Genomic DNA, 230,686 nt, shown 5'->3' with positions numbered 1-230,686 from the left:
ATCGGCGAGGCGGACCGCCTGGTGGCAGGCGGATTCCGGGGCTCCGCTTGGCGGTTGATCGAGGCGGTCGCCAAAGACGTCAACGACGACAGGGCGTTGCTCGTGGTGTGCCGGGACTAGCCCACGGGAATGGGACTATGGGTCCAGACACGTCTCCTGTGTCCGTGGCTGATGGCACCATGGGAACGGGCGAGGCGGGGGCGGCGGCGCGGTCCCCGGACCGGCATTACCGAAAGAGGAAGTGATCCGTCATGGTTATCTCCCTGTCTGCCGCACTGCTGCTGGCGATCGTGCTGGTCGTGATGATCCGCTCGAAGTCCATAAAGCCCGGACCGGCCATCGTGGCCGCGCTGTTCGGGTTCTTCCTGGCCTCGACGAACATGGCGCCGGACATCAACCGCTTCCTCAACTCAGTGGCCGACACCATCAACCAGATAAAGCTCTGACGCCCGCAGCGCCTGCGGGGCGGCCCGCAGGATCGCGTCCAGGGTCTGCCCGGCGTCCTCGCCCTCGGGGGTGGCCAGCAGCGCGGCCAGCACCGCGATCCGGGCCTGGGCGGGGCGCAGCGAGCCGGCCAGCCGTGCACCGGCGGCGACCAGGTCGACCGCCCCGCCACCGGTGTACAGCGGCGCGACGGCCCCCGCCGCGACCCTGGTGCTGACCAGTACCAGCACGCCGTCGGCGACGGCTTCGCGCACCGCGGCGGCGACCTCGGGGTTCGCGTTGCCCGCGCCGGTGCCGGCCACCACCAGGCCGCGGGCGCCGGCCCCCAGCGCGGCGTTCAGCAGCACCGCGTCGGCGTCGCTGTGGTGGGTGAGGATGTCGACCCGGGGGCCGACCGCGTCCACCGCAGGCATCGGCAGCGGGACCGGCCGCGGGCGGCGGCGGCCCCAGCTCACCCGGCCGAACTCCAGCCGGCCGAGCGGCAGTCCGTCCGGATCGCCGAAGGCGTGCGCGTCCACGGTGTGCTTCTTGACGGTGCCCCGGGCGGCGTACACCTGCCCGCCGAAGACGATCACGGCGCCGATGTCGCGGCCGGAGGCGGCGGTCAGCAGGGCGTCGTAGAGGTTGCCCGCGGCGTCGCCGTCCTCGGCGTCCAGCGGCTTCTGGGCGCCGGTGAGCACGACCGGGCGGCGGTCGTGGTGGAACAGGTCGAGGAAGAAGGCGGACTCCTCCAGGGTGTCGGTGCCGTGGGTGACCACGACGCCGTCCACGCCGGGATCGGCGAGCGCCTCGTGCACGGCGTGCAGCAGCCGCAGTTGGTGGGCGGTGGTGAGCCGTGAGCTGTTCACGGTGAACAGGTCCACCACGCTCACGTCCACCCCTTCGGGCACGGCGCCCGCGGCGAGTACTTCCTGTCCGGCGGCCTCGGCCGCGTATCCGTCGCCCTGCCAGCGGCTGGCGATGGTTCCCCCGGTGCTGATGACCACGACGTGACGCACGATGCGCAGCCTCCCTGACTGGTGTCGCGCCTCCCCGGGCGCACGGCATTCCCCAGCACAATGATATGCGCGTAGACCTGCCATATGATTGCTAATACTGATCGGTAGTCCGCCATATCGTGGTAGGAATCCCTCTTATGGATGCCATCGACAGAAGTATCTTGCGCGAGCTCCAGGCCGACGGCCGGCTGACCAACCAGGAACTGGCCCAGCGGGTGGGCCTGACCCCCTCCCCCTGCCTGCGCCGGGTGCGGCAGTTGGAGGACGACGGAGTGATCCAGACCTACCGCGCGGTGGTCGAACCGGCCGCGGTCGGCCGGGGCTTCGAGGTCTTCGCGTCGGTCGAGGTGCACCGCGACCGCGACTCGGTCGCCGCGTTCGAGGCCGAGGTGCAGTCGACCCCCGACGTGGTGGAGGCGTACCGGCTCTACGGCGCGCCGGGCTGCCTGCTGCGCATCGCGGTGGCGGACTCCGACGCGTACGAGAGGTTCTGGACCGACAAGCTGATCGCGCTGCCGGGGGTCTCCGACGTGAACTCGCAGATGATCATGAAGCGGATCAAGTCGCCGCAGGGCGTCCCGGTGGACTGACCGCCGCCGGATGCCCGTACGGGACCGGGTCCGGTGGTCTCCCGGGTTCGACGGTCCGCGAGGTGCGGCGGTCCGGCGGTCCGTCGGTCCGGCGGTCCGGCGGTCCGGCGGGCTCGACGGCCCCCGGGGCTCGGCGGCCCGCCCGGCTCGGCCGTCGGACGTGCGCGCTCAGCGGTCGGCGGCGAGCGCGGACTCGGGCGCCGGCGGCTGGCAGGTGGGGCACCAGAAGAGGTTGCGGTTCGCGAGCGGCCGGGTGCGCACCTCGGTGCCGCAGATCAGGCACGGCTGCCCGGTGCGGCGGTAGACGTAGACCTCGCCGCCGTGGTCGTCGCGGCGCGGCGGGCGCCCCATGGCCTCCGGTTCGTGCTCGGGACGCACCGTGTCGATCCGGTTGGTGCGCACGCCCTCGCGCATCAGCACGACCAGGTCGGCCCACATCGCGTCCCACAGCGGGCGGGACAGCGCCCGGCCGGGCAGGAACGGGTCGACGCCGTGCCGGAAGAGCACCTCCGCGCGGTAGACGTTGCCGACGCCGGCGAGCACCTTCTGGTCCATCAGCAGCGCGGCGACGGAGATCCGGGAGCGGGAGATACGGGTGTAGGCGCGGCCGGGGTCGTCGCCCGCGCGCAGCGGGTCGGGGCCGAGCCGGTCGTGTATCGCCTGCTTCTCACCATCGGTGATCAGCTCGCAGGCGGCCGGGCCGCGCAGGTTCATCGCCTGGTCGCCGTGCCGGCCGCCGACCAGCCGCAGCCGTACGGTGTCGGTCACCGCGTCCCCGTCGAACGCGATCTTCCCGATCAGGCCGAGGTGGATGTGCACCCATCCCCGCCCCTCGAAGCCGAGGAACAGGTGCTTGCCGTGCGCGTCCACGCCGTCCAGCACGGCGCCGTCCAGCAGCGCCGCGCTGTCGGCGAACTTGCCCTGCGGGCTGCCGACCCGGGTCGTCCAGCCGGCGAACCGCTCCAGGCACTCCTGTGCCAGCCGGTGGATCGTGTGGCCCTCGGGCATCGGTGGTGTCGGTCCTGCCGTGTGGAGTCGGTCCTGCTGTGCGGTGTCAGTCCTGCTGCGGGTGGTGGGCCGGGATCGGGGGGAGCTCGCCGGTCGCCTCGTAGGCGTCGAGCATGTCGATCCGGCGCTGGTGGCGCTCCTCCTGCGAGTACGGCGTGGCGAGGAAGACCTCGGCGAACTTCACCGCCTCCTCCTGCGTGTGCATGCGGGCGCCGATGCTCAGCACGTTGGCGTTGTTGTGCTGGCGGGCGAGCGAGGCGGTCTGCTCGCTCCACGCGAGTGCGGCGCGGACGCCCTTCACCTTGTTCGCGGCGATCTGCTCGCCGTTGCCCGAGCCGCCGATCACGATGCCCAGGCTGCCGGGGTCGGCGACCGTACGGCTCGCCGCGCGCAGGCAGAACGGGGGGTAGTCGTCCACCGCGTCGTAGATCTGCGGACCGCAGTCCACGGGCTCGTGGCCGTTGGCCTTCAGCCACTCGACGAGGTGGTTCTTGAGTTCGAAGCCGGCGTGATCCGAGCCGAGGTAGACGCGCATGCGGTGATTCTTCCACCCCCCGGGGTGCCCGGCCCGGTCGCCCCCGGGACCACCTGCCCGGCGGGTGGTCCCTGAACCGGCAGCACCGGGCCCCCCGGGGGTCAGGGCACCCTTCTTGCTCAGCGGTCGAGGGCGCGCCACACGGCGGGGAGGAAGCCCATCGCGAGGGCGGCCTTGAGCGCGTCGCCGAGCAGGTAGGGGCGCAGGCCGAGCCGGAGGGCGTCGGCGGTGGAGAGGTGGGCGGCGTGCGCGAGGTAGGGCACGCCGACCGCGTAGACGACGGCGGAGCCGAGCACCATGACGCCGGCGGTCCGCAACACCGTACGGTCACCGCCGCGGCGGGCGAGGGCACCGACGACCGCGGAGGCGAGCATCATCCCGAGGATGTAGCCGAATGTGGGCATGGACCAGCCGGAGCTGCCCTCCGCGAACCAGGGCAGCCCGGCGACCCCCGCGACCGCGTACAACCCGAGGGCGGCGAAGCCGCGGCGGGCGCCGAGCGCGGTGCCGACCAGCAGCGCCGCGAAGGTCTGCCCGGTGACCGGCACCGGCGACCCCGGCACAGGAACCGAGATCTGCGCGGCCAGACCGGTGAGCACGGCGCCGCCGACCACGAGCGCGGCGTCCCGCAGCCGGGCCCGGTTGACCGAGGAGGCGGGCAGCAGATCGGCGAGTACGGTGCCGGGGGCCGAGGAAGCGGCGGTGCTCATGGGTGACTCCGCGAGGTGCGAGGGCGGTCGGGACATCGCGACGCTAGCGCAGCACCCGCGCGTTGATCATCGTCGGACCCCGACAAAGCACGGCGGCCGCCCTTGGAGGCTTCACCCGCGACCCGAGCCCTACCGCCGCTCCCCCACCGGCCCGTCGCCGTACGCCCTTTCAGCAGCTCACGTGAGACTCGTCACGCCATGAGGACCCGCGAACACGGGTACGGGGCGGCCGGTGCGGGGCCGCCCCGTACGCCGCGGGCGCTGTGGGATTCCACCAAGGCGCGTACCCGCGCTACGCGGGCTGGAGCAGGTCCCAGCGGTTGCCGTACAGGTCGCGGAAGACGGCGACCGTGCCGTACGGCTCGCGCCGGGGCGGCTCCTCGAACACGACGCCTTCCGCGGCCATCCGGGCGTGGTCGCGGGCGAAGTCGTCGGTGTGGAGGAAGAAGCCGACCCGGCCACCGCTCTGGTCGCCGATCCGCTCGGCCTGCGCGGGGGTGGCGGCCCGGGCCAGCAGCAGGGCCGACTCCCGGGCGCCGGGCGGCGCGACGACCACCCAGCGGCTGCCGTCGCCACGCGGGCTGTCCTCGCGCAGCTCGAAGCCGAGGGCGCGGGTGTAGAAGTCGAGGGCCTCGTCGTAGTCGCGTACGACCAGGGCCGTCAGGGCGAGGTGCGGCATGGCGGGGCGGGTGCTCCTAGTCGAAGATCGGGCCCTGGGTGCGGGTGCGCTTGATCTCATAGAAACCCGGGATCGCGGCGACCATCAAGGTGCCGTCCCACAGTTGGGCCGCCTCCTCGCCCTTGGGCGCGGGGGTGACGACCGGGCCGAAGAAGGCGATCTGCTCGCCGTCGGCGCCGGGGACGGCGATCACCGGGGTGCCGACCTCCTGGCCGACCTTGTCGATGCCCTCCTTGTGGGAGGCGCGCAACTGCGTGTCGTACTCGTCGGAGTCCGCGTGGTCCGCGAGCGACGCGGGCAGGCCGACCTCCTCCAGGGCCTCCACGATGGTCTCGCGGGTCTTGGGCTTCGCCTGGTTGTGGAAGCGGGTGCCCAGCGCGGTGTAGAGCGGGCCGACCACGGCGTCGCCGTGCAGCTCCTGGGCGGCGATGACGACCCGGACCGGGCCCCATGCCTCGCGCAGGAAGGTGGAGTACTGCTCCGGGAGGGTGTCGAGCTTGTCCTCGTTGAGCACCGCGAGGCTCATCACGTGCCAGCGCACCTCGACCGGGCGGACCTTCTCCACCTCCAGCATCCAGCGGGAGGTCATCCAGGCCCAGGGGCACAGCGGGTCGAACCAGAAATCGGCCGGGGTCTTCTCAGCGGCGGTCGCGGTCACGGCATGCTCCTCGTTCACAACATCGTGTCAGGGACGGGCGGTCGGCGGTCGTCGGTCGGCACCTTCCACCCTGACGTGCAACGCACTCCGCACCCCGGGTCATTCCCCGCTGCCACCTCGCAGGGGCCGTGGGAGGATGCCAGGGCGCCGCGATCCGGCGCGTCCACCGGCAGGAGTGCCATGACCGAGAGGAGCCGCCACGTGCCCGGCGAGAACCTGAGCCGTGAGGAGGCCCGCGAGCGGGCCGCGATCCTGTCCGTGGAGCGGTACGACGTGGCGCTGGACGTGCGCTCCGCGGTCGGGCCGGCCGCCGAGGGCGAACCGCGCACCTTCCGGTCGACCACGGTGATCGACTTCCGCTGCGCGCGGCCGGGTGCCTCGACCTTCGCCGACCTGATCGCGCCCTCGGTGACGTCGGTGCGCCTCAACGGCCGGGAGCTGGACCCGGCGGCGGTCTTCGACGGGGCGCGGATCGCGCTGGACGGCCTGGCCGAGCGCAACACCCTGGTGGTGGACGCGCGGTGTGCCTTCAGCCGGACCGGCGAGGGCCTGCACCGCTTCGAGGACCCCGAGGACGGCGAGGTCTACCTCTACACGCAGTACGAACCGGCCGACTCCCGGCGGGTGTTCGCGAACTTCGAACAGCCGGACCTGAAGGCGCCGTTCTCCTTCCGGGTGACCGCGCCCGAGGGCTGGACGGTGCTCAGCAACGGCGCGGCGGACGGTGACCCGACGCCGGCCGAGGGCGGCGGCGCCACCACCGCGTTCGTGCCGACCCAGCCGATCTCCACCTACATCACCGCGGTGGTCGCGGGGCCGTACCACGTGGAGCACGACCACTACGCGCGCACGCACCCCGACGGCGCGGTGCTGGACATCCCGCTGTCCGCGCTGTGCCGCCGCTCGCTGGCCCGGCACTTCGACGCCGACGCGATCTTCGACGTCACCAAGCGCGGGCTGGACTTCTTCCACGAGAACTTCGACTACCCGTACCCGTTCGGGAAGTACGACCAGGCGTTCGTGCCGGAGTACAACCTCGGCGCGATGGAGAACCCCGGGTGCGTCACGTTCCGCGAGGAGTACGTCTTCCGCGGCAAGGTGACGCGGACGTCGTACGAGCACCGGGCGAACGTCATCCTGCACGAGATGGCGCACATGTGGTTCGGCGACCTGGTGACCATGCGGTGGTGGGACGACCTGTGGCTCAAGGAGTCGTTCGCCGACTTCATGGGCGCCTTCGCGCAGGTGGAGGCGACCGAGTTCACCGAGGGGTGGATCACCTTCGCCAACCGCCGCAAGGCGTGGGCCTACCGGGCCGACCAGCTCCCCTCCACCCACCCGGTGGTGGCCGACATCCCGGACCTGGAGGCGGCGAAGCTCAACTTCGACGGGATCACGTACTCCAAGGGCGCCTCGGTTCTCAAGCAACTCGTCGCGTACGTGGGGCGGGAGGCGTTCCTGGAGGCGGCCCGGCGGTACTTCAAGCGGAACGCGTACGGCAACACCACGCTGGCGGACCTGCTGTCGGTGCTCGCGGAGACCTCGGGCCGGGACATGGCCGCCTGGTCGGCGGCGTGGCTGGAGACCGCGGGTGTCAACTCGCTGACGCCGCAGGTGGTCTGTGACGCGCAGGACCGGATCACCGAGCTGTCGGTGGCGCAGACCGCGGACGGCTCGCAGCCGCGGCTGCGCCCGCACCGGGTCGCGGTGGGCCTGTACCGGCGCACGCCCGACGGCACGTTGGAGCGCTACGCCCGCGCGGAGGCCGACGTGGCCGGGCCGTCCACGACGGTGGCCGAGCTGGCCGGGCAGCCGCGGCCGGACCTGGTGCTGGTCAACGACGACGACCTGACGTACGCCAAGACCCGTTTCGACGAGGTCTCGCTGGCCACGCTCCGCGAGCGGCTCGGCGACCTCGCGGACCCGCTCGCGCGGGCGCTGGCCTGGTCGGCCGTGTGGAACCTGACCAGGGACGCGTTGATGCCCGCGCGGGACTACCTGGACCTGGTGCTGCGCTTCGCCGGGCAGGAGAGCGACGTCGGGGTCCTCCAGACCCTGCACCTCCAGGCGCGGACCGCGCTGGTCCACTACGTGGCGCCGGACGCGCGGCAGGAGGCGGGCGCGGCTCTTTCGGAGGGCGCGCTGCACGAGTTGCGGCTGGCCGAGCCGGGCAGCGGCCACCAGCTGGCGTGGGCCCGCTTCTTCGCGGCGGTCTCCTCCTCGGCGGCCGATCTGCAACTGCTGCAGGGGCTGTTGGACGGGTCCGCGAAGATCGACGGGCTCGATGTCGACCAGGAGCTGCGGTGGACGTTCCTGGAGGCCCTCACGGCTGAGGGCGTGGCCGGCGCGGACGTGATCGCCGCGGAGCGGGCCAGGGACGACACCGCGTCCGGCAACCGGCACGAGGTGCGGTGCCTCGCGGCCCGGCCCGACCCCGAGGTCAAGGCTGCCGCCTGGGCCTCCGTGGTCGAGTCCGACGCCCTGTCCAACGCGCTCGTCGAAGCGACCATCGCGGGGTTCTCCCAGCCCGGGCAACGGGACTTGGGCGAGCCCTACGTCGCTCCCTACTTCGCCGCGATCGAACGGGTCTGGGCCGAGCGGTCGATCGAGATCGCGATGGATGTCGTGCGCGGGCTCTACCCCTCCCTCCAGCAGGGGTCCCTCGTCCTCGCGGCGACCGACGAGTGGCTCTCCGAACGGAGCGAAGCGGCTCCCGCGCTGCGGCGCCTCGTCCTTGAGGGCCGCGACGACCTGGCACGGGCGGTTCGTGCGCAGGAGTGCGACGCCCGCCGCTGAAGCTTTCGGCGGGCGGACCGACTCGCCGCGGAAGCTTTCGGCGGGCGGACCGGCGCGCCGCGGGGGCTGGGCTTGCGGGCCCGGCGCGCCGCGGTGGTGGGCTGAGCGCGCGGTTCCCCGCGCCCCCTTGGGGCGCGGGGGCCGGGCTGGGGGCACGGCTGCGTCGTCGTGGCCGAGGGGGTGGAGGAACGTTCACTCGGGTGGCGGGAAGGGAAGGAGCTCGGCAGGGGCGGGGCGGGACTTTAGCCCGGCGTTGTCCTGGTTTGTCGACGAGCGTGTAACAACGGTTAGTAACCACCCGTTCCGCGGGAAACACTCGGCCATGAACGCGAACGACCTCACCCCCCACGCCCTGGACCGCCTCGACGACTGCGACGAGACCGTACTGACGTTCCGTCAACTTCGTGAACTCGGCCTGACCGCGGCCGAGATCGCCGACCGCTGCCGCCCGGGCGGCCGTTGGCAGCAGATCCTGCCGCAGGTGTGCCTGCTGCACTCCGGCCCACCCAGCAGCGAGGAACGCGTACGGGCCGCGCTGCTGTACGCGGGCCGCGATCCGGGCGGCCACGGCCCGGTCGGCGGCGGCCGGGAGGCGATGGTGACGGGGCTCGCCGCGCTCGCGCTGTACCACTTCGCGTCGGTGCCCCCGCTGATCGGCCTCCCGGTGATCGACGTGCTCGTGCCGTGGCAACGGCGGTTGCGCGACGCGGGTGACGTCAGCGTGCACCGCACCCGCGAACTGCCGCGCCCGCTGGACGTGGTGGGGCTGCCCTGCGCTCCGGTGCCGCGCGCGGTGGCCGACGCGGTCGCCGAACTCGACGACACCGACGCCGTACGCGCGCTGCTCTCCGAGGCGGTGCGGTCCGGGTACTGCGACGGCACCGCCGTACTGCGGGAGTTGTCCCGGGCCGGGCTGCTGGCCCGCCCGCAGGTGCGGCGCGCGGTGGACGTGCTGCGCAGCGAGGACCGCGCGATGGCCGAGCAGCGGCTGTACATGATGGTGCACTGCCACCAACTGCCCGACCCGGTATGGAACGTGGACCTGCGGCTGCCCGGCGGCCCGCCGCTGGGCGGGGTGGACGCGTTCTGGCCCGAGCACGGCGTCGCGGTCTGCCTCGACCCGGACGACGCCGCGCTGTGGTCCCACTACGCCCGGCAGCGCGAGCACCTGGAGGCGCTGGGCATCACGATGGTGTTCCTGTCCCCCGCCAAACTGCACGACGCGATGGAACTGCAGGCGGCCGTGGTCAGGACCGCGCTGATGGCGTCCTGCGAACTCGACCCGGCCGCCTACGTGGTGGTCACCCCGCGCTGAGCGGCTCCCGGCCGGCCCCTCGGCGCGCCTTCACCGTCCTCACCGCTTCCCGAGCAGCAACTCGGCGTTGCGGTCGTGTGCGGCACCGCTCGCCGAGGAGATGTCGGCGCCGGGCGCGTTGAAGGCCAACTCCCGGTACAGGGAAGCCAGTCCGGCGGTCGACAGATCGTGGAAGTCGGTCCGATGCGGCGCCGCGGACTCGATCAGCGTGGTGATCAGCGACAGCGTCCCGTCGTGGTTGTCGACGATCTCGATGACCCGGCCGAGCTGCGGATAGTCCACGTGGGAGGCGGTGTTGACCTCCCAGAAGGTGCCTCGCGGGTCGATGCGGTTGTGGTGGCTGTGCCCGTTGATCCAGGCCAGCACGTTCGGGTGCTTCTTCAGCAGCGCGGTCAACTCCGCGCCGCTGTGCCGCTTCTCGCGCGGGCGGGCCGGGTCGGTGCGCAGGTTCGTCATGCTGTGGGCGGCGTGGTGGCTGAAGACCAGGATGTGCCGGTCCTCGTGCGCGGCCAGGGTGCGCTCCAGCCAGGCGAGTTGCTCGGAGCCGATCGAGCCGAGGAACGAGCCGCCCCGGTCGGTGGTGTCCAGGCTGATGCCGAGCACGCCGTCGGCGACCGGGAAGCTGTAGTACATGTGGTCGGCGTCCACGCCCTCGGCGGCGTAGCCGTGACCGACCGGACCGGCGCCCGTACGGCGCGGGTCGAGGTGCGCGGCCAGGTACTCCTGCGGGGTGAAGGGGGCGCGGCGCACGTCCGGGGTGACCGTGCGCGCGGTGCGGGCGTAGTGCTGGAGCACCTCGCGCACCAGCGTGCCGTCCGGGTCCTGCTGCGCGTTGACGGCCTTGTACACGCGCAGCATGTCGGCGTGCGGCACCTGCTCCAGCTTGCGGTCGCCGACCGCGATCTGCCCGGCGAACGACCCGTGCGGGCCGGACCGGTAGGCACCGCTGAACAGGGCGTCGTGGTTGCCGACCGTCGAGTACCAAGGGATCTTCAGGCCGGGCGCGGTGAGCGGGCGCATCGCGGCGGACAGGTAGCCGGGCAGGTGCGGGAAGCCGAGCTTCTTGTCGGCGTCGGTGCGGGCGCTCTCCGGCTGCCAGAACAGCGGCAGCCCGGAGTTCTGGATGCCCTCGAAGGCTTGCGGGTCACCGGTGTTGGGGTCGATCCGGCCACCGCTCATCGCGGAGAGGAACCAGTCCAGCTCGATCGTGGAGTTGTTGTCGGTGTTGTCGCCGGTGGTGATCGCGAACGACAGCGGGTGGCCGGTGACCGGGCCGCCGCGCAGGCTGTTCACCCGGTCGATGAGCGAGAGCGTGCTCAGCACGGACAGCGCCTCGTGCGGGCGCCAGTCGTGCGGGCCGTGCTCGCGCATCCACTCCATCCGCAGCGGCGACTGCACGTCCATCACGTGCAGGTCGGTGAGCTGGACGAACGCGGCGATCGCGGTACGGCGGTCCGCGCGGCCGGGGTGCGCGGGGGCGAGGTCGGCGCGGACCACCCGCTTCCACCCGGGGCCGTCGGCCAGCCGGCGGTACGAGCCCTTGCCGGTGGGGGTGGCCACGGAGTGCAGGGTGGTCCCGATGGTCGTCGGCCCCGACGGCGCCGTCGGGGCTGCCGTGGTGGCGCCGGTCGCGGTGCTCGGGGTGCTCGGGGTGGAGACGGACACGGAAGCGGTCGGCGCCGTGGCCGCCCGGGCGCTGGCCCGGTCGGAGCCGGGGCCGAACAGCCAGGCGGCGGCGCCTCCCGCTGCCGCGAGGCCGGTACCGGAGGCGATCAGCAGGGTGCGGCGGTCGACGTGGGGAGGGGTTCGGGCGGGCTCGGGTGCGGGCATTTCGTTCCCCCGTGGGGAGGCTGAGGCGTACGAGCGGCCCCGGGCGTGGGGCACCCACGGGGATGCTTGGCAGCGGAAGTGACGTGTGCCGTAACGCGGCACGAACGCGGAATGCCCATCTCCGGGCGCGAATGTCCGTTTCCGCGTGAGTCATCCTGCGGGGGCCCGCCGTTACGGTTCCCGTCTCGTTCCCGTGGCCCCGCCCGGTGGGTGCCGGGCGGGGCCACTCGGGCGGAGGGGCTACTCGGGCGGGGGGGCTACTCGGGCGGAGCCGTCGCCGCGGGACGCCGCAGGAGCGCCCGGGTGGGAAGGGCGGTGGCGGCCAGGGCCAGCACCAGCGCACCCCCCACGATGCCGCCGGCGGTGCCCGGCGGCACGTACGGGCTCGCGCCCGTCAGCCCGCGGGCGATCGGCACGAGGGTGATCCACGCGATCGCCCCGCCGATGACGAGCCCGCCCGCGGCGACGACCAGCGCCTCCCAGCGCATCATCCCGAGCACCTGCCGCCGGGTCGTGCCCGCCAGCCGCAGCAGCGCGATCTCACGGCGCCGGTCGAGGACCGTCATCACCAGGGTGTTGGCGGCGGCGACGGTCGCGAACCCGCCGAGCACGGCGGCCATCACCTGGTTGGACCAGGCGTTGAGTTCGAGGTTCTTGTCGGCCTGCGCGCGGTATCCGGCCCGGTCGGTGACAGTGAGCCCGGGCACCCCGAGCCCGGCCAACTCCCTTTGCACGGCGGCCGGGTCGGCGCCGGGCGCGTCGTGCACGAGCACCTGCGCGTCGTACGCCGTGTTCGCGTGTGCGGCGACCGCGGCGCGCGGCATGAGCAACTGGCCCATCCCGAGGCCCCGTTCGTAGACGGCGACCACCTTGGGCCGGATCTGGGTGCCGTCGCCGAGCCAGAGCGAGAGGTGGCCGCCGACCTTCGCGTGGGCGCTGCCGGCCAGCAGCGTGTCGACCGCGACCGTACCGCCGTCGCCGGTGAGGTCGGCCAGCGAGCCGCTCTTCACGCCGAGTTGGAGCACCTTGGGCAGGGCGGCGGGGTCGCCGGAGACGCCGATCAGGTTCTCCGAGTCCAGTGCCCCGCTCTCCCGGATGAGCGCGCCGGTGCGCAGGACGCCGACCGCGGTGTCCACGCCGTGCAGCGCGGCGGCGCGGTCGGCGGTGGCGGCCGGCAGTCCGGCGCCGTCGGAGCCGACCACCTGGTCCGCGACGACCGCCTGGTGGATCTGCCGGGACGTGGCGTGGGTGATCGACCCCTGCATGCACAGCAGGGTGCCGCAGAAGGCGGTGACCAGCGCGATCGGGGTGATCGCGGCGGCCAACCGGCGGGCGGCGGCACGGGTGTTGGCGGCGGCCAGCATCCCGGAGACCGAGCCGGACGCCCGCAGCGGCAGCCCCAGCAGGGACGCGGCGAGCCACGCCACCACCGGACCGAGGAAGGCCACTCCGGCCATCAGGCTGAACACGACGCCGAGTGCCACCGAGGCGGCGTCGTCGCCGGTCTCGTGTGCGGCGACCGCGGCCAGGAAGCAGCCGCCGACCACCGCGGCCACGCCCAGCACGGTACGGATCACGCCGGGCCGGCGGCGTTCCACCGCGGCCTCGCCCAGTGCCTCGCTGGGCCGGGCCTTCGAAGGGCGGCGCGCGGCGAGGTAGCCGGCCACGAGCGACCCGAGCAGGCCGGCGCCGACCGCGACCACCATCGGAATCCAGCCCACGGACAGGGTCACGCCGTGCGGCACCGCGTCCTTGTGGACGAGCTGGCGCAGCCACCAGCGGGCCAGTCGGACGCCGGGCCAGATCCCGGCGGCGCCCGCGAGCGGAGCGACCAGCAGCGCCTCGGTCGCGACGGTCCTGCGAATCTGCCGCGGGGTGGCGCCGATCGCGCGCAGCAGCGCGATCTCGCGGGAGCGCTGGCCGACGGCGAGGGCGACGGTGCCCATCACCACGAACACGGCCGTGGCCGTGGCGATCCCGCCGAAGGAGCCGCCGATCGCGGTCATCATCTCCTTGGCCTCGGCGAGCTGCGGCTGCTCGGCCGCGCCCCGGTCGTCGCCGGTGCGCACCTTCGCGTGGCCGCCGACGGCGTGCCGGGCCTGGTCGGCCAGCGCGTCCGTGCCGACACCCGGCTTGGGGAAGACCGCGATGGCGTCCGCCCGGCCGGGGTGGCCGGAGAGCGGCCCGGCGGCGGAGTCGGCGAAGTACGCGGTGGGGCCGGCCGAGCGGTCGGCGGGGACCAGCCCGGAGACGCGGTAGGCGGCGGTCCGGCCGGGCGCGGTCAGCGTCAGGGTGTCCCCGACGGAGACGTGTGCCGCGCGGGCGGTGCCGGCGTCGAGCACGACCTCGCCCGCGCCGGGCGCGTGGGCCGTGCCACCGGCGGCCGTGCCGGAGGGGGCTGTACCGGACGAGGCCGTACCGGAGGAGGACCCGGGGGGCTGGGAGATCAGGTGCGCGGACCAGTCCCGGCCGGTCAGTTGCGGCAGACCGGCACCAGAACCGGCACCCGCACCCGCACCCGCACCGGCACCCGCACCCGTGGCGCTCTGGTGGGCCGCGCCCACCGGGAACGCGATGTCGGGGACGGCCGCGGCCACGCCCGGGCGGGCGGCGATCCGGGCGGCCATGCTCGTGGCGAGCCGGGGCTGGTCGGTGAGCGGCTCGGAGTCGGAGTCCTGGTTGTCGCCGTGCCCGGTGGTGATGTGGGCCTGCGGGTCGGCCGCGACCACGACCGGCACGTGGGCGTACCGGACCGGCGGCACGTGCGCGGTCAGGCCGGTCTGGAGCAGGGTGCCGCACGCGGTGACCACGGCGGCCGCGAAGAGCAGCGCGACGAACGTGCCGACGAAGGACGCGGGCCGGAAGCGCACGGAGGCGCGGGCCAGGCCGTTCACGCCGCCCTCCCCCGGGTGGCGCGGGCGGCCTCGGCCACGGAGTCCCGGTGGGCCCGGCCGTCGGCACCGCGGCCGGACCCGCCGGTCCGCGAGGTGAGCGCGACCATCCGGTCCGCGACGGCCGTCGGGTCGGGCGCGACCAGCTCGCCCGCGAGGTTCCCGTCGGCCAGGAAGAGCACCCGGTCAGCGTACGACGCGGCGACCGGGTCGTGCGTCACCATCACCACCGTCGCGGCCGGGCCGGAACCGTCCAGGCCGCCGTCGACCGCCTGCCGCATCAGCGCCAGGATGTCGCGGGCCGTACCCGTGTCGAGCGCGCCGGTCGGCTCGTCCGCGAAGATCACCTCCGGGCTGGTCACCAGCGCACGGGCGATCGCCACGCGCTGCTGCTGCCCGCCGGAGAGCTGGCCGGGCCGGCGCCTGCCGTACCCGTCCAGGCCGACCCGCGCCAGCATCGCCGCGGCCCGGCGCCGGTCGGGGCGCTGCCCGGCCAGGCGCTGCGGCAGCAGTACGTTCTGCTGGACGGTGAGGGACGGCAGCAGGTTGAACGACTGGAAGACGAAGCCGATCCGGCTGCGGCGCAGCCGGGTCAGCTTGTTCTCGCTCAGTCCGGTGATCTCCTCGCCGCCGAGCAGCACCGAGCCGCCCGACGGGCGGTCCAGGCCGGCCGCGCACTGGAGGAAGGTGCTCTTGCCGGAGCCGGACGGCCCCATGACCGCGGTGAAACTGCCGCGCGGCAGCGCCAGATCGACCCCGCGCAGCGCGTGCACCGCCGCGTCGCCCCGGCCGTAGGTCCGGCGCACACCGCGCAGTTCCACCGCGGGGGTCGCGGTGCCTGTCGCCGTGCCGACCGGCATGCTCGGCGTGCTCGTCGTCGGGCTGGTCATCGGGCTCGCTCCGTATTCGTCCACGCTTCGAAACTACGAAGCGCGGGCCGCGCGAACCATGGCGCTCTCCGGCGTCCTCGTGGTGGGGTTTTCCCGACCAGCCACCCGGAGGGATCTCCCCGACCGGCCCCTGTTCGCCCGCACCGGCGGCGGTTCCGCGCGGGTGAGACCCCCGGGGCGGGGTAGGAGGGGGGCGCCCCGGGGTAGGGGTGTGTGCACCCACTGTGAGGACGGAGGCCCGATGGACCGGGTACGGCTGGCCGGGTTGTACGGCGTGGACGTGACGTACCGCCCGACCGCGGATACGGAAGTGCCCGTGCCGGAGGAGACGATCGTGGCCGTGCTGGCGGCGCTCGGGGTGGACGCGAGCACGCACTGCTCGGTGAAGGACGCGCTGGCGGCGTACGAGCGTCGCGAGTCGCACCGGCTGCTCAACCCCTGCACGGTGCTGCGGGCCGGCCACGGCACCCTCGACACGGTCCGGGCCCGGCTGCCGCGCGGCACCCGGCTGACCGTGGCCACCCGCACCGGCGAGCCGCTGCCGGCCGCCCCGACCGCGCCGGGCCGCTACGTCCTGCGCGCCACATCCGCCGACGGGCGGACCGCGACCGGCGACCTGGTGGTCGCGCCGGAGCGGCTGCCCGGCCCGCCGGAGCGCACCTTCGGCTTCATGGCGCAGCTCTACTCCACCCTGTCGTCCCGCTCGTGGGGCATGGGCGACCTCGCCGACCTGGCCGACCTCGCCGCGTGGTCGGGCCGGACCCTGGGCGCGGGCTTCGTGCAGATCAACCCGCTGCACGCGGCCGTACCCGGCCGCCCGACCGACCCCTCGCCGTACCGCCCGTCCTCGCGCCGCTTCCCCGACCCGGTCTATCTGCGGGTGGAGGAGATCCCCGAGTACGCCTACCTGCCGGCGGAGTCGCGCGAGCAGGCCGCGGACGTGCTGCGCGAGGTCGCCGAACTGCGCGACCAGGTGCTGCTCAAGGACGCGCTGATCGACCGGGACGCGGTGTGGGCGCTGAAGTCGCGGGCGCTGGAGCTGCTGCGCGCGGTGCCGCTGAGCCCGGGCCGCCGGGCCGCGTACGCCGACTTCCTCGCCGAGCAGGGGCAGGCGCTGGACGACCACGCCACCTGGTCGGCGCTGGCCGAACTGCACGGCCCCGACTGGCACAACTGGCCGCCCGGGCTGCGCGACCCGCGCTCACCGCAGGTGGCACGGGCCCGCAGCGAGCTGATGGAGCGGGTGGACTTCCACTCCTGGCTGACCTGGCTCACCGACGGACAGCTCGGCGCGGCGCAGCGGGCCGCACGGGACGCGGGGATGGCGGTCGGGGTGGTGCACGACCTTGCGGTGGGCGTGCACCCGGCCGGTTCCGACGCCTGGTCGATGCAGGACGTGCTGGCCGCGGGCATCTCGGTCGGGGCGCCGCCGGACGCCTTCAACTCCCGCGGCCAGGACTGGGGGCTGCCGCCGTGGCGGCCGGACGCGCTGGCGGCGACCGGCTACGCGCCGTACCGCGACCTGATCTCCCGGATGCTGCGGCACGCCGGGGGCCTGCGGATGGACCATGTGATGGGCCTGTTCCGGCTGTGGTGGGTGCCGCAAGGCCGGCCGCCGACGGAGGGCACCTACGTCAGGTACGACGCGGAGGCGATGCTCGGGCTGCTGGCGCTGGAGGCGTACGAAGCGGGCGCGGTGGTGATCGGCGAGGACCTGGGCACCGTGGAGCCGGGGGTGCGGGAGGAGTTGGCCGACCGGGGCGTGCTGGGCACGTCCGTGCTGTGGTTCGAGCGGGACTACTCCGGGGCCGACCCGGACCGCCGGCCGCTGCCGCCCTCGGCGTGGCGGGAGTCGTGCCTGGCGACGGCGACCACGCACGACCTGCCGAGCACCGCGGCCCGGCTGACCGGCGAGCACGTCGGACTGCGGCACCGGCTGGGACTGCTCAGCCGGCCGCTCGAGGCGGAGCAGGCGGAGGACGCCGCGGAGGTCGCGGAGTGGATCGCGCTGCTCGGCCGGCTGGGGCTGCTGCCGGAGGGCGCGGCGGACGAGGAGGCGGTGGTGAAGGCGGTGCACCGGTTCCTGGCCCGGACCCCGGCGCGGATGATCGGGGTGTGGCTGCCGGACACGGTCGGGGACCGCCGCCCGCAGAACCTGCCGGGCACGTCCACGGAGTACCCGAACTGGCGGCTGCCGGTGGCCGGTCCGGACGGGCGGCCGCTCACCCTGGAGCAGCTCGCCGCGTCACCGCGGCTGCACGCGCTCGCCGACGAGGTGCGGCGGGCGCTCGCGACGCGCCCGACGCGCCTGTAAGGCACCCCGCGCGCACGGGTCACAGGTGTGGTCACTACATTGAGTACGTGGACAAGAAGCTCACCAAGAAGGTCGTGCGCGCCGGGGTCGTCACCACCGGTACGGCGCTGCTGCTGTTGATGTCGTCCCCCGCCTTCGCCGTGGCGCACGACGACGGTGACGACCCGGGTTCGGGTCTGAGCGTGCTCCAGACCCTCGGCCTGTTCGTGGCCATTCCGCTGGTGCTGTTCGGGGTCATCGCCGGGCTGGTCATCGTGACGGACAAGTCCCGCAAGCAGCAGCAAGAGCACTGATCGCGCGGTAGGACGACCGAGGCCGGGCGGCCCGGCCGTCCCCGTACGCGTCCCCGCCCCACGCCCGTGCAACCCCCGCCCGCGCCAGGCGCGTCCGGGGGTTCAGTGCTGCCCGGAGCCGTCGGCCCGGCCGGCTGACGATCCCGGTCCACCCTGCGTACCCTGCGTGCCCGGCCCACCCTGCGTGCCCGACGGGCGGGCCTCGGTCGAGGCCAGCAACTGCCGCAGCAGGTCGGCCAGCAGCTCCGCCTGGCTGTCGTCCATGCCGTCGAGCGCGGCCTGTTGCACCTCCACCCCGGCGGCGACCGCCTCGTCGATCACCCCGACCCCGCGCGCGGTGAGCGAGACCCGCAGACCTCTGCGGTCGTCCGGGTCGGGCGAGCGCTCCAGCAGTCCGGCCCTCTCCAGCTTGTCCAGCCGACCGGTCATCCCGCCGGTGGTCAGCATCAGCGTCGCGGAGAGCTGCCGGGGCGAGAGGGTGTACGGCTCGCCCGAGCGCCGCAGGGTGGAGAGCACGTCGAACTCGCCGCGGCCGATGCCGAACCGGCGGTACTCCTTCTCCATCCGGTCGCCCATCAGCCGCGACAGCCGGTAGATCCGGCCGAACACGGCCATCGCGCGCGTGTCCAGTTCCGGGCGCTCACGGTTCCACTGGCCGGTGATCGCGTCGACGGCGTCGGTTTCCATGCTCCGAGTATCGGCGCGGGGTCGGTCGAAGGCAAGAAAGTAGCTTGCAGGTAAGTTACTTCTGCAAAAGTCGCTTGCCTGTGAGTCGCTTACTGCTAAGCTACTTAGCAACGACTTAGTCTTGCGGGGGTTCCGATGCAGCGCAGCAGCACACGTTCGGCGGCCCGGACCGGCCAGGAGGCCCGGCGCCGGCCGGGGATTCCCGGCGAGCGGGCCATGCTCACCGCGATGGGGGTCGACGCGGTCGGCTCGGGCATGTACGTGCCGTTCAGCCTGGTCTTCTTCCACCACATCACCGGGCTGTCGTTCACCGTGGTCGGTGCGGTGCTCACCGCGGTCGGGCTGGCCGGGATGGCCGCGCTGCCGCTGGCCGGCACGGCCGTCGACCGCTACGGCGCGCGCCGCGTGCAGCTCCTCCTCTACGGGGTGCGCGGCATCGGCTTCGCGCTCTACCCGTTCGCGACGACGCTGCCGGCCTTCGCCGCCGTCGCCCTCTTCACCGCCTTCGGCGACCGCGCGTTCCCCGCGGTGCAGCAGGCGTGGATCGGCGAGGTCGCCTCCGGCACCGACCGGGACCGGCTCCAGGCGGCGTCCCGCGCGCTGCGCAACGGCGGGCTCGGCGCGGGCGCCCTGCTCGCCTCCCTGGCCATCTCGGTCGCCGGCGGCAACGGGTTCACGGTCGCGGCCTGGCTCAACGCGGCGAGCTTCGCGGTGGCCGCCCTCCTCGTGCGGGGCGTGCGGAGTGCGCGGGGCGGGCGGGGCGTGGACGGGCGGGGCGTGGACGGCGCGGCGCCGGTGCCTGCGGCAGCAGGCCGCCGACCGCTCCGGCCGCTCCCCCGCCGTCCCCTCCGGCCGCTCCTTCCGCTCCTTCCGCTCGGGCGCGGTCGCGCGGGTCAGGGTTCGGCGGCGGGCTACCGGGTGGTGCTGCGCGACCGGGCCTTCCTCGGCCTGACCGGCGCCAACTTCCTCACCGCGCTGGGGTATTCCGCGCTGCCGGTGATGTTCCCGCTGTTCATCGTCGGCCGGCTGGGGCTGCCGCAGGCGCTGACCGGGGCCGCGTTCACGCTGAACACGGTGCTGTGCGCGGTCGGCGGGGTGGCGGTGGCCGGGGTGGTACGGCGCCGCGGCGGCCGGCGGACCCGGGCGGCGGCGCTCGGGGCGACCCTGTTCGCGACCGCGTTCGCCGGGCTCGCGCTGCTCGGCACGGTCCGGCCGCACTCCGGATGGGTGCTGCCCGCCGGGCTGTTCGCGCTGGTGGTGCTCTACACGACCGCCGAGACGGTGCACAACCCGGCGTCCGGCTCGCTCGCCGTGGCAGCCGCACCCGGTGAGCTGCGCGGCCGCTACATGGCCACGTACCAGCTCTCCTGGTCGCTGGCGAGCACGCTCGCTCCCTCGCTCTTCACCGCGCTGAACGCCGCCGACGCGCGGCTGCCCTGGCTGCTGCTGACCGGGACCGCGCTGTCGGCCGCGGCGCTGCTGGTCCGTCTTGAGAACCGGCTCCCCGTGGACGCCGTACGGTTCACGGCGCCGGCCGCGGTGATGACGTCCCTCCCGGCGGTGACCACCGCCGATCCGGCCCCCGCGCCGGCCGCCGCGCCAGCCACCGCGCCGGCCGCGGGCACCGGCCTGTGCGCCGCCGTACGCACCGCGCCCGGGGACTCCCGCCGGGCCGTTGCCGCCGGCACGGCATCCCGGACCATCTGACCGGCCCGCTGCTCGCGGCAGGGTCCACACACGCGGTCCCGCGCCTCTGGAGGGGGCGCGGGACCGTTTCGACGGCTCACCTGCCGGTCACGTGTGGGGGCGGTTGCCCTTCTCCTGCTTGGGGAAGCTCTGGTCGGCGCCCGGGAGCGTCGGCTTGGGGAGGGTGGCGACCTCCTGCTCGGCCTCGGCCAGCTGCTCGGCGGTGTTGTCGGGCAGCCGCGGCGGCTTCCGCGTCGTGTCGGAGAAGCGGAACGCCGAGGTGAGGTCGCCGAAGGTGCGGCGGCGCCACTGCGAGATGTTGGGCTCCTCGACCCCGGTGAAGCGCTCCAGGAACCGCAGCGACGAGGTGTGGTCGAACGCCTCGCTCGCCACCCAGCCGCCGACCGTCCACGGCGAGATGATGATCGACGGCACCCGGAAGCCCGCGCCGATCGGCAGCCCGTTGATGAACTCGTCCGGCGTGCCGGCCTTCGGGGTGGGCGGCACCACGTGGTCGAAGAGGCCGTCGTTCTCGTCGTAGTTGAGGATGAACGCGGTCTTCGCCCACACCTTCGGGTTGGACGCGATCGCCTCGATCTTGGAGGCGACGAAGTCCGCGCCGGCGGCCGGCAGGTAGTCCGGGTGCTCGGACTGGTAGCTGGTGGGCAGAATCCACGACACGGCCGGCAGCCGGTCGTTGCGGGCGTCGTCCTCGAAGGTGCCCTCGGGCTGGAAGACCATCGCCCGGTCGTGCAGCGGCTCGCCCGGCTTGGCGTCCTGGAACTGCTGGAACTCCGACAGCATGTTGGTGCCGTAGTTGTCGGTCTCCTGGTAGACCCGCCAGTCCACGCCGGCCGCCTGCAGCCGCTCCGCGTAGGTGGTCCAGCGGTACGGGCTCGGCGCCACGTTGCTGATGATCGGGCCGCCCTTGGTGCCGCCCGGGTCGACCGTGCCGGTCATCCAGTACAGCCGGTTCGGCCAGGTCGGGCCCATCATCGAGCAGTAGTAGTTGTCGCAGATGGTGAACGTCTCGGCCAGCGCGAACTGGAACGGGATGTCCTCGCGCGTGTAGTAGCCCATCACGTAGGGGCCGTTGGCGCCGTCGGCCGCGCGGTGCGCCGGCAGCCACTGGTCCATCGCGCCGCCGTTCCACGCCTGGTGCTGCACCGCGTAGGCGTGGCTGGTGGAGGGGATCGCCTGGGCGCTGGTGCTCTTGGTGTCCAGGTGGAAGGGGAGCGTGTAGCCGTCGGGGTTCTCGGCGTCCGGCTGGTAGAAGACCGAGCGGCCGGTGGACAGCCGCTTGGCGTGCGGGTCGTTGAAGCCGCGCACGCCGGACAGGGTGCCGAAGTAGTGGTCGAACGACCGGTTCTCCTGCATCAGCATGACCACGTGCTCGATGTCGCGCAGCGAGCCGCTGCGCGGCGGGCCGGCGGCGACCGCCTTCTGCACGCTCGGCGGAAGCAGCGCCAGCGCGGCCGCGCCGCCCACCACTCCAGCCGTCGATCCGAGGAGTCTGCGTCGCGTCAACTCGGCCATGAACGTCCCTCCTTGAGCCGTCGGTGCGGCCCCCTTTGCCGAGGCCCCAGGGCACTCTGAACGGAGGGAGGCATGGGCCGATGGGGGCCGCCGGTGAACAAGTGGCCAACGTGCAGGAAGCAGTTGGCCACACCTTTACCTCTGTTACCGCTACGCCACTCCCGCCGCGGCGCGTTGTTCACCTGAGCGCCGCACGACCCTCCGAACGCGCCTGCCACGCATGGCCGATGACGCTCCCTCAGCCCACGGCAGACGCAACGGTGCCCCGGCCGAAAACGACCGGGGCACCGTCGTCGAACCATGCGCCTGCCAGGCGCGAGGCGGTGCTACGAAGCGGCCGCCCGGCTCGCGGCCTCGTCGGCGGCCTGCGCCTTCAGGGCCCGCTCGACGCCGGAGCGGGACTCCACCACCAGCCGGCGCAGCGCCGGCACCGGCTCGGCCGAGGCCAGCCACGCGTCGGTCGCGTCCAGCGTCGACTGCGAGATCTGGAGGGACGGGTACAGGCCGACCACGACCTGCTGCGCCATCTCGTAGCTGCGCGAGTCCCACACGCCCTTCACCGAGGCGAAGTACCGCTCGACGTAAGGGGCGAGCAGCTCGCGCTGGTCGCTCTGCACGAAACCGCCGATGACGGCCTCCTGCACCGCGTTGGGCAGCTTGTCCTCGTCGACGACCGACGCCCACACCTCGGCCTTGTTCTCCGCGCCGGGGCGGGCGGCCCGGGCCGCGGCGGCGTGCTGCTCGCCGGCCGAGGTGGGGTCGCGGACCAGCTCGGCGTCGATCGCCTCCTCGCCGGCCCGGCCGGTCGCGGCCAGCCGGGTCAGCAGCGCCCAGCGCAGGTCGGTGTCCACCGCCAGGCCGTCGATGCTGTCGCTGCCGTCGAGCAGGCCCTGGAGGACGTCGAGCTGCTCGGGGGTGTGGGCGGTGGCGGCGAAGGCACGGGCCCAGGCGAGCTGGTGGTCGCTGCCGGGGGCGGCGGCCCGCAGGTGGTCGAGGGACGCCTGCGTCCAGCGGGCCACACCGGTCTCCCGCCACTGCGGCGCCACGTACGAGTCGAGGGCCAGCTTGACCTGGCGGTGCAGGGTCTGCACCACACCGATGCCGCTCTCCTTGCCGATGCCGTGCAGCACCAGCTCCAGGTAGTCGCGGGCGGCCAGTTCGCCGTCCCGCGTCATGTCCCACGCGGCGGCCCAGACCAGTGCGCGCGGCAGCGACTCGGTGAAGTCGCCGAGGTGGTCGCGGACCACGGCGAGGGACTGCTCGTCGAGCCGGATCTTGGCGTACGACAGGTCGTCGTCGTTGAGCAGGAAGACATCGGGGCGGGGGGTGCCGGCCAGCTCGGGCACCTCGGTGAGAGCGCCGTCGACGTCCAGCTCGACCCGGCGGGTGCGGACGAGGGCGCCGTCCTTCAGGTCGTACGCACCGATGGCGATGCGGTGCGGGCGCAGCACCGGCACGCCCTTGGCGCCGATCGGCAGCTCGGGCGCCTCCTGGCGGACCGCGAAGGAGGTGACGGTGCCGTCGGCGCCGATCTCGATCTCCGGCCGCAGCACGTTGATGCCGGCGGTCTCCAGCCATGCCTTCGACCAGGACTTCAGGTCGCGGCCGGAGGTCTCCTCCAGCGCGCCGAGCAGGTCCGACAGCCGGGTGTTGCCCCACGCGTGGCGCTTGAAGTACTGCTGCACGCCCGCGAAGAACTCGTCCATGCCGACGTAGGCGACGAGCTGCTTGAGGACGGAGGCACCCTTGGCGTAGGTGATGCCGTCGAAGTTGACCAGGACGTCTTCCAGGTCGTTGATCTCCGCCATGATCGGGTGGGTGGAGGGGAGCTGGTCCTGGCGGTACGCCCAGGTCTTCATGCTGTTGGCGAAGGTGGTCCAGGAGTGCGGCCACTTCGAGCCGGGGGCGTGCGCCTGGCAGGCGATGGAGGTGTAGGTGGCGAACGACTCGTTGAGCCAGAGGTCGTTCCACCACTCCATGGTGACCAGGTCGCCGAACCACATGTGGGCCAGCTCGTGCAGGATCGTCTCGGCCCGCAGTTCGTAGGCCGAGTCGGTGACCTTGGAGCGGAAGACGTACTGGTCGCGGATGGTGACCGCGGCCGCGTTCTCCATCGCGCCGGCGTTGAACTCCGGGACGAAGAGCTGGTCGTACTTGGCGAACGGGTAGGGGTGGGCGAACTTGTCGTGGAACCAGTCGAAGCCCTGCCGGGTGACGGCGAAGATCTCCTCGGCGTCCAGGTGCTCGACGAGCGACGGGCGGCAGTAGACGCCCAGCGGCACGCTGCGGCCGCCCTCGCCCTCCCAGGTGCTGTGCACCGCCGCGTACGGACCGACGATCAGCGCCGTGATGTACGACGAGATGCGGGGGGTGGGCTCGAAGACCCACACGCCGTCGGCGGGCGGCTCGGGCGTCGGAGAGTTCGACACGACGGTCCAGCCGGCGGGCGCCTTGACGGTGAAGGCGAAGCTGGCCTTGAGGTCGGGCTGCTCGAAGCTGGCGAAGACCCGCCGGGCGTCCGGCACCTCGAACTGCGTGTACAGATAGGCCTGCTTGTCGACCGGGTCGACGAAACGGTGCAGACCCTCACCGCTGTTGGTGTACGCGCAGTCGGCGACGACCCGCAGCTCGCTGGGACCGGCCGGCAGCGCGTCGAGCGCGATCCGGGAGTCGGCGAACACCTGGGCCGGGTCGAGCGAGGTGCCGTTGAGCACCACTTCGTGGACGGCGGGGGCGACCAGGTCGATGAAGCTCGACCCGGGCTCGCTCGCCGCGAAGCGCACGGTGGTGACCGAGCGGAAGGTTCCTCCGTCCTGGGCGCCGCGCAGGTCCAGCTCGATGTCGTACGCGTCCACGGTGAGCAGGCGCGCACGCTCCTGCGCCTCCACACGCGTGAGGTTCGTACCAGCCACGACGGCCCTCTCCTTCGCTACCGAACTTGTCGAACGGATCGATCCGGATATCGCTCACCCGGGTCCCGCTCACCGGATCTCCCCCGATGGCACGACCATCCTCGCACGTCCGGGCGTTCACCCGCGGAGCCCCTGTGGATAACTCACGGGCGGCTCCTCGGCGGCCTTCCGGCCACGTTGCCGGGGCCGGGCGACGGGCCGGCCCGGCCTCCCGAAAGGCCCGCACGGCCCACCTGTTGGCGGTGGGGCCGCGTGTGCCGCACGGCGTGCGGCCGTACCCGTGGCGCAGGCGTACCCGTGGTGCAGGCGTGGCGGATGCCGCCGTCGCGTTCCGTCTGTCGCGATCATGCGGCCCGCGTGTCACGGGGTTGTCGCGGTCATGGCCGCGGGCAACCGGCCCGGGTGCCGCGGAACTCCATGAACGCAGAAGGGTCCGCACCATGTGGGCCGGCATCGATCTACGGAGTGGCAATGCGCAGCAGCAAGAGGCTCTCGGTCATCGCTCTGGTCGCCGTGGCCGCCGGACTGTCCCTGACGGCTTGCGGCCCCGACGACTCCAGCGCCTCCGGACCGACGTCGTCCGACACCGCCGGGGCGACCTCGTCCAGCGACGCCGGCCAGACGTTGGCGCCCAGCTCCGCGCCCGGCGCGTCCGACGCGACGTCGGCGCCCAGCACCACGGGCGGCCAGGACGGCTCCTCCGGCAGCGGCTCCAGCGGTACGTCCGGCAGCGGCTCCGGCAGCTCCGGCGGTTCCAGCAGCACGGGCGGCGGCTCCGGCTCCTCGAGCTCCGGTTCCGGCTCGGCTTCCAGCGGCACGTGCAAGACCTCCGACCTCGCCATCTCGGCGACGCGCGGCCCCGCGGGAGAGGGACTGGAGCTGGTCGACTTCACGAACATCGGCCAGGAGTCCTGCACGATGCACGGCTTCGCGGGCGTCTCCCTGCGGGGGAGCTCGGGCCAGTCCGTCGACGTCCCCCGCCGTGACCCCGGCACCACGCCCACCGTCAAGCTGGCCCCCGGCCAGGGGAACGGTTTCTCCCTCTACTACGCGCTCAACGGCAGCAGCGACAAGAGCAGCGGCTACACGTACACCACCATGATCATCACACCGCCCAACGAGACCCACTCCAAGTCCCTGAAGGTGGCCATCGACGTGCCCGTCTCCGACCCGGACCAGAGCTACGTCAACAAGAACCTGGAGATCTACGCGGTCGGCACGACCCGGTAGCGAACGTTGGCCTCCCGGCCGCCCAGGCACGACGGTGTCCCCGATCCCGCATACGCGCGGGGTCGGGGACATCGTTTCGAAAATAGCTGAGCCCGGATCTCAGGCTGATATGCCGTCGATCCGGGCCAGGGCGTCATCCGCGCCGAAGGGTTGCAGGTATGGCAGCCACCTCGGGTCCCGATGACCGGTCCCGATGATCCGCCAGGCCAGCCCCGACGGTGGGGCCGGTTGATGGCGCAGCCGCCATCCCAGCTCGGCGACATGGCGATCGGCCTTGACGTGGTTGCAGCGTCTGCACGCCGCCACCACGTTGTCCCAGGCGTGCTGGCCGCCACGGCTGCGCGGGATGACGTGGTCGACGCTGGTGGCGGCGGCCCCGCAGTACGCGCACTTGCCCCCGTCGCGGGCGAACAGCGCCCGGCGGGTCAGCGGCACGGTGCCCCGGAAGGGGACGCGGACGAATTTGGTGAGTTTCACGACACTCGGCGCGGGCAGCGCCTGGGTCTCGCTGTGCAGGTAGGCGCCGGATTCCTCCAGGCACACGGCCTTGTTGTTGAGCACGAGGATGAGTGCGCGGCGAAGCGGTACGACGCCGAGCGGCTCGTACGACGCGTTCAGGACCAGGACATGCGGCACGGATGCCTCCTTTGGCGCCGGCGGCGCGTGGCTCGCGCCGGGACGATCTGGCCTCAGTCTCTCCGGAATGCGGTGCACCGCGCCACCATGCCCGGGTAACGGACCGAAGGTGTTTTGGACCACACTTCTGCTCCTCCCATCTCACTTCCCCTGGTGTGGCAACGCCGCCTCACCCTCCATACATCCCCCGATCAGAGCCCTTCCGCCCTTCCAACGTGCAACGGAACGACATCGTTCACATGTTTTTCGCGCCGTTAGATTGGACCCTTCGCACTTCGACGGAGGTCTCGTACGTGTCCAGCCCGACGCCGCAGCCCCAGAACACGCTGCCTTTCACGGACGTCCCCCGTTCGGCGGCACAGGCCAGCAGCTGGGTCGACGACAACTGGGCGAACTGGCTCAGCTCGGGACTGCGCATCCTGCTGATCGTCGCGATCGCGGTCGTACTCCGTTCGGTGGTACGCAAGACGATCAGCCGACTGATCGAGCGGATGAACCGGGGTGCCGAGGTCGCCGCGAACACCGCGCTCGGCGGGCTGCTGGTCAACGCGGAGCGGCGCCGGCAGCGCAGCGAGGCGATCGGGTCGGTGCTGCGCAGCGTGGCCTCGTTCCTGATCCTGGGCACCGCGGCGCTGACCGTGCTGTCCGTGCTGAAGATCAACCTGGCGCCGCTGCTGGCCAGCGCGGGTGTGGCCGGGGTCGCGATCGGCTTCGGCGCCCGCAACCTGGTGACGGACTTCCTCTCCGGGGTCTTCATGATCCTGGAGGACCAGTACGGCGTCGGCGACGTCATCGACGCGGGCGTGGCGTCCGGCACGGTGGTGGAGGTGGGCCTGCGGGTCACCAAGCTGCGCGGCGAAGGCGGCGAGATCTGGTACGTCCGCAACGGCGAGGTGAAGCGGATCGGGAACCTCAGCCAGGGCTGGGCCACCGCCGTGGTCGATGTCCAGGTCGGCGCGGGCGAGGACCTGGAGCGGGCCCGCGCGGTGATCGCGGCGACCGCCGACGACATGGCCAAGGAGTCCCCGTGGGACGAGCGGCTGTGGGAGCCGGTGAAGGTGCTCGGCCTGGAGTCGGTCGGCACGGACTCCGTGGTGGTGCAGGCCCAGGCCCGCACGATGCCCGGGCAGGCCGCGAACGTCTCCCGCGAGCTGCGCTGGCGAATCAAACACGCGTTCGCCCGCGAGGGTATCGTGATCACCGGCGGCCCCGCCGTCCCCGTGCCGGCCCAGTCCGGCAGCGTGGAGGACGGTCTCCCGGCCGCGGCAGGCGCCGCGGAGGCGGGCGACACCCAGGGAGGGAACGAATGAGCACCGATGCCGTGGCCAGGAGCGCGGGCGAGAACGGGACGGCTGCCGGAACGGCTGAGAGAGCGGCTGACGGCACGGTGACCGGGACGGCCACCGACCGGACCGCCGCGGATTCCGCCGCCGGTCAGACGCGGCGCCCTGCGGATTCCGCCGCCGATCACGCGCCCCGCCCCGCGGATTCCGCCGCCGGCTGGTCGCTGCGCCCCGCGACACCGGCCGACGTCGAGACGGTGGCCGAGCTGAAGGTCGCGGTCATGCGCGCGGACCTGGAGCGGCTCGGGCGGTACGACGACCACCGGGCGCGGCAGCGGGTGCGGGACGGCTTCTCGCAGAAGCACACCTCGCTCATCACGGTGGGCTCCGACGTCGCCGGGTCCGTCACCTTCCGCCCCGCCGACGACGGCTCCCGCGTCCTGGAGCACTTCTACCTCGCCCACCGCCACCAGGGCCGCGGGCTGGGCACCGCCGTACTCCGCTCGCTCCTCGCCCGGGCCGACGAGGAGGGCGTCACCACCCGCCTGATCGTCCTCCAGGGCAGCGGCGCGCGCCGCCTCTACGAGCGCCACGGCTTCACCGTCGAGTCCGAGGACCCGATCGACGTGTTCATGATCCGCCCGCCCGCGCTCAGCGGGGCGGGGCTCCCTTCGAAGGGATGAGGCCCGAGGTGATGGTCATCGGGTCGGCGGTGAAAACCGTCAGGTAGAGGTGCTGGTGCGGGGGGAAGCCGCGGTAGCCGCCGGGGGGCGTGAGGCGGTAGGTGGTGGAGGCGTGCGGGGGCAGGGTGCGGGCGCCGGACCGGATCGCCCACCAGCCGGAGGAGCCCTGGCCGCTGCGGGACGCGAAGTGCGGGGTCAGGGTGGCGGACCCCTTGTTGGTCACCCGGACGGTCACGGAGGTGAGCCCGTGGTGCGCGCGGGCCGGCTGCGTGGTGATGGTCATCGACAGCGGCGGCGGGCTCGCGACGGCCACCGCCACGCACAGCACCGACGGGACCAGCAGCCCGGCCACCACCGCCGCCTTGGCGCGGCGGCCGCGCAGCCGCTCCGGCAGCCGCGGCTGCCAGGCGTGGGCCAGCGCGGAGGCGGGCACGGTCGCGAGGGTCGCCAGCCACAGCGGCGTGAGCATCAGGAAGTAGCCGTCCTGCGAGCGGGTGGCGAAGTAGAACGACGCCCACGGCAGCACCGTGACCGCGAGCCCGAGCCGCCGCACGAACAGGCAGGTGGCGGCGAGCAGGCCGAGCAGGAGCAGCACGCTGGCGTAGGAGTAGAAGCTCAGCCGGCTGCTGCCGTCGGTGAAGTAGTACGAGATGTCCACGACGCCCTGCCCGTGCAGGATCGCGTTCTGCGTCAGCGGCAGCATGATGCCGTGCAGCCAGCCCACCGGGTCCTGCGCGGCGAAGTACGCGTTCAGGATGCCCCAGGACACCAGGGCGGTGCCCGTGTAGCGGGCTGTCAGCGCCAGCGCCTCGCGCCTGCCGAGTTCGCCGCGCCGCACCGCGTAGAGCGCGACGAGCAGGAACGGCGTGAGGAACCAGGCGAGTTGCTGGGAGGCGCAGGCCGCGCCGAGGCAGACCGCGCGCACCACCCCGGCGCGTCCGAGCCGGCCGCCGGCGCCGGTCTCCGGCCAGCGGACCACGACCGGGACCAGCAGGGCGAAGGCGAGCATGGCCGGGTAGCCCTCGCGGGCGTACTGCGGCAGCAGGTCGAAGCCGAGGCACACGGCGGTGGCCGCGGACCGCCACGGCGCGGGCAGCATCAGCCACAGCACGACGGCGCCCGCCATCAGGGCGCCGGTGCTCACCATCGTGGCCGCGGCGGTGCTGTGCACCACCAGGTGCACGGGCGCGGTGAGCAGCGCGGTCAGCGGCGGGTAGCCGTACGTGTAGTCGGCGCCGCCGCTCATGGTCTTGGTGAGCGCGATGCCGCTGTGCTCGAACAGCCATGGCCACGGCTGGTCGTAGATGGGCCGGCCGTGCGCGATGGCGTGGGCGGCCTGGGCGGTCAGCACCCCCTCGTCGGCGCCCGCGTGGTGGAGCGCGTAGCGGCAGACGACCAGGACGAGGGCGATCACGAGGACGCCCGCGTCGACTCTCGCCAGCGCGCGGCGGGTCCGCACGGCGCAGGCGGCGACGCCGGCGACGAGAATCCCGGCGTAGCAGACCGAGATGAGGGCGGCGAGCGACGGGTACCTGCCCATCGCCTCGGTCCAGGTGCCGCGGGTCCCGATGAACAGGCTGATCGTGCCGATCAGCGTCATCCCGCGGTGCCACTGGGCGGGGGTGGCCGCGGACCCAGGCGCCGAACCGCCCGGTTCCGCCTGTTCCGCCCCCTCCCGCGCCCCCTCGTGCCGGGCCGGCGCCGCGGTGCCGTCCACCGATGCCGATGGTCGTTGCGCCACTGCCCCGCCGCCCGGATACGAGCCTGCATCCATACCGACCGTTTCCTCCCCCGGCCCCGACGCCCGCCGGTGGTCCGGCGGCACGGCGCGGGCACGCGCGACTACTTGTGTGGAGGGGAGCCGAGGCTCCGGCGTTGCGCCGATCCGGTGTGGATTTCCCCCGACAAGGACGACCGCGCGACCTCCGCCCGGGTTGTCCTCACAGGGCGTTACGAGTGCGTGAACTCTCGCCGACGCCCTTGCTACGTAAGGGATTTCGCCGCTCCCGGGCCCTTCGCACCGGGGTGCGCCGCGCGGTCTGCGCGCGGCGGTCGGTGGCCCGCCGCCCGCCGACCGATGAGTTCGCGCCGTCCCGATCGTCAACCCGGGTGAACCGCCGACGCGCAGGAGCCGGCCGGTCGGTTCCTGAGTCCGTCGGCGGGTCCGTAAGCCGGTCCGCCGGCCGGTCCGTCAGCCAGTCCGTCAGCCAGGAGGAATCGTGCGTGAGTTGCGAGTGGACATGTTCAGCACCGTGGACGGATACGGCAGGGGCGGGCCGCAGCCCGCGCCGTACTGGGGCTACGGCGCCCCGGGCCTGTACGGGTGGATCGACGCGCAGCTCGCCGAGGACCATGTGATGCTCATGGGCGCCACGACGTACCGCGAGATGGCCGAGATCGTCGCGCAGCACGACGATCCGACCTTCCCGCGCATGGCCGAGCTGCCCAAGATCGTCTTCTCGAAGACCCTCAACCCGCCGCTGACCTGGGCGAACACCACGGTGGTCGATGAGCCGGTGGAAACCTCCGTGCCCCGGCTGAAGGCCCTGCCGGACGGGCTTCCGATGCGGACCATCGGCAGCCCGTCGCTCGTCCGCAGCCTCTTCCGGCTCGGTCTGGTGGACCGGGTGCGCATCATGCTCTTCCCGACGATCCACGGCACCGCCGGCGAGGGCCCGGTCTTCGCGGACCTGCCCGACATGCGGCTGAGCCTGCTCGGCACCGCGGTGCTCGACGACCGTGTCGTCCTGCTCGACTACAGCGTCGGGGAGGACTGACCGCCCGCCCCGGCCGCCGCGCCCACCCCGTGGTCGGGCGCGACGTACGCCGAGGTCGTAGGAGCGCCGTCAGTCGAACTGGCCGGCCACGTAGTCACCGGCCGGCTGCCGCACGATGACGTTCAGCCGGTTGAAGGCGTTGATGACGGCGATGGTCGTCACCAGGGCGACCAGTTGCTCCTCGTCGTAGTGCTTCGCGGCGTTCGCCCACGCCTCGTCCGTGACACCGCCGCCCGCGTCCGCGATCCGCGTGCCCTGCTCCGCCAGCTCCAGCGCGGCGCGCTCGGCGTCGGTGAAGACCGTGGCCTCCCGCCAGGCGGCGACCATGTTGAGGCGTACGGAGCTCTCCCCCGCGTGGAGGGCGTCCTTCGTGTGCATGTCGAGGCAACCCCCGCAGCCGTTGATCTGGCTGGCGCGGATCTTCACCAGCTCCAGCGTCGCGGACGGCATGGCGGAGTCGTCCACCGCCTTCCCCGCCTTGATGAGGTGGCCGAGCGCCTTGACCCCGACCGGGTTGTTCATGACCTTCAACCGAGCATCCATCGTGTTCCCTGCCTCTGCCGTACTGTCGCACTGTTCTGCGTTGACGCCCCTCTGACGAGACAGCCCGCCGGAATGTGACAACGCCCCCGGCGGCCCTGGTCAGCGGCGGTGGGAAGCGGGAGAAGGACGACGGACGAGGAGCGAGGAATGGACGGCAGCGTGCCCCTCGCGGTCCGCTACTCCCGGGAGCCGTACGAGACGCACGCGCGGCCGCGCCACGCGGACCCGCGCCGGCTGACGCGTGTCGTCCGGGCGCTTCCGGCGATGAGCACGGGGTACGACCCGCTGCGCAAGGACCTGCTCCACGCGCTGGCGTGCTTCGTCGAGTTGCCCGCGGCCGTTCAGGCGGGGCTCCCCCGCTTTCTGGCCCGACTGGGTTGGCCGGAGGCGGAGATCGGGGAGGCGGTGGCCGCGCTGCGGCGGGTGCGGAGCGATCCGCGGACCCCCGAGGAGTGGGTCGTCCACGACGTCTACGTCATCGAGACCGGCCAGGGGCGCTGCCTGACCCCGATGGGCGCGCACCTGCAAGCTCACCCGGGCGAAGTCCCGCCGCAGCCGGCGCCCGCGCCACCGGGTGCGGCCCGACTCGCCGTGCTGGAGCGGCTGCTGGACCGGATCACGGCGGACCGGCGGGATCACCCGGTACGGGTGGCCGTCGACGGGGCGACCGCCTCCGGCAAGACGACCCTCGCCACCGAACTCGCCGAGCGGCTCATCGCACGCGACCGTCCCGCCGTCCGCGCGTCGGCCGACCTGTTCAAGGTGCCGCCGGAGCTGCGGCGCCCGGCCGTCGAGCGGCCGGACCTCCAGCGGGAGTGGCCCATCCGGCGCGTCTACGACACCGGGGCCCTGCGCGGACAACTGCTCGCCCCGCTCGGTCCCAGCGGTGACCGCCGCTACCGCACCGCCACGTACGACGGCTGGACCAGGCGCTCCCTGCTCGACCGCCCGCTCCTCACCGCGCCCGACTCCGCCGTCCTGCTGGTGGACGGCGCGTTCCTGAGGGAACCGGAGTTGGAAGACCTCTGGGACTTCTGGGTCCATGTCGAGGTCGACACGGAGGTCGCCGTCGAGCGCTTCGTCGTACGCGACGCCCTGTGGACGGCGGACCCCGAGCCCGGCGCCATGCGCGAGCGGTACCGCGCGAGGTACCAGCCCGACGAGACCGCGTACGCCCGCCAGGTGCGCCCCCTCGAACGGGCGGACGCGGTGGTCAGGAACACCGACCCGGCCCACCCGGACCTGGTCCTGCGCTGAGCTGCCGCGCGCGAGCTTCCCGGCTTGGGCCGCTTCGCCACGGCCGCTCGACGAAGGTCAAGTCCACTGTTCCCCAGGGCCGTTCGGCACCGCGCCCGCGTCACCTCGGGGGGCCGCCATCGTCATCGTCACCGGAACCAGCGTGCGGGCGGTCGCGGCGAGCACCGCCCGGTCGGAGTCAGGGAGCCCCTGGCGGTCCCGCTGGGCCCGGTACAGCAGCGCCAGCGCACGGGGGGTGTTCAGGTCGCCGCTCATCGCCGCGTCGAACCGCGCGAGAACGCGTCTGCCGTCCGGGGACAGCAGCGCCACGGCATCGGCACGGGACCGGATCTCGGGGAGTGGTTCGAGACGCTCCGTGAGACGCGCCCACCGACGGCGGACGGTCGGTGCGTCCCGGAAGGCGATGCCGCGGCGCAGATCCGTGCGGTCGACCTTCCGTGGACGGCGGTAGTGCCCGGAAAGGAGGAGGCCCAGTGCGACATCGGGTAGCGACACGCCGAGGTCCGCGAGCTCGTCGAGGGTCGGCAGACGCCGCTCGCGGTGCCAGTCCGCGGACAGGTACATGCTGAACCTGCTGATCCACACCACGTCGACCACCATGTGGCAGAGCGTTCCCGTCACGTCGGCGGGCGGCGATGCGGCTACGTGGACGCACACGCGCCCGGCTGCGGACGCAGGACAGCCGTCGCCCAGAGGCGGCAGACCCCGAACGACTTCGTACCCCTTCCAGACCAGCAGCCGGCGCAACGCCTCGGCCGTCAGGGCGGCTCGTGCGTCCCCTATGGTCGGCGAGGGTGGGGCGGGCGTCGGCGACAGCAGGACCGGCCCCTCAGCCGGGGGTGGGAGCGGAAGCCTCCGCCGGCTCCCCGCGTCGTAGAGGAACACCGGCTCCCCGTGACCCATCACCGGCTCGCGTCGGAAGCGAGGAGACCCGGGATCTCAGCCGGTTCGGTGGCCGGCGGATCTCGCGGACGCTCGGGGCCGACGACGGGGTGGTTCACCTCTCCCATCGTAGGGCTCCGACAGGCCGCTCGGGTCAGAGGCTGATCGCCGCTATGCCGGCGAGGACGATCGCGGCGCCTATGACGCGGCGTGCGAGGTGGGCTTCGTGGAAGAGCCGCCAGGCGAGGAGCGATCCGATGACGATGGAGGACTCGCGCAGGGGCGCGACGAGTGCGACGGGTGCGGTCCGCATGGCGGTGAGGACGAGGACGTAGGCGAGGGGGGAGAAGACCGCGATGGTGACGATCGGCGCCGCGTTGACCCGGAGGGCGGTCGGGATCTGGTCGCGCCGGCGGAGCGCGCGTGGCGCCAGGATCAGGCCCTGGAGCAGGAACGTGCCGGCGAGGTAGGTCACCGGGGCCAGGTGCAGGGAAGTGACCGAGTGGCTGTCCCAGAGGGTGTAGGCGGCGATCGTGGCACCGGTCGCGGCGCCCCAGAGCACGCCGTGAAACGCCTGGCGTCCACCGCCGCGGAACGGGTTGCCGGCGACGACGACTATGCCGACGACGACAACGACGGCGCCGAGCGTCGCGATCGCGCTGAGCCGTTCTCCGAGGAGCAGGATCGCGGACAGCATCGTCACGACAGGCCCGGTCCCGCGCGCGACGGGGTAGACCACGCCGAGTTCGAAGCGGTCGTAACCGGTCTGCAGGGTCAGGGAGTACACCACGTGCATCACGGCTGAGACGGTCGAGCCGACCACAAGCTGCCAACTGAGCGGCTGCGTACCGGTGATCACGGGGACGACGCCGGGCGGGACGCACACCAGCGCCGCCGCGCAGGTGTAGGCCCAGACGAACAGGACGGTGTCGCCCCGCTTGTACTTCGACGCCGTGTTCCAGATCGCGTGCGCGACCGCGGCGACCAGGACGATGGCGATCGTGCCGCCCCGCATCAGGTGATGTCGGGGAGGTCGATGCCGGCGCGCTCGGCTCGGCGGCTGTGCTCCGGGTCCCGGATGGCGAGGGCGGCCACCAGCGCGTCGACGACCACGAGGTCCGCGAGCCTGCTTCCCGCGGCGGCCATCTGCGTCGGCAGCGGCGCGCCGCCGACGACGAGGGCGATGTCGGCGAGGACCGCGAGCGGCGTGTCGTACTGGTTGGTGATCGCGATCAGCGTCGCGCCGGCGGAGGAGGCGGCATCGGCGACGCTGAGGGTCGACGAGGTGCGTCCGGTCGAACTGACGGCGATGACCACGTCGTCGGGGCGGAGGAGCCGCATCGCGATCATCGCCGACTCGTGGTCCGGGATGGCGACAGCCCTCGCGCCGAGTGCGCGGAGGCGGAACACGGCGTCCGCGGCGACCGCGGCGGAGGTACCCGCGCCGATGACGACCACCTGGCCCGCTCCTTGCACCGCGCCGACCGCTTCGTCGAGAGCCGCGAGGTCCAGGGCGCCGCCGAGCGCGGTCAGCGCGTCATGGCCGGTTCGTATGGACGTCTCGAGCACCGCGGCTGTCGAGGCGTTCTCGGTGAGCGCTTCCGAGGGCGCGAAGAACTCGGTGGTCCCGCGGGCGCGGGCGATCTCCAGCTTGAGCTCGGTGAAGCCGTCGAACCCGATCGCTCGCGCGGCGCGGACCACGCTCGGGGCGGATACGCCCGCACGGGCGGCGACTTGAGCGGTGGTGCTCGTGCCGACGAACAGCGGATCGGAGAGCAGGAGCTTCACCACCTTCGCCTCGCTCGCGGCGAGATCACCGCTGCGCGCCTGCACGATCCCGAGCCAGCGCGTGAGCGGGTCGTCGCCACGTCGCGAAACGCGATTACCTGTTCCGTCGTCCATGCGTAACAGAGTAACCTGGCGGCCATGGCTCAGATCGACTCCTCGGCGAAGAAGACAACTCCCTTGCCCCCGACCGTCGCAGTGGTGGGTCCGGGGGCGATCGGCACCACCGTCGCGGCGGCGCTCCATGAGGCCGGCCGCACCCCGATGCTCTGCGGCCGCACGGCTCGCGAGCGCCTGGAACTGCGCGTGGGACCGGGCCCGGAACCGCGCCCGGAACCGTGCGTGGAACCCCGGGACGCCGACGGTCTCGTCGTCGTCCCGGGGCCGGTGCGGATCGATCCGGCGCAGACCGAGGAGCCGGTCGACCTTGTCTTCCTCGCCGTCAAATCGACGCAAGTGGACGCGGCGGCACCGTGGTTGGCGGCGCTGTGCGACACGGACACCGTGGTCTGCGTCCTGCAGAACGGCGTCGAGCAGGAAGCGGCCGTCGCGCCCCACGTCCCCGGCTGCCCCGTGCTGCCCTCGGTCGTGTGGTTCCCGGCCCAGGTGCAGCCCGGCGGTTCGGTGTGGCTGCGCGGCGAGGCCCGCCTGACCGTGCCGGACACGCCTGCCGGCCGCGTGGTGCTCGACGCGCTGCGCGGCACCCGGTGCTCGGTCGACGTGGCGGAGGACTTCACGTCCGTGGCGTGGCGGAAGCTGCTGCAGAACGCGGCCGCCGGGTTGATGGTCCTCACCGGCCGCCGGTGCGGCATGTTCGCCCGCGACGACATCTCCCGGTTGTCCCTGGACTACCTGCGGGAGTGCCTCGCGGTCGCCCGGGCCGAGGGCGCGGTCCTGGGTGACGAGGTGCCGCAGGAGATCGTCGACGGATTCCGGGCCTACCCGGCCGACATGGGCACCTCCATCCTCGCCGACCGCGCGGCGGGCCGGCCGCTCGAATGGGACATCCGCAACGGTGTCGTACGGCGGCGCGGCCGGGCCCACGGCATCCCGACGCCCATCAGCGATCTGGTGGTGCCGCTCCTCGCGGCCGCCGGCGACGGACCCGGCTGACCCGTCGGGCGAACGGGAGCCGGACCAGGGGGCGTTGGGCGTCGGGCCTTGGGCGTCGGGCCTTGGAGCCTAGGACCGACCGCGGTGGGCGAGGACCCCCGGACCAGGACCGGCGGCGGTAGACCGGGGCCCCCGGACCAGGACCGACGACCGATCGCGGCCGTGATCGCCGGACGGGTACTTTCCTGGTGGTGGATCGGTCCGCTACGGGACCGGCTCCGGTACGGGATCGGCCGAGTGCCGGATCGGCCGGACTCCGCCCAACCGCACAACCCGCACAACCCGCACACCCGGCACACCCGGCACACCCCCGCACACCCCGACCAGGGAGACCCCCATGCGCGTCATCGCTTTTGACCATCTGGTGCTCAATGTCGAGGACGTCGACCGCGCCCTCGCCTTCTACTGCGGGCCGCTGGGCCTGGAGCCGGTGCGCGTGGACGAATGGCGTGCGGGCAAGGCCCCGTTCCCTTCGGTCCGGGTGAGCCCGACCACCATCATCGACCTGGTGGCGAACCCCCGGGGCGAGTCCAACGTGGACCACCTCTGCCTGGTCGTCGAGCCCCTGGACTGGCACGAGGTCGTGGAATCGGGCGTGTTCACCGTCGTGGACGGCCCGGGCAAGCGGTTCGGCGCCCGAGGAGACGCCCAGTCCCTCTACGTCCTCGACCCCGACGGCAACACGATCGAGCTGCGCTGGTACCCCGAGGACGCCGCCTGAACGGCGGCCGGGCGCACGGGATCTGACCCACGGGGGCGGCGTGCCCGCGGGGATACTGGACGGGTGAACCCCGTTGGCCCTGTTGACCCCGTTGCCCCCGTTGACGCCGCCGGGCCCGTAGACCCCGTGATCCGCTTCCGGTTCGGGTTGACGCCGTTGGCGGAGGTCGAGCCGTGGGGCGCCGGGCGCGAACTGCACTGGTTCGGGCTGACCGACGGGTGGTACGGCATCGACGTCGGCGGCCACGAACTGCTGCGGTACTCCGCGCGAACCGTTCGGGAACTGCGCGGCGAGCGTGACGGCCGCGGCGCACCGCACCCGTACGTGGAGTACTACGTCGCCCGCCTGTGGGAGGACGTGCTCGCGCTCGTGTCGGGGGCGATGGAGCCGGTGCCGCCGGACCTCGTGGGCAGCGCGGCCGAGGTCGCCCAGGAGTGGCCGCACCTCGACACCGTGGAAACCCCCGAGGCCGACGCCGCGTTGACCTGGCACGGCGCGGGCTACCTCTACACCGGCTATCTGCGCATCGCCCCGGCCGTCCGCCTCTGGCGCACCGTCGTCGGCGACGACGACACCGTGACCGTCGCCTGGCGCCACGAACCCGACCCCGAGGGCGTCATCGAGTTCACCGGCCCGCGGACCGGCCGGGTGACCGTACCGACCAGTGCCTTCGTCGCGGCCGTGGCCGAACTCGACCGTGCGCTGCTCGCCGCGATGGACCAACGCATCGCCGAACTGGCGGAGTTCGGCGCCGCGTCCGATGTCCGGCTGGACGTCGAGCAGTTGCGCCGCGACCACCACGAGCGTGCCCGCCGGCTCCCCCGTGCCCTGGCCCACGCCCCCCGTACGGACTGGGACGCCGTACGCACCGGCCTCCGCGCTCTCCTCGGCCGAACTCCCTGACCTCGTCGCCTTCCGCGTATGCCTTGCGGAACCCGGGTGGTCACGGGGCGGCCGACGTCGGGTCGGGCGCCGCCGTAACGGCTTTGCGGCCTTGGGCAGTTGTGGTGGCGGTGAGGGTGCGGCGGGTGGACCAGGTCAGGGCGGCTGTCGCGGTCAGGGCGAGGAGGGGGACGCTGAAGCCGGCGCGGGTGCCGGCCGGGCCGTCGACGAGCCGGCCGACCGCGGCGGCGGAGACGGCGATGCCCCCCGCGCACGCGGAGTTCGTCCAAGTGAAGGACTGGGTCAGGACCGACCGGTCCACGACCGACTCGACGAGCGTCGAGCAGACGATGATGCACGGCGCGACGCCGACGCCGGGCAGCAGGAGCGCGCAGCCCAACCACAAAGGGGTGTCGGCCAGCAGCGGCAGCAGCGACGCACCGGCCAGAAAGCTGAGGATCAGGGGCAGTTGGGCCGCGGGCGGGGTGTGCGGGCGGTGCCGCCCGTAGGCGAGTCCGGCCAACAGGCTTGCCGCGCTCATCAGTCCGTACAGGAACCCGGCCGAGGAGGCCGCGTGGTGGGCGTCGGCGAAGGCGCTCACCGAGACCTGCGTCGAGCCGAAGAAGACGCCCAGGGCGAGGTTGACCGCCAGCAGGGTGGCGAAGTTCCGGGTCCACAGCGTCCTCGGGCGCGCCGTGCTGGGCGTACGGGCCGGGGCGGGCGGGCCTCCCGGCGCCGGGGTCGTACGGCGCTGCGCCGCGAACGCCAGCCCGCCGCCGACGACGAGCGTCCCCGCCAGCACCGTGCCCGCGGCCGGGTGCAGCCGGGTCGCCGACAGCACCGCGAGGGCGGGGCCGAGGAGGAACGCGGCGTCGCTGCTGATCGTTTCTAGCGCGAAGGCCGCGGGGAGTTCCGGCCTGCCGTGCAGCAGCGCCGACCAGCGGGCCGCCGAGAGCGCGCCGACCTGCGGGATGGTCGCGCCGGCGGCGAGGCCGGCCGCCATCAGCGACGCCGTGGGCGCCCCCGCCAAGGCCAGCGTGACCAGGGCGGCGAGCGCGACGGCGTGCGCGCACAGGAGGGGGACGAGGACGCGCGGCTGCCCGAGCCGGTCCATGAGGCGGGCCGTCTGCGGGCCCACCAGGGTCTCCGCCACGGCGTACGCGCCGGTGACCAGGCCGGCCACCCCGAACGACCCGGTCTCGCCGTGGATCAGCCAGACGATGCCGAGGCCGGCCATGGCCACGCCGACCCGGGCGGGGGCGGCGGCCAGGAAGAAGGCCGACGCGCCGGGGGTCCGCAGGGCGGAACGGTAGGAGGCTGCTCCCGTCCGAGCCGCCACGGGGGTACGGGACCTCCGCGCGGTACGGCGGAGTCCGGGCGCGGCACGCCCCAACTCCCTTGCGGTGGAGCGGGATTCGGGTGCGATACGACGGAACAAGTGCCGTGGTGTCACGGCGAACCTTCCGCTGCGCGGTGGGGCGGTCCGGGGGGCGGCGCCCGTTCGCGGGCACCGCCCTCCCACCACCAGGAGTCGTCCATGGTGACGCGGGCGGGGCGGCATCGAAGTCCGCGGCCGCCTCCGCGTCGGCTCCATCGCCGGCAGAAACGTCGAGAAGTGAGATCGGGAAGCAAGACCCGCGGTCGGCGTCCGGTTCAGGGCCGACGTGCGGATCGAGCAGGAGTCGACACTAGCGGTGCCGCCGGGCGGAGAGAAGCGGAGGGGAAGCCCGTTCTCTCCTCGCTCGTACCGGCGCCGTCCGCGGCGGCGCGGGCCACCGCGGCGGAGTCCCCCCTCCCCGCACTCGTTCCGCTCCCTCAACGATCACTTCGCGAAGACAGGTGGACACTTTCCGTCAGCACTTGGCACACTGGGCCCCACCCGTCACACGGCTCCGACGCGTGACGGCACTTGCCACATACGGCCCGGGGGGGGACGCATGGGAAAACCGCAGGGTGACGGCGACGACTTCAGCGGCATAGACCGACCGTCGACGGCAACAACTCCGCGCAGGCGGCCGTCAACGACTGGCGGTCGAAAGCGAACCCCTTCGGACTCCTGACCACCGAACTCGGTGAACTCGGCGAACTCGACGCCCACTTCGCCTGGGCACGCGACCAGATACCGATGCTGACGCGACGGCACAGCCCGGCCACCGCCAGGAGGACGGACTCGTATGACAGCAAACGGGACGAGGGCGACTTCGACGGTCTGGAGGAGGCCAACCATGAGGCACCGGACGGCAGGCGCCGCGCTCGGCGGGCTGCTGCTGACCCTGGTGACCGCGTGCGGCGGCAGTGCACCGAGCGCCACCAGTCTCGCGGACAAGCAACGGCGGCCGGTGGCGAAGGAGTACTGGAAGATCTACCGGGCCGTTCACGACGTGACGAACGGCTGGGATGTCACCGACGGCACCTTCGAGTACTGCGCGGGCAAGCGGCCCCGACTGGACTACAGGATCGTCTATTTCGCGGCCGGCCTGTCCGGCAAGGAATCGGAGGCTCAGATCGACGCCACCCTCGTGGCCCGGCTCAAGACGGTCGGCTGGGACCTCGCCCCCGCAGGCAGCAAGCGTTTCTCGGCGACGCGTGGGGACCTCACGGTGCGAACGTACGAATTGCCCGAGAGTCCCGAGACCGGCAAACGGGTGGTCACCGTCAATGTGCAGAGCGGCTGCGTCGACTACGGGAAGAACGTCGCCCGCGTCCTCAAGGTGGTGGACGAATATCCCAACGCGGACGCCGCCTGCTCCCCCGTCCCCACCGGGCTGGCCACGCGGACGCCCTGACGGGGAGGGGGAGTTGGGGGAGGTGAAGGGTCAGGTGGTGGTGAGGAGCTGGAGGGTGTCGATCACGCGGTTGGAGAAGCCCCACTCGTTGTCGTACCAGGCGACGACCTTGATGTGGCGGCCGTCGACGCGGGTGAGGGCGGAGTCGAAGATGGCGGAGGCGGGGTTGCCGGTGATGTCGGAGGAGACGAGGGCGTCCTCGGAGTACTCGAGGACGCCGGCGAGCGGACCCTGCGCCGCGGTGCGGTAGGCGGCCAGGACGTCCTCGCGGGTGACATCGCGGGAGACGGTCGTGTTGAGCTCGACGATCGAGCCGACCGGGACCGGCACGCGGATCGAGTCGCCCGAGAGCTTGCCGTCGAGGTCGGGGAGGACCAGGCCGATCGCCTTGGCGGCGCCGGTGGTGGTGGGCACGATGTTGACGCCGGCGGCGCGGGCCCGGCGGGGGTCGCGGTGCGGGCCGTCCTGGAGGTTCTGCTCCTGCGTGTAGGCGTGCACCGTCGTCATGAAGCCGTGCTCGATGCCGGCGAGGTCGTGCAGGACGGCGGCGAGCGGCGCGAGCGCGTTGGTGGTGCAGGAGGCGTTCGAGACGATCGTGTGCAGGGCCGGGTCGTACGCGTCGGTGTTGACCCCGTAGGCGAGGGTCACGTCGGCACCGTCGGACGGCGCGCTGACCAGGACCTTCCGGGCGCCCGCGTCGAGGTGGGCGCGCGCGGCCTTCGCGGAGGTGAACCGGCCGGTCGACTCCAGCACGATGTCGACACCGAGGTCGGCCCACGGCAGCTGCGCCGGCTCGCGCTCGGCCAGCACCTTGATGCGGCGGCCGTCCACGACGAGGACGTCGCCGTCGACGCTCACCGGACGGCCGAGCCGGCCGGAGGTCGAGTCGAAAGCGATCAGGCGGGCGAGGGCGGCCGGCTCGGTGAGGTCGTTGACGGCCACGACCTCCAGGTCGGTGTCCCGTTCGAGCAGCGCGCGCAGCACGTTGCGCCCGATGCGGCCGAATCCGTTGATGGCGATGCGGGTCATGAGTGGTGTCCCCAGTTCCTGAAGTCTCTTCGCGTTCCCCACCCAGGTTCGCGTGCGGCGGCGGCGTACGGCGTAGGCCCGAGCGCCACGGTTCGCAAGGATCGCGCCACGCGCACGCCACAAGCGTCCCGCACCCGCACCGCCCCCGGTCACGCACGCGCCACAGGCGTCCCCGCACCCAGTCACACCCGCGCCGCACCCGGCCACCCCCGCGCCGCCCCCGCCCCGGACCCCGCTACTCGCCGCGCGTGAACGTACGCCGGTACTCGCTCGGCGTCGTCCCCAGCGTGCGCTGGAAGTGCATCCGCAGGTTCGCCCCCGTGCCCAGGCCCACGTCCGCCGCGATCTGCTCGACGCTCCGCTCGGACCGTTCCAGCAGCTCGCGCGCCACGTCCACCCGGGCCCGCATCACCCACTGCATCGGCGTGTACCCGGTGTCCTCGATGAAGCGGCGCGAGAACGTACGGGGCGACACCGCCGCGTGCCGGGCCAGCACGTCGAGGGTGAGCGGCTCGCCGAGCCGGCGCAGCGCCCACTCGCGGGTGGCGGCGAACCGCTCCCCCAGCGGCTCGGGCACGCTGCGCGGCACGTACTGCGCCTGGCCGCCGCTGCGGTACGGGGCCGCGACCAGGCGCCTGGCCGCGTGGTTCGACGCGGCCACCCCCAGCTCGCGGCGCAGCACGTGCAGGCACAGGTCGATCCCCGAGGCGGCGCCGGCCGACGTCAGCACGCTGCCCTCGTCCACGAACAGGACGTTCTCGTCGACCCGGACCCGCGGATGCTTCGCCGCGAGCGCGCGGGTGTAGTGCCAGTGCGTGGTGGCCCGCTTCCCGTCGAGCAGACCGGTGGCGGCGAGCGCGAACGCGCCGGTCGAGATCGCGGCGAGCCGCGCGCCCCGCTCGTGGGCCGCGATCAGCGCGTCGACGACGGCCCGCGGCGGGTCCTCCCGGTCCGGGAACCGGTAGCCGGGGATGAAGACGATCTCGGCCCAGCCGAGCGCGTCCAGGCCGTCGGCCACGTGGTACGACAGCCCGTCGCCCCCCGCGACCAGCCCGGGCGCGGCACCGCACACCCGTACCTCGTACGGCATGCTCGCGCGGGTCGAGAAGACCTGCGCGGGAATCCCGACGTCGAGCGGCTTGGCCCCTTCGAGCACGAGGACGGCGACGCGATGCAGGTGGGAGGCGGGCACGGGCACCAGGGTAAGCGGCGGTGCCGGGGCGACGGCCGACCGCGCGCGCCGCGCCGGACCGGGCCGAGCCGGACGAGGCCGAGCCGCGTCGAGCCAGGTCGCCCCCGGCCGAACCCGGCCGAACCGCACGCGCCGCACCACCCGGAGCCACGCCGCGCCACACCACGCCGAGTCGGCCCCGCCAACCCCCGTACCGCGCCGCCGACACGCACCCCAAACCGGCAGAACGGGCGTTATTCGTAGGGCGGCTGACGACTGTTCACACAGGCGTCATCATCCCGCCCGAAACGATCCGCGCGGAATCCGTTGCCCTGCACATCAATAAGGGCCATGATCTCTCACTTCAAGGTCGGCTGGAGAACCGTGGCGGCAGTCGCCGCGGCGCTGACCGTCTTCGGCCTCGCAGGGGCCGACGCCGAAGGCAGTACCGCCACCGCGGCGACCACCGGCCAGCGGTACTCCGCCGCCTGCCCGGCCGCGGACGTGGTGACTCCCGCCCTGAACAGCAATCTGATCGCCAACCCCGGCGCCGAGGACTTCACCGCGGTCACCTCGCTCGGCGCACCGGCCGGCGACACGCAGGACGTCCCCGACTGCTGGGAGGCGTCCTCTCCGATGAACGCGCCGGGCGCGGTCCTGGAGTCGACCTCGTCGTCGGCTCCCGGCCAGACCGGCAGCCGCACCTTCTACGGCGGCTACGACTACGACTCCCCGCAGGTCTCGATCGTGGGCGTCACCACCACGGCCACCCAGATGATCGACGTCAGCTCGCTGGACGCGGGCGGCAAGTCGTTCACGCTGACCGGCGCGATCGGCGGCTACACCACCCAGAGCGACTACGCCACCGTCACCGCCGCGTTCCAGGACGCCGACGGCGCCACCCTCGGCTCCGCGGCCCTGGCCCCGGTCAACGCCGCCCAGCGCGGCAACATCACCAGCCTGATTCCGGAAGCGGCGGCCGGCACGGTCCCGGCCGGCACGAAGAAGATCTTCGTCACTGTGGCGTCGACCGGCGTCAGCGCCGGCTACGGCATCGACGGCCGGGCCGACAACCTGAACCTGACGATCGCCCCGAGCGATTCGGGCCAGCACTACACCGCGCCCTGCCCGGCCGCCGACCAGGTCACCCCGGCGCTCAACGCCAACCTGATCGCCAACCCCGGCGCCGAGGACCACACCCCGGTCACCTCGCTCGGCGCACCGGCCGGCGACGACCAGACCGTCGCCGACTGCTGGACCAGCGCCTCCCCGCTCGACGCACCCGACGGCACGCAGGAGTCGGCGCCCTCGACCTCTCCCGGCGTCACCGGTGACCGGGTCTTCTACGGCGGCTCGAACCCCGACGGCGTCTCGGCCGCGGGCATGGTCACCAGCGGCACCCAGCTCGTCGACGTCGGCTCGCTGCACGCGGACGGGCAACCGTACAAGCTGACCGGCGAGGTGGGCGGCAACGCGTCGCAGGGCGACTTCGCCCAGGTCATCGCCACGTTCGAGGGCACGGACGGCGCGACTCTCGGCACGGCGTCCATCGGCCCGGCCACCGCGGCCCAGCGCGGCAACAGCTCCGCGCTGCTCTCGGACGGCACCTACGGCACGATCCCGGCAGGCACCCAGAAGGTCCTGGTCACGATCATCACGGCAGCCGTCGACGACGACCGCGACAGCGACGGCGCGGCCGACAACCTGAACCTGACCATCGGCCAGAAGTCGGTCGGCCAGACCTACACGGCGCCCTGCCCGGCCGCCGACCAGGTCACCCCGGCGCTCAACGCCAACCTGATCGCCAACCCCGGCGCGGAGGACTACACCGCCGCGACGGCGCTCGGCGCCCCGCTGGGCGACGACCAGACCGTCGCCGACTGCTGGACCAGCGCCTCCCCGCTCAACGCACCCGACGGCACGCAGGAGTCGCGTGCGTCGACGTACCCCGGCGTCACCGGCAGCCGGGTCTTCTACGGCGGCACGAACCCCAGCACCGTCTCGATCCCGGGCATCGCCACCACCGGCACGCAGACCATCGACGTCGGCTCGCTCGGCACGGACAGCCAGCCGTTCAAGCTCGCCGGCGACCTCGGCGGCTACTCGACGCAGAGCGACTACGCGACCGTCACGGCCACGTTCGAGGACGCCAAGGGCGCCACCCTCGGCGCGGGCATCATCGGCCCGGTCACCGCGGCCCAGCGCAACAACGTCTCCAGCCTGGTCCACCAGGCGTGGTACGGCACGGTCCCGGCCGGCGCCGCGAAGATCCTCGTCACCGTGGCCACGGTCGGTGTCAGCAGCGGCGCCAACAGCGACGGCACGGCCGACAACCTGAGCCTGACCATCGGCTCGGGCGCGGTGCCGTCGGGTCCGGTCCTCCAGACGATGCCGTACGCGTCGGTCGGTGACATTCCGGGCACCCACGTGGACCCGGGCACCGGCGCCGTCGTCCCCAACGTCACGCCGGGCTCGCTGTACCGGCCCGCGGGCGTGTCCGTCGGCGGCAACTCCGCGCAGGGGGCGCAGGCGAAGGCCGACGTCCGGGCGGAGCTGACCAGCGTCGGCGACGGCTCGGTGTACGTCTCGAACACCGGCGACAACGTGGTGGCCAAGCTGCGCAACGGCGACACCGCGATCATCGCCGGCTCCCTGGAGGACAACGGGGAGAAGGGCGACCACGGCAAGGCCACCGACGCGACGCTGTACCAGCCGGCCGGCACCGCGGTGGACGCGGGCGGCGACGTCTTCATCGCGGACAGCGGCGACAACGTGGTCCGCGAGATCACCCCGGACGGGCTGATCCGGCGGTTCGCCGGCACCGGGACCGCGGGCCGCAGGACCTCCTCCAGCGCGCTGTCGACCCAACTCGACGGCCCCGCGGCGGTGGCGGTCGACGCGGCGAGGAACGTGTACGTCTCCGACACCCACAACAACCGGGTGGTCGAGGTGTCCTCGAAGGGGAAGGTCGTCCGGGTGATCGGCACCGGCCGGGCCGGGTACGCCGGAGACGGCAAGGCGGCCACGCGGGCGCAGCTGAACCAGCCGAACGGGCTGGCGCTGGACGCGAAGGGCAACCTCTACATCGCGGACTCGGCCAACAACGTGATCCGCCGGGTGGACGCGAGGACCGGGACCGTCACCACGGTGGCCGGGAACCACGCCGCGGCCAAGGCGAGCGACGGGCTCGGCGGGTTCGCCGGCGACGGCGGACCGGCCACCGCGGCACGCCTCAACGACCCGCAGGGCGTGACCGTCGACGGCGCGGGCGACCTGTTCGTCGCCGACACCTTCAACAACGCGATCCGGCAGGTCACCCCGGACGGGACCATCACCACCGTGGTGAACTCCTCGGCCGCGCCGGGCGGGGAGAGCAGCGGCGCGGCGCCGACCGCCTCGAAGCTCAACACCCCGATCGCGGTCGCGGTCGACCTGTCCACCCACCTGCTGTACATCGCCGACACGCGCAACAACGCCGTCGCCCAGGTGCTCGGTGTCGCCCAGTCCGGCGCCGCGGCCGGCCCGGTGGCCCCCGCGAAGTCCTGACCCGGCCCTCACGAGACGAAGAAGAGAGACGATGAGCAACACCGCTTCCGAACAAGCGGGTTCGGCCCGCGCGGGTTCGGCCCATTCCGGTTCCGCCCGCACGGGTTCGGCCCATTCCGGTTCCGCCCGCTCCGGTTCCGCCCGCTCGGGCATGTCCCGCCGCCGGTTCATCACCAGTGCGGCGACGCTGGCCGGCGCCGCCGGTGCGGCCGGCGTGCTTCCGGAGAGCCTGGCGAAGGCCGCGGCCGCGAGCCCGGCCAAGGGCAGCCTGTCCCAGGTCAAGCACGTCGTGTACGTGATGATGGAGAACCGGTCGTTCGACCACTACTTCGGCATCTTCCCCGGTGCCCGCGGGTTCAGCGACCCGACGGCCATCAGGCTGCCGAACGGCGACTCGGTCTTCAAGCAGCCCGACCCGGCCAACCCCGACGGCTACCTCGAACCGTTCCACATGTCCACCATCAGCACCGGCGCGGCCGCGATACCGTCGCTGTCGCACGACTGGCGCGACCAGCACGCCTCGTGGAACCACGGCGCGATGGACGGCTGGATGACCACCCACCTCGCCTCGGACGGGGAGGTCAACGGCTCCTACACGATGGGGTACTTCACCCGCGAGGACATCCCGTTCCACTGGGCGCTCGCCGAGTCGTTCACCCTGCTCGACAACTACCACTGCTCGATCCTGGGCCCGACGGACCCGAACCGGCTGGTGTGGATGTCCGGCACCAACGACCCGCAGGGCAAGTTCGGCGGACCGGTGCTGGAGACCGTGACGCCGAACCCGATGACGCACCCGTCGGCGGCGGAGATCCTGTACGACGCGGGGTACAGCGTCAAGACGTACTTCTCCGGCGCGACCAGCGGGTTCAACGTGTTCTCGTGGTTCGCCAACTTCCAGAACCGGACCACCCTGCCGGCCGCCCTGTACAACTCCGTGATGAGCGGCGGCACGCTGTACGGGGACGGCACGCCCGGCCGGGTCGGCGACCCCACCAGCCCGACCGCCGCGGCGGACCCGAACCTCGGGTTCGAGGAGGACTGCGCCAACGGCGTTCTCGCGGACGTGTCCTGGCTGTACATGCCGAGTGCGGCCGACGAGCACCCGCCGAACCTCCCCGCGGCCGGCGCGCAGTACCTCGCGTCGAAGCTGGAGGCGCTCGCGGCCAACGAGGACCTGTGGAACTCGACCGTGTTCGTGCTCAACTACGACGAGAACGACGGGTTCTTCGACCACGTGCCGCCGCCCGTCCCCCAACCGCACAAGTACCCCGAAGAGTTCGTGACCGTGGCCTCGCCGAAGGGCACCCCGGGCGGCGGCCTGCCGGTCGGCGCCGGCTTCCGGGTGCCGTGCATCATCGTGTCCCCCTGGACCGTGGGCGGCCGGATCTTCTCCGAGGTCTCCGACCACACCTCCGGGCTCCAGTTCATCGAGACCCTCACCGCCGCCGGCGGCCTGTCCGGCAACGGCCCGGTCACGTTCACCCCGATCAGCAAGTGGCGCCGCCGCACCTTCGGCGACTTCACCGGGGCGCTGCGCCTGCACGACCGCAAACCGGCCCCGAGCAACCCGCAGTTCGAGCCCGGCACCACGGCGGCCAACCTCGCCGCCCAGACCACGGCCGCGGCCCAGCCGATGCCACCCCGCCCGGGAGCGACCCAGACCATGCCGAAGCAGTCCCACGGCCCCACCACCAAGAACTGACCTCCCCCCAACCCCACTCCCTTCACCCCCAACCCCCGCAGGCCGTCCGCCCCACCGGACGGCCTGCGCCGTTGTCTCCCCGGAGTACCGGGTGCCGCGCGAGGGAAGCACTCGCAAGAGGGGGTGACGGAATGGCGACGTTCGCACCGGGTACCACCGTCGTCCGCCGGGATGTCTTCCACGGCCGGGTGTGGAGCGCTCAGTCTCTCCGGGTCGTGCACGACTCCCCGGCGGCGCTCGTCGCTGCGTGCCGGCCGGGCAGCGAAGGGCTGGCGCCGACGGCGTGGATCGCGACGCAGATGTCCGGCGACACCGCGATCCGCCGGCAGGCACTGCACGATCTCGCCTCGGGCGACTGGCGACTGGGCCGGTGGAGGTGGCGGGACACGGTCCTGCTGCTGTGGAATCCCCCGGCGACGTACTTCAGCGTCAACGCCTTCTACCACCCCTACGGCGACCACCACCTCGACCGCTGGTACGTCAACTTCCAGCGCCCGCTGCGCCGTACGACCCTCGGCTTCGACACCTTCGACCTGCTGCTGGACCTCGTGGTCGCACCGGACCTGTCCGGGTGGGAGTGGAAGGACGAGGACGAGTACGCGCAGGGGCGCCGGCTGGGCATCGTGGACGACGAGGACCACGCGGCGGTGGAAGCCGCACGCGGCCAGGCGCTGTCGATGATCGAGCGCGGCGAGGGCCCGTTCGCGGTCGACGCGGGCTGGAGCGGCTGGAGTTCGTCCGCTGGGTGGCCGACCCCGGTCCTGCCGCGGGCAGTGCTGCGGACGGACCTGCCCTGACCGCGGGCGTCCGGGCGAGGCGGCTTCGGACGGGTCAGGGGGTGGGTGGGGATTGGGCGGTGGTGATGTGGAGGGTGACCGCGGCGAAGAAGGGGGCGCGGGTGAGGTGGTCGAGGAAGGCGGCGGCGGTGTGGGGGGTGAAGTAGCCGGCGGCGAGGGCGCGTTCGGTGGTGCGTTGGAGGCCGAGGACCTGGTCGGCGGTGCGCAGGTCGCGGAAGACGGTGGGGACGGGGAGGACCGCGGGGACGGTGAAGCCCGCGGCGGCGGCCAGGCGCGGGAGTTGGCGGCCGATGGCGCCGTTGCGGACCACGCGGTCGGTGAGGTGGCGGGTGTAGGCGCGGGTGAGGTCGAGGTCGGGGTGGTCGATGGAGAGGGTCTCCCAGTCGGGTTCGGCCATCACCAGCAGTCCGCCCGGGCGCAGGACGCGGCGGGCCTCGGCGAGCGCGCGGGCGGGGTCGGCCACGTGCTGGAGGACCCGGTCGGTGTGCGCCCGGTCGACGGTCGCGTCGGGGAAGGGAAGGGCGTGCAGGTCGGCCAGTTGGACGTGGGTGGAAGGAAGGAGGGCGGTACGGGTACGGGCCCGGGCGGCCATGTCGGGGTCGCGGTCGACGCCGAGCACGGTGCCGCCCGGGCCGGCCTCGTCCGCGAGGGCGGGCAGGTCCGTGCCGGGGCCGCAACCGAGGTCGAGGACGGTGTGGCCGGGCCGTATCGCGAGGGCGTCGAGCGCGGCGCGCTTGTACGCGCGGGCGGCGCCGGTGGCGGCCAGCCGGTCCTGGTAGGCGATCCGGTCGGGCACGGCCGCCTCGAACACGGCGTCCGCGGTCCTGGCCAGCGACCGCGCCTCGCGGGCGAGCACCTCCCGCCCGGCGGCGGTGAGCCGCAGCGGGCGCTGCCGCTGCCCCGGCCGGTTGTCCAGGTACTCCACGAGCCGCTTCGCCGCCAGCCGGGCCAGCGCGCCGGACAGGCTGCCCCGGCCGAGCCGCGCCCCGGTCATCCGTTCGACCGCGCTGTTGACGGCGTACCCGTGCAGGGGCCCGTCGGCCAGCGCGCTCAGCACCAGCATCTGGGCGTCGTTCGTCCGCATGGTGTCAACTCCTGTGCACCGGAGGGTGGGTGGGGGACGGTTCCCGGCGAGCCGGGTGTCCGGGGGCGCCGGGTGCCCGGCAGGCCGCCGGCGGCCGGGGGACCGCGGGCGACGCGCTCGGGACGCCGCGCACCCGGGTGCCGAATTCCGGCCCGCGGGACGTAACACGCGGCGCGTGTCATCGTTTCGTATTATGGCGGGTCCGCTGACAGGTTCCGCACTCCTCCGGAAGGACCGCGGCATGCGCATGGCCGACCCTCTCTACGCCCTCTACACGCGGCGGTTGCGCCGCCGGGTCGCCGCGTCCGCGCCGCTGCCGCGGCACATCGGGCTGATCATGGACGGCAACCGGCGCTGGGCCCGGCAGATGGGCATCGCCAACCCGAGCCTGGGGCACAAGGCAGGCGGCGAGCACGTCGAGGACGTGCTGTCCTGGTGCGACCGCCTGGACATCCGCCACGTGACCGTCTTCGTCTGCTCCACGGAGAACCTGGCCCGCCGCGACAGCGCCGAAGTGGCCTTCCTGATGGGCCTGATCGAGGACCTGGTGGGCCGGCGCCTCGCCCGCCCGGACTCCCGCCGGCAGATGCACATCGCCGGCTCGCTGGACGCGCTGCCCGACCGTACGGCCGAGGTGCTCAAGGAGGCCGTCGAGGTGACCCGCGACTGCGCCACCGGGGCACACGTCACGCTCGCCATCGGCTACGGCGGCCGCCAGGAGGTGGTCGACGCGCTGCGCGAACACCTCTACGAGCAGGCGGAGTCCGGCCGGACGCTGGGCGAACTCGCCGAGGAGATCGACGTCGAGGACGTGGCGAGGCACCTCTACACCGCCGGGCAGCCCGACCCCGACCTGGTCATCCGCACCAGCGGCGAGCAGCGCATGTCGAACTTCCTGCTGTGGCAGAGCGCTTACGCGGAGCTGTACTTCTGCGAGGCGTACTGGCCCGCCTTCCGCGAGCTGGACTTCCTTCGCGCGGTGCGCAGTTACTCCGACCGCCAGCGCCGCTGAGCGGGCGCACCCGGCGCAAGTGCCCGGCCCCGCCGGCGGAAAGGTCCGGCCCCGCGGCGGAATCGCCCTGACACGGTGACCGGCCGGGCGGTACGGTCGTCGGGCCCGCCACGCGGTGGCGCGAGGATCTGGGGGGATCTGGGGATGAGCCGGTCGACCGTCCGTCGCGTGTCCAGGGCCGCCACGGCGGCCCTCCTCGTCCCGCTCGCGCTGGCGTCGTGCCAGGGCGCCGCACCGCACCACCAGCACCGCGCCGCCGCTCCTACGGCAAGCACGCCGGCTCCGAACCCGCACACCGCCGACCCCGACCCCCGGCACCTGGCCCTCGGCGACTGCTTCACGGCGGACCGCACCCTCACCCTCATCGGCGCCACGATGCCGCTCGCGCCCGTACACATCGTGCCCTGCACGCAGCCGCACACCGCGGAGGTGTACGGCCGGTTCACCTTCTACCAGGGCCACCTTCCCTACCCCGCCCCAGACGACCTGACCGGCACCGCCGAGGCTGACTGCAAGAACCTCGTCACCGCCTACGACATGGACAGCTGGACGCTCTCCCCGACCGTGGACCTGGCCCGGTCGCTGCTGCCGACGCGGGCGGAGTGGGCGGCGGGCGACCAGGACATCATCTGCTACTGGGTGCCGCGCGGCGGCTCCCCGACCACGACGGTGCTGCGCCACGACAAGACCTCGCTGCGCCCCGACCAGTACACCTACCTCGACGCCGCCGACCGGCCGGAGTCCGCCCTCGCAACGACCCCGCGGTCGCAGGGCGAGGACGACCTGAGCTCCTACCAGTTGTGGGCGGCCGGAGTGGCCGACTCGTTCACGACCGAGGCACAACTGCTCGACGGGCACCACTGGCCGGCCAGTGCCCAGGGTCCGGCCAACGCGCTGCTCCAGCGGGTCCGCGCGCTCGCCGCGCAGTGGCGCGACGCCTCCGAGAGCGCGTCCCCGACCGGCATCAAGCGCACGACGCACACCCTCCAGGGCGAGAACTCCGTGCCGCAGGAGCGCGCCGTCCGCCAGGCACTGGGCCTGCCCACCACCCGCGCGCGCTGACGCCGCGACCGGCGGCCGACCGACCCCCGCCGCCCGGGGCCGCAACCGGCGTCACGACGAAGCCGCACCCCCACTTGGTAACGAGTTGGACGAGGCTGCGCCGAGCCCCCTTGACGCTCCACTGACAGCGGGCCTACCTTGACATTCGCCAATAGGAAAGTTTCCTAACAGTGAACTGAGGGAGGATGGCGCGCATGGCTGGCACCCCAGGAACGCCGCGCGTACTGCGCGCCATGAACGACCGCGCCGCGCTCGACCTCCTGCTGGAGCACGGAACGCTGTCCCGGACCCGGATCGGCAAGCTCACCGGGCTGTCCAAGCCGACCGCGTCGCAGCTGCTCGCGCGGCTGGAGGCGGCCGGGCTGGTGCTCGCCACCGGCACCACCGCGGGCCGCCCGGGGCCCAACGCCCAGCTGTACTCGGTGAATCCGGCCGCCGCCTACGTCGCCGGCCTGGACGTGAAGACCGAGCGGATCAGGGCCGCGGTCGCCGACATCACCGGCCGCACCGTGGGCGACTTCCGGCTGCCCACGCCGAGCCACCGCGCGGGCAGCGCGGTGGAGCACGTGCTGCGGGCGCTGGAGGGCGCGGTGAAGGCCGCCGGGCTGAACCGCTCCGACCTGCACCGGCTGGTGATCGGGACGCCCGGCGCGTTCGACCCGAGCACCGGACGGCTGCGCTACGCCAGCCACCTGCCCGGCTGGCACTCCCCCAGCCTGCTCGACGAGCTGGCCGCCGCGCTGCCGATGCCGCTGGAGTACGACAACGACGTGAACCTCGCCGCGGTCGCCGAGCAGCGCATCGGCGCGGCCCGCGGGCACGGCGACTTCGCGCTGCTGTGGAACGAGGAGGGCATCGGCGCCGCGTTCGTGATAGGCGGCAAGCTGCACCGCGGCTGGACCGGCGGCGCCGGCGAGGTCGGCTTCCTGCCGGTGCCCGGCACCCCCCTGGTCCGCAACGTCGTCAAGGCGAACAACGGCGGCTTCCAGGAGCTGGCCGGGTGCAACGCGGTGCTGCGGACCGCCCGTGAACTGGGCCTCGACATCCCCGAGGGCAGCCTGGAGGACGCCGCGACCGCGGTGCTGTGCCGCGCGGCCGCGTACTACGAGGAGGCGGCGGGTGAGGACGGCAGCGGGGAACCCACCGGTCCCTACGCCGAGTTGCTCGCCCGCTGCGCCACCGGCCACGCCATCGGCCTGGCCTCGATCGTCGCGGTGCTCGACCCGGAGCTGATCGTGCTGGCCGGGAACGTGACGGTGGCCGGCGGCGAGCCGCTGCGCGCCATGATCCAGGCCGAGCTGGCCGAACTGGCCGTACCCCGGCCCCGGTTGGTGCTCGGCACGGTCGAGATGCATCCCGTACTCAGCGGCGCCCTGGAGAGCGCGCTCGCCACCACCCGCGACGAGGTGTTCGACACCTCGCGCTGACCCGTCCCCGCCCGCCGCCGACCGACCGCCGCCGACCGACCGCCACCCGCAGCCCCGTACGCCCGCACCCGCACCCGCACCCGCACCCGCCGAGCCCGACACCCGCACCGCAGCACACCGCACCACATCGCACCCGCCGAGAACAGCGGAACGGCAGCCACGCGCCGTCCCGTCGGCACCGCACACCCTCAACCCGCCCCGCCCCCACCCCCACCTCCCGGAGGTAAAGCGCAGTGTCCCGTCTGACGAAGGCCGCGGCCGTCGCCGCCGCCGCCGCGATATCCCTGCTCGCGAGCGCGTGTACCGGCCAGAGCTCTTCCGGCGCCACCGACGACGCCAGCAAGGACGTGACCATCAACTTCTGGCACGGCTGGTCCGCGCCCAACGAGTTGAAGGCGATCAACGACAACGTCGCCCGCTTCGAGAAGCTGCACCCGAACATCCACGTCAAGGTGCAGAGCAACATCACCGACGACAAGATCAACCAGGCGCTGCGGGCCGGCGGCAGCAAGGCCCCCGACGTGGTGTCCTCCTTCACCACCGACAACGTCGGCCAGTTCTGCTCCTCCGGCGCGCTCACCGACCTCTCGCCGTTCCTGAAGAAGTCGAAGATCGACACGGCGACCACGTTCCCGAAGACGATGCAGGAGTACACCCAGTTCAACGGCGTGCAGTGCACGCTGCCGCTGCTGGGCGACGCGTACGGGCTGTACTACAACAAGAAGGAGTTCGCCGACGCCGGCATCTCCGCCCCGCCCAAGACGATGTCGGAACTCAAGGCCGACGCCGTGAAGTTGACCAAGTCCAAGGGCGACTCCTACTCCCAGCTCGGCTTCATGCCGGACTTCCACGGCTACGAGTCCACCCCGGGACACTTCGCCGCCCAGTGGGGCGTGCACTACTTCGACGCCAACGGCAAGGCCCAGATGGCGTCGGACCCCGGCTTCGCCGCGATGTTCGACTGGCAGCAGGACATGGTGAAGTCGCTCGGTGGCTTCTCCAAGCTGGAGAAGTACCGCAACACCTTCGGTGACGAGTTCGGCGCGAAGAACCCGCTGCAGACCGGCCAGGTGGCGATGGGCATCGACGGCGAGTGGCGGCTGGGCATGGCCAAGGACGCCGGCATGAACGACCTGGGCGTGGCGCCCTTCCCGGTGCCCGACAACCAGGCGAGCAGCTACGGCAAGGGCTACGTCACCGGCACCATCGTCGGCATCGCCAACACCAGCACCAAGAAGAACGCCGCCTGGGAGCTGGTGAAGTTCATGACCACCGACACCGACGCGGTCGTCTCCTTCGCCAACGCGATCCACAACGTGCCCTCCACGCTGGCCGCGCTGAAGTCCCCGAAGCTCGACCAGGACCCGGGCTTCAAGACCTTCATCGACATCGCGCTGAACCCGGCCAGCACCACCACCCCGCCGAGCGTCAACGGCGGCGCCTACCAGGTGACGTTGCAGGACTTCGGCTACGACTACGAGTCCGGCAAGTCCAAGAACCTCAAGTCCGGGCTCGAAGGCGTCGACACGCAGGTCGACAAGGACATCGCGCAGGCCAAGTGATGAGCGCCGTCCACCCCCTGCTGCGCGCCAAGCGCAGAAAAGCCGCCCTGCGGAACCTCGCGTTCCTCTCCCCGTGGATCATCGGGTTCGCCGTCTTCTTCGCCTACCCGCTGCTGTCCACCGTCTACTTCTCGTTCATGCACTACAACGGCTTCAACCCGCCGACGTGGACCGGCGGGAAGAACTGGTCGTACGTCTTCACGCAGTACCCGCTGTTCTGGCCGGCACTGCGCAACACGCTGTGGCTGGTCATCGTGATGGTCACCCTCCGGGTGATCTTCGGGCTGGGCATCGGCATGCTGATCACGAAGATCAAGACCGGCGCGGGCCTGTTCCGTACCGCGTTCTACCTGCCGTACCTGGCTCCGCCGGTCGCCGCCACCATGGCGTTCGTCTTCCTGCTCAACCCCGGCACCGGCCCGGTGAACAACATCCTCGGCGGGCTCGGACTGCCCACCCCGGGCTGGTTCACCGACCCGCACTGGGCCAAGCCCGCGCTCACCACGCTGGCGCTGTGGGGCATCGGCGACCTGATGGTCATCTTCATGGCCGCGCTGCTCGATGTCCCCAAGGAGCAGTACGAGGCAGCCGAGTTGGACGGCGCGGGCCCCTGGTCCCGGTTCCGGTACGTCACGCTGCCGAACATCTCGCCGATCGTGATGTTCGCGGTGGTCACCGGCGTCATCCAGACCATGCAGTACTACACGCAGCCACTGGTCGCCGGGAAGGTCGCCTCCGGCATCATCGGCAACTCCGGCCAGCAGTTCGAGCCGGGCTACCCCGACAAGTCCACCCTGACCCTGCCGCAACTCGTCTACAACCTGGGCTTCCAGCGCTTCGACTACGGCTCCGCGTGCGTGGTCGCCCTGGTGCTGTTCGCGCTGGCGATGGCGTTCACGGCCCTGCTGATGCGGCGCCGCAGCGGCTTCCTGGCCGCGGAGGACTGACCCGAGATGACGCACATGACCGACACCACCCTCGCCGCCGGATCGGCGCCGTCCCGCACCGGCCACGCCCCCGACCCCCGCGCCCTCAAGGCCGCCCGGCGCAGGCGCACCCTGCACTGGATCGGCGTGCACTCGCTGGGCATCGCCGCGGCCGCGTTCTTCGTGCTGCCGTTCGTCTTCGTGGTGCTCACCGCGCTGATGAGCGACAACCAGGCGCTCACCCGGTCGCTGTGGCCGCACCCCTTCGAGTGGTCCAACTTCCGTACCGTCTGGGACACTCCGGGCTTCCTGACCTGGTGGCGCAACACCCTGGTCTACTCGGTGGCCGGCACCGTGCTGACCGTCGTGTCGTCGCTGCCGGTCGCCTACGCGCTGGCGAAGTTCCGCTTCCGCGGCCGCAACCTGATCATGGTGCTGGTGATCTCCACCATGATGCTGCCGCCCCAGGTGATCATCATCCCGATGTACCTGTTCTGGACCAAGCAGCTGCACATGGACGGCACGCTGTGGCCGCTGATCATCCCGATGGCCTTCGGTGACGCCTTCACCATCTTCCTGCTGCGCCAGTTCCTGCTGACCATCCCCAAGGAGTACACCGAGGCGGCCAAGGTCGACGGCTGCGGCGAACTGCGCACCCTGCTCACCGTGATCGTCCCGATGATCCGCCCGGCGATTGCCGCGGTCGCCCTCTTCCAGTTCTTCTACTGCTGGAACGACTACTTCGGCCCGCAGATCTACGCCAGTTCCAACCCGGCGGCGTGGACCCTCAGTTACGGATTGGAGTCCTTCAAGGGCGCCCACCACACCAACTGGAATCTGACCATGGCGGCCACCGTTCTGGTGATGGCCCCGGTGATCGTGGTCTTCTTCTTCGCTCAAAAAGCCTTCATCGAAGGCGTGACCCTGACAGGAGTCAAGGGATGAAACTGGCGGTCGTGGGCGGCGGGTCCACATACACACCCGAACTCATCGACGGGTTCGCGCGGTTGCGCGACACCCTGCCAGTGGAGGAACTGGTACTGATCGACCCGGCCGCGGACCGGCTGGAGCTGGTCGGCGGGCTGGCCCGGCGGATCTTCGCGAAGCAGGGCCACCCCGGGCGGATCGTCACCACCGACAACGTGGCCGCCGGGGTGGAAGGCGCCGACGCGGTGCTGCTCCAGCTGCGGGTCGGCGGGCAGGCGGCGCGCAACCAGGACGAGACGTGGCCGCTGGAGTGCGGCTGCATCGGCCAGGAGACCACCGGCGCGGGCGGCCTCGCCAAGGCGATGCGCACGGTGCCGGTGGTGCTGGACATCGCCGAGCAGGTGCGCAGGGCCGCACCGGACGCCTGGATCATCGACTTCACCAACCCGGTCGGCATCGTGACCCGGGCGCTGCTCCAGGCCGGGCACAAGGCGGTCGGGCTGTGCAACGTGGCCATCGGCTTCCAGCGCAAGTTCGCGCGGCTGCTGGACGTGGCACCCGAGCAGGTGCACCTCGACCACGTGGGGCTCAACCACCTCACCTGGGAGCGCGGGGTGCGGCTGGGCGGCCCGGACGGCGAGAACCTGCTGCCCAAGCTGCTCGCCGAGCACGGCGACGCCATCGCCGAGGACCTGCACATGCCGCGCGGGATCGTGGACCGGCTCGGCGTCGTCCCGTCGTACTACCTGCGCTACTTCTACCAGCACGACGCGGTGGTGCGGGAGTTGGGCAGCAAGCCGTCGCGGGCCAGCGAGGTCGCCGCGATGGAGAAGCAGCTGCTGGAGATGTACGGCGACCCGGCGCTCGACGAGAAGCCGGAGCTGCTGTCCAAGCGGGGCGGCGCGTTCTACTCGGAGGCGGCCGTCGCGCTCGCCTCCTCGCTGCTGCGCGCCGGGTCGCCCTCGTGGAGCGGCGACGTGCAGGTGGTCAACACCTACAACAACGGCACCCTGCCCTTCCTCGCCGACGACGCCGTCATCGAGGTGCCCGCGCTTGTCGACGGCACCGGCGCCACACCGCTGCCGGTGCCGCCGCTGGAGCCGCTCTTCGCCGGCCTGGTCGCGAACGTGACCGCGTACGAGGACCTGGCGCTCGAAGCGGCGCTGCGCGGCGGCCGGGACCGGGTGTTCGCCGCCCTGCTGGCCCACCCGCTGATCGGGCAGTACGAGTACGCCGAAGGTCTGACGGACCGTCTGATCGCGCACAACCGGGAGCACTTCGCGTGGGCGTGACTTCGGAGCCGCTCGTCCCCGGTGGCGTCCTCGCCATCGACGCGGGCAACAGCAAGACCGACGTCGCGCTGGTCGCCGCCGACGGACGGGTGCTCGGCAGCGCCCGCGGCGGCGGCTTCCAGCCGCCGATCGTCGGGATCGACCCGGCCGTCGCGGTCGTCACCGAGGCGGTGGAACGCGCGGCCGCGGCCGCCGGGCTGCCGGCGGCCGGCGACCGCGGCGGCCGGCCGCTGGCCGAGCACACCTCGGCGTGCCTGGCCAACGCCGATCTGCCGGTCGAGGAAGAGCAGTTGCAGGCGGCGGTGCACGCGTGCGGGTGGGCGCGCAGCACGTACGTCGCCAACGACACGTTCGCGATCCTGCGGGCCGGCGTCGAACAGCCGCGCGGCGTCGCCGTGGTGTGCGGCGCCGGCATCAACTGCGTCGGCCTGCTGCCGGACGGGCGCACCGCGCGGTTCCCCGCGATCGGGAAGATCTCCGGGGACTGGGGCGGCGGGTCCGGACTGGCGGAGGAGGCGCTGTACTTCGCCGCGCGCGCGGAGGACGGGCGCGGCGAGCCGACCGCGCTCGCCACCTCGCTGCCCGCGCACTTCGGGCTGCGCACGATGTACGAGCTGATCGAGGCGCTGCACCTGGAACGCATACCGTACGTACGGCGGTACGAACTCACGCCCGTGCTCTTCGCCACCGCCGACGCCGGTGATCCGGTCGCCTGCTCCGTGGTCGACCGGCAGGCCGAGGAGATCGTCTGCCTCGCGACGGTCGCGCTCCGGCGGCTCGACCTCCTCGACGACGAGGCCGACGTCGTCCTCGGGGGTGGTGTCATGGCCGCGAGCAATCCCCGTCTCATGGGCGGGATCACCGCGGGGCTCGCCTCGACCGCGCCCAAAGCCCGCGCCCACGTGGTCACGGCGCCCCCGGTGCTCGGGGCGGCCCTCCTCGGCCTCGACCACACCTCCGCTCCCGCTTCCGCCCAGTCCACCCTCCGCGCTCACTACCCGTAGGGCGCCCCTGTCCCCCCGGGGACGGATGTCCCGTCCGCCCCGGGACCACCGGCCGGTGGATGGCTGGTCGCGCAGTTCCCCGCGCCCCCGAACGGCGAACCTCCCCCCCACGGCGACCAGCCACCCCCAAGGGACCCGGGGAACCGCGCAACCACCCACCCCCAAGGGGCCCGGGGAACTGCGCAACCACCCACCCCCAAGGGGCCCGGGGAACCGCGCAACCACCCACCCCCAAGGGGCCCGGGGAACCGCGCAACCACCCACCACCAAGGGGCCCGGGGAACCGCGCAACCACCCACCACCAAGGGGCGCGGGGAACTGCGCGACCAGCCACGACGGTGAGTCAGTTCGCCACCGGCCAGAAGGGGCAGCCGCAGTCGCATCCAGGCCACCGGCCGATGGACGGCTGAACAGGCATAGCCCCGCGCCCCATCAGGGCACCCCCGTGCCGGGAAGTGGGCACCCTCTCGGGCAAAGGGTGCCCACGGAACCGTGCAGCCGCCGGAGGCGTGTGCAGAGGTAGGCGGCGGCAGCCATACTGCTGCTGCAAGCTGACCGCATCGTGGGGAGGGCGCGTGACGCAGACGCCGACAGGTGGCGTGCCTGTGCAGAGCCAAGGCCGAAGCCAGGTCCAGGGGTACGCAGGGGGATTGACCGGTGGGCCGCACCCCGGGCCGCACCCCGGGGTGCAGCCGGAGCACGCCGCCGCACCGGGAGCGGCCCCGCGCCGCGCCTGGGCGGAGTCCACGGCCCGGCTCCGCGCGGCGACCACCACCGAGCCCGGCCGGCTCCGCCTGATCGGCGCGGTCCTCGCCGTCCTCGTCATCGCGTTCGGCGCCGTCACCGCGTGGCAGGTCGCCGAACGGCAGTCCGCCGCGGGCCATGTGATCGACCACAGCGCCCCGTTGAGCGCGAACGCCGCCGAGATCTACCGCTCCCTCGCGGACGCGGACGCCACCGTCGCGGGCGGCTTCCTGGTCGGCGGCGAGGAGCCGAAGGAGGTGTCCGACCGCTACCAGAGGGACATCACCACGGCCGCCAAGCTGATCGCCGACGCCGCCGCGAACAGCGCGGGCTCGCAGGAGGCCCGCACCCAGATCGCCACGCTGAACAGCCATCTCCCGCAGTACACCGAGCTGGTGGCGACCGCGCAGGCCGACAACCGGCAGGGCCTGCCGCTGGGCGGCGCCTACCTGCGGTACGCCGACACGCAGATGCGCAAGCAGGGCGGCCTGCTGGACGCGGCCGACAAGCTGTACCAGGCCGAGAACGCCCGGCTGGGCTCCGACTACTCCGACGCGAAGGCGCTGCCGTACGCGTCGTGGGCGCTGGGCGTGATCGCGCTGGCCGCGCTGGTGTGGGCGCAGCGCCGCCACTACCGCCGTACCAACCGGGTGTTCAACCGGGGCATGCTGACCGCGACCGCGGCGTCCGCGGCGGTGCTGCTGTGGCTGGTCGCGGCGCACACCCTGGCCCGTACCGAACTCGCCGACTCGTACACGCACGGCGCGAAGTCGATGCAGGTGCTCAACAACGCCCGGATCGCGGTGCTCCAGGCCCGCGGCGACGAGAACCTCACGCTGGTGGCGCGCGGTTCCGGCGACGAGTACGAGTCGAAGTTCGAGAAGGAGATGGCCACGCTGGCCGGCAAGTCCACCGCCGCGAGCGCGAAGGGCGGCGGCGAGCTGGCCCAGGCGCTGGCGCTCGCCGACAAGGAGGCGGGCCGCGCCCCGGTGCGCTCCGCGATCGAGAACGCGAGCGCGTGGCGGCAGCGGCACACCCGCGAGCGCGCGGCCGACGACGGCGGCGACTACACCACCGCGGTCGCCGAGGTGATCGGCGTGAAGAACAGCGGCGGCGAGTTCACGGTGGCGAACACCACGCAGGAGAGCTTCAGCGCGGTCGACACCAGCCTGGGCAAGGCCGTCGCGCAGGAGCAGAAGGAGTTCCACCAGTCCGCGACCGACGGCCGCGGCGCGCTGTCGCTGCTGCCGTACGGCGCGGGCCTGCTGGCCGCGCTCGCCGCGGGCGCCGCGCTGATCGGCATCGGGCGGCGCCTGTCGGAGTACCGGTGAGCGGCGTGCGAACGTACCGAGGGTGGGGCCGGTTCGGCCGGGTGGAGACGAGGGAGGTCGCGGTGAGCCGTACGGCACGTGGATGGGGCGGGGTCGCGGCGATGGCGGCGGCCTGCGCGCTGACCGTCACAGCGGCGCTGAGCCCGCTGGGCGTCGGGCCGTTCGGCGGCGCCACGGGGGCAGGGCGTACGTCGTCGCCCGCGAGCGGCGGGCCGGTCGCGCACGCGCGGGACGCCGCCGCCACCGACTCCGGCACCTGCACCACGCCCGAGGCGAGCCTGTCGCCGTCGTCCGGCACCACCGACGGTGCCGCCGTGGAACGGATCAAGAAGCGCGGGCGGCTGATCGTCGGCGTGGACCAGAACAGCTACCTGTGGGGCTTCCGCGACCCGGAGACCGGCGCCATCGCGGGCTTCGACATCGAGATCGTGAAGGCCATCGCCCAGAACATCCTGGGCAGTTCGGCGAAGGTGCAGTACCTGACCGTGCCGACGAACAAGCGGGTGACCGACATACAGCAGCACAAGGTGGACATGGTGGTGCGCACCATGTCCATCACCTGCTCCCGGTTGAAGGACGTGGCCTTCTCCATCGCCTACTTCGAAGCCGGCCAGCAACTGCTGGTCCCGAAGGACTCGCCGATCACCGGGTACAACGACAGCCTCAAGGGCAAGACGGTGTGCACCGCGTCGAGTTCGACCGGGGAGGCCAAGCTGAAGCAGGGCGCGCACGGCGCGAAGATCAAGCTGGTCGACAACCAGCTGGACTGCCTGGTGCTGCTGCAACTCGGCATGGTCGACGCGGTGTTCACCGACAACGCGCTCGCCGCGGGACAGGCCGCGCAGGACCCGACCGTGCACCTGGTGGGAACTCCCGTCACCGAGGAGCCGTACGGTGTGGCCATGAACCTGGACGACCAGGACCTGGTGCGCCGGGTCAACCAGGTGCTGGTGGCTTACGAGGCGGGCGGCGCGAGCAGCGAGTGGATGCACCAGTACCAGACCTGGCTCGCCAAGGACCTGCCGGACGTCACGGGACCGCCGCAACCGAAGTACAAATAAGGGAAGGGGTGTTCCGACGCGTACGGCGGGCTCGGCCGGCGCGGCGCACGCGCCGGACACGCGGAACACGCGGAACACGCGGGACACGCGGAACACGCGGGCCACGCTGAGCAGAACGGGCAGGGCGGGCAGGGCAGGCACGAAGGGCACGGCGACGATCACGGCAGTCGGAGCGGGCAGGGCAGGCACGGCGGACGGGAAGAGGGTGTGATGGCGGTCGTGGGAGCATCCGGACCGGTGATGGGCCGGGAGGACGTCGATCTCGCGCTGGAACGGCTCGGCGCCGAGCACGAAGCCGTCGAGACCTCCCTGCTCGCCCTCCAGGACCACTCCGGGCGCAGGCTGCTCGAAGGCGCCGAGTTGACCGGTGTCACCAAGGAGCGGTGGCAGCGCACCGACACGGCGGTCACCGCGCTGTGGGCGCACTTCGAGGCGTACACCGAGGCGTTGACCGCCGCCCGCGAGCTACGGGCCCGCCGCCGCTGGCCGACCCAGACCGAACTCGCCCGGCTCACCGAGCTGTTGCGCGGCGACGGGATCACCGTGCTGGGCGGCACCGTGCCGGACCACGAGCGCTCGCTGACCGGACCGGCCCGCGTCAGCGAGCAGATGAGCCTGGACGAACTGGTCCGGCGGATGAACAGCTGGTACGACCAGGCCATGGAGACGGTGGCCGCCGCCGACGCGGTGTGGTCCGCGCTGCCGGCCAGGATCGACCTGCTGGCCGCCGAGACGCAGCGGGTCCGCTCGCTGGCGCACTCGGTCGGCGTCCGCCCGGGCGGCCACCCCGCCGGTGACGAACTGGAAGCGCTGGTCGAGGAGTTGACGCAGCTCCGGGCCCGTACGGTCTCCGACCCGCTGGCCTTCTGGAACCCGCGCCCGGCCCCCGGCCGCCCCGACACCTCGCGCTACGACGACGCCGGCCGGCGCCTTGAGGAGATCCGCCGCGAGGTCGAGGCGGTCCTGCACGTGCGCGACGACGCCGAACACCGGCTCGGGCGGCTGCGCGACGTGATGTCGCGGGCCGACCGCACCCTCACCGAGGCCCGCGGCGCCCGGGTCGAGGTGCTGTCGAAGATCCTCGCCTCCGACGTGCCCGCGGTCAGCGGCCCGGCCGCCGCGCTGCACGAACAGCTCGGCGCGGCCGAGGAGTTCGCCAGGACCGCGCAATGGCACCGGCTGTCCCCGCTGCTGGACAGCCTGGAGGGGCACGCCGACGACGAACTGCTGCGGGCCCGGGAGTCGTTGACCGCGGTGACTGCCCCGCTGGCGGTCCGCGCCGAGCTGCGCGGCCGGCTCGACGCGTACCGGGCGAAGGTGGCCCGGCTCGGTATGGCCGAGGACCCGGTGCTGATCGAACGGTACGACCAGGCGCGGCGGCTGCTGTGGAGCGCGCCGTGCGACCTCGGCGCGGCCGAACGGGCCGTACGCCGCTACCAGCAGGCGGTCACGGAGCTGGGCAGCACCCCGCGCACCCCCACCGACCGCCGGGGGCCGGCATGAGCGGGCACCCGCGCACGACCGCGGCGACCGTCACCCGTAGAGGCACGGATACGGACACGGGTTCGGGTCCGGGTTCGGGTGCGGCTTCGGCCGCGGCCACGGACCCGCGCGCGAGGATCGGCAGCAGTACGAAGATGGCGTCAGGGACAGGGAAAGGCTGAGGGGGAGACCGTGAGCGAGTGCCAGCGACCCGGCTGCGACGGGACCTTGGAGGACATGGGCGGCGGGGACCTGTACTGCGGCACCTGCGGTCTGGCGCCCGTGGTGGTGGCCGCACCCGCGGGACCGGTGCCGGGCGCGGGCGCCGCGGGCGGGTTCGGCGCGGGCTCCGGCGGTGCGGGCGGCGCGGCCGTCCCCGGCGCGCGCTCCGGCGCGGACTCCGGGCAGTCCTCGGCCGGCAGCTCCTCCGCGCACTCCTCCCGCTCGTCCCGCTCCTCCACCTCCCAGGCGTCCCGCCGTTCGGTGTCGGGCCGGCTCTCCCAGTCGCTGGCCGGCAGCTCCACCGGCCGCTCGGTGTCGGTGCGCACCACCCGCGGCACCGGCAGCGGCCCCACCCGCGGCAAGCTGGGCGCCGGCCTGGTCAGCGTGCCGACGGTGCCGAAGCCCGACCCGGCCGCCGCGGTGCTGGAGAACCCCGAGGTACCCGAGCGCAAGCGCTACTGCAGCAAGGGCGACTGCGGCGCGCCGGTCGGCCGCAGCCGCGAGGGGCGGCCCGGCCGCACCGAGGGCTACTGCACCAAGTGCGGGCACCCGTACTCCTTCACGCCCAAGCTGCGCCCGGGCGACCTGGTGCACGGGCAGTACCACGTGATGGGCTGCCTGGCGCACGGCGGACTCGGCTGGATCTACCTCGCGGTGGACCGGGCGGTCTCCGACCGCTGGGTGGTGCTCAAGGGCCTGCTCGACACCGGCGACGAGGACGCGCTGGCCGCCGCGCTGTCCGAGCGGCGCTTCCTCGCCGAGATCGAGCACCCCAACATCGTGCGGATCTACAACTTCGTCGAGCACCTCGACCAGCGCACCGGCACCCTCGACGGCTACATCGTGATGGCTTACGTCGGCGGCAAGTCGCTCAAGGAGATCGCCAACGAGCGCCGCGCCCCCGACGGCAAGCGCGAGCCGCTGCCGGTCGCGCAGGCCATCGCGTTCGCCATCGAGGCGCTGGACGCGCTCGGCCACCTGCACAGCCGCAACCTGCTGTACTGCGACTTCAAGGTGGACAACGCGATCCAGACCGAGGACCGGCTCGAACTGATCGACATGGGCGCGGTGCGCCGGATGGACGACACCGAGTCGGCGATATACGGCACGGTCGGCTACCAGGCACCGGAGGTCGCGGAGGTCGGCCCGTCGGTCGCCTCCGACCTCTACACCGTCGCCCGCACCCTGGCGGTGCTGACCTTCGACTTCCAGGGCTACACCAACATCTTCGTGGACAGCCTGCCCGACCCGGACAAGATCGAGGTCTTCCGGCGCTACGAGTCCTTCTACCGGCTGCTGGTGCGTGCCACCGACCCGGACCCGCACAAGCGGTTCGCCTCGGCCGAGGAGATGTCCGACCAGCTGCTCGGCGTGCTGCGGGAGGTCGTCGCCCTGGAGTCGGGCTCGCCGCGGCCGGCCCTGTCCACCCTGTTCGGTCCCGAACTGCGGGTGGTGGACACCCAGTTGGTGCGGCCTGTGACCGGCGACACCTCGCGGCTCGGCGCGGTGCGCCCGCCCGACGGGAAGCGGCGGTCCAGAAGGGACAAGGGCGCCCCGGCGCTGTCGGCCGCTCCCGCGGGTGCGCCGGTGCTGCCGGGCGCGCCCCCCGCGGCGCTTCCCGGGCAGGTCGCGCAGGCCGCGCCGGCCGGGGTGTTCGGGCCCGCGACGGGTGGCGCCACCCCGCCGCCCGGGCTGCCCGTCGCACCGCAGGCGCCCACCGGGGCTCCGGCGGGCGGCGGTTGGGGTCCGGGCCGGCCGATCGTCTCCCGGCTCGACGCGGCCGCGGCCGTACTCGCGCTGCCCGTACCGCATGTGGACTCCACCGACCCCAACGCGGGCTTCCTGGCCGGCATCGCGGCCGCCGCCCCCGGCGAGATGGTGACCGCGCTGCGGTCGGCGCCGATCGACTCCGTGGAGAAGCGGCTGCGCGAGCTGCGGGCCCTGCTGGAGCTGGACGACACCGCCGGCGCCCAGGCGGTGCTGAGCGGCCTCGACGGCTCCGGCGACGACAGCGCCGACTGGCGGGTGGTCTGGCACCGCGGGCTGGTCGGCCTGTGCACCGCCGACCACGCGACGGCGGCGCTCAGCTTCGACGCGGTCTACGACGCGTTCCCCGGCGAGCCCTCGCCGAAGCTGGCCCTGGGCATCTGCGCGGAGGTGCTCGGGCAGCTCGACAACGCCGCCGAGTACTACCGCCTGGTGTGGACCACCGACCACAGCTACGTCAGCGCGGCCTTCGGGCTGGCCCGGGTGCTGCTGAAGTCCGGCGACCGGGTCGGCGCGGTGCGCGCGCTGGAGTCGGTGCCCGAGTCCTCCATCCACTACACCGCCGCCCGGGTCGCCGCGATACGCGCCCGGCTGCGCGACCGGGCCCCGCAGGAGCCGCTGCTGCCCGACCTGCACGCGGCGGCCCGCCAGGTGGAGGACCTCCAGCGGCAGGGCCTGGACCACGACCGTCGCGAGCAGCTCGCCACGGAGGTGTACGGCAGCGCGCTGGACTGGGTGCTGGCCGGCCGGACCGGCGCGGGCACCGCGCCGACCGGGCCGGTGCTCGGCGCCGAACTGGACGAGCGCGGACTGCGGTTCGGCCTTGAGCGGTCCTACCGGGTGCTCGCCCGGCTGGCCCGCCAGGGCGGTACGAGGATCGAACTGGTGGAGCGGGCCAACCGCTTCCGCCCCAGGACCTGGGTGTAAACCGATGCCACCACTGCCCGAGTCGGCGCCCTCGGCGCCCACGGCCCGCCCGACGATCTGCCCGGGCTGCTCCGAACCCCAGGCCCCCGACGACCGGTTCTGCGGGGGCTGCGGCCGCGACCTGAGCGTGCCACCGCCCGAGCCCGAGCCGGATGCGGCGGAGCCGAACGCGTCGGCCCAGGGTGCTCCTGCGCGGGGTGTTCCGGCGCCGGGCGCTCCCTCGCCGCACGTGCCGGGTCCCGACGCCGCCGCGCCCGCCGTGAACGGCGCCGCCGCCGACGCCACCGGTGCCTTCCTGCTCGCTCCCCCGCGCAGCGGGTCCTCCGAGGACACCCTCCCGCTCGGCTTCACCGCCCGGCTCTCCGACGAGAGCGAGAGCGAGAACGGCGACGACGAGGGCGAAGCGACGGCGGGCGGCGGCCAGGCCGCGACCGGGACCGGGACCGGAACCGCGACCGGGAGCAAGGACGGGACCGGCTCGACCGGCCGTTCGGCCACGACCGGCACGGTGTGCGTGGCCTGCGGCCTCGGCGGGGTGGACGACGACGGCTACTGCGAGCACTGCGGGCACGCGCAGCCCCGCCAACGCGACCACCAGGAGAAGGAGTTGGAGGGCGTGGCCGCGGTGAGCGACCGCGGCCTGCGGCACCACCGCAACGAGGACGCGTTCATGCTCGGCACCGCCGCCCTGCCCGACGGCAGCGCCGCCGTCGTGGCCGTGGTGTGCGACGGCGTGTCCACCGCCTACCGTCCCGACGACGCCTCCGCCGCGGCCTCCGCCGCCGGCAGCGAGTCGCTGCTCGCCGCCCTGGAACGCGGCACCTCCCCCGACGACGCGATGCGCGACGCGCTGATGGCCGCGTTCGACGCGGTGGGCGCGCTGGCCGAGGAGGAGTCTCCGGAGCCGATCACCGCGCACCACAACGCCCCGGCGTGCACCTGCGTCAGCGCGGTCATCACCGGCCCGGTCTTCACCGTCGGCTGGATCGGCGACAGCCGCGCGTACTGGGTCCCGGACGACCGCCGCACGCCCGCCGCACGCCTCACCGAGGACGACTCGTGGGCGGCGCGGATGGTCTCGGCCGGGCTGATGTCGGAGGCCGAGGCGTACGCCGACGAGCGGGCGCACGCGATCACCGGCTGGCTGGGCGCGGACGCGGTGGAGGTCGATCCGCACGTGGCGGCCTTCCAGCCGGAGGGCCCGGGCGTGATCGTGGTGTGCACCGACGGACTGTGGAACTACGCAGAATCGGCCGCGGAGATGGCCGAGGCGCTGCCGGCCGACGCCCGTGTCCGGCCGCTGGCGAGCGCGCGTTCGCTGCTCGGCCTGGCCCTCGACGGCGGCGGCCACGACAACGTAACGGTCGCGGTGCTGCCGTTCCCGGCAAGCGTCGCACGGGCAGGATTCCCCTCCGCCTAGCTCTCGCCGGCGCGACGCGCACGGCGGGGGGCGGACGAGCAATGGCGTGAAGGAGCACAGGAAGCGATGCCAAGTCTTTCGAAGTCGAACGTGCCGCAGTTCTCGGTGGACGTGTACCAGAACGAGTACCTGCCCGAGGGCGGCCGCGAGGTCAACGCGATCGTCACGGTGACCTCGACCGGCGGCGGCACCTCGGGCGGCCGCCCGCTGCCGGGCGACGCGGCGGCGGCCGGCGTGGTCATCATGGTCGACTGCTCCGGCTCGATGGAGTACCCGCCGACGAAGATGCGCAACGCGCGGGACGCGACCGCGGTCGCCATCGACACGTTGCGCGACGGGGTCTCGTTCGCGGTGGTGGCCGGCACCCACCAGGCCCGCGAGGTCTACCCGGCCAACGGCGGCCTGGCGGTGGCCGATCCGAACACCCGCGCGCAGGCCAAGCAGGCGCTGCGCAAGCTCACCGCGGGCGGCGGCACCGCGATCGGCACCTGGCTGCGGCTCGCCGACCGGCTGCTGGCCGGCTCCGACGTGGCGATACGGCACGGCATCCTGCTCACCGACGGCCGCAACGAGCACGAGAAGCCGGAGGACCTGCAAAGCGCCCTGGACGCCTGCTCCGGCCGCTTCACCTGCGACGCGCGCGGGGTGGGCACGGACTGGGAGGTCAAGGAGGTCACCGGGATCGCCTCGGCGCTGCTCGGCACGGTGGACATCGTCGCCGACCCGGCCGGTCTGGCCGGCGACTTCCAGGCGATGATGGAGAACGCGATGGGCAAGGAGGTCGCGGACGTCGGCCTGCGGCTGTGGACTCCGCAGAACGCCGAGATCGCCTTCGTCAAGCAGGTCGCGCCGACCGTGGAGGACCTCACTGAGCGGCGTGCGGAGACCGGGCCGCGGATGGGCGACTACCCGACCGGGTCATGGGGCGACGAGTCACGCGACTACCACGTCTGCGTGAAGGTGCCGCCGGCCGTCGTCGGCCAGGAGATGCTCGCGGCCCGGGTGTCGCTGGTGCTGCCGGAGCCCGACGGCACCACGCAGGTGCTGGCGCAGGGGCTGGTCCGGGCGCTGTGGACCGACGACATGGCGGCCTCGACCCGGATCAGCCCGCAGGTGGCGCACTACACCGGGCAGGCCGAGCTGGCGCAGGCCATCCAGCAGGGCCTGGAGGCCCGCAAGTCCGGGGACCTGGACTCCGCGACCGCCAAGCTGGGCCGCGCGGTGCAGCTCGCCAGCGCCTCGGGCAACGAGGACACTTCCAAGCTGCTGGCGAAGGTGGTCGACGTGGTGGACGCGGTGAACGGTACTGTGCGGTTGAAGCCCAAGGTCGCCGACGCCGACGAGATGACCTTGGAGACGCGGTCGACAAAGACCGTACGCGTGAAAAAGTAACCGTCGGGTACTACGTGCTCGCGCACAACCTTGGGAGCCGCCCGACCGGGCGGAGGGGGAGCCGACGCCATGCCGATCTGTGCCAACGGCCACCAGACCAGCGCCACCGACTGGTGCGAGGTCTGCGGCCTGCTGATGCCGGCACCGGCCGCGGGGTCGCGGCCGGCGTCCTCCGCGTCGTCGTCCTCGGCCTCGCCGGTCTCGCCGCCGCCCTCGTCGCCGTCGCCGCCCGGATTCACGGGCGAGCCGGCAGGGGGTGGCGAGGAGTGCTGTCCGAACTGCGGGACGCCGCGGGAGGGCTCGGCGCTGTTCTGCGAGCAGTGCCGCTACAACTTCCGCACCCACGCGGCGACCATGGTGCCACCGCAGCCGACCGCGCCGGGCATCCCGCCGTACCAGCGGTACGAATCGCAGCGGTCGCGGCCGTCGCAGATCAACCGGCCGGCGGAGGCGCTGCCGGACGACTCGGTCACCTCCGGTTCGGGGGACTTCCTGCTCGACCCGCCGTCCGGGTCGGTGCGGTCGGTGCCCGGTACCGGCGGGACGACGTCGGGCGGACCGGTCAGCGGACCGGTCAGCGGGCCGGTGGGAGGGCCCGGCAGCGGAACCCTCGGCGGGGCTTCCGGTGGAACCCTCGGCGGACCCGTCAGCGGGCCGGCCAGCGGGCCGGCCAGCGGGCCGGTGATCGTTCCGCAGGGCGGGCCGAACGGGCCCGGCGAGCAGGGTGGTTCAAGTGGTCCGGCCACCACCGCCGTCGGGCAGCAGCCGCCGCTGTCCGTCGCGACCGGCACCGGTACGGCCTGGGTGGCCGTGATCACCGCCGACCGGGCGTACTTCACCGCGATGATGGCGCGCAGCGGCCCGGACGCCGAGCAGTTGTACTTCCCCGCCTACTCCCCCGAGGTGCAACTGCCGCTCACCGGGCACCAGGTCACGATCGGCCGCCGCCGGCACAGCACGGGTGAGGCGCCCGACATCGACCTGTCCCGTTCGCCGGAGGACCCCGGGGTCTCGCACCATCACGCGGTGCTGGTCCAGCAGCCCGACGGCTCCTGGTCGGTGGTCGACCAGGACTCCACCAACGGGACCACGGTGAACCTGGCGGAGGACCCGATCCGGCCGTATCTTCCGGTGCCGCTCGCCGAAGGGGACCGTGTGCACGTCGGGGCGTGGACGACCATCACGCTGCACCGCGCCTGAGCGGTGCGGCGGGCGCTTCCGGGTGCCGGCGCGGCCGGTGTCAGGTGGTGGTGAGGGGCCAGGTCAGGGGGCCCTCGGGGCTGTCGCGCCAGAGCCATTGGCGGGGGCCGTCGACGGTGAGGCCGTAGCGGGTGCGGTCGGGGCGGGTGATGCCGCCGAAGGCACTCTGGCCGAACACCTCGGCGGCGAGGCCGTGTTCGGCGGCGCCGTCGGGGGCGCCCGATCCGCCGCGCAGGGGCACGAAGTAGGCGGGCGTCGAGAGGAACCGGCCCTCCGCCTGGCGCGGGCCGTGCACGGTGAGGGCGACCAGGCCGGTGGCCAGCGGCAGCAGCAGGAGACCGCCGGGCGTGCACTGCTCCAGCCAGGCCGGGGGCACGAAGGGGAGCTCGCAGGTCGCGATGACCCGGTCGTAAGGGGCGCGAGGCGGGTGCCCGAGGGCGCCGTCGCCGGTGACCACGACGACCGAGCGGGCGGCCTCGGTGCCGTACGCGTCCAGGTGGGCGCGGGCCGCGGCGGTGATCTCCGGCTCCAGGTCGATGGTGGTGACCGTGTCCGGGCCGAGCCGGTGGGCCAGCAGCGCCGCGTTGTAGCCGGTGCCCGCGCCGATCTCCAGCACCCGCTCCCCGCCGTGCACGTCCAGCGCCTCGCACATCAGCGCCATGAGCGACGGCTGGCTGCTGGAGGAGACCAGCTCACCGCCGACCACGCGGGTGGCGATCGGCCGGTCCGCGTAGGCGCCCGTGAGGCGGCTCATCGCGCGGCGGTGCGACGCGGCCACCGGACCGCGGCCGTGAACCGGCCCCTCGCCGTACGCGGACCCCTCGCCGTACTCCTCGTCGTGCTCCTCGCCGTATCCCCCGCCGTACTCCTCGTCGTACTCCCCGCCGGGCCCCGGCTCCCCGCCGTACCCGGTGTCCTGGTCGTCCAGGACGAAGAGGTGCCGCGGGACCTCCGCGAAGGCCGCCCGCCAGGCGGGGTCGGTGAGGCCGCCGCCGGACTCGATCCGGCGGACCATCCGGGCCCGCAGCGACCCCGCGGCGACGGCGTACCGCCGCTCGAATCGCCCCTCGCGCCGCCCGTCGGGCCCTGTCGCGCCCATGCTTCCATCGTGCGCCCGGAGCGGCGGGGATACGAACCGGGACACCACGGCGGGCCGCTCGCCGCATCTGCGACGATGGAAGGGTGAATGAGATCCGGCGCGGCGAGTTGCAGCAGCAGACGTTCTACGAACTCGTCGGCGGCGAGGAGACCTTCCGCCGCCTCGTACACCGCTTCTACCAGGGCGTCGCCGACGACCCCGAGCTGCGCGCGATGTACCCCGAGGAGGACCTCGGCCCGGCCGAGGAGCGCCTGACCCTCTTCCTGATGCAGTACTGGGGCGGCCCGCGCACCTACAGCGACGAGCGCGGCCACCCCCGGCTGCGGATGCGGCACGTCCCCTTCGCGGTGGACCGCGCCGCCCACGACGCGTGGCTGCGCCATATGCGCGTGGCCGTCGACGAGTTGGCGCTGCCCGCCGAGCAGGAACGCCAGCTGTGGGACTACCTGGTGTACGCCGCCGCGTCGATGGTGAACACCCCGGGCTGACCCCGCGTGGCCGGTGGGCCACGCACCGCAGCGGACCGCACTTTCCCGCCCGGCGGGCCGGCCCGGCGTCCGCTCGGCGGACCATCACGATCGGATTGCGACATCCGCGGTCCGGGTTCTGCGCCGCTGCGCGGTTTGAGAGCATCCCGTCAGTACATGACGGGGGGAACATGTGACCGGATTCGTGCTGCTGCGTGTCCGCGCACACCGACTGCTTCTCGCCGCCGCCCTGCTCACGGTGTTGCTGACCACGTGCGTGCTCGCGACGTTCACCGCCTTCACCGGTGCGATCGGCGACGCGGCCCTGCGGCGCACCCTCCAGCACCAGGCGGCCGCGCGGTCGACGGTCGAGGTGCAGACCCAGCTGAACGGGACGGACCGCGAGGCGCTCGACGCGGCGGTGCGCAAGCACCTGCGCGGCTCCTTCACCGGGCTGCCCACCAGCGTCCACGGCAGCACCCGCTCCGGCCCCTACGGGCTGCCGAAGCGGCCGCGCTCCTCTGCCCAGTCGGCGAACGGCGAGCCCGACCTGACGCTGCTGGCCACCTTCGACCGCGCCGAAGTCCGGCTGGTGAAGGGGAGTTGGCCGACCGCGGCCGAGCGGGGCGCGGCCCGGGTGCAGGTCGCGCTGCCGCAGGTGGCCGCGCTGATCCTCGGCACCGAGCCCGGCGACGTCCTCACCCTCGCCGACCGACTCGGCGGCGCCCCGCTGAAGGTCCAGGTCAGCGGGATCTTCCAGCCGCGCGACCCGTCCTCCCCGTACTGGCACCTCGACCCGCTGGACGGCCGGGGCGCGCACACGGTCGCGTTCACCACCTACGGGCCGATGCTCGCCGACCCCGGCAGCTTCGACTCCGGCCGGGTCAAGGCCGCCGCGATGGCCTGGCAGGCCACCGGCGACTTCCGGCAGTCCACCGCACACGACATGAACACGCTGGAGAAGGGCGTCCAGCAGACCCTCGACGCGCTGCACGACGACCGGACCACCGCCGTCACCGAGGGCACCAGCGGCCTGCCCGACCTGCTCGACGCGCTGCGCCGCAGCATGCTGGTGACCCGCTCCACGCTGCTGATCGGCGCGCTGCAACTGGTGATCCTGGCCGGTTTCGCGCTGCTGCTGGTGGCGGGGCTGCTCGCCGAGGAACGGGCCGGGGAGACCGCGCTGCTGCGCGCCCGCGGCGGATCGCGGGCCCGGGTCGCCCGGCTGGCCGGGTGGGAGGCGCTGCTGCTCGCGGTGCCCGCGGCCCTGCTCGCCCCGCTGCTGGCCGGGCCGGTCACGCGGGAGCTGGCCGGCACCGGCGCCATGGCCCGTACCGGCGTCAGTCTCGGCTCCGGCGACACCGGCCTGGCCTGGCTGGTCGCCGTGGCCGCCGCGCTGGCCTGCGCCGGCGCGGTGATCGTGCCCGCGCTGCGCACCGGCGGCTCCTACGCCGCCGAGCGGGCCGAGCGCGCCCGGCGCCGCTCCCTGCCCGGCGCGGTCCAGGCGGGCGGCGACGTGGGGCTGCTGGTGGTCGCCGGGATCGCCTACTGGCAGTTGGAGCGGCGTGCCTCGGGCAGCGGCGCGCTGAGCGCCAACGCGGGCGGCGGGCTCGGGGTGGACCCGATCCTGGTCGCCGCGCCCGCGCTGTGCCTGCTGGCCGGCACCGTGCTGGTGCTGCGGCTGCTGCCGCTGGTCGCGAAGCTCGGCGAGCGGCGGGCCGCACGCGGCCGGACCCTGCCGCTGGCGCTCGCCGGCTGGCAACTCGCCCGGCGGCCGCGGCGCGGCGCGGGAGCGGCGCTGCTGCTGGTGCTCGCGATCGCGATGGGCGTCTTCTCGATCGGGCAGAGCGCGAGCTGGGACCGTTCGCAGCGCGACCAGGCCCGGTACGCGGTCGGCGCCGACCTGCGGGTGACCGGCATGACCACCCCGCCGTTCGGGCAGCCCGGGATCTTCGCGCACCAGCCCGGCCTCGCCGCCGCCGCGCCCGCCGCGGACACCGGCCTCTACCTCGACCAGGACCGTACGGCGACCGTGCTGGCCATCGACTCCGCGCGGGCCGGGAAGACGATGCTGTTCCGCTCCGACCTCACCGGCGGACGGTCGGCCGCCACGGTGCTGGCGCCGCTGGGCAAGGGCGTCCGCGCCGGCGGCGGCTTCCCGCTGCCCGCCGACGCCCGCAAGGTGACGTTCGACGCCGTGCTGCGGCCCGGACCGGGCGGCGGTCCCGCGACCGCGGACGCCGTCCAGCACGTCAGCGTCACCGTCCTGGACGCCGAGGGCGTGCCGTACACCGCCGCCGTCGGCGACCTGCAACCCGACGGCAGACCGCACCCGCTGGTCCTCGACATCGCCGCGCTGTCCGGTGCGGCCGGCGGCGCGCCCGCCGGTCCGCTGCGGGTCACCGGCCTGGACATCGCCTTCGACATCCCGGTCAAGGAGCGGACCTACACGCTGACGATGTCGGCCACGCGGGTCGCGGACGGCACGGGCACCGTCCGCCCGCTGACGGTACCCGTCCAGAAGTGGTCGGCGACGGCGTCCATCGACGGCCCCTCGTTCGAGCAACTGCCGGGCGCCGGAGCGCCGGGCGCCGGAGTGCCGCGGGTCGGCGGGGGCACGACCATGACGCTGGACTACGACACCGGCGCCGCGCAGGCGCCCCAGGACAGCTACAGCCCGATAGCGACCGCGACCGTACATGCCGGGGCGGACACGCCCGCACCGCCGACCCCGGTGGCTGTCGCCACCGACGCCTTCCTCACGTCGCAGCAGGCGAAGGTCGGCAAGAGCGTCAGCGTCCAACTCGGCGGAATCTCGGTGCCGGTGCGCATCGTGGGCTCGGTCAAGGCGATCCCCGGGCTCGGCGACGGCCAGGGCGCGGACGCCGGGAACGGGTCCGGCGGGTCGGGCGCGGATTCGGGCGCCGGGTCGGGCTCGGGGACGGACGCCGGATCGGATACGGGCGGCAACCAGGACGTCGGCGGCATGGTGGTCGACCTGCGGGCGGTCAACCAGTACCTGCAGTACCACGACGCGCAGGCGATGGAACCCACCGAGTGGTGGCTGGCCGCGCGGCCGGGCCGGACCGCCGAGGTCGCCGCCGCGCTGCGCGCCCGCGCCGACGTCGACACCGTCCTGGTCGCCGACGAGACGGCCGCCGACCTGCGCGCCGACCCGCTGGGCGCGGGCCCGCAGTCGGCGCTGCCGGCCGCCGTGGTGGCCGCGGTGGTGCTGGCCGCGCTCGGCTTCGCGGTCTCCTCGGCGGGCGCGGTCCGCGAGCGCACCGCGGAGTTCGCGATCCTGCGGGCCCTGGGTGCGCCCCGGCGCCAGCTGGCCCGGGTGATCGCGGCCGAGCAGGGGTTGCTGGTGCTGGTGTCGCTGATCGTCGGCGCCGCGCTCGGTGCGCTGCTGACCCGGCTGGTGACGCCGCTGATCGTGCTGACCCCGCAGGCCACGACTCCGACGCCGTCACTGGTCGTACGGCTGCCGGCCGGCCGGCTGCTCGAACTCCTCGCGGAGGTCGTGGTGGTGCCGGTGCTGGTGGTCCTGGCGACGGCGGCACGGCGCGGCGATCCGGCGACGGCACTGCGGCGGCAGGGGGAGTACTGAGATGGCGGCGCGAGAGCGGGACGACAGCGGGGCGTGGGAGCCGGAGGGCGGCGCGGAAGCGGGAGCGGGAGCGGGAGACGGCGGGGGCGTGGACGGGGGCAGCGGCGGGGGCGGGGCGTCGGGCGGCGGCTCAGGCGGCTCAGTCGGCTCAGGCGCGGCGGACGGCGCGGGCCTGCCCGGCGACGACGTGCGACTCGCCTGGGTGCGGGTGCGGCTGCGCGCCGCCCGCCACGCGGCCCTCGCGACCTTCGGGCTCGTCCTGGTCACCGCGTTCCTCGCGGCGGGCCTGCCGCGTTCCGTGGACCGCTACGAGGACCGGGCGCTGCAACACGCGGTGCGGGCCGGCCAGTACCAGGACCGCGGGATCGCCCTGACCGAGAGCTACAACCCGCAGCAGGGGCTCTACGGGACCAACCCGCTCGACGTGACCACCCTCGACGCCGTCCAGAGCGCCGTCCACTCGCTGCTGGCGCGCACCACCCCGCTCGCCCCGCACTCCGCGGTGTACGGGGCGCGCACCGGCCAGGCGTCCGAGGTCCCCGACCCCGGCCTGCCGCGTCCGTCCTCGCACCCCCCGACCGCCGACCTCGTCGCACAGGCCGATCTCGGCGCGCACGCCCGGCTGGTGGCCGGCCGGATGCCGCAACCGCCGCCCGCGGTCTCCGACGGACAGCGGCCGCCGCCCATCGACGCCGCGGTGACGCTGAGGACCGCCCGGAAACTCCATCTGAAGGTCGGCCAGACCGTCCACCCGAGCGGGACGAACTCGAAACCGCTGACCGTGCACATCACCGGCATCGTGGCCCCGCTCGACCCCACCTCGTCGTACTGGAACGAGGACCCCGACCTGCTCGGGCCGGTCCTCGGCTCCCAGCCCGGCGAGCGCGGCGAGGAACCCAAGGCGTACTGGCACTTCACGCTGCTCACCCACCGCGACGCCGCCGACTCGCTGCCGGAACTCGGCGCGGGCGTCAATGTCTACTGGTACGAACCGCTGGACATCGGCCGGCTGACCGCGCACGGTGTCCCGGCGCTCCAGAACATGCTGTCGTCGCTGAGCGGCGGCCCGCTGGCGGTCAAGCTGCAGGACGCGAGCGGCGCGCAGCTGAGCGTCAGCGATGCGCTCGGCACCGTCCTCACCGGCTTCCTCCGGGAGCGCGACGCCACCACCCCGTTGGTGCTGATCGCCGCGGTCGGCGTGGCCACCACCGCGCTCGCCGTGCTGCTGATGGCCGGTGGGCTCGCCGCCGAGCGGCGGCGGGTCGAGATCGCGCTGCTGCGCGCCCGCGGTGGCTCGCTGCGCGGCGTCACCGGCCGGCTCGCGGCGGAGACCGCGGCCGCGGCCGTGCCCGGCGGGGTGGCCGGCGCGCTGCTCGCGCTCCTGCTGCTGCCGACCGGCCGCTGGCTGCTGCCGGTGCTGCTGGCCGCGCTGGTCACCGCGGTCGTGGTGCTCGCGCTGCCGTTGCGGGCCGCCTTCGCGGTACGCCGGCCGGGGCCGGGAGGCCGGGAGGACGTGGTCTCGGCCCGGCCTTCGCGGCGCCGGCTCGTGGTCGAACTGACCGTGGTGGTGCTGGTGGTGGGCGCGGTCGTGGCGCTTCGCCAGCGGGGCGGCGGGAGTTCGGGCGGCACCGCCACCGGCGGGGGCAGCGGCCCCGGCAACGACCCGTTCCTCGCCGCCGCGCCCGTACTGGTGGCGATCGGCGCCGCGCTCGTCCTGCTGCGGCTGTACCCGGTGCCGCTGCGGCTGCTGGCCCGTCCCGCGGCGCGGCTGACCGGCGCGGTCACCCACCTCGGCCTGGCCCGCGCGGGCCGCTCCCCCGCCACCGGTCAACTGCCGCTGCTGGCGGTGCTGGTGGCGCTGACCGTGACGTCCTTCGGCGGCTCCGTGCTGGCCGGCATCAACCACGGCAGGGACCGGGCGGCCACGGCGACGGTCGGCGCGGACGCCCGGATCGACGCGGTCACCGCCACGCTGTCGCCCCAACTCCCGGGCCGCGTGCAGAAGGTACCCGGCATCGGCATGACCACCACGGCGCGGGTCGAGCAGCACTCGGCCGATGCGACGTTCAACGGGTCGTACGCGGTGGTGCTGGTGGACCCCGCCGCGTACGACAAGCTGACCGGCTCGGTCGGGCTGCCCTCCTTCCCGGCGCACGCGCTGTCCGAGCACGGGGGCCAGACGGGGCAGACGGAGCAGACGGGGCAGGCAGGCCAGCCGGTGCTGCCCGCCGTGCTGTCGCCCGGCCTGGCCAGGCAGATCGGCCGGAAGACGGTGCCGGTCGCCACCGATCTCGGCTCCGTCTCCATCCGTACCGCTGCCGTCCTGCCGACCACCCCGGCCGCGCCCGGCGGCGACTTCGTGATCGTCTCGGCGGCCGCGCTCAAGGCCATGCACCCGGAGGCCGAGCAGTACCCGCAGCAGACGGCGCCGACGACCCTTCTGGCGATGGCGGCACCCGGCCGGCACATCGACGCGAAGGCGCTGCGCGAGGTGGCCGCGTCCGACGTCTCGTCGGTGTCGGTGCTGCTGCGCAGCGAGGAGCGGGCTTCGCTCGCGGACACCCCGCTCCAGCACGGTGCCCGCCGGCTGTACCTGGCGGCGGTCGCGGCGGGAGCGGGCTACAGCGCGCTGGCGCTGCTGCTGTCGCTGCTCCAGGCGGCACCGGGCCGCACCACCCTGCTGGCCCGGCTGCGCACGATGGGCATGACCCGGAGCCAGGCGCGGCGGCTGGTGCTGCTGGAGATGCTGCCGCAGGTGCTGCTCGGCGCGGTCGGCGGGGTGCTGGTGGGCCTGGCGGTGATCCCGCTGCTCGGCCCGGGCATCGACCTGCGCGCGCTCACCTTCGGTACGGAACCGCGCGACATCACGGCGGTCGACTTCGGGCTGGGGCTGCGCGCGAACCCCTGGGCCCTTGCCCTGCCGTCGGCAGGGCTGCTGATACTGGCCTGTGCGGTGCTGCTGGCGCAGGCGTGGCTGGCCGGGCGGCGGCGGGAAAGCACGGAACTGAGAGCGGGGGACCGGGTATGAGCGGGGAAGCGCGGGGGAACGGGACGCACGGGGATTCCGGGGACGAGGGATCGTCGGCGGCAGCGTCGGCGTCGGCGTCGGCGTCAGGGACGGGTCCGGCTCGCTCCGGAGGCGCGGGCGAAGCGGCGGGCAGTGCGGGCTCCACCGGCCCGGTGGGCGCAGCGGATACGACTGGCTCGGCAGTGACGGGTGACTCATCCGGCGCGGGCGACGGGCGTTCGGCGGTACGCAGCCTCGCCGACCTGGAGCAGCAGGCGGCCGCCCGCCGCGACGGCCCCGCGTACGGGCACGACGCGCTGATCAGCTGCGACCGCCTGGTCCGGATCTTCACCGCGGACGGTGTCGAGGTGCAGGCCCTCCAGGGCCTGGACCTGCTGGTCGGCAAGGGCGAACTGATGGCGCTGGTGGGCGCGTCCGGCAGTGGCAAGTCCACGCTGCTCAACATCCTCGCCGGCCTCGACGTCCCCACCGCGGGCGCGGCCTCCGTCGGCGGCTACGACCTGCTCGCCATGGACGCCGCCGCCCGGCTGAGCTACCGCCGCCACATGGTCGGCTTCGTCTGGCAGCAGACCGCCCGCAACCTGCTGCCGTACCTGACCGCGGCCCAGAACGTCGTGCTGCCCATGCAACTGGCCGGCCGCACCGGCCTGCGCACCAAGCGCCGCCGGTCCGCCCGCGCCGCCGAACTCCTCGACATGCTCGGCGTCGGCTACTGCCGGGACCGGCAGCCGGGCCAGATGTCCGGCGGTGAGCAGCAGCGCGCCGCGATCGCGGTCGCCCTCGCCAACAACCCTTCGGTGATCCTCGCCGACGAGCCGACCGGCGAGCTGGACTCGGCCACCGGCGAGCAGGTCTTCGCGTCCTTCCGCACCGCCAACGAGGAGTTGGGCACCACCGTCGTCGTGGTCACCCACGACCACGCGGTGTCCAACGCCGTCCGGCGCACCGTCGCCATCCGCGACGGCCGCACCGCCTCCGAGGTGGTCCGCCGTACCGAAGTCGACGAGCACGGCCAGGAGTCGGTGGTGGCCCGGGAGTACGCCACCGTCGACCGCGCCGGACGGCTCCAGATCCCGCGCGACTACACCGACGCGCTGGACATCCGCTCCCGGGTGCTGCTGGAACTGGAGCCGGACCACATCGGGGTGTGGCCGGACCGCCCGGAGGAGTAGCCGCGGGAACCGGGACCCGGACCCGAACCCGGGCTCGGGCGGGCCGGTACCGGCGACACCGTCAGCGGCGTCGGCCCCCGGTCAGAACGGCGACACCGTCAGTCCGGACGCCCCCGACGCCCCGCGCATCGCCACCGACCCGTACCCGGTGCGCAGCCGCACCCACGGGCCCGCCGCGAGCACCGCGACGGCCTCGTCCGCGGCCTCGCCGGACCGCCGCGCGGGCAGGAACCCGAGCGCGTGCGCGGCGTGCACCACCCGCAGCGTCACCCCGGCCCCGCCGCCGGGCAGCGGCCTGCTCCACAGCTCCTCCGCGAGCGCGTCCAGCTCCGCCCGGCCACGCCGCTCGGGCACCAGCGCCTCGGTACGGTCCCGGAACTCCGCGACCGCCCGCGCCGCCACCTCCCGCACCACCGTCGCCTGCATCTCCGCGACCCGGCGCCATCCCTCGCGCGGCGGCAGCAGTCCGGCCCAGGCCGGGCCGGTGACGGACGGCGGCACGGTGAACAGCCCGCCGCCCACCGCTTCCCCGACCGCCTCCAGCAACTGCCCGGCCGACACGGTGGCGTCCACCACCGCCGCTATCCCGTCGCCGCCGAGCGCCAGGCTCTTGACCGCCAGCACCCCGCCGAAGGGCGGCTGCCCGAACACGCCGAGCGCCGCCTCCCCCTCCGCCGAACGCAGCCGCACCACCGCGGCCTTGTCCCACCTCACCAGCCGCCCGAGGAACGCGGCGAGGTCGGCCTCCACCACCGCCGCCCCGCCCGGTCCCTCGGCGAAGCCGAGCCGCACGCTCACCCGACCACGGCCCCTTCGTCGCGGTAGCGCTCCAGGAACGCCCGCTCCTCCTCGGTGATCCGCCGCGGACGCTGCTCGGCCAGCAGATACGGCACCACGACCGTCGCCGCCCGCGCGTACACCGCGTCCTCGTCCTTCACCTCGTACCTGACCGTCATCGACGCGGCGTTGATGCTCTCCACCCACGTCTCGATCGCCACCGGTTCGTACCGGTGCACCAGCGGCCGCAGGTAGTCGATCTCGTGCCTGGCCACCACCGAACCGCCCGCGAACGTCCCGCCGCCCTCCCGATCCGCCAGCCGGAACATGAGGTCGATCCGCGCTTCTTCCAGATACCGCAGGAACAGCACGTTGTTGACATGGCCGTACGCGTCCATGTCGCCCCAGCGCATCGGGCAGCGGAAGACGTGCCGCGCCATCAGCCGCGCGTCAGCTTCTTGTACGTGGCCCGGTGCGGGCGCGCCGCGTCCGGACCCAGTCGCTCGACCTTGTTCTTCTCGTACGACTCGAAGTTGCCCTCGAACCAGAACCACTTCGAGTCGCCCTCGTACGCCAGGATGTGCGTCGCCACCCGGTCCAGGAACCACCGGTCGTGGGAGACGACCACCGCCGCACCCGGGAACTCCAGCAGCGCGTTCTCCAGCGACGACAGCGTCTCCACGTCGAGGTCGTTGGTCGGCTCGTCCAGCAGCAGCAGATTCCCGCCCTGCTTGAGGGTCAGCGCGAGGTTCAGCCGGTTTCGCTCACCGCCGGAGAGCACCCCGGCCGGCTTCTGCTGGTCCGGGCCCTTGAAGCCGAACGCCGACACATACGCCCGCGACGGCATCTCGACCTGCCCGACGTTGATGTAGTCCAGGCCGTCCGAGACGACCTCCCACAGCGTCTTCTTCGGGTCGATGTTCGACCGGCCCTGGTCGACATACGAGATCTTCACCGTCTCGCCGACCCTGATGCTGCCGGTGTCCGCCTGCTCCAGGCCCTGGATCATCTTGAACAGCGTGGTCTTGCCCGCGCCGTTCGGCCCGATGACACCCACGATGCCGTTGCGCGGCAGGGTGAACGACAGGTCGTCGATCAGCACCTTGTCGCCGAACGCCTTGTGCAGGTGGTCCACCTCGACCACCACCGACCCGAGCCGCGGGCCCGGCGGGATCTGGATCTCCTCGAAGTCCAGCTTCCGCATCTTGTCCGCCTCGGCGGCCATCTCCTCGTACCTGGCCAGTCGGGCCTTCGACTTGGCCTGCCGCCCCTTGGCGTTGGAGCGGACCCACTCCAACTCCTCCTTCAGGCGCTTCTGCCGCTTGGCGTCCTTCTGCCCCTCGACCTTCAGCCGGGAAGCCTTGTTCTCCAGGTACGTCGAGTAGTTGCCCTCGTACGGCAGCGCGCGGCCGCGGTCCAGCTCCAGAATCCACTGCGCGACGTTGTCCAGGAAGTACCGGTCGTGGGTCACGGCCACCACGGTGCCCGGGTACTTCGCCAGGTGCTGCTCCAGCCACTGCACGGACTCCGCGTCCAGGTGGTTGGTCGGCTCGTCCAGCAGCAGCAGGTCGGGCGCTTCCAGCAGCAGCTTGCACAGTGCCACCCGGCGCTTCTCGCCACCGGAGAGGTTCGTCACCTGCCAGTCACCGGGCGGGCAGCCCAGCGCGTCCATCGCCTGCTCGAGCTGCGCGTCGAGGTCCCACGCGTTGGAGTGGTCGAGCTGCTCCTGGAGCTTGCCCATCTCGTCCAGCAGCGCGTCGGAGTAGTCCGTCGCCATCTGCTCGGCGATCTCGTTGAACCGGTCGAGCTTCGCCTTGGTCTCCGCGACGCCGTCCTGCACGTTCTCCAGGACCGTCTTCGACTCGTCCAGCGGCGGCTCCTGGAGCAGCATCCCCACGCTGTAGCCCGGCGACAGGAACGCATCCCCGTTCGACGGCTGCTCCAGCCCCGCCATGATCTTCAGCACGGTGGACTTACCGGCACCGTTCGGGCCGACCACACCGATCTTCGCGCCCGGCAGGAAGCTCAGCGTCACATCATCGAGGATGACCTTGTCGCCGTGCGCCTTACGCGTCTTGCGCATCGTGTAGATGTACTCAGCCAAGAGAAACCGTCCGGCAATCGAGAAGGGCCAATGTGCGGCTCCGCCGCGTGAGGGCAGATACGCCCCATCTTGCCGTACGTCCACCCACCGGGGCGAACGGGTAGGTCAGCCCCTCACCCCCTGCCCCGGCCGAGGCCCACGGTCCCGGCCCCGCACGACGGCAGCGGCCGGGACCGTGGCCCGGAGCCGGACGGACGGGTGGGACCGCCCGTCCGGCTGCCGTTCCCCGGCTACGGTCCTACGAGGTGGCGGAGTTCTTCTTGGCGCTGCGGCGGAAGAAGAAGACCGCTCCCCCACCGACCACCACGAGGGCGACCGCTATGCCCGCGATCAGCGGGGTGGAGTTGCTGCTACCGGTCTCGGCAAGGTTGCCGGTCCCGGACGCCGGGCTCGGCTGGTTGGCCGGCAGGGTCGGGGGCGGCGTGGCCGCCTTGCAGTCCAGCACGCCCTTGAAGGTCTTCACCGACTTGTCGGGCAGCGCGATGTCGATCTTGTAGCCCTGGTCCTCGGCGACGGGGACGGTGATCGTCTGCGACTTGCCGGGGGCGATGGTGTAGGTCTTCCCCTCCAGGGTGAAGGTGAAGGCTTCGTCGCCCTTGTTGGTGGCGCTGACGTCCACACCGGACTTGGCACAGTTCACCTGCGCGGTCAGCGCCGGTATCGGGCCCTGGTCCGCCCACGTGGCCGCTGCCGTGGCCTTGATCTCGGTCTGGCTGGTGCCGGCCAGGATCATGGTCTGGCTCGACCCGCCGTCCTTCGAGTTGGTGCCCGCGAAGGCGCGGCCGACCGGCACGCTCGTGGTCGCCGACACCGTCACCGACGTGCCGCCCTCCTTGGTGCCCGCGGGCACGTCGAAGTAGAGCTGGCTGCCGTCCGAGACCGACGTGACCGGCTTGCCGTCACCGTCCACCAGCTTCACGCCGGCGGGCGCGTCGGAGGCCAGCACCGCCTGGGCCCCGCTCGCGCTGGTGTGCGCGGTCACCGGGCCGATCCGCCCGCCGGACTTGCCGGACACCGAGGACGGAGTGAGCTCCAGCGACGGCGACGGCTCCGCTACGGCCTGCGCGGACTGGTCGAGGTAGTCCGCCAGCTTCTCCGCCGCCGGATCGTCCGCGGCCGCCTTCGGGTCGTCGGAGAGCCGCCAGATCGCCACCTGGGTGCCGGCCGCGGCGGTCTCCTTGGTCAGCGACCCCGATCCCGCCGTCTTGGCCAGCGCGTCGAGGTCGTTGACCTGCGGGAAGGAGTGCTGGAGTATCCAGGTGATCTTCCCGGCCACGTCCTTGTCCCGGCCCTGCTGGGTCAGGGACGTCGCGCTCCAGGGGACCTCGTGGTAGGCGGCTTTGCCGCTGGTGTCGGCGCCGTTGTAGAGGTCGATGCAGTAGGTGTAGACGGTCGTGCCGTCGCTGAGGCTCAGCTTGAACAGCCCGGCTTGCTCCGCCGCGGGCTTGCCGTCCTTGCTGGTGACGGTCGCGCCACCGTACATACCCGGCACGAGATCGCCGAGTGTGCCGGTCGCGCCACCGGACGACGCGGTGTCGCCGGCCGAGCCGGTGCCGCTGTCGGCGCCGGCCGTGGTCGCTCCGGCGAAGGCGCCGACCGCGAGCAGGCCGGCGGTGACGCCGGCCGCCGCGAGACGGGCTGCGCCCCGCCTGTAGGTCTTGGACATGAGTTTTCCCCTCCGGGCGGGGCGCCTGGTCGTGATGAGGGTTGGCCCCGCCTGTGCCGAGCCCCCGTGCATACGAACGCCGAAATCCTAGGAACCGCAGATGGCATGACCACAGCCGAGAGCAGCCTGAGCGGCATTCGAATCTCAATCGTTACGCGACCACGGACATGTTTCCGTCATTGTCGATAAATCATTGACGCAATTCACGCCAGAAATGCCGGGGCGCATTCACGCGGCAGCCACTCAGGGCCCGGCCGCTGTCAACTCCGGTTCCGGCGCGCGCGCTTCCGCCCGTGCGGCCGCGCTCACCCCGCCACCCCCGCCGGAACGGCTGAACCGGGCCACGCCGCGGGCCAGATCGTGTCCGATCGCCACCGCCTCCAGTTCCGCCGCGAGGTAGCGCCGGCCGTCCTTCTCGTCCTGCCTGATCCGCAACCTGCCCTGCACGAGCAGTGGTTCACCGAGACAGACCGACTCCTTCACGTTGCTCCCGAGGTTCCGCCACGCGCGCACGGTGTAGAAGCTCGTCGCGCCGTCGGTCCACGCTCCGCGCTCGGCGTCCCAGCGGCGCGTGGTGGTGGCCAGCCGAAATCGGGTGACGATCAGGCCGGTGGCCGTCACCTGGCTCTCGGGCTCGGTCGCCACATTTCCCACGACAGTCACCAAGGTCTCGTTCATCGCGCGTTCCTTTCGTCCGCCGCGCTCCCCTGCGGAACGCGACAAGACCATCGTGCGCGAAATCGGACGACCGAGGAAAAAAGATCCGGAAACTGTGGATAACTCGCCGTATGTGGATAACTTCGTCACTCGGACGAGTGAGACAGGCGATCCCCGCGGTTTCCGGCCGGCGCCGGCACCCCGCCGGTCCGCCGATCCGACGGCCTGCCCGCCGGCAGGAGCCGGGCGGACGCCGGCGCGGAGCCGGCCACGACCGCGTACTGCTCGCGGACCTCGCGGTAGCGCATCAGCTCGGCCGCGACCGGTTCGAGCACGCGGGCCCGGCCGCAGTCCGCCGCCGCGTCCCGCAGCCGCCGCTCGGCGGCCTGTCCGTACCTTCTGGCCGGTCCCCGCGCGGCGATCCGACACGTCCCGGAGACCAGCGGACCGCCGACCCCGCCCACCGCGACCGTGACGAGCGGCGGCCACCACGACATGTCCAGAGAGCCCGATCCGACCGCGCTCAGGCAGACCACTCCGGCCAGCGCGAGAGCCATCAGCAGCCACTGGACGGCCGCGGCCACCGACCACCAGCCGGGCCGTTCCGGCGTACGCGGCCGGGCCCGGACCGCCGCGGCGTCGAGTGCCGCCGGAAGTCCTTCCCCGCCGCGCCGCGCCGCGTCCCGCACCGCTCTCGCCCACGGCACCGGCAGTCCGCGGGCCGCGTCGGCGGAAAGTCCGCGCACCGCCTCGTCGATCACCGGCCGGGAGGCCGTCGGCCGCAGCCCGGACGGACCGCTCTGCTCCTTCGCGAGCTGCGCGGGCGGCCGAACCTCGGCCCACCGCGGCCCATTTGTACGCCGACCGAGTGAACCGGTCATTTTGCGGACGAAACGGGAACAGCCCGCGGAGCCGGCCCGTTCTCCCAACAGCCGACTCCACGGCGTGCCGCAGGCGTCCCACGCGGCACTCGACCATTCCTTCTCCGCCGACTGACCGGCACCGGCCGCTCCCACCGCGTCCGCGAGCCGGTCGACGAACTCCTCGCGCGCCGGATCGGTGAGCCCGGCGCCGCCCTCGCCGACGTAGAGCGGCTGGAGTCCGCTCGCCATGCGGTCCATGTCCGCCGCCAGCCGCCGCCCCGCAGCGGCGCGTTCGGAGACGATCTGGGCCAGCACGGCGCGCAGGTCCGGCACGCCCTGCCCGGTGAGTGCGGAGGCGGCGAGCACGACGGCACCCGCCTCGCCGTGCTCGCCGACCGCCAGCCCGTCCTCGTCGAGCAGTCGCCGCAGGTCGTCGAGGACGAGGTCGGCCGTGTCCCCCGGGAGGCGGTCGACCTGGTTCAGCACCAGCACGGTGACATCGGCGTGCCCCGCCAGCGGCCGCAGATAGCGCTCGTGCAGTGCCGCGTCGGCGTACTTCTCCGGGTCCAGCACCCAGACGACGACGTCCACCAGCCGCAGCAGGCGGTCCACCTGCTCGCGGTGGCCGGTGGCGGCGGAGTCGTGGTCGGGGAGGTCGATCAGCACCAGCCCGTCGAGGCTCTGCTCCTTGACGTCGCCGAGGTCCCGGCCGGCCTCGGCGCCGTCGCCAACTGAACAGTGGGAAGCGCCATCGGGTGCGCCGGACTGACCGGGCAGGCACGGCAGTACGTGCTCCTGCCGCTCCGGGCGCCCTTGCGGCCGTGCCTCCAGTTCCCTTTCCGCCCCCGTCTCCGCGGGCACGGGGGCTGACATGTCCCGCAACCCGTAGCGGGCGTAGCGGTCCTGCGGGGCCACGCCCAGCCGGTCCAGCAGCCCGGCCGCCCGCTCCGGCTGCCACGCGCAGGCCACCGGTCGTGAGGTGGTGGGCCTGCGCACACCCGTGGCGGACAATTCGAGCCCGGTCAGCGCGTTGAAGAGCGTGGACTTTCCGCTGCCGGTCGCCCCGGCCATGGCCACCACGGTGTGGTCGAGTGACAGCCGCCGCCGCTCACCGACCCGCGCGAGCAGTTCGCTGCTCTCGGCCAGCTCATCCGGACTGATCCGGGTCCTGGACAGGCCGAGCAGCTCGCCGAGCGCTTCGACCCGTACGGTCAGCGGGTCGACCACCGACGGCTCGGCGGATGCGTTCGGGCCGTCCAGGGCCGAGGGGCTGGTGGCCACCGGGTCACCTCTCCTTCTGTAGTACGGACAGAGCGGCGATCAGGGCGGACTGCTGACCGGCGGTGACGTCGTAGCCGTCCACGGGGGCGAGCCGGCGTTCGCGTTCACGGGACAGCAGCCCGGCGACAGCGTCGTCGAGCAGGGCACGGGCGGCGTCGCGCAGCCGGACGGCGGCCTGGGCACCGAGCGTTTCGGCCAGCCGTTCGCCCGCGGGCCGGCCGGACCTGCCGCCGAGCAGCACCGTGGCCAGGAGGGTGGCGACGTCCTCCGGGTCGGCGGCCGGCCGGTCGGCGGAGCGGGACGCCCGGGCTTCGGCGTAGGCGAGGTCCGTCAGGCCGCGCCTCCAGCGGCGTACGCCGTTGTCGATGCGGGCCGCGACGGCGACCCGGTCGCGGTCGGGGCGAGCGGTGGGTTCGTCGAGCAGGGCGGCACCTGCCGGCTCATGCCGCCACGCCTCGGCGACACGGTCGTCGGCCGCGTCGGTCTCGGTGCGCAGCAAGGCGGCCAGTTCCTCGGCCAGGGCGCGCTGCAGCGCGTCGGGGCCGCAGGCCGGATAGCCCTGCCAGTACGCGAGCGCCTCTCCGGCCAAGAGGCTGCCGGCCTCGACGGCGGCGGCGGCGCGGGCCGCGGCCTGTTCGTAGGCGTCCTCGGCGGCGCGGGTCAGCCGCTGTGCGGCGGCGTGCTGGGCGGCCGAGGCCGCGGCCAGGGCGGGCAGACGGCCGCGCAGCGAGTCGAGGGTGCCGACGGCGGTCCGGCGGGCGGCGTGCTGCCGGGCGGCCGGGTCCTCGGCGCAGTGTGCCAGCCAGGCGCGCAGCGCGGCGACGGTGGTCTGCGGCAGCAGCCCGGCTCCGGCGGCGGACTCGGGCAGTTCGGGGACGGTGAAGCGGGGCACGTCGCCAAGGCCGGCCTTGGTGAGCAGAGCGGCGTAGTGGCGGCTGATGTCGTCGGCGACCTGGTGCGGCACCCGGTCGAGGACGGTGGCGAGGGTGACGTCGTACTCCTTGGCGGCGCGCAGCAGGTGCCAGGGGAGGGCGTCGGCGTAGCGGGAGGCGGTGGTGACGAGAATCCAGATGTCGGCGGCGCAGATGAGTTCGGCGGCGAGTTCGCGGTTGTGGCTGACCAGGGAGTCGATGTCGGGGGCGTCGAGGAGGGCGAGGCCGCGGGGCAGGGAGTCGTCGGCCTCCAGGCGGAGTTCGGCCCGCTCGGACCCGTGGCGCTCGGCGTCGGAGCGGTCCTGGCCGTCCTCGTCCGCGCGGGAGCGCTGGCGCACTGACCAGATGCGGGTCAGTCCCGGGAGCACCCTCGGGTCCGCGAACCACGCCCGGTCCTCGGGATGGCAGACCAGCACCGGGGTGCGGGTGGTGGGCCGCAGCACTCCTGAGGGGCTGACGCGGCGGCCGACCAGCGAGTTGACCAAGGTGGACTTCCCGGCGCCCGTGGAGCCGCCGATGACCGCCAGGAGCGGTGCTTCCGGTGCCTTGAGTCGGGGGACGAGGTAGTCGTCGAGCTGGGTCAGCAGTTCCTGACGGGCTCGGCGGGCCCGGGCGGCCCCGGGCAGTGGGAAGGGGAAGCGTGCGGCGTCGACACCGTCACGCAGTGCGGACAGCGCATCGAGCAGCTCGGGCCGTACGTCCAAGATCACCACAATGGCACAATGCCCCACATTGGCGTGATTTCGAAGCCTATTCGAGACGATTTGCCCTATTCACGTCTTACGAGACCCCGATGGGACGCACGGGAGCCAGGGGGCGGAATGAGCCACCGGCATAACGAGTGCACAACAGCAGCATTTCGACCCGTCAAAAGCGATGCGGCTTCCGCGGCCACCTGGGATTATCGGACCGCTTCACCGAACCTCCACAACGTGTCACGCGGGTGAAGCACGCGGCAGCGGGTATCTGTCGCCCTATCCTTGACCCCGGTACGAGGTCACGGAACCACCCAGGGGCGGAGACAGCCGCGGCCACTGTCCGGCCCCCGTAGCTCAGTGGATAGAGCAGGTGCCTTCTAAGCACTTGGCCGCAGGTTCGAGTCCTGCCGGGGGCACCACACGGAAGGACCGAGGGGCGGCCACCAGCGGTCACCTTATCCTTCTTTTTCGCTTTTGCGGGGGTGTGGACTCCGGTGAATCGTTGCCGCGGATGGCTGGTTTCAGCCCCTGCGGCGGCTGTTGCCTCGGTTGCTCCGGCTACCTCCCGGATCATGCCGCCCGTGCGGCCGCCGGCTCACGATGTCGGCGGCGGTGACGCGGGCGTCCCCACTCCGGCGGACGGTCACCGGGAGAGGAAGTCGACGATCGCCGGCAGCGCGGTGGGGTCCTGGAACGGGAAGAGGTGCCCGCCGTCGAAAAGCCGCAGTTCGGCGTCAGGAACGGCCCGGGCGATGGCCTCGCTGTTGGCGACCGGCGCGATGCCGTCGTAGCGACCGGCGGCGACCAGCGTCGGGCAGGTGACCGCCGCGAGCCGGTCGTACACGTCGTGATCCGCCCGGGCACGCAACTGGAAGTCCTCGCCCCGCCGTATCCGGTCCGGCTTGTCCGACGTCAGCCGACCGCGCATCGGGGCGACCAGAGCGCGGTCGCCAGGGTGGCCGGCCAGCCATTCGGCGGTGAAGCGGGTGTCGAGGAGGCGCGCGTACCGGGTCTCCCGCTCGCCCGGGAGGAGTTGGCCCAGCGTGTGCAGCGGGAAGGAGGAGCCGCCGCGGCCGCCGGACGAAGTGCACAGCAGCGCCAGTCGCTCGACCCGGCCCGGTCGGGTGACGGCAAGTTCCTGGGCGACCATCCCGCCGAAGCTGAAGCCGAGCAGCCGGAACGTCGGCCAGCCGAGGTGGTCGGCGAGCGCCGCCGCGTCCGCACCGAGGTCGGCCATGCCGTACGGCCCGGCGGCGGGCGCCGACCGGCCCATGCCTCGCTGGTCGAAGGCGGCCACCTCGAAGTGGCTGGTCAGGGGGATGATCAGGGGCGCCGCCTCGGCGAGCGTCCCGCCGGACCCGTTGAGGAACAGCAGTCGCGGTCCCGTGCCCCTCACCTCGTAGTGGAGGGCGACTCCGTCAAGGTCGGCGGTGGCCATCGCGTCAGCTCCTGTCCAGTCCGTTCGCGGTCCGGTCCCGCTCCGGCGCCCGTCCGATCCCGGACCGGACCGGAACGGCCCCGGCCCGGCCCGGTCCCGGCTGCGGCGAGTCGTCGGGGGAATTCTCCCGCAGACCCAAGTCGCTCCGTGCGCAAGAGCGTTCACCGGCTCAGCTCGGATCAGGGGCCACCGCACAACTCGCCCCGTACACAGGCCGATTGACGCCCGATCGCCCGTAGGTCCGATGCCACCGCCGCGTTCCGGAACCGACGGTTCCCCCGCGGCTCGGGGCCGTCCGACTCCGGTGGCGGGTGAGGTCGACCGCGCGGCGCTCACGGGCAGTCGAACGACGGCCACTACCTGGCGTTCCTTATCAGCTTCGCCGTCATCTCGGCGTCGTGGGGCCGGCACCACCACGTCCACCGCGCCGTCGCCCCGTCGACGCGCCGCTGCGGTCGATCAACATGCTCTGGCTGCTGATGATCGTCCTGAACCCGCTCGCGACCAAGATGCTCACCACGGAGGATCACGACAGTGTCGCCACGCACGCCCTGCGCTTCGGGTTCTACGCACTCCTGCAGGTGATCGCCGGCCTCGCGCTGCTCGCGGCGACCTGCCGCCTGACCGAGCAGCACCTGCGCATAGGAGGCGCCCAGGCACCCTCCGGCCCGGGCGACGGCCGCGACCTGCACTGCGTCATCATCGGGTTCGCCCCTCTCGATCCCGGTCTTCTTCGCGACCACCTACGGATGGGTGCTCTGGATCATCTGCCCCTTCGTCGCCAACCGTCTCGGCTCCCGCGTCCGCGACCGCCAACGCGCCGGCCAGACGGCCTGATCCACGCACCGACCAGCGGCCGGAACCAGGCGCCGGCCGGCCCTCCCTCCCGGTGATCCCGGGGCCGCGGGGCCACGGTCACTGCGGAAGGGCGGGCCGGGTGCGTCCCCGCGGGGGTCAGGACCAGGCGGTGCCGCCGGCGTAGTCGGAGGCGAGTGCCGTGTTGATACCGGAGATGATCGGTGCGGACGTGGTGATGAAGCCGAGTTCGCGGTTCTTGTTGAGGGAGGCGCTGGAGAAGTTCTGGGAGCCGACGTCGACGGTGGCGGCGCTGGTGCCGTAGTCGGCGACGATCGCCTTGGCATGGATGTAGAGGGACGCGGTGTAGGCGTAGGTGCGGACGTGGACGCCGGCCGCGGTGAGGGCGTCGAACTCGTCGGCGTACTCGTTGTCGTCGTTGGTCATGGTGACCTCGACGTTCACGCCGCGCTTGGCGGCGTTCTCCAGCGCGGTGACGACGGTGGCGTAGCCCATCTCCTCGTTCTCCACCGACAGGCTGGTGGTGGCGCCGTTGATGATCGCCAGGATCTTCGACTGGGCGTCGGTGGGGCTCCACACCAGGTGGTCGCCGTCGGTGGGGGTGATCGCGGTGCCCGCGTAGTCGGCCTCGAAGACCTTCTCGATCGCCTTGACGTCGAGGGAGTTGTTCTCGATGACGGCGAAGTCGCGGCTGGTGGAGTAGTACTGGCTGGTCAGGTTGCCGCTCATGATGGCGGTGGTGGCGTCGTCGACCGTGAGGGTCTTCTGGTGGGTGGCGGCGTAGCTGGTGGAGGCCCAGTGGGTCGGCACGCCGTTGGCGTTGAGATAGGTGTACGCCGCGGTGTTGTTGGACTTCTCCAGGTTCTGGTCGAGGATCACCCGGACCGTCACCCCGCGGGCCGCGGCCGCGGCGAGGTCGTGCTCGGCGGTGGTGTCGGTCAGTTCGTACATCGTGAGGTCGATGCTGGTCGTCGCCGAGCCGATCAGGTCGTAGATGGCGCCGTAACCGGCGGACGGCTCGGTGACCAGGGTGTACGTGACCGCCGAGGGGCTGGCGGCGGCCGGTCCGGCGGCCGCTGTCGTCGTGGCGGCTCCGGTCGCGCCGGCCCGGTTCGTGGCGGCTCCGGTCGTGGCGGCTCCGGCGGTTCCTGCCGTGCCGTCGGCGCCGGCCGCTCCCGCGACCAGGGCGGCGGCCGCGAGCAGGCAGGCGGGACGGATGTGCGGGCGGGACATGCGCACCTCGCGTGGGGGTTGTCCGATATGACATGTACAGGACATCACGAGTCCTCGCGGTGATCACCACAGCCCAGGCGAAATCCTGGACTCGGCTTGGCAAAGTTCGTCGCCCCGGCTCCGCCCCTGACGCCATCTCCGCCGCCGCCCCGGCTCACGTCGCGGCCCCGTACCGCTGCGCCCAGTCTGCGCCGAAGTCGTCCCGTCGGCAGGGGCGTTGGGCCCCGGTTCCGGAGTGATCCGGATACGCCCCCGGGGCCGACGCGCTACGGCGTGCGGAACCCGGCGCGGTACTCCCGCGGCGGCAGCCCCTTGAACTGGCGGAACCTGCGGTTGAAGTTGGCGAGGTTGGCGTAGCCGCAGTCAGCGGCGATGTCGGCGATCCGCCGGTCGGTGTCGCGCAGCAGATGGCAGGCCACCTCGATCCGCAGGCGGTTGAGGTAGTCGGTGAGGGTCATGCCGGTGGTGCGGCGGAAGAAGCGGCTCACCGACGTGGGTGACATGTGGGCGGCCCCGGCGATCTCGTCCAGGCCGATCGGGCGGGTGTAGCACGCGTGCAGCAGCCGCACGATCGCGTCGACACGGTCGCCCGAGGCGCGATTGAGGGCGGGCACGTGCCGGGCGCCGGCCAGCGGGATCGCCGGCTCGCGGGTGGACAGGTCGACGAGGAGGCGAAGCAGCGCGAGGGTGCGCTCTGGTGGCGGGAGGGTGGGCAGGGCGGTGAGACCAGTGGGATCGAACGGTTCGGTCCGCCCGCCAGGCCCGGCCGGCTCCACCCGCTCGGCCGGCGCGGCCGATCGCGACGGGAAGTGGAGCCCGCGGGCGGCCCGTTCGAGCAACCGCGCCACATCGGCGAACTCGGGGCGGTCGAAGAGGTCGGGCCCGAGGAAGTCCCGCCGGAACTGCGCGACGACCGCCTCCTGCCCGACCGGCCCGACCGGTCCGACCCGCCCGACCTGCCCGGGCGTCGAGACGTACGTATGCGGCATCTCCGGGCCGATCAGCGTCAAGTCGCCCGGCCCGTAAGGCTGTACGCAGTCACCGACGATGCGGGTGCCGTTGCCGCGCACGATCAGCGTCAACTCGTACTCGTGGTGGAAGTGCCACTGGAAGTCGAAGCGGGCTTCGCGGCGCGCGAAGAGCTTCCAGCTCAGGGGTGCGGTGGGGACGACGTACTCGAATACCGCGCGCATGCTACTCACATGCCCTTGTCGGCGTGCATCGGGACATCCGGCGGGCAGGAAAGTACCAGAACCGGCCATCTCAGGCGTGGCCCGGTCAGGCGCCGGACGGGAGCCTTGCCGCATGACGCCGACGCCCGAGGAAGACCTGAGCACTCCGTACGCCATCGAACCGGCCGCGGTCCGGCGGTTCCACGAGGAGGGCTTCGCCAAGCTGTCCGGCGCGTTTGCCGCCAGCACCGTCGAGGCATATGAACCGGAAATCACCGCCAAGGTAGTGGAGTTGAACACCCAGCACCTGCCGCTGGCCGAACGCGACACGTACGGCAAGGCGTTCCTCCAGGTCACCAACTTGTGGCAGCACAGCGCGAAGGTACGCGAGCTGGTCTTCTCGCGGCGACTGGCCGGCATCGCCGCCGCACTGCTCGGCGTTCCGTCGGTACGCCTCTACCACGACCAGGCGCTGTACAAGGAGCCCGGCGGCGGCATCACCCCGTGGCACGCCGACCAGTACTACTGGCCGCTGTCGAGCGACCGGACGGTGACCGTGTGGCTGCCGCTCCAGGAGACGCCCGCCGAGATGGGTCCGCTGTCGTTCGCGGCGGGCAGTCACCGCTTCGCGTTCGGCCGCGACCTGCCGATCAGCGACGACTCCGAACGCGCGCTGCGGCAGGCACTCGCCACGCAGGACTTCCCGGTGGAGGAAACGCCCTACCGCCTCGGCGACGCCAGCTTCCACGGCGGCTGGACCTTCCACCGGGCCGCCCCGAACCGCTCCGCGATCGCCCGTCGGGTGATGACCGTGATCTACATGGCCGCCGACATCACCGTGGCCGAGCCGACGAACGACTTCCAGCGATCCGACCTGGCCATGTGGCTGCCGGGCACGAAGGTGGGCGGCGTGCCTGGGTCACCGCTGAACCCGGTGCTCTACGGCTGAGCCGAGGCTCGGCCGCCCCGCGGGGCTGCGGGACACAGGGGCGGTAGCCGCCCGGGCCGCCGGGTGCGGCGCCGGTTCCGGAAGGCACCCGGTCAGGGGCGGACAGGGGCGCCGTTCGGGATGGGGCGCAACGAAGCCACGAAACGCCAATTTGTACACGATTGGATTATTTGACCTATTTACGGTGGTTTGTCGGATCGGTGACCGGGCACACCCCATTCGGCCCCCTCCCCGGCGGTGACCGACCGTAGCCCCGCGGGGTCGTAGTGCGAGGAGCTGGTGATCGATGTCCCCTTCCGTCTCCGCTTCCACCCCCGCGTCCATGCCCACACCCGCGCACACACCCGCTTCCCCGCGCGGCAGGCATCCGCACGACGACGCCCCCGACACCGCCGAGGCGTTCCGCCGCCTCGCCCGGCTGCCGGACGGCGCGTCCAAGGAACGGCTGCGCCAGGAGATCGCCACGGACTGGCTGCCGATGGCACACCGCCTGGCCGGCCGTTACCGCAACCGCGGCGAGTCGCTGGACGACCTGCGGCAGGTGGCCGCACTCGGCCTGGTCAAGGCCGTGAGCCGGTACGACCCGGCGCGCGGCACCGCCTTCGAGAGCTACGCGGTGCCGACCATAGACGGCGAGATCAAGCGGCACTTCCGCGACTGCATGTGGTCGGTGCACGTACCGCGCCGGGTGCAGGCACTACGGGCCCGGGTGCGGGCCGCGCACCAGGAACTGGCGCAGAGCCGACCGGGCCGGGAACCCACCGCGGCCGAGATCGCCGAGCACGCCGACCTCACCGAACAGGAAGCCGCCGCCGGCCTGGAGGCACTGGAGAGCTTCAGCTCGCTGTCGCTGGACGCGCAGTGCCGGCAGCCGATGGACAACGGGCCCATGTCACTGGCCGACACGCTGGGCGCCCCGGACCCCGCGCTCGACGTCGTCCTCGACCGCGAGGCGGTCAAGCCGCAGCTGTGCCGCCTGCCCGAACGCGAGCGTCACATCCTCTACCTCCGCTTCTTCCGCGGAATGACCCAGAGCATGATCGCCGACCAGCTCGGCATATCCCAGATGCACGTGTCACGACTGATCAGCCGGTCCTGTTCTGCGATCCGCGCGGAGGTCGTCGGAGCCGAGCTGGCCGTGGACGCGGCCGAGGATGAAGCCGGAGGCAGCGAAACCGACCGGGGTGTGACCGAATACGACCGGACGACCGCCCCGAAAGCCGACTCCCCGCCGCAGCGGCACGCCGCCTGACCGACCCGCACCACCCTCACAGGCCCTGGAACGAAGGGCGACCGCCCCACTCTCCGACGGAAACGCCACCCCGGCCCGTCTCGGCACCGCCGGCGCCGTGGACGAGTTCCGGCCGACGAGGAGCGTTCCTGCGGACCGTCGCGATCGCCTCCCCTTCCCCTCCTCTTCACCAGCGCATCTCCCCTCCCGCGAACCCGAACTCAGGTGAGCAGGAACGGGCATGGTTTGCCCGAAAGGGCTACGAGCGTGAATGAGCGGTGTGAGAAGGTGTGCGCCTGAGCTGCCCCCGGCAGGCTTCGAGCACCTGTCGGCATCGCGCTCGCCGCCGGGGCGATCGCGCGGGCGGTCATGGGCCACCCCGGCGAGCAAGCAAACGATGCGAGGGATCGTTGCGTATGGACTCCACACTGTCCGGGGCGACTTCGACAGCCCGGCGACGCAGACGGCTGACGAACCGCATCAAGGAGCACGTGCGGGACCTCAACGTGCAGCTCACGCTACTCAACCACCAGGTAGGCGCGCACCTGGACCTCCGAGACGCCGACCTGGAGTGCCTGGACCTGATCAGTCGGCACGGCCCGACAGGCCCGACGGCACTGGCCCGGCGCGCGGGGCTCCATCCGGCCACGCTCACCGGCGTGCTGGACCGGCTGGAACGCGGCGGGTGGGTGGTCCGCACCCCCAACCCGAGCGACCGCCGGGCGATACTCGTCCAAGTGATCAAGGAGAAGGAAGCCGAGATCGCATACCTCCTCTCCGGCCTCAGCCACGCCATGGACGACGTGTGCGCGGGGTACGACGACGATGAACTGGCGCTGATAGCCGATTTCCTGCTGCGCAGCGCCAAGGCGGGGCGGATCGCCACGGACGAGCTCACCGAAAGCTGACGCGCACCACCTCCCCCTTCCAAGCCCCGGCCCGGCCCCCGCACCGCAATTTCCAGCACCGGCGGTTCGACAAACGCCGTCGCGCGGGCGGCCGGGCCCGCCGATCCCCCTCGCGTCCACCGGCGCCACCCCACCGGCGATCCACGGCACCCACGCCGCCGCGCTGCCGCGCCCCCGCCCGCGCACCATCGCCCGACTGCCCCCGCCACCCCGCCGGCATCTTCGCCGACCTGGCCGGCAGCAGCGCCTCGTCCACCCTCCGACGACGATGGCCTTCCGCGATGCCACGCGGCCGCTGCGCCCAGCAGCTCATCTCGGCCGAGCCATCGGATGACCGCTGCTCGACCGCCGCCAACCACTCGCGGAACAAGGCGCGTTCGCCCTTCTTCTCCTCCCCCAGCATCCGTTCGCCCGAGCATCCGTCGGACGGCTCCCCAGTTCCGGACCGCCGCCACGCGGCCTCGCCCGCGCGGCGGAGACCCAACCGCCGCAAGGCGATCTCCGGTCCACCGTCGACCGTGGAGCCCACGGCCCGCCCCCGCCGCTTCCCGCCGAGCCGCCTTTGATCCCCGCGTGGTCGGCATGACAACACCGAACTGCACACTCTTGTTCATTACACCCTCTCTTCAAGCAGAATCAATCATCTACACTGACCGAAGTACGCGCACGACACCCGCCCGCGCACCACCGCGCCCCGCCCTGCCCGAGGAGCCCGCATGGCCGCCCCGTCCCTGACCACCACCGAGATCACCACCCAGCCCGACTGCTGGCAGCGCGCGGCCGACCTCGCCCCGGAGCAGTCCGGCAAGCTGCCGGCCCACGGCGAACGGGTCGCGGTCATCGGCTGCGGCACGTCCTGGTTCATGGCCCAGTCCTACGCCACCCTGCGCGAGAGCACCGGGCACGGCGAGACCGACGCCTTCGCCGCTTCCGAGTTCCCGCTCGGCCGCAGCTACGACCGGGTGCTCGCGATCACCCGCTCCGGCACGACCACCGAAGTACTCAGGGCCTGCGAGCAGTTGCTCGGCTCCACTCCGGTCACCGCCATCACCGCCGACCCGAAGACCCCGGTGATGCAGGCCGCCGACGAGATCGTCGTCCTCGACTTCGCCGACGAGCAGTCCGTGGTGCAGACCCGCTTCGCCACCACCGCGCTGGCCCTGCTCCGCGCCCACCTCGGTGAGGACCTCACCACCGCGATCGCCGATGCCCGCACCGCCGTCAGCGACGAACTGGCATCCGAGGCACTCGCCGCCGAGCAGATCACCTTCCTCGGCACCGGTTGGACCTACGGCCTGGCCCAGGAGGCCGCGCTGAAGATGCGCGAGGCCGCCGGCGCCTGGACCGAGGCATACCCGGCCATGGAGTACCGCCACGGTCCGATCAGCATCACCGGCCCCGGCCGCGTCGCCTGGTCCTTCGGCCCGCTGCCCGAGGGCCTGGCCGCGAACGTCGCCGCCGTCGGCGGTCACCTCGAGCACCGGCCCGCCGCCGACCCTCTGGCCGACCTGATCCGCGCCCAACGCCTCGCCGTCGCGATCGCCGAGGCCAAGGGCTACGACCCCGACCGCCCGCGCAACCTGACCCGCTCGGTCATCCTCTCGTGAGTCCCATCACCACCCACCTCCCTTCCACCGCTGACGATCCGTCCGATTCCGTCCGCACCCGCTCCGCACCTCCCGTCCGCCGCTCCCACGGCTGATCAACCCGCCCGAACCGTCGGCACGTTCCGTGCCGACCCACCGGTCCCCGCGCCGCCCAGGGGGACCCGGACCCCGAGGAAGCCCGCATGCCGACCGCCGCCACCGCCGAACTCGTCCTCGCCGCCCACGCGTCCGGTGGTGGCGTGGCCGCCTTCAACGTGATCACCCTGGAGCACGCCGAGGCGATCACCGCCGCCGCCGAGCAGACCGGCCTGCCCGTCATCCTCCAGATCAGCGAGAACGCCGTGAAGTTCCACGGCGGCCGCCTCGACGGTGTGCTCGCCGGCGCGGCTGCCGTCGCCGCAGCGGCATCCGTGCCCGTCTCCCTCCACCTGGACCACGTGGAGGACGAGGCGCTTCTCCGTGCCGGGGTCGCCGCCGGCGTGACCTCGGTGATGTTCGACGCGTCCGTCCTGCCCTACGAGCAGAACGTCAGCGCCACCGCCCGCATCACCGAGTTCGCCCACACCCACGGGGTGTGGGTGGAGGCCGAACTCGGCGAGGTCGGCGGCAAGGACGGCGCGCACGCCCCGGGAGTGCGCACCGACCCGGCGGAAGCGGCATCCTTCACCGCCGCCACTGGTGTGGACTCACTGGCCGTCGCGGTCGGCAGTTCGCACGCCATGACCGAGCGCACTGCCCACCTCGACCACGAACTCATCGGCCGGCTGCGCGAGTCCGTGGGCGTGCCGCTGGTCCTGCACGGCTCGTCCGGTGTGTCCGACGGCGAACTGCGGCGGGCGGTCGCCGCAGGAATGTCGAAGGTCAACATCGGCACGGCACTCAACATCGCCTTCACCACCGCCGTACGCGACCATCTCGCAGCCAACCCCACGGCGGTCGACCCGCGCCGCTACCTGCGCCCGGCACGCGACGCGATGACTGCCACCGCCGCCCACATGCTGCGAGTCGTGGCCGGCGAGCCCGAGCAGAAGGACTGAAGCGAACGAAGCGAGATCGTCCCGCACTCGAAGTCTCCCGCAACCTCGCCGACCCGAAACGATCCGCACCCGCGGTTGACTCGAACGAGTGACCGATAACAGTTCCGGTGTGATCAACACTTCAGTCGTACCTGCGGTGACCTGGGATGTCACCGTTACACGGGTTCCGTGTCACAGAAGATCAACAACCGCATGCGGTCGTCGCACCCCGTCGTTGACCGGACGAAGGTGCTGATCGACATCCCTGTCGCATGGAGGTTCTTCATGACCGATCGGACTCTGTGGTCGTACGCGGACATCGCAGCCCATATCCGCGTGCAGGTCGACACCGTGCGCTCCTACCGCAAACACGGGCACCTGCCGGACCCCGACGTGGTGCGGGGCGGGAAGCCCTTCTGGTACGCGGACACGATTCGGTCGTGGAGCGCCAGGCGCCCAGGCAACAGGGGACGCCGGGACCCCGGCTGAGCCCCACGGGACGGCCCGACCCGCGGCGGCAACAAGGACGCACCGCGCGCGGGCCGGGAAGAGGGCCGGGGGTGCGCCCCGGCCCGGACATGGCTACGTACCGCGCCCGGTCAGCGGACAGGAACTGTCATCCGCGTCATTGTCCGGGGGCGGCAGTGGGGAGGGCAGAATCTCCCTGCCCTCAGTCGGCACCGAGAGGGGCGGTGGTCGCTCGGGTGGGACGGGCACCGAGGAAGCCGCTGCGGCCGGTGTGGGGGGCGGGAGCGGGTTCGGGGCCAAGGTGCTGCCAGAACCACCGGCAACCGTCGCGACGCCGGCCGCACCGCCACCCACGCCGGCCACGAGGGACGCCGCCACGACAGGCGAGGGCCGGGCGGTTTCACCGCGCCTGCGGTCCCGGCCGCGCGAGACCCACTGGACGATCGTGCCGACCCCTGCGACCAGCAGGGATATGCCGAGTCCCAGGGAGAGCGCGTAGAACGAGTTCGAGGCGGCCCGACCGCTGATGTAGCCGGCCCCCACCGAATATGACGCCCACACCGCCTCCGCCACGCCCGCACCGATCGCGTACCGCCGAGCCGGATAGCGTACGACGCCCGCCGCCAGGCCGCCTATCACCCGGCCACTGGGCAGGAAGCGGACGCCTATGACGAAGGGCACCCCGTGTCGCTGAATGCGCAGGGCCGCCCATTTGAGGAGGGCCGCCTGGCGGGGCCGGCGGCGCATGCGTTGCAGCACCCGGCCGCTGAGCGCGCGTCCGGCGCGGTGCAGCAGCATGTCGCCGAGGACGGCGCTGCCCGCCACCACGAGAAGCACGAGGGCGATGTCCAGGCGGCCCTCAGCCGCCATCACACCGCCGGTGACGAGCAACACGGCGTTGGGTACGAGCGGCGGAGCCGTCGTCGCGGCCAGCAGCGCGTACGCCCAGAAGACGTTGCCACCCCGCAGGTGCTCGGCGAGACCTGAGGTGAAGTCCAATGACGACACGTTCAGTGCAACGTCCATATCACCGCCCCTCTTCCCACCCCCTGGAATCAACGCTGACAGCGGTTCCGGGGGCACGGCAAGCGGGTTTGGCGGTGTAGGGACACTTCTCCGCCGATTCCCCGGAAATCTCATCCTCGGGGCGCAGCGGTCCTACTCCTGTGGGTGGAGACGCTCGGTGAGGTGGCGGGATCGAGTTGGTGCGAGGAGCAGACGGCGCCGCCGAACACACCCGGGCGCCGGAGACGAGGCGGGGCCAGGGGGCCAGGCGCGCCGGCCCGGCAGGACCCAGACCAAGGGTCAGCGCCCGAGCAACTCGCCGCCGTTGCACTGGAGGATCTCCCCGGTGACGAAGCCCGCCTCCGGGGAGGCCAGGAAGAGCACTGCCGCCGCAACGTCCGCAGGCCGCCCGACCCGGCCGACCAGGGTGCGCCCGGCGCGCCGGGTCAGCTCGGCGTCGTTGAGCCGCGACCCGAAGAACTCGGTGCCCGCCACCGTCCCAGGAGCCACGATGTTGCACGTGACGCCCTGCGGACCGAGTTGGGCGGCCAGGGAGTGGTTCCAGGCGTGCAGAGCGGCCTTGGAGGCCCCGTAGGAGCCACCGCCGCGCAGTGCGGCGACCGAGGTCACCGTCACGACGCGGCCGCCGTCGGTGAAGCGGTCCCGCAACGACTCGGTGAGCAGCACCGCCGTCAGGACATTCCGCTCGAAGTCGCCGCGCCAGCGGGCCAGCAGCCCGTGCGGGCCGGCGCCGACCGCGAGCTCACGGCTGCCCGCACTGTTGACCAGGACGTCGACCCGCTCGGGCAGTTGCGACAGGACCGCCTCCACGTCGTCGGGATCGGCCAGATCGCAGACGACGGGGGTGACATCCAGGCCGCGTTCGGTACGCAACTCGTCCGCGGCGGCGTGCAGCACCTCGCGGCGGCGGCCGACGATCGTGACGCGGTGGCCGTCCTCCGCGAACCGGATCGCGATGGCCAGGCCGATGCCCGTGCCGCCACCGGTCACCACGATGTCCCGGACCGCTGTCCCGTTCTCTGCCATGTGCTCCGCCCCTCGAGGAGAAACAGCACGCTACGGGATCGCACTGGACCGGCAGCGCGCGGGGTAGCCTGCGAAAACACCTTCACCAAAGAGACGTAGATCACACCACTTGGAACGTAACCATTACGGTGTTTCGTGGGTCTTATGTCTTGAACACCGGCCCCCGGCGGAGCCGGTGCGGGGGGTTGAGGTACGGTCCGTCTTGGGGGATGGATCGAGTTGCGTCGCCGGGGCGACGCCGGGGAGCTTGAGCGGCCCTCCCGGCCCTATCGTCCCGGCTTGGCGCAGCCGCCGAAAAACGCCCGGTACGGACCCGTGGGGGGATCCGCTCCGGGAAACGGGAGCGCCCCGTGCCGGACCCGTGGGGGGATCCGTCGCGGGGCGCTCTCTTTGTGCGTGTGCCCAGGTCAGCGGGCCTCGACCGGGATGTAGTCGCGGGTGACGACACCGGTGTAGATCTGCCGCGGCCGACCGATGCGGGAGCCAGGCTCCTTGATCATCTCGTGCCACTGGGCGATCCAGCCGGGCAGCCGACCGAGCGCGAACAGCACGGTGAACATGCTGGTCGGGAAGCCCATCGCCCGGTAGATCAGGCCGGTGTAGAAGTCCACGTTGGGGTAGAGCTTGCGCGACACGAAGTAGTCGTCGCTGAGCGCGTGCTCTTCCAGCTTGAGCGCGATGTCCAGCAGCTCGTCGGACTTCCCGAGCGCCGAGAGGACGTCGTGCGCCGCCGCCTTGATGATCTTCGCCCGGGGGTCGAAGTTCTTGTAGACGCGGTGCCCGAAGCCCATCAGCTTCACGCCGTCTTCCTTGTTCTTCACCCGGCGGATGAAGGAGTCGACGTCGCCGCCCTCGGCCTTGATGCGCTCCAGCATCTCCAGCACCGACTGGTTCGCGCCACCGTGCAGCGGCCCCCACAGCGCGCTGATGCCGGCGGAGATCGAGGCGAACAGGTTGGCCTGCGAGGAGCCGACCAGCCGGACCGTGGACGTCGAGCAGTTCTGCTCGTGGTCGGCGTGGAGGATGAGCAGCTTGTCCAGGGCGCTGACCACGACCGGGTCGAGTTCGTACTCCTCGGCCGGGACGGAGAAGGTCATCCGCAGGAAGTTCTCGACGTAGCCCAGGTCGTTGCGCGGGTAGACCACCGGCTGGCCGACGGACTTCTTGTACGCGTACGCCGCGATGGTCGGCAGCTTGGCGAGCAGCCGGATCGTGGACAGGTCGCGCTGCTCGGGGTCGAACGGGTTGTGGCTGTCCTGGTAGAACGTCGACAGCGCGCTGACCACGGAGGACAGCATCGCCATCGGGTGGGCGTCCCTGGGGAAGCCGTCATAGAACCGTTTGACGTCCTCGTGCAGCAGGGTGTGCTGGGTGATCTGGCCCTGGAACTCCGAGAGCTGGTCGACGGTCGGCAGCTCACCGTTGATCAGCAGGTACGCGGTCTCCAGGAAGGAACCGCGTTCGGCGATCTGCTCGATCGGATACCCGCGGTAACGCAGGATGCCCTGCTCACCGTCGAGGAAGGTGATCGCGGACTTGTACGCCGCGGTGTTGCCGTAGCCGCTGTCCAGGGTGACCAGCCCGGTGTCGGCACGCAGCTTGCCGATGTCGAAGCCCTTGTCGCCGACGGTGCTGTCCACAACGGGGTAGCTGTATTCGCCGTCCCCGTACCGCAGTACTACAGAGTTGTCGCTCACGTCATTCCCTCACCGACGGTTTTGCCTCTTCTTCGAGGTGCCCTGACTAGGTCCACTGTCCCCCATTTGGCACTGGGGTGTGCACTCGGGGTCGGCCATCGGGCCGAAAAGTGGCACGGAGTGCCTATTTTGCGCCCAGATCAAGCCGATGGTCGAGAGCGGTGAAGCGGCGACCCGCGGAGACCGTGCGCACCGCCTGCCCGATCGCACGACGGGAGCCCACCAGCACGACCAGGCGTTTCGCCCGGGTGACGGCGGTGTAAAGCAGGTTGCGCTGGAGCATCATCCAGGCGCCGGTAGTGACGGGGATCACTACTGCCGGATACTCGCTGCCCTGCGAACGGTGGATCGTGACCGCGTAGGCATGCGTCAACTCGTCCAGCTCGTCGAAGTCGTAGCCGACCTCTTCGTCCTCGTCGGTCCGCACCGTCAGCCGCTGCTCGACCGCGTCGAGGCTGGTGACGACCCCCACGGTGCCGTTGAAGACGCCGTTGGCGCCCTTGTCGTAGTTGTTTCTGATCTGGGTTACCTTGTCGCCGACCCGGAAGGTGCGCCCGCCGAACCGGCGCTCGGCCACATCGGGGCGAGCCGGCGTGACGGCCTGCTGGAGCAGTCCGTTGAGCACGCCCGCGCCGGCCGGGCCGCGGTGCATGGGGGTGAGCACCTGGACGTCGCGGCGCGGGTCGAGACCGAACCTGGCCGGAATTCGCCGGGCCACCACGTCCACTGTCAGCCTGGCCGCCTCCTCCGAGTCCTCTTCGGCGAAGAGGAAGAAATCGGCCAGCCCCTGGGTGACCGGTGGCACCCCGGAGTTGATCCGGTGCGCGTTCGTCACCACACCGGACTGCTGGGCCTGGCGGAAGATACGGGTGAGCCGCACTGCCGGGACCGGCCCGCCCGGTGTCAGCAGATCCCGCAGCACCTCCCCCGCGCCCACGCTCGGCAGCTGGTCCACATCGCCGACGAACAGCAGGTGCGCCCCCGGAGGCACCGCCTTCACCAGCTTGTTCGCCAGCAGCAGGTCCAGCATCGACGCCTCGTCGACCACCACCAGGTCCGCGTCGAGCGGCCGGTCGCGGTCGTAGGCCGCGTCGCCGCCCGGCTTGAGTTCCAGCAGGCGGTGCACGGTCGACGCGGCGGCTCCGGTCAGCTCGGCGAGCCGCTTGGCAGCCCGGCCGGTGGGCGCGGCAAGCACCACCTTGGCCTTCTTGGCCGTGGCGAGGGCGACCACTGAGCGCACCGTGAACGACTTGCCGCAGCCCGGACCGCCGGTGAGCACCGCCACTTTCTGCGTGAGCGCCAACCGCACCGCTTCCTGCTGCTCGGGGGCGAGATCCGCACCGGTCTTGTCAGCGAGCCAGGACAGCGCCTTGTCCCAGGCCACGTCCTGGAAGGCCGGCATACGGTCCTCCGGGCCGCGCAGCAGCCTCAGCACCTGGGCGGCGAGCGCTATCTCCGCGCGATGGAACGGCACCAGGTACACCGCCTTGATCGGCTCGCCGTCGCCGTCGGGCGACGGCACGCGCTCACGCACCACCCCCTCCTCGTCGGCCAACTCCCCCAGGCACTCGATCACCAGGCCGATGTCCACCTGGAGCAGCTTCACCGCATCGGCTATCAGCCGCTCCTCGGGCAGGAAGCAGTTGCCGCCGTCGGTGGCCTGCGAAAGGGCGTACTGAAGACCGGCCTTGACCCGCTCAGGGCTGTCGTGCGGGATGCCCACCGCCTGGGCGAGCCGGTCTGCGGTCAGGAACCCGATGCCCCACACCTCGGAGGCAAGGCGATACGGCTGGTTCTTCACCACGGAGATCGAGGCGTCGCCGTAACTCTTGTAGATCCGCACGGCGATCGACGTGGACACCCCCACGCCCTGGAGGAACACCATCACCTCCTTGATCGCCTTCTGCTCCTCCCACGCGACGGCGATCAACTTCGTCCGCTTCGGCCCGAGTCCTGGCACCTCGACCAGGCGGGCGGCCTCGGTCTCGATGACCTCCAGGGTGTCGGTACCGAAGTGATCCACGATGCGCTCGGCGATGCGCGGCCCGATCCCCTTGATAAGCCCCGAGCCGAGGTAGCGGCGAATGCCCTGGATCGTGGCCGGCAGGACCGTCGTGTAGTTCTCCACGGTGAACTGCTTGCCGTACTGCGGGTGGGAGCCCCATCGGCCGTGCATCCGCAGGGACTCGCCGGGCTGTGCGCCGAGCAGGGCACCGACCACCGTGAGGAGATCGCCGGAACCGCGGCCGGTGTCGACGCGCGCGACCGTGTAGCCGTTGTCCTCGTTGGCGTACGTGATCCGCTCGAGGACGCCCTCCAGGACCGAAAGGTGCGGCGCCTCACCCATCTGCGGGCTCCCTTCGGGCCGGTCGGTGATCTGCTCCGAAGGTACTCGCCGTGACCGACACCGCGTCGTCGGTCACCCGTGCGGCTGTGGACAACCCCGATGGCAAGCAGGGACAAGCGGAGAGGGGCCCGGCCGAAGCCGGACCCCTCTTCCCTCCCCCTGTACTCCCGAAGCCCCCCTCGGGCGTACCAGCCGGGCTCCTTGAACCCCCTCCAGGAGCCCTGATGCCATGTACGACACGCCAGGTGGAGGAAGGGTTGTACCGCGGACGACAAAATTCCAAGATCTTCTCAGAGCACGTGCTGCCGGTACCTTTCCGCGACCTCCGCAAGCACCTCCGTGCCCTTCCTGGCCCACAAGGCGGGGTTGAAGATCTCCACCTCCACCTGTCCCCGGTACCCGGCCTCGTCGACCCGCGCGCGGAATCCCCGCAGATCGACACAGCCGTCACCGAGTTGTCCGCGTCCGAGCAACACCCCTTCGGGCAGCGGCGTCACCCAGTCCGCGACCTGGAAGCACGCGATCCGGCCGCCCGCACCGGCCCGGGCGATCCCCGCCTCCGCACGGTCGTCCCACCACAGGTGGTAGGTGTCCACCACGACGCCGACGTGTTCGGGCGCGAAACGCTCCGCGATGTCCAGGGCCTGGCCCAGGGTCGAGACCACGCAGCGGTCCGAGGCGAACATCGGGTGCAAGGGCTCGATCGCCAGCCGCACACCACGTTCCGCCGCGTACGGCACGAGCGCACCGATCGCGTCCGCGACCCGCTCCCTGGCGGCGGCGATGTCGCGGTCGCCCTCGGGCAGACCTCCGGAGACCAGCACCAGGGTGCCGGTGCCGAGCACGGCTGCCTCGTCGATCGCCGCACGGTTGTCGTCGAGCGCCTCGGCCCGGCGTACCGGGTCGGACGCGCTGAAGAAGCCGCCGCGGCACAGCGAGGTGACGTTGATCCCGTGGTCGCTCATCAGCGCGGCCGCGTCCCGCACGCCGTACTCCTGGACCGGCGCGCGCCACAACCCGACCGACGTGATGCCGAGAGCCGCACAGCCCTCGGCGAGTTCGGGCAGTGACCACTGCTTGAGGGTCTCCTGGTTGATGCTGAGGCGCTCAAGGCCCTGTGCGGCGGCCTGGGTCTCGGTCATGCGTCCACTCCGTATACGGCCAACAGCCCGCGCATCCGGGCTTCGGCGAGTGCGGGGTCGGGGAACAGCCCGACCCGGTCGGCGAGTTCGTACGCCCGCGCGAGGTGCGGGAGGGAGCGCGCGGACTGGAGGCCACCGACCATGGTGAAGTGCTCCTGGTGTCCCGCCAGCCAGGCGAGCAGGACCACACCGGTCTTGTAGAAGCGGGTGGGCGCCTCGAAGAGGTGCCGGGACAGGCCGACGGTCGGGTCCAGCAGCCCTCGGAACCCTGCCACGTCCCCCGTGTCCAGTGCGCTGACCGCGGCGGCGGCCAGCGGTGCGAGCGGGTCGAAGATGCCGAGCAGGGCGTGGCTGAAGCCCTCGTCGTCGCCCTCGATCAGCTCGGGGTAGTTGAAGTCGTCGCCGGTGTAGCAGCGCACTCCTTCCGGCAGGCGGCGGCGCAGCGCGACCTCGCGGTCCGCGTCGAGCAGCGAGATCTTGATGCCGTCGACCTTGTCCGGATGGGCGGTGATCACCTCCAGGAACGTCTCGGTCGCGGCGTCGAGGTCGTCGCTCCCCCAGTAGCCGGCGAGCGCGGGGTCGAACATCGGGCCGAGCCAGTGCAGGATCACCGGTTCCGCGGACTGCCGCAGCAGGTGCCCGTAGACCTCCAGGTAGTCGTCCGGCCCCTTGGCGACGGCGGCCAGGGCACGCGAGGCCATGAGGATGGCCTGCGAGCCGGCCGCTTCCACCACCGCCAGCTGCTCCTCGTAGGCAGCCGTGACCTCGACCAGGGTCACCTCGGAGGCGGCAGGACCGGCGAGTTGGTCGGTGCCGACACCGCAGGCGATCCGGCCGCCCACCGCGCGCGCCTCGGCGGATGATCGTCGAATCAGCTCCGCCGCGACCGGCCAGTCCAGGCCCATCCCGCGCTGTGCGGTGTCCATCGCCTCGGCCACCCCGAGCCCATGGCTCCACAGGTGGCGGCGGAACGCGAGGGTCGCGTCCCAGTCGACGGCCGCGGGTGCGTCGGCGGCGGTGCGCAGCGGGTCGGCGACGACATGGGCCGCCGAGTACACCACCCTGCTGCGCAGCGGCAGGCCGGCGGAGTGGACGACCGACTCCGTCCTGGGCTGGTAGGCGCGTGGTTCGCCCGACACGTCGGGCAGCAGGATGGTCACAGCGACAGCTCCGGGACCTCGAAGCGGCGGCCTTCCGCGGAGGACTTCAGGCCGAGTTCGGCGAGTTGCACGCCTCGGGCGCCGGCCAGCAGGTCCCACCGCCACGGCTCGTCGAGCACCACGTGGCGCAGGAAGAGCTCCCACTGGGCCTTGAAGCCGTTGTCGAAGTCGGCGTTGTCGGGAACTTCCTGCCACTGGTCGCGGAAGGACTCCGTGGCGGGCAGGTCGGGGTTCCAGACCGGCTTGGGGGTGGCCGAGCGGTGCTGGGCGCGGCAGTTGCGCAGACCTGCGACGGCGGAGCCATGGGTACCGTCCACCTGGAACTCGACGAGTTCGTCCCGGTTGACCCGCACCGCCCAGGAGGAGTTGATCTGCGCGATCGCACCGCCCTCCAGCTCGAAGACGCCGTAGGCGGCGTCGTCCGCGGTGGCGTCGTACGGCTTGCCCTGCTCGTCCCAGCGCTGCGGGATGTGCGTGGTGGCGAGCGCCTGCACGCTGCGCACCCGGCCGAACAACTCGTGCAGCACGTAGTCCCAGTGCGGGAACATGTCCGCCACGATGCCGCCGCCGTCCTCGGTGCGGTAGTTCCACGACGGACGCTGTGCGCTCTGCCAGTCGCCCTCGAAGACCCAGTAGCCGAACTCACCGCGGACGGAGAGGATCTGGCCGAAGAAGCCGCCTTCGACCAGGCGTCGGAGCTTGCGCAGGCCGGGCAGGAAGAGCTTGTCCTGCACCACTCCGTGCTTGACGCCGGCCTCGTTGGCGAGCCTGGCGAGTTCAAGAGCCCCGGCCAGCGTGGTGCTGGTCGGCTTTTCGCAGTAGATGTGTTTGCCCGCCGCGATGGCCTGCTTGACGGCCTCCTCACGGGCGGAGGTCACCTGCGCGTCGAAGTAGATCTCGACCGAGGGGTCGGTGAGCACGGCGTCGAGGTCGGTGGTCCAGTGCTCGATGCCGTGCTGCTCGGCGATCGCGCGCAGTGCGTGCTCTCGGCGGCCGACCAGGATCGGCTCCGGCCACAGAACGGTGCCGTCGCCGAGGTCGAGGCCGCCCTGCTCGCGCAGACTGAGGATGGATCGGACCAGGTGCTGCCGATAGCCCATGCGTCCGGTGACGCCGTTCATGGCGATCCGCACGGTCTTGCGTGTCATGGGGGCCTCTCCTGAGCGGTTGGGGGTGCGGCGCGAAGGCCGGCTGTGAGGTACTCACGTATAGCAAGCGCTTTCTTCCGCGTCACGCTAGCTTGCAAGGGTGGCGATGGACAACCCTCTCCTGGATGCGAATGTAAGCGCTTGCTGGCATGGTGGACCATTCGAGGATGGTGCCGCTGCCGCGCGCGCCATCGAGGTGAGAGCATGTGCCGCGGTGGTCGGCGGCCGTACGACGCCGGGCCGGGTGGTCACGATCCCGGCCGCCGCACAAGGAGGTCAGGACCGATATGGCAGTGACACTGGCCGACGTCGCGGCACGCGCGGGAGTGTCGTCGGCGACCGTCTCCCGGGTGCTCAACGGAAACTACCCTGTGGCCGGCAGCACCCGGGAACGGGTGCGGCGGGCCGTGGCGGAGCTGGACTACGTCGTCAACGGGCAGGCGAGGGCACTCGCGGCGGCCAGCTCCGATCTCGTCGGCGTCCTCGTCAACGACGTGGCAGACCCCTTCTTCGGCCTGATCGCCAGCGCCTTGCAGCGCGAGATCGCCGCCGGTCCCGGCAACCCCCCGAGCGGCGGCAAGCTCGCGGTCGTCTGCAACACCGGTGGATCACCCGAGTCCGAACTCACCTATCTCACCCTGCTCGAACGCCAGCGCGCGGCCGGCGTGGTGCTGACCGGCGGCGCGGTCGAGGATGAGCGGCACACCGCCGCGGTGGCCACCCGGCTGGCCCGGCTGGCGTCCTCCGGCACCCGGATCGTGCTGTGCGGTCGCCCCCCGCTGCCCGAAACCGCGCCGGGCATCATGACCATCGCCTTCGACAACCGCGGCGGGGCGCGGCGACTGACCGAGCACCTGCTGTCACTGGGGCACCGCCGGATCGGCTGCGTCGCCGGCCCGGTCGAGCGCAGCACGACACGGCACCGGCTCGAAGGCCACCGCGCGGCGCTGGCCGCTCACGGGCTCGCGCCGCAGACCTCGAACGGGGCAGACCCCGGCGAGATCCCGGGCCAACCCGTCGTACACGGCGGATACGACCGCTCCTCCGGTTACGACGGCGCGCTGGAACTCCTGCGCAAGGACCCCACGGTGACCGCGATCGTGGCCGCCAACGACACGGCGGCGCTCGGAGTGTGCGCCGCCCTGCGCGATCGCGGGCTGAGCGTGCCCGGCGACATTTCGGTGGCGGGCTTCGACGACCTGCCGTTCTCTGCGGACGCCTCGCCGGCGCTGACCACGGTCCGCATCCCGCTCCATGAGGCCGGCGCGCGGGCCGGCCGGCTGGTACTGGGGCGGTCGGCCCCGCCGCCCGGCTCGGTCGCCACCGTGACCACCGAGCTGATGGTCCGCAGCTCCACCGCGCCGCCGGCGGCCACCGCTCGCTGAAAGTTATCCACAGGCTGGAAAAAGGGACTTCCGCACAGCCTCGGCACGGGCATACCTTTGACTCAGGCAAAGGAATTACGGAAGGCCGAGGTCGTCATGGCAGTTCAGGAGATCCGCGAGTTCAACCGGTTCTACACCAACCTCATCGGCGCGCTCGACTACAGCCGCCACCTGCACACACCGTTCACGCTCACCGAGGCTCGCGTGCTGTACGAACTCGCGCACGCGCGGCGCACCGACGCTGCTGACCTGCGGATGGAGTTGTCGCTCGACGCGGGCCATCTCAGCCGGATGCTGTCGAAGTTCGAGGAGCGGCAGCTCGTCACCCGAAGGCCCTCCGAGCAGGACGCGAGAAGGCAGCGGATAGAGCTGACCGCACGGGGGAAGGAAGCGGCCTCGCTGCTGGAGGAGCGCTCACAGGAGGCCGTGGGCTCCCTGGTCGGCCGGATAGCCCCGGAGGACCGGCCGCGGCTGACCGATGCGATGAGCACGGTCCGCGAGATCCTGCACGACGACCACCGGATCACCACTGGCCCGCGCGTGACCCTGCGTGCCCCCCGCCCGGGCGATCTTGGGTGGGCGATCGAGCGCAACGCCGCGGTGTACGCGACGGAATACGGCTGGGACGAGGACTACGAAACCCTCGTCGCGCGCATCGTCGCGGACTACGCGTCGGACCACGATCCGCAGCGCGAGGCGATGTGGGTGGCCGAACTCGACGGCGAGCGGGCGGGATGTGTGTTCTGCATGCGGGACGACGCGCCCGATACCGCGCGGCTGCGACTGCTGCTGGTCGATCCGGCAGCGCGTGGCCACGGGATAGGTGGGCGGTTGGTGGACACGTGCATCGCCTTCGCCCGCCAGGCCGCCTACACCGAACTCGTCCTGTGGACCAATGACGTGCTGGCCGGCGCCCGAAGGATCTACGAGCGGGCCGGGTTCGAACTGGTCGCCCAGAAACCGCACCGCAGCTTCGGCCGGGAGCTGATGGGCCAGGACTGGCGTCTGGCCCTGTAGCCGAATCAGGAAGCCGCTCCGAAGCCGAGGCCACAGCCGAAAGGAGGTCGTATCAGGCGTGATACGCAGGCGGCACGGCGGCTCAGGGATACCTGACCCCGGTTGACCGCGGGCGGGCCCGTGCCTAGTGTCCGGCGAATGAAACTCGCCTTCTCCACCCTCGGACTTCCCGCGTTGCCCATCGAGCAGGTCGTACGGCTCGCGGCAGACCATGGCTACCACGGCGTCGAGTTGCGCGCGAGCGAGGAGGAACCGGTCCACCCGGGGATTTCCGCAGGTGAACGTGCCCGCGTGGTCGAGCAGTTCGCGGCGGCCGACATCGCCGTTCTCACTGTCGCCGCCTACGCGAAAATGGCGGCACCCGGCGAGGACGGTCCGGTGCTGGCCGAGGTAGAGGCCGCGGTGGACCTGGCCGCGGACCTGGGCGCGTCCTTCGTCCGGGTCTTCCCGGGTGGCGGCGACCTGGCCGCCGCCGAGGCGGACGCCCTCGCAGAACGGCGGCTGGCCGCGGTGGCGCCGCTCGCGGCCGACCGAGGGGTCCGAGTGCTGCTGGAGACACACGACTCGCATCGGTCCGGCGCCGACGTGGCGAGGGTGTTGGGCACCGTCGGGCACCACGCCGTGGGCGCGATCTGGGACGTGATGCACACGTGGCTCGCCGGGGAGCAGCCGTCCTCGACGTACCCGGCGCTGGCGCCCTACCTGGGCTACGTGCAGGTCAAGGACATCGCCTCGACGGAGGATCGGACGCCGCTGCCGCTCGGCAAGGGGGCGCTGCCGCTGGCCGAGACGGTCGAGGTGCTCAGCCGCGCCGAGTGGGACGGCTGGCTGTGCTGGGAGTACGAGAAGAGGTGGTATCCGCAGGCGGAGGAGTTGCCGGGTCTGCTGGAGGCCGGGCGGGAGCATCTGGTTCGGCTGCTGTCGGAGTCGGCCTGAGCGGCCCGAGGAGTACGGGCGCGCTGGAGCGCCGGTCGGCGACGGGCCCGGCCCGGACGGGCGTCGGCCAGGAGAGGGAAGGGAGAACGCGGGCGTGCTCGATCTGGGACGGCTGAGAGCGCTGCACGCGGTGCACACGCACGGCTCGATCGGTGCTGCGGCCGCGGCGCTGGGGTACACACCGTCGGCGGTGTCCCAGCAGATCGCGAAGCTGGAGCGCGAGGCCGGGTCGGTACTGCTGGAGCGGCAGGGCCGCGGGGTGGCGCTGACTGATGCGGCGCGGCTGCTGGTGGCCGCGGCGCAGGAGTTGATGCGGGTGGTGGAGTCGGCCGAGGTCGCGCTGGAGGAGCAGCGCGGCCGGCCGAGCGGGCGGCTGACGGTGGCGGCGTTCCCAACCGCGGCCTGTGGGCTGCTGCCGCCGGTGCTGGCCGAGTTGGCCGCCGCGCACCCGGTGCTGGATCTGCGGCTGGTGGAGGTGGACGCTCACCTGTCGGTCGATCTGGTGCTGCGGGGCGCGGTGGACCTGGCGGTGGCGCACGACTGGGACATCGCGCCGCTCCCCGTGCCGGACGGGCTGGGGCGAGCGGTCATCGGTGATGACCGGTGCGATGTGCTGGTGCCCGCCGAACACCCTTTGGCGGCAAGGGGGTCGGTGCTGCGGACGGACATCGCGCGGGAGCGGTGGATCTGCCAGCCGCCGGGCTCGGTGTGCCACGACTGGCTGGTGCGGACGCTGCGGGAGTCCGGTACCGAACCGGACATGGCGTACCAGGTCGGGGAGTACGGCACGCAGGTCGCACTGGTGGCGGCCGGGTTGGGCATCGCGCTGGTGCCTCGGCTGGGCCGGGGGCCGCTGCCCGAGGGGGTGCGGGTGCTGCGGCTGGAGCCCGCGCCGGTGCGGCGGTTGTACGCGCTGTGGCGGAAGGGCGCGGCGCGGCGGCCGTCGATCACGGCCGCCGTCGACACGCTCCGGGCGCACTGGCAGCAGGCCGCGTAGCCCGGCCCGTCACCCGGACTGGGTGACGGCTGGGTGACGGGCCGGGTGACGGGTTCGCGGCGGCGGAGGTCAGGCCGCCGAACGGACCTCGCCGGTGAAAGTGCGCCAGAGCCCGGCGTACCGACCGTCGCGGGCGAGGAGTTCCTCGTGGGTGCCGTCCTCGACGACACGGCCGTGGTCGAGGACCACGACCCGGTCGGCCCGGGCCGCGGTGCTGAGCCGGTGCGCGACCACGAGGGTGGTGCGGCGGACGGACAGCCGGTCGGCGGCCTGGTTGACCAGTGCCTCGGTGGCGAGGTCGAGTGCCGCGGTGGCCTCGTCGAGCAGCAGGACGGCGGGGTCGACGAGTTCGGCGCGGGCCAGGGCAATGAGCTGGCGCTGGCCCGCGGACAGGTTCCGGCCGCGTTCGGCGACGTGGTGGAGGTAGCCGCCTTCGAGGGAGGCGATCATCCCGTCGGCGCCCACCGCGCGGGCGGCGGCCTCCACCTCGGCATCGGTCGCGTCCATCCGCCCGTAGGCGATGGCGTCGCGGATGGTGCCCGCGAACAGGTACGGCTCCTGGGGGACGACGCCCAACTGCTGCCGATAGCCGGTCAGATCGAACTCGCGGATGTCGGTGCCGTCGACGAGGACGGCACCGCCGGTCGGGTCGTAGTACCGAGCGGCGAGTTTGACCAGCGTGGACTTGCCCGCACCGGTCTCGCCGACGAAGGCGACGGTCTGGCCGGCGGGCACCCGCAGGTCGATACCGGCCAGGGCGTCGGTTCCTTCGGCGCCGGCGCCGCCGTAGCGGAAGAAGACGTCCTGGAAGGTGATCTCGCCGCGCAGGCGGTGCACCGGCCGCGGGTCCCGGGCCTGCGGTGTGGTGGTGGGCCGGCGCAGCAGTTCACGGATGCGGCCGAGCGAGACCGAGGCCTGCTGGAAGCCGTCGAAGACCTGGGAGAGCTGCTGCACCGGGGAGAAGAACAGGTCGATGTAGAGCAGGTAGGCGACCAAGGCGCCCGCGGTCAGGGTGCCCGCGTTGACCCGGTGGGCGCCGACGATCAGCACGAGCGCGGCCGCCACGCTGGACAGCAGCTGTACGAACGGGAAGTACACCGAGATCAGGAACTGGCCGCGGACCCGGGCCGTGCGGTATTCGTCGCTGCGGCTGAGGAAGCGCCGGGCGCCGTGCTGCTCACCGCGGAACGCCTGGACCACGCGCAGACCGGCCACGTGTTCCTGCAGGTCGGCGTTGACGACGGCGATCCGCTCGCGGGCGGACTCGTACGCGCGCACGGACTTGCGGCGGAAGACCCAGGTGGCGATCACCAGCAGGGGCAGGGTGGCGAAGACCAGCAGAGCGAGCTGCACGTCGATGGCGAGCAGGGCCACCAGGATGCCGACGAAGGTCAGCACGCTGACCAGCGCCGTGACCAGACCGGTCTGCAGGAAGGTGGACAGGGCGTCCACGTCCGTGGTCATCCGGGTCATGATGCGGCCGGACAGCTCCCGCTCGTAGAAGTCCAGTCCGAGCCGGTGCAGATGGGCGAAGATCTTCACGCGCAGGGTGTACAGGACGCGTTCGCCGGTGCGGCCGGTGAGCAGGGTCGAGCCCCACTCCACCACCCACTGCAGCAGGACCAGTGCCAGGCCGAGCAAGGAGGCCACCCAGACCGCGTCCAGCGCCTGCCTGCGCACGCCCGCGTCGATGCCGTGCCGGATCAGGACCGGCAGCAGCAGTCCGGCGATCGCGTCGATCGCGACGAGCAGCAGGCTGAGCAGCAGCGGGGTGCGAAAACCGCGGAGCATGCTGCCGAGCCCGAATGTCTGGTCGGCGGAGCGAGCCCGCTCCTCGTCGATGTCGGGGGTGTCGAGGGCGGGCGGCAAGGCGGCGACCTTGGCGAGGAGTTCCGGAGTGGCGGGCATCCCCGCGAGCGCGCCGGCCATTCCGCCCGGGCCCGCCGCGGTCCTGCGCGCGGCCGCCGGCACCGATGTGCCGCCGCCGGACGGATCGTCGTCCTCGTCCACCCGGAGGTGCTCGGGCCACAGTTCCGGGGTGATGCCCGCGGCCGCGTCCCGCACCGATTCGGCCTCGGCCACCGCTTCTTCCTCGGCCAGCAGCAGGCACTCCGGGTCGGCGCAGGTGCCGTCCGCGGCCATCTCGTGTCCGCACCGCTCGACGGTCCGCGACACAGCGGCGCCGGCCGGGTCGAGGTCGACCACGTCGGCGCCGAGCGCCTCGGGGTCGGTGAGCAACGCGCGGTAGAGCGGGCTGCGCGCCTGGAGTTCGTCGTGGGTACCCAGGTCGGCCAGGCGCCCCGCGTCCAGGACCGCGATCCGGTCGGCGAGGGCCAGGGTGGAGCGGCGGTGGGCGATCAGCAGCGTCGTACGGCCGCGCATCACCTGGCGCAGGGCGTCGAAGATCTCCGCCTCGACCCGGGCGTCCACCGCGGACGTGGCGTCGTCCAGGAGCAGCAGCCTCGGGTCGGTGAGGATCGCGCGGGCCAGGGCGACGCGCTGCCGCTGGCCGCCGGAGAGGGTCAGGCCCTGCTCGCCGACGACCGTGTCGTAGCCGTCGGGCAGTGCGGTGATGAAGTCGTGGGCCTGGGAGGCGCGGGTGGCCGCCAGGACCTCCTCGTCGGTCGCGTCGGGCTTGCCGTAGGCGATGTTGGCCCGCACGGTGTCGGAGAACAGGAAGCTGTCCTCGGGCACCAGCCCGATCGCGGAGCGCAGCGACTCGAAGGTCAGCTCGCGGACGTCCACACCGCCGATCCGCACGGCGCCGCCGGTCACGTCGTACATCCGGGGCAGCAGCAGGGAGACGGTCGACTTGCCGGAGCCGGAGGCGCCGACGACGGCGACCGTCTCGCCGGGCTCGATGCTCAGGTCGAAGCCGTCGAGGACCGGGCGCTGGGCGCTGTAGCCGAAGGAGACGTTGTCGAAGTCGACGGTGGCGGGGGCGCCCGGCGGGAGGGTCTTGGTGCCCTCGTCGAGGGTGGGGCGGGTGTCGATGAGTTCGAGGACGCGCTCGACTCCGGCGCGGGCCTGCTGGCCGACGGTCAGCATCATGGTGAGCATCCGGACCGGGCCGGTGAGCTGGGCGAGGTAGGTGGAGAAGGCGACGAAGGTGCCCAGGGTGATCTGACCGCGGGTGGCCATCCAACCGCCGAGCGCGAGCATGCCAATCTGGCCGAGCGAGGGGACCGCCTGGAGCGCCGGCGTGTAGCGGGCGCTGAGCCGGACGGTGCGCAGCCGGCCCGCGAAGAGGCGGCGGCTGACCTTCTGCAGCTTGCCCATCTCCTGCTGTTCCTGGCCGAAGCCCTTGACCACCCGCACCCCGGTGACCGACCCGTCGACGACGCCGGCGACTGCCGCCGCCTGGCCCTGGGCGTACCAGGTGGCGGGGAACAGCCGCTTGCGGGAGCGGTCGGCGATGAACCACAGCGCGGGGGCGACGGCCAGCGCGACCAGGGTCAGCACCGGGGAGAGGACGAGCATCACCACGAGGGAGAGCAGGAAGAGCAGCAGGTTGCCGATCATGACGGGCAGCATGAACAGCAGCCCCTGGATCAGTTGGAGGTCGCTGGTGGCGCGGCCGACGACCTGCCCGGTGCTCAGCTCGTCCTGGCGGCGGCCGTCGAGCCGCATGATCGACCGGAACATCTCGTCCCGCAGGTCGTGCTGGACGTCGAGGGCGAGGCGCCCGCCGTAGAACCGCCGCAGGTACGTCAGCACGTAAACGACGACAGCGGCGACCACCAGGGCGATGGCCCACGGCGCGAGCGGCCTGTCGTGCTTGACGATGACGTCGTCGATGATCAGCTTGGGAACCAGCGGGACCAGGGCGGTGACGCCCATGCCCGCGAGGGACGCGCCGAGCGACAGCAGCACGCTGCGCTTGTACCGCCAGGCATAGCCGCTCAGCCTCCGGAGCCAGCCCTGCTCGGGGCCGTCCTCAGCCGCTGCCCCCGGTCTCGCCTTCGCCACGCCGTCCTCCACCACGTTCGTCCCGCGACCCGCCGCCGCTTGTCCTGCCGACGCTCCCAACGCGCCGCACCGCGCGTTTCATCCTCCCGCAACAAAACCAACGACCAAGGTCGCACATGAGTGCGACCTTGGTCGTAATCACTTCGAGTGATTCGGACGGCTCAGCGGGCCGCCGCGATCTGCCGGGCCATGATCGTCGTGAGCTCGTAGGCGGTGTGGGAAGCGGCGACCGAGGTGATCTCCGCGTGGTCGTAGGCCGGGGCGACCTCCACCACGTCGGCCGACACCAGATGGCAGCCGGACAGGCCGCGCAGGATCTCCAGGAGCTCGCGTGAGGTGAGGCCGCCGGCTTCCGGGGTCCCGGTGCCGGGGGCGTGCGCGGGGTCGAGGACGTCGATGTCCACCGAGATGTACAGCGGCCGGTCGCCGATCCGCTCCCGCAGCTGCTGGGCGACCTCGTCGACGCCGCGGCGCATCACGTCGGCGGAGGTGACGATGCCGAAGCCCATCTTCTCGTCGTCGTCGAGGTCCTTCCTGCCGTACAGCGGGCCGCGGGTTCCGACGTGGGAGAGCGCCGAGGTGTCGAGGATGCCCTCCTCGACCGCGCGGCGGAACGGCGTCCCGTGGGTGTACGCGGCGCCGAAGTACGTGTCCCAGGTGTCGAGGTGCGCGTCGAAGTGGAGCAGGGCCACCGGCCCGTGCCGGCGGGCGACCGCGCGCAGCAGCGGCAGGGCGACGGTGTGGTCGCCGCCGAGGGTCATGAGGCGGGCACCGGTCGCCAGCAGGTCGTCTGCGGCGGTCTGGATGGTCTCGACCGCCTCACCGATGTCGAACGGGTTGGCGGCGATGTCGCCCGCGTCGGCCACCTGGGCAAGCGCGAAGGGGGCGGCGTCCTGCGCCGGGTTGTACGGGCGCAGCAGCCGGGACGCCTCGCGGATGGCGTTGCCGCCGAACCGCGCGCCGGGGCGGTAGGACACCCCGGTGTCGAAGGGCACGCCGACGACCGCGACGTCCGCACTGCCCACCTCGTCGAGCCGGGGCAGGCGGGCGAAGGTCGCGGGGCCCGCGTAGCGCGGGACACGCGAGGAGTCGACGGGGCCGCGCGGCTGGGCGCTGCTCATGTGGCTGCCTCTTCTCGGTGTGGCGGTTCGGTACGGCGCTTCTCGGTACGGCCGGTGCCCGCCGACCCTACGGCCCCCCATCGGCCCCCGAAATGTACGTTTCCTCCAATCGGCGACGGTGATTACGCCTCGGCGTCGATCCGGGGCACGTCGCATACCGGGACGCGGGGGCGGGAGAATGTCTCCATGCCCATGGACCCGCTGCCTGCCACCCCCACCCGCCAGGCCCTCGTCTCGCACCTGATACGCACCCGGATCGCCGGAGACGTCGCGACCACGCGCGAGAACAACCTCGACCACTACCGGGAGCTCGCCGAGGGCAACCGCTACTTCTGGTTCGGGTTGGAACTCGGTGACCGGTGGACCGAGGAGTCGGCGGTGCTGGAGTTGATGGCGGAGCGCTGCGGGGTGGTCGCCGACCCCGAGCACGTGCACGGGCAGGACACCATCGACCCTGAGCTGACCGTCGACGGCCTGGACCGTATGGCGGAGGTGCTGAAGAAGGCGGCGGAGAGCCGCTCCACGGTCCTGCTGGCCAGCGGGCATCCCGCGGGATTGTTCGCGGTCCACAACGTACTTGCCGGGGCCTTGCGGGCGGTCGGCTGCCAGGTGGTCGGACCGGCGGAGAACCTGTACGCGGACGGCGGCGAGATCCGCTACCTCGGCGGTGTCTTCATGCTGCACCGGGGTGGCGGCCTGGTGCACACCCACTCACCGGAACCGATGACCGAGGTGCTCAACGCCCTGGAGCGCGACGGGCGGGGGCTGCCCGACCTGGTGGTGGCCGACCACGGCTGGGCGGGCTGCGCGGGGGCGCGCGGTATCGACACGGTCGGCTTCGCGGACTCCAACGACCCGGCGCTGTTCGTCGGCGAGTCCGAGGGCAGCGTCCTGGTGAGCGTGCCGCTCGACGACAACGTGCAGCCGCACTTCTACGCGCCGATGGCCTCCTACCTGCTGGACGCGGCCGACCTGCGGCGCCGCCCGGCGGCGCCCCGGCCGGGCGGTGGCGGCCGGCACCGCCCGGACCCCCGGACCCGAAGGACCAGAACCCGCAAGACCCGCGACTAGGAACCGGGGACCAGGGAGCGTCGGAGCCCGGACACCGACCCCGATCGCCGACCCCGCCCCCCTATCGCCGACCGGGACCCTCTGCGGGGCGCGCCGGCCTCAGTCCCACGGCACCCGGACCAGGCCCTCCTGGATCACCGACACGGCCAGTGCGCCGTCCTGCGTGTAGATGCGCGCGGTGCCCAGCCCGCGTCCGCCCGAGGCGGACGGGCTCTGCTGGTCGTACAGCAGCCACTCGTCGGCGCGGAAGGGGCGGTGGAACCACATGGCGTGGTCGAGGCTGGCGCCCACCACGTCGCCGACCGCCCAGCCGCCGCGCCCGTGCGCGAGGAGCACCGAGTCGAGCAGCGTCATGTCCGACACATAGGTGGCCAGGCAGACGTGCAGCAAGGGGTCGTCGGCGAGCTTGCCACGGGTGCGGAACCACACCTGGGAGCGCGGTTCGCGGCGCACGCCCGCGGTGAGGAAGGGCGGGTCCTCGACATAGCGCAGGTCGACGGCGGCCCGCGCTTCGAGCAGCCGGTCGATGACCGTCGGATCGGGGAACTTGTCGGCGTGGGCCGGCAGCAGTTCGTCGGCGCCGGGGAGCATCTCGGGGTCGGGCGCCGACGGCATCGCCTCCTGGTGCTCCAGGCCGTCCTCATGGATCTGGAAGGACGCCGACAGGTGGAAGATCGGCTGGCCGTGCTGGATCGCGACGACCCGCCGGGTGGTGAAGGAGCGGCCGTCGCGAATCCGGTCCACCTGGTAGACGATCGGCGCGCCCGGGTCGCCGGGCCGCAGGAAGTACGCGTGCAGGGAGTGTGCGGCGCGCTCCTCGGGCACGGTGCGGCCGGCGGCGACCAGGGCCTGCGCGGCGACCTGCCCGCCGAAGACGCGCGGCACCACGGCCGAGCGGCTGAAGCCGCGGAAGATGTCCTGCTCGATCCGCTCCAGGTCGAGGAGGCCGAGCAGGGACTGCAGGGGTGTCGGTTTCTCGTTCACAGGCCCATCGACTTGGCGATGATCGACTTCATGACCTCACTGGTCCCGCCGTAGATCCGGTTGACCCGGTTGTCCGCGTAGAGGCGGGCGATCGGGTACTCGTTCATGTAACCGTATCCGCCGTGCAGCTGGAGGCAGCGGTCGATGACACGGGCGGCGACCTCGGTGCAGAAGAGCTTGGCCGAGGCGGCGTCGGCGGCGGACAGCTCGCGCCGGTCGTGGGCTTCGAGCGCGCGGTCCACGACGGCCTCGGCGGCGTCGACCTCGGCCTTGCAGGCGGCGAGTTCGAACTTGGTGTTCTGGAACGACGCGACGGTCTTGCCGAAGACGGTGCGGTCCTGGACGTACGCCTGCGCGAAGCGGATCGCGGCCGCGGCCTGGGCGTGGGCGCCGGCCGCGATGGCGAGTCGCTCCTGCGGCAGGTTCTGACCGAGGTAGGAGAAGCCCTTGCCCTCCTCGCCCAGCAGGTCCTCCACCGGCACGCGGACGTCGGTGAAGGACAGCTCCGCGGTGTCGGAGGTCTTCAGGCCGAGCTTGTCCAGCTTGCGGCCGACCGCGTAGCCGTCGGACTTGGTGTCGACGACGAAGAGCGAGATGCCGGCGCGGCGGTCCTCGGGAGTGGGCGGGGCGGTGCGGGCGCAGACGATCACGCGGTCGGCGTGGACGCCGCCGGTGATGAAGGTCTTCGCGCCGTTGAGGACGTAGTGGCTGCGGTCGTCGGCGAGTTTCGCGGTGGTCTTCATGCCGGCCAGGTCGGAGCCGGTGCCGGGCTCGGTCATCGCGATGGCGAACATGGTCTCGCCGCTGACGAAGCCGGGCAGCCAGCGCTTCTTCTGCTCCTGGGTGCCGTACGCCATCACGTACGGCAGGCAGAGGCCGACGTGCACGCTGCTGCCGCCGAAGCTGACACCGGCGCGGGCCAGCTCCTCGCCGATCACGGCCTGGAACTTGAAGCTGCGCTCGCCCGCGCCGCCGAACTCCTCGGGCACCTCGATGCCGAACACACCGAGCTCACCGAGCTTGTAGTAGAACTCACGCGGTATCTGCCCGGCCGCCAGCCACTCGTCGTAGACGGGGACGACCTCGGCCTCGATGAAGGCGCGTATCGTCTCGCGGAACGCCTCGTGGTCCTCGTTGAACACCGTACGACGCACAGCGCGCCTCCCATCCGAGAATTAAGCAAGCGCTCAGAAAGTTACCCGCCGGTCGTCACCGCTGTCCAGGGCAGGGCCGCCGCCGAGGGCGTCCAGCGCGCTGAGCGCGAGGCGGTGCAGAAGAGCGGCCATCCCGGCGCGGTCGGGCAGACCGGACTGCGCGCCGAGGTGGGGCGTGGAGTTGAGCAGGCCGAACACGGCGTGGACAGCGGCTCGGGCCTCCAGTTCGGTGGCGCCGGGGTACACCCGGCGGACCACCGCCACCCATTCCTCCACATACTGCCGCTGGAGCTGGCGGACGAGTTTGCGGTCGGATTCGCGCAGCCGGTCCAGCTCGCGGTCGTGCAGGGTGATGAGCGGCCGGTCGTCGATGGCGAAGTCGATGTGGCCGCGGATCAGCGCGTCCAGCGTCTCGGCGGGCTCCGTGGTCTCCGCGACCCGCATCCGGCCCGCGGCCAGCAAACGCCCGCTGATCCCGACCAGCAACTCGGCGAGCATCGCGTCCTTCCCGGCGAAGTGCCGGTACAGCCCGGGGCCGCTGATGCCGACCGCGGCCCCTATCTCGTCCACGCCGACTCCGTGGAACCCGCGCTCGGCGAAGAGCCGCGCGGCCTCTCGGAGGATCTGCTCGCGCCGGTTTTCCACAGCCTTGGTCGGACTCATGAAATCGAGTCTAGACAATCCCGTTAGCGAGCGTTAACGTGGAGTCATCAGGTTAACGCTCGCTAACACCCGGGGGGCCGACCCATGGCAGCACCCGCCCTGTCCAGTGCCGCAGATCCGGCATCGGAGGCATTTCGCGCCAACGCGCAGGCGCACACCGCACTCACGGCGACTCTGCGTGACAAGCTTGCCGCCGCGCGGCTCGGCGGCGGGGAGAAGGCGCGCGCACGGCACACCTCCCGGGGAAAACTGCTGCCGCGGGACCGGGTGGACGGACTGCTCGACCCGGGCTCCCCCTTCCTCGAACTTGCTCCGCTCGCCGCCGACGGGATGTACGACGGCCAGGCCCCCGCGGCGGGGGTGATCGCCGGCATCGGCCGGGTCTCGGGCCGCGAGGTCGTGGTGGTGGCCAACGACGCCACCGTCAAGGGCGGCACCTATTACCCGATGACCGTCAAGAAGCACCTGCGGGCCCAGGAGGTCGCGCTCGACAACCGGCTGCCCTGCGTCTACCTGGTGGACTCCGGCGGCGCCTTCCTCCCCCGGCAGGACGAGGTCTTCCCCGACCGCGACCACTTCGGCCGGATCTTCTACAACCAGGCCACCATGTCGGCCCGCGGCATCCCGCAGATCGCCGCGGTGATGGGTTCGTGCACCGCCGGCGGTGCCTATGTCCCGGCGATGAGCGACGAGGCCGTGATCGTGCGGAACCAGGGCACGATCTTCCTCGGCGGCCCGCCCCTGGTGAAGGCCGCCACCGGAGAGGTGGTCACCGCGGAGGAACTCGGCGGCGGCGAGGTGCACTCCCGGACGTCCGGTGTCACCGACCATCTCGCCGAGGACGACGCGCACGCGTTGAGCATCGTCCGCGACATCGTGGCCACCCTGCCGGCCCGGGGCGCGCCGCCGTGGACGGTGCGGCCCGCGGAACCGCCCGCGGTGGACCCGGCGGGGCTGTACGGCGCGGTGCCGGCGGACTCCCGTACGCCGTACGACGTGCGGGAGGTGATCGCCCGGCTGGTCGACGGCAGCCGCTTCGCGGAGTTCAAGGCGGAGTACGGCACCACGCTGGTCACCGGATTCGCCCACCTCCAGGGCCATCCGGTCGGCATCGTGGCGAACAACGGCATCCTGTTCGCCGAATCCGCCCTCAAGGGCGCGCACTTCATCGAACTCTGCGACCAGCGCGGCATCCCGCTGCTCTTCCTCCAGAACATCTCGGGCTTCATGGTGGGCCGGCAGTACGAAGCGGGCGGCATCGCCAAACACGGCGCGAAGATGGTGACGGCGGTGGCGTGTGCCCGGGTGCCGAAGCTGACGGTGGTGATCGGCGGCTCCTACGGCGCCGGGAACTACTCCATGTGCGGCCGGGCCTACAGCCCCCGCTTCCTGTGGATGTGGCCCAACGCCAAGATCTCCGTGATGGGCGGCGAGCAGGCCGCCTCGGTGCTGGCGACGGTGAAGCGGGACCAGTTGGCCGCGGCCGGCGAGAAGTGGAGCGAGCAGGCGGAGGAGGACTTCAAGGCTCCGATCCGCGAGCAGTACGAGACCCAGGGCAACGCCTACTACGCGACGGCCCGGCTGTGGGACGACGGGGTGATCGACCCGCTGGAGACCCGCACCGTACTGGGTCTGGCGCTGACCGCCTGTGCCAACGCGCCACTGCCCGAAGCCGATCCGACCGCGCCGGGCTACGGCGTCTTCCGGATGTGAGGGCCGAGATGAGCAGCAACACCACCCCGAGCCGGCCGGCGATGTTCGACACCGTGCTGGTGGCCAACCGGGGAGAGATCGCGGTGCGGGTCATGCGCACCCTGCGGGAGTCAGGAGTGCGGTCGGCGGCCGTGTTCACCGAGGCGGACGCCGGCGCCCGGCATGTGCGGGAGGCCGACACCGCGGTGCGGGTGGACAGTTACCTGTCGGCGTCCGAGCTGGTGCGGGCGGCGGGCGCGGCCGGTGCTCAGGCCGTCCACCCCGGATACGGATTCCTCGCCGAGAACGCGGGCTTCGCCCGGGCCTGCGCACAGGCCGGGCTGGTCTTCATCGGGCCGCCGGCCGACGCGATCGAGCTGATGGGCGACAAGATCCGGGCCAAGCAGACCGTGCAGGCCGCCGGGGTGCCGGTGGTGCCCGGCAGCAGCGGCAGCGGGTTGACCGACGGCGAACTGGCCGAGGCGGCGCGGGAGATCGGCATGCCGGTGCTGCTCAAGCCGTCCGCGGGCGGCGGTGGCAAGGGCATGCGGCTGGTACGGGACGCGGCGCGGCTGCCCGAGGAGATCGCGGCGGCCCGCCGGGAGGCGCGCGGTTCGTTCGGGGACGACACGCTGCTGGTGGAGCGGTGGATCGACCGGCCGCGCCATATCGAGATCCAGGTGCTGGCCGACGCGCACGGCAATGTGGTGCACCTCGGCGAGCGGGAGTGCTCGTTGCAGCGCCGGCACCAGAAGGTGATCGAGGAGGCGCCGTCGGTGCTGCTGGACCCGGCCACCCGGGCGGCGATGGGCGAGGCGGCGGTGCAGGCGGCGCGTTCGTGCGGGTACACCGGCGCGGGCACGGTGGAGTTCATCGTGCCCGGCGCGGACCCGGCCGCGTACTACTTCATGGAGATGAACACCCGGCTCCAGGTGGAGCACCCGGTGACGGAGTTGGTGACCGGGCTGGACCTGGTGGAGTGGCAACTGCGGGTGGCCTGCGGGGAACCGCTGGACTTCGGCCAGCAGGACGTGACGCTGACCGGGCACGCGATCGAGGCGCGGATCTGCGCGGAGACGGCCCGGCCGGGCGACGGCTCGGTGGACTTCCTGCCGTCGGCGGGCACCGTGCTGGAGTTGCGTGACCCGGCCGGGCCCGGGGTGCGGGTGGACTCCGGTCTGGCGGCGGGCACCGAGGTCGGCACCGCCTATGACCCGATGCTCGCCAAGGTGATCGCGCACGGCCCCGACCGGGCGACGGCGCTGCGCAGGCTGCGGGCGGCGCTGGCCGGCACGGTGGTGCTGGGCCTGGAGACGAACACCGGGTTCCTGCGGCGGCTGCTCGCGCATCCGGCCGTGGTGGCGGGCGAGTTGGACACCGGGCTGATCGACCGGGACGCGGCCGGGCTGCTGCCGGACGGGGTGCCGGACGAGGTGTACGAGGCGGCGGCGCTGCTGCGGCAGCGCGAGTTGGCAGCGCCGGCGGAGGACGGCGGGTGGGTCGACCCGTTCTCGGTGCCGAGCGGGTGGCGGCTGGGCGGGGAGCCGGCCTGGACGGTGCACCATCTGCGGGTGCCGGGCCGGGAGCCGGTGCGGGTGGGAGTGCGCGACGGCCGGGTGCGGATCGGCGACGGTCCGCCGGTGCGGGCACGCATCGATGTGACCGGCTCGCGGGTGGTGCTGTACCGCGAGGACAGGGCGTCGGCTTTCGACCGGGCGGGCGAGTGGCTGGGCCGGGACGGCGACAGTTGGCGGGTGCAGTCGTACGACCCGGTGGCGGCGGCGCTGCGGGGTGCGGCGGCGGGCGCCGGGGGTGGTGCGCTGACCGCGCCGATGCCGGGCACGGTCACGGTGGTGAAGGTCGCCAAGGGCGAGCAGGTGGTGGCGGGGCAGAGTCTGCTGGTGGTGGAGGCCATGAAGATGGAGCACGTGATCGCCGCGCCGCATGACGGCACGGTGACGGAGATCGACGTCACCGCGGGCAGCACGGTGGCGATGGACCAGGTGCTGGCGGTGGTGGCGCCGGACGGCGGCCCGGACGGTTCGGCCCTCGGCTCCGGGGAGGCGTCATGACGGCCGGCGACGGATCGGCGGTGCGCGGCACCGGGACCGGCGGTGCCGGCAGGACTGACGGGACTGACGGAAGCAGCGGGAGCAGCGGCAGCAGCCCGGAAGCGGGCACGAGCAGCCGCACGGAGGGGCTGCCCGCGGGCCTGCCGATGGCGGTGCCGATGCCGGGACTGCCGGAGTACGTCCGCATCCATGAAGTCGGCGCCCGTGACGGCCTGCAGAACGAGAAGTCGACGGTGCCGACGGAGGTGAAGGCGCGGTTCGTGCACCGGCTGGCGGAAGCGGGGCTGACCACGATCGAGGCGACCAGCTTCGTCCACCCCACGTGGGTGCCGCAGTTGGCGGACGCAGCCGAGCTGATGCCACTCCTGGCCGACCTGGCCCGGGACCCGGAGCTGCGGCTGCCGGTGCTGGTGCCGAACGCACGGGGGCTGGAGCGGGCGCTGGAGCTGGGAGTGCGGGAGATCGCGGTGTTCGGCAGCGCCACCGAGTCCTTCGCCCGGGCGAACCTGAACCGGACGGTGGCGGAGTCGCTGGCGATGTTCGAGCCGGTGGTGGCGCGGGCCCGGGCCGAGGGAGTACGGGTGCGCGGCTATCTGTCGATGTGCTTCGGCGACCCCTGGGAGGGCCCGGTACCGGTCGGGCAGGTGGCGGGGGTGGCCAGGCGGCTGTACGAGCTGGGCTGCACCGAGTTGAGCCTCGGCGACACCATCGGGGTGGCGACGCCGGGCCATGTGGTGGCGCTGCTGGACGAGTTGACCGCCGGCGGGGTCCCGATCGGACACCTCGCGGTGCACTTCCACGACACCTACGGTCAGGCCCTGTCGAACACGCTGGCCGCACTCCAGCGGGGCGTCGGCGTCGTCGACGCTTCGGCCGGCGGCCTGGGCGGCTGCCCCTACGCCAAGAGCGCCACCGGAAACCTCGCCACCGAAGACCTCGTCTGGATGCTGCACGGACTCGGCATCAGGACCGGGGTCGACCTCGACCGCCTCAGCGCCACAAGCGTCTGGATGGCGGAGCAGTTGGGACGGCCGAGCCCGTCCCGTACCGTCCGCGCCCTCACCCACCGGGAGCCGTAGCCATGTCGATCGACCACCGTCTGTCCGAGGAGCACGAGTCGCTGCGGGCGACCGTGGCGGAGTTCGCCCGCGATGTGATCGCACCGAAGATCGGCGACTTCTACGAGCGGGAGGAGTTCCCGTACGAGATCGTGCGGGAGATGGGGCGGATGGGCCTGTTCGGGCTGCCGTTCCCGGAGGAGTACGGCGGGATGGGCGGGGACTACTTCGCGCTGGGGCTGGTGCTGGAGGAGTTGGCGCGGGTCGACTCGTCGGTGGCGATCACCCTGGAGGCGGGGGTGTCGCTGGGCGCGATGCCGGTGTTCCGGTTCGGCACGGAGGAGCAGAAGCGGACCTGGCTGCCGCGGCTGTGCTCGGGCGAGATGCTGGGTGCTTTCGGGCTGACCGAGCCGGAGTGCGGTTCGGACGCGGGCGGCACCAGGACCACCGCGCGGCTGGACGAGTCGAGCGGCGAGTGGGTGATCAACGGCACGAAGTGCTTCATCACCAACTCCGGCACCGACATCACCGGCCTGGTCACGGTGACCGCGGTGACCGGTCGCAAGGAGGACGGCCGGCCGCGGATCTCCTCGATCATCGTGCCGTCCGGCACCCCGGGGTTCACGGTGTCGAAGAAGTACAGCAAGGTCGGGTGGAACGCCTCGGACACCCGGGAGTTGTCGTTCGCGGACTGCCGGGTGCCGGCGGCGAACCTGCTGGGTGCGGAGGGCCGGGGATACGCCCAGTTCCTGCGGATTCTGGACGAGGGGCGGATCGCGATCTCCGCGCTGGCCACCGGGTTGGCGCAGGGGTGCCTGGACGAGTCCCTGGCCTACGCGCGGCAGCGGAAGGCGTTCGGGCGGCCGATCGGCGCCAACCAGGCGATCCAGTTCAAGCTCGCGGACATGGAGATGCGGGCCCACACCGCGCGGCTGGCCTGGCGGGACGCGGCGTCGCGGCTGGTGAGCGGGGAGAAGTTCAAGAAGGAGGCGGCGCTGGCGAAGCTCTACAGCTCGGAGATCGCGGTGACCAACGCTCGCGAGGCCACCCAGATCCACGGCGGGTACGGCTTCATGAACGAGTATCCGGTGGCCCGGATGTGGCGGGACGCCAAAATCCTGGAGATCGGCGAGGGCACCAGCGAGGTCCAGCGGATGCTGATCGCAAGGGAGTTGGGATTGTCCGAATAACGCGGCAGAGGTAGCCGGCGAAAGGGGCAGAAGTGCTGGGGTGGGCCCACCGGGGCCAGTGAGTTAGGTTAGGCTAACCTAACTCATCCCCCCAGTGAGAGGTCCACCCATGCGCTCACACCTGCTCAGTGACGCCACGACGGAGCAGTACCGGCGCTCCGTCGCCGAGGGAGTCGAGCGGGTGGCGGCCACCCTGGCCGCGACCGACCGGCCGTTCACCGGCATCAGCCCCGACGCCCTCGCTCCCCGGGTCGACGCCGTCGACCTCGACCAGCCCCTCGGCGACACCGCCGCCGCCCTGGAGGAGCTGGAGTCGGTCTATCTGCGCGACGCCGTCTACTTCCACCATCCCCGCTATCTCGCCCATCTCAACTGCCCGGTGGCGATCCCCGCGATCGCCGCCGAGGCCGTGCTCAGCGCGGTCAACTCCTCGCTGGACACCTGGGATCAGAGCGCCGGCGCCACCTTGATCGAGCGCCGGCTGATCGACTGGACGGCGGCCCGGATCGGCCTCGGCCCGGCCGCCGACGGGGTGTTCACCAGCGGCGGCACCCAGTCCAACCTCCAGGCGCTGCTGCTGGCCCGGGAGGAGGCGGTCGGTCACGGCGCCGATCCGGCCCGGCTGCGCATCCTGACCTCCGAGTGCGGCCACTTCAGCGTCCGCAAGTCCGCGAAGCTCCTCGGCCTGTCCGCGGACGCGGTCATCACGCTGCCCTGCGACCGCGACCGGCGGATGCAACCCGCGGCGCTCGCCCGTGAGTTGGAGCAGTGCGCCCGCGACGGGCTGGTCCCGATGGCCGTGGTGGCCACCGCCGGCACCACCGACTTCGGCTCCATCGACCCGCTCCCCGCCCTCGCCGCGCTCTGCGCCCGGCACGGCGTCTGGCTGCATGTGGACGCCGCCTACGGCTGCGGGCTGCTCGCCTCCACCACCCGCCGGCACCTGCTCGACGGCATCGAGGCCGCCGATTCCGTGACCGTCGACTATCACAAGTCCTTTTTCCAGCCAGTCAGTTCGAGTGCCGTGCTGGTGCGCGACCGCGGCACGCTGCGGCACGCCACCTACCACTCCGACTACCTCAACCCCCGCCGAGCGGCGGCCGAGCGCATCCCCAACCAGGTGGACAAGTCGCTCCAGACCACCCGCCGTTTCGACGCGCTCAAGCTGTGGATGACGCTGCGGGTGATGGGCGCCGACGGGGTGGGCGCGCTCTTCGATGAGGTGCTGGACCTGGCCGACGCGGCCTGGACGGTACTGGACGCCGACCCCCGTTTCGAGGTCGTCGTCCGCCCCACGCTGTCCACCCTGGTCTTCCGCTGGCTGCCGTCCGGCATCGCGACCCCGTCCGACATCGACCGCGCCAACCTGCACGCCCGCCAGGCGGTGTCCTCCGCAGGCCAGGCCGTGGTCGCCGCCACGAAGGTCCGCGGCAGCCATTACCTGAAGTTCACCCTGCTCAACCCGAACACCACGCTCGCCGACATCACCGCGGTCCTCGACCTGCTCGCCGGGCACGCCGACCGCCACCTCGCCACCACGACCACGGGAGAGACGCTTGTCCACGCCTCGTGACCCCCGCAACGCCGCAGCCACGGCTACGGAACCGGCCGGCTCCGGCGACGCGCTCGACTTCATCGGCATCGGCCTCGGCCCCTTCAACCTCGGCCTCGCCTGCCTCACCGCCCCGCTCCCCCACCCCCGCGGCGTGTTCCTGGAGAGCAAGCCCGACTTCGACTGGCACTCCGGCATGTTCCTGGAGGGCAGCAGCCTCCAGACCCCGTTCATGTCCGACCTGGTGACCCTCGCCGACCCCACCTCGCCCTTCAGCTTCCTCAACTACCTCAAGCAGTCCGGCCGGTTGTACCCCTTCTACATCCGCGAGAACTTCCACCCGCTGCGCGAGGAGTTCAACGACTACTGCCGGTGGGCCGCCGCCCGCCTGTCCTCGGTGCGCTTCGAACGCACCGTGACCGAGGTGGTCTACGACGAGCGCCACGCGGAATACGAGGTGCGGACGGCGAACGGCGAGACGTACCACGCGCCGCGCCTGGTGCTGGGCACCGGCACCCCGCCCCACCTGCCCTCCGCGGTGGACGGCCTCGGCGGCGACCTCCTGCACAACTCCCGCTACCTGGCGGCGAAACCCGGGCTCCAGGAGAAGCGGAGCATCACCATCGTCGGCAGCGGGCAGAGCGCCGCCGAGATCTATCACGACCTGCTCCAGGACATCGACTCCCTCGGCTACCACCTCACCTGGGTGACCCGCTCCCCCCGCTTCTTCCCGCTCGAATACACCAAGCTCACCCTGGAGATGACCTCACCGGAGTACATCGACTACTTCCACGCGCTGCCCGCCCCGGTCCGCGACTCGCTCAACAGCACGCAGAAGAGCCTGTACAAGGGCATCGACTCCGACCTGATCAACGCGATCTTCGACCTGCTCTACGCCAAGAGCCGCCGCGGCAAGGTCCCCACCCGCCTGCTCACCAACACCTCGCTGGACAGCGCCGATCACGATCCGGCCACCGGCACGTACACCCTCGGGCTGCGCCAGCACGAGCAGGACCGCACGCACACCCTCACCACCGAGGGCCTGGTGCTGGCCACCGGCTACCGCTACCAGGTGCCGGACTTCCTCGACCCGGTCCGCGACCGCATCCGCTGGGACGACCAGGGCCGTTACGACGTCAGCCGGGACTACGCGATCGACGTCACCGGCCGCGGCATCTACGTCCAGAACGCCGAGCTGCACACCCACGGCTTCGCCGCCCCCGACCTCGGCATGGCCGCCTACCGCAACTCCCGCATCATCCGCCACCTGCTCGACGGCGAGGAGCCGTACCGGGTGGAAACGGCCATCGCCTTCCAGGAGTTCACCGTATGACCGCCCCCGCCCGCTTCACCTTCCGCCCGGTCGACCCGCCCGCCGACGCCGGCCTGCTGCACACCTGGGTCACCCACCCCAAGGCGTCGTTCTGGCTGATGTCCGACGCGAGCCGGTACGACGTCGAGCGCGCCTACGCGGACATCGCGCAGGCGCCGTACCAGGACGCGTTCATCGGGTCGTACGACGGCGAACCCGTCTGCCTGCTGGAGCGGTACGACCCCGCGCGGGTGGAACTGCCCGGGCTGTACGACGCCGAGCCCGGCGACGTCGGGATGCACTTCCTGGTCGCGCCGGCCGACCGGCCCGTGCACGGCTTCACCCGGGCGGTCATCGCCGCGGTGATGGGCGAACTGTTCGCCGACCCCTCGGTACGCCGTGTCGTGGTCGAGCCGGACGTCCGCAACACCGCGGTCCACGCGCTCAACAAGACGGTCGGCTTCGAGGTGGTACGCCGGATACGCAAGCCGGAGAAGGAGGCGCTGCTGAGCATCTGCACCCGCGCGGGGTACGAAGCGGCGCTCGACGGGGGGCGGGTGCGATGACGACCTCCGTCCGCTCGGGCCTGGAACCGGCCCTGGACCCGGCCACCGCCCACCTGAACCCGGAACTGTGGGCGCGCGCGACCCGCCACCTGGTCCGCAAGGCGCTCGCGGAGTTCGCGCACGAGAAGCTGCTGACGCCGGCCCGCGACGAGGAGCGCGGCAGCGGGTGGTACACGGTCCGCAGCGACGACGGCGGCACGGCGTACCGTTTCCGCGCCGACCGGCTGGCGCTCGACCACTGGCACCTCGACCCGGCCTCCCTCACCCGGACCCGCGAGAGTGCCCAGAGCCCGGCCGCCCCGGACCCCATCGGCGAGGACCTGCCGCTGGACGCGCTCGCCTTCTTCGCGGAATTCCGCACCTCCCTCGCACTCGGCGACGACGTCCTGCCGCTGTACCTGGAGGAGATCACCTCCACCCTCGCGTCGCTCGCGTACAAGTACGGCAAGCACACCGGCGACGGCACGACCGCCGACCCTGGCACCCCTGGCGCGGACGGCACCCCTCACGCACCCGGCGCCCCCGCCACTCCTGCCACTCCCAGCGCCGCCGCACTCAGCCGCGCCCCCTTCCAGACCGTCGAAGCCGCCATGCTCGAAGGGCACCCCTGCTTCGTGGCCAACAGCGGCCGCATCGGCTTCGGCGCCCACGACCTGGCCGTGTACACCCCGGAGGCCGCCACCCCCGTCCGGCTGACCTGGCTGGCCGCCCACCGCGACCGCGCCCGCTTCAGCGTGGGCGCCGGCCTCAGCTACGACGACCTGATCGCGGGCGAGCTGGACGCCTCCACCCGGGAGCGCTTCGCGCAGACCCTCCGCGACCTCGGCCTCGACCCCGCCGACTACCTCCTGATCCCCGCCCACCCCTGGCAGTGGGAGCACCGCCTCGCCACCACCTTCGCCGGCGAGGTCGCCCAGCGGCACCTCGTCCACCTCGGCCCGGGCGACGACACGCACCTCGCCCAGCAGTCGGTCCGCACCTTCTTCAACGCCGACCACCCCGAACGCCACTACGTGAAGACCGCGCTGTCCGTCCTCAACATGGGGTTCCTGCGCGGCCTGTCCGCCGCGTACATGGCCGGCACCCCCGCGATCAACGACTGGGTCGCCGACCTGGTCGCCGCCGACCCGACCCTGACCGCCGCCCGCTTCTCGATCCTGCGCGAGCGCGCCGCCGTCGGCTACCACCCGCTGCCGTACGAGGCCGCCACCGAGCCGGGCTCGCCGTACCGCAAGATGCTGGCCGCACTGTGGCGGGAGAGCCCGGTGCCCGGGCTGGGCCCGGGGCGGTCGGCGGCGACGATGGCCTCGCTGCTGCACGTCGATCCCGACGGCGGCTCCTTCGCCGCCGCGCTGATCGCCCGCTCCGGCGAGCCGCCCGAGCGCTGGCTGCGCGGCTACCTGGACGCGTACCTGGTGCCGGTCGTGCACTGCATGTACGCCCACCGCCTGGCCTTCATGCCGCACGGCGAGAACGTCATCCTCGTGCTCGACGCCGACGGCCGGGTGGAGCGGGTGGTCTTCAAGGACATCGCCGAGGAGATCGTGGTGATGGACCCGGAGGCGGATCTGCCGCCGGAGGTGCGGCGGGTCCGCGCCGCCATCCCGGACGACGAGCAGGCGCTGTGCGTGTTCACGGACGTCTTCGACTGCTTCCTCCGCTTCCTGTCCGCGATCCTGCACACCGGCCGGGTCCTGGACCAGGACGCCTTCTGGCGGACGGTCGCCGAGTGCGTCGCGGACTACCAGCGGGCCCACCCCGAGCTGGCCGGGCGCTTCCGCCGCCACGACCTGTTCGCGCCGAGCTTCGCCCGGTCCTGCCTGAACCGGCTCCAGCTCCGGAACAACCGCAGCATGGTCGACCTCGCCGACCCCTCGGCGGCACTCCAGTTCGTCGGAATACTGGACAATCCGCTCGCCGCTCACCCGTTCGGCCCTCACTAATCGCGCAGGGGTGCCCGAAAACGGGCAGGATTCTTGCAAAGCAGGGATGATCTGATGAGTATCAACGGGTGCCCGAACACCGGACGTCCTACGAAGACCTCATCGACCACCTGGTCCGCACCACGTCGCTGCACCGCGGCGAGGCGTCCCGGGTGGTGCTGGACGTCCTGGCCTACTTCGACGAGACGACCGAGGAGTACGTCCGCCGCAGGCACCGCGAGCTCCAGGTGAAGGGGCTGGTCAACACGGAGATCTTCGAGCGGATCGGCGAGGAGCTGCCGCACCGGGCGGTCGCCCCGGCCGCGCTCTCCCAGCGCCAGCTGCGCCGGATCGTCTACGGCTGACCGGGCACCCCCACCCGACCGGGCGCTCAGGGGCGCACCGGGCACCCCCGACAGGTACGACCGAGAGGGACGGCACATGTGCGGAATTGTCGGCTACATCGGCAGGCGTGACGTGGCACCACTGCTGCTGGAGGGCCTGCAGCGGCTGGAGTACCGAGGCTACGACTCGGCCGGCATCGTGATCACCGGCAGGTCCGGCGAGCTGCGGACCGTCAAGGCCAAGGGCCGGGTGCGCGACCTGGAGGCGCGCGTGCCCAAGCGCTTCGCCGGCACCACCGGCATCGCCCACACCCGCTGGGCCACCCATGGCGCGCCCAGCGACGCCAACGCGCACCCGCACCTCGACGCGGACAGCGCCGTCGCCATCGTGCACAACGGCATCATCGACAACGCCTCGGAGCTGCGCGCCCGGCTCACCGCCGAGGGCACCGTCTTCGCCTCGGAGACCGACACCGAGGTACTCGTCCACCTCATCGCCCGCTCGCAGGCCGACACGCTGGAGCAGCGGGTCAGCGAGGCGCTGCGCGCGGTCGAGGGCACCTACGGCCTCGCGGTGCTGCACCGCGACTTCCCGGACCGGATCGTGGTGGCCCGCAACGGCTCCCCGGTGGTGCTCGGCATCGGCGAGAAGGAGATGTTCGTCGCCTCCGACGTGGCCGCGCTCGTCGCCCACACCCGCCAGGTCGTCACGCTCGCGGACGGCGAGATGGCCACCCTCAAGTCCGACGACTTCCGCACGTACACCACCGAGGGCTCACGGACCACCGCCACGCCGACCACCGTGGAGTGGGAGGCCGAGTCGTACGACATGGGCGGTCACGACACCTACATGCACAAGGAGATCGCCGAGCAGGCCGAGGCGGTGGACCGGGTGCTGCGCGGACGGATCGACGACAAGTTCGCCACGGTGCACCTGGGCGGCCTCAACCTGGACCCGCGCGAGGCGCGCGGGGTGCGGCGGATCAAGATCCTCGGCTGTGGCACCAGCTACCACGCGGGCCAGATCGGCGCGCAGCTCATCGAGGAGCTGGCCCGTATCCCCGCGGACGCCGAGCCCGCCTCGGAGTTCCGCTACCGCAACCCGGTGGTCGACCCGGACACGCTGTACGTGGCGGTGTCGCAGTCCGGCGAGACGTACGACGTGCTGGCGGCCGTGCAGGAGCTGAAGCGCAAGGGCGCGCGGGTGCTCGGCGTGGTCAACGTGGTGGGTTCGGCGATCGCCCGGGAGGCGGACGGCGGCACCTACGTGCACGCCGGGCCCGAGGTGTGCGTGGTGTCCACGAAGTGCTTCACCAACACGGTGGTGGCCTTCGCGCTGCTCGCGCTGCACCTGGGCCGGATCAGGGACCTGTCGGTCGCCGACGGCCGGCGGATCATCGAGGGGCTGCGGCGGCTGCCCGGCCAGATCGACGAGATCCTCAAGGCGGAGCCGGAGATCAAGCGGCTGGCGCTGCACTTCGCGGACGCGAAGTCGATGCTGTTCATCGGCCGGGTGCGGGGCTACCCGGTGGCCCGGGAGGCGTCGCTGAAGCTGAAGGAGGTCAGCTACATCCACGCCGAGGCGTACCCGGCCTCCGAGTTGAAGCACGGCCCGCTGGCGCTGGTGGAGCCGGCGATGCCGACGGTGGCGATCGTGCCCGACGACGACCTGCTGGAGAAGAACCGGGCCGCGCTGGAGGAGATCAAGGCCCGCAGCGGCCGCATCCTGGCCGTGGCCCACCAGGAGCAGGAGAAGGCCGACCACACGATCATCGTGCCGAAGAACGAGGACGAGCTGGACCCGATCCTGATGGGCATCCCGCTGCAGCTCTTCGCGTACCACACCGCTCTCGCGCTTGGCCGGGACATCGACAAGCCGCGCAACCTGGCGAAGTCGGTCACCGTGGAGTGAGTCGCGGCCCCTGGAACACCCGTGGTGGGCCCGGACCGCACCCCGGCCGGGCCCGCCGCACGGGCCGAACAGACCGCGCCCGCACCGGCCGGGCCGCTACGGAATGACCACCACCGGCCGCTGCGCCCGGCGAGCCAGCCGCCCGGCCACCGAACCGAAGATCCGGCCGACCATGCCGTGCGTGCCGCCGACCACGATCGCGTCGGCTTCGTACTCCTTGCCGACCTCCTCCAGCTCGTGGCAGATGTCGCCGCCGCGCTCCACCAGCACCCAGGAGATCTCGGCGAGGTGGTCGGCGCAGGCCAGCTCCAGACCGAGCACCTCGGTGCGGTGGTCGGGCACGTCGACGAAGACGGGTGGCTCGCAGCCGGCCCAGACGGTGGCGGGCAGCCGGTTGGCGACATGCACGATGATCAGTGCGGAGTGCGTTCTGCGGGCCATCCCGATCGCGTACGACAGGGCCCGCTCGCTGGAGAGGGACCCATCGAAGCCGACGACGACGCCGTGCCGGAAGGCCGGGTCGCAGGAGTGGTGCCGCGCGGTGGCCAGCTCGGGGACCGCCGCGGAGTCGGCAAGCGGCCTGCCGTCGGCGGGCTCGGGAATCTCATGAGCGGCCATGATGCGGATTCTCGGCGAGGGCGGCGCTGACGCGCCGAGCAGCGGACAAGACGTTTCTCGCGGGGCGGGCCGCCGCAGCGGCCGGTTTCGGCCAGTTCACCACTTCCCGTCCCACTCCCTCCAGGGTACGGCCGGCGCAAGCGCCTGCACAGAGCTGACGTGCCCTTCACAGGCTCTTCCGTACGTCTTCCGTACCCGGAGTTCCCAGGAGAATGCCGGAGGGAAGCCAAGAGCGCAACGGCACCGCGCCAATGAGTGCGACGCCATCGCGCCAACCGGCTGCACGGTTCGGCGCACGGGCGCACCGCGGGGGCGCATTGCGGCCACCTCCCCGACAACTCCCGTCACCACCTTCCGCCCAGCCCGACCAGCACCGCGTGCACCGCGCCGGCGGCGGTCACACAGGTGCAAGTTCACCCCGGAATACCCGCGAAAGCCGTACGCGCATTCCGCACCGGAGCAGCGATTTTCGGCCAACTTGGCGCCGTTACGCATTCGTTGGCGGCCGTGCGCACTAACACCTGCGCCACCAGCGGTTCTACGATGCGGCAGGACGCGGACGGTGCGGTCCGGGGTCCCGGCGACATGAGGCGTACTTCCCAGCGGGCCGCCTGGGTGAAACGCTTCGTGATCGAATGCTTTACGCCACGTTGCCTTGTCGACTTAGCGTCAGATGGTGAACTTGTCACTAACGCCCCACCTGACACAGTAGATTTGATCATGGGTGACTGCGCTGGACAGCGGGGGATTACGTGCAGGACCGAGGGGACGACGCGTCGATACGAGGGGGGCTTGAGCTCCATGAGCCAGGAGTCCAGTTCCGGTACGGCGGCGGACACTCCGTCGCAAGCACCATCGGCATCGCCTCGCGCCATCCGCAAGCTCTCCGCGCGCCGCCGGCCCGAGGTCGTCGCGGTGCTGCTCTTCAGCGGTGGTCCGATCTTCGAGAGTTCCATACCCCTGTCCGTCTTCGGCATCGACCGGCAGGACGCGGGCGTGCCCCGCTACCGGCTGCTGGTCTGCGCCGGCGAGGAGGGTGCGCTGCGCACCACCGGCGGGCTCGAACTGACCGCGCCCTACGGCCTTGAGGCGCTCGCCCGGGCCGGCACCGTGGTGGTGCCGACCTGGCGCTCGATATCCCAGGCCCCGCCGCCCGAGGCGCTGGACGCGATCCGTCGCGCGCACGAGGAGGGTGCCCGGATCATCGGCCTGTGCACCGGCGCCTTCGTGCTCGCCGCCGCCGGCCTGCTGGACGGCCGCCCGGCCACCACGCACTGGATGTACGCGCCGACGCTGGCCAAGCGCTATCCGTCGGTGCACGTGGACCCGCGCGAGCTGTTCGTGGACGACGGCGACGTGCTCACCTCCGCCGGGACCGCGGCCGGCATCGACCTGTGCCTGCACGTGGTGCGCACCGACCACGGCACGGACGCGGCCGCCGCGCTCGCCCGCCGGCTGGTCGTGCCGCCGCGCCGGGCGGACTGGCAGACCGGGCAGCGGCACATGGACCGGTCTTTACCAGAGGAGATCGGCGCGGACCCGCTGGCCGAGGTCGTCGCGTGGGCGCTGGAGCATCTTCACGAGCAGTTCGACGTCGAGGCGCTGGCCGCGCGCGCCTACATGAGCCGGCGCACCTTCGACCGCCGGTTCCGCTCGCTGACCGGCAGCGCGCCGTTGCAGTGGCTGATCACGCAGCGGGTGCTCCAGGCGCAGCGGCTGCTGGAGACATCGGACTACTCGGTCGACGAGGTGGCCGGGCGGTGCGGGTTCCGCTCGCCGGTGGCGCTGCGCGGGCACTTCCGGCGGCAGCTCGGCTCGTCCCCCGCGTCGTACCGCGCCGCGTACCGGGCCCGCAGGCCGCAGGACGACAGCGACCGCGCCGCGCCGCCTCCCGAGGTGCCACCTGCGCGCAGGGGCGGTCCGGGCGGCGGGTCCGCGGCCGGGGCCGGGGCCGGGGCCGCACACGGCCACGGCCACGGGAACGGGAACGGGAACGCCCACGGGAGTGGGAGCGGGCACGGCGGCGGGCACGGCTCCGCGACCGGAGCGGGGGCCGGAGCGGGGGCCGGAGCCGGTGGCAGTCCCGGCGCCGGTCCTGGTGGCGGCTCGCAGGTGCTGGCCGCTCCGGCCAAGGGCGACCCGGACGCGTACACCACGTCCGCACGGGTCCCGGAGCAGTCCGGGCGGCCCGATCCGGCCGACGGGCCGGCCCGCGGGCGGCTGCGTGCCGGGCGCGGGCTGGGAGCCGCCCTCCCGGGACCGCGTGATCGCCCGTAGGGTGAGACACATGAACGACCGGATGGTGTGGATCGACTGTGAGATGACCGGCCTCTCGCTGGCGCATGACGCGCTGATCGAGGTGGCCGCGCTCGTCACCGACTCCGAGCTCAACGTCCTCGGCGAGGGGGTGGACATCGTGATCCGCCCGCCCGCCGAGGCGCTGGAGACCATGCCGGAGATCGTCCGGCAGATGCACACCACCTCCGGACTGCTGGAGGAACTGCCCGACGGGGTCGGCATGGCCGAGGCGGAGAAGGCCGTCCTGGACTACATCCGCGAGCACGTCGCCGAGCCGCGCAAGGCCCCGCTGTGCGGCAACTCCGTCTCCACCGACCGCGGCTTCCTCGCCCGGGACATGCCGACGCTGGAGCAGCACCTGCACTACCGCATCGTGGACGTCTCCTCGGTGAAGGAACTGGCCCGCCGCTGGTACCCGCGGGCGTACTTCAACAGCCCCGAGAAGAACGGCAACCACCGCGCGCTCGCCGACATCCGCGAGTCCATCGCCGAGCTGCGCTACTACCGCGAGGCCGTCTTCGTGCCCGCCCCCGGCCCCGACACGGACACCGCCCGCGCGATCGCCGCCAAGCACGTCCTTCCGCCGGCTCCGCACCCCGCCGGATAAGCGGGCGCGACCACCCCTCCCCACCCTGTACACTTTTCCAGGCGGCGCCACCCCGGTAGGGAAAAGCGCCGCTCATGGTGGGTGTAGCTCAGATGGTAGAGCACCTGGTTGTGGTCCAGGATGTCGCGGGTTCGAGTCCCGTCACTCACCCTCACGCGAGGCGGCCGCTGATCTGCTCCGGCAGAACAGCGGCCGCTTTCGTCTGCGCGGGCCACCGCGTCACCGGGCGGCCAGGCCGCCAAGTCACCGCGCCACCACGTCACCGGGCCGGCGGGCCACCTGGGCACCTTCACCGCGCGCGGGCGGGAAGCGGCATGATGATCGCGTGATCACTCGATACGAACGGCCCGAGGGCAGCGCGCCCGTCAACGGATACAGCCACGCGGTCGCCTTCACCGGCACGACCGTCGTCGTCTCGGGGCAGGTGCCCGTGGACGCGGACGGGACGCTGGTCGGCGAGGGCGACGCCGAGGCGCAGGTCCGGCAGGTGTTCGCGAACCTGGCGTCCGTCCTGGACGCCGCGGGCGCGGACCTCGCGGACGTCGTGAAGATCACCGTCTTCCTCACCGACATCGGCTCCGACCTGGCCGCCTTCCGCCGGGTGCGGGACGAGCACTTCGACCCGGCCCGGCTGCCCGCCAGTTCGCTGGTCCAGGTCTCGGCCCTGGTCCATCCGGCGTTCCGGGTGGAGATCGAGGCGATGGCCGTGGTCGACGGCGCGAAGGCGTAGGGCGCGGCACCCGAGACCGGCCCTCGGCACGCAGCCCCCGGCACCCAGCACACGGACACGGACACGGGCCCCGGTACGCAGGCGCCGAGCCGCAGCACACCGGCACGGGCGCGCGATACGGCGCCGGCGGCCCGCCCCCGCACTCTCGGCGAGGGGCGGGCCCCGGCGCCCGGGCCGGGGACGGGCGGCGGCGGGCCGGGAGCGGTCAGGCCGCCCGGGTCATCTCCCGCCGCCCCCGCCTCCGGGGGCCTGGTGGCGCTATTCCTCGAAGAGCAGGGCGTACGTGCCCATCGCCATCGCGATGTCCGCCTCCGCCCAGAACCGGTGGTAGGTGAAGGTCGGCACGGCCCCGCCGTTCAGGTAGTCCGCGACCTTCGACCAGTTCGGGTCGTCCTTGTAGAAGGACCGCAGCTCCAGGAAGGTGGAGCTGGAGTCGATCTTGTCGCCGTTCGGCATCGTCCCGGTCCAGCCGGACGGCACGTACACCGGGTCGGAGAACCGCGAGTAGTCCGCGCGGGTCTCCGGGGCCGCGATGCCCAGCGGGTCCTGGTAGTGGTCCCACATGCCGTCGAGCAGGGCCTTCGACTCCGCCTGGGCCGCGGTGTCACCGGACTTGGCGGCGTAGTAGGCGAGCGTCTTGGCGTAGGCCGCGGTGACGCCCAGGTCGTCGCCGTAGGACGTGACCGTCACGTGCAGGCCGGAGTTGGCGCCCGGACTGGCCGGGTTCCAGGTGTCCGGTGCGCCGGACCACGCGAGGTCGGACGGGATCTGGAAAGTGCCGTCCGCGTTCACCGTGGTCTCGGACATCGCCCAGTTCACCCACTTGGCCAGGATCGCCTTGGCCTTCGCGTCACCGGTCTGCTGGTAGTACTCCGCGACCCGCTCCATCGACCACGCCTGCATGCCGAACCACTGGTTCGACGGCGGGTCGTGGTAGACGGGCTCCCAGTCGTACGCCATCCCGTAGAAGGTGGGCGTGCCGGCCGGGGGCTGGGCGTAGGCGCCGTCCCAACTGTTCGTGGCGCCACCGGCGATGGCGCCCTCGTCGGACTGGAGCCACTGGTAGAACTCCAGCTGCCGGCCCAGGCTGGTGGTCCAGTCCTGCTTGCCGGTGGCCGACTTGGGCGCCATGTTGGCGTCGGTGGTCAACGCGTAGGCCGCCAGCGGGTTCTGGTAGCCGAAGTGCGAGGCGCCGTCGCCGATCCGCCAGGCCCAGCCGCCGCCGGAGCCGGTCGAGCCGCCCCAGGCGTAGTACCAGGACAGCAGGTAGTGCTCGCTGTCCTTGCCGGTGCCGGCCGGGCACGAGGTGGGGCTCGTGCAACCGCCGATCTTCTTGAAGTACTTGTCGAAGAACGAGTAGCGCAGGTAGTCGCCCATCTCGCCGGCCTTCGCGACGGTGGCCTTCACGTCGGCCTCCTTGCCCTGCTCCTGCGCCCAGGTGTCCGCCCAGTAGGCGGCCTGGATCGCCCGCGCGTCGGCGTCCGGCGCGTCCGTGTACTTCCACTGCGTGGCGTAGTTGGAGTCGCCGGTGAACAGGTCCAGATATCCGTTCTTGCCGCCGTACTTGAAGTCGTCGCAGGTCGGCTGGGGTACGGTCTCCCAGACCGACTCCTGCGAGCCGCGCTGGAAGGTGTTGATGTACGACGGCCCCTTCGCCGTCGGGCCCAGCTCGCAGCCGCCACCGGGCGTGTCACCGTAGCCGTAGACGTTGTCGACGTCCTCCAGCCAGTGCATGCCGTAGATGTCGTCGGTGCCGTACGCCGACTTCAGCTCACCCGCGATCGGGTCCTGACCGACCGGCACGCTGCCGTCGAGCTGCGACGGGTACTCCGAGGGCAGGTCGTGCTCCGGCGCGTAGGTCGCCGGTGAACTCGCGTTGTAGTAGCTGTTCGTGGGCTGGTCGGCGTGGGTGGGGATCATGTACTTCTCCATGGTCGCCCAGGCCGCGTTGAACTTGCTCCAGTCCTGGGTGACCTGGCCGTACATCGCCTGTAGCCAGATCATGTACGAGTACGCCTCGGAGGTCGTCTCGTGGCCGTAGTCCGGGGCCTCCACGATCAGCGTCTCCACCGAGTGGTACGGAATCCCCTCGGGTGAGAAGTAGCCGGAGGCCGGGTCGGTGATCTTGCCGTACAGCGACAGGAAGCGCGCGTCGTAGTCGCTGGTGGCGCCGATCTCCGTGGCGGTCACGCTCGCCTTGAGATAGCCGTCGGCCGTCGCGGTGAAGGTCGCCGCGCCGGTGCCGCCGCTGTCGGCCGCGAGGGTGACCTGCTGCGTGGTGCTCCAGTTCGACGGGGTGAAGGTCAGGCTCGCGCCGGACGTGACGCTCAGCCCGGTGTTGCCCGCGGAACGCGCCACCGCCACCGTGACATCGGAGGTCGGAGCGCTGGACAGCTTCACCGCGAAGCCGCCGGTGCCGCCCTGCTGGACGGAGACCTGCGCCGGGGTGGCCACGATCGACGGCCCGGCCACCACGTGCAGGCCCACCGGCGTGGACTCGGCGCTCGCGCCGAGACTGTCGTACGCCTTGGCGTACACCGAGTAGTCCCCGGCCGGAACCGACGACCAGTCCGTGGTGTAGGGCGCGGTGGTGTCGGTCCCCAGCAGCACGTCGTCGCTGTAGAACTCGACCTTGGTGATCGTCGCGCCGTCCGCGGCCACGGCGGTGGCCGCCAGCGGGATGTCGGCGCCCGCGTTGTACGTGGCGCCGGCCGCGGGGCTGGTCAGCACCGGCAGCGGCGGCTGGTGCGCGCCGCCGCAGGCCGTGCCGTTGACGGCGAACGCGGTGGGTGCCGCGTTGCTGCCCGTGTAGGTGAAATTGGCACTCGCGGTGACGCTGCCGCCGGCCGCGATTGTCTTGTTCCAGTCCAGCGACTTGACAGTCACGGCCTTGCCGGCCTGCGACCAGTCGCCGTTCCAGCCGCTCTGCAGCGTCTGGTCACCGGAGTACGCGTAGGTCAGCGTCCAGCCGTCGATCGGGGCGTCGCCGAGGTCGGTGATCTTGGCGTTGGCGGTGAAGCCGCCGCCCCAGTCGTTGGTCGTGTAGTCGACGGCGCACCGGATGTCCGCCGCGTGCGCGGCCGTGCCGCCCGCCACCGTCATGGCGAGCGGCACGGCGAGCGCGGCCGTGAAGGCCGTCACCAGCCTTCTCAGCCGCTTTCTGAAAGGTCTTCCTCTGGGCATGCGAGAGGTCCTCCTCGCGGTTCGTTGTGGGGGGAACGTGGGGGGAAGTGCAACTGAACCAGTGGGAGCGCTCCCACCATCGGGGTGCCACGAAGCGCTGTCAAGAGGCCGATCGCAACGGCATGCCCATGCCGTCTCAACCGCCAATTGCTCCTGAAAACCGCCCACTTCATCACGGTCGAGCCGACCGGAAACCGACCCGGCCTTTACCTCACCCCTACCGGGACGGACGGTGACCCGCTAGGGTCTCCGGCGGACCAGTGGGAGCGCGTCCATGTTCCTTCCCCGTTTGCGCACCACCCGGGCCACGAGGCGGCCCGCACCGCCGGGCCCGCCCGGCTTTCGGGCCGCCTCGTCCGCGCCCGCCCCGGGCCCCACACCCACCCCCACAGCACATCGGCACGTCCGGCACCTCGCACGTCCGGCACCTCGCACCACCGCACCACCGCACCACCCTCCCCCCACCACCCCCCACACTCCCAGGAGTCGCACATGCGACGACCAACACGTACCGCGGCGCTCTCCGTCGCCGCCGTCACCACGGCGGCGGCCGCCGCCGCGCTGCTGCCCGCGCTCGGCGCCGGCGCCGCGGCCGGCGCCACCCCGGCCTGCACGGTGGCCTACTCGGTGACCAACCAGTGGGACGCCGGCTTCCAGGGCGACGTCGTGATCACCAACAACTCCGCCGCCACCACCAGTTGGCGGCTCACCTTCGACTTCCCCGGCGGCCAGCACGTCACCCAGGGCTGGAACGGCACCTGGTCGCAGGCCGGCAGCACCGTGAGCGTGGCGTCCGAGTCGTACAACGGCGTGATCCCCAGCGGCGGCAGCATCAGCGCCGGGTTCCTCGGCGACTGGTCCGGCGGCAACCCGAGCCCGACCGCGTTCACGCTCAACGGCACCACCTGCAACGAGGACGACGGCACCGCTCCCCCGACCACTCCGCCCACCACGCCCCCGACCACCCCGCCGGGCGACGGCGGCGGCGACCCGGCCCCGCCGAAACTGCACGTCTCCGGCAACGAGTTGGTGGACTCCACCGGGAAGCAGGTGGTGCTGCACGGCGTGAACCGCTCCGGCACCGAGTTCGCCTGCGCGCAGGGCAACGGCATCTTCGACGGCCCGGTCGACGACACGGCGATCGACGCGATCACCAGCTGGAAGGGCGTCAACGCGGTCCGCGTCCCGCTCAACGAGGACTGCTGGGAGGGACTTTCGTACGTGCCGGCGGAAGACGGCGGCGCCGCCTACATCGCGGCGATCACCGACTGGGTGAACCGGCTGGTCGCGCACGGCATCACGCCCATCCTCGACCTGCACTGGACGCACGGCCTGTACACCGGCAACTCGGCGGGCTGCTCGGACGTCAACGCCACCTGCCAGAAGCCGATGCCGGACGCGCAGTACGCCATCCCGTTCTGGCAGAGCGTCGCGGACACCTTCAAATCCGACACCTCGGTCGTCTTCGACCTGTTCAACGAGCCCTACCCGGACCGCGCCACCTCCACCTCGGAGCAGGCGTGGACCTGCTGGCGGGACGGCGGCACCTGCCCGGGCATCGGCTACCAGGTGGCCGGCATGCAGGACCTGGTCGACGCGGTACGCGGCACCGGCGCGCAGAACGTGATCATGCTCGGCGGCCTGGCGTACTCCAACGACGAGACCGGCTGGCTGGCCCACGAGCCGACCGACCCGACCGGCAACCTCGCCGCCTCCCTGCACGTCTACAACTTCAACTCGTGTGCCAACCAGTCCTGCTGGGACTCGCAGATCGCCCCGGTCGCCGCCCAGGTGCCGCTGGTGGCGGGCGAGATCGGTGAGAACACCTGCGCCCACGCCTTCACCGACACCTTCATGAACTGGCTGGACGCGCACCACCTGTCCTACCTGGGCTGGACCTGGAACACCTGGGACTGCTCCTCCGGCCCGTCGCTGATCTCCTCTTACGACGGAACGCCCACCGCCTACGGGCAGGGCCTCAAGGACCATCTGGCCGCGCTGGGCTGAGTTCGGCCGGGCTCCCGGCGCCCCCGGACAGGGCGGTCCCGTACACGGATGGCGTGTACGGGGCCGCCCCTTCGCGCATGTCCGGGTTGTCCGGCGATTCCCGCGTGAGCAGCGGGTTGTCCGTTCGGGACTCGAAACGGCGACAGTGCTCAACAGGCCAGTATTGAACAACTTATTGACGCCGATGTACGGGCCTTGTAAACATCACCTCGCCAGAGAGCGCTCTCTCACACGCGTCCCCCTGGCCTCCATCACGGACCCCCACCCGGTTGAGGAGATACCAAATGTCAGGCAGCACTTCGCTGTTGGTGCGGCCACGGCCCGGACGGCACGACAGATCCCGGCCGTATCTCATCCTTGCCCTCCTGCTCGCGCTGACGGCGGGCCTCGCCCTCGTCGTCACCTCGCAGTCGCCGGCCCGCGCGGCCGGCGCCCTCCTGTCGCAGGGGCGACCCGCCACCGCCTCGTCGGTCGAGAACGCGGGCACCCCGGCCTCCGCCGCGGTCGACGGCGACACCGGCACCCGCTGGTCCAGCGCCGCGGCCGATCCCCAGTGGCTCCGCGTCGACCTGGGCAGCAACCAGTCGATCAGCCAGGTGACCCTCAACTGGGAGACGGCGTACGCGAAGGCGTTCAAGATCCAGACCTCGGTCAACGGCACCGACTGGACCGACGTCTACTCCACCACCACCGGGACCGGCGGCAACCAGACCCTGTCCGTAAACGGTTCCGGCCGCTATGTCCGCATGTACGGCAGCCAGCGCGCCACCCAGTACGGCTACTCGCTCTGGGAGTTCCAGGTCTACGGCGGCGGCGGCGTCACCCCGACCGCGTGCGCCACCGACAACGCGGCGCAGGGCAGGACGGCCGCGGCGTCCTCCACCGAGAACGCGGCCTCCCCGGCCTCCGCGGCGGTCGACGGCGACACCGGCACCCGCTGGTCCAGCGCGTTCAGCGACCCGCAGTGGCTGCGGGTGGACCTCGGCGCCTCGGTACCGCTCTGCAGCGTCGGCCTCAACTGGGAGACCGCGTACGCCACCGCCTACCAGATCCAGGTCTCGGACGACGCCACCAACTGGACCACGGTGTACTCCACCACGACCGGCACCGGCGGCATACAGAACATCGACGTCACCGGCACCGGCCGCTACGTCCGCGTCTACACCACCGCGCGGGCCACGGCGTACGGCGTGTCGCTGTGGGAGTTCTCGGTGCACCTGGCCGCGGGCACCACCACACCCCCCACCAGCCCTCCGCCCACCGGTGGTGACGACTCCTTCTGGGGCGACACCAGCCAGATCCCGGCCGCGAACAACGTGATGGAGGTCGCGATACTCAACCGGACCAACGGTGCGTATCCCGACAGCCAGGTCTACTGGAGCTTCGACGGCCAGGAGCACTCGATCGCCGAGCAGCCGTACTTCGACATGCCGGCCAACTCGTCGGGCCGGATGTACTTCTACGTCGGCTCGCCGAACAGCCAGTACAACGACTTCATCGAGTTCACGATCGGCCCGGACGTCTTCAACGGCAACACCACCCGGGTGGACGCCTGGGCGCTGCCGCTGGCCATCCGGCTGCACTCGCACACCGGTCAGGACATCCAACTCGGCGACAACCAGGACCTCTTCACCACCAGCCGCGACCAGGTCTTCCAGGAGTTCCAGGACGCCGTGCCGCAGCAGTTCAAGGTGCTGGCGCAGACCCAGGCGCCGTACCGGATCATCGCCCCGGGCAGTGACCCGAGCTTCCGGGCCGGCGGCGCCAACGAGAACTACTTCACCTCCTACGCCCAGTCGGTCGGCGTGAACGCGGCGACCTCGGACATCTTCGGCTGCGCGGGCTCGCTGGCCGGCGACCCGAGCATGTGCGCCGCGCTCAACCGGCACACCGCCACCCTCCCGGCCGACCAGCAGCAGGACCCGACGAAGTTCTACTCGGGCGACCCGGCCAACTGGTACGCCAAGTTCTGGCACGACCACGCCATCAACGGGCTGGCCTACGGCTTCCCGTACGACGACGTGGCCGGGCAGGCGGCGTACGCCTCGATGCAGAACCCGCAGTGGATGGAGGTCGCGGTCGGCTTCTAGCCCCGCGACCGGCGCGGTCCGCACGGCCCCCCACATCTTCCCCACGCCGTGCGGACCGCGTTCCCCCCGAGAACCGTTTCCCGCAGATCCCCCCACAGGAGCCGCCGGGGGCGGGCCGGGCACACGAATCCGCGTGTGCCCCGGCTCGCCCCCGGCGGTGCTTCCGCGTCCGGCCCAACCCGACTACCTATACGTGACAGATTCGCCGCCCGCTCCCGCTCCGTACCGTCGTGACCAGCGACGACACGGCACACCGGTGCCGGTCACGACACATGGGAGAACGCCATGAGCGACATCCAGCACCTGGTCGAGCAGTACATCGGCATCTGGAACGAGGCGGACCCGGCCCTGCGCACCTGGAAGATCGCCGAGGTGTTCGCCGAGAACGGCAGCTACACCGACCCGCTCGCGGACGTCACGGGCCGGGCCGCCTTCGGCGAGGTGGTCGCCGGGGCCCAGGCCCAGTTCGCGGGCCTGGTCTTCACCCTCGGCCCGGTCGACGCCCACCACAACATCGCCCGCTTCACCTGGGAGTTGGGCCCCGCGGGCGGCGAGTCGCTGGTGGTCGGCTTCGACGTGGTGTCGGTCGGCACGGACGGCCTGATCCACAGCGTCCACGGCTTCCTCGACAAGGTCCCCGCCGGCGCCTGACCCGCGCCCGACCTCAGCGGGTACCCAGATAGATCAGGAACGCGACCACCACGACGGCCACCGCGACAGCGAAGACCGCAGCACCGCCCTCCTTCCCCCCGGTCCCGCGAACGGGACCCTGGCCGGCCGAACCCCCCACGCCAGGGTCCCCGTCATACCCGCTGTGGTGAACGTGGTGGCCGTGATGCCCACCGTGATGCCCGCTGTGCCCGCCGCCGCTGTGCCCGGAGTCGCCGTGCCCGCCGCCGTCCATGGGTGCCTCCCGGGAGCCGGGCCACGCGCGGACAACGCGTGACCGTGTGCGAACTACGACGGTCCGGCACCCGAATCCGGTTCCTCGCCGTCACTACGCTGGGCCGTATGGGTGATCTCATCAGCGATCGGGAACGACTCCGCCACGTCGAGCAGTTGTACGAAGCAGCGACGTTCGGTGGCGACCGGACAGCACCCGCGCGGGCCGAGCGGGTGCTCGACGGACTGGCGGCGGACCTGGCGCTCGCCCGCGGCAAAACCTTGCACGCACGCTATCTGACAGACCGAAAGGAGGTGGTCGAAGGGCAAGAAGGAGAGCTGTTCCAGCAGGCGGTGCCCCTCTACCGCGCGCTCGGCGACATCCGCGGCGAAGGCGAGGCCCTCTTCTGGCTCGGCGCCTGGCACCAAGTGGTCCAGGAGGCATACGGCAAGGCGGTGCCGTGCTTCCAACGGTCCTACGACCTGGCCGAGTCGGCCGGCGACCGACTCACCCAGTCATACGCCACACGCCACCTGGGGTTCGCAGCGGAGCCATCCGGCCACCTGGACGAAGCCCGCGCACGCTTCGAACAGTCAGTCCAACTACGCGAGGACCTGGGCCTCCCCGCCGCCGCGGCCGCGGCCCAACTCGCCCTCGCCGAGTTCCTCTGGCACTCCTGCGGCGACCACGACTCGGCACAACGTCTACTGGACCAGGCCCACACAACGGCCACGCAGTGCGCCGCGGCCGGCGTTCTCCAGTGGATAGCCGACGCGCGCACCCGCATGTAGCGAAACCCCGCACCACCGCCCCACCACAAACACCCCCCCCCCACCGAGCAGCCACCCACCCACCACAAGCACCCCAACCGATTAGGAGCCCACACCACAATCACCCCCCACCGAGGAGAAGCCCACCCACCACCAGACGGCCAAGCGCCCCCACCGAGCAGCCACCCACCCACCACAAACACCCCAACCGATTAGGAGCCCACACCACAATCACCCCCACCGGGGAGAAGCCGACACCCCTCACCCAATCAACCGATCCAGCAACTCGAAGGTCTCGTAAGGCTGGTCGTAGTCCCCGAAGTGCCCGTCATCGCGCACGATCTGGGTGCCGCCCAGCCGCTCGAACATCGCGCGGCCCTGACGGTCGTCGCAACCGTACGGGTCCACGCGGGAGTTGATGAAGTACAAGTCCCGAACATGCGACCTGATCGCCGCCCAGTCGTACGCGTCCTGGAGCACCGGCTCCTCCGACTCGTTCGGCCGCGTGGCGTACCCCGCCACGAGCACCGCCTGCGCCACCTCCACCTCGATGTGCTCCAACACCGCCAGCAGCAGCGCGGCGCCCCCGGAGTGCCCCACCAGCACCGTCTCCTCGTCGAACCGCTGCTCGGCCAGCACCTTCGGCAGAAACGTCCCGATCGGCTCCACATTCAGCTCCGGATAGTGCGGAACCTCCACGGAGTACCCCCGCTCCGCCAACCTCCGCCCCAGCCACGGATACCAGGCCACCCCCGGGTTCGCCCCGGTCCCGTGAAACACCACCGCATTCCGCGCCATGCCCCGCTCCCTCCTCGCCTCACACGTCAGCCCACCGTACCGGCGCCCACGACCAGAACAGCGCCCTCATCCCCCAATCCGGCGCGCCCTCAAGCCAAGCGCACACCAACCCCGGCGCCCCGCACACCCGGACCGGAGCGGGGGCGAAGGTGGCGGGGTTCGAGACGTTCGTATATTTGTGGCGCGCGGAAGAGGGCACCGCTACGAAATGACCCGCAGGCGCCGTAAATATGCAGTCTCGAACCCCGCCGCCGGCGCCCCCGCGACCGCAACCACCCACCGCAGCACCCCCGTTACGGACAACGGCGCCCCCGCAGCGGCGCCGCTACCTGCACCCGCACCCACCCCTCACACGGACTCGCGCCGCACCAATTCCGTCGCGAGCACCACATGCCGCCGCACCGACTCCCGCTCAGCGATCTCCTCCAGCAGCACCCGCGCCATCGTCCGCCCCATCTCCTCCGTCGGCTGCCGCACCGACGTCAACGCCGGGTCCATATGCCGCGCGATAGCCGAATCCTCGAACCCCACCAGCGCCACATCATCCGGCACCCTCCGCCCCTCCTCCCGCAGCACCGCCCGCGCCCCGGCCGCCATCACATCCGACGCCGCGAACACCCCGTCCACATCAGGCCGCCGCGCCAGCAACTCCCGCATGGCCCGCCGCCCACCCTCCTCGGTGAAGTCCCCGGCGGCGATGAGTTCCTCGGAGGAGCCCCCGGACGACCCGGACGACCCGAACGGCCCGGAAAACCCAGGAGAAGAAGCCCCGCCCCCGCCCCCCAACCCCGCCTCGGCCACCGCCTGCCGATACCCGTCCAACCGCGACCGCGCCACATACATGTCCAGCGGCCCGGTGATCGTCGCGACCCGCCGCCGCCCCCGCTCGATGAGATGCGCGACAGCCGCCCGCGCCCCACCCACATTGTCGGCGTCCACATACGACACCGACTCCAGATCCGACCGCCGCCCGTTGAGCACCGCGGGCATGTCGAGCTGCTCCAGCAGATCCGGCAGCGGATCATCCTCGTGCACGGACACCAGCAGCACCCCGTCCACCCGATGCGCCGCCAGATACTGCGCGAAGCGCGCCCGCTCCTTCGGCGTCCGAATCAACGTCAGCAGCAACTGCATGTCCGTGTCGGCCAGTTCCGCCCCGATCCCCCGGATGATGTCCGAGAAGTACGGCTCCGCGAACAACCGCGTCTCCGGCTCGGGAATGACCAGCGCGATCGCGTCCGTACGGTTTCCGGCCAGCGCCCGGGCCGCCCGGTTCGGCACGTAACCGAGCTCGGCGATCGCCGCCTCCACCGCCGCCTTCGCCCGCTCACTGACCCGCGGTGACCCGTTGATCACCCGGGAGACCGTGCCGCGCCCCACCCCCGCGCGCACGGCGACCTCCTCAAGGGTGGGCCGTCCGCTGTGCCGCCCGTTCATGGCCACTGGAGCCTCCTGTACTCATTGCGCGCCACCTTAGCGCGAGGTCCATCCGCTGAGGCGCAGCTCGTGAGAGCGCTCCCACGTTACAAGCACCCACGCCGGCCTCCGGCGATGCCCGCGCGAGGCCATCCGTTCAAGAAGTGACCATCCGTCCGCCCCGGACACGTTCCGGCAACGAAATCGACTTCACATCTTGACACTGACCCCTCCCAGGCGTGAGTGTTCCGGCAAGCCTAGTGGGAGCGCTCCCACACAGCGTTCCCACACATTGCGCTCGACGATCGAAGATCACCCGGGGACAAGCTCCACCGCATCACCCGCACCACCGCACCGCACGACCCACCCTGACAAGGAGAGTGGAATGCGCACTTCCGGCAGAACCCGCAAGGCCGCCGTCATCGCGGTCGCGGGTCTCGCAGCCTGCGCGACCCTGATCACCGGCTGCAGCAGCAACAGCAAGGACGACAGCAAGGGGAGCTCGTCCAACGAGAAGATCACCCTGCGCATCGGTGACTACGGCGCGTTCGGCTACGACGACAAGACGGGCGCGAAGCTCTTCGCCGAGTACCACAAGCTGCACCCGAACATCACCGTCAAGGAAGACAACGTCTCCGACAGCGGCGTGTACTGGAACTCCCTGAAGCTGCACCTCAACCAGACCAGCGGCCTCGACGACATCCAGGCGATCGAGATCGGCTTCGTGGCGAACGCGACCCAGCCGCAGTACGCGAACAAGTTCGTGGACTTCAAGTCGGTCAAGGGCTTCAACGCCGGTGACTGGCTGGACTACAAGGAGAAGGAGGCCACCACCTCCGACGGCAAGATCATCGGTGTCGGCACCGACGTCGGCCCGACCGCGATCTGCTACCGCAAGGACATGTTCAAGGCGGCCGGGCTGCCGACCGACCGGAACGAGGTCGCCGCGCTGTGGGCGGGCGACTGGCAGAAGTTCGTGGACGCCGGCAAGAAGTTCCAGGCGAAGGCCCCCAAGGGCGTGGCCTTCACCGACTCCGCCGGTGGCCTGTTCAACGCGGTGCTGTCCAGCCAGACCACGCAGTACTCCGACCAGAGCGGCAAGCTGGTCTACGCCTCCAGCCCCGGTGTGCAGACCGCCTGGAACCTGTCCGCCGAAGCGGTGCAGGACGGGCTGACCGCCAAGCTCCAGCAGTTCGACACCACCTGGACCTCCGCGTTCAAGACCAACAAGTTCGCCACCGTGGCCTGCCCGAGCTGGATGATCGGCCAGGTCGCCTCGAACTCCGGTCCCGCCAACAAGGGCAACTGGGACATCGCCCAGCCGCCGCAGGCCGGCAACTGGGGCGGTTCGTTCCTCGGCGTCCCGAAGTCGGGCAAGCACCTGGCCGAGGCCGAGGCGCTGGCCCAGTGGCTGACCGCCCCGGCGCAGCAGGTCAAGGTCTTCCAGAAGTTCGGCAACATCCCGTCGACGAAGGCCGGTCTTGACGACCCGGCGGTGGCGAACACCACCAACCCGTACTTCCCGGGCACCCCGGTCGGCAAGATCTTCTCGGACACCGCGCACAACATCCAGCCGGCCCCGATCGGTCCGAACGACGGCACCGTGAAGGACATCATCACGAAGAACGGCCTGCTCGACATGGAGCAGCGCCACACGTCCAAGGACGCGGCCTGGAAGAAGGTCCAGGCCACGGTGAAGGACCAGGTCACCACGAGCTGACCGGAGTTCGGGGCCGCCCGGCAGTGACTCCCACCTGCCGGGCGGCCCGCGTCCGGCCCCCGCTCCCCCTTCTTCCCGCTCCCGCTCCGCCCGCTCCCCCGTCGACATCCGTCGACACCCGCTGATCCCCTACCGGAAGGACGCCACTCGTGGCCACCTCCGTCAGGGCGACGTCCGACGGCAGCCCCCGGTCGTCCCGGACCGACCCCAGCACGAACCGCAAGAGCGGTGACAACGGCCCGCCCGGCGGCTGGCGCGCCAAGGCGTACCGGCTGGACACCAAGGCGTCGCCGTACGCGTACATCGCCCCCTTCTTCCTCTGCTTCGCCGCCTTCGGCCTCTTCCCGCTGATCTACACCGGCTGGCTCTCCTTCCACCAGGTGGAACTCGGCACGCACGCCAACTGGGTGGGCCTGCGCAACTACACCGCGCTGTGGGACAACAGCTTCTTCTGGACCGCGCTGCGCAACACCTTCACCCTCGGGGTGATCTCCACGGTGCCGCAGCTGATGATGGCGCTCGGCCTGGCCCACCTGCTCAACTACCAGATGCGGGCGCGCGGGTTCTTCCGGGTCGCGATCCTGGCGCCGTACGCGACCTCGATCGCGGCGGCCACCCTGGTCTTCATCCAGCTCTTCAACCCCGACTACGGGATGATCAACCAGGTCCTCGACCACGTCGGGATCGGGGACGTGCAGTGGGCGTCGTCCAAGTGGCCCGCGCAGATCGCGATCTCCTCGATCGTGACGTGGCGCTGGACCGGGTACAACGCGCTGATCTACCTGGCCGCGATGCAGGCCGTGCCCGCCGACCTGTACGAGGCGGCCGCACTCGACGGTGCCTCGCGCTGGCGGCAGTTCATCAGCGTGACCATCCCGTCGATCCGGCCGACGATCTTCTTCACGATCATCGTCTCCACCATCGGCGCCACCCAGCTCTTCGGTGAGCCGCTGATGTTCGGCGGCAACGTGGGCGTCTCCGGCGGCTCCGACCACCAGTACCAGACCCTCAGCCTGTACATGTACGACAAGGGCTGGCAGGTCGGCGAGCTGGGTCAGGCGTCCGCCGTGGCCTGGGTGATGCTGCTGATCCTGCTGCTCATCGGCGCGTTCCAGCTCCTCGTCATACGCAGCAACCGCCGGAAGCTTGGGAGCTGACGATGGCACAACTCACCCAGCCGATCCCGTCAGCCGGGCCCCGGCACTCCACCACCAGCCCGCGAACCGCCCGCCGCTGGCGGCGTTCGGGAAGCGCCGGCGGGCAGCAGAAGGCCGGCCCGATCGCGTATGTCCTGCTGATCCTCGCCACGTTGGTCTCGCTGTTCCCGCTGTACTGGACGGTGGTGGCGGCCTCGCGCACCGGCACCGAAGTGATCACCCCGCCGACGCCGTTGCTGCCCGGCAGCCATCTCGTCGACAACCTGAAGATCGTGTGGAACCAGGTCGACATGACCAAGGCCCTGATCAACTCCACCATCGTGGCGGGTTGCGTGGCCGTGAGCACCGTGCTGTTCGCGACCCTGGCCGGATTCGCCTTCGCCAAGCTGGAGTTCCGCGGCCGCAACGCGCTGCTGACCCTGGTGGTGGCGACGATGACCATCCCGCCGCAGCTCACCGTGATCCCGCTCTACCAGATCATCACGAAGGTGGGTTGGGTCGGGCACATCCAGTCGGTGATCCTGCCGTCGCTGGTGGCCGCGTTCGGCGTGTTCTTCATGCGGCAGTTCCTCTCCGAGGCGCTGCCGGTCGAACTGGTCGAGGCGGCGCGGGTGGACGGGGCGCACAGCCTGCGGATCATCTGGCACGTGGTGTTCCCGATCGCCCGGCCGGGGATGGCCGTGCTCGGGATGCTCGTCTTCGTCCAGTCCTGGAACGACTTCTTCTGGCCGTTCATCGCGCTGAACCAGCAGAACCCGACCGTGCAGGTCGCCCTGCAGGGGCTCGGTTCCGGCGACCACACGATCAACCAGGCCGTGGTGGTGTGCGGGGCGCTGGTCGCGACGCTGCCGCTGCTGCTGGTCTTCGCGGTCCTCGGCCGGCAGATCGTCGGCGGGATCACCGCCGGCGCGGTCAAGAACTGACGCCGCCCCGCTCCCCCTTCCCTGCCCGCACCCTCACCTCCGCGGCCCGCCCTCGGCACCCCCCACCCTCCCCCGACGACCCCTGATTCCCCTGGAGTCCCCCGTTATGACTGCTGTCCGTTCAGAGAGTCCCGAACTCTCGGCGAACCCGGCCTCGCTCCGGTTCCCCCCCGGTTTCGTCTGGGGGGCGGCCACCGCCGCCTACCAGATCGAGGGCGCCGCGGCCGAGGACGGCCGTACCCCGTCGATCTGGGACACCTTCAGCCACACCCCCGGCCGGGTCCTCAACGGGGACACGGGGGACATCGCGGCCGACCACTACCACCGGTTCCGTGACGACGTCGCGCTGATGCGGGACCTCAACCTCGGCGCCTACCGCTTCTCGATCTCCTGGTCGCGGGTGCAGCCCACCGGCCGCGGCCCCGCGGTCCAGCGCGGCCTGGACTTCTACCGCCGGCTGGTCGACGAGCTGCTCGACAAGGGCATCACCCCGGTCGCCACGCTCTACCACTGGGACCTGCCGCAGGAGTTGGAGGACATCGGCGGCTGGACGGCGCGGGAGACGCCCGAGCGGTTCGCGGAGTACGCGGCGATCATGGCACAGGCGCTCGGCGACCGGGTGCCGTACTGGACCACGCTCAACGAGCCGTGGTGCTCGGCGTATCTCGGCTACGGCTCGGGGGTGCACGCTCCCGGCCGCACCGAGCCGGAGTCGGCGCTGAAGGCCGTGCACCACCTCAACCTCGCCCATGGCCGGGCGATCGGGGTTCTGCGTTCCGTTCTCCCCGCTACCGCGCGGACCTCGATCACCCTCAACCTGCACCAGGTGCGCGCGTACAGCCAGTCGGCCGCCGACCTGGACGCCGCCCGCCGGATCGACGCGGTCGGCAACCGGGTCTTCCTCGGCCCGATCCTCGGCGACGGCTACCCGGAGGACCTGCTCACCGACACCGGCCATCTGGTCGACTGGGACACGCTGGTCAAGCCGGGCGACCTGGCGGAGATCTCCCGCCCGATCGACCTGCTCGGCATCAACTACTACACGCCGACGCTGGTCTCCGACGGCCGGGAGAACCCCGACCTGCCGCGCAACGACGGCCACGGCGCGAGCGACTACTCGCCCTGGCCCGGCTCCGAGCACGTCGCCTTCCACCAGCCGCCCGGCGAGACCACCGCGATGCGGTGGGCGGTCGACGCGAGCGGCCTGTACGACCTGCTGATGCGCGTCCACCACGAGCACCCCGACCTGCCGATGATGGTCACCGAGAACGGTGCCGCCTTCGACGACTACATCTCGCCCGAGGGCGCCATCAACGACCCGCAGCGGATCGCGTACCTGCGCGGCCACCTCTCCGCGGTGCACCGCGCGCTGACCGACGGCGCCGACGTCCGGGGCTACTTCCTGTGGTCGCTGCTGGACAACTTCGAGTGGTCCTACGGCTACAGCAAGCGCTTCGGCGCGGTGTACGTCGACTTCGGCACCCAGCGCCGAATCCCCAAGCAGAGCGCCCACTGGTACGCCGAGGTGGCGCGCGCCAACGTCCTTCCGGACTCCCCGGAGGAGGCCGGGAGGTCCTGAGGGGACGAAGAAGGGCTCCGGTCGCCGCGAACGAGGGTGCGCGACGACCGGAGCCCGCCGCCGTCCTGCCCCGTGGGGGTGGGACAGGAGAGTGGCCGGAGCGGGATGTCCGGGGGGTCAGCCGGTGGCGCCGCCCAGGGCCCGCGCGAACGCGCCGTCGGACTGGGTGACGGAGCTGCAGGTGGCGTCGGCGTAGCTCTGGGCGCCGCCGGGGCACTGCTTGTCGCGCGTCGCGGACCACATCGACAGCCAGGCCAGGCCCTTGGACGTGGCGAAGTCGGCGAGCGTGCTCGCGTCCGCGAGGGTGAAGGTCTCGCTGCTCACGTCGTTGACGCCGATCATCGGCGTGACGGCGACGGCGTGCCAGGCGGCGGTGTCGGAGAGCCCGAGCACGCTCTTGACCTGGGCCTGCGTGGCAGTGGCGGCATCGACGGCGTACTGCCCCATGTCGCCGCTGTAGGAGGCGCCGTAGTCCATCGCCATGATGTTGACCGCGTGCACCGCGACGCCGTTGCTCTTGGCGTTCGCCAGCAGGTCGATGCCGTCCTGGGTGAGCCCGCTCGGCATCGCGGGCAGCGTGTAGGACACCTCCAGGCCGCTGTGGCTCGCCTGGAGCTGCGCGATCGCCTGCGCCCTGCGGGTGTCGGCCGCGGTGTCGGCCAGCGCGCCGCCCTCCACGTCGAAGTCGACCTTGGTGAGCCGGTACGCGTCGACGACCTTGCCGTACGCGGCCGCGAGGTCGCTCACCGAGGAGCACGCGGAGGCCAGTTCGGTGCCGTTGGCGCCGCCGAAGGAGACGCGTACGTCGCCGCCCGCCGCGCGCACGGCGCCGATCTGGGCGGCCACCGCGTCGCTGTCGAGGTCGGTGACGCCACCCCACTTCGGGGTGCAGCCGCCGCCGGAGACGACGAAGGCGAGGTTGAACTGCTTCACCCCGTCGGCCTTCATCGCCCCCGTCAGGTCGTACGCGGGATAGAGCGAGGTGTCGACGTAGGGGGCGAACCCGCCGGAGGCCGCCGAGCCGGCACCGGTGCCCGCGGTCGGGGTCGCGGTCGCGGTCGGGCTCGCGGTCGCGGTCGGGCTCGCGGTCGCGGTCGGGCTCGCGGTCGCGGTCGGGGCCGCGGTGGGCGTGGCGGTCTCGGTGGGGCGGCCGGTCGGCGCGGTGGTCGGGTCGTCGTCGACCGAGCACTTCGCGCCGTTGATCGTGCAGCCGGCCGGCGCGGCGGCGGGTCCGGTGCCGCCGGGCACGTTCGCGGTGAAGCCGATGTCCGCCGTCGCGCCGGGAGCGAGCGTGCGGTTCCAGCTGTCCGGGGTGACCGTCACCGTCTGCCCGGACACGGTGTACGCGCCGTTCCACAGCGAGCCGATGGTGCTGCCGGCCGGCAGGCGGAAGGAGAGCGTCCAGCCGTCCAGCGGGCTGTCGCTCGCGTTGCTGATCTCGTACTGCCCGGTGTAGCCGGTGGTCCAGTCGCTGGTCGTGCGGTACGCCGCCGCGACCGTGGCGGCGCTCGCGGAGCCGGCGAAGGCGAACGCGCCGCCGGCGGCGGCCGCCGCCGCGGTGATCCCGCAGAGCACCTGCGTCCTGCGGCCGGGACGCCGGCGGTGGGTGGTGGCTGCCATGGCTGCCTGCCTTGGTGTACTCGGAGGTGGGGGCGGGCAGCACGCTAGCGGGCACGGATCGGACAAAAGCCCAGTTCAAGGCGGTTGATCGGGTTCTTAGGACGGGCTTAAGGAAGCGGAAGGGGCGGCTTAACGATCGGCGCCGGGGCCCTGCGCGATCACGCGTTCCCCGACGAGGTCAGGTGCGCGAAGACGACCACGTTGGACTCGTAGTCGCGCTTCTTGTGGTCGAACACGCCGCCGCAGGTGATGATCCGCAGTTGCGCGTCGGGGGTGTCGCCGTAGACCCGCTGGTCGGGGAAGTCCCCCTTGGCGAAGGTGTCGACCTCGTCGACGGTGAAGGTGGCGACGGTGCCGTCGGCGCGGGTGATGTCGATCGGGTCGCCCTTCTTGAGGTAGGAGAGCAGGTAGAAGACCGCCGGGCCGCTCGTGGTGTCCACATGGCCGGCCACGATCGCGTTGCCGCGTTCACCGGGGCTGGCGCCGCCCTGGTACCAGCCGGCGAGGTTGCGGTCGGTGTCGGGCGGCGGCTGGAGCACTCCGGTGGCGTCCATCGACAGCATGGTGAAGGGCGCGTTCACCCCGATGCTCGGGATGGAGATCTTCGTCGGCGTGGCGCGCGGCAGCGACGGTGCGGCGGTCGGCTCCATCGTCACCACCGGATCGGCCGACGGCGCCGAGGCGGCACTGGCCGCGGGCGGCGTCGGCGCCCCGACGGCGGTGTCCGCGCCGGAGGAGTCGAAGGAGCGGAAGACCAGGAACGCGCCGACCAGGGTCGCGGCGACGGCCCAGCGCAGGACCCGGGTGCCGCTGTCCCGCGCCGGCGGCGGCGCGTCCGCCGTCCTGGGGTCGCGCTGCGGCGGCTGCGTGCTCATACGGTGCTGCCTTTCTGACGACCTGCGAGATACGAGGGGCCGGGGCCGGCCACTGACCGCCAACCGGGCGAACGGCAACGGGCGGGCGGCCGGGCGCGTTGCGGGACGGCACGCACCCGGCCGCCGGAGAAGGGGCCTCCCGGGACGAGGCTCCGGGCAGTGGCCACCGCCGTACCGCGGCGGTGGCCACTGCGGTCCGGCCGGCGAGGGCCGGACGGTGGGACGGGTCAGGCGAGGGCGCCGGCCCCGGCCGTACCGCGACGACGGCGCAGGACGTACGCGCCGGCGCCCAGGCCGCCGAGCAGCAGCACCGAACCGGCCGCCAGGCTGCTGCCGCCGGCCAGCGACATGCCGCCACCACCGGTGTGCATGCCGCCGTGCGGCTTGTGCCACTGGCCGCCGTCCGAGCCCTGGCCGGTCCAGTCCTGCGAACCGTCGCTGTCGGACGAGTGCGAGTACTTACCGGAATCCGACGCGGAGGAGGAAGAGGAGGAAGAGGACGACGACGAGCCCTGACCGCTCGGGTCGTAGATGTTGACGGCACCCGCGGCGTGAGCGGCCGGAGCGGCGAGGGCGAGGCAGGCGGTGAGTGCGGCTCCGGCCACGAGGGTGCGGGCAGTACGCATGGGGACGATTCCTTCCGCCGACGACGTGCGCCGGCTGACAACGTGTCAGCCCGACAAGCGCAGTGACGGCAAGCTCACCGTCAGCCAGCCCTGGCGGGACCGCCACCGGAGAGAGCCGCACGAGGGTGAACGCGTCCGCTCTTCGGGTGGCCGGCACCGCCACCTGCCTGTTTCGGTCACCCTCCCGGGGCGGGGCGCACAGGCGCCGCCACCGGCACCCCGCACAGTGGGAACGCGGCGGCGAGCCCGCAGGCCGCGCCCGGCGGCCCTCCTGAGTGCCCTTCAGGAACGCCGGACACCCGACCACCACCCCCGAGCGAGAGGACGTCCATGTCACCGGAGCCGGTACGTGAACCGCGCCGAGACGGCGGCCGCCGCAACCTGCTGCGTGCGCTGACCGGCGGCGGTGCGGCCGCCGCGCTGGCGATGGCCGCCGCGCCCGCCACACCCGCCGAGGCCGCCACCGGAAGCGGGACCGGCGCCGACCCCTTCGCCGCGGAAGCCTTCCGGGCCACCGCCGGCGGGCGCGTCCGCGAGTACTGGGTCCAGGCCGACTCCTTCGCGCACAACGCCGTGCCGAACGGGCGCGACGGCATGACCGGCACGACCTTCACCGCCGACCAGACGACGTATCAGGCGATCGGCTACCGCGCCTACACCCCGAACTGGGAGCAGCCGCTGCCCGCCGAATTCGGCCCGCACGGCATCGGCGCGAACAGCGGCATCCCCGGTCCCGTGCTGCGCGCCGAGGTCGGCGACGTCATCAAGGTGCACTTCCGCAACAACGACGCGCACTACAAGTGGCCGCACACCATGCACCCGCACGGCGTGCGGTACAGCCCGTCAAGTGACGGTGCCTGGATGGCGGATACGCCTGACGCGGGGGGAACCGCGGTTCCCTACCAGGGCACTTACACCTACACGTGGACCTGCGTGCCAAGCTCCGTGGGGAGTTGGCCGTACCACGACCACGCGGCGCCGCAGATCCCGCCGCGCCCCGCCACCGGGTCGGGCGGCACCGCCGATCAATCCCCGTCGCCCGCGCCCGGCTCGATGGACTCGCGCGCGCTCGTCGGCGGCGGACCGGTCATGGAGATCGGCGCGGAGCTGGGGCTCTTCGGGATGATCGCGGTCACCGACGCCCGGACCCCCGAGGTGGACCGGGAGTTCGTGCTCTTCTTCCACGACCTCGCCGCGCCCGACGCGTCCCCGCTCAAGCAGGACCTCTCGCTCTGCAACGGAGGGGCGTTCGTCGACAACGCCCCCACGTTCAGCGCGCGCAGCGGCGACCGGGTGCGGTGGCGGGTCGCCACGCTCGGCAACTCCTTCCACGTCTTCCACATCCACGGCCACCGCTGGCCCGGCCCGTCCGGCTGGACCGACGCGCAGGTGCTCGGGCCGGCCACGACCCTCACCGTCGAGTACCGCGAGGACAACCCGGGTGACTGGCTCTACCACTGCCATGTGGCCGCCCACATGATGCACGGGATGGCCGGGAGGTACCGCGTCACGCGGTGACGGGACCCCCCGGGCCGCCCGGCGCTGCCGGTTCCGGGCCCACCTGCCGGGGGTGGGCCGGTCCCGCGAGGCCCCCGAGATTCCCCGAGGCCCCCGAGGTCCCGCGCACCGCGGGCGGGGGCACCCTGGCGGGTCAGCCCCGGCAGAACACCTCGTCCAGGGCCGCGCGAAGCACCCCCTCCGGGTCGGGGCGGGCACCCTCGCAGCGCCAGGCCACGAACCCGTCGGGCCGCACCAGCACGGCACCCTCCTCCCCGATGCCGTGCAACCCGCAGAAGTCGGGCGGCCCGGCCGGTGCGCCGCCGGGGGCTCCTCCGGGCGGCCCGCTCGGCGCAGGTCCGCCCGGGCCCGCAGGTCCGCCCCGGCCCGCAGGTCCGCCCGAGGCGCCCGGGCCGTCCGGGTCGGCCTCCAGCTCCTGGCCGAACCGGTAGCACGCGAGGGGCACCCCGGTCCGTTCCGCGGCGAGCCGCGCGACATCGTGCCAGGCGCCGCCGGCCGGCCCGGTGAGGAGGACCGGCGTGCGCTCGTAGAGGTCGAGCGTGGAGATCCGCTCGCCGCCGCGGCGCACCCACAGGTGGGGCGCGCGCCCGCCGGGCACCGCCCGCGGGCTGAAGTCGTCCGGAACGGCGGCCTCCTGGGGATCGGCGCCGAGCACCGCGCCGAGCGGGTAGCGGTAGCCGAGGACGGCCGGAAGCAGGCCGGCCCGCGGTCCGGCCATGACCGGCGCCGCTTCGTATCCGGGGTGGCTGTGCTCGGCGGAACGGGCCGACGCCCGGGCGGCGGTGGCCAGCGCGACCGGGCGCCGCTCGGCGTCGTAGCTGTCCACCAGGCCGGGCCCGGCCCATCCTTCGAGGACGGCGGCGATCTTCCACGCGAGGTTGTGCGCGTCCTGGATACCGGTGTTGGAGCCGAACGCCCCGGTGGGCGACATCTCGTGCGCGGAGTCCCCGGCGAGCAGGACGCGGCCGCGCCCGTACCGCTCGGCGACACGTTCCGCCGCGTGCCAGGGCGCCTTCCCGGTGATCTCGACCTCCAGGTCGGGCACGCCGACCGCGGTGCGGATGAGGTGGGTGCACCGCTCGTCGGTGAAGTCCTCCAGGCGCTCGCCGTCGCCGGGGCGCCAGGGCGCGTGGAAGACCCAGTCCTGGGCGTTGTCGACGGGCAGCAGCGCGCCGGGGCTTTCGGGGTTGGTGAGGTAGCAGACGATGAAGCGGCGGTCGCCGACCGCGTCGGCCAGCCGCTTGGCGCGGAAGGTGACGCTGACGTTGTGGAAGAGGTCGCCGGGCCCGGTCATGGGGATGGCCAGGCGCTCGCGGACGGGGCTGCGCGGGCCGTCCGCGGCGATCAGGTAGTCGGCGCGCACGGTGCGGACCCGGCCGGAGGCGCGGTCGGCGATCTCGGCGGTGACGCCGTCCGCGTCCTGCGTGAACGACACCAGTTCGGTGCCGAAGCGGATGTCGCCGCCCGCCTCGCGGGCGGCCGCCAGCAGCACGGGCTCCAGGTCGTTCTGGCTGCACAGGCACCAGCCGGACGGGCTGATCCGGGAGAGCCCGCCGCCGGGGTCGATCGTGCGGAACAGCCACTCCTGCTCGGAGCCGGTGAGGGTGTCGGCCTGGAGGATGCCGTGGTTCTCGGCGAGCACGGACGCGGCGGCGCGGATACGGTCCTCGACGCCCGCGACGCGCATCAGTTCCATGGTGCGGACGTTGTTGCCGCGCCCGCGCGGGTGGTGCGAGGTGCGGGCATGCCGCTCGACCAGCAGGTGCGGCACGCCGAGGCGGCCGAGGAAGAGCGACGCGGACAGGCCGACGAGGGAGCCGCCCACGATCAGGACGGGCACCCGGTCGTCGGTGTGCCCGTCGGCGCCGGCCGAGCCGGCCGAGGTGGCCGAGGTGGCGGGGGCGGCTGAGCCGGGCTGCGGGGAGCCGGGCGGCGGCGCGGGGTGCGGGGCGTTCGTCATGGGGTTCTCCGGAGTGGGAGTGGGGGTGCGCACGGCAGTGGGGCCCGGGCCCGCCGCGCGGATGCTTCCCGGCGGTAGCTCCTTTCCCTGCCGAGGCGTTCCGCGGGCCGGGTCGGGCGGTGCTTCACTCGGCCGCCTCACGTGCCGCGCACGATTCCCGCCCGGGGCTGAGCATCGGAAACAGGCGGTCCCGCCGCGCGCATACGGCCTGACGCATATGCGGAAGGCATCACCGCCCGGCGGCGGCCCCGCGGCTCAGGGCCCTCCGGCCGCGCCCCGGCAACGGCACCACCACGGGGCTCCCCACCACGCGGCTCGGCCCGCGGCCGTCCGCACCCCGCCCCACCCGAGAGGAACGATCTTCCATGACGACTCTGGACGACCGGCTCGCCCCGCCCTCCTCCTCCGCCGTACCCGGCACCGCCCGGCTGCGCGTCGTACTGCTGCTGGACGTGCTCGACGGCAGGCAGCAGCGCTTCCTGGAGGCGTACGAGCAGATACGCCACCAGGTGGCGGCCGTGCCCGGACACATCAGCGACCAGCTGTGCCAGTCGCTCGGGAACTCCTCGCAGTGGCTGATCACCAGCGAGTGGGAGGGCAGCGAGCCGTTCCTGGAGTGGGTGGAGAGCGCCGCGCACCGGGCGATGGTCGAGCCGCTGCACGGGTGCGTGCGGGACACCAGGTCGCTGCGGTTCCTGGTGGCGCGCGAGACGCCGGAGCAGGGCGCGCCGGGTGCACAGGGCGCGCGGACCGCCCGGGCCGCGGCGAAGCCGCCTGCGGCGCCCGCCGCCGGGCTCGACCCGGTGCCCGCGCCGCCGCTGTGCTCGGGCGGGGTGGTGCGGCACGCGATCACCTTCACGGTGAAGCCGGGCAGCGAGGAAGCGGTGGCGAAGCTGCTGTCCGACTACCGCGCGCCGCGGGCCCAGGTGGACGACACCACACGGCTGCTGCGCACGTCGCTCTTCATGTACGGCAACCGAGTGGTCCGGGCGGTCGAGGTGGCGGGAGACCTCGGCAACGCGCTGCGGCACGTGGCGGCGCAGCCGGAGGTAAGGGCCGTCGAGGAGGCGATCAACCCTTACCTGGAAGAGGACCGCGACCTCACCGCCGCCGCCTCGGCGCGGGCCTTCTTCGCCCGGGCGGCCCTGCCCGCGGTCGGCCACGAGACGGACCCGGCCCCCGCCCTCGGCGCCGGCGAGCCGCTGACCCGGCAGGCGTTCCTCTACCCGGTACGGCCCGGCCGCGGCGCCGACGCGGCGCGGCTGCTCGGCACCCTCGACGCCGCGGCCGCCACCGACCCGACGCACCCGCTGGCCGCCTCCACGGTCTTCCAGCGCGACGACACGGTGGTCCGCGTCATCGACGTCCGCGGGCTCCCCTCCGACGGCCCGGCCGCGCCGGTCCCCGCGGACGGCCCGACCGACGTGCTGCGCGAACTCCTCGTGCCGGGCGAGCCCGCCGACCCCACCGGGCTCGGCCACGGCGGCCACCCCATGACCCCCGTCACGGACCGCGCCTCGCGGTGACCCGGCAGCCCCGCGACACCGGCCCCGCACCCACATCCCCGCCCACACCCGCAGGACACCCCGCCCCGAAGGAGCCGCAATGACGAACGAAGTGCGCCTCGTGCACCTGGACGACACCAGCCCGAACCGCCGGCGCGGCGGCGACCTGAGGGCCCTGCTGACGCCCGCGTCGGTCGGCGCGACCAGCGGCTTCATGGGCGTGGCGATCGTGCAGCCGGGCGAGCGGATCGGCGAGCACTACCACCCGTACTCCGAGGAGTTCGTCTACGTGCTGAGCGGGGAGCTGGAGGTGGACCTGGACGGTGTGAGCCACCCGCTGCGGCCGGAGCAGGGCCTGATGATCCCGGTGGACATGCGGCACCGGTTCCGGAACGTGGGTGACAGCGAGGCGCGGATGGTCTTCCACCTGGGCCCGCTCGCGCCCCGCCCGGAGCTGGGCCACGTGGACACCGAGGAGACCGAGGGCGTGGCGGAGGTGGCCGGCGAGGCTGCCTCGGCGCCTCCCGACCCGACCAAGGCGCGGGCGTGAACCGCCCTGGCGGGGACCGCCGGGTCGCGGTCACCGGCCTCGGGGTGGTCGCCCCCGGCGGCATCGGGGTACCGGCCTTCTGGGACCTGCTGACCTCCGGTCGTACGGCCACCCGCGGCATCAGCCTCTTCGACCCGGCCGGCTTCCGCTCCCGGATCGCCGCGGAGTGCGACTTCGACCCGAAGAGGGCAGGGCTCGGCGCCGAGCTGGCCGAACGCGCCGACCGGTACGCCCAGTTCGCGCTGACCGCGGCGCGCGAGGCGATCCGGGACAGCGGTCTCGACCTCGCCGCGCAGGACCCGTGGCGGGTCGGGGTGTGCCTGGGCTCGGCCGTCGGCGGCACCACCCGGCTGGAGCGCGACTACGTCAAGGTCAGTGCGTCGGGGAGCCGTTGGGACGTGTCGCCGCAGGAGGCGGGCGCCCATCTGCACCGGGCGTTCCAACCCAGCGCGCTCGCCTCGGAGGTGGCCGAGGACATCGGCGCGCACGGCCCGGTGCAGACGGTCTCCACCGGCTGCACCTCGGGTCTCGACGCGGTCGGCCACGCCTTCCACGCCGTGCAGGAGGGCAAGGCCGACATCATCGTGGCCGGGGCGGCGGACTCGCCGATCTCGCCGATCACGGTCGCCTGCTTCGACGCGATCAAGGCCACCTCGACCCGCAACGACGACCCGGCGCACGCCTCGCGCCCGTTCGACGCGGACCGGGACGGCTTCGTGCTCGGCGAGGGCTCGGCGGTGCTGCTGCTGGAGGAGTGGGAGCACGCCCGGCGGCGCGGCGCCCGCATCCTCTGCGAGCTGCGCGGCTTCGCGACCTTCGGGAACGCCTACCACATGACCGGACTGACCACCGAGGGCCGGGAGATGTCCGAGGCGATCGACCAGGCACTGGCCGACGCGCGGATCGACCGGACCGGCGTGGACTACGTCAACGCGCACGGCTCCGGCACCAAGCAGAACGACCGGCACGAGACGGCGGCGGTCAAGCGCTCGCTCGGCGAGCACGCGCGCACGGTGCCGATGAGTTCGATCAAGTCGATGGTCGGGCACTCGCTCGGCGCGATCGGCGCGATCGAACTCGCCGCGTGCGCACTGGCGTTGACCCACGACGTGGTGCCGCCGACCGCCAACTACGAGACCCCGGACCCGGATTGCGACCTGGACTACGTGCCGCGCACCGCGCGGCCGGTCCGGCTGCGGTCCGTGCTGTCGGTCGGCAGCGGCTTCGGCGGCTTCCAGTCCGCGGTGGTGCTCGCGCACGCCGAGAGGAGCACGTCATGAGCGGGACCGACAGCGGCCGCGGGCAGACCGTGGTCACCGGGATCGGCGTCGTCGCGCCGAACGGCGTGGGCACCGAGGCGTTCTGGAAGGCGGTGCAGCTGGGCGGTTCGGTGCTCGGCCCGGTCCGCCGGGAGGGCTGCGAGCGGCTGCCGCTGAAGGTCGCGGGCCAGGTCGAGGACGGCTTCGACCCGGCCGGGCTGGTCGAGGACCGCTTCCTCGTACAGACCGACCGGTTCAGCCACTTCGCCATGGCGGCCGCGGAACTCGCGCTGTCCGAAGCCCACTTGGCGGCGGACCCGGACTCGCCGTTCGCGATCGGCGTGGTCACCGCGGCCGGCTCGGGCGGCGGCGAGTTCGGCCAGCGCGAGTTGCAGCAACTGTGGGGCAGCGGGCCGCAGTTCGTCGGCCCGTACCAGTCCATCGCCTGGTTCTACGCCGCCAGCACCGGCCAGGTCTCGATCCGCGGCGGCTTCCGGGGCCCGTGCGGGGTGCTCGCCGACGACGAGGCCGGCGGCCTGGACGTGTTCGCGCACGCCGGCCGGGCCATCCGGCGCGGTACCGACGCGATGGTGGTCGGCGCCACCGAGGCCCCGCTCGCGCCGTACTCCGTGGTGTGCCAGCTCGGCTACGACGAGCTGAGCCTGGCCACCGACCCGCGGCACGCCTACCTGCCGTTCACCGACGACGCCTGCGGCTACTCCCCCGCCGAGGGCGGCGCGATGTTCGTGGTCGAGGAGGAGTCCGCGGCCCGGCGGCGCGGCGCGCGGGTACGGGCGGTGGTCGCCGGGCACGCGGCCACCTTCACCGGCACCGGCGGCTGGCGGCACTCCCGGGAGGGCCTGGCGCGGGCGGCGCGGGGCGCGCTGGCGGAGGCCGGCTGCGCACCCGAGGAGGTGGACGTGGTCTTCGCCGACGCGCTCGGCGTGCCCGAGGCCGACCAGGCCGAGGCCCTCGCCATCGCCGACGCGCTCGGGCCGCGCGCCGCGACCGTACCCGTCACCGCCCCCAAGACCGGCTTCGGCCGCGCCTACGCGGCCGCCTCGGCGCTGGACGCCGCCGCGGCCGTGCTCGCCCTCGAACACGGCGTGGTGCCGCCCACCCCGAACGTGACCGAGGTCCGGCACGACCTCGACGTGGTCACCGGCGAGGCCCGCATCACGCCGCTGCGCACCGCGCTGGTGCTCAGCCGCGGGCTGATGGGCTGCAACGCGGCGCTGGTGCTGCGCGCGCCCGAGCCCCCCCTTTCCCCCCACTGAGGTTCCCCCCGAAGTTCCCCACCGAAGTTCCCCCCACCGAAGGAGAAGGACCCATGAACGACCCGACGAACACGACCGCGGACGGCCCCGTCACCTTCGACGAGCTGTCCGACCTGATGAAGAACCGGGCCGGGCTGTCGGTGGACCCGTCGGCGATGGCGTCCAGCCCGGCGACGACGTTCGAGGAGTTCAACCTCGACTCGCTGGGCCTGCTGGGCATCGTGGCCGAGCTGGAGAAGCGCTACAGCCGCAAGATCGGCGACGACGCGGAGACCTGCAAGACCCCGCACGAGTTCCTGGCGAGCGTCAACTCCCAGCTCAACGCCGCCGCGGCCTGACCCGTACCCGACGAGAAGGAGTTCAGCTCATGGCAGCATCGACCGCAGGGCACACCGAGAACGAGATCATCATCGCCGCCCCGGTGGACCTCACCTGGGACCTCACCAACGACCTGGAGAGCTGGCCGCAGCTGTTCAGCGAGTACGCCGCCGTCGAGATCATGGCGCGCGAGGGCGACAAGGTCACCTTCCGGCTCACCATGCACCCCGACGAGAACGGCACCGTGTGGAGCTGGGTCTCCGAGCGGGTGACCGACCGCCGCAACCTGACCGTGCGCGCCCGGCGGGTGGAGACCGGCCCGTTCGCGCACATGGACATCCACTGGGAGTACGCCGAGGTGCCCGGCGGCACCTCCATGCGGTGGGTGCAGGACTTCGCGATGAAGCCGACCGCGCCCGTGGACGACGCGGCCATGACCGACCGGATCAACCGCAACTCGGTGGTCCAGATGGAGCGCATCCGCGAGCGCGTCGAGAAGCAGGCCGCCGAGCGCGGGCTGTCCGCGATGCCGCCCCGCACCGCCGAGGGGGCGTGAGCGCGCATGCACCGCAGCCTGATCGTGGCCCGGATGAAGCCGGACGCCGCGGCCGCCATCGCCGAGGAGTTCGCCGCGTCGGACCGCGGTGAACTGCCCGGGCTGATCGGCGTCACCGGGCGCAGCCTCTTCCGGTTCCACGACGACCTCTACCTGCACCTGATCGAGGCCGACCGGCCGCCGGGACCCGAGGTCGCCAAGCACACCGGGCACCCCGAGTTCCGCCGCATCAGCGAGGCCCTCGCGCCCTACGTGTCGGCGTACGACCCGGTCAACTGGCGCGAGCCGAAGGACGCGATGGCCCAGGAGTTCTACCGCTGGGAACGCGACTAGCCGTTCCGCCAGGTCTCCCCGCGCCCCTGAGACCAGGGGCGCGGGGAGCCGCGCTCTCCCGGAACTCCGCCTGGGAGGTACCCCGGCCGTCCACCGGGGGGTGGTCCTGGAACCGACAGGACCACCCGCCCCGGAGGGTCAGTTCACCCGGGACTCGAACGCGAACAGGTGGGGGTTGACCGGTCGTACCGCACTCACGGGGAGCCCGGCCTCGGCCATGAGCGCGGTCATGCTCGCCCGGGAGTGCTTCGCGCCGCCGACGTTGAGCAGGAGCAGCAGGTCCATCGCGGTGGTGAACCGCATGGAGGGGCTGTCGTCGACGAGGTTCTCGATCACCAGGACCCGGGCGCCGGGCTCCGCGGCGGCCACGACGTTGCGCAGGGTGGCACGGGTGCTGGCGTCGTCCCATTCGAGGATGTTCTTCAGCACGTAGAGGTCCGCCCGGACCGGGATCTCGGTGCGGCAGTCGCCGGGCACGAGCCGGACCCGGCCGGCGAGCGCCCCGCCGTCCCGCAGCCGCGGGTCGGCGTGGGCGACGACGTCGGGCAGGTCCAGCAGGGTTCCGTGCAGGCCGGGTTCCTTCTCCAGCAGCCCGGCGAGCGCGAGCCCCTGGCCGCCGCCGATGTCGGCGACGCTGCGGACGCCGGTCAGGTCGACGTACGCGGCGAGGTCGCGGGCCGCCTGCCGGCTGGAGGAGGTCATCGCGCGGTCGAAGACGCGGGCGGAGTCGGCCGCGTCGGCGTGCAGGTACTCGAAGAAGCTCTTGCCGTAGAGGTCGGCGAAGACGTCGCGGCCGGACCTGACCGCCTCGTCCAGGCGCGGCCAGGCGTCCCAGGTCCACGGCTCGGTGCACCACAGCGCGATGTGGTGCAGGCTGCCGGGCGCGTCCTCGCGCAGCAGCCGTGACATCTCGGTGTGCGTGAAGCGGCCGTCCGCCTCCTCGGTGAAGACCCCGTAGCAGGCGAGCGCGCGCAGCAGCCGGCGCAGCGGCTCCGGCCGCACGTCGAGGTCGGCGGCCAACTCCTCCGCGGTGCGCGGGGATGCACCGAGGGCGTCGGGAAGTCCCAGCCGGGCGGCGGCGCGTACGGACGCGGCGCAGGCGGCGCCGAAGACGATCTCGCGCAGCCGCATCGAGGCGGCTCCCGCGGCGGCTCCGGGGTTTCCGGCCGAGCCTTCGGCCGCGGCGGGGTCGGACGGGGGCGGCTGGGCCCCCCGTTGGGCCTCGGTGTCCGGGGTGGTCGTCATGGTGCCGCCCTTTCTCATGGCGTCATGGCGGTTTCGGGCACCGCAGGTCAGCAGTGGCCCGCGGGCAGGGAGACCTGGCATTCGTTCGCGGTGAAGGTGTTGCCGGTGCCGTGGTCACGGTCGGCGAGGTCGGCCGGGCCGTTGTGCAGGAGCGTGTTGTTCCGCACGGTGTTGCCGGAGTCGGGCTTGCCGGTGAAGCTCGGGAAGAGCACGACGCCGCCGGACAGCGGGGAGGCGCCGACGTTGCCGGTGACCTCGTTGCCGCTCACCAGGGTGTTCTCCACGCCGGTCAACACGATGCCGGAGCCCTGGACGTAGGGCAGGCGGGCGGTGGCCGCGCAGTAGGCGTTGTTCGCGTCGACCTTGTTGCCGGTGACCGTCATCTCGCCCGCGCGCGGGGTGTTCTCGTCGCCGACGAGGAAGACGCCGGCGCAGTTGCCGGAGATCGTGTTGGCGTCGACCGTGACGCGGCGCAGCCGGCGGACGACCAGGCCCATGTGGTTGCCGGTGAGGGCGTTCCCGCGGATCTCGGTGCCCTGCGTGTCGGTGGCGCCGCCCTCCTCGGAGACGGCGTTCGCCACGAACAGGCCCGCCTCACCGTTGCCGCTCGCCTCGTTGGAGGTGAACCGCGAACGGATCGACTTCTCCTGGCCGATGCCGTACTGGCCGTTGGCGTCGGCCCGCACGTGGTCGACGGTGAGGCGGTCGGCGGAGGTGGCCCAGATGCCGTACTTCGCGAAGCCGGTGACCGTCAGGGACTCGACGCGCACGCCGTCCGCGCCCGTGACGCACAGGCCGTCACCGGCCGCGGCACAGGCGACGGCGCTGGTGCTGGTGCTCGTGCTTGTCGCGTTCCCGGTGTCGGGGTTGGTCGCGGGGTTGATCGCCGAATTGGTCGCGGGATTCGTCGCGGGGTTCGCCGGACCGGTCGTGCTCTGCGGGTCGGACGCCGTCGTGGCCGGGGCCAGTACGGTGATGCCCGCGCCGGTGCCGCGCAGCGTCACCCGCGGCTTGCTGATCTGCACGCTGCCCCGGTACGTGCCCGGCAGCACCAGTACGGTGTCGCCCGGCGCGGCCGCGTCCACCGCCGCCTGGATCGACTCCCCCGGGTGCACCACCCGCACGGAGGCCGCCTGTGCGGGTGCTCCCCCGGCTCCCACCGCCGCCACCGCCGCTGCTGCCACCGACGTCCCCGCTACCACGCGCTTCACCATCGCCCGACCCATCGCCCGACCCGCTTCCGTTCGGCCCCGCGCAGGGGCATCGACGTAAAAACGGCGGCTCGGGCCGCCGACTCGACGCTATGGACGCCCCACCCGCACCGCCACTCACACAAGTCACTGGGGTGATACGCACTCCGGCGGCGGTCCGCCGTACGAGGTGAAGCTAGCCGCGGGCGGCCGGCGTCCCGGCGGTGCGGCCGGGTGCCGGGAGGAGGTCGGCGGGCAGGCCGAGCAGGTCGTGCAGGGCGTGCCGGCCCGCCGGGGTGACCGCCACCGCGCGGGTGGTGCCGATCCGGGTGATCCACCCCGCGTCGAAGGCGTGCCGGCACAGCGCGGCGCCGACGCTGCCCGCGAGGTGCGGACGGCGCTCGGTCCAGTCCAGGCACGAGCGCACCGCGGGCCGGCGGCTGCCCGCGGGCACGGCGATGCCCAGGCCGGTGAGCCAGGCGGCCCCCTCAGCGGTCAGCCCGAGGCCGTGGGCGTCGCTCAACAGGCCGCGCGCGGCCATCGCGTCGGTGATCGCGACGCCGAGGGTCCCGGCAAGGTGGTCGTAGCAGGTGCGGGCGTGGGCAAGGGCCTGGCGGCGGCCGGACGCCGACAGCGACGGTGGCGGGGGCGGCGGGGTGCGGGCCGGGGCGAGCGCCGCGAGGCCCTCGATCAGCTCGGCCACCTGCGGGCCCGCCAGCCGTACGTACCGATGGCGCCCTTGCCGCGCCTCCGCGAGCAGGCCACCCGCCACCAGCGCGTTGAGGTGCCCGGTCGCGGTCGAGGCGGCGACGCCCATGTGGCGGGCCAGTTCGCTCGCCGTCCAGGCCCGGCCGTCGAGCAACGCCAGGCAGAAGCCCGCCCGGGTGCCGTCGGCGATCAGCCCGGCCACGCGGGCGAGGTCCGGGCCCGCGTCGCGTGCGCCGTGCGTGTGCATACGGTCCATTGTCGCGCCGGACGCTTCGGCGGCCGCCGAAGCGTCCGGTTCGTAGGGTCCGGGCCATGAACAGCGCATCCACGAGTGCCGGGCCCGGGGCGACCGCACCACCGACGGCACCCGCCCCGGTATCGGCACAGGCACCGGCACAGGCACAGGGACAGGGACAGGGACCGTCGCACCAGGTCATCGAGCCCAGCGTGCTGTACTTCGGCACGCCGGTGGTGCTCCTCAGCACCGAGAACGCGGACGGCTCGTTCAACCTCGCCCCGATGTCCTCGGCGTGGGCGCTCGGCCGGACGATCGTGCTCGGCCTCGGCGGGGAGGGGCAGACCGCGCGCAACCTCGCGGTCCGGCCCGAGCTGGTGATCAGCCTGCCCGCGCCCGCGCAGTGGCCCGCGGTGGAGCGGCTGGCGCCGCTGACCGGGCGGAATCCGGTACCCGAGGGCAAGGCCCCGGGCTGCCGGTTCGAGCCGGACAAGTTCGGCGCGGCCGGGCTGCGCGGCGAACCCTCCGACCTGGTCCGGCCGCCTCGCGTCGCGACCTGCCCGCTCCAGTTCGAGGCCCGCGCCGAACGGGTGCGGGCGGACGTCTCCGGTGACTTCGTCATCGTGGAAGCGGCGGTCCTCCGGGTGCACGCCGATCCCCGGATCGTCGTGCCCGGTACCCACCATGTCGATCCGGCCGCCTGGAGCCCTCTCGTCTACAACTTCCGCCACTACTTCGGGCTCGGCCCGGAACTCGGCCACACCTACCGCTCCGAAACCCCGCGGTCGCCTGCCGGCGGCTGAGCCGCACCCGCCTCCCCGGGTCAACACGGCTGGGGCCCGCCGGGTGGATCTCCGTGGGTGAAGGAGCGGCGTCCGGTGGCCCCCGCCCCCAAGCTGCAAGGCGGAGGAGGGAGTCGACGCGGTAGGGGTGCCCCCACGCCCCAGGCCGTCCGGGAGCCGGCGACCGACGCGAACGCGGCAGATGCGCGTACCGGGCGACGCGACACCGCGGAGATCCACACGACAGACCCCAGGCCGTGTGGTGGACGTAGCGCCGTCCGCCCGAAGGGCAGGGCCCGTGGCGTCCGGTGCTCCCCACCACAGACTTCGGCGGGGGATGTGCCCCCAGATCGCAAGGCGGAAGAGGGAGTCGACGCGGTGGGGCGCCCTCACGCCCCAGGCCGTGGGGGAGCCGGCGACCGACGAGAACGCGGCGGATGCGCGTGCCGGACGCCGCGACGCCGCGGAGATCCACCCGACAGGCCCCAGGCCGTGTGGTGGACGTAGCGCCGTCCGCCCGAAGGGCGGCCCGTGGCGTCCGGGGCTCCCCCACAGCCTTCGGCGGGGGATGTGCCCCCAGATCGCAAGGCGGAGGGTTGCCCTCGTGGTGGGCCTGCTCGGACCAGCCCGACAACGCCGGGGGCACTCCCCCTGGCTTCGCCGGAGGCACCCCCAACCGCCGAAGGCAGGGGGAGAGCGTGCGGGCCAAGCGCCACGGGATGGGGGCGCCTCCCACGCCGAAGTCGGGGGGCTTCCCAGAGACGACCTAGCCGCGGCGGTGGGTGGGGCGAGGCGCGGGGGTGGGGAGGGTGCGGGTGAGGCGGATACGGAGTTCGGTGCCGCCGAGGACGCTGCGGCCGATGGCCAGGTCCCCTCCGGTGGACTCGGCGACCCGGCGCACGATGTCGAGCCCGAGCCCGGTGGACCCGGGACCGCCGTCGCCGTGGCCGCGCCGGAGCGCGGCGGCGGGGTCGGCGACGCCGGGGCCGGCGTCGGAGACGAGCAGGATCACCGCGCCGTCGAACTCGTGCACGTCCACGGCGAAGGCCGTCCCCTCCGGGGTGTGCCGGAAGACGTTGCCGAGCATCGCGTCGAGCGCGGCGGCGAGGTCCGCCCGGGCGACCGGCACCCGTACCGGCCGGTCGGCGCCGGCCGTGCGCACCTCGCGGTTCTCGTCCTCCGCGAGCGCGGACCAGAACGCCATCCGCTCGCGCACCACCTCGGCCGCGTCGCATCCCGCGGGCACCGCCGGGCCGGACCGCTGCTCGCGCGCGGAACGGATGATCTGGTCCACCTCGCGTTCGAGTTGGGCGACGGCCGCGCGGGTGTGCTCGGCGGCCGGACTCTCCCCGAGGGAGGCGGTGTTGAGCCGCAGCACGGTCAGCGGGGTACGCAGCCGGTGCGAGAGGTCGGCGGCGAGTTCCCGCTCGTTGGCGAGGAGTTGGACGACCTGGTCGGCCATCGCGTTGAACGCGGCTGCGGCCGACCGCAGTTCGTCCGGCCCCGCCTCGGGCACCCGGACCGCGAGGTCCCCCTCGCCGAGCCGGCGCGCGGCGCCCGCCAGCCGTACCGCGGGCCGGATCGTACGGCTGCCGAGCCGGTCCGCGACCACCACGGAACCCGCGATCAGGCCCAGCCCGACGGCGCCGAGCACCAGCCACGCGGTGGCCACTCCCCGGGTGACGTCGGCCTCGGGCACGAACACCTCGACGACCGCGATCGTGCCGGTCCCGACCGCGGTCGGCCGCAGCAGGGCGTATCCGCCGGCCACCCGTACGGTCGCGGCCTCGCCGTGCGCCGACGCGTCGTCGAACGCGGCCCGCGGGGCGCGGTGCCGGCCGAGGTCGACCGCCGCCGAGTGCGCGGTGGCGGGGATGCGCAGCGCGATCCGGTTCTCGCCGCCGGCCTGGGCGGTGGCGACGGCCCGGGCGAGTTCGGTGCGGTCGGTGGTGATGGCCAGCGCCGGCGCCACGGCGGCGGCCTGCCGTTCGGCGTTGGTCAGCGCGCGGTCCCTGGCCAGTTCCCTGACCACCAGGCCGAGCGGCACCGCGAAGGCGAGCACCACCATCGCGGTGACCGCCACCGACACCCGTATCAGCGCCCATCTCATCGCCGGGCCGCCCTCCGTATGCCGGTCACGCCGGCGGCTCCAGCTTGACGCCGACCCCGCGCAGCGTGTGCAGGTAGCGCGGCCGGGCCGCGGTCTCGCCGAGCTTGCGGCGCAGCCACGACAGGTGCACGTCGATGGTCTGGTCGTCGCCGTACGACTGCCGCCACACCTCCGCGAGCAGCTCGCGGCGCGGCACCACCACGCCCGGGCGGGCCGCCAGGAACGCCAGCAGGTCGAACTCCCGCCGGGTGAGGTCGAGTCGGCCGCCGTCCAGCAACGCCAGCCGGCGCCGTACGTCGATCTCGAGGCCGCCGACCCTGATCCGCCCGCCGCCGGCCGGCTCCCCCGCCGCCCCGCCGCGCGCCCGCCGCAGCACCGCCGCCAGCCGCGCCGACAGGTGCTCCACGGAGAACGGCTTCACCAGGTAGTCGTCGGCACCGGCGTTCAACAGCCGTACGATCTCGGCCTCGTCGTCCCGCGCGGTCGCCACGATCACCGGTACGTCGCTCAGCCCGCGCAGCATCTTCAGCGCCTCGGAGCCGTCCAGGTCCGGCAGCCCCAGATCGAGGATCACCACGTCGAAGCCGACCTGCGCCACCTCGCGCAGCGCCTCCAGCGCGGTGCCGACGCTGCGCACGGTGTGCCCGGCGTCGCCGAGATGCCGGATGAGGGCGGACCGCACGAACTGGTCGTCTTCGACGACGAGGACTGTTGCCATGGAGCCGAACCTAGCGAATTCGCTCCGCGGGAAGAGCCGGGGTTGCTTGCTCGGGGGAGCTTGTCTGCGCTCAAACGCCGCGCGGGCTTGGGGTGGTGGACGTGGGCGCGTCACTTTTGCGCTCAAACGCCGCGCGGGCTGGGTTTTGCTCGGGCCGGTTCTTTGCTCGGGCTGGGTTTTGGTCGGGCTGGGTTTGCTCGGGCCGGTTCTTTGGTCGGGCTGGGTTTTGGTCGGGCTGGAATTGTCAGCCGTCTTTGTAGGTCTGGACGGTTGGGGGGTGGCCGTTCCAGGTGCAGAGGAGGGTGGAGGCGGTGGAGGTGGAGGGGGAGGTGAAGGTGACGCGGAGCCAGCCGGGTTGGGTGGTCCAGAGCTGCATCTGCCAGTTGGGGTCGGGGGTTGCGGAGACGAGGGAGGCGGAGGTGGGGCCGAGGTCGAGGACGACCTGGCCGCCGGCGACGGTGTAGCTGTGGACGTCGGCGGGGTCGCCGGTGGGGTGGGGGGAGGCGGGGGGTCGTGAAGTGGTGGGGTGGGGTGAGGGTTTGGGGCGGTGGACGGCGCTGGAGATGCCGGGTGGGGGGCCGCTGCTCGCCGCGGGGATCGGGAGGGTGCGCGGGGGGTCGTAGGCGGTGCCGCGGAGCACCGAGCGCACGCCGAACCAGGACATGGCGACCGCCACCGCGGTAGCCACTGCCCAGACGCCGACGTGCAGTGCCCCTCTGCGCACGCCCCCATCCTGCCCTGGACGGGCCGGGCGGGTCAGTCGAAGACGTGGGCGGGGGGCGGCGGGGAGGCGGTGGCCGTGGTGTCGGTGACGACGGGGGCGCCGGCGGTGAAGTCGGCGAGGGCGCGGCCGTGTTCGACGCGGCCGGGGTGGGGGTCGGTGGCGACGCGGCGGGTGAGTTCGGCGATGGGCAGGGGGCGGTCGGCGGCGAGGAGGATCGCGTTGCCGAAGCGCTTGCCGCGCAGCACCGCCGGGTCGGCGGCGAGCGCGGTCTCGGCGAACGCGGCCTGTGCGGTGGCGACTTGGCCGCGCAGGAAGGCGAGCGCGCCGCCGTCGGTGAGGTTGGCGGCGTAGAGGCCCTGGGGGTCGAGGGCGCGGCGGACGTCGGCGAGGAACTCGGCGCTGGTGAGGTGCGCGGGGGTGCGGGCGGCCGCGAAGACGTCGGCGATCAGCAGGTCGGCCCAGCCGTCGGGGACCTTCGCCAGGCCCTCCCGCGCGTCGCCGCCGCGTACCTTGATCCGCCAGGCGCGGTCCCAGGGGAGTTCGGCCCGGACCAGCTCGGTGAGCGCGGTGTCGAGCTCGACGACCTGCTGGGTCGACCGCGGCCGGGTGTGCGCGGTGTAGCGGGCGAGGGTGAGCGCGCCGCCGCCGAGGTGCACCACCCGCAGCGGGCGGCCGGGGGGCGCGGCGAGGTCGATGACATGGCCGAGCCTGCGCTGGTAGGCGAAGTCGAGGTGGGCCGGGTCGGCGAGGTCCACATGGGAGTGCGGGGCGCCGCCCACCAGCAGGGTCCACGCCTGCGGCCGCTCGCGGTCCGGGCGCAGCTCGGCGAGGCCCCCGCCCACGGGTGTGGTGCGGGGCTCCTCGGTACCGCGCCGATGACGTGCCATGGTCCGATTATCGACGACGACACTGCCGTCGACGTTCGCGGTCCACCCGGCCACGGTCTCGGCGCCGTATCCCGCGCTCAGGACGCGGCCGACCTCACGCCGGCGTCACGCCACCTGACGACGACGCCGGCGGCTGGTGATGCTGCGGCTGGTGCTGCGGCTGCTGTGCGAACCCGTCGACCAGCTCGATGGTCCGTGCGGCCATGCCCAGCGCCTCCCGCAGCACCGCCGGGTCCGTCACCGCCCGGTCGGTGTGCGGCGGGACCACCCAGCCGCTGCCGCAGGGGGTCAGGTCGCCGCCCGTACGGTGACACTGGCTGCCGGGCAGGTCCCAGCGGTCCGCGGTGCCCAGCGGGACCAGGAACGCCAGGCTGTCCCCGACGCGGTCGTGGAACACCGGCCCCACGCCCGTGCTCAACCGGAGCAGGTCCACGGCCTCCAGACCCTGCCTGGACGGCACGGTCACCACCTCCCGCGCCGGGGGCACGCTCGGTTCGGGGCTGTGGCCCGAAGTACTGCTCTTCTCCACGGCAACCTCCCTCCAAGGGGGAGCCGACGTGATCGGCTCCCACTTCGTACAACGGCATCCGTGGTACCGGGGGGCCGTCGCCAGGGGTGGCGTTGCCTGGCGAATCCCCACGCCGCCCCCCTGTTCGGGGGTGCCGGGGGCCTGCGGGCGAGGGCCACCGGGGAACCGCCGAGGCCGCAGAGGAACGTCACCGCCGAGGCCGCGGGGAACGTCACCGCCGAGGCCACCGGGGAGAGGTCACCAGGGAGCCGCCGCCCGCGGGTTACTCGAGGTGCGCCGAATCGTTCCAGCGCTCGATCGCCGGCGCGCCGTAGGCCCAGCCGAGGACCGACAGCGAGGCCGGGTCGAGGCGCAGCGCGGCCGCGAAGGCCGGGTCGAAGCCGAGCCACCGCGCGCCCAGGACGCGCAGGAAGTGGCCGTGCGCGAAGACCAGCACGTCACGCGGCGCGGACCGGGCCCACCCGATCACCTCGTCCGCGCGTTCGGCGACCGCGGCCAGGCTCTCCCCGCCGGGCACCCCGTCCCGCCAGATGTGGAAGCCGGGCCGCAACTCCTGGAGCTGCGCGGGCGTCAGCCCTTCGTACTGCCCGTAGTCCCATTCGAGCAGGGCGTCCCACTCCTTGGCCCGGCCGAACCCGGCGAGGTCGGCGGTGCCGGCGGCGCGCAGCAGCGGCGAGGTGCGCACCTCGGCGTCGGGCAGGCCGTTCCAGGGGGCGCGGGCGAGGCGTTCACCGAGCAGCAGCGCGGTGCGCCGGCCCTCCTCGGTGAGCGGGATGTCGGTGCGGCCGGTGTGCCGCCCGGTGCGGGACCACTCCGTCTGCCCGTGCCGGACCAGGAGAATACGCGGCGCCACCACTGCCATACCGAAGGACCTTTCGCGGACCGGGCCGAAACGCCTCCATCATCGCCCACCGCCGTCAGACCTCGGCGAGCAGCCCTCGCAGCAGCTGGTCGAGCCCCCATTCGTACTGCGCCCCGGCGTCCTCCTGCGCGCACAGCAGCTCGGGGACCAGCGAGGCCAGCGCCGGGTAGCGCTCGGCCGGGAGGGCGTCCAGCTTGGCCCGGACCCGCTCGCGGGCGCCCTCCTCGCACAGCACCCGGGCGCGCCGGGTGCTCCACAACGCGGAGCCCACGGTGTACTGCATCAGCGCCACATGCGCGCGCACCGCGGCCTGCGGGGACAGCCCCGACGCGCGCAGCAGCGCGAGCATCCGGTCGATCACGGCGATCGCGTCGTCGCCCCGGGTGGAGCGGGTGGTGAGGAGCTGGAGCGCGGAGGGGTGCTCGGTGAAGAGCCGGTAGACGCCGAGGCAGACCTCGCGCAGCTCGCGGTCCGGGTGGGCGCCGCAGGCGCTCGGCAGCTCCACGGTGTCCAGCAGGCGCTGGGCGACGGCGTCGCTGATCTCGTCCTTGCCGCGGAAGTGCGAGTAGACGGCCATCGTGGCGACGCCCAACTGCTCGGCGAGCGCGCGCATGGTGAAAGCCTCGGCGCCGTCCCGATCGAGCAGAGCGATGGCGGCATCAAGGATACGATCCGGGTTGAGCGTGTTACGGGGTGCGCGGCGCCGTGGGGAGCGGAGCGGCTGGGCCGACGGGGATACCGACATCGGGATCTCTGTTCTCGTCCTTCGTACCTCGCGGCAGGCAACCCGGGAGCGGAACCGGGGCGTCCTTCGCGGTGTCCTTACCCTGCACAACCGGGCTGAACACCGTACGAACTCGGGGTATCTGCGAAACTTCGGGGGCGATGTGCGCCGCACGTAACGTACGGCGTACGGTTGAGCCTACGCCACCGACCAGACCGCCGGACCCGCGGCCAACGGAGAACCTGGAGAGACGTCCGGATGACGATCACCGCCACTGCGCCGCGCGCCGCTGCCTACCGCGGCAGGCTGCGCTGGTGGACCGAACTTCCGCTCATCGCCGTGGTCTACGCGCTCTACTCCGGAGCGCGGCTGCTGGTGCGGGGCGACGTGAGCAGCGCCGTGCAGCACGGCGCCGACATCCTGCACTTCGAGCAGATCGTGCACATCGACCCGGAGCGCTGGTTCAACCGGCTCTTCACCGACCACGCCTTCCTCGGCGTGCCGGCCGACTTCGCGTACGCGTCGCTGCACTACATCGTCACCCCGACGGTCCTGGTCTGGCTGTGGCGCCGCCGGCCCACCCACTACCGGATGGCCCGCACCTGGCTGATGCTGTCCACCCTGATCGGGCTGATCGGCTTCACCCTGATGCCCACCGCGCCGCCCCGGCTGCTCACCGGCCACCACGGCTTCATCGACACCATGGCGCAGTACGGCTCCTACGGCTGGTGGGGCAGCGAGGCGAGCGCGCCGCGGGGCATGGGCGACCTCACCAACCAGTACGCGGCGATGCCGAGCCTGCACGTCGGCTGGTCGCTGTGGTGCGGGATCATGCTCTTCCGCTACGGGCGGCACTGGACGGTGCGCACCCTCGGCGTGATCTACCCGCTGATGACCGCGTTCGTGGTGATGGGCACCGCCAACCACTACCTGCTGGACGCCGCCGCGGGCGTGCTGGTGATGGGCATCGGCTTCCTGCTGGCCAAGCCGGCGCTGCGGATGGTGGACGCGCTGTACACGCGGTACGGCTTCGGGCGGCCGGCCGCGGCCCGGGGCGAGGACGCCGCCGACGCGAGCGCGGATGCGGCCACGGGTGCTCTCGCGGGTACGGCGGCTGCCGTGGCCGCGCCGGCCGGGTCGACCGCTTCCGGCGGCGCCCCGCAGGATGCGACGAGCATCACGGAAACGGTCGCGGGAACGGCATCCGCCGACCCCTCGGGCGGCGAACCGGCGACGGAGAGCGCGGACCCCGCCGCCGCGCCGTCCGTGCCGCGCCCGACCCCGGCTCCCGACGACCGCAGCGGCACCGCGCCCCTGCCCGACGGCGAACCGGCCGCGCGCAACTGACCCGCCCGGAGGGTGCGTTCCGGGCGGCCTGGGCCCAGTTGTCACTGCCGGATGCCACACTCTCCCGGGTGAGCACTACGCACTCCCTGCGGGAGCGGCTGGCCGTCCTGCGCGGCTCCACCACCGCATCCCGCCCGATGGACGCGCGGGCGCTGGCCGCGCTCGCCGCCAACCCCGGCTGCAAGCGCCGCGCGGTGATGGACGCCGCCGGGGTGGACAAGGGCGCGGTCGCCGAAGCGCTCGGCTCCCCCGCCCGGTTCGGCCAGTCCCGGTTCGCCTTCTCCCGCGGCCATGCCTTCGAGGCGCGGGTCAAGGCCGACGGATGCGCCGAACTGCTGCGGCTGCTCGGCTCCGAGGGCAAGGCGTCGCTGCCCGACCTGTCGGCTCCCGGGCCCGAGGGGCGGGTGGCCAGGACCCGGATGGCGCTGGCCGAGGCCGTACCGGGCGAGTGGACCCTGCTCGACCACCCGCTGCTCGCCCTGGACGTCGCGGGCTCCACGGTCCACCTCGAACCCGACGCGGTGGTGATCGCGCCCGACGGCACCTGGATCGTGGTCGAGATCAAGTCCTTCCCGATCCTGGACGGCGGCGCCGACGCGATGAAGGTCGGCGCGGCGGCCCGGCAGTCGGCGGTCTACGTACTCGCGTTGGACGCCGTCGACCCCGGCCGGACCCGCGCCGACATCCTGCTGGTCTGCCCCAAGGACTTCTCCAACCTGCCCACCGCCGACCGGGTCGACATCCGCAAGCAGCTCGCCGTCACCCGCCGCCAGCTCACCCGGCTCACCCGGATCTCGGACATCACCGACCTGCTGCCGGAGGGCACCACCTTCGACCTGTCGTACACGCCCGACGGCCGCACCCCGACCCGGCCGCGGGCCGAGCTGGCCGCCGCCGTGGACACCGTCCCCGCCGCGTACGCCCCCGAGTGCCTGTCCACCTGCGAGCTGGCCTTCCACTGCCGGGACCGGTCCCGCGCGGCGGGCAGGGTCGAGGCCCTGGGCCGTTCGCTGCGCGGCGAGCTCGGCGACCTCACCACCGTCGAGGCGGTGCTCGCCGCCGCGCACGGCCGCGCGGGCGACCCGCGGGACCCGGCGGTCGCGGCCCTGCGCCGGGCCGCCGCGCTGCGCGAGGAGGCGATGTCCGCCGCGGCGGAGGCCGCGCCCGGCCCGGCCGGCGACGACGCCAACGCCCCCACCGCCGCTCAGGTCCCGGCCCGGGCCCCGGCCCGACCGCCCGCGCCACGCGCGCCGGCCGCCACCACCGCCGCCACCGCCGCCGAGCAGCCTGCCGCCGGCGCGGGGCGTGTGCCGGGAGGCCCGGCGTGAGCGTGCTGCACACCCTCGCCCGCGCCGAGGCGGTCTCCGCCCGGCGGGCCGTCCCGGCGGCGACCGTACGCCACTGCCACCTCTCCGACCGGCCGCTGGTGCTGGTGCCGCTGACCACCGCGGGCGAGGCGGGCGCGCCGCTGGGCGCGATGATCGGCACCGACCGGGACGCGCCCGAGCTGCTGGTGGTGCCGCAACCGCTCGACCGCGAGCTGCGGTTCGGCTTCTTCGCCGGGCTCGCCCGGGAACTGCTCCTCGCGCTGGACCGCTACTGCGACGAGGTGGAGGTCGAGCCGGCCACCCGCAACCGCGAGGAGACCGAGCTGTGCGCGGACGCCCTCCAGGTCGTCGTGCCCAACGGCGCCGCCCTGGAGTACGTCCGGCTGGTCGGCCGCTCCACCCGCTTCCTGCGCACCGTCGAGGACCCGGACGCCCCCCACCCGGTGCCGGTCCCCGTGCCGCTGCTGGGCCGCTGGCTCACCCACTACGCCGAGCGTGCCCGCACCCCCGGCAGCGGCCTGCTGCTCGCCATGACCGACCTGCTCACCCGGCACTGGGCCACCGGCCAGAGCGCCATGGAGGACCAGCACCTGGGCGCCCTGCTCGGCTGGATCGACCCGCCGCCCGGCCTCGACGGGCCCACCGCCGCCGCCCGCGCCCAGACCGGCCGCGCCCCCGACGGCCTGCTGCTCAGCCCCCCGGCCGGCCCGGCCACCGACCCGGTCTTCGACAACCGCGTCCTCGCCCCCGCCCAGGCCCGTTACGACAAGGCCCGCACCGCGCCCGAGCGGGCCGCCGCCGAAGCGGGGATACGGGATCTCGTCGCCTCCCAGCTCCGCCCCACCTGGGACGACATGTGGCGCGGACTCGACCTGCTGCGGGCCCTGCCCGAGGGCGCGCACGTCGAGGAGCGGTGGAAGCGGGACCGCTGGTCGTTCACCGGGCACCGCGACCGGGTCGGCGCGGGCGAGCCGCCGCAGCCGAAGCGGGACGACGCGATCGCCGCGGCCCAGAAACTGGCCGGGCGGGAGACCGCGCAGGCCCGGCTCGCCGCCCAGGAAGCGCTGGACGACCCCCTCGCCATGGCGGCGCGACGGCTGTCCGGCGAGGCGTTCACCGGCACGGTCGTCGAGGTCGAGATGACCTGGTCCGAGGGCCGCCGCCCCATGCCCCGGCCCCTCCTCACGATCGCCACCGACGACCTGCCGCAGGCCGAGCCGGGCGCGAAGGCGTACCGCGCGCTTCCGGACGCGAAGTCGGCGCAGGGGGCGGAACTGCTCGAGGTGCGTACGGCGCTGGAGGTGCGTACGGCGGGGGACCCGGACACCGACGGCACCCACGGCACCCACGACCTCCGTGCCACCGCCGGCACCCCCGACGGCGCTGCCGCGGACGGCCCCGCGTGGAGCGTGCGGGTGAAGCTGACCGGCGGCATGGGCAGTGGCCGCACCCCGCGGGAGGGCTCGGTGCCGGCCCCCGGCGACACGGTCACCTTCACGCTGTTCGAGCACGACCCGAGAAGCGGGCCGGCCCTCCCCGACGCGGAGCAGACCCCGTGGACGCACGGCGGCCCGCCCGGCTCGGAGCCCGCCCCGACCGCCCCCGACCCCGTGACCGCGGAGGACTACCTGTGACCCAGCCCGTGCGAAGCCCCGGCACGGCCGCCGCCGGCGGGGCGTACGGCCCGCAGGGCGCGGACGAGCCGTTCGACCCGGGCCGGGCCGCCGCCGAGGCGACCTCGGCGATCCTCGCGAGCACCCTGCACGGCACCGCGCGGGGAGTCGTCGTGGACTCGCCACCGGGTGCGGGCAAGTCCACGCTCGTGGTGCGCGCGGCGCGCGAACTGGCCGCGGCGGGCGAGTCGTTGATGATCGTGGCGCAGACCAACGCCCAGGTCGACGACCTCGCCGACCGGCTGGCCACGGCCGACCCCGACCTGCCGGTGGGCCGGCTGCACGGCACCGACTCGCCGCCCGACCCCGCGCTCGACCGCCACCCGTCCCTGGCGAAGTCCACCTCCGTCGCCGAGTTGCGGGACCGCGCGGTGGTGATCGCGACCGCGGCCAAGTGGGCGTACGTCAAGGACGTCGAGCCGTGGCGGCACGCCATCGTGGACGAGGCGTACCAGATGCGGTCGGACGCGCTGCTCCAGGTCGCCGGGCTCTTCGAACGCGCCCTGTTCGTGGGTGATCCGGGCCAGCTCGACCCGTTCAGCGTGGTGGGCGCGGAGCAGTGGGCCGGGCTGAGCTGGGACCCGTCGGCGAGCGCGGTGGTGACGCTGCTCGCGCACAACCCCGGCCTGCCGCAGCACCGGTTGCCGGTGTCCTGGCGGCTGCCCGCGTCCGCCGCTCCGCTGGTGTCGCGGGCGTTCTATCCGTACACGCCGTTCCGCAGCGGCACCGGGCCCGGCGACCGGCGGCTCGGCTTCGGCGTGCGCGGCGACGGCGGCGGGCTCGACCGCACCCTGGACGAGGCCGCGGAGAGCGGCTGGGGTCTGCTGGAGCTGCCCGCCCGGCACACCCCGCGGACCGACCCCGAGGCCGTACGGGCGGTCGCGCTGCTCGTCCGCCGCCTGCTCGACCGCGGCGGGCTCACGTACTCCGCGCCCGACCCGGACCCCGCGCCGCTCACCGCCGAGCGGATCGCGGTCGGCACCGCCCACCGCGACCAGGCCGCCGCGGTGCGCGCCGCGCTCACGGCCCTCGGGGTCGCCGGGGTCGCGGTGGACACCGCCAACCGGCTCCAGGGGCGGGAGTTCGACGTCACGGTCGTCCTGCACCCGCTGTCCGGGCGTCCCGACGCCACCGCGTTCCACCTCGAAACCGGGCGGTTGTGCGTGCTGGCGTCCCGGCATCGGCACGCCTGCATCGTCGTCTGCCGGGCCGGGGTGGCCGACCTGCTCGACGAGCACCCCTCCTCCGAGCCGGTCCGGCTCGGCGTCACCGTCAAGTTCCCCGACGGCTGGGAGGCCAACCACTCGGTCCTGGCCCACCTCGCCGAGCACCGCACGCTCTGGCGGTCGTAGCGAGCTGGACCCTCCGGGGTGGTGCGTTCAGCCGGTCGAGGACCACCTGCCGGTACACGGCTGGTGGTCCCCCCGGCATCGCCGGGAGGTGCCCCCAGCGCCCCTGGGTAGGTGCGGCTCCTCCGCGGAAGGGCCGCATCCCCCAAGGGACGGGGAACCGCGCGACCAGCCAAGGATGTGGCCCGCCCGACCCGCGCGCCCTCCCCCAGCGGCGGGGATTCCCGACCACCCGCCGGAGGTCAGGTGGTGAGCATCCAGTGGCTGAACGCGGCGTAGCGCTCGGCGAACTCGGCGGCGTCGGAGGCGCGTTCGCCTGCTCGCGGAGGGCGCCACCACCGCCGACGAGCTGCGCCGGGGCCGCGTCGACATCCAGATCGGCGACACCGCGCCCGACCACGCGGACACCCGCTCCACCACGCTGTTCAGTGACCGGCTCGCCGCCGTCGGCCGCCGCGACCTGCCGCACGACCCCACCACCTGGGACGGGTTCGCGTCCCTCGCGCACGTCGTCGTCTCCCGCCGGGGCCGCACCCGGGACCGCATCGACGACCTCCTCGACACCCAGCACCGGCGCCGGCACGTCGCGTTCACCGTGCCCACCCTCGCGCTGGCGCTCGGCGCCGTCGCCGCCCACCCCCTGCTCACCGTCGCCCCCGAGACGCTCACCGGTCACGTCCTCCCCGCCCACCTGCGCACCTACCCCCTCCCCGGCCCCACCCCGCCGGTCCCCGCCGTCCTCGCCTGGCACGCCCGCCACGACCGCGACGCCGCCCACCACTGGCTCCGCGGCCTCATCACGACCACCCTCACCCCCGCCCCCTGACGCCTTCCCGGCGCCGGCGGCCCGGAGAGGCGGAGGGTGGGTGCGGGACAATGGAAGGGTTGCCGAGCTTGGGAGGTAGGGATGAGCCAGCCGCCACAGGCGGGCCGGCCGGGCGGCGAGCGGCCGAAACGGCCCGTTCCGCTGCTGTTCGAACCGGGGGCGGCACCGGAGGAGGGGGCGGACCGGTTCTTCGACCTCGAGTCGATGGACGACCCGCGGGAGTTGCTGGAGCGGGCCACCGAACTGGCGGTGGCGTTCCGCGCGGCGGCCGACCGCGCCACGGACTTCCAGGCGATGGCGGCGGCCCAACTCGCGGACCCGCGCCGCTTCGACCGGCTGACGTTCGCGAAGCTCGCCGAGCGGGCCGGATGGACCGAGGACTACGCGAAGAAGATGGTCGAGTACGGCGAGGGCCTGATCAAGAGCGGCGGCGCCACCCCGTAGCCGTACCCCGGCCGTGCCGCCGACCGCGCCCCCGGCCGTTCCCCCGACCACTTCCCCGGCAGGGCAAGGTACTCCCCCGCGCCGCCCCTGTCCCGCTTTCGCCGGATTCTCCCGGGGGGCAAGCATGCAGTCGGTAGATGTAGTTTCCATGGACGAGATCCAGCGTCAGCACCACACCGCGTACGTCACCTCGGCGGGCGCCGAGTGGCTCGCCTCCGCCAGTGCCTTCCCGCGCAGCGTCCAGGCGCTGTGGGCGGCCCGCCCGGCCGCGCCGAGCGTACTGCCGTGCGGCACCGCCTTCGACGTGGTCAACCTGCCGTTGCTCTTCGGGCGGCGGGTGCTGGAGCAGTTATGGTCGGCGGGCCCCGGCAGCGGCCCCGCCGCCGTGCACCGCGGCCGGGTGCTGGTGCTGGCCGCGCCCGGCACCGCCCACCGGCTGCCCGCGCTGCTGGAGTGGGAGGAGTGGGGCCGCCGGGTGCCGCCGCTGCTCTGCCACGGCCGCGGCGACGCGGTGACGGTGCCGCCGCTCTACGACTGCGCGCCCGCCGGCGGGAGCGGTCCGCGCCCCGAGACCGGCCGCTCCCGCTGGGTGGTCGCGCCGGACACCCGCAAGCCCTGGCTGCCCCGCGCGGACGTGCTGCTGTGGGCCTGCGTCAGGGTGGTCCGGCAGGACCGGCCACGGCCGGTGCCGCCGGTTCCGCCGCTGGTCAGCACACCCGCGACGAGCTGACGTCCATCGATTTCACACCCTGCTGGAGCGGGTGCTAATGTCTACGACGTCAGCAGGCGCCGCTAGCTCAGTTGGTTAGAGCAGCTGACTCTTAATCAGCGGGTCCGGGGTTCGAGTCCCTGGCGGCGCACCTGAGAGACGAAGGCCCTTCGCGGAAGCGGAGGGCCTTCGTCGTGCCCGGGAACCCGGGAATCCGGACCTCTCGCCGCACCGGGTACCCGAACTCCGCGCGAACTCCTCGTGCGCACCGGTGCCTTCGCCCGCGCCCGCCCCGCCGCGAGGTAGCGTTCCTACGGCGGCGCGAGCCGCCTGCCGGTTCGTACTCTTGGAGGCTTCACCATGGCAACCACTCGTACCGCGACGACCCAGTGGAAGGGCCCGCTGATGGGCGGCGCCGGGACGGTCTCGCTGGACACCTCTGGCGTGGGCACGTACGAGGTGTCGTGGCCGTCGCGCGCCGAGGCGGCGAACGGCAAGACCAGCCCCGAGGAGCTGATCGCCGCCGCCCACTCCTCCTGCTACTCCATGGCGCTCTCGCACGGCCTGGCGGGCGCGGGCACCCCGCCCGAGACCGTCCAGACCGTGGCGAACGTCACGTTCCAGCCGGGTGAGGGCATCACCGGGATCACCCTCGCGGTGACGGCGCGCGTGCCGGGCCTGACCGCCGAGGCGTTCGAGGCCGCCGCGCAGGACGCGAAGGCGAACTGCCCGGTCAGCAAGGCACTGGCGGGCGTGAACATCACCCTTGAGGCCGAACTGCTCTCCTGATCGCCCTCCCGATCGGCCTCGGCCGGCCCCGCTTTCCCGCGGTCGGCCGGTCCGCCGATCGGCCCGGTTCAGCGGCGGGTGACCCGCACCCGCCAGTCGCCCGCCGCGTCCGGTGAGAGCACCTTGAAGTCGAAGCCGTCCGCCGTGTCGGTCCACCCCTCGCCGGGGGTGAAGGGCGCGTCGTTGAGGGAGTTGAACGACGCGCTGCTGAAGTCGCAGGCGCCGGTGAGCGGATGGGCGTCCTCGACGGTGACCGGGCCCTTCCCGGAGTCGACGTCGGTGCGCACCCGGTAGGCGAGTATCCCCTTGCGGCAGGCGTCCTTGTCGTTGCCCAGCGGCTCGCGCAGCTCCAGGACGTACGCCGTGGTGTCGCCGAACGGTATGACCACCGCCTTGCCGCCGCCGGGCACCTCGATCGGCCGCAGCTTGTACGTCCGGGTGCCGGCGGTGGTGACGCAGTCGATCTGCCGGTCGTCGATCCAGCCGAGCTTCCACTTGTGCCAGGCGAGCAGGTCGCCCTGCAGCCCCCAGTCCAACGACATGGTGTCCCACTGGCCGGCGAGGCGGTCGGTGCGCGGGAAGTCGTCGGCGGAGTAGAGGTCGGGCAGGCCGAGCGCGTGGCCGTTCTCGTGCGCCAGGACGCGGAAGCCGGACTGGTCGTGGCCGTAGATCAGCGAGACCTTGTCCAGGTGGGTGCCGTCGTCGGTGGTGGCTGCCGAGGCGCCGGTCCAGGTCACGGAGAGCACCGCCTGGTCGGCCGGTGGCCCGGCGTTGGGGGTGACGAGGATGTTGACGATGTCGTAGCCGCGGAAGTCCACGCTCGTGCCGGCGGCCTTGATCAGGTCCCGCATCATCTCGGTGTGCGCGTCCCAGCCGTAGCCGCGGCCGATCCCGTACGCGGAGAAGGGCCGCGGCATGCGTATCCAGCGCAGCACCGGGGTCGACCGGTAGTCGAGCCGGCCGTAGGAGGCGGTGGCGTACCACTGCTTGACCGCCGGGAAGAACTCGGAGTACCGCTCGCGGGCGCTGTAGGGGGCCTTGGCGTCGGGGAAGTCGATCAGCAGGGTGAGCGCGCGGACCTTGCCGGTGGAGGGGGCGAACTCCTCGTCGGTGCCGTGGTACGGGTGCGGCGGGAAGCCCTCCGACATGGCGACGCCGGGTTTGGCGCGCAGCGCGCAGGGGCGGCTGGCGGGCGGCGGCGCGGCGTTGGAGCCGACCAGCCGGGGCTCGGCGATCACCGTGGACCCGACCGCGAGCAGGCCGCAGGCGGCGAGGGCGGCGGCGCGTATGCCGGGGCGTGAGCGGGCGCCGGTCCTGGTCTGCGTGCCGGAGCGGGCGCGGGGGCGAGAGCGGTCCCGGGCGCCGGAACGGAAGCGGCCGGCCATCGGTCAGTCCACCGTGCCGACGCCGGACGGCTGGTTGGTGGCCTGGGTGGCGGCCTCGGTGACCCGGACCGACCAGGTGCCGTCGGTCTGCCGGCCGAGGACGGTGACCTGGGTGCTGCCGCCGGGCACCGTGTACGACTCGCCGACGCCCAGCGGCGCGTCGGCCAGCGGCGGGTAGACGGAGGTGGCCGGGCACGCGGAGTGCCCCGGATGGCCGTCGATCACGTCGATCGGCCCGTCGCCGGACTCGCGGTCGGAGCGCACGTCGTAGAGCAGGACGCCCTCGCTGCAGGAGGCGCGGTCGTTGCCGGTACGGGTGCGGGCCTCCATCGCCAGCGCGGTGTCCTCGCCGGTGCGCACCACCAGGAGCTTGGTGCCGCCGGGCGTCTCGTCGGGGCTGAGGTCGTGGTAAGTGGTGCCGATGCCGACGATGCAGCCGACCTGGTCCGGTCCGAGCCAGCCCAACCGCCACTTGTGCCAGGCGAAGGGGTCGGGGGCCAGCCCGAACTGGCTGCCCATCAGGTCCCAGTCGCCGACGTGGGTGTCCCAGTCGGCGTTGCTGCCGGGTGGCGGCTGGTAGTACAGGTCGGGCAGGTCGAAGATGTGGCCGGTCTCGTGGGCGAGCACGTTGCGGTCCGGCGGGTGGTGCTCGAAGACGGTCACCATCCGGCGGACCGGGTTGCCGTCGACGCTGATCGGGGTGGCGAGGTTCACCACCTTGGTGGCGTCGGAGTCGACGCCGGGCGCGTCCGGGTCGGCGACGAGGTAGATCACGTCGTAGCCGGCGAAGTCCACCGACGGGTCGGCGGTGGCGATCGCGTCGTGCAGGTAGGCGTCGCGGTCGGCCGCGTCCCAGTTCCGGCTGATCAGGTAGTCCGTCGCCGGGTGGGGCATCCGCAGCCAGCGGGTCTCGGCGTGCAGGTGCAGCCGGAACCGGCCGTAGGAGGCGTTGGCCCAGAACCGGCCGGTGGCCGGGTAGTGGTCGGCGGCGACCTGCGCGGGGGTCAGCTGCGGGTCGGTGCCGGGGAAGGACAGGAAGACCATCAGCGCCTTGACGTCGCCGGCCGGGCGGGCGTAGTCGCCGTCCCAGCCGTCGACCCCCTCGGAGTGGTGCACGGCGGTGCGCGGCAGCAGGCACGCGCTGCTCTCGGTGGCGCCGGCGGCCGGACCGGTCATCAGGGTCCACGCGACGAGCGCGGAGAAGCCGGCGACGGCGGCGGCGAACGCCCGCAGGACCCGGCGCCGCGCGCCGGAGGGCACGCCCGGCGACCGGGGGACGGCGCCCGTTCCGGGGGCGCCGTCCCCCGGGTTGTCTGACGCGAGGTCTGACCGCCGCACAAGGACCTCCGGGAGGTTCGGGATTCGGTCCGGGACCTTCCCCACATTGCTATGAATTGTGGCGGTTTGTCGGTTTCGGATGCTCCGTGCGGGTTGCCGCCGGAGTGGCGCGGCGGCGCAGCCGAGGGGCCGTACGACCGCCCGGGTGGCGCGGGCCCGGAACGTGCGGGCGGCGGGAGCCGGAACACGCGGCCAACGGGGCCCGGAGCGCGTCAGCGGCGGGCGGTGGAGCGCGTGCGCGGCAGGGCCCGGAGCGCGTGAGTGGCCTCGGGGGCGCGGGGCGCGAAAACGTACGACCGGCGCGGCCGATCGGACGGGGGTGAGCGCCTGCGCCGGCCGCGACACCACTCCTCCGGGTGACTACGCTGCGTCATGATGTGCGGAGAGCGTTCACGTGCTCGACCCGCACGCGCAGAAACGGTCGCCTGGGGGGCATCCGTGCGGGAAATCACCAGAGCGGCGCTGGATCACCAACTCCGCCAGCCCATATGATCGCGAGTGACGGAAGTGCGAACAGGGAGCAGTCCATGGGCGGACCCGCGGGCGGCCCCGGCGTCGAGCCCGACAGCACAGCAGCCACGATCACGCGCAGTGATCGGCTGCGCCGGTCCTCGTACGCCGCGGAGCCGACCGACTACCGCGCCGCCTTCGCGGTGGCCCGGTCGGCGATGGCGCTGCTGGGCCCCGACGGCGGCGTGCTCGCGGCGAACGCCGCGCTGGGCCGGCTGCTGGGCGTACCGCTGGAGCGGATGGTGTCGGCGGACGCGCGCGTGCTGCTCGGCCTCACCGGCGACCCGCACGCCGGCACCGCCTTCGACGACGTCCTCACCGGCAGCCGGCGCCGGCTGCGCTGCACCCGCAGGCTCACCCGGGCCGACGGCACCGACCTGCGCGCCGAGCTGTCCCTGGCCCGCACCGACAGCCGCGCGCTGCTGCTGACCGTCGAGGACGTCAGCGAACGCGAGTCGCTGCGGCGGCAGTTGCGGCATCTGCGGATGCACGACCCGGTGACGCGGCTGCCCAACCGGGCGCTGTTCTTCGAACGGCTGGCGGACGCCTTCGCGCGGGCCCCGGAGCGCGGCACCGGCCGGATCGGGCTGTGCTACCTCGACCTGGACGGCTTCAAGGCGGTCAACGACACGCTCGGGCACCGCGTCGGCGACGAGCTGCTCGCCGCGGTGGCCGACCGGCTGCTGGCCTGCGCCGGGCCCGGCGGCCACCTCGCGGCCCGGCTGGGCGGCGACGAGTTCGCGCTGCTGCTCCGGGACTCCACCGGCACCGGGCAGGCGACCGCGCTCGCCGAGGCCGTACTCGACGCGTTCCAGCGGCCGTTCGACGTCTCCGGGCACCGGCTGGCGGTCTCCGCGAGCATCGGCGTGGTCGAGCGGGAGGCCCAGGGCACCACCCCCACCGGGCTGATGCAGGCCGCCGACACCACGCTGTACTGGGCGAAGGACGACGGCAAGGGCCGCTGGACGCTCTTCGACCCGGAGCGCAACGAGCACCGGATGACCCGCCAGTCGCTGTCCAGCACGCTGCGGCAGGCCGTCGAGCGGGGGGAGTTCGTGCTCGACTACCAGCCGCTGGTCGCCCTGGACACCGGCGAGGTGCGCGGCGTGGAGGCGCTGGTCCGCTGGGAGCACCCGCACTTCGGGCGGCTGGCGCCCAACCGCTTCATCGGGCTGGCGGAGGAGGACGGCTCGATCGTGCAGCTCGGCCGCTGGGTGCTCGCCGAGTCCTGCCGCCAGGCCCGTGCCTGGCAGCGGGAGCGGCCCGGCACGCCCCTGGTGGTCAGCGTCAATGTCGCGGTCCGCCAGGTCTGGGACTCCGACCTGGTCGCCGACGTCGCCGCGATCCTGCACGAGACCGGGCTGCCGGCCCGCCTGCTCCAGCTGGAACTCACCGAGTCCGCGGTCATGGGCAGCGCCGGCCGGCCCCTCCAGGCCCTGCACGCGCTCCACGAGATGGGGGTGCGCATCGCCATCGACGACTTCGGCACCGGCTACTCCAACCTCGCCTACATGAGCCGGCTGCCCGTCTCCACCCTCAAGCTCGACGGCTCCTTCGTGCAGGGTTTCCGGTCCGCGGAACACCCCAACCCCGCCGACGAGACGATCGTCGAGGCGCTGGTCGATCTCGCCCACCGGCTCGGGCTCACGGTCACCGCGGAGTGCGTCGAGAACGCGGACCAGGCCGAGCGGCTGCGGCGGATCGGCTGCGACACGGGGCAGGGCTGGCACTACTCCCGCCCGGTGGCCGCCGCGTCCATCTCCCAACTGCTGGGCTGAGCAAGGTCGTTGGCGTACGCGGTAGCCGGATTCGCCGACCCGGCAGGCGGGTTCGCGTGCGCGGAGGGTGGATTCGCCTGCGACGTCGGCGGGTTCGGCTGAGCGGAGCGCGGGTTCGCGTGCGCGGGGAGGTGGGTTCGCCTACGACGTCGGCGGGTTCGGCTGCGCGGAGTGCGGGTTCGCGTACGCGGTCGGCGGGCGGCCGAGGAGCTTGCCGAACGCGGCGGTGTACGCGGCGGGGTTGTCGTAACCCAGCAGGGCGGCGACGCGCGTGACGGGGGTGCCCGCGGCGAGGTGCGGCAACGAGTGCAGGATGCAGGCGCGTTGCCGCCACTGCGAGAAGCTCAGGCCGGTGCCGCGGCGGAAGAGGCGGGCCAGCGTGCGTTCGCTGACGTTGAGCCGGGCGCACCAGCGGGCGGGCGGGTCGTGGATGTCCGGCTGCCGCAGGAACGCCTCGCACAGGCCGCGCAGCCGGGGGTCGGCGGGCAGCGGCACGTCCAGGGGCAGCGGGGAGAGGTCCTTCAGCTCGTGCAGGATGAGGGCGACCACGGCCTCGTCCCGGCTGTGCTCGGGGTACCGCGGCTCCATGTCGACGGCCGCGAGCAGGAGCGCCCGCAGCAGGGCGGAGACGTCCACGGCCCGGCAGCGCGCGGGGAACCAGGGCACCGCGGCCGGTTCGATGTAGAGGCTGCGGGTGCTGACGCCCGTCATCTCGACCTGGTGCCTGGTCATCGGCGGGATCAGCACGGCGCGGGCGGTGGGCACCGTCCAGTTGCCGTCCTCGGCCTCGACCCGCATCACGCCGGTCGCCGCGTACAGGACCTGGGCGCGGCGGTGCTCGTGCCAGCCGAGCAGGTGGTCGTGCGGGTAGTCGGTGCCGATCGCCAGCACCGCGCGATCGAGGGTGTCCACCTCCGCGAGCGGGACATTGCGCATGCGCACGAGGCTACGCGGAAGCGCCGGCGCTGTCTGCTGCGCGTAGAAAGATGGCAATCCATCGATTGCCCGCCACCTCGGGTGATCCCTAGCGTCGTATGCGTGCTTCCCTCCCTGACCTCCTTCCTCACCCTGGTCCTCTTCGGCTGCCTGACCGGCGTCACGACGGTGCTCTTCGGCTTCGGCGGCGGGTTCATCACGGTCCCGGTCGTCTACGGCGTCCTGACCGTCACCGCGCGGCCGGGGACGCAGGACGCCATGCACGTCGCCGTGGCGACCTCGGCGGCGGTCATGGTCGTCAACGCCTCGGTCGCGGCGCTCGCGCAGTGGCGGCAGGAGCGGCTGCGCGCCGAGTACGTCTGGCCGCTGGCGGCGTTCATCGCGGTCGGCGCCGCCGCGGGGTCGCTGGCCGCCACGCTGATCGGCGGCACCGCGCTGCGGCTGCTCTTCGCCGGCTACCTCCTGGTGACGGTCGCCGACAGCCTGCTGCGGAAGGGCTTCCTCTCGGTGGCGCCCCGGGGACAGCCGAAGCCGCTGGACCGCGGCACCACCACCTTCGGCGGCATCGGGATCGGGCTGGTGGCCGCGGGCCTGGGGGTGGGCGGCAGCGTCATGACGGTCCCGCTGCTGCGGCGCCGGGGCCTGCCGATGGCCGAGGCGACCGCCATGGCCAACCCGCTCAGCGTGCCCGTCGCCCTGACCGGCACCCTCGTCTACGCGCTCGCGCCCGTGCTCACCTCCACGTCCGGCCCGGCCGCGTCCGCCGGCGCGGGCCGGCTCGGCTACGTCGACCTCGCGGCGGGCGCCGCCCTGCTCGCCGGGTCCCTGCCCACCATCGCGGTGGTGCGGCGGGTCGCCGGCCGCGTCCCGGACCGGGTGCACTCGGCCGCGTACGTGGCGCTGCTGCTGGTCGTCCTGATCGTGATGATGGCGATGGGGATGTGACGCGGAGGATGCACCCGCCCTACCCGCTCTCCACCGCCGCCGGTCCGCGGCGCCAGTCCGGCCGGGCCCAGGTCGAGCCGCGTGACGGCAGTGACGAGGAGGCGAGGCGGGCGGGGCTCAGTAGTCCGCGAGGTCGATCTCGGTGCCCGGGGGGAAGACCTCGACGCCCCAGGTGTGGACCTCGGGGTCGTCGGGTGCGCCGAGGACCGCGAAGCCGAGGGCGTTGAAGGCGATCCCGGCCTCGGACTCGTCGCCGCGCAGGCCGAGCGCGGTCAGGTCCCGGTGCACGTCCTCGTAGGAGGGACCGAGCAACCGGACACCGCGGTAGAGGACTTCGGGGCCCAGCTCGACGGAGATGAAGCGCACCCGCTGCCGGTCGTCGTAGGAGAGGGTCAGACCCCAGAGGTAGAAGTAGTCCTCCGGGCCGTCGGGGCGGCGGAAGACCGCGGGGTCGCCGCCGAGCCGGGCGACGGCGTCCGCCCGGTCCTGCCCGAAGCGGACGACGTCCAGTCCCTCCCGGCCCTGGATCAGGTAGCGCTTCACGCAGGAAGAACGATCACGGCGGCGCGGGCGTTCCGGTACGCCGTGTGAGTTTCCCCGCGCCCCGGGTGCCTTTCGGACGCCGCGAGCGGGGCCGCATACTGCAACGCCGGCCGCACGGGGGCGGCCCGGTGAGCGTGGGGAGAGGGCATATGACAGCGCATATGACGGCGGGGACGATCAGCGCGGCGGCGGCCGGCAGCTGGAAGCTCGGCGACCGGGAGGTCAACCGCCTCGGCTTCGGCGCGATGCGGCTGACGGGCAACGGCATGGCCGGGAACGGCGCCGGCGCCCCGATCGACCGCGACGTGGCGGTCAGGGTGCTGCGCCGCGCGGTCGACCTCGGGGTGAACCACATCGACACGGCGGCGTTCTACTTCTCGCCGCTGCGCTCCGCCAACGAGCTGATCAACCGGGCGCTGGCCCCGTACCCCGACGACCTGGTCATCGTCACCAAGGTCGGGCCCGGGCGCGGTCCTTCGGGCGAGTGGCTGCCGGCGGCCACGCCCGGGGAGCTGCGCGGGCAGGTCGAGGAGAACCTGCGCCAACTCGGCCGCGACCACCTCGACGTGGTGAACCTGCGCCGGATGGGCGAGGAGTCGATCGCCGAACACTTCGGCGCCCTGGCCGAGTTGCGCGACGCGGGCCTCATCCGCCACCTGGGCGTCTCCAGCGTCCGACCCGAGCACCTCGCCGAGGCCCAGGCGATCGCGCCGGTGGTCTGCGTGCAGAACCGGTACGGGCTCGACCACCAACGCGCCGACGACAACGGCCTGTTGGACCGCTGCGGCGAGCAGGGCATCGCGTTCGTGCCGTTCTTCGCGATCTCCGGGGAGCGGCGGGAAGCACCCGCGGCCACGGGTGGCGGCGCGTACGACGACGAACTCCTCGCCGTCGCCCGCGCGCACGGCGCGACCCCCGCGCAGATCCGCCTCGCCTGGACCCTCCACCGCGCCCCGCACGTCCTCGCCATCCCGGGCACCGGCAACCCCGCCCACCTGACCGAGAACGTCGCCGCCGCCGCCCTGCGCCTGTCCCCCACCGACCTGGCCCGCCTGTGAACCCAGGGAGCCGCCTACGGCCCTCGACGCTCAGGGGCGCGTGCGCGTGGGGCACGCGTCGTCCTCTGGAAGTCGGACGACGGCAGGCGCGACACCTCTCGTGCGCGCCCGCCGCGTCACGGCCCGTCAGTCCCTCGGTGCGACGCGGATACGGTTCCCGTCGGGATCGGCTGCGAGGAAGGTCAGCCCGAACCCCGCATCATGAGGCTCCTGCAGGATCGTGACGCCCTTGGACCGCCACTGCTCGAAGATCGCGTTGACCTCGTCGGGCCCACTGTCGACGGCCAGACACACCTCACTGGTACGCGGGACGTCCGCTGACAGGTCCTCGAAACGGCCGGACCACACGGCGAGGTCAGCGCCTGGCCCAAGGTCGAAGGTGATGTATCCCGGAGTCTCGAACGACGGGCTCATGCCGAGGAGGCCCCCGTAGAAACGCGCTGCCGCGGGAGCGTCGTTCACGTAGACGACGGACACGACGGATGTGGTCATGGTTCTTCCTTCTCGCAGGTCGTGGGTACGCATCCGCCAGCCTGACCGGGATATGCGCCGCATCATGTCGCGATTCCTGAAAAACTCGGTGGGTGACCCCGGACCGCTTCTTCTCCCTGATGCTGCTCCTGGCATCGAGGAATGCCGTGACCACACAGGAACTCGCCTCGGCGCTGGGGGTGTCCCTTCGCACCGTCACCCGGGACCTGAACTGGCTCCGCGACGCCGGCCTGCCGGTGACCGCGCAACGGGGCCGCCTCGGAGGCGTGACCATGCTGCCCGGGTCCGGGCTCGACCTCACGCGGCTCACACCCGGCGAGCGTGATCATCTGTCGCTCACCGGGCTGGACGAGAGGCAACGTGCGGAGCTCGACGCATCGGTCGAGAGCCGGCGCGCGCTCTCCAAGATCGCCGCCGCACACCCACGTCGAGTCGATGGGCTCCTGCCGCTCACCGACGTGGTGCACGTGGACAGCCGTCCCTGGCTCCGAACCCGTACTTCCGGCCCGACCCCGGCTTCGCTGATCGGCCCGGTGCGGCGAGGTCGCCGGATACGGATCGAGTACGACAGCCCACGCGAGTCATGCCCCCGCGACCTGGTCGTGGACCCCTACGGGCTGCTCGCCAAGGCCGGCAGATGGTACCTCGTCGCCGACTGCGCCCGAGTGCCACGGATGTACCGACTCGACCGGATCACGACGTGGAAGGAAGTCGACCGGCCACGACAGATCCGCGAGAGCCAGACCCTGGCCACCGTCGCCGCAGCGCTCCTCGATCAGTGGGAACACCAGCACGCGATGGAGGTCAGCGCCACCATCGACCGGACCCAGATCGAGCGAGCGCAACGGATCTTCGGCCGACGACTCGTCCGGGACGACCATGAAGAATCCGCCACCGGCCACAAGGTGACGATCCGCTTCCCGCATCTGGAGGACGTGCGGGCACTACTGCCGTTCGGGAGCGCCATCACCGTGCACGGCCCCACCGAAGCCAGGGCCCACCTTCACGACCTCGCCACTGGTCTTGCCCACCACTACGCGCCCTCACCGACGTCCTGACCCGTCACGACTACCGACCACACCGGCTCGGCGAGCAAGGGCGATGCCGCGTGGCGCCTTCGGGCTTCTCGCGGAGGCCCTGGCTGCGACTCTCAGGCAGGGGCTATCCGACCGGGCGCCCGCGGGCCCCGACGCGGCACCCGTTCCCGGCGCCGCGGGCTGCACTCTCGAGTCGTGCACTTACCGCGACCGGCTGCCGGAGTTCGAGGAGCGCGGCGCCCGCGTGTACGGCGTCAGCACCCAACGTCCGGACCAACTCGCCACGCTCGCCGAACACGCGGGCATCACGTTCCCCCTGCTGTCGGACGCCGACCTGCGGCTGACCGCACTGCGGCTGCCCACCTTCCGTGCGTCCGGACTCGACCGCCTCAAGCGCCTGACCCTGCTGATCGACGCCGAACGCACCGTACGCGGCGTGCTCTGCCCCGTCCCGGACCCGGCCGGCTCGGTCGGCGACGCCCTCGCTCTCCTCGACGAGGTCGCAGCCGCCGGCCGGCGACTTCCCGGCCCCCGTTGAGAGCGCGCAGGTCATGTCCGTGCGTCGCCCGCGGCTCCCCGCGCGCCGCTCGCGTCCGGTGGTCGTGGTGGCACCGGCCCGGGACACGGTCCGGCGGGAAGCGGTCCGTGTCCCGGGCGAAACGCGCCGGTCGACGGGTCGCTCGGCACCGGCGGAGTCATCAGCGGCGGTGGGAGCGCAGTTCGTCGAGGAGGGCGCGCAGTACCGCGAGGCGGTGGGCGGATTCGGAGGGGGCGGCGGGCCTGAGTACCGTGCGGGCGGCGTGCGCGGCGAGCAGCCCCAGGAGGAGTCTGACCGCGGCGCCGCTGACGGCGGCGCCGGCCAGAACCCATGCGGCGGCTCCCATGGCGGGTGTGAGCATCTTCGATCCCCTGTCCGGAACTGACGGCGGACCTCCGGTCTAGCGCGACCGGCGGCGCGGCCGCTTCCCCGCGGTCGCGTGGAGTCGGCCGGCCGGCCCCGAACTCCGCGCACCTGCGCCCCTGGTGGCGGCGCGAGGGAGCGGGCAGCATCCCGGGCATGGACGACATGGACGAGCCGCGGGGCCCTCGGGGGAAGCGGGGCCTGCCCTTCCCGTACGACCAGGACCTGTCCGGGGTGCTGCGCAACCTCAACCGCCGTACCCGCTGGGGGCGTGACCGGCTCGCGAACGACCGGGTCACCGCCGCGCTCCTGGCGGCCGGCATGCGGCTGCTCGTGGCGCACCTCGGCCCGGGCGGCCGCAGCCGCGTCAACAGCGAGCGCCTGCTGCTGGGTTCCCTCTCGCAGCGCAGGGTCGCCGAGGAGTTCGCCGCCGGGCCGCAGCCCTTCACACGGTACGGCAACGGGGTGTCGATGCTGCGCGACCGCTGGAGCCCGCACTCGGACTTCGTCACCGACCTGATCACCTTCGCGGTGTGGCGGGAGAACTACCGGCCGGAGTTCCGGGAGCGGCGGGTCGCCCACATCAGACGGCTGGTGCACGGACCGGACTTCGTACGGGCCGTGCACGACATCGCCTACCAGCACACCGCCGAGGGGGTCCGGCTGCCCTCCGTCCGGCTCGGCCTGGCGCTCATGACGGCCGCCGAGGGGGACGAGGAGGTGACGCGGATCATCTCCACCGTGTACGAGGACTACCTCGGCTCGTGGAAGAAGCTGTACGAGACGGTGCTCCGCGAGCGGCACTTACGGCTGCGCAGGGGGCTCACCCTCGACGACCTGGCGAACGCGCTGTCCGCGGCGACCGACGGGATGACGCTCAGGGCCATCGGCGACCCCGCCTCCGGTGTCGTCGACCACGACCGCCGCGGTTCCCTGATGGGCACGGTCGCGCTGGCGGTGATCCACGCGTTCCTGGAGCCGGACGACGACGCCGACGGCCTCACCCTGGAGCAGTCCGTGGCGGCGCGGTTCGGCCGACGCCCGCACTGAGCACGGCAGAACTGCGGAACCGGCACATGGGTGGGGCCCGCGTCCTCGGGGGGAGTAAGGACGCGGGCCCCGGTGGGGCGGGCGCGTGAGGACGCCCGCCGGTGAGAGGAACGATCAGCAGGCGCCGAGGTCGCTCCAGACGCCCCATTCGCCGGTGGTGCCTGGCTCCTCGTTGGTGGTCCACCACTTGGCCTGCCAGTTGTGGCCGTTCCAGGAGACCTGGTCGCCGCCGGTGTAGACCGCGCTGGAACTCCAGGACGCGAGCGTGCAACTGCCGCCGCTGCCACCGGTGGTGCCGCTCGACGTGCCCGTCGAGGTGCCGGTGGACGTGCCGGTGGACGTACCGGTCGAGGTACCCGTCGAGGTGCCGGTCGACGTGCCGCCGTCCGTCGTCCCCGCCGTGGTGCCGGAGGAGGTGCCGGAGGAGGTGCCGCCGTCGGTGCTACCCGACGAGGTGCCCGACGAGGTGCCCGTGGAGGTGCCCCCGCTGGTGGTACCCGTGCCGGAGCAGTCCGAGGCCGACCCGTTGGTCGCGGTGACGATCTTGTTGAAGAGCGTCGCCGAGGCGTCCAGGTCGAGCAGCGAGTACATCATCGACCCGCCGAGCCCGTTGCAGTGCGCGTAGTTCGCCTTGGCCGTGATCGACTGGTCGCTGAGCCCGGTCCAGAAGGTGGACCCGTTGTAGAAGTAGGCCGACTGCGACTGCGCGTCGTAGTAGGTGTCGGCCGGGTTGTCGACGACCCCGGTCAGCTCCTTGTAGTACGCGATCCCGGCGGTCGCGCTGATCCCGCGCGCCGCGGAGGGGCCGCTCGCGGGCTGGTAGAGCCCGTGGTTGCTGCCCGCCGCCACGCCGTCCCAGCCGCGGTAGTAGAGCGGATAGCCCATGGTGACCTTGCTCGCCGGCATGCCGCCCGGGATGCCGTAGGCCGGGTCGCCCTGGGTCCACGCCTTGATCGCGTTGTCGGTGCTGTACTTCTCGTTGCCCGGCGGGATCACCGCGGAGGGGTCGCTCGACGACTGGTAGAGCGGGTCCTGCTCGTTGGTCGGGCCGGTGGCCTCGAACCCGCCGTGCATGTCGTACGTCATGACGTTCGCGTAGTCGAGGTACTGCCCGATCTTGTCGGTCTCGATGTTCGCGATCTTGTCCTGGCCGGACGGCAGGGCCGCGGTGAGCAGCAGGTGCTTGCCGCCGTTGGCCGAGCCGTACGCGTCCAGTTCGGTGCGGAACTCGGCGAGCAGCTTGGTGTAGTTGGCCTTGTCGTCGGCGCTGTAGTGGTTGCCGACGTGGCCGCCCGGCGAGCCGGGGTACTCCCAGTCGATGTCGAAGCCGTCGAAGATGCCGGCCGCGCTGCCGTCGCCGCCGTAGCCGCCCTGCTCGGGCAGGTTGCCCTTGATGAACATGTTGATGCAGGAGCTGACCAGCTTCTTGCGGCTGGCGTCGGTCGCCGCGGCGTCGGAGAAGTACTTGGAGTACGTCCAACCGCCCAGCGAGACCAGGATCTTGAGGTTCGGGTACTTCGCCTTCAGCTCCTTGAGCTGGTTGAAGTTGCCCACGATCGGCTGGTTGTAGACGTCGGCGGTGCCGTTGACGCTGATGTCCGAGCCGAACGACTTCTGGTAGTCGGCGAAGGCGTCGCCCGCGCCGTCACCGGCGTTCGGGTCCTGCTCGTTGGTGGAGTCCGACGCCTTGGTCGCCTCGAAGCAGGTGAGGTTGGTCGGGTCGATGTTCTCGAACGAGTAGTTGAGGACGTCGAGCTTGCCGGCCAGGCCCTCGGTGTCGAGGTTCTTGGGGTAGAAGGCGTTGCCGTAGACGCTCCACTGGTCGTAGTAGGCGATCTTGGCCCCGCCGCTGCTCGCGGCGGCGGCCGCGGGCTTTGCGGCGGCCGCGGGCTTCGCGGCCGTGGTGGCGGAGTCCGCCTGCGCGGTGCCGAGGCCGCCGACCAGGGCGGTGAACAAGCCCAGTCCGACGGCGGCGCTCGTGGCGGCGGCCACGAACACTCTCTTCCTTGACCTTGACTGCACAAGGACCTCCGGGGGGAGAAGGAGGAACAACAGGGGGCGACGAGCATGGTTAACCCTTGGTCAAGTGCACGTCAATGGTCTGAACCAGACTTGGACTAGACCAATCTGGTGGCGACGGGGTGCGGCGGCCCGCTCGGCACCCCGGGCGCGGCCGCCCGTGGGCCGCGATGACAAGCGCCTTTAAGTCGTGCTTAAGCCGGCGCCGTCGCCCACCCGCGGCGCCGGACCACCGACCCGCCGGTAGCCGGCCTTTAACCGGCGCGGACGCGGCGCGGACACGGCGCGGACACGCGAAGGAGCCGCCGCCGGCCTCTCGACCGACGACGGCTCGTCCGTTCCGCTCGTCCGTTCAGTTCGTCTGTTCCGCTCGCCCGTTCCGCCCGTGCGCCCAAGCGGGGCGGGCGGGTCGGCGCGCGCTCAGGAGGTCGCGGCGACGTCCTTCGGGAAGTCGTACGCGTCCGCGATCAGTTCGTACGAACGCAGCCGGGCGGACGGCGTGTGCGCGTTGGCGGTGATCACCAGCTCGTCGGCGCCGGTGCGCTCCACCAGCTCGTCGAGCCCGGTGCGGACCGCCGCCGGGTCGCCGTAGATCACGTTGCCCAGCCAGGAGTCGACGAAGTCCCGCTCGATCGCGCTGAACTGGTACGCCGCCGCCTCGTCGGGGGTCGGCACCAGAGCGGGGCGGCCGGTGCGCAGCCGCAGCATGCTCAGCGCGCCGGTGAGCACCTGCCGGCGGGCCGCCTCCGGGTCCTCGGCGGCCAGCGCGGCCACGCCGATCGAGGCGTAGGGGCGGTCCAGGACGGCGGAGGGGCGGAACGACTCGCGGTACAGCGCCAGCGCGGGCAGCGTGTTGACGGCGGAGAAGTGGTGCGCGAAGGAGAACGGCAGCCCGAGCGCTCCGGCCAGCTGCGCGCTGAAGCCGGAGGACCCCAGCAGCCACACGCTCGGCCGGGCCGGGGACTGCACCCCGCCGGGCGAACTGCCCTGCACCGGGCCGGGGATGGCGTGGATACGCGCGTAGCGGTGGCCGTCGGGGAACTCGTCGTCCAGGAACCGGGTCAGCTCGGCGAGCTGGCGCGGGAAGTCGTCGGCGCCCTCGTGCAGGGTCTCGGTGCGGCGCAGCGCGGCGGCGGTGGCGCCGTCGGTGCCGGGGGCGCGGCCCAGGCCCAGGTCGATCCGGCCGGGCGCGAGCGCCTCCAGGGTGCCGAACTGCTCGGCGATCACCAAGGGCGCGTGATTGGGCAGCATGACCCCGCCCGAGCCGAGCCGCAGGGTGCCGGTGTGGGCGGCGAGGTGGGCGAGGATCACCGCGGGCGAGGAGCTGGCCACGCCGGGCATCGAGTGGTGCTCGGCGACCCACATCCGGTGGTATCCACGGGTCTCGGCGACCCGGGCGATCTCCACGCTGGTGCGCAGCGCGTCGGTGGCGGTGAAGCCGCTGCCGACGGTGGCCAGATCCAGTACGGACAGGGGCACCGGTGCGCTTCCGCGGACCGTCCCCCGGATGCCGTGTCCCGGGTCGGGCAGGCTTGCGTCGGCCACGGTGGGCGCCTCCTTGGTCGTCGATCGTGGTGCCCTCGGACGGGTCCGGCCCGCCGGGGCGAGGTGCTGTGCGGGCGCAGCGCGTCCGTTGGGTGCAACCGGAGCGCGCGACCGCCTTATTCCCACCCCCACGTGCTTCCGGCACACCCCGCCGGAACAGCAATTGCAGATCACCCCGAAGAGGGCAATGACCATGTCATATGCCAGCGTGCCCTCTTCCTGCATATACGGCTGTGAGCGGTCGGAACAACCTTCAACCGACTCTCAACCACCTCTGCCGGAAAGCCTATTGGCGCTATCGTGGAGTATCGGTCCTACCGCGGGTCAGGCCTTGACACTGACCCACGACCAGCGGTGGGGCCAGGCACGCAGACGGTCTTACCTTGCAGGGGGTCACCGTGGCGCTGGAGCACCGACAGGTTGGACCGGGGGTGTACGCGGTCCAGTACGCACTGCGCGTGCTGGAGTCCGTGAACACGCATCGCGACGGCGTCAGCGCCGAACAGCTCGCCCGCGAGATCGGCGTGCCGCTGAGCTACCTCAGCCAGTTGCTCTCCATGCTGCGTCGCGAACGCTACCTCGGATTCCTGCCGGGCGGCGGCTACGTGGTCGGCGAGTCCCTGGTCCTGCTCGGCGCCGCCAACCGCGACATGGCGCTCGCCGAGAAGCTCAAGGAGATCCTGATCAAGCTGCGCGACGAGGTCGACGCCGCCGTCTACTTCAGCCGGTACGACGACGGCGAGGTGCGGATCATCGACTTCGCCGACGGCCCGAAGGCGCCGAAGGTCAACGAGTGGGTCGACTTCCGCTCCGCCGCACACGCCAGCGCGGTCGGCAAGTGCCTGCTCGCCCAGCTCGACCACAACGGCCGCCGCGAGCACCTGTCCCGGCACCGTCCGGCCCGGCTCACCTCCCGCACCGTGATCGACGACCGGGTGCTGCTCACCAAGCTGGAGCGGCAGCCCGCCAGCGTCCCCACCCTCGACCTGCAGGAGTACGCGGTCGGCACCGTCTGCGCGGCCATCCCGGTCACCATCGGCAACACCGTCGCCTGCCTCGCGCTGTCCATGCCGTACACCCAGGCGCACCGGCTGCGCCCGGCCGTGGACACCCTGCACGAGCGGGCCGCTCCGGTGCTGCTGAGCATGAGCATCTGATTTTCTTCGCGGCCCCGCCATGCGGTACGATCTCCATGTCAGCAGGCGCCGCTAGCTCAGTTGGTTAGAGCAGCTGACTCTTAATCAGCGGGTCCGGGGTTCGAGTCCCTGGCGGCGCACCTGAGGTGAGGCCCCTCGCGCGAGCGGGGGGCCTTTTCCATGGCCTTTTCCATGCCCGCGCGGCCCTCAGCTCCAGTGCGCCGGCCGGTCCAGCGCCGGCCCGATACGGGTACGGGCGTCGCCGCGCGCCGCGTTCACCTGGGACCGGGTGAGGAAGAGCGCCCCGGTCAGGTCCGCGCCGCGCAGGTCCGCGTCCCGCAGGTCCGCGCCGATCAGGTCGGCCAGCCGCAGGTCCGCCCCGCGCAGGTCGGCCGCGATCAGGCAGGCACCGCGGAAATCGGTGCCCCGCAGGTCCGCGCCGCGCAGCCGGGCGCCGACGAGGTCCGCGCCGCGCCGGTCGGCGCGGCGGCGGCCGGGCGCCTGCGCCCTGACCAGCTCGCTCCCCCGCAGCAGCAGCGGGTTGACCGCGGCGCGCTCGGCGTCGAGGTCGAGCGCGGCCAGCCGGTCCGGGTCGAGGCCGGTCAGCGCCCGTACCCGGGCCAGTTCACGGTCGGCGGCCGGGTGCAGCGCGGCGGCGGCCGGCCGGGCGCGGACCTCGGTGAGGTAGGCGAGCAGTTCGTGCAGCTGGCGCATCCGGGGCAGCGCGTCGAACATCGCCCGGCCGCCGTCGGGGGCACCGCGCCAGTCCCGGCCGCCGAAGGTGACCTGGGACACCTGCTGGCCGGCGCCGAAGCAGTCGTAGACCGTGCAGCCGCGGTAGCCGTCGGCCCGCAACCGGGTGTGGATGCCGCAGCGGTGGCCGTCGGTGAGGTTGCCGCACGGCTCGCCGGAGCGCTTGTCGGCCGCGAAGTCCGCGGAGCGGGTGAAGGCGAGGGCCACGCAGCACAGGCCGAAGCAGTTCCCGCAGTCCGCCCGCAGCTGCGGCAACTGTCCCGACCGGGCATCCCCTGCGCTCACCGCGCTCCTTCCGTACGGCCGTTCCGCGGGCGGGGTCCGGCCCCGCCCGCGGTCCATGGTGCCGTACGGCGCCGGGTCAGTTCGCGGCGGACCGGCTCGCGGCGGGCGCGGCCGGGAAGACCGCGGGCTTGGCCGCGGTGTAGAGCCAGGTGGTGAAGAAGGCGCTCAGGTCCTTGCCGGACAGGTGCTCGGCGAGCGACTCGAACTCGGCGATGGTGCCGTTGCCGTAGCGGTGCTGGGTCGGCCACGCCTTGAGCAGCTTCAGGAACGCGGTGTCGCCGATGGTGTCGCGCAGCGCCTGGATCGCGACCGCGCCGCGGTCGTAGACGGCGTCGTCGAACTGGTTCGCGGCGCCCGGGTCGCCGGGCTTGACGGTCCAGAACGCGTCGTCGGCCGGGTGGGCGTCGTAGACCTGCTGGGCGAGTTCCTGCGGGGTGCCGGTGTGCTCGTGTTCGGCCCACAGCCACTCGGCGTAGCCGGCGAAGCCCTCGTTGAGCCAGATGTCGGACCAGCGCTCCAGCGAGACGCTGTCGCCGTACCACTGGTGGGCCAGCTCGTGCGCGACCACCGAGGTGTCCGGGCCCTTGGTGAAGAACTTCGGGCTGTAGAAGACCCGGGTCTGCGTCTCCAGCGCGAAGCCGGCGGTGACGTCGGGGACGTAGCCGCCGGCCGAGTCGAACGGGTACGGCCCGAAGTAGCCGCTGAGGAAGTCGACGATCTCACCGGTGCGCTCGACGCTGGCCTTGGCGTTGGCGGCGGTGGCCGGGTCCAGGTCGGGGCTGTAGGCGTTGACCACGGGCACGCCGGTGCCGGTGCGGGAGTGGGTGATGTCGAAGTGCCCGACCGCGAGGGTGGCGAGGTAGGTGGCCTGCGGCTTGTCCTCCACCCAGTGGAAGCCGGTCCAGCCGCCGCTGGTGTGCTGCGAGACCAGCACGCCGTTGCTGATCGCCTGGTCGCCCTTGGGCACCCGGACGTTCACGTCGTAGGTGGCCTTGTCGGCCGGGTGGTCGTTGCTGGGGAACCACCACCACGCGGATTCCGGCTCGTTGGCCGCGACCCCGCCGTCCGGGGTGCGCATCCAGGAGGTGAAGCCGTAGCGCTGGACCTTCGAGGGCACCCCCGAGTAGGTGACGGCGACGGTGAGGCGGTGGCCCTTGGCGATGGTCCGGTCCGGGGTGACCACCAACTCCTGCTCGCCGCTGGAGGCGAAGCGGGCCGGCCGGCCGTTGACGGTGACCTTGCTGACGTCCAGCGCGAAGTCCAGGTCGAAGCTGGTCAGCCCCTGGGTGGCGGTCGCGGTGACGACGGTGGTGCCGGAGAGCGTGTCGGTGGTGGGCTGGTAACTGAGGTCGAGCGCGTAATGCGAGACGTCGTAGCCGCCGTTGCCGTACGTCGGGTAGTACGGGTCGCCGATGCCCGGGGCGCCCGGGCCGGCGCTCGCCGCGGATGCCGGGATCGCCAGCAGTCCGAAGGCGGTGGCGACGGCGGTGGACGCGATCAGTCGGAAACGCACAGGGGTTCCTCCAGCGCGGGGTCAGGACGTACCCGGCCACGGTGGCAGGTACATGCAGACCCTAGGAAGAGACCGGCGCCTCTGCCACCCCTGTTCCCCCTGCCGTCGCACAACTTTCACCCGGCGCAACACTGCGCGCAATTCCCTGCCGCCGGGATGTTTGCGGGCCGGGTCGGCCGGGGTAGCGCTCGCCATCAGGTTGCACGCACAGGTGAAGCTGGGAACGTTGGAACTGTTCGGAGCGTTCCTGGTCATGGCGGTGCCGGTCCCGACCGGCGGTTGTTCCGTGGCGTGGGAGGCGCGCGGCTGACGCGGCCGGGAAGGCCAGATAGGTACACCATGTGAAGAACGCCTGGGTTCGAGCCGTACAGCGGCTGGAGAGCGACTACCTCTCCCGCATGGGCCTGTCCCTGCCGCTGGCGGCGCTCGCCATCGTGGTCATCGCCGACCTGCTCGCCGGCCAGGACCACTTTCTGACCCCCGGCATCGTGGCGGCGCCCCCGCTCGCCGCGATCACCGTCAGCTGGCAGCGCACGCTGTTCATCAGCCTGCTCGGTGTCGCCGTCCAGGGCGCCCTGTCGCCGTACGACGGCGTGACCGACATCCCGAACCACGACGTCCTGTTCGGCCAGCTCTTCGCGTACTGCCTGGTCAGCCTCTTCAGCATCTACATCGCCTGGCGCCGGGAGACCGGCGCGAAGGCGTTCACGGCGATCACCTCCGTCGCCGAGGCCGCCCAACACGCCCTGATGCACCCGCCCGCGCCCCGCGTCGGCACGCTCCGGCTCGCGGTGCGGTACGTCTCCGCGGCCGATGCCGCCCAGATCGGCGGCGACCTCTACGCCGTCCTGGACACCCCGCACGGCGTGCGCGCGCTCATCGGCGACGTCCGCGGCAAGGGGCTGGCCGCCGTGCAGACCTCGGCGGTGGTGCTCGGCGCGTTCCGCGAGGCGGCGTACGACGAGGGCGGGCTCGACACGGTCGCCGCGCGGGTCGACACGAGTGTGGCCCGGCACGTGGACACCGGGGACTTCATCACCGCGCTCTTCGCGCAGTTCGACAAGCCGGACAGCGTCGAGTTGCTGCACTACGGCCATGTGGCGCCGCTGCGGGTCTCGCGCGACGGCTCCGTGGAGACGCTGGAGCCGGTCGATCCCTGGGTGCCGCTGGGGCTCGCGGACATGGTCTCGACGTCGTCGCCCACGCGGGTGTCCGCGCCCGGGTCCGGGCCTTCCGACGCCTCGGCCCGCGCCGCGCGGGGCCCCGCGCCCTGGCGGGTGCCGCTGCTGCCCGGGGACATCCTCGTGCTGTGCACCGACGGTGTGATCGAGGCGCGCAGCCCCCGCGACAACTCCTTCTACCCGCTTTCGGAGCGGGTCGGCCCCCTCGTCGCCGGCTGCGGCCACGACCTCGACGGCGCCGTCGAGCGCGTCTACGCGGATCTGTTGCAGCACGCCGGCGGTTCCCTCGCCGACGACGTCGTCCTCCTGCTCCTCTCCCCCATCCCCCGCCCCCTCCCCACCCACCCCCCGGACCCGCCCCTCATCTAGGGCCCGCCGCCCCGCTCAGCCCACCACCAACGGGTGGTCCCTCCACCGGCGGAAGGCACCACCCCAGGGGGGTCAGGGCCCCCTGCGGGTCACCCGCTCCAGGGCGAGGAGGACCGACTCGTACGGCTCACCCGTGGCGTGCTCCATGGCCAGTTCGCACATCCGGTTCGCCGAGAGGTGGGCGTCGAAGGCGCGGGCGGCGACCTCTTCCGCCTCGGGGCGGGTCGCTGCGGCGGTGAGCGATTCGTGGAGCATGCCCCGGTCCCCGGCGAAGCCGCAGCACCCCGCGTCGTCGGGGACGACGACGTCCTGCGCGCAGGCCCGGGCGACAGCCTCAAGCGCGCTCCCGCCGTCGCCGGTGTCGGCGGCGTCACCGAGGTGGACCGCCGCGCAGGTGGGGTGCAGGACCACGGAGCCGATCGGCCGGGTGACCGAAAGCTTGGGCAGGAGCTGGCCGGCCGCCCAGGCCACCGCGTCGACGACGGTCAGCTCCCCGTGCAGTTCGCGGTTGGCGTCGGTGAGGTAGGGCACGACCTCGCGGGAGAGCCCGAGCGCGCAGGACTGGGCGTCCACGACCACGGGCAGCCGCCCGCCGCCGGTCCACGCCCAGGCGTGCTCCACGACCCGGTTCGCCATGACCGCGTTGCCCGCGTCGTACCCCTTGGAGTGCCAGATGGTGGCGCAGCAGGCGCGGGTCGCGTCGGGCGGAATCCACAGCGGCTGCCCGGCCCGCTCGGCGAGGGTGACCAGCGCCTGCACCACCCAGCCGCGGCCGCTGCCGCGCGGCGGGCCGAAGATCCGGTTGACGCACGAGGGGAAGTAGACCGCGGCGGCGCCCTGCCGCTGCGTTCGCGGCAGGTGCGGCGCGGCCCCCGGGGTCTCCGGCAGCCATTCGGGGACGAGTTCGGGCCGCAGCGCCCGGCGGGCGAGCCCGCTCGCGGAGGTGAGCGGGCGGTCGCCGGCCCGGTCGCGTACGGCGCCGGCCGCGCCGAGGCCCGCGCGGACGGCCCGTTCCACGGTGGGCCAGTGGGTGGCGAGCGAGGCGGCGGCGCGCTGCTCGGCGCGGGTGTGCCCGGCCCGGCGGAAGTCCCTCATCAGCGCGCCGGTGTCGATGCCGACCGGGCAGGCGGCCGCGCACAGCGAGTCGCCGGCGCAGGTGTCGACGGCGTCGTGGCCGTAGGCGTCGAGGAGTTCGCGGAGCACCGGCGAGCCGGCCGGCTGCCGGAACATCTCGCGGCGCAGCACGATCCGTTGCCGGGGGGTGGTGGTCACGTCCCGGCTGGGGCAGACCGGTTCGCAGAAGCCGCACTCGATGCAGGGGTCGGCGGCGGCCTCGGTGGCGGGCAGCGTCTTGAGGCCGCGCAGGTGGCCGCGCGGGTCCTGGTCGAGGACGACGCGGGGGGCGAGGATGCCGTCGGGGTCCAGGAGCGCCTTGACCCGCCACATCAGGGCGGTGGCGCGCGAGCCCCACTCCAGCTCCAGGAACGGAGCAAGGTTGCGCCCAGTGCCGTGTTCGGCCTTGAGCGATCCGTCGAACCGCTCGGTGACGGTGTGGCAGAAGTCGTCCATGAAGGCGGCGTACCGCTCCACGTCGGCCGGGTCGGCCGCGTCGAAGGCGAGCAGGAAGTGCAGGTTGCCGTGGGCGGCGTGGCCGGCCACCGCCGCGTCGAAGCCGTGCCGCTCCTGGAGCGCCAGCAACTCCGCGCACGCCTCGGCCAGCCGGGCCGGCGGCACCGCGAAGTCCTCGGTGATCAGGGTGGTGCCGGGCGGCCGGCGACCGCCGACCGCGGCCACGAACGCCTTGCGGACCCGCCACAGCCGCCCGATCGTCTCGGGGTCGCGGCTGAAGTCGTTGCCGGCCGAGGGCACCGGCGCGACCAGCCCGAGGTCGTCGCAGACCCGGCGCGCGGCCCGCTCGTACGCGGCCAGCTCGGTCTCGTCGGCGGCCTGGAACTCCACCAGCAGCGCGGCGCACTCCGCCGGCAGCCCCTCCCAGTCGGCCGGCACCCCGGCCACGCCGACGGACGCCCGCAGCACATGGCCGTCCATCAGCTCGACGGCCTCCGCGCCGGCCTGCGCGAAGAGCGGCACCGCGGCCGCGGCGGCGTCGAGCGTGGGGAAGAAGAGCAGCCCGGCGGTGGCCGCGGCCCGGACCGGCAGCGTCTCGTAGACCGCCTCGGCGACGAAGCCGAGGGTGCCCTGCGAGCCGACCATCAGCCCGCGCAGGATCTGCACCGGGGTCTCGGCGTCGAGGAAGGCGTCCAGCCGGTAGCCGCTGGTGTTCTTGATAGCGTGCTTGGCGCGGATACGGGCGGTCAGCCCCGGGTCGCCCTCGATCTCGTCCTTCAGGTCCAGCAGGCCCTGGTGCAGCTCGGGTTCGGCGGCGGCCAGCGCCGCATCGGCCTCGGGGTCGCCGGTGTCCACCACGGTCCCGGAGGGCAGCACCGCGGTGAGCGACACGACCGTGCGGTAGGAGTCGCGGCTGGTGCCGGCGGCCATCCCCGAGGCGTTGTTCGCCAGCACCCCGCCGATCGTGGCGGCGCCCGCGCTGGCCGGGTCGGGCCCCAGCACCCGCCGGTGCCGGGCCAGCGCGGCGTTCACCCGGGCCAGTACGGTCCCGGGCAGCACCCGGGCGCGGGCGCCGTCGGCCTCGACCTCGACCCCGCTGAAGTGGCGCCGCACGTCCACCAGGATGTCCTCGCCCTGCGCCTGCCCGTTCAGGCTGGTGCCGGCCGCCCGGAAGACCAGGTTGCGGCGCTGCCCGCGGGCGTAACCCATCAGCTTGACGACGTCCTGCACGCTGTCGGGGACCACCACGACCTGCGGCACGAAGCGGTACGGGCTCGCGTCGGACGCGTAGCGCACCAGGTCGGAGATGCCGCCGAGCACCTTGCCCGGGCCGATCAGCGCTTCGAGGTCGGTGCGCAGCCCGTGCGGGGTGCCGGCCGCGCGGGCCTCCTCGACCCGGTCCGGCGCCGGACGCACATCCGCGGCGGGCAGGGGCCGCCACCTGTCCCCCCGCGGGTCACGCTTGGGCATCCGGACCTCCGATAAGGGGATCGTCACACCGCTTCGCACACCGTTCCGCCGGCCACTCCGTACGCCGTTCCGTCCGTCGTCCCGCCTGCTGTCCGGTACGGAACCCCGCCGGGCGTTCCGTCCCCGTACGCGCCCACCTCGATGGGCATCCTTGCACCTGTCCGCACCCTAAGCCCCGCTGCCGGGCGCCGCGCGCGAGCCCGTCAGGGAGGCGTAGACCACGACGTTCGCCGAGTACGCCTGCCGGGCGCTGTCGAAGTCGCCGCCACAGGTGATCAGCCGCAGCTCGGGGCGGTCCGCGGCGTCGGAGCCGTAGACCCGGGTCGCGTCGAAGTGGTCCTTCGGGACCACCTCCACCGCCTCCACCGAGAAGTCCGCGACCGAGTGGTCCGCCCGGGTCACCGCGACCAGCGCGCCGGGCTTGACCGTGCTCAGCGGGAAGAAGACCGCCGGGCCGGTCTCGGTGTCCACGTGCCCGACGATCAGCGCCGCGCCGGCCGTCCCCGGGGTCGGGCCGCCGGTGTACCAGCCGGCCACCTTCGGGGTCGAGTACGGCGGCGGGTCGATCGTGCCGTCGGTCAGCCCGCGCCCGACCAGGTCGGCGTGCAGCCCGATCGAGCCGATGTCGAGCCGGACCGGGTCGGACGCGGGCAGCGGGACATGGGCCGCGTACAGGTGCGGCGGGTGGTCGTTCGCCGCCGCGGCCTGCGCGCGGACGGCCCCGGCGGCTGCGGTACCGCCGCCGGAGCCGTGGCCGACCAGCCAGGCCGCCAGCAGGAGCAGTCCGACCGCCAGGGCCGTCCACGTCTTGCTGTCGGGCCTGGCCCGGGTGTCGGCCCGCACCGCTTCCGCGTCCTCCCCTTCGGGCATGCCGGGTCAGCCGCGGGCCGCGCTGCGGCGCCGGTAGAGCGCGAGACCGGCCAGGCCGGCCGCCGCGACACCACCGGTGACCAGCAGCGGAGCGGTGCTGCCACCGGCCGCCGCCGGACCGGCGGCGAGCTGCTCGGCGCCACCGCTGCGGGCGGCGAGCTGCCGGGCCGCGCCGCCACCGCCGGCCGGCACCGGGTTGACCGGGTGGATCGGGTTGACCGGCGTGACGCTGCTGCTGGTGCTGACCGTGATGGACGCGCTGGCGGAGCTGGTGCCGTCCTGGCAGCGCACCGCGATCGCGTACGAGCCCTGCACGGCGTCGGACCTGATGAACGCGTCACCCTCCATGCCCCGGCCGCCGCTGGCCGGGGCCAGGGTCACGGTGTCCACGAACACGTCGGCGCTGGCCGTCGCGCTCTTCCCGGCCTTGCAGGAGGTCGCAAGGTGCAGGGAGACCACGCCGCCGGGGGCGACGGTCCGCGGCGAGACGTCCATGCTGCCCGCGCCGGACGACGAGCTGCTCGACGAGCTCGACGAACTGGACGAGCTGCTGGACGAGGAGCTGCCCGACCCTCCCCCGCCGTCGTCGGCGACGGCCGGCTTCGGCAGTCCGGAGACGCCGCCCACGGCGAGCACGGCGACGGCGCCGGCAGCAGCGATGGCGGGCAGTTTCAGACCAAACATGAGGACCTCCGCTCAGCCGGGAGCGGGGACCCGCGCCCGGTGCTTACGAAGATTCCGCCGCCCGGCGCCGCCCGCACTCCGAGCGGCGGCTCAGTGGTCCATTGGGGTGACTATTCGTCTACGGAGAGTAAAAACGGCGCGTCCGGCTCACGGGTGCGGGCCGACCGCCGTAAAGGGTGCCGGTGCCGGGGGGTGCCGGTGCCGGGGGTCAGATCTCGTCGACGAGGTCCGCGATCGAGTCGACCACCCGGGACGGGCGGAAGGGGTAGCGGTCGATGTCCGGGCGGGTGGTCAGCCCGGTGAGCACCAGGAACGTCTCCATGCCGGACTCCAGCCCGGCCAGCACGTCGGTGTCCATCCGGTCGCCGATCATCGCGCTGCTCTCGGAGTGCGCGCCGATGACGTTCAGCCCGGCCCGCATCATCAGCGGGTTCGGCTTGCCGACGAAGTACGGGTCCTTGCCGGTCGCCTTCGTGATCAGCGCCGCCACCGAGCCCGCGGCCGGCAGCACGCCCTCCGGCGAGGGGCCGGTCTGGTCGGGGTTGGTGCAGATGAAGCGGGCGCCGCCGTTGATCAGCCGGATCGCCTTCGTCAGCGCCTCGAAGCTGTAGGTGCGGGTCTCGCCGAGCACCACGTAGTCCGGGGCGTGGTCGGTCAGGACGTAGCCGACGTCGTGCAGCGCGGTGGTCAGGCCCGCCTCGCCGATGACGTACGCGGTGCCGCCCGGCCGCTGGTCGTCGAGGAACTTCGCGGTGGCCAGCGCCGAGGTCCAGATGTTGCCCACCGGCACGTCAAGACCCATCCGGGTCAGCCGCGCGTGCAGGTCGCGCGGGGTGTAGATGGAGTTGTTGGTCAGCACCAGGAACGGCTTGCCCGACGCCCTGAGCCCCTTGAGGAACGCGTCCGCGCCCGGAATCGGGGTGCCTTCGTGGATCAGCACCCCGTCCATGTCGGTCAGCCACGACTCGATCGGCTTGCGTGTCGACACGGCTCGCTCTCCTGTCCTGGGTACCGCCTGAGATGTACCAAGCGTAGCCGGGGCGGGTCGCACCCGCCCCGGCCGTCCAGCCCGCGGTATCAGCTGCTGCCGGTGGCGGACCTCCACGCCTCGACGTACGAGTCGAGGTTGTCGTTGATGTCCTTCCAGTCCGGCGTGAAGACGTCCACCCCCGCCATGATCTGCTTCAGGGCGGCCGCGTTGGCGTCGGTCGCGGTCACGTCGGTGCGGGCGGCGAAGCCGCCGCCCACCGAGGAGACCTCCTGCTGCACGGCCGGGCTGAGGAAGTAGTCCAGCAGCTTCTTGCCGGCGTCCTCGTGCGGGGCGTTCTTCACCAGACCCGCCGCGTACGGCAGCGCGAACGTGGTCGGCTTGCCGGTCGCGTTCGCCGCCGGGAAGAAGATGCCCTGGTTCGGCATGGACGCCTTGTCGGCGTAGTTCATCTGCACGTCGCCGTTGGCCACGAGCAGTTCGCCCTTGTCGACCTTCGGGGCGAGCTGGCCGGTCGACGCCGACGGGCCCACGTTGTTCGCCTGGAGCTTCTTCAGGTACGCCATCGCCGCGTCCTTGCCGCCCAGGTCGTGCATCGCCTTGATCACCACGGCGGTGCCGTCACCGGCGACGCCCGGCGTCGAGTACTGCAGCTTGCCCTTGAACTTCCCGTCCAGCAGGTCGTCCCACGTCTTCGGCGGCTGCGCGAGTTCCTTGGTGTTGTAGATGAAGCACAGGTAGTTGTTGACGATCGACTCCCACGAGCCGTCCGCGTCCTTGTCCGCCGCGGCCACCTTGTCCACGCCGGCGGGCTTGTACGACGTCAGCAGCCCCTTCTCCTGCGCCTGCTGGATGAACGGGGGAAGCGTCACCACCACGTCGGCCTGCGTGTTCGACTTCTCCCGCACCAGCCGCTGCACGACCTCGCCGGAGCCGCCCTCCACGTACTTGACCTTGATCCCGGTCTTCGCGGTGAAGTCCTTGAAGACCTTGTTGTAGAACCCGTCCCCGGTGTCCGTGTGCAGCCCGTCCGCGCTGTACACCGTCACCGTCGTCGACGGCTTGCCGCTGTCCGCCGACGACGAACCCCCGCAGCCGGCCAGGACGAGGCCCATCACGGCGACCCCGCTCACGGCGGCGATCGGGCTGAGCAGACGGCTGCTGCTGTTGCGCTTGCGCATGGCAGATCTAACTCCTTGAGTCATGAACGTTGTTGTGAGGTGGGGCAAGGGGCGAGGCAGGAGGTGGTTCGGGTCAGCGGAAGGCGGCCCGGGTCCGTATCCGGCCCATCACCAGGAGCACGACGAGCGTGCTGACCATGAGCACCACCGCCAGCGCCGCTCCTTCGAAGAGCGAGCCCCGGTTCGTGGCGCCGTAGATCTGTACGGGCAACGGCATCCAGTCCGGCGGGTAGAGCATCATCGTGGCCGAGAGCTCCCCCATGGACAGCGCGAAGCACAGCCCCGCGGCGGCCGTGAGCGACGGGAGCAGCAGGGGGATGCGGACCCGCCACAGAACGTACGACGGCCGCGCCCCGAGGCTCGCCGCGCTCTGCTCGTACGCCGGGTCCAGCCGCGCCAGCGCCGCGCTGACGGACTGGTACGCGAACGCGGTGACCAGCACGGTGTGCGCGAGGATGACGATCTTCGCGGTGCCGTTGAGCAGGAACGGCGGCTTGGAGAAGGCGACCAGCAGCGACAGCCCGACCACCACCGACGGCACCGCCACCGGCAGCACGAACAGCCCGTCGAGCAGCTTGCGGGCGCCCCCGCGCAGGCGTTCCGCGGCCAGCGCCGCCCACCCGCCGACCAGGAGCGCGAGCAGACTCGCGCACAGCGCGGTGAGCAGGCTCGTGGTGAGCGCGTGCAGCGAGTCGCCGCTCCCGATGTCCCGGTAGTGCGCGAACGTGGCGTGCGAGGGGAAGGCCCCGCTCCAGTTCGTCGCGAACGACGCCATCAGGACGACCAGGAAGGGCAGCGCGAACACCGGCAGGAACAGCGCGAAGAAGACCACCCAGGACGCGATCCGGCCCGGCCTGCTATGCACCAGCACGGCGTGCACCTCCCGTGGTGCGGGCCACCAGGACCCGGTAGAGCCCGTACAAGGAGACCGACAGCACCACCGAGACCACCGCGACGACGCACGCCCCCGGGTAGTCCCCGTCGAGGATCGCCTTGCTGTAGACGAGCATCGGCAGCGTCGTGGTGTTCTTCGCGCCGGTGAACAGCACGATCCCGAACTCGTTGAGGCACAGCACCAGGACGAGTCCGCCGCCTGCGGCCAGCGACGGCAGCGCCTCGGGCAGGATCACCTGCCGGACGATCCGCGGCGCCCGCGCGCCCAGCGACGAGGCGGCCTCCAGCTGGGCCGTGTCGACCTGCGAGAACGCCGCGAGCAGCGGCCGCATCACGAACGGCGTGAAGTAGGTGACCTCGGCGAGCAGCACGCCCCAGGGGGTGTGCAGGAAGTCGACCGGTCCGGCGGCCGCCCCGGTCGCGTCCGTCCACAGCCCGTTGGCCATGCCGACCGTGCCGTAGATGAACAGCAGCGCGAGGGTGATCAGGAAGGACGGGAAGGCAAGGAAGATGTCGATGAACCGGCTGAGCACCTTCCCGCCGGGGAACGGCACGAAGGCGATCACCAGGGCGAGCAGGAAGCCGAGGACCAGGCAGCCCGCGGTGGAACCGGCCGCGATCCACACGGTGTTCCACAGCGCCTTGCGGAAGGACTGCTCCTGGAACACCTGCGACCAGGGCTTTGTGGAGTGCCCGCCCGCGTCGGGCGAGAAGGACTGCTTGACCACCAGGACCAGCGGATAGAGGAAGACCAGGCCGAGTCCGGCGACCGGGGGCACCGCCCACAGCCAGGCCGGTACGGCGCGCGGGCGCCTGGGCCTGCTGTCGCCGTCCACCCGCGGGCCGACCGCGGTCGAGCCCGCGCTAGCCGACGCCATCGCCGGCACCTCCCCCGTCGCCGCCGTTCGCGGAGCCGTCGCTCGCGGGACCGCCGTTCGCGGAGCCGTCGTTCGCGGGGCCACCGTTCCCGGAGCCGCCGTTCGCGGAGCCGCCGCCGCGCCCGGGGGCGGGTTCGGGGGCTCGGTCCGTGCCGTCCGCGGCCAGGCCGCCGGGCAGCAGCACCGCGTCCTGCGCGTCGAAGGTGAGCGCGACCGGTTCGCCGACCCCCGGCGGCTGCCGCAGGTCGCCGACGTCGGCGCGCAGTTCGCTCCCGTACGCGTCGACCAGCAGCCGGTGGGTGTGGCCGCGCCACTGCACGGCGGTGACGGTGCCGCGCAGCACGTTGACCTCCTCCGTGCCCGGCTCGGCGGTGAGCGGCGTCTGCCGCAGCACGTGCGGGCGCAGGCACACCGTCGCCTCCGCGCCGGCGGCCGGAGCCGGTGCCGGCACCTCGACGCGCAGCGCGGCCGTACCGAGCCGGAACACGCCGTCGCCCTCGGCCCGCACCCGCAGCAGGTTGGCGCTGCCGACGAAGCTCGCGGTGAAGGCGGTGCGCGGGGTGCGGTACAGCTCGTGCGGCGTGCCGCAGTCCTGCAGCCTGGCCCGGTCCAGGACGGCGATCCGGTCGGCCAGGGTGAGCGCCTCGATCTGGTCGTGGGTGACGTAGAGGATCGACACGTCGGGCAGTTCGCGGTGCAGCCGGGCGAGTTCGGCGAGCATGCCCGAGCGCAACTGGGCGTCGAGCGCCGACAGCGGCTCGTCCAGCAGCAGCACGCCCGGCCGGATGGCCAGCGCGCGGGCGATCGCGACCCGCTGCTGCTGGCCGCCGGACAGCTCGCGCGGGTAGCGGCGCGCGTACCCGGCCATGCCGGTCATCTCCAGCGCGGCCGCGACCCGCGGGCCCACCTCGGCGCGCGGCGTACGGTTCGCCTTCAGCCCGAACGCGACGTTCTGCTCGACCCGCAGGTGCGGGAAGAGCGCGTACTGCTGCACCACCATGCCGATGCCGCGCTTGTACGGGGGCAGGCCGGTGACGTCCCGGCCGCCGATCAGCACCCGCCCGGCGGAGGGGTGGACGAACCCGGCGACCGCCCGCAGCGCGGTGGTCTTGCCGGAACCGGACGGGCCGAGCAGGGCCATCACCTCGCCGGGTTCGACGGTCAGGTCCAGCGCGTCCAGGACGGTGGTGGCGCCGTACGTGACGCTGACGTGGTCGAAGCGGATGCCGGAGGCGGGGCCGGCGGCGCGGGCCGGACCCGCGGCCCCCTTGAGGGTGCCGGGGCCGGTGGCCGCGCCCCGGGCGGAGGAGGTGGCGGTGCTCGTGCGGGTCATGTCACGACCCCCCGAGCAGCGCCGGGAGTTCGGCGACCGACCCGAGCACGTGGGTGGCGCCCGCCGCCCGCAGCCGGGGCTCGTCGTGCGCGCCGCTGGTGACCCCGGCCACGACCGCCGCGCCGGCCCGTACGCCGCTGAGCATGTCGTACGCCGTGTCACCGGCCACCGCGACGTGCCGCACGGACTCGGTGCCGGTGCGCAGCAGCGCGGTGAGCACCATGTCCGGGTGTGGGCGGCCGCGGCCGGCGTCGGCCGGGCACAGGGTGAGGTCGGCGATGTCCTGCCAGCCCAGGGCGTCGAGGATGGCGTCCTGGGTGGTGCGGGCGAACCCGGTGGTCAGGACGACCTTGCGGCCCTGCGCGCGCAGTTCGCGGATCGCCTCCTCGGCGCCGGGCAGCGGCTTGCACTGCCCGCCGTCGACCAGCTCGGCGTAGGCGCGTTCGAAGGCGGAGTTGCCGCGCTGGGCGGTCTCCTCCGTGCTGAACAGGGCGCGGAAGACGGTGATCTTCGACTCGCCCATGGTGGCGCGGACGTAGTCGAGCTTCTCGGCGTGGTCGGCGCTGCCGGGCTCGACGCCCAGCTCCTGCGCGGCCCGGGAGAAGGCCGACTCCACCAGCCCGCCGTCGGCGACGGTGGTGCCGGCCATGTCGAGCACGACCAGCGTGGGCGCGGGGGAAGGGGACGGGGTCGAGGTGGGGGTGGAGGTCACGGTGTTCACCAGCCGATTCGGTTCGCAGTGGTCTCGCCGATCGCGGGCGAGCAGGTCATGCCGCGTCCGCCGGGCCCGGTGACCAGCCACACCCCGTCGAGCACCTGCTCGCGGTGGACGACCTCGGCGGTGTCGACGGTCTGCGCGTACACCCCGGCCCAGCGGCGCCGGATGGGCGGCAGCGGGCGGCCGAGCAGGGCGGCGGCCCGCTCGCGCAGGTGCTCGTAGGGGTCCTCGGTCACGTCGAAGGCGAACGCCTCGTCGTACTCGTGGGTGTCGCCGATGGTCAGGCCGCCGTCGAGCCGCTGGACCATCAGCAGCTGCATCCGGTGCTCGGCCGCGACCGGCGGCTGCGGCTCGCCGGAGCGCAGCGCCTCCAGGGCGGCGCCGGCGTAGGCGGGGTAGTAGCGGAAGCTGTCGCCGTCGGCGACCGACGTGGTGAGCGCCTCGCCCAGCGGCGCGGTCTGCGCCATCTGCAGCCGGACCCGGCGCACCGGCAGCTCCGGGGCCAGTTCCCTGACCAGGCCGCCCAGCCAGGCGCCGGTCGCCAGCACCACGCTGTCCGAGCGGTACACCGTGCCGTGGTCGTCCCGGACCGAGCCCGTCGCCACGTCGCGGACCTCCCGGCCGGGTACGAACGTGTAGCGGCCGGTCGCGGCCAGGTGGGCGCGCAGCGCGGGCAGCGTGGTGCGCGGCTCGACCGCGGCGTCCTTCTCGCACAGCAGCGCGCCGAGGAAGTCGCCGCCCAGCGCCGGGTTGTACGCGCGGACCTCGGCCGGCGACAGCCACTTGTAGCCGCGCTCGGCGGCGTCGGGCCGGCCCAGCACGTCCTCGGCGACCGCCTGCTCGGCGGGCGTGCGCACCACCGTCAGCGAGCCGTTCGCCCGGAAGCCGGCGCCCGGCACCTTCGCGCCGATCTCCTCCCACAGCTCCCGGGCGCGCAGCGCCGTCTCCAGCTCCGCGCCGACCGCTCTGCCCCCGACCCACACCAGGCCGAAGTTGCGGACGGAGGCGCCGCGCGCCTCGCGCTCCCGCTCCAGGTGGACGACCTCGTGGCCGCGTTCGATTGCATGCCAGGCGTGCATGGTGCCCAGCACCCCGGCTCCTACGACAGTGACTCTCACGACCCCGACGTTCGCGACCGCAGATGTCCGCGACACAACGGGATACGGTCGCCCCGGTGAACAAGGCTCCAAACTTGGCCTAGACCCGTTACCCTTCCGTGATATCAGGAGGACGGCCACACCGTTTCAGGGGCGCCCCCTGACGTCTCCTAGTCCAGGTGGACGGTGAAGCTGAACCGATCCCCCCGATACAGGGACCGCACCCGCTCCAGGGGCACCCCGGACGCGTCCTTGCTCGACCGGTGCAGCAGCAGCATCGGCAAAGCCGGCGGCGTGCCGATGAGCAACGCCTCCCGCGGCGTCGCCAGCACCGTCTCGATCCGCTCGTCCACCACCGTCGGCGCCAGCCCCATCCGCTCGCTCAGGAACGCGTAGAAGGAGGTGTCGGGCGCGAAGTCCCGTGCGAGATGGGGAAGTCGCGCGACGGACAGGTACGTGCTCTCCAGTCCGACCCGCTCCTCGTCCGCGAGCAGCACCCGCTCCATGTGCCAGACCGGGTCCCCCGTCCCGATCCGCAGCTCGGCGGCGAGCGTGGGGTCGGCCTCCAGCTGTTCCAGGCCGATCAGATTGCGCCCGGGGACGCGGCCCTGCCGCCGTACGCCCTCGGTATAGCTCGCCGTGGACAGCGGCTGGACCAGCTTGGGCCCGGCCACCACGGTGCCGCGGCCCTTGCGGCGGACCCGGCCCTGGATGAGCAGTTCGCGCAGCGCCTGCCGTACGGTCTCCCGCGCCACCGCGAAGTCCGCCGCCAACTCCCGCTCGGTCGGCAGCAGCCCGCCTTCCCCGAGGTCGTCGAGCATGCCCTCCAGCCGGGTCTTCACCGCGAAGTACTTCGGCACCCGGCCGTGCTCCGGGATGCCCGCGCGGATCGGGGCCCGGGAATCAGCCGCATCACTCATCCCACGATCCTCCCAGATCCGTCGGCCACGCCCGGCCGGCCCCCGGGCCCGTCCCCGGCATACCGCCTGCGTACGGGCGTACGGGTGCCCACCCGGGCCGGGTGCCCGCCCCGCCGCGGCCGGCCGGAGGGCCGCGCCGGGGGTCGTGCCGGGGGGCGTGCGAGAGTGACGGCATGAGCACTCCCCCACCGCTGCGGGTCGGCCTGGTCGGATACGGTCCGGCCGGCTCGTTCTTCCACGCCCCGCTGATCGCCGCGACCCCCGGCCTCGTCCTGGACACGATCGTCACGAGCAGCCCGGAACGCCGGGCGCAGGCCGCTGCCGAACACCCGGGCGTACGCTTCGCCGACCGTGCCGAGGAGTTGTGGGCGCGGGCCGGGGAACTCGACCTGGTGGTGCTCGCCTCCCCCAACCGCACCCATGTGCCGCTGGCCACCGAGGCGTTGGAGGCCGGGCTGCCGGTGGTCGTGGACAAGCCGCTGGCCGCCACCGCCGCCGAGGCCCGTACCCTCGCCGCGCTCGCCGAGGCCCGCGGCCTGCTGCTCGGCGTCTTCCAGAACCGCCGCTGGGACGGCGACTTCCGCACGGTGCGCGATCTGATCGAGCGCGGCGCGCTCGGCGAGGTGCGCCGCTTCGAGTCCCGGTTCGAACGGTGGCGCCCCCAGCTCAAGGGCGGCTGGCGGGAGTCGGGCGACCCGGCGGACATCGGAGGTCTGCTCTACGATCTCGGCGCGCATCTCGTCGACCAGGCGCTCGCGCTCTTCGGCCCGGCCGCGCTGGTCTACGCCGAGGCCGCCGCGGTACGCCCGGGTGCGAGCGCCGACGACGACGCCTTCATCGCGCTCACCCACGCCTCCGGGGTGCGCTCCCACCTGTGGATGAGCGCCGTCACGCCGCTGCTCGGGCCGCGCTTCCGCGTGCTCGGCAGCACCGCGGGGTATGTCGTGCACGGGCTGGACCCGCAGGAGGCGGCCCTCCGCGCCGGCCGCCGCCCGGGCGACGGCACCCCGTGGGGCGAGGCACCGCCCGCCGACCGGGGCACCGCCGGCACCGAGGGCTCCGCCGGTTCGGACGGCACCACGGCCCCGGTGCCCACCCTCCCGGGCGACTACCCCGCGTACTACGCGGCCGTGGCGGCCGCGCTCCGCACCGGTGCGGCCGCCCCGGTGACGGCACACGACGCCGCCGCGGCCCTGGACGTCATCGAAGCGGCCCACCGCTCCGCGGCCACCGGGGAGACCGTACGGCTCTGACCCGCCGGGGTGGTCCCTTCCGGGCCACCCCGAGGGGTCAGGCGCCCTTGAACTCCTGGCGCTGGCGGCCGAGTCCGTCGATGCTGAGCTCGACCACGTCACCGGGCCTGAGGTACGGCTTGGGCTCGGGCTGCCCGAGCGCCACGCCCGCGGGGGTACCGGTGTTGATCACGTCACCCGGGTACAGGGTCATGAACTGGCTGAGGTAGCGCACCACTTCGGCCACCGGGAAGATCTGGCTCGCGGTCGAGCCGTCCTGCTTCAACTCGCCGTTCACCCACAGCTTCAGCGGCAGCGCCTGCGGGTCCGGCACCTCGTCCGCGGTGACCAGCCAGGGGCCGAGCGGGTTGAACGTCTCGCAGTTCTTGCCCTTGTCCCACTGCCCGCCGCGCTCGATCTGGAAGGCCCGCTCGGACACGTCGTGCGCCACCGCGTACCCGGCGACGGCCGCCATCGCCTCCTCGTGCGAGGCGGCGTACCGCAGTTCGCGCCCGATGACGACCGCCAACTCCACCTCCCAGTCGGTCTTCTCGCTGCCCCGCGGCACCAGCACGGTGTCGTCGGGGCCGACCACGGTGTCCGGTGCCTTCATGAACACCACGGGCTCGGCGGGCGGTTGGGCGCCGGTCTCCTCGGCGTGGTCGTGGTAGTTCAGCCCGATGCAGACGATCTTGCCGATGCCGGCCAGCGGCGGGCCGACCCGCTCCGCGGGGTCCAGCGCGGGCAGCGTGCCCTCGGCCTCCGCCGCGGCGATCCGCGCGAGCGCGGCCGGGTCCGCGAGCAGCGCCCCGTCGATCTCGGAGACGATCCCGCTGAGGTCCCGCGGGACGCCTTCGCGGTCCAGCAGGGCCGGGCGTTCCGCCCCGACGGGTCCGACACGCAACAGCTTCACAGGTGCACTCCATACGTGGTTCAGGGTCCGCCGACCCCCTGGGGGGCGCCTCCGGCGGGGGACGGGCCACCCTGCCCTCACCAGGTCATCGGATGTCTCCCCCGATCCTCCCTGCGAACCGCCCGACCCGTCAACGTCCCCCCGAAGCCGCCTTCGGCCGGGCGCCGTTGAGGTCGGCCCTCTTTCCGCGGAAGGAGCCGCAGTCACTCAGGAGCGCGGGGAACTCCCCCGGAGGGGGGTAGCCCCCAGCGAGACCCCCCGCCGGCAGGTGGTCCCTGGACCGACAGCACCAGGCACCCCAGGGGGGGTCAGCCACCCGCCACGCGGGAGATCGCGTAGATGAGCAGCCCGGCCATCGCGCCCACCACCGTCCCGTTGATCCGGATGAACTGGAGGTCACGCCCGACGTGGGCCTCGATCTTGCGGGAGGTCTGCTCCGCGTCCCACCCCGCGACGGTCTCACTGATGAGCGAGGTGATCTCGTCGCGATAGGTCGTCACGAGATAGGTCGCCGCGTCCTCCAGCCACCCGTCGACCTTGGCCTGGAGCCGCGCGTCGCTGCTCAACCGCGCACCGAGCGCCAGCAGGGACGTCCGCGCGCGCCGCCGCAACTCGCTGTGCTCGTCGTCCGCCGCGGCCACCACCATCGCCCGCACCGCACCCCACGCACTGGCGATGAGGTCCTGCACCTCGCTGCGCGCCAGCAGATCCCTCTTCAGCCGCTCCACCCGCGCCCGGGTGTCCGGGTCGGACTGCAACTCGCCCGCGAAATCCCCGAGGAACCGGTCCACCGCACCACGCGCCGGGTGCCCCGGCGAGTCCCGCATCTCGGTGACGAACCTCAGCAACTCCTTGTAGACGCGCTCGCCGATCCTGCGGTCCACGAACCGCGGCGTCCAGCCGGGCGCCCCGCCCTGCACCGCCACCATCACGGAGTCGCCGTGCTCCACCAGCCAGTCGTGGGCGCGTACGCACACCAGGTCCACCAGCCGCTTGTGGCCGCCGTCGGCGACCACCCGCTCCAGCAGCTTGCCGAGCCCCGGCCCGATCTCGTGGGCCTCGGCCCGCCGGGTGATCGCCTCACCGACGACCGCCTGCACGTCGGAGTCGCGCAGCACCCGCAGGGCGCCGCGCAGCGCGGCCGCCGCCTGATCGGTCACCTTGTCCGCGTTGGCCGGCTCGGACAGCCACCCGCCCAGCCGCGACCCGATGCCGACCGCGCGCAGCCGGGTCCGTACGACGTCGGAGGAGAGGAAGTTCTCGCCCACGAAGTCGCCGAGGCTCGCACCCAGCGCGTCCTTCTTCGTCGGGATGATCGCGGTGTGCGGGATCGGCAGGCCCAGCGGGCGGCGGAAGAGCGCGGTGACCGCGAACCAGTCGGCGAGCGCACCCACCATGCCCGCCTCGGCCGCCGCCGCCACGTAACCGGCCCAGCCGCCCGCGCCCTGTGATCCGGCCCACTTCGCCAGGCCGTACACCACGGTCGCGACCAGCAGGAAGCCGGTCGCGATCAGCTTCATCCGGCGTACGCCGGCCCGCCGTGCCTCGTCCGGGTCGGCACCCGGCACACCCGGCCCACCCGGACCACCCGGAGCGCCCGGACCACCCGGCCCGGGCCCGGGCCCGGGCCCGGGCCCCGTATCCGCGCGCGACCGCGCCGCCGCGCCCGCGCCCTCCGCGTCGCCCGCGTCGTCCGCGCTGCCCGCGCCGTCCACTCGCCCCGTGTCCATCGGCTCCACCCGGGTATTCTCACCGCCACTGCCAGTCTGGGAACGTACGACAGGTTCCCGGCGCCTCCCGCGGGCCCCCGCGCCCGTGCGAAGACCCCCAGAACCGTTCCGCAGACCCCAGGAGAACACCCCGATGACACCGCAGCGCACCGGCGGAGGGCTGCCCGGATACGCCGAGCACTTCGAGGAGCCCGCGGGCTATCTCGACTTCGCACGCTACGGCCCCCCGTCCCGCCAGGTGCTCGACGCCACCTCCGACGCGCTGAACCGGTCCGCCCGCGCCGACCGGCACACCGTGAACGACCTCATGCTGGCGGAGCAACGGGCCAGGGAAGCCGCCGCGCGGCTGGCCGGCACCGACCCGGCGCACACGGTCCTCCTGCCGAACGCCTCCACCGGCATGTTCCACGCCGCGTTCGGCCTGCCCGGCGGCGCCGTGCTGGTGCCCGCCGGCGACTTCCCGGCCAACCACTACCCCTGGCGCCGGTCGGCCGGGCTCGGCCGGGCCGTGCCGCACTGGCTGGCCGCCGCCCCGGACGGGCGGGTCACCCCGGACGCGGTACGGGTCGCGCTCTGCGACGACGTGGTCGCGCTGTCGGTCAGCGCGGTGGACTTCCGTACCGGATACCGCGCCGACCTCGCCGCCCTGCGCGAGGTGATCGGCCCCGACCGGCTGCTGATCGTGGACGCCATCCAGGGGTTCGGCGTCGCCGACCTGCCCTGGCAGGCGGCCGACGTCGTGGTCACCGGCGGGCAGAAGTGGCTGCGCGCGAGCTGGTCCACCGGGTTCGCGACCCTCTCCGACCGCGCCCTGGAACGCCTAGAACCCACCCTCACCGGGTGGACCGGCGTCCAGGACGCCGCCCTCTTCGACGACCGCGGGCACCCGCCCGCCGACGGCGCCCAGCGCTGGAGCGTCACCAACCTCAGCCCGGTCGCCGCCGCGGGCCTCGAAGCCGCCCTGAACCTCGTGGAGAAGGTCGGCGTGCCCGCGATCGAGGCCCACGTCTCCGCGCGGCTCGACGAACTGATCGAGGTGGTACACCGCTGCGGCGGCCACCTGCTCTCCCCCGAGGCGCCCGCCGAACGCGGCGGCATCCTCTCCTTCCGCATGCCCCGCACCCCCGCCGCCGACGTCGCCGCCGCCCTCCACGCCCACGGGGTCACGCCCACCGTCCGCCCCGACTCCGTCCGGCTGTCGGCCCACGGTTCCACCACCCCCGCGGCCGCCGACCACGTCCACGCGGCGCTGACGACCCTCTAGGGTGGCGCGTTCCGTCGGGACGGAGGGTCACCTGCCAAGGGCGCGAGGACGTGCGCGCACCCCCCACCGGCGGGTGGTCCCTCACCCGACAGCACCTGGCACCCCGGGGGGTCAGGCGCGCCCGTACATCCGCGCGATGACGTCCTCGATGTCCGGCTCGCGGATGGACAGGTCCACCAGGGGATGCCGAGTCGCCAGCTCGGCGACGAGCGGCGCCGCGCTCGCCCCCGCGGGAAACGCGAAGGACTGCCTCGGCCCGTCGGCGGACACCAGCCGCGCCCCCGCCAACTCCACCGGAGGAAGCTCGCGGGCGAAGTCCGCGACCAGCGTCCGCTCGCTCTCCCCCACCGCGTGCAGCCCCCCGAGCCCGCCGTCGTACATCACCTTGCCGTGGTCGATCACCATCACCCGGCGGCACAGGCTCTCGATGTCCGTGAGGTCGTGCGTGGTGAGCAGGATCGTGGTGCCGCGCTCGGCGTTGAAGTCGCGCAAAAAGTCCCGCACCCGGCTCTTGCTGACCACGTCGAGACCGATGGTCGGCTCGTCGAGGTAGAGCACCTCGGGGTCGTGCAGCAGCGCCGCCGCGATGTCCCCGCGCATCCGCTGCCCGAGCGAGAGCTGCCGTACCGGCGCGTCCAGCAGCGGCCCGAGGTCGAGGAGTTCCACGCAGGCACCCAGGTTGCGGGCGTAGGCGGCGGCCGGAATCCGGTACATCCGCCGGACCAGCTCGTAGGAGTCGCGCAGCGGCAGGTCCCACCACAGCGTGGTGCGCTGCCCGAAGACCACGCCGATCCGCCGGGCCAGCCGGGTCCGGTCCCGGGCCGGGTCGATCCCGTCGACCCGGACCCGCCCCGCGCTGGGGTTGAGGATGCCGGTGAGCATCTTGATCGTGGTGGACTTGCCCGCGCCGTTCGGCCCGATGTAGCCGACGATCTCGCCGCGCGGCACGCTGAAGGTGATCCCGTCGACCGCCCGCACCTGGTGCCGCTCGCGCCGCAGCAGCCCGGCCTTGCGGCGTACGTCGAAGACCTTCTCCACCCCGTCCAGCTCGATGATCGGATCGGCGACAGCCGACCCCGCGCCGGGGCCGCCCACCGGTTCACCCCCGACCCGCGGTTCACCCTCGACAGCCGGTTCTTCCCCGACGCGCGGGCCCTGCTCGACGGCCGGGCCCCGCTCGACCGGCCCCTCGGTGTCGCTCACCATGTCGGCTCCCTCAACTCCCTGTGCTGCGATACGTACGAAGGCCCACCCGCCAGGCCGTGGCCGCGAGCGCGCAGCAGACCACGGCGACAGCCGGGGAGGCGAAGTCCAGCCAGCCGGGCAGGCCGAGCGGATCGGGCTCGCCCAGCACGTACAGCGCGGGCAGCCAGTTGACGAAGGCGAGCGGCACCACGAAGGTGACGCCCCGCACCAGGTCCCGGGCGAAGATCCCCGGCGGGTACTGGAGCATCGTGTTGCCGCCGTAGGTCACGGAGTTCTGCACCTCCGAGGCGTCCTGCGCCCAGAACTGGAACGCCCCGCCGGCCACGTACACCGCGCTGAAGATCACCCCGCCCGACAGAAGCATCATCGGCACCATCAGCACGTTCACCACCGTCCAGTGCACGTCCACCCGCAGCAGCGCCCAACCGAGGACCAGCACACCCTGGGTGAGCCGGCCGACCCGGCGCAGCGCGAAGCGGTCCGCGGCGACCTGCGCGATCACCGGGACCGGGCGCAGCAACAGCGTGTCCAGGGTGCCGTCGCGCACCCGGCGGCCGAGCCGCTCCATGGAGCCCATCACCAGGTCGGCGATGCCGAAGGAGGTGCTGCACGCGCCGTAGAGGAACGCCACCTCCGGCAGCGAGAAGCCGCCGAGCCGGTGGATGTGCGAGAACATCATCACGATCGTGGCGAAGTCCAGCCCGGTCGCGACGAAGTTGCCGAGCGCGGTCAGGAAGAAGGACGTGCGGTACGCCATGGTGGAGCGCACCCACATCCCCACGATCAGGCCGTACGCGCGCACCGCCTCGCGGGCCTGCCACGCCGACCGCCGAAGGCCGTACCGCCCGGAGCCGTACGGCTCCCTGCCGTGGCCGAAACCGCGGTCGAGACCACGGCCGGGACCACGGCCGCCGCCGTACCCGCCGGGCTGCCGCGGCAGCTCCGTCTCAGCCACCCTGGACCACCACCCGGCGCGCCGCGACCGTCTGCAGCAGCCGCCCGGCGCCGAGCAGCGCCACCGCCCAGCCGGCCTGGCCGCACAGCGCCAGCACCGCCCCGGTGCCCTGGTGCCGCCCCAGCAGCACGTCCGCGGGCACCTGGAGCATCGACGCCCACGGCAGCGCCCGCGCCAGCTCGCCCAGCGCACCCGGGAAGACCGTCAGCGGCAGCAGCATCCCCGAGAAGAACAGCCCGGTCAGCATCGTGGCCTGGCTCACCCCGCTGCCGTCCAGCAGCCAGAACGCGCTCAGCCCGACCAGGAAGCGCAGCGCGAAACTCACCAGCCCGCCCAGCCCCACCGACACCGCGAACAGCAGCCAGGTCACGGGCGTGGACGGCAGCGCCACGTCGAAGACGAGCGCGCCGCACAGGACCGGCAGCACCCCGCGCCCCAGCAGCTGGAACGCCATCCGCCCCAGGTCCTGCGCCAGCCACCACCCCTGGAGGTCAGCCGGCCGGTACAGGTCCACCGCGATGTCCCCGGATCTGATCCGCTCCATCAACTCGTCCTCGCAC

186 protein-coding genes, 4 tRNA genes and 2 pseudogenes (2 of these 192 cut by a window edge) are annotated in these 230,686 nt (G+C 72.8%); 103 read left to right on the top strand and 89 right to left on the bottom strand.

Going from position 1 to position 230,686, the window contains the following annotated elements:
- Both OG896_RS26750 and OG896_RS26745 read left to right on the top strand, forming a co-directional pair.
- A protein-coding gene (locus tag OG896_RS26750) for a PP2C family protein-serine/threonine phosphatase (RefSeq protein ID WP_328464178.1) crosses the window boundary here: on the top strand, positions 1 to 120 show its 3' end. The gene continues 1,023 nt to the left of window position 1, outside the view; only the last 120 of its 1,143 coding nucleotides appear in the window; its start codon lies off the left edge, out of view; its stop codon occupies positions 118 to 120.
- Positions 121 to 251: 131 nt separating this feature from the next.
- Positions 252 to 446 carry a hypothetical protein gene (locus OG896_RS26745; RefSeq protein WP_328464179.1) on the top strand — a complete coding sequence of 65 codons (195 nt, stop codon included), beginning with the start codon at positions 252 to 254 and terminating at the stop codon, positions 444 to 446.
- Here OG896_RS26745 and OG896_RS26740 read toward each other — a convergent pair.
- The gene (locus OG896_RS26740; RefSeq protein ID WP_329369392.1) at positions 411 to 1,442 is read right to left on the bottom strand and encodes an asparaginase; all 1,032 of its coding nucleotides are present in this window, start codon (positions 1,440 to 1,442) and stop codon (positions 411 to 413) included. The genes OG896_RS26745 and OG896_RS26740 overlap by 36 nt on opposite strands.
- Before the next feature lie 137 nt (positions 1,443 to 1,579).
- Between OG896_RS26740 and OG896_RS26735 the strand changes: the two genes are divergently transcribed.
- A complete protein-coding gene (locus tag OG896_RS26735) occupies positions 1,580 to 2,032 on the top strand; it encodes an Lrp/AsnC family transcriptional regulator (protein WP_328464183.1) in 453 nt (150 codons plus the stop codon).
- A 168-nt stretch (positions 2,033 to 2,200) separates the two neighbouring features.
- On the opposite strand, the gene OG896_RS26730 is transcribed toward OG896_RS26735, so the two are convergent.
- From OG896_RS26730 to OG896_RS26710, 5 genes are all read right to left on the bottom strand, one after another.
- Positions 2,201 to 3,040: an Fpg/Nei family DNA glycosylase gene (locus tag OG896_RS26730; protein WP_329369389.1), complete on the bottom strand. Its 840-nt coding sequence runs from the start codon at positions 3,038 to 3,040 to the stop codon at positions 2,201 to 2,203.
- A gap of 46 nt (positions 3,041 to 3,086) precedes the next feature.
- Positions 3,087 to 3,575, bottom strand: a complete 489-nt coding sequence (locus tag OG896_RS26725) for a ribose-5-phosphate isomerase (RefSeq protein ID WP_329369387.1) — start codon at positions 3,573 to 3,575, stop codon at positions 3,087 to 3,089.
- Between the two features lie 119 nt (positions 3,576 to 3,694).
- Positions 3,695 to 4,285, bottom strand: a complete 591-nt coding sequence (locus OG896_RS26720; protein WP_328464189.1) for a biotin transporter BioY — start codon at positions 4,283 to 4,285, stop codon at positions 3,695 to 3,697.
- A gap of 292 nt (positions 4,286 to 4,577) precedes the next feature.
- On the bottom strand, positions 4,578 to 4,964 hold the full coding sequence (locus tag OG896_RS26715; RefSeq protein ID WP_328464191.1) for a VOC family protein: 387 nt from the start codon (positions 4,962 to 4,964) through the stop codon (positions 4,578 to 4,580).
- A 16-nt stretch (positions 4,965 to 4,980) separates the two neighbouring features.
- The gene (locus OG896_RS26710; protein ID WP_328464193.1) at positions 4,981 to 5,622 is read right to left on the bottom strand and encodes a mycothiol-dependent nitroreductase Rv2466c family protein; all 642 of its coding nucleotides are present in this window, start codon (positions 5,620 to 5,622) and stop codon (positions 4,981 to 4,983) included.
- 201 nt (positions 5,623 to 5,823) lie between these two features.
- Here OG896_RS26710 and pepN (OG896_RS26705) point away from each other — a divergent pair, with 201 nt between their 5' ends.
- Together pepN (OG896_RS26705) and OG896_RS26700 are read left to right on the top strand one after the other, a co-directional pair.
- A complete protein-coding gene (gene pepN, locus OG896_RS26705; protein ID WP_329374301.1) occupies positions 5,824 to 8,418 on the top strand; it encodes an aminopeptidase N in 2,595 nt (864 codons plus the stop codon).
- A 322-nt stretch (positions 8,419 to 8,740) separates the two neighbouring features.
- Positions 8,741 to 9,733 carry a hypothetical protein gene (locus OG896_RS26700; RefSeq protein WP_329369385.1) on the top strand — a complete coding sequence of 331 codons (993 nt, stop codon included), beginning with the start codon at positions 8,741 to 8,743 and terminating at the stop codon, positions 9,731 to 9,733.
- Between the two features lie 39 nt (positions 9,734 to 9,772).
- Here OG896_RS26700 and OG896_RS26695 read toward each other — a convergent pair whose 3' ends face one another.
- From OG896_RS26695 to OG896_RS26685, 3 genes are all read right to left on the bottom strand, one after another.
- Positions 9,773 to 11,563 carry a TIGR03767 family metallophosphoesterase gene (locus OG896_RS26695; RefSeq protein WP_329369383.1) on the bottom strand — a complete coding sequence of 597 codons (1,791 nt, stop codon included), beginning with the start codon at positions 11,561 to 11,563 and terminating at the stop codon, positions 9,773 to 9,775.
- A 257-nt stretch (positions 11,564 to 11,820) separates the two neighbouring features.
- Positions 11,821 to 14,457 (bottom strand): FtsX-like permease family protein, encoded by a 2,637-nt coding sequence (locus OG896_RS26690; RefSeq protein WP_329369380.1) that lies wholly within the window; start codon positions 14,455 to 14,457, stop codon positions 11,821 to 11,823.
- Complete coding sequence (locus tag OG896_RS26685) at positions 14,454 to 15,344, bottom strand: ABC transporter ATP-binding protein (RefSeq protein ID WP_443057157.1); 891 nt, start codon at positions 15,342 to 15,344, stop codon at positions 14,454 to 14,456. The genes OG896_RS26690 and OG896_RS26685 overlap by 4 nt, the downstream gene beginning before the upstream one ends.
- 241 nt (positions 15,345 to 15,585) lie before the next feature.
- On the opposite strand from OG896_RS26685, the gene malQ reads away from it, so the two are divergent.
- Both malQ and OG896_RS26675 read left to right on the top strand, forming a co-directional pair.
- Positions 15,586 to 17,658 (top strand): 4-alpha-glucanotransferase, encoded by a 2,073-nt coding sequence (gene malQ / locus OG896_RS26680; protein WP_329369378.1) that lies wholly within the window; start codon positions 15,586 to 15,588, stop codon positions 17,656 to 17,658.
- A gap of 47 nt (positions 17,659 to 17,705) precedes the next feature.
- Positions 17,706 to 17,951 (top strand): hypothetical protein, encoded by a 246-nt coding sequence (locus tag OG896_RS26675; RefSeq protein WP_328464203.1) that lies wholly within the window; start codon positions 17,706 to 17,708, stop codon positions 17,949 to 17,951.
- Positions 17,952 to 18,152: 201 nt separating this feature from the next.
- Here the strand turns inward: OG896_RS26675 and OG896_RS26670 are convergent.
- Positions 18,153 to 18,638, bottom strand: a pseudogene (locus OG896_RS26670) (MarR family winged helix-turn-helix transcriptional regulator); the annotation flags it as partial.
- A 135-nt stretch (positions 18,639 to 18,773) separates the two neighbouring features.
- On the opposite strand from OG896_RS26670, the gene OG896_RS26665 reads away from it, so the two are divergent.
- Positions 18,774 to 20,345, top strand: a complete 1,572-nt coding sequence (locus OG896_RS26665) for an MFS transporter (RefSeq protein ID WP_329369375.1) — start codon at positions 18,774 to 18,776, stop codon at positions 20,343 to 20,345.
- An 87-nt stretch (positions 20,346 to 20,432) separates the two neighbouring features.
- Here the strand turns inward: OG896_RS26665 and OG896_RS26660 are convergent, their stop codons facing one another.
- Together OG896_RS26660 and pepN (OG896_RS26655) are read right to left on the bottom strand one after the other, a co-directional pair.
- Entirely contained in the window at positions 20,433 to 21,860 is a 1,428-nt protein-coding gene (locus tag OG896_RS26660; protein WP_329369373.1) for an alkaline phosphatase family protein, read from the bottom strand.
- A gap of 326 nt (positions 21,861 to 22,186) precedes the next feature.
- Positions 22,187 to 24,772: an aminopeptidase N gene (pepN, locus tag OG896_RS26655; protein WP_329369371.1), complete on the bottom strand. Its 2,586-nt coding sequence runs from the start codon at positions 24,770 to 24,772 to the stop codon at positions 22,187 to 22,189.
- A 471-nt stretch (positions 24,773 to 25,243) separates the two neighbouring features.
- Here pepN (OG896_RS26655) and OG896_RS26650 point away from each other — a divergent pair, with 471 nt between their 5' ends.
- Positions 25,244 to 26,002, top strand: coding sequence for a DUF4232 domain-containing protein (locus OG896_RS26650; RefSeq protein ID WP_329369369.1), 759 nt, complete (start codon positions 25,244 to 25,246; stop codon positions 26,000 to 26,002).
- A 99-nt stretch (positions 26,003 to 26,101) separates the two neighbouring features.
- Here OG896_RS26650 and OG896_RS26645 read toward each other — a convergent pair whose 3' ends face one another.
- A complete protein-coding gene (locus tag OG896_RS26645; RefSeq protein WP_103889250.1) occupies positions 26,102 to 26,638 on the bottom strand; it encodes an HNH endonuclease in 537 nt (178 codons plus the stop codon).
- Positions 26,639 to 26,877: 239 nt separating this feature from the next.
- Between OG896_RS26645 and OG896_RS26640 the strand changes: the two genes are divergently transcribed.
- The gene (locus OG896_RS26640; RefSeq protein ID WP_443057272.1) at positions 26,878 to 27,948 is read left to right on the top strand and encodes a mechanosensitive ion channel family protein; all 1,071 of its coding nucleotides are present in this window, start codon (positions 26,878 to 26,880) and stop codon (positions 27,946 to 27,948) included.
- Complete coding sequence (locus tag OG896_RS26635) at positions 27,945 to 28,604, top strand: GNAT family N-acetyltransferase (RefSeq protein WP_329369363.1); 660 nt, start codon at positions 27,945 to 27,947, stop codon at positions 28,602 to 28,604. Before OG896_RS26640 ends, OG896_RS26635 begins: the two co-directional genes overlap by 4 nt.
- Here the strand turns inward: OG896_RS26635 and OG896_RS26630 are convergent.
- Positions 28,573 to 30,321: a hypothetical protein gene (locus OG896_RS26630; RefSeq protein ID WP_329369362.1), complete on the bottom strand. Its 1,749-nt coding sequence runs from the start codon at positions 30,319 to 30,321 to the stop codon at positions 28,573 to 28,575. The two genes, OG896_RS26635 and OG896_RS26630, sit on opposite strands and share 32 nt — an antisense overlap.
- Positions 30,322 to 30,823: 502 nt before the next feature.
- Here OG896_RS26630 and OG896_RS26625 point away from each other — a divergent pair.
- The gene (locus OG896_RS26625; RefSeq protein WP_329369360.1) at positions 30,824 to 31,381 is read left to right on the top strand and encodes a dihydrofolate reductase family protein; all 558 of its coding nucleotides are present in this window, start codon (positions 30,824 to 30,826) and stop codon (positions 31,379 to 31,381) included.
- Positions 31,382 to 31,450: 69 nt separating this feature from the next.
- Here OG896_RS26625 and OG896_RS26620 read toward each other — a convergent pair whose 3' ends face one another.
- Positions 31,451 to 31,924, bottom strand: coding sequence for a carboxymuconolactone decarboxylase family protein (locus tag OG896_RS26620; RefSeq protein ID WP_329369358.1), 474 nt, complete (start codon positions 31,922 to 31,924; stop codon positions 31,451 to 31,453).
- A gap of 147 nt (positions 31,925 to 32,071) precedes the next feature.
- Between OG896_RS26620 and OG896_RS26615 the strand changes: the two genes are divergently transcribed.
- Positions 32,072 to 33,181: a hypothetical protein gene (locus OG896_RS26615; RefSeq protein ID WP_329369357.1), complete on the top strand. Its 1,110-nt coding sequence runs from the start codon at positions 32,072 to 32,074 to the stop codon at positions 33,179 to 33,181.
- A 57-nt stretch (positions 33,182 to 33,238) separates the two neighbouring features.
- Here the strand turns inward: OG896_RS26615 and OG896_RS26610 are convergent, their stop codons facing one another.
- The 3 genes from OG896_RS26610 to OG896_RS26600 form a co-directional block, all read right to left on the bottom strand.
- Positions 33,239 to 33,781 (bottom strand): DALR domain-containing protein, encoded by a 543-nt coding sequence (locus OG896_RS26610; RefSeq protein WP_329369355.1) that lies wholly within the window; start codon positions 33,779 to 33,781, stop codon positions 33,239 to 33,241.
- Positions 33,782 to 34,217: 436 nt separating this feature from the next.
- On the bottom strand, positions 34,218 to 35,078 hold the full coding sequence (locus OG896_RS26605; protein WP_329369353.1) for a DMT family transporter: 861 nt from the start codon (positions 35,076 to 35,078) through the stop codon (positions 34,218 to 34,220).
- On the bottom strand, positions 35,078 to 35,965 hold the full coding sequence (locus OG896_RS26600; protein WP_329369351.1) for a MurR/RpiR family transcriptional regulator: 888 nt from the start codon (positions 35,963 to 35,965) through the stop codon (positions 35,078 to 35,080). The genes OG896_RS26605 and OG896_RS26600 overlap by 1 nt, the downstream gene beginning before the upstream one ends.
- 24 nt (positions 35,966 to 35,989) lie before the next feature.
- Between OG896_RS26600 and OG896_RS26595 the strand changes: the two genes are divergently transcribed.
- The 3 genes from OG896_RS26595 (at position 35,990) to OG896_RS26585 (ending at position 38,585) form a co-directional block, all read left to right on the top strand.
- Complete coding sequence (locus OG896_RS26595) at positions 35,990 to 36,961, top strand: oxidoreductase (protein WP_329369350.1); 972 nt, start codon at positions 35,990 to 35,992, stop codon at positions 36,959 to 36,961.
- Positions 36,962 to 37,298: 337 nt separating this feature from the next.
- Complete coding sequence (locus tag OG896_RS26590) at positions 37,299 to 37,682, top strand: VOC family protein (RefSeq protein ID WP_329369347.1); 384 nt, start codon at positions 37,299 to 37,301, stop codon at positions 37,680 to 37,682.
- Positions 37,683 to 37,808: 126 nt separating this feature from the next.
- Positions 37,809 to 38,585, top strand: coding sequence for a DUF5984 family protein (locus OG896_RS26585; protein ID WP_329369345.1), 777 nt, complete (start codon positions 37,809 to 37,811; stop codon positions 38,583 to 38,585).
- Positions 38,586 to 38,625: 40 nt separating this feature from the next.
- On the opposite strand, the gene OG896_RS26580 is transcribed toward OG896_RS26585, so the two are convergent.
- Positions 38,626 to 39,903: an MFS transporter gene (locus OG896_RS26580; RefSeq protein WP_329369343.1), complete on the bottom strand. Its 1,278-nt coding sequence runs from the start codon at positions 39,901 to 39,903 to the stop codon at positions 38,626 to 38,628.
- Between the two features lie 886 nt (positions 39,904 to 40,789).
- On the opposite strand from OG896_RS26580, the gene OG896_RS26575 reads away from it, so the two are divergent.
- Positions 40,790 to 41,350, top strand: coding sequence for a hypothetical protein (locus OG896_RS26575; RefSeq protein WP_329369342.1), 561 nt, complete (start codon positions 40,790 to 40,792; stop codon positions 41,348 to 41,350).
- 30 nt (positions 41,351 to 41,380) lie between these two features.
- Here OG896_RS26575 and gap read toward each other — a convergent pair whose 3' ends face one another.
- Both gap and OG896_RS26565 read right to left on the bottom strand, forming a co-directional pair.
- A complete protein-coding gene (gene gap, locus OG896_RS26570; RefSeq protein ID WP_329369339.1) occupies positions 41,381 to 42,379 on the bottom strand; it encodes a type I glyceraldehyde-3-phosphate dehydrogenase in 999 nt (332 codons plus the stop codon).
- Between the two features lie 235 nt (positions 42,380 to 42,614).
- Positions 42,615 to 43,571: a GlxA family transcriptional regulator gene (locus OG896_RS26565; RefSeq protein WP_328464251.1), complete on the bottom strand. Its 957-nt coding sequence runs from the start codon at positions 43,569 to 43,571 to the stop codon at positions 42,615 to 42,617.
- A 330-nt stretch (positions 43,572 to 43,901) separates the two neighbouring features.
- On the opposite strand from OG896_RS26565, the gene OG896_RS26560 reads away from it, so the two are divergent.
- From OG896_RS26560 to OG896_RS26550, 3 genes are all read left to right on the top strand, one after another.
- Positions 43,902 to 47,096: an NHL domain-containing protein gene (locus OG896_RS26560; protein WP_329369337.1), complete on the top strand. Its 3,195-nt coding sequence runs from the start codon at positions 43,902 to 43,904 to the stop codon at positions 47,094 to 47,096.
- A gap of 31 nt (positions 47,097 to 47,127) precedes the next feature.
- The gene (locus OG896_RS26555; RefSeq protein ID WP_329369335.1) at positions 47,128 to 48,801 is read left to right on the top strand and encodes a phospholipase C; all 1,674 of its coding nucleotides are present in this window, start codon (positions 47,128 to 47,130) and stop codon (positions 48,799 to 48,801) included.
- 131 nt (positions 48,802 to 48,932) lie between these two features.
- Positions 48,933 to 49,598 carry a DUF402 domain-containing protein gene (locus OG896_RS26550; protein ID WP_329369332.1) on the top strand — a complete coding sequence of 222 codons (666 nt, stop codon included), beginning with the start codon at positions 48,933 to 48,935 and terminating at the stop codon, positions 49,596 to 49,598.
- A gap of 34 nt (positions 49,599 to 49,632) precedes the next feature.
- On the opposite strand, the gene OG896_RS26545 is transcribed toward OG896_RS26550, so the two are convergent.
- Positions 49,633 to 50,682 carry a methyltransferase domain-containing protein gene (locus OG896_RS26545; protein WP_329369330.1) on the bottom strand — a complete coding sequence of 350 codons (1,050 nt, stop codon included), beginning with the start codon at positions 50,680 to 50,682 and terminating at the stop codon, positions 49,633 to 49,635.
- 241 nt (positions 50,683 to 50,923) lie between these two features.
- On the opposite strand from OG896_RS26545, the gene uppS reads away from it, so the two are divergent.
- The 15 genes from uppS to OG896_RS26470 all read left to right on the top strand — a co-directional run bounded on the left by uppS (position 50,924) and on the right by OG896_RS26470 (position 71,440).
- Positions 50,924 to 51,694 carry a polyprenyl diphosphate synthase gene (uppS, locus tag OG896_RS26540; protein ID WP_329369328.1) on the top strand — a complete coding sequence of 257 codons (771 nt, stop codon included), beginning with the start codon at positions 50,924 to 50,926 and terminating at the stop codon, positions 51,692 to 51,694.
- A 168-nt stretch (positions 51,695 to 51,862) separates the two neighbouring features.
- A complete protein-coding gene (locus OG896_RS26535) occupies positions 51,863 to 52,756 on the top strand; it encodes a septum formation family protein (RefSeq protein ID WP_329369326.1) in 894 nt (297 codons plus the stop codon).
- Between the two features lie 185 nt (positions 52,757 to 52,941).
- Positions 52,942 to 54,183, top strand: a complete 1,242-nt coding sequence (locus tag OG896_RS26530; RefSeq protein WP_329369325.1) for an ROK family transcriptional regulator — start codon at positions 52,942 to 52,944, stop codon at positions 54,181 to 54,183.
- 233 nt (positions 54,184 to 54,416) lie between these two features.
- Positions 54,417 to 55,745, top strand: coding sequence for an ABC transporter substrate-binding protein (locus OG896_RS26525; RefSeq protein ID WP_329369323.1), 1,329 nt, complete (start codon positions 54,417 to 54,419; stop codon positions 55,743 to 55,745).
- Entirely contained in the window at positions 55,745 to 56,692 is a 948-nt protein-coding gene (locus tag OG896_RS26520) for a carbohydrate ABC transporter permease (protein ID WP_329369321.1), read from the top strand. Before OG896_RS26525 ends, OG896_RS26520 begins: the two co-directional genes overlap by 1 nt.
- Before the next feature lie 15 nt (positions 56,693 to 56,707).
- Positions 56,708 to 57,616, top strand: a complete 909-nt coding sequence (locus OG896_RS26515) for a carbohydrate ABC transporter permease (RefSeq protein WP_328464269.1) — start codon at positions 56,708 to 56,710, stop codon at positions 57,614 to 57,616.
- On the top strand, positions 57,613 to 58,890 hold the full coding sequence (locus tag OG896_RS26510; protein ID WP_329369319.1) for a 6-phospho-beta-glucosidase: 1,278 nt from the start codon (positions 57,613 to 57,615) through the stop codon (positions 58,888 to 58,890). Before OG896_RS26515 ends, OG896_RS26510 begins: the two co-directional genes overlap by 4 nt.
- A complete protein-coding gene (locus tag OG896_RS26505; RefSeq protein WP_329369317.1) occupies positions 58,881 to 59,894 on the top strand; it encodes an N-acetylglucosamine kinase in 1,014 nt (337 codons plus the stop codon). Before OG896_RS26510 ends, OG896_RS26505 begins: the two co-directional genes overlap by 10 nt.
- A 650-nt stretch (positions 59,895 to 60,544) precedes the next feature.
- On the top strand, positions 60,545 to 61,969 hold the full coding sequence (locus OG896_RS26500) for a hypothetical protein (protein ID WP_329369316.1): 1,425 nt from the start codon (positions 60,545 to 60,547) through the stop codon (positions 61,967 to 61,969).
- A 101-nt stretch (positions 61,970 to 62,070) separates the two neighbouring features.
- Positions 62,071 to 63,030: a glutamate ABC transporter substrate-binding protein gene (locus OG896_RS26495; protein WP_443057271.1), complete on the top strand. Its 960-nt coding sequence runs from the start codon at positions 62,071 to 62,073 to the stop codon at positions 63,028 to 63,030.
- A gap of 210 nt (positions 63,031 to 63,240) precedes the next feature.
- On the top strand, positions 63,241 to 64,533 hold the full coding sequence (locus OG896_RS26490; RefSeq protein WP_329369312.1) for a hypothetical protein: 1,293 nt from the start codon (positions 63,241 to 63,243) through the stop codon (positions 64,531 to 64,533).
- A 216-nt stretch (positions 64,534 to 64,749) separates the two neighbouring features.
- A complete protein-coding gene (locus OG896_RS26485; RefSeq protein ID WP_329374297.1) occupies positions 64,750 to 67,428 on the top strand; it encodes a serine/threonine-protein kinase in 2,679 nt (892 codons plus the stop codon).
- Between the two features lie 4 nt (positions 67,429 to 67,432).
- Positions 67,433 to 68,848, top strand: coding sequence for a PP2C family protein-serine/threonine phosphatase (locus OG896_RS26480; RefSeq protein WP_329369310.1), 1,416 nt, complete (start codon positions 67,433 to 67,435; stop codon positions 68,846 to 68,848).
- A 66-nt stretch (positions 68,849 to 68,914) separates the two neighbouring features.
- A complete protein-coding gene (locus OG896_RS26475) occupies positions 68,915 to 70,240 on the top strand; it encodes a VWA domain-containing protein (protein WP_329369308.1) in 1,326 nt (441 codons plus the stop codon).
- A 69-nt stretch (positions 70,241 to 70,309) separates the two neighbouring features.
- Positions 70,310 to 71,440 carry an FHA domain-containing protein gene (locus tag OG896_RS26470; protein WP_329369306.1) on the top strand — a complete coding sequence of 377 codons (1,131 nt, stop codon included), beginning with the start codon at positions 70,310 to 70,312 and terminating at the stop codon, positions 71,438 to 71,440.
- Positions 71,441 to 71,480: 40 nt separating this feature from the next.
- Here the strand turns inward: OG896_RS26470 and OG896_RS26465 are convergent, their stop codons facing one another.
- Positions 71,481 to 72,539, bottom strand: coding sequence for a methyltransferase domain-containing protein (locus OG896_RS26465; RefSeq protein WP_443057156.1), 1,059 nt, complete (start codon positions 72,537 to 72,539; stop codon positions 71,481 to 71,483).
- An 83-nt stretch (positions 72,540 to 72,622) separates the two neighbouring features.
- Here OG896_RS26465 and OG896_RS26460 point away from each other — a divergent pair, with 83 nt between their 5' ends.
- The 4 genes from OG896_RS26460 to OG896_RS26445 all read left to right on the top strand — a co-directional run bounded on the left by OG896_RS26460 (position 72,623) and on the right by OG896_RS26445 (position 80,816).
- Positions 72,623 to 73,027 (top strand): globin, encoded by a 405-nt coding sequence (locus tag OG896_RS26460; RefSeq protein ID WP_328464284.1) that lies wholly within the window; start codon positions 72,623 to 72,625, stop codon positions 73,025 to 73,027.
- Positions 73,028 to 73,199: 172 nt separating this feature from the next.
- Entirely contained in the window at positions 73,200 to 76,616 is a 3,417-nt protein-coding gene (locus OG896_RS26455) for an ABC transporter permease (protein WP_329369303.1), read from the top strand.
- Position 76,617: 1 nt separating this feature from the next.
- Positions 76,618 to 79,644 (top strand): ABC transporter permease, encoded by a 3,027-nt coding sequence (locus OG896_RS26450; RefSeq protein ID WP_329369302.1) that lies wholly within the window; start codon positions 76,618 to 76,620, stop codon positions 79,642 to 79,644.
- A gap of 182 nt (positions 79,645 to 79,826) precedes the next feature.
- Positions 79,827 to 80,816, top strand: a complete 990-nt coding sequence (locus OG896_RS26445; RefSeq protein ID WP_329369300.1) for an ABC transporter ATP-binding protein — start codon at positions 79,827 to 79,829, stop codon at positions 80,814 to 80,816.
- Between the two features lie 81 nt (positions 80,817 to 80,897).
- Here the strand turns inward: OG896_RS26445 and OG896_RS26440 are convergent, their stop codons facing one another.
- From OG896_RS26440 to OG896_RS26410, 7 genes are all read right to left on the bottom strand, one after another.
- Positions 80,898 to 81,614: a hypothetical protein gene (locus OG896_RS26440; RefSeq protein ID WP_328464292.1), complete on the bottom strand. Its 717-nt coding sequence runs from the start codon at positions 81,612 to 81,614 to the stop codon at positions 80,898 to 80,900.
- On the bottom strand, positions 81,611 to 82,033 hold the full coding sequence (locus OG896_RS26435; protein WP_329369297.1) for an acyl-CoA thioesterase: 423 nt from the start codon (positions 82,031 to 82,033) through the stop codon (positions 81,611 to 81,613). The genes OG896_RS26440 and OG896_RS26435 overlap by 4 nt, the downstream gene beginning before the upstream one ends.
- A complete protein-coding gene (gene ettA / locus OG896_RS26430) occupies positions 82,033 to 83,697 on the bottom strand; it encodes an energy-dependent translational throttle protein EttA (protein ID WP_328464296.1) in 1,665 nt (554 codons plus the stop codon). Before ettA ends, OG896_RS26435 begins: the two co-directional genes overlap by 1 nt.
- Positions 83,698 to 83,935: 238 nt before the next feature.
- Positions 83,936 to 85,363: a thioester domain-containing protein gene (locus OG896_RS26425; RefSeq protein WP_329369293.1), complete on the bottom strand. Its 1,428-nt coding sequence runs from the start codon at positions 85,361 to 85,363 to the stop codon at positions 83,936 to 83,938.
- A 243-nt stretch (positions 85,364 to 85,606) separates the two neighbouring features.
- A complete protein-coding gene (locus OG896_RS26420) occupies positions 85,607 to 86,041 on the bottom strand; it encodes a single-stranded DNA-binding protein (RefSeq protein ID WP_329369291.1) in 435 nt (144 codons plus the stop codon).
- Positions 86,042 to 86,166: 125 nt separating this feature from the next.
- Complete coding sequence (locus OG896_RS26415; protein ID WP_443057270.1) at positions 86,167 to 88,110, bottom strand: dynamin family protein; 1,944 nt, start codon at positions 88,108 to 88,110, stop codon at positions 86,167 to 86,169.
- A gap of 58 nt (positions 88,111 to 88,168) precedes the next feature.
- On the bottom strand, positions 88,169 to 89,809 hold the full coding sequence (locus tag OG896_RS26410; protein ID WP_329369289.1) for a dynamin family protein: 1,641 nt from the start codon (positions 89,807 to 89,809) through the stop codon (positions 88,169 to 88,171).
- 328 nt (positions 89,810 to 90,137) lie between these two features.
- Between OG896_RS26410 and OG896_RS26405 the strand changes: the two genes are divergently transcribed.
- Positions 90,138 to 90,213 (top strand) — tRNA-Arg (locus OG896_RS26405).
- A 224-nt stretch (positions 90,214 to 90,437) separates the two neighbouring features.
- Here the strand turns inward: OG896_RS26405 and OG896_RS26400 are convergent.
- On the bottom strand, positions 90,438 to 91,232 hold the full coding sequence (locus OG896_RS26400; protein WP_329369287.1) for an alpha/beta fold hydrolase: 795 nt from the start codon (positions 91,230 to 91,232) through the stop codon (positions 90,438 to 90,440).
- Between the two features lie 464 nt (positions 91,233 to 91,696).
- Between OG896_RS26400 and OG896_RS26395 the strand changes: the two genes are divergently transcribed.
- Positions 91,697 to 92,125, top strand: a complete 429-nt coding sequence (locus OG896_RS26395; protein WP_329369285.1) for a hypothetical protein — start codon at positions 91,697 to 91,699, stop codon at positions 92,123 to 92,125.
- A gap of 61 nt (positions 92,126 to 92,186) precedes the next feature.
- Here OG896_RS26395 and OG896_RS26390 read toward each other — a convergent pair whose 3' ends face one another.
- Both OG896_RS26390 and OG896_RS26385 read right to left on the bottom strand, forming a co-directional pair.
- Complete coding sequence (locus OG896_RS26390) at positions 92,187 to 93,281, bottom strand: phospholipase D-like domain-containing protein (RefSeq protein ID WP_329369284.1); 1,095 nt, start codon at positions 93,279 to 93,281, stop codon at positions 92,187 to 92,189.
- 266 nt (positions 93,282 to 93,547) lie between these two features.
- Positions 93,548 to 94,474, bottom strand: coding sequence for an AraC family transcriptional regulator (locus OG896_RS26385; protein ID WP_329369283.1), 927 nt, complete (start codon positions 94,472 to 94,474; stop codon positions 93,548 to 93,550).
- Positions 94,475 to 94,586: 112 nt separating this feature from the next.
- On the opposite strand from OG896_RS26385, the gene OG896_RS26380 reads away from it, so the two are divergent.
- The 6 genes from OG896_RS26380 to OG896_RS26355 all read left to right on the top strand — a co-directional run bounded on the left by OG896_RS26380 (position 94,587) and on the right by OG896_RS26355 (position 100,653).
- Positions 94,587 to 95,402: a phytanoyl-CoA dioxygenase family protein gene (locus tag OG896_RS26380; RefSeq protein WP_329369281.1), complete on the top strand. Its 816-nt coding sequence runs from the start codon at positions 94,587 to 94,589 to the stop codon at positions 95,400 to 95,402.
- Positions 95,403 to 95,724: 322 nt separating this feature from the next.
- Positions 95,725 to 96,654 carry a SigB/SigF/SigG family RNA polymerase sigma factor gene (locus OG896_RS26375; protein ID WP_329374291.1) on the top strand — a complete coding sequence of 310 codons (930 nt, stop codon included), beginning with the start codon at positions 95,725 to 95,727 and terminating at the stop codon, positions 96,652 to 96,654.
- Positions 96,655 to 97,049: 395 nt separating this feature from the next.
- Complete coding sequence (locus OG896_RS26370; RefSeq protein WP_328464314.1) at positions 97,050 to 97,541, top strand: MarR family transcriptional regulator; 492 nt, start codon at positions 97,050 to 97,052, stop codon at positions 97,539 to 97,541.
- Positions 97,542 to 98,257: 716 nt separating this feature from the next.
- Positions 98,258 to 99,148 (top strand): SIS domain-containing protein, encoded by an 891-nt coding sequence (locus OG896_RS26365; RefSeq protein WP_329369279.1) that lies wholly within the window; start codon positions 98,258 to 98,260, stop codon positions 99,146 to 99,148.
- A 182-nt stretch (positions 99,149 to 99,330) separates the two neighbouring features.
- Complete coding sequence (locus OG896_RS26360; RefSeq protein WP_329369277.1) at positions 99,331 to 100,185, top strand: class II fructose-bisphosphate aldolase; 855 nt, start codon at positions 99,331 to 99,333, stop codon at positions 100,183 to 100,185.
- 264 nt (positions 100,186 to 100,449) lie between these two features.
- Positions 100,450 to 100,653, top strand: a complete 204-nt coding sequence (locus OG896_RS26355) for a MarR family transcriptional regulator (protein ID WP_328464320.1) — start codon at positions 100,450 to 100,452, stop codon at positions 100,651 to 100,653.
- A gap of 93 nt (positions 100,654 to 100,746) precedes the next feature.
- Here the strand turns inward: OG896_RS26355 and OG896_RS26350 are convergent, their stop codons facing one another.
- The 7 genes from OG896_RS26350 to OG896_RS26320 form a co-directional block, all read right to left on the bottom strand.
- Entirely contained in the window at positions 100,747 to 101,658 is a 912-nt protein-coding gene (locus OG896_RS26350) for a DedA family protein (protein ID WP_329369276.1), read from the bottom strand.
- 279 nt (positions 101,659 to 101,937) lie between these two features.
- Positions 101,938 to 102,684, bottom strand: coding sequence for an SDR family NAD(P)-dependent oxidoreductase (locus OG896_RS26345; protein WP_329369275.1), 747 nt, complete (start codon positions 102,682 to 102,684; stop codon positions 101,938 to 101,940).
- A gap of 407 nt (positions 102,685 to 103,091) precedes the next feature.
- A complete protein-coding gene (locus tag OG896_RS26340; protein WP_329369273.1) occupies positions 103,092 to 104,381 on the bottom strand; it encodes a citrate synthase in 1,290 nt (429 codons plus the stop codon).
- A gap of 124 nt (positions 104,382 to 104,505) precedes the next feature.
- The gene (gene recD2 / locus OG896_RS26335; RefSeq protein ID WP_329369272.1) at positions 104,506 to 106,728 is read right to left on the bottom strand and encodes an SF1B family DNA helicase RecD2; all 2,223 of its coding nucleotides are present in this window, start codon (positions 106,726 to 106,728) and stop codon (positions 104,506 to 104,508) included.
- Between the two features lie 290 nt (positions 106,729 to 107,018).
- Positions 107,019 to 107,870 carry a sugar phosphate isomerase/epimerase family protein gene (locus tag OG896_RS26330; RefSeq protein WP_329369270.1) on the bottom strand — a complete coding sequence of 284 codons (852 nt, stop codon included), beginning with the start codon at positions 107,868 to 107,870 and terminating at the stop codon, positions 107,019 to 107,021.
- Complete coding sequence (locus OG896_RS26325; RefSeq protein ID WP_329369268.1) at positions 107,867 to 109,030, bottom strand: dihydrodipicolinate synthase family protein; 1,164 nt, start codon at positions 109,028 to 109,030, stop codon at positions 107,867 to 107,869. Before OG896_RS26325 ends, OG896_RS26330 begins: the two co-directional genes overlap by 4 nt.
- Complete coding sequence (locus OG896_RS26320; protein WP_328464334.1) at positions 109,027 to 110,178, bottom strand: Gfo/Idh/MocA family protein; 1,152 nt, start codon at positions 110,176 to 110,178, stop codon at positions 109,027 to 109,029. The genes OG896_RS26325 and OG896_RS26320 overlap by 4 nt, the downstream gene beginning before the upstream one ends.
- A gap of 287 nt (positions 110,179 to 110,465) precedes the next feature.
- On the opposite strand from OG896_RS26320, the gene OG896_RS26315 reads away from it, so the two are divergent.
- The 4 genes from OG896_RS26315 (at position 110,466) to OG896_RS26300 (ending at position 114,513) form a co-directional block, all read left to right on the top strand.
- Positions 110,466 to 111,563 (top strand): LacI family DNA-binding transcriptional regulator, encoded by a 1,098-nt coding sequence (locus OG896_RS26315; protein WP_329369266.1) that lies wholly within the window; start codon positions 110,466 to 110,468, stop codon positions 111,561 to 111,563.
- 96 nt (positions 111,564 to 111,659) lie between these two features.
- Positions 111,660 to 112,580, top strand: coding sequence for a bifunctional helix-turn-helix transcriptional regulator/GNAT family N-acetyltransferase (locus OG896_RS26310; protein ID WP_329369264.1), 921 nt, complete (start codon positions 111,660 to 111,662; stop codon positions 112,578 to 112,580).
- A 138-nt stretch (positions 112,581 to 112,718) separates the two neighbouring features.
- Positions 112,719 to 113,516, top strand: coding sequence for a sugar phosphate isomerase/epimerase family protein (locus tag OG896_RS26305; RefSeq protein ID WP_329369263.1), 798 nt, complete (start codon positions 112,719 to 112,721; stop codon positions 113,514 to 113,516).
- A gap of 94 nt (positions 113,517 to 113,610) precedes the next feature.
- The gene (locus tag OG896_RS26300) at positions 113,611 to 114,513 is read left to right on the top strand and encodes a LysR family transcriptional regulator (RefSeq protein WP_329369261.1); all 903 of its coding nucleotides are present in this window, start codon (positions 113,611 to 113,613) and stop codon (positions 114,511 to 114,513) included.
- Between the two features lie 69 nt (positions 114,514 to 114,582).
- On the opposite strand, the gene OG896_RS26295 is transcribed toward OG896_RS26300, so the two are convergent.
- The gene (locus OG896_RS26295; protein WP_329369259.1) at positions 114,583 to 118,482 is read right to left on the bottom strand and encodes an ABC transporter ATP-binding protein; all 3,900 of its coding nucleotides are present in this window, start codon (positions 118,480 to 118,482) and stop codon (positions 114,583 to 114,585) included.
- Positions 118,483 to 118,643: 161 nt separating this feature from the next.
- Positions 118,644 to 119,603: an agmatinase gene (speB, locus tag OG896_RS26290; RefSeq protein ID WP_328464344.1), complete on the bottom strand. Its 960-nt coding sequence runs from the start codon at positions 119,601 to 119,603 to the stop codon at positions 118,644 to 118,646.
- 186 nt (positions 119,604 to 119,789) lie between these two features.
- Between speB and OG896_RS26285 the strand changes: the two genes are divergently transcribed.
- Complete coding sequence (locus tag OG896_RS26285) at positions 119,790 to 120,674, top strand: phosphatase (protein WP_329369258.1); 885 nt, start codon at positions 119,790 to 119,792, stop codon at positions 120,672 to 120,674.
- Positions 120,675 to 120,773: 99 nt separating this feature from the next.
- Here OG896_RS26285 and OG896_RS26280 read toward each other — a convergent pair whose 3' ends face one another.
- The 3 genes from OG896_RS26280 to OG896_RS26270 are packed head-to-tail and all read right to left on the bottom strand — an operon-like array spanning position 120,774 to position 123,475.
- Positions 120,774 to 121,658, bottom strand: coding sequence for an acyl-CoA thioesterase (locus OG896_RS26280; protein ID WP_329369257.1), 885 nt, complete (start codon positions 121,656 to 121,658; stop codon positions 120,774 to 120,776).
- A complete protein-coding gene (locus OG896_RS26275) occupies positions 121,655 to 122,812 on the bottom strand; it encodes an acyl-CoA dehydrogenase family protein (RefSeq protein ID WP_329369255.1) in 1,158 nt (385 codons plus the stop codon). The genes OG896_RS26280 and OG896_RS26275 overlap by 4 nt, the downstream gene beginning before the upstream one ends.
- A gap of 33 nt (positions 122,813 to 122,845) precedes the next feature.
- On the bottom strand, positions 122,846 to 123,475 hold the full coding sequence (locus OG896_RS26270; protein ID WP_328464348.1) for an SACE_7040 family transcriptional regulator: 630 nt from the start codon (positions 123,473 to 123,475) through the stop codon (positions 122,846 to 122,848).
- An 84-nt stretch (positions 123,476 to 123,559) separates the two neighbouring features.
- On the opposite strand from OG896_RS26270, the gene OG896_RS26265 reads away from it, so the two are divergent.
- The 10 genes from OG896_RS26265 to glmS all read left to right on the top strand — a co-directional run bounded on the left by OG896_RS26265 (position 123,560) and on the right by glmS (position 137,095).
- Positions 123,560 to 125,188, top strand: a complete 1,629-nt coding sequence (locus tag OG896_RS26265; RefSeq protein WP_329369253.1) for a carboxyl transferase domain-containing protein — start codon at positions 123,560 to 123,562, stop codon at positions 125,186 to 125,188.
- Positions 125,189 to 125,229: 41 nt separating this feature from the next.
- Positions 125,230 to 127,239, top strand: a complete 2,010-nt coding sequence (locus tag OG896_RS26260) for an acetyl/propionyl/methylcrotonyl-CoA carboxylase subunit alpha (RefSeq protein WP_329374289.1) — start codon at positions 125,230 to 125,232, stop codon at positions 127,237 to 127,239.
- Between the two features lie 146 nt (positions 127,240 to 127,385).
- Entirely contained in the window at positions 127,386 to 128,318 is a 933-nt protein-coding gene (locus OG896_RS26255; protein ID WP_329374287.1) for a hydroxymethylglutaryl-CoA lyase, read from the top strand.
- A gap of 2 nt (positions 128,319 to 128,320) precedes the next feature.
- Positions 128,321 to 129,487, top strand: a complete 1,167-nt coding sequence (locus OG896_RS26250) for an acyl-CoA dehydrogenase family protein (protein ID WP_328464351.1) — start codon at positions 128,321 to 128,323, stop codon at positions 129,485 to 129,487.
- A 109-nt stretch (positions 129,488 to 129,596) separates the two neighbouring features.
- Positions 129,597 to 131,060, top strand: a complete 1,464-nt coding sequence (locus tag OG896_RS26245) for a pyridoxal phosphate-dependent decarboxylase family protein (protein ID WP_329369250.1) — start codon at positions 129,597 to 129,599, stop codon at positions 131,058 to 131,060.
- Positions 131,044 to 132,372 carry a lysine N(6)-hydroxylase/L-ornithine N(5)-oxygenase family protein gene (locus OG896_RS26240; protein ID WP_329369248.1) on the top strand — a complete coding sequence of 443 codons (1,329 nt, stop codon included), beginning with the start codon at positions 131,044 to 131,046 and terminating at the stop codon, positions 132,370 to 132,372. The genes OG896_RS26245 and OG896_RS26240 overlap by 17 nt, the downstream gene beginning before the upstream one ends.
- A complete protein-coding gene (locus OG896_RS26235; RefSeq protein ID WP_329369246.1) occupies positions 132,369 to 132,917 on the top strand; it encodes a GNAT family N-acetyltransferase in 549 nt (182 codons plus the stop codon). The genes OG896_RS26240 and OG896_RS26235 overlap by 4 nt, the downstream gene beginning before the upstream one ends.
- Complete coding sequence (locus OG896_RS26230) at positions 132,914 to 134,860, top strand: IucA/IucC family protein (protein ID WP_329369244.1); 1,947 nt, start codon at positions 132,914 to 132,916, stop codon at positions 134,858 to 134,860. The genes OG896_RS26235 and OG896_RS26230 overlap by 4 nt, the downstream gene beginning before the upstream one ends.
- Before the next feature lie 68 nt (positions 134,861 to 134,928).
- Positions 134,929 to 135,204, top strand: a complete 276-nt coding sequence (locus OG896_RS26225; RefSeq protein WP_329369242.1) for a hypothetical protein — start codon at positions 134,929 to 134,931, stop codon at positions 135,202 to 135,204.
- A 76-nt stretch (positions 135,205 to 135,280) separates the two neighbouring features.
- The gene (gene glmS / locus OG896_RS26220; RefSeq protein WP_329369240.1) at positions 135,281 to 137,095 is read left to right on the top strand and encodes a glutamine--fructose-6-phosphate transaminase (isomerizing); all 1,815 of its coding nucleotides are present in this window, start codon (positions 135,281 to 135,283) and stop codon (positions 137,093 to 137,095) included.
- A 96-nt stretch (positions 137,096 to 137,191) separates the two neighbouring features.
- Here glmS and OG896_RS26215 read toward each other — a convergent pair whose 3' ends face one another.
- Positions 137,192 to 137,713 carry a universal stress protein gene (locus OG896_RS26215; protein ID WP_328464365.1) on the bottom strand — a complete coding sequence of 174 codons (522 nt, stop codon included), beginning with the start codon at positions 137,711 to 137,713 and terminating at the stop codon, positions 137,192 to 137,194.
- An 801-nt stretch (positions 137,714 to 138,514) separates the two neighbouring features.
- Between OG896_RS26215 and OG896_RS26210 the strand changes: the two genes are divergently transcribed.
- The 4 genes from OG896_RS26210 (at position 138,515) to OG896_RS26195 (ending at position 141,348) form a co-directional block, all read left to right on the top strand.
- On the top strand, positions 138,515 to 139,990 hold the full coding sequence (locus OG896_RS26210) for a GlxA family transcriptional regulator (RefSeq protein ID WP_329374286.1): 1,476 nt from the start codon (positions 138,515 to 138,517) through the stop codon (positions 139,988 to 139,990).
- 10 nt (positions 139,991 to 140,000) lie between these two features.
- Positions 140,001 to 140,618 (top strand): oligoribonuclease, encoded by a 618-nt coding sequence (gene orn / locus OG896_RS26205; RefSeq protein ID WP_329369238.1) that lies wholly within the window; start codon positions 140,001 to 140,003, stop codon positions 140,616 to 140,618.
- A gap of 77 nt (positions 140,619 to 140,695) precedes the next feature.
- A tRNA-His gene (locus OG896_RS26200) sits at positions 140,696 to 140,768 on the top strand.
- Between the two features lie 175 nt (positions 140,769 to 140,943).
- On the top strand, positions 140,944 to 141,348 hold the full coding sequence (locus OG896_RS26195) for a RidA family protein (protein ID WP_329369236.1): 405 nt from the start codon (positions 140,944 to 140,946) through the stop codon (positions 141,346 to 141,348).
- A gap of 258 nt (positions 141,349 to 141,606) precedes the next feature.
- Here the strand turns inward: OG896_RS26195 and OG896_RS26190 are convergent, their stop codons facing one another.
- Entirely contained in the window at positions 141,607 to 144,531 is a 2,925-nt protein-coding gene (locus OG896_RS26190; protein ID WP_329369234.1) for a glycoside hydrolase family 48 protein, read from the bottom strand.
- 492 nt (positions 144,532 to 145,023) lie between these two features.
- On the opposite strand from OG896_RS26190, the gene OG896_RS26185 reads away from it, so the two are divergent.
- The 4 genes from OG896_RS26185 (at position 145,024) to OG896_RS26170 (ending at position 150,302) form a co-directional block, all read left to right on the top strand.
- On the top strand, positions 145,024 to 146,538 hold the full coding sequence (locus OG896_RS26185; RefSeq protein ID WP_329369231.1) for a cellulose binding domain-containing protein: 1,515 nt from the start codon (positions 145,024 to 145,026) through the stop codon (positions 146,536 to 146,538).
- Between the two features lie 284 nt (positions 146,539 to 146,822).
- Entirely contained in the window at positions 146,823 to 148,628 is a 1,806-nt protein-coding gene (locus OG896_RS26180; RefSeq protein ID WP_329369229.1) for a discoidin domain-containing protein, read from the top strand.
- Positions 148,629 to 148,913: 285 nt separating this feature from the next.
- The gene (locus OG896_RS26175; protein WP_329369227.1) at positions 148,914 to 149,279 is read left to right on the top strand and encodes a nuclear transport factor 2 family protein; all 366 of its coding nucleotides are present in this window, start codon (positions 148,914 to 148,916) and stop codon (positions 149,277 to 149,279) included.
- A gap of 360 nt (positions 149,280 to 149,639) precedes the next feature.
- Positions 149,640 to 150,302: a tetratricopeptide repeat protein gene (locus OG896_RS26170; protein ID WP_329369225.1), complete on the top strand. Its 663-nt coding sequence runs from the start codon at positions 149,640 to 149,642 to the stop codon at positions 150,300 to 150,302.
- Positions 150,303 to 150,542: 240 nt separating this feature from the next.
- On the opposite strand, the gene OG896_RS26165 is transcribed toward OG896_RS26170, so the two are convergent.
- Together OG896_RS26165 and OG896_RS26160 are read right to left on the bottom strand one after the other, a co-directional pair.
- Positions 150,543 to 151,079, bottom strand: coding sequence for an RBBP9/YdeN family alpha/beta hydrolase (locus tag OG896_RS26165; RefSeq protein WP_329369223.1), 537 nt, complete (start codon positions 151,077 to 151,079; stop codon positions 150,543 to 150,545).
- 348 nt (positions 151,080 to 151,427) lie between these two features.
- Positions 151,428 to 152,516 carry a LacI family DNA-binding transcriptional regulator gene (locus OG896_RS26160; RefSeq protein ID WP_329374285.1) on the bottom strand — a complete coding sequence of 363 codons (1,089 nt, stop codon included), beginning with the start codon at positions 152,514 to 152,516 and terminating at the stop codon, positions 151,428 to 151,430.
- A 364-nt stretch (positions 152,517 to 152,880) separates the two neighbouring features.
- Here OG896_RS26160 and OG896_RS26155 point away from each other — a divergent pair, with 364 nt between their 5' ends.
- The 4 genes from OG896_RS26155 to OG896_RS26140 all read left to right on the top strand — a co-directional run bounded on the left by OG896_RS26155 (position 152,881) and on the right by OG896_RS26140 (position 157,874).
- Positions 152,881 to 154,215 (top strand): ABC transporter substrate-binding protein, encoded by a 1,335-nt coding sequence (locus tag OG896_RS26155; protein WP_329369221.1) that lies wholly within the window; start codon positions 152,881 to 152,883, stop codon positions 154,213 to 154,215.
- A gap of 149 nt (positions 154,216 to 154,364) precedes the next feature.
- Entirely contained in the window at positions 154,365 to 155,372 is a 1,008-nt protein-coding gene (locus OG896_RS26150; RefSeq protein ID WP_329369219.1) for a carbohydrate ABC transporter permease, read from the top strand.
- Positions 155,373 to 155,374: 2 nt separating this feature from the next.
- Positions 155,375 to 156,295: a carbohydrate ABC transporter permease gene (locus tag OG896_RS26145; protein ID WP_329369217.1), complete on the top strand. Its 921-nt coding sequence runs from the start codon at positions 155,375 to 155,377 to the stop codon at positions 156,293 to 156,295.
- 106 nt (positions 156,296 to 156,401) lie between these two features.
- Positions 156,402 to 157,874 (top strand): GH1 family beta-glucosidase, encoded by a 1,473-nt coding sequence (locus OG896_RS26140; protein ID WP_329369216.1) that lies wholly within the window; start codon positions 156,402 to 156,404, stop codon positions 157,872 to 157,874.
- A 117-nt stretch (positions 157,875 to 157,991) separates the two neighbouring features.
- Here the strand turns inward: OG896_RS26140 and OG896_RS26135 are convergent, their stop codons facing one another.
- The 3 genes from OG896_RS26135 to OG896_RS26125 all read right to left on the bottom strand — a co-directional run bounded on the left by OG896_RS26135 (position 157,992) and on the right by OG896_RS26125 (position 160,995).
- Positions 157,992 to 159,494: a cellulose binding domain-containing protein gene (locus OG896_RS26135; RefSeq protein WP_329369214.1), complete on the bottom strand. Its 1,503-nt coding sequence runs from the start codon at positions 159,492 to 159,494 to the stop codon at positions 157,992 to 157,994.
- Positions 159,495 to 159,652: 158 nt separating this feature from the next.
- On the bottom strand, positions 159,653 to 160,369 hold the full coding sequence (locus OG896_RS26130; RefSeq protein WP_329369212.1) for a class F sortase: 717 nt from the start codon (positions 160,367 to 160,369) through the stop codon (positions 159,653 to 159,655).
- A 227-nt stretch (positions 160,370 to 160,596) separates the two neighbouring features.
- Positions 160,597 to 160,995: a hypothetical protein gene (locus OG896_RS26125; protein ID WP_329369211.1), complete on the bottom strand. Its 399-nt coding sequence runs from the start codon at positions 160,993 to 160,995 to the stop codon at positions 160,597 to 160,599.
- Between the two features lie 330 nt (positions 160,996 to 161,325).
- Here OG896_RS26125 and OG896_RS26120 point away from each other — a divergent pair, with 330 nt between their 5' ends.
- Positions 161,326 to 162,513, top strand: coding sequence for a multicopper oxidase domain-containing protein (locus OG896_RS26120; RefSeq protein ID WP_329369209.1), 1,188 nt, complete (start codon positions 161,326 to 161,328; stop codon positions 162,511 to 162,513).
- A gap of 133 nt (positions 162,514 to 162,646) precedes the next feature.
- On the opposite strand, the gene OG896_RS26115 is transcribed toward OG896_RS26120, so the two are convergent.
- Positions 162,647 to 164,473 (bottom strand): FAD-dependent oxidoreductase, encoded by a 1,827-nt coding sequence (locus tag OG896_RS26115; RefSeq protein ID WP_329369208.1) that lies wholly within the window; start codon positions 164,471 to 164,473, stop codon positions 162,647 to 162,649.
- A gap of 365 nt (positions 164,474 to 164,838) precedes the next feature.
- On the opposite strand from OG896_RS26115, the gene OG896_RS26110 reads away from it, so the two are divergent.
- The 7 genes from OG896_RS26110 to OG896_RS26080 all read left to right on the top strand — a co-directional run bounded on the left by OG896_RS26110 (position 164,839) and on the right by OG896_RS26080 (position 170,271).
- A complete protein-coding gene (locus tag OG896_RS26110; protein WP_329369206.1) occupies positions 164,839 to 165,999 on the top strand; it encodes a SchA/CurD-like domain-containing protein in 1,161 nt (386 codons plus the stop codon).
- Between the two features lie 79 nt (positions 166,000 to 166,078).
- On the top strand, positions 166,079 to 166,528 hold the full coding sequence (locus OG896_RS26105; RefSeq protein WP_328464403.1) for a cupin domain-containing protein: 450 nt from the start codon (positions 166,079 to 166,081) through the stop codon (positions 166,526 to 166,528).
- On the top strand, positions 166,525 to 167,808 hold the full coding sequence (locus OG896_RS26100; RefSeq protein WP_329369205.1) for a beta-ketoacyl-[acyl-carrier-protein] synthase family protein: 1,284 nt from the start codon (positions 166,525 to 166,527) through the stop codon (positions 167,806 to 167,808). Before OG896_RS26105 ends, OG896_RS26100 begins: the two co-directional genes overlap by 4 nt.
- Positions 167,805 to 169,064 (top strand): beta-ketoacyl synthase N-terminal-like domain-containing protein, encoded by a 1,260-nt coding sequence (locus tag OG896_RS26095; RefSeq protein WP_329369204.1) that lies wholly within the window; start codon positions 167,805 to 167,807, stop codon positions 169,062 to 169,064. The genes OG896_RS26100 and OG896_RS26095 overlap by 4 nt, the downstream gene beginning before the upstream one ends.
- A gap of 53 nt (positions 169,065 to 169,117) precedes the next feature.
- The gene (locus tag OG896_RS26090) at positions 169,118 to 169,402 is read left to right on the top strand and encodes an acyl carrier protein (protein WP_328464409.1); all 285 of its coding nucleotides are present in this window, start codon (positions 169,118 to 169,120) and stop codon (positions 169,400 to 169,402) included.
- A 29-nt stretch (positions 169,403 to 169,431) separates the two neighbouring features.
- Positions 169,432 to 169,938 carry an SRPBCC family protein gene (locus tag OG896_RS26085; protein ID WP_328464411.1) on the top strand — a complete coding sequence of 169 codons (507 nt, stop codon included), beginning with the start codon at positions 169,432 to 169,434 and terminating at the stop codon, positions 169,936 to 169,938.
- Positions 169,939 to 169,944: 6 nt separating this feature from the next.
- Positions 169,945 to 170,271, top strand: coding sequence for a TcmI family type II polyketide cyclase (locus tag OG896_RS26080; RefSeq protein WP_329369200.1), 327 nt, complete (start codon positions 169,945 to 169,947; stop codon positions 170,269 to 170,271).
- A gap of 138 nt (positions 170,272 to 170,409) precedes the next feature.
- Here OG896_RS26080 and OG896_RS26075 read toward each other — a convergent pair whose 3' ends face one another.
- The 3 genes from OG896_RS26075 to OG896_RS26065 all read right to left on the bottom strand — a co-directional run bounded on the left by OG896_RS26075 (position 170,410) and on the right by OG896_RS26065 (position 173,661).
- Complete coding sequence (locus OG896_RS26075; RefSeq protein WP_443057155.1) at positions 170,410 to 171,516, bottom strand: methyltransferase; 1,107 nt, start codon at positions 171,514 to 171,516, stop codon at positions 170,410 to 170,412.
- A 47-nt stretch (positions 171,517 to 171,563) separates the two neighbouring features.
- Positions 171,564 to 172,730, bottom strand: coding sequence for a right-handed parallel beta-helix repeat-containing protein (locus OG896_RS26070; protein WP_443057154.1), 1,167 nt, complete (start codon positions 172,728 to 172,730; stop codon positions 171,564 to 171,566).
- A 172-nt stretch (positions 172,731 to 172,902) separates the two neighbouring features.
- Positions 172,903 to 173,661, bottom strand: coding sequence for an ArsR/SmtB family transcription factor (locus OG896_RS26065; protein ID WP_443057153.1), 759 nt, complete (start codon positions 173,659 to 173,661; stop codon positions 172,903 to 172,905).
- A gap of 65 nt (positions 173,662 to 173,726) precedes the next feature.
- On the opposite strand from OG896_RS26065, the gene OG896_RS26060 reads away from it, so the two are divergent.
- On the top strand, positions 173,727 to 174,452 hold the full coding sequence (locus OG896_RS26060; RefSeq protein ID WP_329369196.1) for a flavin reductase family protein: 726 nt from the start codon (positions 173,727 to 173,729) through the stop codon (positions 174,450 to 174,452).
- Positions 174,453 to 175,197: 745 nt separating this feature from the next.
- Here OG896_RS26060 and OG896_RS26055 read toward each other — a convergent pair.
- The 7 genes from OG896_RS26055 to OG896_RS26025 form a co-directional block, all read right to left on the bottom strand.
- The gene (locus OG896_RS26055; protein ID WP_329369194.1) at positions 175,198 to 176,541 is read right to left on the bottom strand and encodes a sensor histidine kinase; all 1,344 of its coding nucleotides are present in this window, start codon (positions 176,539 to 176,541) and stop codon (positions 175,198 to 175,200) included.
- Positions 176,542 to 176,566: 25 nt separating this feature from the next.
- On the bottom strand, positions 176,567 to 177,259 hold the full coding sequence (locus tag OG896_RS26050; RefSeq protein ID WP_329369192.1) for a response regulator transcription factor: 693 nt from the start codon (positions 177,257 to 177,259) through the stop codon (positions 176,567 to 176,569).
- Between the two features lie 244 nt (positions 177,260 to 177,503).
- On the bottom strand, positions 177,504 to 177,983 hold the full coding sequence (locus OG896_RS26045) for a hypothetical protein (RefSeq protein WP_329369190.1): 480 nt from the start codon (positions 177,981 to 177,983) through the stop codon (positions 177,504 to 177,506).
- 32 nt (positions 177,984 to 178,015) lie between these two features.
- Positions 178,016 to 178,870: a spermidine synthase gene (locus OG896_RS26040; protein ID WP_329369188.1), complete on the bottom strand. Its 855-nt coding sequence runs from the start codon at positions 178,868 to 178,870 to the stop codon at positions 178,016 to 178,018.
- A gap of 94 nt (positions 178,871 to 178,964) precedes the next feature.
- The gene (locus OG896_RS26035) at positions 178,965 to 179,399 is read right to left on the bottom strand and encodes a hypothetical protein (RefSeq protein ID WP_329369186.1); all 435 of its coding nucleotides are present in this window, start codon (positions 179,397 to 179,399) and stop codon (positions 178,965 to 178,967) included.
- A gap of 262 nt (positions 179,400 to 179,661) precedes the next feature.
- The gene (locus tag OG896_RS26030; protein WP_329374281.1) at positions 179,662 to 180,252 is read right to left on the bottom strand and encodes a histidine phosphatase family protein; all 591 of its coding nucleotides are present in this window, start codon (positions 180,250 to 180,252) and stop codon (positions 179,662 to 179,664) included.
- Between the two features lie 64 nt (positions 180,253 to 180,316).
- Complete coding sequence (locus OG896_RS26025; protein ID WP_329369184.1) at positions 180,317 to 181,006, bottom strand: TetR/AcrR family transcriptional regulator; 690 nt, start codon at positions 181,004 to 181,006, stop codon at positions 180,317 to 180,319.
- A 237-nt stretch (positions 181,007 to 181,243) separates the two neighbouring features.
- Between OG896_RS26025 and OG896_RS26020 the strand changes: the two genes are divergently transcribed.
- The 9 genes from OG896_RS26020 (at position 181,244) to OG896_RS25980 (ending at position 189,450) form a co-directional block, all read left to right on the top strand.
- A complete protein-coding gene (locus OG896_RS26020) occupies positions 181,244 to 182,332 on the top strand; it encodes a phosphatase PAP2 family protein (RefSeq protein ID WP_329369182.1) in 1,089 nt (362 codons plus the stop codon).
- A 68-nt stretch (positions 182,333 to 182,400) separates the two neighbouring features.
- Positions 182,401 to 183,660, top strand: coding sequence for a hypothetical protein (locus OG896_RS26015; RefSeq protein ID WP_443057152.1), 1,260 nt, complete (start codon positions 182,401 to 182,403; stop codon positions 183,658 to 183,660).
- A complete protein-coding gene (locus OG896_RS26010; protein ID WP_329369178.1) occupies positions 183,657 to 185,294 on the top strand; it encodes a hypothetical protein in 1,638 nt (545 codons plus the stop codon). The genes OG896_RS26015 and OG896_RS26010 overlap by 4 nt, the downstream gene beginning before the upstream one ends.
- An 8-nt stretch (positions 185,295 to 185,302) precedes the next feature.
- Positions 185,303 to 186,685 (top strand): AAA family ATPase, encoded by a 1,383-nt coding sequence (locus OG896_RS26005; RefSeq protein ID WP_443057269.1) that lies wholly within the window; start codon positions 185,303 to 185,305, stop codon positions 186,683 to 186,685.
- A 313-nt stretch (positions 186,686 to 186,998) separates the two neighbouring features.
- Positions 186,999 to 187,508 carry a LysR substrate-binding domain-containing protein gene (locus OG896_RS26000; RefSeq protein WP_329374277.1) on the top strand — a complete coding sequence of 170 codons (510 nt, stop codon included), beginning with the start codon at positions 186,999 to 187,001 and terminating at the stop codon, positions 187,506 to 187,508.
- Positions 187,509 to 187,589: 81 nt separating this feature from the next.
- A complete protein-coding gene (locus tag OG896_RS25995; protein WP_329369177.1) occupies positions 187,590 to 187,952 on the top strand; it encodes a hypothetical protein in 363 nt (120 codons plus the stop codon).
- Between the two features lie 148 nt (positions 187,953 to 188,100).
- On the top strand, positions 188,101 to 188,682 hold the full coding sequence (locus tag OG896_RS25990; RefSeq protein ID WP_329369176.1) for a bifunctional DNA primase/polymerase: 582 nt from the start codon (positions 188,101 to 188,103) through the stop codon (positions 188,680 to 188,682).
- A gap of 56 nt (positions 188,683 to 188,738) precedes the next feature.
- Positions 188,739 to 188,812 (top strand) — tRNA-Lys (locus tag OG896_RS25985).
- Positions 188,813 to 189,021: 209 nt separating this feature from the next.
- Positions 189,022 to 189,450 carry an OsmC family peroxiredoxin gene (locus OG896_RS25980; RefSeq protein ID WP_329369174.1) on the top strand — a complete coding sequence of 143 codons (429 nt, stop codon included), beginning with the start codon at positions 189,022 to 189,024 and terminating at the stop codon, positions 189,448 to 189,450.
- A gap of 68 nt (positions 189,451 to 189,518) precedes the next feature.
- Here the strand turns inward: OG896_RS25980 and OG896_RS25975 are convergent, their stop codons facing one another.
- A complete protein-coding gene (locus OG896_RS25975) occupies positions 189,519 to 190,835 on the bottom strand; it encodes a M6 family metalloprotease domain-containing protein (protein ID WP_329369172.1) in 1,317 nt (438 codons plus the stop codon).
- Between the two features lie 3 nt (positions 190,836 to 190,838).
- Positions 190,839 to 192,095 (bottom strand): M6 family metalloprotease domain-containing protein, encoded by a 1,257-nt coding sequence (locus OG896_RS25970; protein WP_329369171.1) that lies wholly within the window; start codon positions 192,093 to 192,095, stop codon positions 190,839 to 190,841.
- Between the two features lie 605 nt (positions 192,096 to 192,700).
- On the opposite strand from OG896_RS25970, the gene OG896_RS25965 reads away from it, so the two are divergent.
- Positions 192,701 to 194,461, top strand: coding sequence for a putative bifunctional diguanylate cyclase/phosphodiesterase (locus OG896_RS25965; protein WP_402443175.1), 1,761 nt, complete (start codon positions 192,701 to 192,703; stop codon positions 194,459 to 194,461).
- A 141-nt stretch (positions 194,462 to 194,602) separates the two neighbouring features.
- On the opposite strand, the gene OG896_RS25960 is transcribed toward OG896_RS25965, so the two are convergent.
- The gene (locus OG896_RS25960) at positions 194,603 to 195,397 is read right to left on the bottom strand and encodes an AraC family transcriptional regulator (RefSeq protein WP_329369169.1); all 795 of its coding nucleotides are present in this window, start codon (positions 195,395 to 195,397) and stop codon (positions 194,603 to 194,605) included.
- 102 nt (positions 195,398 to 195,499) lie between these two features.
- On the opposite strand from OG896_RS25960, the gene OG896_RS25955 reads away from it, so the two are divergent.
- A complete protein-coding gene (locus tag OG896_RS25955; protein WP_329369167.1) occupies positions 195,500 to 196,342 on the top strand; it encodes a sulfite exporter TauE/SafE family protein in 843 nt (280 codons plus the stop codon).
- Between the two features lie 117 nt (positions 196,343 to 196,459).
- Here the strand turns inward: OG896_RS25955 and OG896_RS25950 are convergent, their stop codons facing one another.
- A complete protein-coding gene (locus OG896_RS25950; protein WP_329369165.1) occupies positions 196,460 to 196,885 on the bottom strand; it encodes a hypothetical protein in 426 nt (141 codons plus the stop codon).
- Between the two features lie 161 nt (positions 196,886 to 197,046).
- Here OG896_RS25950 and OG896_RS25945 point away from each other — a divergent pair, with 161 nt between their 5' ends.
- Positions 197,047 to 197,943, top strand: a complete 897-nt coding sequence (locus OG896_RS25945) for an oxidoreductase (RefSeq protein ID WP_329374273.1) — start codon at positions 197,047 to 197,049, stop codon at positions 197,941 to 197,943.
- Between the two features lie 126 nt (positions 197,944 to 198,069).
- On the opposite strand, the gene OG896_RS25940 is transcribed toward OG896_RS25945, so the two are convergent.
- Positions 198,070 to 198,435: a VOC family protein gene (locus OG896_RS25940; protein WP_329369163.1), complete on the bottom strand. Its 366-nt coding sequence runs from the start codon at positions 198,433 to 198,435 to the stop codon at positions 198,070 to 198,072.
- A gap of 92 nt (positions 198,436 to 198,527) precedes the next feature.
- Between OG896_RS25940 and OG896_RS25935 the strand changes: the two genes are divergently transcribed.
- Together OG896_RS25935 and OG896_RS25930 are read left to right on the top strand one after the other, a co-directional pair.
- Entirely contained in the window at positions 198,528 to 199,493 is a 966-nt protein-coding gene (locus OG896_RS25935) for a helix-turn-helix transcriptional regulator (protein WP_329369161.1), read from the top strand.
- 127 nt (positions 199,494 to 199,620) lie between these two features.
- Positions 199,621 to 200,010 (top strand): annotated as a pseudogene (locus OG896_RS25930) (redoxin domain-containing protein); the annotation flags it as partial.
- 160 nt (positions 200,011 to 200,170) lie between these two features.
- On the opposite strand, the gene OG896_RS25925 reads toward OG896_RS25930, so the two are convergent.
- Entirely contained in the window at positions 200,171 to 200,371 is a 201-nt protein-coding gene (locus OG896_RS25925; RefSeq protein ID WP_329369159.1) for a hypothetical protein, read from the bottom strand.
- 158 nt (positions 200,372 to 200,529) lie between these two features.
- Here OG896_RS25925 and OG896_RS25920 point away from each other — a divergent pair, with 158 nt between their 5' ends.
- Entirely contained in the window at positions 200,530 to 201,423 is an 894-nt protein-coding gene (locus OG896_RS25920; RefSeq protein WP_329369157.1) for a hypothetical protein, read from the top strand.
- Between the two features lie 114 nt (positions 201,424 to 201,537).
- On the opposite strand, the gene OG896_RS25915 is transcribed toward OG896_RS25920, so the two are convergent.
- Positions 201,538 to 203,415, bottom strand: coding sequence for a glycosyl hydrolase family 18 protein (locus tag OG896_RS25915; RefSeq protein WP_329369155.1), 1,878 nt, complete (start codon positions 203,413 to 203,415; stop codon positions 201,538 to 201,540).
- Positions 203,416 to 203,862: 447 nt separating this feature from the next.
- Complete coding sequence (locus OG896_RS25910) at positions 203,863 to 204,987, bottom strand: LLM class flavin-dependent oxidoreductase (protein WP_329369153.1); 1,125 nt, start codon at positions 204,985 to 204,987, stop codon at positions 203,863 to 203,865.
- 398 nt (positions 204,988 to 205,385) lie between these two features.
- Between OG896_RS25910 and OG896_RS25905 the strand changes: the two genes are divergently transcribed.
- Together OG896_RS25905 and OG896_RS25900 are read left to right on the top strand one after the other, a co-directional pair.
- Positions 205,386 to 206,144 (top strand): IclR family transcriptional regulator, encoded by a 759-nt coding sequence (locus OG896_RS25905; RefSeq protein ID WP_328474113.1) that lies wholly within the window; start codon positions 205,386 to 205,388, stop codon positions 206,142 to 206,144.
- A gap of 45 nt (positions 206,145 to 206,189) precedes the next feature.
- Positions 206,190 to 206,263: transfer RNA gene (locus OG896_RS25900), tRNA-Lys, on the top strand.
- A gap of 67 nt (positions 206,264 to 206,330) precedes the next feature.
- Here the strand turns inward: OG896_RS25900 and OG896_RS25895 are convergent.
- Together OG896_RS25895 and OG896_RS25890 are read right to left on the bottom strand one after the other, a co-directional pair.
- Complete coding sequence (locus OG896_RS25895) at positions 206,331 to 207,218, bottom strand: pentapeptide repeat-containing protein (RefSeq protein ID WP_402443187.1); 888 nt, start codon at positions 207,216 to 207,218, stop codon at positions 206,331 to 206,333.
- 19 nt (positions 207,219 to 207,237) lie between these two features.
- Complete coding sequence (locus OG896_RS25890) at positions 207,238 to 208,674, bottom strand: M1 family metallopeptidase (protein WP_329369148.1); 1,437 nt, start codon at positions 208,672 to 208,674, stop codon at positions 207,238 to 207,240.
- A gap of 341 nt (positions 208,675 to 209,015) precedes the next feature.
- On the opposite strand from OG896_RS25890, the gene OG896_RS25885 reads away from it, so the two are divergent.
- A complete protein-coding gene (locus OG896_RS25885; protein ID WP_329369146.1) occupies positions 209,016 to 210,224 on the top strand; it encodes a PP2C family protein-serine/threonine phosphatase in 1,209 nt (402 codons plus the stop codon).
- A 72-nt stretch (positions 210,225 to 210,296) separates the two neighbouring features.
- Here OG896_RS25885 and OG896_RS25880 read toward each other — a convergent pair whose 3' ends face one another.
- The 11 genes from OG896_RS25880 to OG896_RS25830 all read right to left on the bottom strand — a co-directional run bounded on the left by OG896_RS25880 (position 210,297) and on the right by OG896_RS25830 (position 222,826).
- Positions 210,297 to 213,263 (bottom strand): FAD-binding and (Fe-S)-binding domain-containing protein, encoded by a 2,967-nt coding sequence (locus tag OG896_RS25880; protein WP_329369144.1) that lies wholly within the window; start codon positions 213,261 to 213,263, stop codon positions 210,297 to 210,299.
- A 168-nt stretch (positions 213,264 to 213,431) separates the two neighbouring features.
- The gene (locus OG896_RS25875) at positions 213,432 to 214,133 is read right to left on the bottom strand and encodes a class F sortase (RefSeq protein WP_329369143.1); all 702 of its coding nucleotides are present in this window, start codon (positions 214,131 to 214,133) and stop codon (positions 213,432 to 213,434) included.
- A 6-nt stretch (positions 214,134 to 214,139) separates the two neighbouring features.
- Positions 214,140 to 214,817: a hypothetical protein gene (locus tag OG896_RS25870; protein ID WP_329369141.1), complete on the bottom strand. Its 678-nt coding sequence runs from the start codon at positions 214,815 to 214,817 to the stop codon at positions 214,140 to 214,142.
- 208 nt (positions 214,818 to 215,025) lie between these two features.
- On the bottom strand, positions 215,026 to 215,805 hold the full coding sequence (locus OG896_RS25865) for an HAD-IIA family hydrolase (protein WP_329369140.1): 780 nt from the start codon (positions 215,803 to 215,805) through the stop codon (positions 215,026 to 215,028).
- Positions 215,806 to 215,894: 89 nt separating this feature from the next.
- Positions 215,895 to 216,986, bottom strand: coding sequence for a 2-aminoethylphosphonate ABC transporter substrate-binding protein (locus OG896_RS25860; RefSeq protein WP_329369139.1), 1,092 nt, complete (start codon positions 216,984 to 216,986; stop codon positions 215,895 to 215,897).
- 73 nt (positions 216,987 to 217,059) lie between these two features.
- A complete protein-coding gene (locus OG896_RS25855; RefSeq protein WP_328464481.1) occupies positions 217,060 to 217,857 on the bottom strand; it encodes an ABC transporter permease in 798 nt (265 codons plus the stop codon).
- Entirely contained in the window at positions 217,844 to 218,758 is a 915-nt protein-coding gene (locus tag OG896_RS25850) for a 2-aminoethylphosphonate ABC transporter permease subunit (protein ID WP_329369137.1), read from the bottom strand. Before OG896_RS25850 ends, OG896_RS25855 begins: the two co-directional genes overlap by 14 nt.
- Positions 218,745 to 220,091 carry an ABC transporter ATP-binding protein gene (locus OG896_RS25845; RefSeq protein WP_329369134.1) on the bottom strand — a complete coding sequence of 449 codons (1,347 nt, stop codon included), beginning with the start codon at positions 220,089 to 220,091 and terminating at the stop codon, positions 218,745 to 218,747. Before OG896_RS25845 ends, OG896_RS25850 begins: the two co-directional genes overlap by 14 nt.
- A gap of 1 nt (position 220,092) precedes the next feature.
- Positions 220,093 to 220,740 (bottom strand): phosphonatase-like hydrolase, encoded by a 648-nt coding sequence (locus OG896_RS25840; protein WP_402443331.1) that lies wholly within the window; start codon positions 220,738 to 220,740, stop codon positions 220,093 to 220,095.
- Between the two features lie 68 nt (positions 220,741 to 220,808).
- The gene (locus OG896_RS25835) at positions 220,809 to 221,927 is read right to left on the bottom strand and encodes a TIGR03364 family FAD-dependent oxidoreductase (RefSeq protein WP_329369130.1); all 1,119 of its coding nucleotides are present in this window, start codon (positions 221,925 to 221,927) and stop codon (positions 220,809 to 220,811) included.
- Positions 221,928 to 222,076: 149 nt separating this feature from the next.
- Positions 222,077 to 222,826: a GntR family transcriptional regulator gene (locus OG896_RS25830; RefSeq protein ID WP_329369128.1), complete on the bottom strand. Its 750-nt coding sequence runs from the start codon at positions 222,824 to 222,826 to the stop codon at positions 222,077 to 222,079.
- Positions 222,827 to 222,999: 173 nt separating this feature from the next.
- Between OG896_RS25830 and OG896_RS25825 the strand changes: the two genes are divergently transcribed.
- A complete protein-coding gene (locus tag OG896_RS25825; protein ID WP_329369126.1) occupies positions 223,000 to 224,079 on the top strand; it encodes a Gfo/Idh/MocA family oxidoreductase in 1,080 nt (359 codons plus the stop codon).
- A gap of 37 nt (positions 224,080 to 224,116) precedes the next feature.
- On the opposite strand, the gene OG896_RS25820 is transcribed toward OG896_RS25825, so the two are convergent.
- Entirely contained in the window at positions 224,117 to 224,971 is an 855-nt protein-coding gene (locus OG896_RS25820) for a fumarylacetoacetate hydrolase family protein (protein ID WP_329369124.1), read from the bottom strand.
- A gap of 308 nt (positions 224,972 to 225,279) precedes the next feature.
- Positions 225,280 to 226,701, bottom strand: a complete 1,422-nt coding sequence (locus tag OG896_RS25815) for a DUF445 domain-containing protein (protein WP_329369123.1) — start codon at positions 226,699 to 226,701, stop codon at positions 225,280 to 225,282.
- Between the two features lie 133 nt (positions 226,702 to 226,834).
- Here OG896_RS25815 and OG896_RS25810 point away from each other — a divergent pair, with 133 nt between their 5' ends.
- A complete protein-coding gene (locus OG896_RS25810; protein ID WP_329369122.1) occupies positions 226,835 to 227,965 on the top strand; it encodes an aminotransferase class V-fold PLP-dependent enzyme in 1,131 nt (376 codons plus the stop codon).
- 111 nt (positions 227,966 to 228,076) lie between these two features.
- Here OG896_RS25810 and OG896_RS25805 read toward each other — a convergent pair whose 3' ends face one another.
- From OG896_RS25805 to OG896_RS25795, 3 genes are all read right to left on the bottom strand, one after another.
- Positions 228,077 to 229,171 (bottom strand): ABC transporter ATP-binding protein, encoded by a 1,095-nt coding sequence (locus OG896_RS25805; RefSeq protein WP_329369120.1) that lies wholly within the window; start codon positions 229,169 to 229,171, stop codon positions 228,077 to 228,079.
- 10 nt (positions 229,172 to 229,181) lie between these two features.
- On the bottom strand, positions 229,182 to 229,946 hold the full coding sequence (locus tag OG896_RS25800) for an ABC transporter permease (RefSeq protein ID WP_329374271.1): 765 nt from the start codon (positions 229,944 to 229,946) through the stop codon (positions 229,182 to 229,184).
- A gap of 172 nt (positions 229,947 to 230,118) precedes the next feature.
- On the bottom strand, positions 230,119 to 230,686 hold the 3' portion of the coding sequence (locus OG896_RS25795; protein WP_329369118.1) for an ABC transporter permease. Its footprint extends 236 nt past the window's final position; only the last 568 of its 804 coding nucleotides appear in the window; its start codon lies off the right edge, out of view; it ends in the stop codon at positions 230,119 to 230,121.

Origin of the sequence: Streptomyces sp. NBC_00669, from assembly GCF_036226785.1 — a bacterium.
GTDB lineage: Bacteria > Actinomycetota > Actinomycetes > Streptomycetales > Streptomycetaceae > Actinacidiphila.
The sequence above is the reverse complement of the archived record's forward strand: the minus strand, read 5'-3'. Positions and strand labels throughout refer to the sequence as shown.

What these genes read in the sequence shown, in the direction of transcription:
- OG896_RS26745 (WP_328464179.1), top strand. Translation starts at nt 252, where the DNA reads ATGGTTATCTCCCTGTCTGCCGCACTGCTGCTGGCGATCGTGCTGGTC.
- OG896_RS26735 (WP_328464183.1), top strand. Translation starts at nt 1,580, where the DNA reads ATGGATGCCATCGACAGAAGTATCTTGCGCGAGCTCCAGGCCGACGGC.
- OG896_RS26730 (WP_329369389.1), bottom strand. Translation starts at nt 3,040, where the DNA reads ATGCCCGAGGGCCACACGATCCACCGGCTGGCACAGGAGTGCCTGGAG.
- OG896_RS26725 (WP_329369387.1), bottom strand. Translation starts at nt 3,575, where the DNA reads ATGCGCGTCTACCTCGGCTCGGATCACGCCGGCTTCGAACTCAAGAAC.
- OG896_RS26720 (WP_328464189.1), bottom strand. Translation starts at nt 4,285, where the DNA reads ATGAGCACCGCCGCTTCCTCGGCCCCCGGCACCGTACTCGCCGATCTG.
- OG896_RS26715 (WP_328464191.1), bottom strand. Translation starts at nt 4,964, where the DNA reads ATGCCGCACCTCGCCCTGACGGCCCTGGTCGTACGCGACTACGACGAG.
- OG896_RS26700 (WP_329369385.1), top strand. Translation starts at nt 8,741, where the DNA reads ATGAACGCGAACGACCTCACCCCCCACGCCCTGGACCGCCTCGACGAC.
- OG896_RS26695 (WP_329369383.1), bottom strand. Translation starts at nt 11,563, where the DNA reads ATGCCCGCACCCGAGCCCGCCCGAACCCCTCCCCACGTCGACCGCCGC.
- OG896_RS26685 (WP_443057157.1), bottom strand. Translation starts at nt 15,344, where the DNA reads ATGACCAGCCCGACGACGAGCACGCCGAGCATGCCGGTCGGCACGGCG.
- malQ (WP_329369378.1), top strand. Translation starts at nt 15,586, where the DNA reads ATGGACCGGGTACGGCTGGCCGGGTTGTACGGCGTGGACGTGACGTAC.
- OG896_RS26665 (WP_329369375.1), top strand. Translation starts at nt 18,774, where the DNA reads ATGCAGCGCAGCAGCACACGTTCGGCGGCCCGGACCGGCCAGGAGGCC.
- OG896_RS26660 (WP_329369373.1), bottom strand. Translation starts at nt 21,860, where the DNA reads ATGGCCGAGTTGACGCGACGCAGACTCCTCGGATCGACGGCTGGAGTG.
- OG896_RS26650 (WP_329369369.1), top strand. Translation starts at nt 25,244, where the DNA reads ATGCGCAGCAGCAAGAGGCTCTCGGTCATCGCTCTGGTCGCCGTGGCC.
- OG896_RS26640 (WP_443057272.1), top strand. Translation starts at nt 26,878, where the DNA reads ATGTTTTTCGCGCCGTTAGATTGGACCCTTCGCACTTCGACGGAGGTC.
- OG896_RS26635 (WP_329369363.1), top strand. Translation starts at nt 27,945, where the DNA reads ATGAGCACCGATGCCGTGGCCAGGAGCGCGGGCGAGAACGGGACGGCT.
- OG896_RS26620 (WP_329369358.1), bottom strand. Translation starts at nt 31,924, where the DNA reads ATGGATGCTCGGTTGAAGGTCATGAACAACCCGGTCGGGGTCAAGGCG.
- OG896_RS26615 (WP_329369357.1), top strand. Translation starts at nt 32,072, where the DNA reads ATGGACGGCAGCGTGCCCCTCGCGGTCCGCTACTCCCGGGAGCCGTAC.
- OG896_RS26610 (WP_329369355.1), bottom strand. Translation starts at nt 33,781, where the DNA reads ATGGTGGTCGACGTGGTGTGGATCAGCAGGTTCAGCATGTACCTGTCC.
- OG896_RS26605 (WP_329369353.1), bottom strand. Translation starts at nt 35,078, where the DNA reads ATGCGGGGCGGCACGATCGCCATCGTCCTGGTCGCCGCGGTCGCGCAC.
- OG896_RS26600 (WP_329369351.1), bottom strand. Translation starts at nt 35,965, where the DNA reads ATGGACGACGGAACAGGTAATCGCGTTTCGCGACGTGGCGACGACCCG.
- OG896_RS26595 (WP_329369350.1), top strand. Translation starts at nt 35,990, where the DNA reads ATGGCTCAGATCGACTCCTCGGCGAAGAAGACAACTCCCTTGCCCCCG.
- OG896_RS26590 (WP_329369347.1), top strand. Translation starts at nt 37,299, where the DNA reads ATGCGCGTCATCGCTTTTGACCATCTGGTGCTCAATGTCGAGGACGTC.
- OG896_RS26575 (WP_329369342.1), top strand. Translation starts at nt 40,790, where the DNA reads ATGAGGCACCGGACGGCAGGCGCCGCGCTCGGCGGGCTGCTGCTGACC.
- gap (WP_329369339.1), bottom strand. Translation starts at nt 42,379, where the DNA reads ATGACCCGCATCGCCATCAACGGATTCGGCCGCATCGGGCGCAACGTG.
- OG896_RS26560 (WP_329369337.1), top strand. Translation starts at nt 43,902, where the DNA reads ATGATCTCTCACTTCAAGGTCGGCTGGAGAACCGTGGCGGCAGTCGCC.
- OG896_RS26555 (WP_329369335.1), top strand. Translation starts at nt 47,128, where the DNA reads ATGAGCAACACCGCTTCCGAACAAGCGGGTTCGGCCCGCGCGGGTTCG.
- OG896_RS26550 (WP_329369332.1), top strand. Translation starts at nt 48,933, where the DNA reads ATGGCGACGTTCGCACCGGGTACCACCGTCGTCCGCCGGGATGTCTTC.
- OG896_RS26545 (WP_329369330.1), bottom strand. Translation starts at nt 50,682, where the DNA reads ATGCGGACGAACGACGCCCAGATGCTGGTGCTGAGCGCGCTGGCCGAC.
- uppS (WP_329369328.1), top strand. Translation starts at nt 50,924, where the DNA reads ATGCGCATGGCCGACCCTCTCTACGCCCTCTACACGCGGCGGTTGCGC.
- OG896_RS26530 (WP_329369325.1), top strand. Translation starts at nt 52,942, where the DNA reads ATGGCGCGCATGGCTGGCACCCCAGGAACGCCGCGCGTACTGCGCGCC.
- OG896_RS26520 (WP_329369321.1), top strand. Translation starts at nt 55,745, where the DNA reads ATGAGCGCCGTCCACCCCCTGCTGCGCGCCAAGCGCAGAAAAGCCGCC.
- OG896_RS26515 (WP_328464269.1), top strand. Translation starts at nt 56,708, where the DNA reads ATGACCGACACCACCCTCGCCGCCGGATCGGCGCCGTCCCGCACCGGC.
- OG896_RS26510 (WP_329369319.1), top strand. Translation starts at nt 57,613, where the DNA reads ATGAAACTGGCGGTCGTGGGCGGCGGGTCCACATACACACCCGAACTC.
- OG896_RS26495 (WP_443057271.1), top strand. Translation starts at nt 62,071, where the DNA reads ATGGCGGCGGCCTGCGCGCTGACCGTCACAGCGGCGCTGAGCCCGCTG.
- OG896_RS26490 (WP_329369312.1), top strand. Translation starts at nt 63,241, where the DNA reads ATGGCGGTCGTGGGAGCATCCGGACCGGTGATGGGCCGGGAGGACGTC.
- OG896_RS26485 (WP_329374297.1), top strand. Translation starts at nt 64,750, where the DNA reads ATGGGCGGCGGGGACCTGTACTGCGGCACCTGCGGTCTGGCGCCCGTG.
- OG896_RS26480 (WP_329369310.1), top strand. Translation starts at nt 67,433, where the DNA reads ATGCCACCACTGCCCGAGTCGGCGCCCTCGGCGCCCACGGCCCGCCCG.
- OG896_RS26475 (WP_329369308.1), top strand. Translation starts at nt 68,915, where the DNA reads ATGCCAAGTCTTTCGAAGTCGAACGTGCCGCAGTTCTCGGTGGACGTG.
- OG896_RS26470 (WP_329369306.1), top strand. Translation starts at nt 70,310, where the DNA reads ATGCCGATCTGTGCCAACGGCCACCAGACCAGCGCCACCGACTGGTGC.
- OG896_RS26465 (WP_443057156.1), bottom strand. Translation starts at nt 72,539, where the DNA reads ATGGGCGCGACAGGGCCCGACGGGCGGCGCGAGGGGCGATTCGAGCGG.
- OG896_RS26450 (WP_329369302.1), top strand. Translation starts at nt 76,618, where the DNA reads ATGGCGGCGCGAGAGCGGGACGACAGCGGGGCGTGGGAGCCGGAGGGC.
- OG896_RS26435 (WP_329369297.1), bottom strand. Translation starts at nt 82,033, where the DNA reads ATGGCGCGGCACGTCTTCCGCTGCCCGATGCGCTGGGGCGACATGGAC.
- OG896_RS26425 (WP_329369293.1), bottom strand. Translation starts at nt 85,363, where the DNA reads ATGTCCAAGACCTACAGGCGGGGCGCAGCCCGTCTCGCGGCGGCCGGC.
- OG896_RS26420 (WP_329369291.1), bottom strand. Translation starts at nt 86,041, where the DNA reads ATGAACGAGACCTTGGTGACTGTCGTGGGAAATGTGGCGACCGAGCCC.
- OG896_RS26400 (WP_329369287.1), bottom strand. Translation starts at nt 91,232, where the DNA reads ATGGCCACCGCCGACCTTGACGGAGTCGCCCTCCACTACGAGGTGAGG.
- OG896_RS26395 (WP_329369285.1), top strand. Translation starts at nt 91,697, where the DNA reads ATGCTCTGGCTGCTGATGATCGTCCTGAACCCGCTCGCGACCAAGATG.
- OG896_RS26390 (WP_329369284.1), bottom strand. Translation starts at nt 93,281, where the DNA reads ATGTCCCGCCCGCACATCCGTCCCGCCTGCCTGCTCGCGGCCGCCGCC.
- OG896_RS26385 (WP_329369283.1), bottom strand. Translation starts at nt 94,474, where the DNA reads ATGCGCGCGGTATTCGAGTACGTCGTCCCCACCGCACCCCTGAGCTGG.
- OG896_RS26380 (WP_329369281.1), top strand. Translation starts at nt 94,587, where the DNA reads ATGACGCCGACGCCCGAGGAAGACCTGAGCACTCCGTACGCCATCGAA.
- OG896_RS26375 (WP_329374291.1), top strand. Translation starts at nt 95,725, where the DNA reads ATGCCCACACCCGCGCACACACCCGCTTCCCCGCGCGGCAGGCATCCG.
- OG896_RS26370 (WP_328464314.1), top strand. Translation starts at nt 97,050, where the DNA reads ATGGACTCCACACTGTCCGGGGCGACTTCGACAGCCCGGCGACGCAGA.
- OG896_RS26365 (WP_329369279.1), top strand. Translation starts at nt 98,258, where the DNA reads ATGGCCGCCCCGTCCCTGACCACCACCGAGATCACCACCCAGCCCGAC.
- OG896_RS26360 (WP_329369277.1), top strand. Translation starts at nt 99,331, where the DNA reads ATGCCGACCGCCGCCACCGCCGAACTCGTCCTCGCCGCCCACGCGTCC.
- OG896_RS26355 (WP_328464320.1), top strand. Translation starts at nt 100,450, where the DNA reads ATGACCGATCGGACTCTGTGGTCGTACGCGGACATCGCAGCCCATATC.
- OG896_RS26350 (WP_329369276.1), bottom strand. Translation starts at nt 101,658, where the DNA reads ATGGACGTTGCACTGAACGTGTCGTCATTGGACTTCACCTCAGGTCTC.
- OG896_RS26345 (WP_329369275.1), bottom strand. Translation starts at nt 102,684, where the DNA reads ATGGCAGAGAACGGGACAGCGGTCCGGGACATCGTGGTGACCGGTGGC.
- recD2 (WP_329369272.1), bottom strand. Translation starts at nt 106,728, where the DNA reads ATGGGTGAGGCGCCGCACCTTTCGGTCCTGGAGGGCGTCCTCGAGCGG.
- OG896_RS26330 (WP_329369270.1), bottom strand. Translation starts at nt 107,870, where the DNA reads ATGACCGAGACCCAGGCCGCCGCACAGGGCCTTGAGCGCCTCAGCATC.
- OG896_RS26320 (WP_328464334.1), bottom strand. Translation starts at nt 110,178, where the DNA reads ATGACACGCAAGACCGTGCGGATCGCCATGAACGGCGTCACCGGACGC.
- OG896_RS26315 (WP_329369266.1), top strand. Translation starts at nt 110,466, where the DNA reads ATGGCAGTGACACTGGCCGACGTCGCGGCACGCGCGGGAGTGTCGTCG.
- OG896_RS26310 (WP_329369264.1), top strand. Translation starts at nt 111,660, where the DNA reads ATGGCAGTTCAGGAGATCCGCGAGTTCAACCGGTTCTACACCAACCTC.
- OG896_RS26305 (WP_329369263.1), top strand. Translation starts at nt 112,719, where the DNA reads ATGAAACTCGCCTTCTCCACCCTCGGACTTCCCGCGTTGCCCATCGAG.
- speB (WP_328464344.1), bottom strand. Translation starts at nt 119,603, where the DNA reads ATGAGCAGCGCCCAGCCGCGCGGCCCCGTCGACTCCTCGCGTGTCCCG.
- OG896_RS26285 (WP_329369258.1), top strand. Translation starts at nt 119,790, where the DNA reads ATGCCCATGGACCCGCTGCCTGCCACCCCCACCCGCCAGGCCCTCGTC.
- OG896_RS26270 (WP_328464348.1), bottom strand. Translation starts at nt 123,475, where the DNA reads ATGAGTCCGACCAAGGCTGTGGAAAACCGGCGCGAGCAGATCCTCCGA.
- OG896_RS26265 (WP_329369253.1), top strand. Translation starts at nt 123,560, where the DNA reads ATGGCAGCACCCGCCCTGTCCAGTGCCGCAGATCCGGCATCGGAGGCA.
- OG896_RS26260 (WP_329374289.1), top strand. Translation starts at nt 125,230, where the DNA reads ATGTTCGACACCGTGCTGGTGGCCAACCGGGGAGAGATCGCGGTGCGG.
- OG896_RS26255 (WP_329374287.1), top strand. Translation starts at nt 127,386, where the DNA reads ATGGCGGTGCCGATGCCGGGACTGCCGGAGTACGTCCGCATCCATGAA.
- OG896_RS26250 (WP_328464351.1), top strand. Translation starts at nt 128,321, where the DNA reads ATGTCGATCGACCACCGTCTGTCCGAGGAGCACGAGTCGCTGCGGGCG.
- OG896_RS26245 (WP_329369250.1), top strand. Translation starts at nt 129,597, where the DNA reads ATGCGCTCACACCTGCTCAGTGACGCCACGACGGAGCAGTACCGGCGC.
- OG896_RS26235 (WP_329369246.1), top strand. Translation starts at nt 132,369, where the DNA reads ATGACCGCCCCCGCCCGCTTCACCTTCCGCCCGGTCGACCCGCCCGCC.
- OG896_RS26230 (WP_329369244.1), top strand. Translation starts at nt 132,914, where the DNA reads ATGACGACCTCCGTCCGCTCGGGCCTGGAACCGGCCCTGGACCCGGCC.
- glmS (WP_329369240.1), top strand. Translation starts at nt 135,281, where the DNA reads ATGTGCGGAATTGTCGGCTACATCGGCAGGCGTGACGTGGCACCACTG.
- OG896_RS26215 (WP_328464365.1), bottom strand. Translation starts at nt 137,713, where the DNA reads ATGGCCGCTCATGAGATTCCCGAGCCCGCCGACGGCAGGCCGCTTGCC.
- OG896_RS26210 (WP_329374286.1), top strand. Translation starts at nt 138,515, where the DNA reads ATGAGCCAGGAGTCCAGTTCCGGTACGGCGGCGGACACTCCGTCGCAA.
- orn (WP_329369238.1), top strand. Translation starts at nt 140,001, where the DNA reads ATGAACGACCGGATGGTGTGGATCGACTGTGAGATGACCGGCCTCTCG.
- OG896_RS26190 (WP_329369234.1), bottom strand. Translation starts at nt 144,531, where the DNA reads ATGCCCAGAGGAAGACCTTTCAGAAAGCGGCTGAGAAGGCTGGTGACG.
- OG896_RS26185 (WP_329369231.1), top strand. Translation starts at nt 145,024, where the DNA reads ATGCGACGACCAACACGTACCGCGGCGCTCTCCGTCGCCGCCGTCACC.
- OG896_RS26180 (WP_329369229.1), top strand. Translation starts at nt 146,823, where the DNA reads ATGTCAGGCAGCACTTCGCTGTTGGTGCGGCCACGGCCCGGACGGCAC.
- OG896_RS26175 (WP_329369227.1), top strand. Translation starts at nt 148,914, where the DNA reads ATGAGCGACATCCAGCACCTGGTCGAGCAGTACATCGGCATCTGGAAC.
- OG896_RS26170 (WP_329369225.1), top strand. Translation starts at nt 149,640, where the DNA reads ATGGGTGATCTCATCAGCGATCGGGAACGACTCCGCCACGTCGAGCAG.
- OG896_RS26165 (WP_329369223.1), bottom strand. Translation starts at nt 151,079, where the DNA reads ATGGCGCGGAATGCGGTGGTGTTTCACGGGACCGGGGCGAACCCGGGG.
- OG896_RS26160 (WP_329374285.1), bottom strand. Translation starts at nt 152,516, where the DNA reads ATGAACGGGCGGCACAGCGGACGGCCCACCCTTGAGGAGGTCGCCGTG.
- OG896_RS26155 (WP_329369221.1), top strand. Translation starts at nt 152,881, where the DNA reads ATGCGCACTTCCGGCAGAACCCGCAAGGCCGCCGTCATCGCGGTCGCG.
- OG896_RS26145 (WP_329369217.1), top strand. Translation starts at nt 155,375, where the DNA reads ATGGCACAACTCACCCAGCCGATCCCGTCAGCCGGGCCCCGGCACTCC.
- OG896_RS26140 (WP_329369216.1), top strand. Translation starts at nt 156,402, where the DNA reads ATGACTGCTGTCCGTTCAGAGAGTCCCGAACTCTCGGCGAACCCGGCC.
- OG896_RS26135 (WP_329369214.1), bottom strand. Translation starts at nt 159,494, where the DNA reads ATGGCAGCCACCACCCACCGCCGGCGTCCCGGCCGCAGGACGCAGGTG.
- OG896_RS26130 (WP_329369212.1), bottom strand. Translation starts at nt 160,369, where the DNA reads ATGAGCACGCAGCCGCCGCAGCGCGACCCCAGGACGGCGGACGCGCCG.
- OG896_RS26125 (WP_329369211.1), bottom strand. Translation starts at nt 160,995, where the DNA reads ATGCGTACTGCCCGCACCCTCGTGGCCGGAGCCGCACTCACCGCCTGC.
- OG896_RS26120 (WP_329369209.1), top strand. Translation starts at nt 161,326, where the DNA reads ATGTCACCGGAGCCGGTACGTGAACCGCGCCGAGACGGCGGCCGCCGC.
- OG896_RS26115 (WP_329369208.1), bottom strand. Translation starts at nt 164,473, where the DNA reads ATGACGAACGCCCCGCACCCCGCGCCGCCGCCCGGCTCCCCGCAGCCC.
- OG896_RS26110 (WP_329369206.1), top strand. Translation starts at nt 164,839, where the DNA reads ATGACGACTCTGGACGACCGGCTCGCCCCGCCCTCCTCCTCCGCCGTA.
- OG896_RS26105 (WP_328464403.1), top strand. Translation starts at nt 166,079, where the DNA reads ATGACGAACGAAGTGCGCCTCGTGCACCTGGACGACACCAGCCCGAAC.
- OG896_RS26095 (WP_329369204.1), top strand. Translation starts at nt 167,805, where the DNA reads ATGAGCGGGACCGACAGCGGCCGCGGGCAGACCGTGGTCACCGGGATC.
- OG896_RS26090 (WP_328464409.1), top strand. Translation starts at nt 169,118, where the DNA reads ATGAACGACCCGACGAACACGACCGCGGACGGCCCCGTCACCTTCGAC.
- OG896_RS26085 (WP_328464411.1), top strand. Translation starts at nt 169,432, where the DNA reads ATGGCAGCATCGACCGCAGGGCACACCGAGAACGAGATCATCATCGCC.
- OG896_RS26080 (WP_329369200.1), top strand. Translation starts at nt 169,945, where the DNA reads ATGCACCGCAGCCTGATCGTGGCCCGGATGAAGCCGGACGCCGCGGCC.
- OG896_RS26075 (WP_443057155.1), bottom strand. Translation starts at nt 171,516, where the DNA reads ATGACGACCACCCCGGACACCGAGGCCCAACGGGGGGCCCAGCCGCCC.
- OG896_RS26070 (WP_443057154.1), bottom strand. Translation starts at nt 172,730, where the DNA reads ATGGTGAAGCGCGTGGTAGCGGGGACGTCGGTGGCAGCAGCGGCGGTG.
- OG896_RS26065 (WP_443057153.1), bottom strand. Translation starts at nt 173,661, where the DNA reads ATGCACACGCACGGCGCACGCGACGCGGGCCCGGACCTCGCCCGCGTG.
- OG896_RS26060 (WP_329369196.1), top strand. Translation starts at nt 173,727, where the DNA reads ATGAACAGCGCATCCACGAGTGCCGGGCCCGGGGCGACCGCACCACCG.
- OG896_RS26055 (WP_329369194.1), bottom strand. Translation starts at nt 176,541, where the DNA reads ATGAGATGGGCGCTGATACGGGTGTCGGTGGCGGTCACCGCGATGGTG.
- OG896_RS26050 (WP_329369192.1), bottom strand. Translation starts at nt 177,259, where the DNA reads ATGGCAACAGTCCTCGTCGTCGAAGACGACCAGTTCGTGCGGTCCGCC.
- OG896_RS26040 (WP_329369188.1), bottom strand. Translation starts at nt 178,870, where the DNA reads ATGGCACGTCATCGGCGCGGTACCGAGGAGCCCCGCACCACACCCGTG.
- OG896_RS26025 (WP_329369184.1), bottom strand. Translation starts at nt 181,006, where the DNA reads ATGTCGGTATCCCCGTCGGCCCAGCCGCTCCGCTCCCCACGGCGCCGC.
- OG896_RS26020 (WP_329369182.1), top strand. Translation starts at nt 181,244, where the DNA reads ATGACGATCACCGCCACTGCGCCGCGCGCCGCTGCCTACCGCGGCAGG.
- OG896_RS25995 (WP_329369177.1), top strand. Translation starts at nt 187,590, where the DNA reads ATGAGCCAGCCGCCACAGGCGGGCCGGCCGGGCGGCGAGCGGCCGAAA.
- OG896_RS25990 (WP_329369176.1), top strand. Translation starts at nt 188,101, where the DNA reads ATGGACGAGATCCAGCGTCAGCACCACACCGCGTACGTCACCTCGGCG.
- OG896_RS25980 (WP_329369174.1), top strand. Translation starts at nt 189,022, where the DNA reads ATGGCAACCACTCGTACCGCGACGACCCAGTGGAAGGGCCCGCTGATG.
- OG896_RS25975 (WP_329369172.1), bottom strand. Translation starts at nt 190,835, where the DNA reads ATGGCCGGCCGCTTCCGTTCCGGCGCCCGGGACCGCTCTCGCCCCCGC.
- OG896_RS25965 (WP_402443175.1), top strand. Translation starts at nt 192,701, where the DNA reads ATGGGCGGACCCGCGGGCGGCCCCGGCGTCGAGCCCGACAGCACAGCA.
- OG896_RS25960 (WP_329369169.1), bottom strand. Translation starts at nt 195,397, where the DNA reads ATGCGCAATGTCCCGCTCGCGGAGGTGGACACCCTCGATCGCGCGGTG.
- OG896_RS25945 (WP_329374273.1), top strand. Translation starts at nt 197,047, where the DNA reads ATGACGGCGGGGACGATCAGCGCGGCGGCGGCCGGCAGCTGGAAGCTC.
- OG896_RS25940 (WP_329369163.1), bottom strand. Translation starts at nt 198,435, where the DNA reads ATGACCACATCCGTCGTGTCCGTCGTCTACGTGAACGACGCTCCCGCG.
- OG896_RS25925 (WP_329369159.1), bottom strand. Translation starts at nt 200,371, where the DNA reads ATGCTCACACCCGCCATGGGAGCCGCCGCATGGGTTCTGGCCGGCGCC.
- OG896_RS25920 (WP_329369157.1), top strand. Translation starts at nt 200,530, where the DNA reads ATGGACGACATGGACGAGCCGCGGGGCCCTCGGGGGAAGCGGGGCCTG.
- OG896_RS25895 (WP_402443187.1), bottom strand. Translation starts at nt 207,218, where the DNA reads ATGGACCGCGGGCGGGGCCGGACCCCGCCCGCGGAACGGCCGTACGGA.
- OG896_RS25880 (WP_329369144.1), bottom strand. Translation starts at nt 213,263, where the DNA reads ATGCCCAAGCGTGACCCGCGGGGGGACAGGTGGCGGCCCCTGCCCGCC.
- OG896_RS25875 (WP_329369143.1), bottom strand. Translation starts at nt 214,133, where the DNA reads ATGCCCGAAGGGGAGGACGCGGAAGCGGTGCGGGCCGACACCCGGGCC.
- OG896_RS25870 (WP_329369141.1), bottom strand. Translation starts at nt 214,817, where the DNA reads ATGTTTGGTCTGAAACTGCCCGCCATCGCTGCTGCCGGCGCCGTCGCC.
- OG896_RS25860 (WP_329369139.1), bottom strand. Translation starts at nt 216,986, where the DNA reads ATGCGCAAGCGCAACAGCAGCAGCCGTCTGCTCAGCCCGATCGCCGCC.
- OG896_RS25850 (WP_329369137.1), bottom strand. Translation starts at nt 218,758, where the DNA reads ATGGCGTCGGCTAGCGCGGGCTCGACCGCGGTCGGCCCGCGGGTGGAC.
- OG896_RS25845 (WP_329369134.1), bottom strand. Translation starts at nt 220,091, where the DNA reads ATGACCCGCACGAGCACCGCCACCTCCTCCGCCCGGGGCGCGGCCACC.
- OG896_RS25840 (WP_402443331.1), bottom strand. Translation starts at nt 220,740, where the DNA reads ATGGCCGGCACCACCGTCGCCGACGGCGGGCTGGTGGAGTCGGCCTTC.
- OG896_RS25830 (WP_329369128.1), bottom strand. Translation starts at nt 222,826, where the DNA reads ATGAGTGATGCGGCTGATTCCCGGGCCCCGATCCGCGCGGGCATCCCG.
- OG896_RS25825 (WP_329369126.1), top strand. Translation starts at nt 223,000, where the DNA reads ATGAGCACTCCCCCACCGCTGCGGGTCGGCCTGGTCGGATACGGTCCG.
- OG896_RS25815 (WP_329369123.1), bottom strand. Translation starts at nt 226,701, where the DNA reads ATGGACACGGGGCGAGTGGACGGCGCGGGCAGCGCGGACGACGCGGGC.
- OG896_RS25810 (WP_329369122.1), top strand. Translation starts at nt 226,835, where the DNA reads ATGACACCGCAGCGCACCGGCGGAGGGCTGCCCGGATACGCCGAGCAC.
- OG896_RS25805 (WP_329369120.1), bottom strand. Translation starts at nt 229,171, where the DNA reads ATGGTGAGCGACACCGAGGGGCCGGTCGAGCGGGGCCCGGCCGTCGAG.
- OG896_RS25800 (WP_329374271.1), bottom strand. Translation starts at nt 229,946, where the DNA reads ATGTGGGTGCGCTCCACCATGGCGTACCGCACGTCCTTCTTCCTGACC.